Source organism: Gemmatimonadota bacterium, assembly GCA_016704275.1.
Classification (GTDB): Bacteria; Gemmatimonadota; Gemmatimonadetes; order Gemmatimonadales; family GWC2-71-9; genus Palsa-1233.
The window spans coordinates 1-230686 of sequence record JADJAK010000006.1 but is presented as its reverse complement, the minus strand read 5'-3'; the positions used below and the strand labels follow the sequence as shown (position 1 = coordinate 230686).

The 230686-nt window shown below is 67.6% G+C and carries 213 protein-coding genes, 2 tRNA genes, 1 other RNA gene and 4 pseudogenes (1 of these 220 cut by a window edge); 93 read left to right on the top strand and 127 right to left on the bottom strand.

From position 1 onward, the window contains the following. The 6 genes from aac(3)-I to IPG05_13770 form a co-directional block, all read left to right on the top strand. Positions 1 to 264, top strand: partial view of an AAC(3)-I family aminoglycoside N-acetyltransferase gene (gene aac(3)-I / locus IPG05_13795; GenBank protein MBK6496148.1) — the 3' portion only. Its footprint begins 210 nt before the window's first position; the window shows 264 of its 474 coding nt (coding positions 211-474); its start codon lies beyond the left edge, outside the window; the stop codon is at positions 262 to 264. After that, positions 264 to 1079, top strand: a complete 816-nt coding sequence (locus IPG05_13790) for a helix-turn-helix transcriptional regulator (protein ID MBK6496147.1) — start codon at positions 264 to 266, stop codon at positions 1077 to 1079. The genes aac(3)-I and IPG05_13790 overlap by 1 nt, the downstream gene beginning before the upstream one ends. Before the next feature lie 74 nt (positions 1080 to 1153). Then, a complete protein-coding gene (locus tag IPG05_13785; GenBank protein MBK6496146.1) occupies positions 1154 to 1693 on the top strand; it encodes a DUF1579 family protein in 540 nt (179 codons plus the stop codon). Positions 1694 to 1781: 88 nt separating this feature from the next. Beyond that, a complete protein-coding gene (locus IPG05_13780; protein MBK6496145.1) occupies positions 1782 to 2228 on the top strand; it encodes a helix-turn-helix transcriptional regulator in 447 nt (148 codons plus the stop codon). Next, complete coding sequence (locus IPG05_13775) at positions 2149 to 2691, top strand: SRPBCC domain-containing protein (protein ID MBK6496144.1); 543 nt, start codon at positions 2149 to 2151, stop codon at positions 2689 to 2691. Before IPG05_13780 ends, IPG05_13775 begins: the two co-directional genes overlap by 80 nt. Next, on the top strand, positions 2684 to 3259 hold the full coding sequence (locus IPG05_13770; GenBank protein ID MBK6496143.1) for a DUF4287 domain-containing protein: 576 nt from the start codon (positions 2684 to 2686) through the stop codon (positions 3257 to 3259). Before IPG05_13775 ends, IPG05_13770 begins: the two co-directional genes overlap by 8 nt. A 131-nt stretch (positions 3260 to 3390) precedes the next feature. On the opposite strand, the gene IPG05_13765 is transcribed toward IPG05_13770, so the two are convergent. Both IPG05_13765 and IPG05_13760 read right to left on the bottom strand, forming a co-directional pair. After that, entirely contained in the window at positions 3391 to 4347 is a 957-nt protein-coding gene (locus IPG05_13765) for a M20/M25/M40 family metallo-hydrolase (GenBank protein ID MBK6496142.1), read from the bottom strand. A 908-nt stretch (positions 4348 to 5255) separates the two neighbouring features. Then, positions 5256 to 5474, bottom strand: a pseudogene (locus IPG05_13760) (hypothetical protein). A 233-nt stretch (positions 5475 to 5707) separates the two neighbouring features. Here IPG05_13760 and IPG05_13755 point away from each other — a divergent pair. Continuing rightward, positions 5708 to 6094 carry a DUF1801 domain-containing protein gene (locus tag IPG05_13755; GenBank protein ID MBK6496141.1) on the top strand — a complete coding sequence of 129 codons (387 nt, stop codon included), beginning with the start codon at positions 5708 to 5710 and terminating at the stop codon, positions 6092 to 6094. Positions 6095 to 6476: 382 nt separating this feature from the next. Here the strand turns inward: IPG05_13755 and IPG05_13750 are convergent, their stop codons facing one another. Beyond that, positions 6477 to 6644 (bottom strand): hypothetical protein, encoded by a 168-nt coding sequence (locus IPG05_13750; GenBank protein MBK6496140.1) that lies wholly within the window; start codon positions 6642 to 6644, stop codon positions 6477 to 6479. Positions 6645 to 6823: 179 nt separating this feature from the next. On the opposite strand from IPG05_13750, the pseudogene IPG05_13745 reads away from it, so the two are divergent. Then, a pseudogene (locus IPG05_13745) lies at positions 6824 to 7324 on the top strand (serine hydrolase). After that, positions 7242 to 7811, top strand: coding sequence for a tRNA (cytidine(34)-2'-O)-methyltransferase (locus tag IPG05_13740; GenBank protein ID MBK6496139.1), 570 nt, complete (start codon positions 7242 to 7244; stop codon positions 7809 to 7811). Before IPG05_13745 ends, IPG05_13740 begins: the two are co-directional and overlap by 83 nt. 7 nt (positions 7812 to 7818) lie before the next feature. Here IPG05_13740 and IPG05_13735 read toward each other — a convergent pair whose 3' ends face one another. The 5 genes from IPG05_13735 to IPG05_13715 all read right to left on the bottom strand — a co-directional run bounded on the left by IPG05_13735 (position 7819) and on the right by IPG05_13715 (position 13077). After that, positions 7819 to 8280: a cytochrome c gene (locus tag IPG05_13735; protein ID MBK6496138.1), complete on the bottom strand. Its 462-nt coding sequence runs from the start codon at positions 8278 to 8280 to the stop codon at positions 7819 to 7821. 40 nt (positions 8281 to 8320) lie between these two features. Beyond that, a complete protein-coding gene (locus tag IPG05_13730) occupies positions 8321 to 9748 on the bottom strand; it encodes an FAD-dependent oxidoreductase (GenBank protein ID MBK6496137.1) in 1428 nt (475 codons plus the stop codon). Continuing rightward, entirely contained in the window at positions 9745 to 10713 is a 969-nt protein-coding gene (locus IPG05_13725; protein MBK6496136.1) for a flippase-like domain-containing protein, read from the bottom strand. Before IPG05_13725 ends, IPG05_13730 begins: the two co-directional genes overlap by 4 nt. Beyond that, complete coding sequence (locus IPG05_13720; GenBank protein MBK6496135.1) at positions 10710 to 11546, bottom strand: glycosyltransferase family 2 protein; 837 nt, start codon at positions 11544 to 11546, stop codon at positions 10710 to 10712. The genes IPG05_13725 and IPG05_13720 overlap by 4 nt, the downstream gene beginning before the upstream one ends. A gap of 163 nt (positions 11547 to 11709) precedes the next feature. Further along, positions 11710 to 13077 (bottom strand): hypothetical protein, encoded by a 1368-nt coding sequence (locus IPG05_13715; protein MBK6496134.1) that lies wholly within the window; start codon positions 13075 to 13077, stop codon positions 11710 to 11712. Between the two features lie 109 nt (positions 13078 to 13186). On the opposite strand from IPG05_13715, the gene IPG05_13710 reads away from it, so the two are divergent. From IPG05_13710 to IPG05_13635, 16 genes are all read left to right on the top strand, one after another. Then, positions 13187 to 14758 (top strand): glycosyltransferase family 39 protein, encoded by a 1572-nt coding sequence (locus IPG05_13710; protein MBK6496133.1) that lies wholly within the window; start codon positions 13187 to 13189, stop codon positions 14756 to 14758. Positions 14759 to 15260: 502 nt separating this feature from the next. Beyond that, complete coding sequence (locus tag IPG05_13705) at positions 15261 to 19292, top strand: hypothetical protein (GenBank protein ID MBK6496132.1); 4032 nt, start codon at positions 15261 to 15263, stop codon at positions 19290 to 19292. Between the two features lie 48 nt (positions 19293 to 19340). Then, the gene (locus IPG05_13700) at positions 19341 to 19859 is read left to right on the top strand and encodes a DNA-binding response regulator (GenBank protein MBK6496131.1); all 519 of its coding nucleotides are present in this window, start codon (positions 19341 to 19343) and stop codon (positions 19857 to 19859) included. Between the two features lie 124 nt (positions 19860 to 19983). Beyond that, positions 19984 to 20520 (top strand): DUF4199 domain-containing protein, encoded by a 537-nt coding sequence (locus IPG05_13695; protein MBK6496130.1) that lies wholly within the window; start codon positions 19984 to 19986, stop codon positions 20518 to 20520. Positions 20521 to 20554: 34 nt separating this feature from the next. Beyond that, a complete protein-coding gene (locus IPG05_13690) occupies positions 20555 to 21937 on the top strand; it encodes an MFS transporter (protein MBK6496129.1) in 1383 nt (460 codons plus the stop codon). A 6-nt stretch (positions 21938 to 21943) separates the two neighbouring features. Then, on the top strand, positions 21944 to 22537 hold the full coding sequence (locus IPG05_13685) for a YdeI/OmpD-associated family protein (protein ID MBK6496128.1): 594 nt from the start codon (positions 21944 to 21946) through the stop codon (positions 22535 to 22537). Positions 22538 to 22621: 84 nt separating this feature from the next. After that, positions 22622 to 23572 (top strand): DUF1080 domain-containing protein, encoded by a 951-nt coding sequence (locus tag IPG05_13680; protein MBK6496127.1) that lies wholly within the window; start codon positions 22622 to 22624, stop codon positions 23570 to 23572. A 7-nt stretch (positions 23573 to 23579) separates the two neighbouring features. Beyond that, entirely contained in the window at positions 23580 to 24053 is a 474-nt protein-coding gene (locus IPG05_13675; protein MBK6496126.1) for a hypothetical protein, read from the top strand. Between the two features lie 22 nt (positions 24054 to 24075). Next, positions 24076 to 24840, top strand: a complete 765-nt coding sequence (locus tag IPG05_13670) for a VOC family protein (GenBank protein ID MBK6496125.1) — start codon at positions 24076 to 24078, stop codon at positions 24838 to 24840. Positions 24841 to 24878: 38 nt separating this feature from the next. Then, on the top strand, positions 24879 to 25697 hold the full coding sequence (locus IPG05_13665; protein ID MBK6496124.1) for a CPBP family intramembrane metalloprotease: 819 nt from the start codon (positions 24879 to 24881) through the stop codon (positions 25695 to 25697). Positions 25698 to 25722: 25 nt separating this feature from the next. Next, positions 25723 to 26436, top strand: coding sequence for a nucleotide-binding protein (locus IPG05_13660; GenBank protein MBK6496123.1), 714 nt, complete (start codon positions 25723 to 25725; stop codon positions 26434 to 26436). A gap of 15 nt (positions 26437 to 26451) precedes the next feature. Then, complete coding sequence (locus IPG05_13655; GenBank protein ID MBK6496122.1) at positions 26452 to 26973, top strand: GNAT family N-acetyltransferase; 522 nt, start codon at positions 26452 to 26454, stop codon at positions 26971 to 26973. 78 nt (positions 26974 to 27051) lie between these two features. Further along, positions 27052 to 27714 carry a peroxiredoxin gene (locus IPG05_13650; protein ID MBK6496121.1) on the top strand — a complete coding sequence of 221 codons (663 nt, stop codon included), beginning with the start codon at positions 27052 to 27054 and terminating at the stop codon, positions 27712 to 27714. Further along, positions 27714 to 28214 carry a hypothetical protein gene (locus IPG05_13645; protein MBK6496120.1) on the top strand — a complete coding sequence of 167 codons (501 nt, stop codon included), beginning with the start codon at positions 27714 to 27716 and terminating at the stop codon, positions 28212 to 28214. The genes IPG05_13650 and IPG05_13645 overlap by 1 nt, the downstream gene beginning before the upstream one ends. 40 nt (positions 28215 to 28254) lie before the next feature. Then, positions 28255 to 28614, top strand: a complete 360-nt coding sequence (locus tag IPG05_13640) for an antibiotic biosynthesis monooxygenase (GenBank protein MBK6496119.1) — start codon at positions 28255 to 28257, stop codon at positions 28612 to 28614. Positions 28615 to 28644: 30 nt separating this feature from the next. Then, positions 28645 to 30189, top strand: coding sequence for a serine hydrolase (locus IPG05_13635; protein MBK6496118.1), 1545 nt, complete (start codon positions 28645 to 28647; stop codon positions 30187 to 30189). On the opposite strand, the gene IPG05_13630 is transcribed toward IPG05_13635, so the two are convergent. Next, a complete protein-coding gene (locus IPG05_13630; GenBank protein MBK6496117.1) occupies positions 30190 to 32940 on the bottom strand; it encodes a hypothetical protein in 2751 nt (916 codons plus the stop codon). It abuts the gene before it with no gap. A gap of 151 nt (positions 32941 to 33091) precedes the next feature. Here IPG05_13630 and IPG05_13625 point away from each other — a divergent pair, with 151 nt between their 5' ends. From IPG05_13625 to IPG05_13605, 5 genes are all read left to right on the top strand, one after another. Further along, the gene (locus IPG05_13625) at positions 33092 to 34516 is read left to right on the top strand and encodes an aldehyde dehydrogenase family protein (protein ID MBK6496116.1); all 1425 of its coding nucleotides are present in this window, start codon (positions 33092 to 33094) and stop codon (positions 34514 to 34516) included. 86 nt (positions 34517 to 34602) lie between these two features. Continuing rightward, positions 34603 to 35601: a M55 family metallopeptidase gene (locus tag IPG05_13620; GenBank protein ID MBK6496115.1), complete on the top strand. Its 999-nt coding sequence runs from the start codon at positions 34603 to 34605 to the stop codon at positions 35599 to 35601. Then, a complete protein-coding gene (locus IPG05_13615; GenBank protein MBK6496114.1) occupies positions 35598 to 36638 on the top strand; it encodes a M55 family metallopeptidase in 1041 nt (346 codons plus the stop codon). Before IPG05_13620 ends, IPG05_13615 begins: the two co-directional genes overlap by 4 nt. Before the next feature lie 46 nt (positions 36639 to 36684). Next, the gene (locus IPG05_13610; GenBank protein MBK6496113.1) at positions 36685 to 38325 is read left to right on the top strand and encodes a transporter; all 1641 of its coding nucleotides are present in this window, start codon (positions 36685 to 36687) and stop codon (positions 38323 to 38325) included. Between the two features lie 89 nt (positions 38326 to 38414). After that, positions 38415 to 38906 carry a GNAT family N-acetyltransferase gene (locus tag IPG05_13605; GenBank protein MBK6496112.1) on the top strand — a complete coding sequence of 164 codons (492 nt, stop codon included), beginning with the start codon at positions 38415 to 38417 and terminating at the stop codon, positions 38904 to 38906. 14 nt (positions 38907 to 38920) lie between these two features. Here IPG05_13605 and IPG05_13600 read toward each other — a convergent pair whose 3' ends face one another. Together IPG05_13600 and IPG05_13595 are read right to left on the bottom strand one after the other, a co-directional pair. After that, a complete protein-coding gene (locus IPG05_13600) occupies positions 38921 to 39805 on the bottom strand; it encodes a DUF2911 domain-containing protein (protein MBK6496111.1) in 885 nt (294 codons plus the stop codon). A 51-nt stretch (positions 39806 to 39856) separates the two neighbouring features. Next, a complete protein-coding gene (locus IPG05_13595; protein MBK6496110.1) occupies positions 39857 to 40270 on the bottom strand; it encodes a hypothetical protein in 414 nt (137 codons plus the stop codon). Positions 40271 to 40576: 306 nt separating this feature from the next. Between IPG05_13595 and IPG05_13590 the strand changes: the two genes are divergently transcribed. Then, positions 40577 to 41395 carry a PEP-CTERM sorting domain-containing protein gene (locus IPG05_13590; GenBank protein MBK6496109.1) on the top strand — a complete coding sequence of 273 codons (819 nt, stop codon included), beginning with the start codon at positions 40577 to 40579 and terminating at the stop codon, positions 41393 to 41395. Positions 41396 to 41505: 110 nt separating this feature from the next. On the opposite strand, the gene IPG05_13585 is transcribed toward IPG05_13590, so the two are convergent. Together IPG05_13585 and IPG05_13580 are read right to left on the bottom strand one after the other, a co-directional pair. Further along, positions 41506 to 42663, bottom strand: coding sequence for a phosphodiester glycosidase family protein (locus IPG05_13585; protein MBK6496108.1), 1158 nt, complete (start codon positions 42661 to 42663; stop codon positions 41506 to 41508). Beyond that, positions 42660 to 43088, bottom strand: coding sequence for a hypothetical protein (locus tag IPG05_13580; protein ID MBK6496107.1), 429 nt, complete (start codon positions 43086 to 43088; stop codon positions 42660 to 42662). The genes IPG05_13585 and IPG05_13580 overlap by 4 nt, the downstream gene beginning before the upstream one ends. A gap of 216 nt (positions 43089 to 43304) precedes the next feature. Here IPG05_13580 and IPG05_13575 point away from each other — a divergent pair, with 216 nt between their 5' ends. The 10 genes from IPG05_13575 to IPG05_13530 all read left to right on the top strand — a co-directional run bounded on the left by IPG05_13575 (position 43305) and on the right by IPG05_13530 (position 48777). Continuing rightward, on the top strand, positions 43305 to 44339 hold the full coding sequence (locus tag IPG05_13575) for a sterol desaturase family protein (protein ID MBK6496106.1): 1035 nt from the start codon (positions 43305 to 43307) through the stop codon (positions 44337 to 44339). A 4-nt stretch (positions 44340 to 44343) separates the two neighbouring features. Next, positions 44344 to 44868, top strand: coding sequence for a DUF3955 domain-containing protein (locus IPG05_13570; GenBank protein MBK6496105.1), 525 nt, complete (start codon positions 44344 to 44346; stop codon positions 44866 to 44868). Positions 44869 to 44938: 70 nt separating this feature from the next. Further along, a complete protein-coding gene (locus IPG05_13565) occupies positions 44939 to 45577 on the top strand; it encodes a CatB-related O-acetyltransferase (protein ID MBK6496104.1) in 639 nt (212 codons plus the stop codon). Continuing rightward, positions 45574 to 46071, top strand: a complete 498-nt coding sequence (locus tag IPG05_13560) for a DinB family protein (GenBank protein ID MBK6496103.1) — start codon at positions 45574 to 45576, stop codon at positions 46069 to 46071. The genes IPG05_13565 and IPG05_13560 overlap by 4 nt, the downstream gene beginning before the upstream one ends. Before the next feature lie 73 nt (positions 46072 to 46144). Continuing rightward, positions 46145 to 46217 (top strand) — tRNA-Asn (locus IPG05_13555). Between the two features lie 57 nt (positions 46218 to 46274). Then, positions 46275 to 46670 carry a hypothetical protein gene (locus tag IPG05_13550; GenBank protein ID MBK6496102.1) on the top strand — a complete coding sequence of 132 codons (396 nt, stop codon included), beginning with the start codon at positions 46275 to 46277 and terminating at the stop codon, positions 46668 to 46670. A gap of 376 nt (positions 46671 to 47046) precedes the next feature. Beyond that, positions 47047 to 47436 (top strand): hypothetical protein, encoded by a 390-nt coding sequence (locus IPG05_13545; GenBank protein MBK6496101.1) that lies wholly within the window; start codon positions 47047 to 47049, stop codon positions 47434 to 47436. 98 nt (positions 47437 to 47534) lie between these two features. Next, on the top strand, positions 47535 to 47825 hold the full coding sequence (locus tag IPG05_13540; protein ID MBK6496100.1) for a hypothetical protein: 291 nt from the start codon (positions 47535 to 47537) through the stop codon (positions 47823 to 47825). Further along, positions 47720 to 48238: a type II toxin-antitoxin system VapC family toxin gene (locus IPG05_13535; GenBank protein ID MBK6496099.1), complete on the top strand. Its 519-nt coding sequence runs from the start codon at positions 47720 to 47722 to the stop codon at positions 48236 to 48238. The genes IPG05_13540 and IPG05_13535 overlap by 106 nt, the downstream gene beginning before the upstream one ends. A gap of 62 nt (positions 48239 to 48300) precedes the next feature. Then, entirely contained in the window at positions 48301 to 48777 is a 477-nt protein-coding gene (locus IPG05_13530) for a hypothetical protein (GenBank protein ID MBK6496098.1), read from the top strand. Here IPG05_13530 and IPG05_13525 read toward each other — a convergent pair. The 6 genes and pseudogenes from IPG05_13525 to IPG05_13500 all read right to left on the bottom strand — a co-directional run bounded on the left by IPG05_13525 (position 48772) and on the right by IPG05_13500 (position 58473). Continuing rightward, positions 48772 to 49132, bottom strand: a pseudogene (locus tag IPG05_13525) (MmcQ/YjbR family DNA-binding protein). The gene IPG05_13530 and the pseudogene IPG05_13525 overlap by 6 nt on opposite strands. 52 nt (positions 49133 to 49184) lie before the next feature. Beyond that, the gene (locus IPG05_13520; protein MBK6496097.1) at positions 49185 to 50669 is read right to left on the bottom strand and encodes a DUF1501 domain-containing protein; all 1485 of its coding nucleotides are present in this window, start codon (positions 50667 to 50669) and stop codon (positions 49185 to 49187) included. A 119-nt stretch (positions 50670 to 50788) separates the two neighbouring features. Next, positions 50789 to 53203 carry a DUF1553 domain-containing protein gene (locus IPG05_13515; protein MBK6496096.1) on the bottom strand — a complete coding sequence of 805 codons (2415 nt, stop codon included), beginning with the start codon at positions 53201 to 53203 and terminating at the stop codon, positions 50789 to 50791. Between the two features lie 9 nt (positions 53204 to 53212). Continuing rightward, on the bottom strand, positions 53213 to 54697 hold the full coding sequence (locus IPG05_13510; GenBank protein ID MBK6496095.1) for a hypothetical protein: 1485 nt from the start codon (positions 54695 to 54697) through the stop codon (positions 53213 to 53215). A gap of 10 nt (positions 54698 to 54707) precedes the next feature. After that, on the bottom strand, positions 54708 to 55787 hold the full coding sequence (locus IPG05_13505) for a 6-bladed beta-propeller (GenBank protein MBK6496094.1): 1080 nt from the start codon (positions 55785 to 55787) through the stop codon (positions 54708 to 54710). Next, complete coding sequence (locus IPG05_13500) at positions 55750 to 58473, bottom strand: glycoside hydrolase N-terminal domain-containing protein (GenBank protein MBK6496093.1); 2724 nt, start codon at positions 58471 to 58473, stop codon at positions 55750 to 55752. Before IPG05_13500 ends, IPG05_13505 begins: the two co-directional genes overlap by 38 nt. Before the next feature lie 130 nt (positions 58474 to 58603). Between IPG05_13500 and IPG05_13495 the strand changes: the two genes are divergently transcribed. Genes IPG05_13495 through IPG05_13485 form a run of 3 tightly spaced genes read left to right on the top strand, consistent with a single transcriptional unit; the run spans position 58604 to position 60160 of the window. Continuing rightward, positions 58604 to 59500, top strand: coding sequence for a hypothetical protein (locus tag IPG05_13495; protein MBK6496092.1), 897 nt, complete (start codon positions 58604 to 58606; stop codon positions 59498 to 59500). Positions 59501 to 59522: 22 nt separating this feature from the next. After that, positions 59523 to 59681 carry a hypothetical protein gene (locus IPG05_13490; protein MBK6496091.1) on the top strand — a complete coding sequence of 53 codons (159 nt, stop codon included), beginning with the start codon at positions 59523 to 59525 and terminating at the stop codon, positions 59679 to 59681. Next, complete coding sequence (locus IPG05_13485) at positions 59681 to 60160, top strand: DUF3592 domain-containing protein (protein ID MBK6496090.1); 480 nt, start codon at positions 59681 to 59683, stop codon at positions 60158 to 60160. The genes IPG05_13490 and IPG05_13485 overlap by 1 nt, the downstream gene beginning before the upstream one ends. A 24-nt stretch (positions 60161 to 60184) precedes the next feature. Here IPG05_13485 and IPG05_13480 read toward each other — a convergent pair whose 3' ends face one another. After that, on the bottom strand, positions 60185 to 62176 hold the full coding sequence (locus IPG05_13480) for an amidohydrolase family protein (protein ID MBK6496089.1): 1992 nt from the start codon (positions 62174 to 62176) through the stop codon (positions 60185 to 60187). Between the two features lie 122 nt (positions 62177 to 62298). On the opposite strand from IPG05_13480, the gene IPG05_13475 reads away from it, so the two are divergent. Continuing rightward, positions 62299 to 64092 (top strand): TonB-dependent receptor, encoded by a 1794-nt coding sequence (locus IPG05_13475; protein ID MBK6496088.1) that lies wholly within the window; start codon positions 62299 to 62301, stop codon positions 64090 to 64092. A 27-nt stretch (positions 64093 to 64119) separates the two neighbouring features. Here the strand turns inward: IPG05_13475 and IPG05_13470 are convergent, their stop codons facing one another. Then, the gene (locus IPG05_13470) at positions 64120 to 66003 is read right to left on the bottom strand and encodes a 4-alpha-glucanotransferase (GenBank protein ID MBK6496087.1); all 1884 of its coding nucleotides are present in this window, start codon (positions 66001 to 66003) and stop codon (positions 64120 to 64122) included. 100 nt (positions 66004 to 66103) lie between these two features. On the opposite strand from IPG05_13470, the gene IPG05_13465 reads away from it, so the two are divergent. After that, positions 66104 to 67813, top strand: coding sequence for a sodium:solute symporter family protein (locus IPG05_13465; protein MBK6496086.1), 1710 nt, complete (start codon positions 66104 to 66106; stop codon positions 67811 to 67813). 8 nt (positions 67814 to 67821) lie between these two features. Continuing rightward, complete coding sequence (locus IPG05_13460) at positions 67822 to 68025, top strand: hypothetical protein (GenBank protein MBK6496085.1); 204 nt, start codon at positions 67822 to 67824, stop codon at positions 68023 to 68025. Positions 68026 to 68051: 26 nt separating this feature from the next. On the opposite strand, the gene IPG05_13455 is transcribed toward IPG05_13460, so the two are convergent. From IPG05_13455 to mnmG, 53 genes and pseudogenes are all read right to left on the bottom strand, one after another. Further along, complete coding sequence (locus IPG05_13455; protein ID MBK6496084.1) at positions 68052 to 68372, bottom strand: heavy metal-binding domain-containing protein; 321 nt, start codon at positions 68370 to 68372, stop codon at positions 68052 to 68054. Between the two features lie 132 nt (positions 68373 to 68504). Beyond that, complete coding sequence (locus IPG05_13450) at positions 68505 to 69239, bottom strand: PEP-CTERM sorting domain-containing protein (protein ID MBK6496083.1); 735 nt, start codon at positions 69237 to 69239, stop codon at positions 68505 to 68507. A 163-nt stretch (positions 69240 to 69402) separates the two neighbouring features. After that, entirely contained in the window at positions 69403 to 70647 is a 1245-nt protein-coding gene (locus IPG05_13445) for a Gfo/Idh/MocA family oxidoreductase (GenBank protein ID MBK6496082.1), read from the bottom strand. A gap of 77 nt (positions 70648 to 70724) precedes the next feature. After that, positions 70725 to 71327 (bottom strand): gluconate 2-dehydrogenase subunit 3 family protein, encoded by a 603-nt coding sequence (locus tag IPG05_13440; protein MBK6496081.1) that lies wholly within the window; start codon positions 71325 to 71327, stop codon positions 70725 to 70727. Beyond that, complete coding sequence (locus IPG05_13435; protein MBK6496080.1) at positions 71324 to 73018, bottom strand: GMC family oxidoreductase; 1695 nt, start codon at positions 73016 to 73018, stop codon at positions 71324 to 71326. Before IPG05_13435 ends, IPG05_13440 begins: the two co-directional genes overlap by 4 nt. A 351-nt stretch (positions 73019 to 73369) precedes the next feature. Further along, on the bottom strand, positions 73370 to 74167 hold the full coding sequence (locus tag IPG05_13430) for a hypothetical protein (protein ID MBK6496079.1): 798 nt from the start codon (positions 74165 to 74167) through the stop codon (positions 73370 to 73372). A 174-nt stretch (positions 74168 to 74341) separates the two neighbouring features. Beyond that, positions 74342 to 74929 (bottom strand): hypothetical protein, encoded by a 588-nt coding sequence (locus IPG05_13425; protein ID MBK6496078.1) that lies wholly within the window; start codon positions 74927 to 74929, stop codon positions 74342 to 74344. Positions 74930 to 75026: 97 nt separating this feature from the next. Next, positions 75027 to 76793: a hypothetical protein gene (locus tag IPG05_13420; GenBank protein MBK6496077.1), complete on the bottom strand. Its 1767-nt coding sequence runs from the start codon at positions 76791 to 76793 to the stop codon at positions 75027 to 75029. Continuing rightward, positions 76790 to 77389 (bottom strand): DUF305 domain-containing protein, encoded by a 600-nt coding sequence (locus tag IPG05_13415; GenBank protein ID MBK6496076.1) that lies wholly within the window; start codon positions 77387 to 77389, stop codon positions 76790 to 76792. Before IPG05_13415 ends, IPG05_13420 begins: the two co-directional genes overlap by 4 nt. A 1579-nt stretch (positions 77390 to 78968) precedes the next feature. Beyond that, on the bottom strand, positions 78969 to 80237 hold the full coding sequence (locus tag IPG05_13410) for a hypothetical protein (protein ID MBK6496075.1): 1269 nt from the start codon (positions 80235 to 80237) through the stop codon (positions 78969 to 78971). Then, positions 80234 to 80776 carry a hypothetical protein gene (locus IPG05_13405; GenBank protein ID MBK6496074.1) on the bottom strand — a complete coding sequence of 181 codons (543 nt, stop codon included), beginning with the start codon at positions 80774 to 80776 and terminating at the stop codon, positions 80234 to 80236. Before IPG05_13405 ends, IPG05_13410 begins: the two co-directional genes overlap by 4 nt. Before the next feature lie 857 nt (positions 80777 to 81633). Further along, positions 81634 to 81882: pseudogene (locus tag IPG05_13400) on the bottom strand (DUF2247 family protein). A gap of 20 nt (positions 81883 to 81902) precedes the next feature. Next, positions 81903 to 83054 carry a hypothetical protein gene (locus IPG05_13395; GenBank protein ID MBK6496073.1) on the bottom strand — a complete coding sequence of 384 codons (1152 nt, stop codon included), beginning with the start codon at positions 83052 to 83054 and terminating at the stop codon, positions 81903 to 81905. A gap of 611 nt (positions 83055 to 83665) precedes the next feature. Further along, a complete protein-coding gene (locus tag IPG05_13390) occupies positions 83666 to 84178 on the bottom strand; it encodes a thioredoxin domain-containing protein (GenBank protein MBK6496072.1) in 513 nt (170 codons plus the stop codon). An 804-nt stretch (positions 84179 to 84982) separates the two neighbouring features. Further along, complete coding sequence (locus IPG05_13385; GenBank protein ID MBK6496071.1) at positions 84983 to 86116, bottom strand: hypothetical protein; 1134 nt, start codon at positions 86114 to 86116, stop codon at positions 84983 to 84985. A gap of 29 nt (positions 86117 to 86145) precedes the next feature. Next, a complete protein-coding gene (locus IPG05_13380) occupies positions 86146 to 90681 on the bottom strand; it encodes an RHS repeat-associated core domain-containing protein (GenBank protein ID MBK6496070.1) in 4536 nt (1511 codons plus the stop codon). A gap of 81 nt (positions 90682 to 90762) precedes the next feature. Further along, entirely contained in the window at positions 90763 to 91452 is a 690-nt protein-coding gene (locus IPG05_13375) for a response regulator transcription factor (GenBank protein MBK6496069.1), read from the bottom strand. Continuing rightward, the gene (locus IPG05_13370; protein ID MBK6496068.1) at positions 91452 to 92168 is read right to left on the bottom strand and encodes a hypothetical protein; all 717 of its coding nucleotides are present in this window, start codon (positions 92166 to 92168) and stop codon (positions 91452 to 91454) included. Before IPG05_13370 ends, IPG05_13375 begins: the two co-directional genes overlap by 1 nt. A gap of 658 nt (positions 92169 to 92826) precedes the next feature. After that, positions 92827 to 93177 carry a hypothetical protein gene (locus IPG05_13365; GenBank protein MBK6496067.1) on the bottom strand — a complete coding sequence of 117 codons (351 nt, stop codon included), beginning with the start codon at positions 93175 to 93177 and terminating at the stop codon, positions 92827 to 92829. A 188-nt stretch (positions 93178 to 93365) separates the two neighbouring features. Then, entirely contained in the window at positions 93366 to 94244 is an 879-nt protein-coding gene (locus IPG05_13360; GenBank protein MBK6496066.1) for a TIM barrel protein, read from the bottom strand. Between the two features lie 276 nt (positions 94245 to 94520). Further along, the gene (locus IPG05_13355) at positions 94521 to 95336 is read right to left on the bottom strand and encodes a sugar phosphate isomerase/epimerase (GenBank protein MBK6496065.1); all 816 of its coding nucleotides are present in this window, start codon (positions 95334 to 95336) and stop codon (positions 94521 to 94523) included. Then, the gene (locus tag IPG05_13350) at positions 95337 to 96998 is read right to left on the bottom strand and encodes a GMC family oxidoreductase (GenBank protein ID MBK6496064.1); all 1662 of its coding nucleotides are present in this window, start codon (positions 96996 to 96998) and stop codon (positions 95337 to 95339) included. Positions 96999 to 97027: 29 nt separating this feature from the next. Further along, positions 97028 to 97864, bottom strand: coding sequence for a sugar phosphate isomerase/epimerase (locus tag IPG05_13345; GenBank protein MBK6496063.1), 837 nt, complete (start codon positions 97862 to 97864; stop codon positions 97028 to 97030). Then, entirely contained in the window at positions 97864 to 99561 is a 1698-nt protein-coding gene (locus tag IPG05_13340; GenBank protein ID MBK6496062.1) for a GMC family oxidoreductase, read from the bottom strand. Before IPG05_13340 ends, IPG05_13345 begins: the two co-directional genes overlap by 1 nt. Beyond that, positions 99561 to 100112, bottom strand: coding sequence for a gluconate 2-dehydrogenase subunit 3 family protein (locus IPG05_13335; GenBank protein MBK6496061.1), 552 nt, complete (start codon positions 100110 to 100112; stop codon positions 99561 to 99563). The genes IPG05_13340 and IPG05_13335 overlap by 1 nt, the downstream gene beginning before the upstream one ends. Positions 100113 to 100352: 240 nt before the next feature. Next, positions 100353 to 100826, bottom strand: coding sequence for a hypothetical protein (locus IPG05_13330; protein MBK6496060.1), 474 nt, complete (start codon positions 100824 to 100826; stop codon positions 100353 to 100355). A 60-nt stretch (positions 100827 to 100886) separates the two neighbouring features. Then, positions 100887 to 101231 carry a hypothetical protein gene (locus tag IPG05_13325; GenBank protein MBK6496059.1) on the bottom strand — a complete coding sequence of 115 codons (345 nt, stop codon included), beginning with the start codon at positions 101229 to 101231 and terminating at the stop codon, positions 100887 to 100889. 70 nt (positions 101232 to 101301) lie between these two features. Beyond that, positions 101302 to 102069 (bottom strand): alpha/beta hydrolase, encoded by a 768-nt coding sequence (locus IPG05_13320; GenBank protein ID MBK6496058.1) that lies wholly within the window; start codon positions 102067 to 102069, stop codon positions 101302 to 101304. A gap of 150 nt (positions 102070 to 102219) precedes the next feature. After that, positions 102220 to 102720 carry a histidine phosphatase family protein gene (locus IPG05_13315; GenBank protein ID MBK6496057.1) on the bottom strand — a complete coding sequence of 167 codons (501 nt, stop codon included), beginning with the start codon at positions 102718 to 102720 and terminating at the stop codon, positions 102220 to 102222. Positions 102721 to 102961: 241 nt separating this feature from the next. Continuing rightward, positions 102962 to 104389, bottom strand: coding sequence for an efflux transporter outer membrane subunit (locus IPG05_13310; protein MBK6496056.1), 1428 nt, complete (start codon positions 104387 to 104389; stop codon positions 102962 to 102964). Continuing rightward, positions 104386 to 107490 carry a multidrug efflux RND transporter permease subunit gene (locus IPG05_13305; GenBank protein MBK6496055.1) on the bottom strand — a complete coding sequence of 1035 codons (3105 nt, stop codon included), beginning with the start codon at positions 107488 to 107490 and terminating at the stop codon, positions 104386 to 104388. Before IPG05_13305 ends, IPG05_13310 begins: the two co-directional genes overlap by 4 nt. A gap of 68 nt (positions 107491 to 107558) precedes the next feature. Continuing rightward, complete coding sequence (locus IPG05_13300) at positions 107559 to 108641, bottom strand: efflux RND transporter periplasmic adaptor subunit (GenBank protein ID MBK6496054.1); 1083 nt, start codon at positions 108639 to 108641, stop codon at positions 107559 to 107561. 160 nt (positions 108642 to 108801) lie between these two features. After that, positions 108802 to 109350: a TetR/AcrR family transcriptional regulator gene (locus IPG05_13295; GenBank protein MBK6496053.1), complete on the bottom strand. Its 549-nt coding sequence runs from the start codon at positions 109348 to 109350 to the stop codon at positions 108802 to 108804. Positions 109351 to 109420: 70 nt separating this feature from the next. Then, entirely contained in the window at positions 109421 to 109807 is a 387-nt protein-coding gene (locus IPG05_13290; GenBank protein MBK6496052.1) for a hypothetical protein, read from the bottom strand. Further along, positions 109807 to 110346, bottom strand: coding sequence for a hypothetical protein (locus IPG05_13285; GenBank protein MBK6496051.1), 540 nt, complete (start codon positions 110344 to 110346; stop codon positions 109807 to 109809). Before IPG05_13285 ends, IPG05_13290 begins: the two co-directional genes overlap by 1 nt. Continuing rightward, a complete protein-coding gene (locus tag IPG05_13280) occupies positions 110343 to 111170 on the bottom strand; it encodes a hypothetical protein (protein MBK6496050.1) in 828 nt (275 codons plus the stop codon). The genes IPG05_13285 and IPG05_13280 overlap by 4 nt, the downstream gene beginning before the upstream one ends. Before the next feature lie 193 nt (positions 111171 to 111363). Next, the gene (locus tag IPG05_13275; GenBank protein MBK6496049.1) at positions 111364 to 111906 is read right to left on the bottom strand and encodes a DUF4126 domain-containing protein; all 543 of its coding nucleotides are present in this window, start codon (positions 111904 to 111906) and stop codon (positions 111364 to 111366) included. Between the two features lie 165 nt (positions 111907 to 112071). Beyond that, entirely contained in the window at positions 112072 to 112401 is a 330-nt protein-coding gene (locus tag IPG05_13270) for a heavy metal-binding domain-containing protein (protein MBK6496048.1), read from the bottom strand. 25 nt (positions 112402 to 112426) lie between these two features. Further along, positions 112427 to 112660 (bottom strand): GlsB/YeaQ/YmgE family stress response membrane protein, encoded by a 234-nt coding sequence (locus IPG05_13265; GenBank protein ID MBK6496047.1) that lies wholly within the window; start codon positions 112658 to 112660, stop codon positions 112427 to 112429. 120 nt (positions 112661 to 112780) lie between these two features. Then, entirely contained in the window at positions 112781 to 113227 is a 447-nt protein-coding gene (locus IPG05_13260) for a hypothetical protein (protein ID MBK6496046.1), read from the bottom strand. A 42-nt stretch (positions 113228 to 113269) separates the two neighbouring features. Continuing rightward, positions 113270 to 114544, bottom strand: a complete 1275-nt coding sequence (locus IPG05_13255) for a hypothetical protein (protein MBK6496045.1) — start codon at positions 114542 to 114544, stop codon at positions 113270 to 113272. A gap of 373 nt (positions 114545 to 114917) precedes the next feature. Further along, a complete protein-coding gene (locus IPG05_13250) occupies positions 114918 to 115826 on the bottom strand; it encodes an ABC transporter permease (protein MBK6496044.1) in 909 nt (302 codons plus the stop codon). Further along, a complete protein-coding gene (locus IPG05_13245) occupies positions 115823 to 117232 on the bottom strand; it encodes a sulfatase-like hydrolase/transferase (protein ID MBK6496043.1) in 1410 nt (469 codons plus the stop codon). The genes IPG05_13250 and IPG05_13245 overlap by 4 nt, the downstream gene beginning before the upstream one ends. A gap of 64 nt (positions 117233 to 117296) precedes the next feature. Further along, entirely contained in the window at positions 117297 to 117545 is a 249-nt protein-coding gene (locus IPG05_13240) for a hypothetical protein (protein ID MBK6496042.1), read from the bottom strand. A gap of 774 nt (positions 117546 to 118319) precedes the next feature. Continuing rightward, a complete protein-coding gene (locus IPG05_13235) occupies positions 118320 to 118562 on the bottom strand; it encodes a hypothetical protein (protein ID MBK6496041.1) in 243 nt (80 codons plus the stop codon). 67 nt (positions 118563 to 118629) lie between these two features. Continuing rightward, complete coding sequence (locus tag IPG05_13230) at positions 118630 to 119670, bottom strand: ABC transporter permease (protein MBK6496040.1); 1041 nt, start codon at positions 119668 to 119670, stop codon at positions 118630 to 118632. After that, positions 119667 to 120860 carry an ATP-binding cassette domain-containing protein gene (locus IPG05_13225; GenBank protein MBK6496039.1) on the bottom strand — a complete coding sequence of 398 codons (1194 nt, stop codon included), beginning with the start codon at positions 120858 to 120860 and terminating at the stop codon, positions 119667 to 119669. Before IPG05_13225 ends, IPG05_13230 begins: the two co-directional genes overlap by 4 nt. A 25-nt stretch (positions 120861 to 120885) precedes the next feature. Continuing rightward, positions 120886 to 121110, bottom strand: a complete 225-nt coding sequence (locus tag IPG05_13220) for an ATP-binding cassette domain-containing protein (GenBank protein ID MBK6496038.1) — start codon at positions 121108 to 121110, stop codon at positions 120886 to 120888. Positions 121111 to 121127: 17 nt separating this feature from the next. Next, a complete protein-coding gene (locus IPG05_13215) occupies positions 121128 to 121895 on the bottom strand; it encodes a Nif3-like dinuclear metal center hexameric protein (protein MBK6496037.1) in 768 nt (255 codons plus the stop codon). After that, on the bottom strand, positions 121892 to 122869 hold the full coding sequence (locus tag IPG05_13210; GenBank protein MBK6496036.1) for a BMP family protein: 978 nt from the start codon (positions 122867 to 122869) through the stop codon (positions 121892 to 121894). Before IPG05_13210 ends, IPG05_13215 begins: the two co-directional genes overlap by 4 nt. A gap of 80 nt (positions 122870 to 122949) precedes the next feature. Beyond that, a complete protein-coding gene (locus IPG05_13205) occupies positions 122950 to 123837 on the bottom strand; it encodes a ParB/RepB/Spo0J family partition protein (protein MBK6496035.1) in 888 nt (295 codons plus the stop codon). Continuing rightward, positions 123834 to 124637, bottom strand: a complete 804-nt coding sequence (locus IPG05_13200) for a ParA family protein (GenBank protein ID MBK6496034.1) — start codon at positions 124635 to 124637, stop codon at positions 123834 to 123836. The genes IPG05_13205 and IPG05_13200 overlap by 4 nt, the downstream gene beginning before the upstream one ends. 707 nt (positions 124638 to 125344) lie before the next feature. Then, entirely contained in the window at positions 125345 to 127210 is a 1866-nt protein-coding gene (gene mnmG / locus IPG05_13195) for a tRNA uridine-5-carboxymethylaminomethyl(34) synthesis enzyme MnmG (GenBank protein MBK6496033.1), read from the bottom strand. Positions 127211 to 127750: 540 nt separating this feature from the next. On the opposite strand from mnmG, the gene IPG05_13190 reads away from it, so the two are divergent. Next, complete coding sequence (locus IPG05_13190; protein MBK6496032.1) at positions 127751 to 129580, top strand: CocE/NonD family hydrolase; 1830 nt, start codon at positions 127751 to 127753, stop codon at positions 129578 to 129580. A 171-nt stretch (positions 129581 to 129751) separates the two neighbouring features. Here the strand turns inward: IPG05_13190 and IPG05_13185 are convergent, their stop codons facing one another. The 11 genes from IPG05_13185 to IPG05_13135 all read right to left on the bottom strand — a co-directional run bounded on the left by IPG05_13185 (position 129752) and on the right by IPG05_13135 (position 141423). Beyond that, positions 129752 to 131053 (bottom strand): ABC transporter permease, encoded by a 1302-nt coding sequence (locus tag IPG05_13185; GenBank protein ID MBK6496031.1) that lies wholly within the window; start codon positions 131051 to 131053, stop codon positions 129752 to 129754. Then, positions 131050 to 132000 carry an ATP-binding cassette domain-containing protein gene (locus IPG05_13180; protein ID MBK6496030.1) on the bottom strand — a complete coding sequence of 317 codons (951 nt, stop codon included), beginning with the start codon at positions 131998 to 132000 and terminating at the stop codon, positions 131050 to 131052. Before IPG05_13180 ends, IPG05_13185 begins: the two co-directional genes overlap by 4 nt. Before the next feature lie 296 nt (positions 132001 to 132296). Further along, the gene (locus IPG05_13175; protein MBK6496029.1) at positions 132297 to 132557 is read right to left on the bottom strand and encodes a hypothetical protein; all 261 of its coding nucleotides are present in this window, start codon (positions 132555 to 132557) and stop codon (positions 132297 to 132299) included. Beyond that, entirely contained in the window at positions 132554 to 132976 is a 423-nt protein-coding gene (locus tag IPG05_13170; GenBank protein MBK6496028.1) for a BrxA/BrxB family bacilliredoxin, read from the bottom strand. Before IPG05_13170 ends, IPG05_13175 begins: the two co-directional genes overlap by 4 nt. Positions 132977 to 133088: 112 nt before the next feature. Beyond that, positions 133089 to 133517 carry an SUF system NifU family Fe-S cluster assembly protein gene (locus IPG05_13165; GenBank protein ID MBK6496027.1) on the bottom strand — a complete coding sequence of 143 codons (429 nt, stop codon included), beginning with the start codon at positions 133515 to 133517 and terminating at the stop codon, positions 133089 to 133091. Then, positions 133517 to 134716 carry a SufS family cysteine desulfurase gene (gene sufS / locus IPG05_13160; protein ID MBK6496026.1) on the bottom strand — a complete coding sequence of 400 codons (1200 nt, stop codon included), beginning with the start codon at positions 134714 to 134716 and terminating at the stop codon, positions 133517 to 133519. The genes IPG05_13165 and sufS overlap by 1 nt, the downstream gene beginning before the upstream one ends. Further along, positions 134713 to 136002, bottom strand: a complete 1290-nt coding sequence (gene sufD / locus IPG05_13155) for a Fe-S cluster assembly protein SufD (GenBank protein ID MBK6496025.1) — start codon at positions 136000 to 136002, stop codon at positions 134713 to 134715. Before sufD ends, sufS begins: the two co-directional genes overlap by 4 nt. A gap of 50 nt (positions 136003 to 136052) precedes the next feature. Beyond that, positions 136053 to 136814: a Fe-S cluster assembly ATPase SufC gene (sufC, locus tag IPG05_13150; protein MBK6496024.1), complete on the bottom strand. Its 762-nt coding sequence runs from the start codon at positions 136812 to 136814 to the stop codon at positions 136053 to 136055. Between the two features lie 107 nt (positions 136815 to 136921). Next, complete coding sequence (gene sufB / locus IPG05_13145) at positions 136922 to 138343, bottom strand: Fe-S cluster assembly protein SufB (GenBank protein ID MBK6496023.1); 1422 nt, start codon at positions 138341 to 138343, stop codon at positions 136922 to 136924. An 8-nt stretch (positions 138344 to 138351) separates the two neighbouring features. Further along, the gene (locus tag IPG05_13140; protein MBK6496022.1) at positions 138352 to 139038 is read right to left on the bottom strand and encodes a winged helix-turn-helix transcriptional regulator; all 687 of its coding nucleotides are present in this window, start codon (positions 139036 to 139038) and stop codon (positions 138352 to 138354) included. Between the two features lie 219 nt (positions 139039 to 139257). Continuing rightward, a complete protein-coding gene (locus tag IPG05_13135; protein ID MBK6496021.1) occupies positions 139258 to 141423 on the bottom strand; it encodes a patatin-like phospholipase family protein in 2166 nt (721 codons plus the stop codon). Positions 141424 to 141585: 162 nt separating this feature from the next. On the opposite strand from IPG05_13135, the gene IPG05_13130 reads away from it, so the two are divergent. After that, entirely contained in the window at positions 141586 to 141849 is a 264-nt protein-coding gene (locus IPG05_13130; GenBank protein MBK6496020.1) for a ferredoxin family protein, read from the top strand. A 151-nt stretch (positions 141850 to 142000) separates the two neighbouring features. On the opposite strand, the gene IPG05_13125 is transcribed toward IPG05_13130, so the two are convergent. Continuing rightward, positions 142001 to 142801 (bottom strand): alpha/beta fold hydrolase, encoded by an 801-nt coding sequence (locus IPG05_13125; GenBank protein ID MBK6496019.1) that lies wholly within the window; start codon positions 142799 to 142801, stop codon positions 142001 to 142003. A gap of 187 nt (positions 142802 to 142988) precedes the next feature. Here IPG05_13125 and IPG05_13120 point away from each other — a divergent pair, with 187 nt between their 5' ends. The 3 genes from IPG05_13120 to IPG05_13110 are packed head-to-tail and all read left to right on the top strand — an operon-like array spanning position 142989 to position 144667. Then, positions 142989 to 143162: a hypothetical protein gene (locus IPG05_13120; GenBank protein ID MBK6496018.1), complete on the top strand. Its 174-nt coding sequence runs from the start codon at positions 142989 to 142991 to the stop codon at positions 143160 to 143162. After that, a complete protein-coding gene (locus IPG05_13115; GenBank protein ID MBK6496017.1) occupies positions 143163 to 144302 on the top strand; it encodes a ribonuclease D in 1140 nt (379 codons plus the stop codon). 44 nt (positions 144303 to 144346) lie between these two features. Next, positions 144347 to 144667: a metal-sulfur cluster assembly factor gene (locus IPG05_13110; protein ID MBK6496016.1), complete on the top strand. Its 321-nt coding sequence runs from the start codon at positions 144347 to 144349 to the stop codon at positions 144665 to 144667. Positions 144668 to 144852: 185 nt separating this feature from the next. Here the strand turns inward: IPG05_13110 and IPG05_13105 are convergent, their stop codons facing one another. Then, the gene (locus IPG05_13105) at positions 144853 to 146010 is read right to left on the bottom strand and encodes a beta-lactamase family protein (protein MBK6496015.1); all 1158 of its coding nucleotides are present in this window, start codon (positions 146008 to 146010) and stop codon (positions 144853 to 144855) included. A 34-nt stretch (positions 146011 to 146044) separates the two neighbouring features. Continuing rightward, complete coding sequence (locus tag IPG05_13100; GenBank protein ID MBK6496014.1) at positions 146045 to 146830, bottom strand: matrixin family metalloprotease; 786 nt, start codon at positions 146828 to 146830, stop codon at positions 146045 to 146047. A gap of 81 nt (positions 146831 to 146911) precedes the next feature. Between IPG05_13100 and IPG05_13095 the strand changes: the two genes are divergently transcribed. After that, positions 146912 to 149179 (top strand): MMPL family transporter, encoded by a 2268-nt coding sequence (locus IPG05_13095; protein MBK6496013.1) that lies wholly within the window; start codon positions 146912 to 146914, stop codon positions 149177 to 149179. Positions 149180 to 149300: 121 nt separating this feature from the next. Here IPG05_13095 and polA read toward each other — a convergent pair whose 3' ends face one another. Further along, entirely contained in the window at positions 149301 to 152198 is a 2898-nt protein-coding gene (gene polA / locus IPG05_13090; protein ID MBK6496012.1) for a DNA polymerase I, read from the bottom strand. 27 nt (positions 152199 to 152225) lie between these two features. After that, positions 152226 to 153587 (bottom strand): GWxTD domain-containing protein, encoded by a 1362-nt coding sequence (locus IPG05_13085; GenBank protein MBK6496011.1) that lies wholly within the window; start codon positions 153585 to 153587, stop codon positions 152226 to 152228. A gap of 79 nt (positions 153588 to 153666) precedes the next feature. Between IPG05_13085 and IPG05_13080 the strand changes: the two genes are divergently transcribed. Further along, entirely contained in the window at positions 153667 to 154557 is an 891-nt protein-coding gene (locus tag IPG05_13080; protein ID MBK6496010.1) for a serine/threonine protein kinase, read from the top strand. A gap of 14 nt (positions 154558 to 154571) precedes the next feature. Continuing rightward, a complete protein-coding gene (pyrE, locus tag IPG05_13075; GenBank protein MBK6496009.1) occupies positions 154572 to 155123 on the top strand; it encodes an orotate phosphoribosyltransferase in 552 nt (183 codons plus the stop codon). Between the two features lie 190 nt (positions 155124 to 155313). Here the strand turns inward: pyrE and IPG05_13070 are convergent, their stop codons facing one another. Further along, positions 155314 to 156147 (bottom strand): helix-turn-helix transcriptional regulator, encoded by an 834-nt coding sequence (locus IPG05_13070; GenBank protein ID MBK6496008.1) that lies wholly within the window; start codon positions 156145 to 156147, stop codon positions 155314 to 155316. A gap of 132 nt (positions 156148 to 156279) precedes the next feature. Here IPG05_13070 and rnpB point away from each other — a divergent pair. The 4 genes from rnpB (at position 156280) to IPG05_13050 (ending at position 159208) form a co-directional block, all read left to right on the top strand. Next, positions 156280 to 156670: RNase P RNA component class A (gene rnpB, locus IPG05_13065), an RNA gene on the top strand. Positions 156671 to 156737: 67 nt separating this feature from the next. Then, the gene (locus IPG05_13060) at positions 156738 to 157502 is read left to right on the top strand and encodes a hypothetical protein (protein ID MBK6496007.1); all 765 of its coding nucleotides are present in this window, start codon (positions 156738 to 156740) and stop codon (positions 157500 to 157502) included. Positions 157503 to 157605: 103 nt separating this feature from the next. Continuing rightward, positions 157606 to 158469 carry a hypothetical protein gene (locus IPG05_13055; GenBank protein MBK6496006.1) on the top strand — a complete coding sequence of 288 codons (864 nt, stop codon included), beginning with the start codon at positions 157606 to 157608 and terminating at the stop codon, positions 158467 to 158469. Further along, positions 158462 to 159208 (top strand): transglycosylase domain-containing protein, encoded by a 747-nt coding sequence (locus IPG05_13050; GenBank protein MBK6496005.1) that lies wholly within the window; start codon positions 158462 to 158464, stop codon positions 159206 to 159208. Before IPG05_13055 ends, IPG05_13050 begins: the two co-directional genes overlap by 8 nt. A gap of 138 nt (positions 159209 to 159346) precedes the next feature. On the opposite strand, the gene IPG05_13045 is transcribed toward IPG05_13050, so the two are convergent. The 3 genes from IPG05_13045 to dnaA form a co-directional block, all read right to left on the bottom strand. Next, positions 159347 to 161128: a M28 family peptidase gene (locus IPG05_13045; protein MBK6496004.1), complete on the bottom strand. Its 1782-nt coding sequence runs from the start codon at positions 161126 to 161128 to the stop codon at positions 159347 to 159349. A 131-nt stretch (positions 161129 to 161259) separates the two neighbouring features. Further along, entirely contained in the window at positions 161260 to 162372 is a 1113-nt protein-coding gene (gene dnaN / locus IPG05_13040) for a DNA polymerase III subunit beta (GenBank protein MBK6496003.1), read from the bottom strand. A gap of 229 nt (positions 162373 to 162601) precedes the next feature. Next, the gene (gene dnaA / locus IPG05_13035; protein MBK6496002.1) at positions 162602 to 163993 is read right to left on the bottom strand and encodes a chromosomal replication initiator protein DnaA; all 1392 of its coding nucleotides are present in this window, start codon (positions 163991 to 163993) and stop codon (positions 162602 to 162604) included. 143 nt (positions 163994 to 164136) lie between these two features. Here dnaA and rpmH point away from each other — a divergent pair, with 143 nt between their 5' ends. From rpmH to yidC, 4 genes are all read left to right on the top strand, one after another. Continuing rightward, the gene (gene rpmH, locus IPG05_13030) at positions 164137 to 164298 is read left to right on the top strand and encodes a 50S ribosomal protein L34 (GenBank protein ID MBK6496001.1); all 162 of its coding nucleotides are present in this window, start codon (positions 164137 to 164139) and stop codon (positions 164296 to 164298) included. Positions 164299 to 164393: 95 nt separating this feature from the next. Next, positions 164394 to 164642, top strand: a complete 249-nt coding sequence (gene rnpA, locus IPG05_13025) for a ribonuclease P protein component (GenBank protein MBK6496000.1) — start codon at positions 164394 to 164396, stop codon at positions 164640 to 164642. Next, complete coding sequence (yidD, locus tag IPG05_13020) at positions 164639 to 164902, top strand: membrane protein insertion efficiency factor YidD (protein MBK6495999.1); 264 nt, start codon at positions 164639 to 164641, stop codon at positions 164900 to 164902. The genes rnpA and yidD overlap by 4 nt, the downstream gene beginning before the upstream one ends. A gap of 14 nt (positions 164903 to 164916) precedes the next feature. Next, a complete protein-coding gene (gene yidC / locus IPG05_13015) occupies positions 164917 to 166641 on the top strand; it encodes a membrane protein insertase YidC (GenBank protein MBK6495998.1) in 1725 nt (574 codons plus the stop codon). A 1137-nt stretch (positions 166642 to 167778) separates the two neighbouring features. On the opposite strand, the gene IPG05_13010 is transcribed toward yidC, so the two are convergent. The 4 genes from IPG05_13010 to IPG05_12995 form a co-directional block, all read right to left on the bottom strand. Beyond that, positions 167779 to 169320 carry a DUF58 domain-containing protein gene (locus IPG05_13010; GenBank protein ID MBK6495997.1) on the bottom strand — a complete coding sequence of 514 codons (1542 nt, stop codon included), beginning with the start codon at positions 169318 to 169320 and terminating at the stop codon, positions 167779 to 167781. Further along, a complete protein-coding gene (locus IPG05_13005) occupies positions 169317 to 170672 on the bottom strand; it encodes a MoxR family ATPase (GenBank protein ID MBK6495996.1) in 1356 nt (451 codons plus the stop codon). Before IPG05_13005 ends, IPG05_13010 begins: the two co-directional genes overlap by 4 nt. A 780-nt stretch (positions 170673 to 171452) precedes the next feature. After that, a complete protein-coding gene (locus tag IPG05_13000) occupies positions 171453 to 172058 on the bottom strand; it encodes a DUF4129 domain-containing protein (protein MBK6495995.1) in 606 nt (201 codons plus the stop codon). Continuing rightward, a complete protein-coding gene (locus IPG05_12995; GenBank protein ID MBK6495994.1) occupies positions 172055 to 172801 on the bottom strand; it encodes a hypothetical protein in 747 nt (248 codons plus the stop codon). The genes IPG05_13000 and IPG05_12995 overlap by 4 nt, the downstream gene beginning before the upstream one ends. A gap of 101 nt (positions 172802 to 172902) precedes the next feature. On the opposite strand from IPG05_12995, the gene IPG05_12990 reads away from it, so the two are divergent. After that, positions 172903 to 174579 carry a stage II sporulation protein M gene (locus tag IPG05_12990; protein ID MBK6495993.1) on the top strand — a complete coding sequence of 559 codons (1677 nt, stop codon included), beginning with the start codon at positions 172903 to 172905 and terminating at the stop codon, positions 174577 to 174579. Between the two features lie 160 nt (positions 174580 to 174739). Continuing rightward, positions 174740 to 174970 carry a CDGSH iron-sulfur domain-containing protein gene (locus IPG05_12985; protein MBK6495992.1) on the top strand — a complete coding sequence of 77 codons (231 nt, stop codon included), beginning with the start codon at positions 174740 to 174742 and terminating at the stop codon, positions 174968 to 174970. Positions 174971 to 174976: 6 nt separating this feature from the next. On the opposite strand, the gene IPG05_12980 is transcribed toward IPG05_12985, so the two are convergent. Next, positions 174977 to 175813 (bottom strand): hypothetical protein, encoded by an 837-nt coding sequence (locus IPG05_12980; protein ID MBK6495991.1) that lies wholly within the window; start codon positions 175811 to 175813, stop codon positions 174977 to 174979. Positions 175814 to 175933: 120 nt separating this feature from the next. Here IPG05_12980 and IPG05_12975 point away from each other — a divergent pair, with 120 nt between their 5' ends. Next, the gene (locus IPG05_12975; GenBank protein MBK6495990.1) at positions 175934 to 179140 is read left to right on the top strand and encodes a PAS domain S-box protein; all 3207 of its coding nucleotides are present in this window, start codon (positions 175934 to 175936) and stop codon (positions 179138 to 179140) included. A 3-nt stretch (positions 179141 to 179143) separates the two neighbouring features. Here IPG05_12975 and IPG05_12970 read toward each other — a convergent pair whose 3' ends face one another. Both IPG05_12970 and IPG05_12965 read right to left on the bottom strand, forming a co-directional pair. Beyond that, positions 179144 to 180010: a rhomboid family intramembrane serine protease gene (locus IPG05_12970; GenBank protein ID MBK6495989.1), complete on the bottom strand. Its 867-nt coding sequence runs from the start codon at positions 180008 to 180010 to the stop codon at positions 179144 to 179146. 88 nt (positions 180011 to 180098) lie between these two features. Then, entirely contained in the window at positions 180099 to 181106 is a 1008-nt protein-coding gene (locus IPG05_12965; protein ID MBK6495988.1) for a D-alanine--D-alanine ligase, read from the bottom strand. A 446-nt stretch (positions 181107 to 181552) separates the two neighbouring features. Between IPG05_12965 and IPG05_12960 the strand changes: the two genes are divergently transcribed. Genes IPG05_12960 through IPG05_12950 form a run of 3 tightly spaced genes read left to right on the top strand, consistent with a single transcriptional unit; the run spans position 181553 to position 183489 of the window. Next, positions 181553 to 182107: an RsmD family RNA methyltransferase gene (locus IPG05_12960; GenBank protein ID MBK6495987.1), complete on the top strand. Its 555-nt coding sequence runs from the start codon at positions 181553 to 181555 to the stop codon at positions 182105 to 182107. Between the two features lie 49 nt (positions 182108 to 182156). Further along, positions 182157 to 182936 carry a helix-turn-helix transcriptional regulator gene (locus IPG05_12955; GenBank protein MBK6495986.1) on the top strand — a complete coding sequence of 260 codons (780 nt, stop codon included), beginning with the start codon at positions 182157 to 182159 and terminating at the stop codon, positions 182934 to 182936. Positions 182937 to 182979: 43 nt separating this feature from the next. Further along, positions 182980 to 183489: a hypothetical protein gene (locus IPG05_12950; protein MBK6495985.1), complete on the top strand. Its 510-nt coding sequence runs from the start codon at positions 182980 to 182982 to the stop codon at positions 183487 to 183489. A 25-nt stretch (positions 183490 to 183514) separates the two neighbouring features. On the opposite strand, the gene IPG05_12945 is transcribed toward IPG05_12950, so the two are convergent. From IPG05_12945 to upp, 15 genes are all read right to left on the bottom strand, one after another. Continuing rightward, a complete protein-coding gene (locus IPG05_12945) occupies positions 183515 to 184903 on the bottom strand; it encodes a pyridoxal-phosphate dependent enzyme (protein MBK6495984.1) in 1389 nt (462 codons plus the stop codon). 187 nt (positions 184904 to 185090) lie between these two features. Beyond that, the gene (locus IPG05_12940) at positions 185091 to 185471 is read right to left on the bottom strand and encodes a TonB family protein (GenBank protein MBK6495983.1); all 381 of its coding nucleotides are present in this window, start codon (positions 185469 to 185471) and stop codon (positions 185091 to 185093) included. A 43-nt stretch (positions 185472 to 185514) separates the two neighbouring features. Next, the gene (locus tag IPG05_12935; GenBank protein ID MBK6495982.1) at positions 185515 to 185991 is read right to left on the bottom strand and encodes a CGNR zinc finger domain-containing protein; all 477 of its coding nucleotides are present in this window, start codon (positions 185989 to 185991) and stop codon (positions 185515 to 185517) included. A 75-nt stretch (positions 185992 to 186066) separates the two neighbouring features. Then, positions 186067 to 188790: a DNA mismatch repair protein MutS gene (gene mutS / locus IPG05_12930; protein ID MBK6495981.1), complete on the bottom strand. Its 2724-nt coding sequence runs from the start codon at positions 188788 to 188790 to the stop codon at positions 186067 to 186069. 95 nt (positions 188791 to 188885) lie between these two features. Further along, the gene (locus IPG05_12925; protein ID MBK6495980.1) at positions 188886 to 189857 is read right to left on the bottom strand and encodes an SPOR domain-containing protein; all 972 of its coding nucleotides are present in this window, start codon (positions 189855 to 189857) and stop codon (positions 188886 to 188888) included. Continuing rightward, the gene (gene holA, locus IPG05_12920; protein ID MBK6495979.1) at positions 189857 to 190912 is read right to left on the bottom strand and encodes a DNA polymerase III subunit delta; all 1056 of its coding nucleotides are present in this window, start codon (positions 190910 to 190912) and stop codon (positions 189857 to 189859) included. The genes IPG05_12925 and holA overlap by 1 nt, the downstream gene beginning before the upstream one ends. Positions 190913 to 191036: 124 nt before the next feature. Beyond that, positions 191037 to 191261 carry a hypothetical protein gene (locus tag IPG05_12915; GenBank protein MBK6495978.1) on the bottom strand — a complete coding sequence of 75 codons (225 nt, stop codon included), beginning with the start codon at positions 191259 to 191261 and terminating at the stop codon, positions 191037 to 191039. Between the two features lie 159 nt (positions 191262 to 191420). Continuing rightward, a complete protein-coding gene (locus IPG05_12910; protein MBK6495977.1) occupies positions 191421 to 192092 on the bottom strand; it encodes a sigma-70 family RNA polymerase sigma factor in 672 nt (223 codons plus the stop codon). Positions 192093 to 192155: 63 nt separating this feature from the next. Beyond that, positions 192156 to 192692, bottom strand: coding sequence for an NUDIX hydrolase (locus tag IPG05_12905; protein MBK6495976.1), 537 nt, complete (start codon positions 192690 to 192692; stop codon positions 192156 to 192158). Between the two features lie 132 nt (positions 192693 to 192824). Beyond that, positions 192825 to 194288, bottom strand: coding sequence for an insulinase family protein (locus IPG05_12900; GenBank protein MBK6495975.1), 1464 nt, complete (start codon positions 194286 to 194288; stop codon positions 192825 to 192827). Continuing rightward, positions 194285 to 195640, bottom strand: coding sequence for an insulinase family protein (locus IPG05_12895; GenBank protein MBK6495974.1), 1356 nt, complete (start codon positions 195638 to 195640; stop codon positions 194285 to 194287). The genes IPG05_12900 and IPG05_12895 overlap by 4 nt, the downstream gene beginning before the upstream one ends. A gap of 219 nt (positions 195641 to 195859) precedes the next feature. Next, a complete protein-coding gene (locus tag IPG05_12890) occupies positions 195860 to 197257 on the bottom strand; it encodes an MBL fold metallo-hydrolase (GenBank protein ID MBK6495973.1) in 1398 nt (465 codons plus the stop codon). After that, on the bottom strand, positions 197254 to 197796 hold the full coding sequence (locus tag IPG05_12885; protein ID MBK6495972.1) for a YdcF family protein: 543 nt from the start codon (positions 197794 to 197796) through the stop codon (positions 197254 to 197256). The genes IPG05_12890 and IPG05_12885 overlap by 4 nt, the downstream gene beginning before the upstream one ends. Before the next feature lie 50 nt (positions 197797 to 197846). Beyond that, the gene (locus IPG05_12880; protein ID MBK6495971.1) at positions 197847 to 199205 is read right to left on the bottom strand and encodes an MBL fold metallo-hydrolase; all 1359 of its coding nucleotides are present in this window, start codon (positions 199203 to 199205) and stop codon (positions 197847 to 197849) included. Then, positions 199202 to 199843, bottom strand: coding sequence for a uracil phosphoribosyltransferase (gene upp / locus IPG05_12875; GenBank protein MBK6495970.1), 642 nt, complete (start codon positions 199841 to 199843; stop codon positions 199202 to 199204). Before upp ends, IPG05_12880 begins: the two co-directional genes overlap by 4 nt. 97 nt (positions 199844 to 199940) lie before the next feature. On the opposite strand from upp, the gene IPG05_12870 reads away from it, so the two are divergent. From IPG05_12870 to IPG05_12815, 12 genes are all read left to right on the top strand, one after another. Then, complete coding sequence (locus IPG05_12870; GenBank protein MBK6495969.1) at positions 199941 to 200861, top strand: hypothetical protein; 921 nt, start codon at positions 199941 to 199943, stop codon at positions 200859 to 200861. Then, the gene (locus tag IPG05_12865; GenBank protein MBK6495968.1) at positions 200858 to 201316 is read left to right on the top strand and encodes a YiiD C-terminal domain-containing protein; all 459 of its coding nucleotides are present in this window, start codon (positions 200858 to 200860) and stop codon (positions 201314 to 201316) included. Before IPG05_12870 ends, IPG05_12865 begins: the two co-directional genes overlap by 4 nt. 246 nt (positions 201317 to 201562) lie before the next feature. Next, positions 201563 to 202165 (top strand): ATP-dependent Clp protease proteolytic subunit, encoded by a 603-nt coding sequence (locus tag IPG05_12860; GenBank protein ID MBK6495967.1) that lies wholly within the window; start codon positions 201563 to 201565, stop codon positions 202163 to 202165. 183 nt (positions 202166 to 202348) lie between these two features. After that, entirely contained in the window at positions 202349 to 202660 is a 312-nt protein-coding gene (locus IPG05_12855) for a carboxypeptidase regulatory-like domain-containing protein (protein MBK6495966.1), read from the top strand. A 163-nt stretch (positions 202661 to 202823) separates the two neighbouring features. Continuing rightward, positions 202824 to 203345 carry a hypothetical protein gene (locus tag IPG05_12850; protein ID MBK6495965.1) on the top strand — a complete coding sequence of 174 codons (522 nt, stop codon included), beginning with the start codon at positions 202824 to 202826 and terminating at the stop codon, positions 203343 to 203345. A 79-nt stretch (positions 203346 to 203424) separates the two neighbouring features. Continuing rightward, positions 203425 to 203988 carry a DinB family protein gene (locus tag IPG05_12845; protein ID MBK6495964.1) on the top strand — a complete coding sequence of 188 codons (564 nt, stop codon included), beginning with the start codon at positions 203425 to 203427 and terminating at the stop codon, positions 203986 to 203988. Beyond that, complete coding sequence (locus IPG05_12840; protein ID MBK6495963.1) at positions 203988 to 204491, top strand: DinB family protein; 504 nt, start codon at positions 203988 to 203990, stop codon at positions 204489 to 204491. Before IPG05_12845 ends, IPG05_12840 begins: the two co-directional genes overlap by 1 nt. Before the next feature lie 78 nt (positions 204492 to 204569). Further along, positions 204570 to 205085 carry a hypothetical protein gene (locus IPG05_12835; protein MBK6495962.1) on the top strand — a complete coding sequence of 172 codons (516 nt, stop codon included), beginning with the start codon at positions 204570 to 204572 and terminating at the stop codon, positions 205083 to 205085. A gap of 46 nt (positions 205086 to 205131) precedes the next feature. After that, on the top strand, positions 205132 to 205413 hold the full coding sequence (locus IPG05_12830; protein ID MBK6495961.1) for an Lrp/AsnC ligand binding domain-containing protein: 282 nt from the start codon (positions 205132 to 205134) through the stop codon (positions 205411 to 205413). Positions 205414 to 205462: 49 nt separating this feature from the next. Beyond that, positions 205463 to 206749 (top strand): acetyl-CoA hydrolase/transferase family protein, encoded by a 1287-nt coding sequence (locus IPG05_12825; protein MBK6495960.1) that lies wholly within the window; start codon positions 205463 to 205465, stop codon positions 206747 to 206749. A 120-nt stretch (positions 206750 to 206869) separates the two neighbouring features. Then, a tRNA-Phe gene (locus IPG05_12820) sits at positions 206870 to 206942 on the top strand. 607 nt (positions 206943 to 207549) lie between these two features. Next, positions 207550 to 208203 (top strand): SH3 domain-containing protein, encoded by a 654-nt coding sequence (locus IPG05_12815; protein MBK6495959.1) that lies wholly within the window; start codon positions 207550 to 207552, stop codon positions 208201 to 208203. Between the two features lie 189 nt (positions 208204 to 208392). Here the strand turns inward: IPG05_12815 and IPG05_12810 are convergent, their stop codons facing one another. From IPG05_12810 to IPG05_12800, 3 genes are read right to left on the bottom strand one after another with little or no spacing between them, the layout of a single operon-like run. Then, positions 208393 to 209544 carry a galactose mutarotase gene (locus IPG05_12810; protein MBK6495958.1) on the bottom strand — a complete coding sequence of 384 codons (1152 nt, stop codon included), beginning with the start codon at positions 209542 to 209544 and terminating at the stop codon, positions 208393 to 208395. Beyond that, a complete protein-coding gene (locus tag IPG05_12805) occupies positions 209541 to 211754 on the bottom strand; it encodes a glycoside hydrolase family 2 (protein ID MBK6495957.1) in 2214 nt (737 codons plus the stop codon). Before IPG05_12805 ends, IPG05_12810 begins: the two co-directional genes overlap by 4 nt. Continuing rightward, positions 211751 to 214261, bottom strand: a complete 2511-nt coding sequence (locus tag IPG05_12800) for a discoidin domain-containing protein (GenBank protein MBK6495956.1) — start codon at positions 214259 to 214261, stop codon at positions 211751 to 211753. The genes IPG05_12805 and IPG05_12800 overlap by 4 nt, the downstream gene beginning before the upstream one ends. Before the next feature lie 333 nt (positions 214262 to 214594). Here IPG05_12800 and IPG05_12795 point away from each other — a divergent pair, with 333 nt between their 5' ends. Beyond that, positions 214595 to 215752 (top strand): PQQ-dependent sugar dehydrogenase, encoded by a 1158-nt coding sequence (locus tag IPG05_12795; protein MBK6495955.1) that lies wholly within the window; start codon positions 214595 to 214597, stop codon positions 215750 to 215752. Positions 215753 to 215785: 33 nt separating this feature from the next. Beyond that, positions 215786 to 216262, top strand: coding sequence for a hypothetical protein (locus tag IPG05_12790; protein ID MBK6495954.1), 477 nt, complete (start codon positions 215786 to 215788; stop codon positions 216260 to 216262). Positions 216263 to 216405: 143 nt separating this feature from the next. Here IPG05_12790 and IPG05_12785 read toward each other — a convergent pair whose 3' ends face one another. The 6 genes from IPG05_12785 to IPG05_12760 form a co-directional block, all read right to left on the bottom strand. Continuing rightward, positions 216406 to 217452: an NAD(P)-dependent alcohol dehydrogenase gene (locus IPG05_12785; protein ID MBK6495953.1), complete on the bottom strand. Its 1047-nt coding sequence runs from the start codon at positions 217450 to 217452 to the stop codon at positions 216406 to 216408. Positions 217453 to 217708: 256 nt separating this feature from the next. Further along, a complete protein-coding gene (locus tag IPG05_12780) occupies positions 217709 to 218290 on the bottom strand; it encodes a hypothetical protein (GenBank protein ID MBK6495952.1) in 582 nt (193 codons plus the stop codon). 157 nt (positions 218291 to 218447) lie between these two features. Beyond that, positions 218448 to 219224, bottom strand: coding sequence for a hypothetical protein (locus tag IPG05_12775; protein MBK6495951.1), 777 nt, complete (start codon positions 219222 to 219224; stop codon positions 218448 to 218450). Positions 219225 to 219330: 106 nt separating this feature from the next. Beyond that, positions 219331 to 220587, bottom strand: a complete 1257-nt coding sequence (locus IPG05_12770; GenBank protein MBK6495950.1) for an amino acid permease — start codon at positions 220585 to 220587, stop codon at positions 219331 to 219333. A gap of 135 nt (positions 220588 to 220722) precedes the next feature. Beyond that, positions 220723 to 221232 (bottom strand): hypothetical protein, encoded by a 510-nt coding sequence (locus IPG05_12765; protein ID MBK6495949.1) that lies wholly within the window; start codon positions 221230 to 221232, stop codon positions 220723 to 220725. A gap of 368 nt (positions 221233 to 221600) precedes the next feature. Then, entirely contained in the window at positions 221601 to 222125 is a 525-nt protein-coding gene (locus tag IPG05_12760) for a DUF4395 family protein (protein ID MBK6495948.1), read from the bottom strand. A 218-nt stretch (positions 222126 to 222343) separates the two neighbouring features. On the opposite strand from IPG05_12760, the gene IPG05_12755 reads away from it, so the two are divergent. The 9 genes from IPG05_12755 (at position 222344) to IPG05_12715 (ending at position 226111) form a co-directional block, all read left to right on the top strand. Beyond that, positions 222344 to 222622, top strand: coding sequence for a DUF1508 domain-containing protein (locus IPG05_12755; protein MBK6495947.1), 279 nt, complete (start codon positions 222344 to 222346; stop codon positions 222620 to 222622). An 89-nt stretch (positions 222623 to 222711) separates the two neighbouring features. Continuing rightward, positions 222712 to 223113, top strand: a complete 402-nt coding sequence (locus tag IPG05_12750; GenBank protein ID MBK6495946.1) for a DUF3293 domain-containing protein — start codon at positions 222712 to 222714, stop codon at positions 223111 to 223113. An 84-nt stretch (positions 223114 to 223197) separates the two neighbouring features. Further along, positions 223198 to 223653 (top strand): hypothetical protein, encoded by a 456-nt coding sequence (locus IPG05_12745; GenBank protein ID MBK6495945.1) that lies wholly within the window; start codon positions 223198 to 223200, stop codon positions 223651 to 223653. A 76-nt stretch (positions 223654 to 223729) separates the two neighbouring features. Further along, positions 223730 to 224281, top strand: coding sequence for a dihydrofolate reductase family protein (locus IPG05_12740; GenBank protein MBK6495944.1), 552 nt, complete (start codon positions 223730 to 223732; stop codon positions 224279 to 224281). Between the two features lie 150 nt (positions 224282 to 224431). Then, positions 224432 to 224659, top strand: a complete 228-nt coding sequence (locus IPG05_12735) for a hypothetical protein (protein MBK6495943.1) — start codon at positions 224432 to 224434, stop codon at positions 224657 to 224659. A gap of 108 nt (positions 224660 to 224767) precedes the next feature. Next, positions 224768 to 224986, top strand: a complete 219-nt coding sequence (locus IPG05_12730; protein ID MBK6495942.1) for a type II toxin-antitoxin system HicB family antitoxin — start codon at positions 224768 to 224770, stop codon at positions 224984 to 224986. Continuing rightward, entirely contained in the window at positions 224983 to 225171 is a 189-nt protein-coding gene (locus IPG05_12725; GenBank protein ID MBK6495941.1) for a type II toxin-antitoxin system HicA family toxin, read from the top strand. Before IPG05_12730 ends, IPG05_12725 begins: the two co-directional genes overlap by 4 nt. A 318-nt stretch (positions 225172 to 225489) precedes the next feature. Beyond that, a complete protein-coding gene (locus tag IPG05_12720) occupies positions 225490 to 225786 on the top strand; it encodes a hypothetical protein (GenBank protein MBK6495940.1) in 297 nt (98 codons plus the stop codon). 136 nt (positions 225787 to 225922) lie between these two features. Then, positions 225923 to 226111, top strand: coding sequence for a DNA-binding protein (locus IPG05_12715; GenBank protein MBK6495939.1), 189 nt, complete (start codon positions 225923 to 225925; stop codon positions 226109 to 226111). Positions 226112 to 226478: 367 nt separating this feature from the next. Here IPG05_12715 and IPG05_12710 read toward each other — a convergent pair whose 3' ends face one another. After that, positions 226479 to 229346: a PKD domain-containing protein gene (locus IPG05_12710; protein ID MBK6495938.1), complete on the bottom strand. Its 2868-nt coding sequence runs from the start codon at positions 229344 to 229346 to the stop codon at positions 226479 to 226481. A gap of 272 nt (positions 229347 to 229618) precedes the next feature. After that, the gene (locus IPG05_12705; protein MBK6495937.1) at positions 229619 to 229867 is read right to left on the bottom strand and encodes a DUF2442 domain-containing protein; all 249 of its coding nucleotides are present in this window, start codon (positions 229865 to 229867) and stop codon (positions 229619 to 229621) included. Positions 229868 to 230106: 239 nt separating this feature from the next. Between IPG05_12705 and IPG05_12700 the strand changes: the two genes are divergently transcribed. After that, positions 230107 to 230343, top strand: a complete 237-nt coding sequence (locus IPG05_12700) for a hypothetical protein (GenBank protein ID MBK6495936.1) — start codon at positions 230107 to 230109, stop codon at positions 230341 to 230343. Positions 230344 to 230686: the final 343 nt, after the last annotated feature.

Below are 230686 nucleotides of genomic sequence, written 5' to 3'. Positions count from 1 at the left end.
GAACTCCGGAAGTTCGAGCAGGCGCGCAGCGAGATCTATCTCTACGACCTCGCCGTCGCGACCACGCATCGACGGCAGGGAGTCGCCACCGCGTTGATCACGGCGCTGCAGGGGATCGCCGCGCGGCGCGGCGCGTGGGTGATCTTCGTCCAGGCCGACACGCAGCCCGAGGATGAACCGGCGATCGCCCTGTACACCCGGCTCGGGTCTCGCGAGGAAGTGCTCCACTTTGACATCGCGGTCGACCCCGAGCGGCCGGACTGATGCCCGCCGCGTTGCGCTACGCCGAGCGCCTGCCGCATCCCTCGCTCGCACCGTGGATCGCAAGCTACTGGGAGTTCAGTGCACGCGAGGGTGCGCCACCGATCCATCATGTCCCCCCGGACGGCTGCACTTCCCTCCTGATCCCGATCGGTGGCCCCTTCGCCGGGACGCTCTTCTATACCGGCCCCTGGCTCGAACCATTGGGGGTCCCGGTGATTCCCGGGGCACGATTCGTCGGGGTACGCCTGCGCCCTGGTGCCACGAGCGCGTTGCTTCAGGTGTCGGCCGCCTCACTCTTCAACGCCTCGCGGCCTGCGCTCGCACACGGGGGCCTCCGGGGCGCGCAGTTGCACGCGGCGCTCTCTCCACGCGCCATGGCCAGCACCACGCTCGATGACACGGCGCAGGCATTCGACGAGTTCTGGCGCAGCGAGTCGTCACACCTCGTTCCGCCCGATCCAATGGTCAGCTCCGCCGTCGACGCCATGGTGGCGTCAGATGGTGAGGAGGCGATCGCCGAAATTGCTCGACAGGTGGGGTGCTCGGCGCGGACCCTGCTGCGCCGCTTTCGTGCGGCCACTGCCCTGACCCCGAAGCAGTTTGCGCGGATCCGCCGGCTGCTGGCCGCCGCCTGGCACGTGATCGATGGCGAGGAACGTTGGGGCCGGATTGCCGCGCTGGCCGGGTATGCCGATCAGCCCCACCTCCACCATGACGTTCGGGCATTGATCGGCCTCCGCCCGGAGGAGCTCGGCGAACGGATCGCCCAGACGGAACACGACCAGGTCAACCGGACCCTCCGCGGGGAGCGGTGACCGATTTCCTCAAGACGCGCTCCCTGACGACGGCCATCTTCCCCGCCGTCCTTCAACCCTCGGAGTGTCCGGTCATGCGTCGTCTACTGCTATCTGCCACCCTGATGTTCGCCCCGCTGATCCTGGTTGCCCAGGCGCCCTCGCCCGGCACGCCGCCTCCGCTTGCCTTCTTCACCAAGCTGGTGGGAGAATGGGAAGGGGAAGCCACCGCCGTCATGGGACCCGGGGCCAAGCACGTGCTCCGCCATACCGAGCGCGTGGAAGCCGTTGCCGGCGGGACGGCCTTCGCCGTCCGCGGGCGTGGCTACGAGAAGATGCCCAACGGCGCGGAGCAGGTCACCTTCGATGCCTTCGCCGTCATCTACCTCGATCACGACCACGTGACCCCGAGGATGCGTGCCCACTCCATGCAGGGTGGCAACTACGTCGATCCGGAATTCACGCTCCGCGCCGACGGCTACACCTGGTCGATGCGGGACCCGCGCGCCGGGCTCATCAAGTACGAGATGCACTTCGATGCCCAGGGACGCTGGGTGGAAACCGGCGCCGTCTCCCGGGACGACGGAAAGAGCTGGGTCCCGATCTTCGAGATGACACTCACGCGGAAGAAGTAGCCGGACTCCCCGATCCCAGGGACTGCGCACGGCCCCCCTCGGGGGGCCTCTTGCGCGGCCGCCGCTATATGTTAATATTTTTTGACATATGCCGACCCCGCCGCCTTGCCCGCCCTCCGCGCTCGACGACATGTCCGAGGTCTTCGACGCCCTGGGTCACCCGACCCGGCGCCGGATCCTGGATCTGCTGCGGGCGTCGCCTGGGATGCTGGTCGGCGAGGTGGCCGAGCATTTCGACGTGGGGCGGATCGCCGTGATGCACCACCTGCGCCAGCTCGAGGCGAGCGGCCTCGTCGTGTCGCTCAAGCAGGGGCGCACTCGGCAGCTGTACCACAACCCGGTGCCGATTCAGCTCATCCACGATCGCTGGACCACCGAGTACGGTGGCTTCTGGGCGAGCAAGATGGCCGACGTGAAGTACGCGGTTGAACACCACCACTCCTCGGAGGGAACGGATGACGGGCACCACGACGAACACCGTGCGACTGGTCTCGAAGGTCGTGATTCGCGGGCGCATCGAGGACGTGTGGCGTGAGATCACCAAGACGGACACGCCGCAGCTTGCCGTCTTCGGCGCGCAGATGCGCTATCGAGCGCTGACCCCCGGCTCCCCGGTGCAGATGCGGACGCCGGACGCCAAGTACACGTCGGTGGTCGGAGAGATTCTCGAGGTGTCCCCGCCGTACCGCTTCTCGCACACGATGAAGTTCACCGCGCACGACGATCCGTATTGCAAAGTGACGTACGAGTTGCGCGAGGTGCCGGACGGCGTCGAGTTCACCCTGATCTCGGAAGACGTTCCGATCGGCACGAAGACGGCGAAGGACATGACGCGCGGTGGGGACTTCATCGTCAAGACGCTCAAGGAGATCATCGAGAACGGCAGGCCCGCCCTCGGAACGCGCATCCTCTTCGGCGTCTTCGGTCTGCTCGCCTTTACCACCCCCGCGAAATGCTTGAGCACCCACTGGCCCCTGGAGGAGTCGCGCGATGGCTGACGAAGCGAAGGCGATGGCCACGATGATCGCCAACATCGAGAAGCAGACCGGCAAGACGTTCGCTCAACTCGCCGCGGTGGTCACCAAGTCCAAGCTGACCAAGCACACCGAATTGCGCACGATGCTGATGGAGCAGTTCGGCCTCGGGCATGGTCAGGCCAACACCGTGGTGCACCTCGCCCTCAAGAGCGATGGGGCGAGTGCCGCAGCCGCCGCGGGCCAATCCGCCGACGACGTGCTCGATGCGATCTACGCAGGGAAAAAGGAGGCGCTCCGCCCGATTCACGATGCGGTGCTTGCCCACCTCGCCACCCTTGGCGACTACGAAGCCGCCCCCAAGAAGGACTACATCTCCTACCGACGGAAGAAGCAGTTCTTGATGGTGGGTCCCAAGACGGCCACGGCGGTGGAGCTTGGCTTCGGGGGCAAGGCACTCTCAGGCGATGCGCGACTGAAGGAGATGCCGCCCAACAGCATGTGCAAGTTCACCACTCGGGTCAGCTCGCCTGCCGAGGTGGATGCCGTCGTGCGTGAGTGGATCAGGCAATCGTACAACGAGGCGGGCTGAACTCAGTGGCCGCGGCGGCGGTGATTCCGACACATCGCCCCTGGGTCCCCAACCCCGCCGACGTGAGATCACCAGCGTGTTCCGGTCGAGCCCCAGGCGCTGTGGAACCGAGTGCGCCAGACGCCTCGCACCTAGTACCGCGGCTTCGTCTTCCGCGGGGCATCGCCGCAGTTGGCGGGCCAGTCGGCCGGCCACGCGCCCGGCGACTTGGTGCGATCGATGAAGGTCGGATCTTCGGACGCCAGGTACGCCATCATCGCCGCGAGCGTCGCGTTGTGCTTGAGGTCGTCGAACACGACCTTGTCGTAGGTGTCGCGGTTGGTGTGCCAGGTGTAGGCGCCGTAGTTCCACCCCACCGCACTCATCCCGATCGACGGCGTGCCGTAGCAGGCGAAGACCGCGCCGTCGGTCCCGCCCGGATTCCCGGTCGGCACGTCGCGGAAGCTCCACGAGACGGCGTTCTGGCTCATGCTGTCGGTGAAGAAGGACGGCAGCTTGCTGTACCACTCCTTCAGGTGCGGCCCGATGTTGGTCACGCCCGCCGCCGAGAGCCCGGTGACGCGCCCGGTGCCGTTGTCCTGATTGAAGAGGGCCTGCAGCCCCTTCATCACTTCGGGGTGGTCCTTCGCGAAGGCGCGCGAGCCATTCAAGCCCTGCTCTTCGCTTGACCAGTGGCCGACGATGATCGTCCGCTTCGGGTTCGGGTAGACCTTCTTCAGGATGCGCATCGCTTCCATCGACATCAGCGTGCCGGTGCCGTTGTCGGTCGCGCCGGACGAGCCATCCCACGAATCGAAGTGCGCCGAGAGGATGACATACTCATCCGGCTTCTCGGTCCCGCGAATCGTCGCGATGGTGTTGAACGCCGGCACTTCGCCAAGCAGCGTCGCGTCGGCGTTGATCCGCAGCCGTGGCTTCATGCCGCGTTCGGCGAGCCGCCAGACCATCGCGTAGTCTTCACAGGAGAGCGTCACAGCCGGCGCGACCTTGTTGTAGGTCTCGAAGATCTCGATCGACCCCCAGCCACCCGAGCCGAGCGCCGGCGGAATGCCGGCACTCAACGAGGCCGCCCCGCCGCCGCCGCGCATGCTGCCGTCAGCGCCCACCGGTGCACCGGCACCGCCACCCGCGCCGCCGCGACCACCCGCGCCACCACGACCTTGCTGCGGAAGCCCAAAGCCGCTCAGCTTGTTGCGCGACGTCACCATCCCGACGACGCCGGCCTGCTCGAGCCGCATGCCGAGCGTGCCGGTGCCGAGGCCCATCGACTTGCCGGTGCCGCGGTAGAGCTTGCTGCTGTCGGCGCTGGGCGCCCAGTCGGCCTGCATTGCGGAGACCATCGTGTCGAGGCGTGCCTTCGACGCCACCGTCCCGAAGCGGAGCCAGTCCTCCGACGGGCGGCAGGTCGGCCACGCCGGCGAGAGCATCACGATCTTGCCGCGCGCCTTCGGCAGCCACTTCACGAACTCCATGCTGTCCGCAAACTTCGGCAGCGTGATCACCTCGGCCCGCACCGGCTTCACGCCGGTCCCGGGGCTCCACGCCAGCATGGTGCCTTCGAGCGAGCGCACCCGCGGCGCAATGAGGTCGATGTGCGACACGCCACGCCGCCAGCCACGCCAGGTGCCGTAGACATCCTGCTTGGCGTCGATCCCCCACGACTTGTACTGGGCGATCGCCCAGTCGCTGGCGGCCCGCATGCCGGGGCTGCCAGTGAGGCGCGGGCCGATCGAGTCGAAGAGCGCGACGGCGAGCGGCTCGAGCTTCGAGCTGTCCATGCCGACGGCCCAGATCCGCTTGAGCACCGCGTCGTTGGTCGGGAAGGTGGGTTGCTGCGCCGGCAGCGACGGCGCGGCGAGGAGCAAGGCGCTGACAATGGTGAGAGCGGCACGACGCATGGCGGCTTCCGATGGTGGGGGTGGACTGCGTCGAAAAGGGTACGCCCCCGGGAAGGTGAGGGCAACCTCGCGCCTGGGGTGCGTCCCCGCCCCGCCCGGCCGCGGCGCCCCGCCGGCCCCCCCCCCCCCCCCCCCCCCCCCCCCCCCCCCCCGCCCCCCCCCCCCCCCCCCCCCCCCCCCCCACCGCCGCCCCCCCCCCCCCCCCCCCCCCCCCCCGGGCGGGGGGGGCCCCCCCCCCCCCCCCCCCCCCCCCCCCCCCCCCCCCCCCCCCCCCCCCGCCCCCCCCCCCCCCGCCCCCCCGGCCCCCCGGCCCGCCGGCCCCCCCCCCCCCCCCCCCCCCCCCCCCCCCCCGCCCCGCGCCCGGGGGGGCCGCGCCCCGCCCCCCGCCCGCGGCCGCGCCCCGCGGGGGGGTGGCCGGCATCAACGCCGTGGGGGGCACGCTGGGCGCGCTCGCGGGGGGGGGGGCCGCGGGCCCCGGACGCGCCCCCCTCCCCCCTCGGCCGTGGTGGTAGCTTCTGCCTGACCCCCCTCCGCGAGCCGCCTGATGGCGATGAAGAAGGTGGTACCCGCCGCCAACCCCGACGCCTACGTCACCGCCTTGCGCGGCTGGCGACGCACGCTGGTCGAGTCACTGCGCACCACCGTGCGGAAGGCTGCCCCGCTGGAGGAAGTGATCAAGTGGGGTCACATCGTTTACCTCGCCAACGGCCCGGTGCTGCTCATCCGCGCCGAGGAGGAACGGGTGCTCTTCGGCTTCTGGCGCGGGCAACGACTCGCCGAGGTCGAACCACGCCTGAAGCCCGGCGGCAAGTACGAGATGGCGACCCTCGAGCTGCGCCAGGGGATGACGATCACCCCGACCGTCGTGCGCCGCCTGGTGCGCGAAGCCGTCGCCCTCAACCAGCAGCTCGGCAACCCGACCGACGCCGCGAAGTGAACCCCTCTCATTCCCACCGAGGAGTGCTCGTGCGACTGACCGCCACGCGACTGCTGTTCGCTTCCGCGCTGCTGGCTGGCAGCCCGTCCGCCCCGCTCACCGCCCAGGCCGCGCCGGCGCGCACCGAGTGGCCGCGCACCACGCCAGCCAAGGTCGGATTCAACGCCGCCGTGCTCGACTCGATCGACGCCGAGATCCGGTCGGGGCGCTACGGCTACATCGACCGGATGCTGGTGATCCGCCACGGGCAGGTCGCCTACGACAAGAGTTACCCGGTCGACTACGACGCCGCCTACGGTGCGTTGGCCAAGGTGCCCGGCGGGCTCAACGCCCACGACCTCACCGGTCCGTACAACTACTACAACACGTGGTGGCACCCCTATTACCGGCGCGGCGACCTCCACACGTTGCAGTCGGTCACCAAGACGGTGTCGTCCGTGATCATCGGCACCGCGGTCATGCGTGGCGACTTCCCCAGCATCGATGCCCCGGTGCTCTCCTTCTTCGACACGACGAAGGTCGCCAACATCGACGATCGCAAGCGGCGCATGACGGTGCGCCACCTGCTGACGATGACCGGCGGCTTCGACTGGAACGAGTCGCTCCCCTACACCGACCCGCGCAACACCGCGACCGCACTCGAAGAGAGTGCGGACTGGGTCCGCTTCACGATCGACCGGCCGATGATGCGCGAACCCGGGACACAGTTCAACTACAGCAGCGGCGAGAGCGCGCTGCTCGCGCACATCTTCCGCCAGGCGACGGGCAAGGACATCGAGGAGTACGGCGCCCGCGCACCTCTTCCTCCCGCTCGGCATCACGCGCTGGTTCTGGAAGCGCACGCCGTCGGGCACCGCCGACACCGAGGGCGGCCTCTACCTCGAGGCCAGCGACCTCGCGCGCATCTGGCAGCTCTTCCTGCAGCGCGGGATGTGGAAGGGGCAACGCGTCGTCTCCGACGACTGGGTGCGCCAGTCCGTCACGCCGGCGGTCGCGACCGGCACCGGGCCGAATGCCTCGCGCTACGGCCTCAAGTGGTGGCTCCACCCCGACCCGCTCGACCCGGCGAAGTTCGTCTGGGCCGGCTCGGGCTTCGGCGGTCAGTTTCCCGTGGCCTTCCCCGACCTCGACATGGTCGTCGTCTTCAATGGCTGGAACATCGCCGGAGGCAAGCAGTTGGCGTTCCGCGCCATCCAGGGACGGATCGCGCGTGCCGTCGTCGGGAAATAGCCTCGTGGCCGAGGTGGCACCGCTGCATGTCGTGCTGGTGCATCCCGAGATCCACTGGAACACCGGCAACGCCGGGCGGAGTTGCCTCGCCGCCGGCGCCACGCTGCACCTGATCGAACCGCTCGGCTTCTCGCTCGACGAACGCGAGGTGAAGCGCGCCGGGCTCGACTACTGGGAACACGTCGACCTCCGCGTCTGGCCCGACTGGGACAGCTTTGCGAAGGAGCTTCCTGCGCTCGGCGAGCCGTGGTTCTTCTCGACCAAGTCCACGCGATTGTTCTGGGACGCCCCACTCGCGACAGCAGACGGGCGGGGCACCGTCCTCATCTTCGGTCGCGAGACCGGCGGGCTCCCCGCCGATCTGCACGCCCGGTATTCCGACCGCTTCCTCGCCATGCCGATCCACTCGCCACTGGTCCGGTCGCTCAATCTGTCCACCAGCGTGGCGGTGGCGCTCTACGAAGTCCTCCGTCAGCGCTGCCGCTGATCCGGCGCTAGCGCTTCTCCCGCGAAATCGACCAGACATAAGCGGCAATCGACTTCACCTGCGGGTCGGTGAGATTCATCGGGCCACCGCGCGCATTCATCGGGAAGCGGTGCGTGGTGTCCTTGATCGCCGCGCGCGGCACGCCGTTGGTGATCGTGGTCACGATCTCCGCGTAGCTGCCAGTGTGCTGCAACCACGGCCCCGTCACCAGGCTCGGACCGCGGGCGGTGCCAACCCCCTTGATGCCGTGGCACCGCGTGCACGAGCCCGCCGCATAGAGTGAGTCACCCTCGGCAATGGCTGCTGGCGTCACCTCGGCAGGCCGTGCCGGTGGGGCGGGTGCGGCCGGCGCGGCCGCCGCCTGGGGTGCGACCGACGGCGTGGTGGCCGCCGTGGAGCACGCCGCCGCGAGGGTGGCGGTCGCCGCGAAGGTGACCAGCGGGAGCAGGCGCGAACGGGTGGAGGGCATCGGAGTCACCGGGGGCTGGAGGATCGGGACAGTGCGTGAATCAATCTTCGACGACGTGGGTGTCGAACACCGCCCGATGCGCACGCCACCGGGCGTGATCGAAGCCATCCGGCTCCAGGCAGTCCGAGGCAGCGTACGCCATCGCCAGCGCGTGGTGGGTGTTGTCGTGCGCGAACAACCCCTGCCGGCCGTAGCTGAGCAGACGCGGGAGACTCTCCACCCACTGATCGAGGATGCCGAACCACCGCTCGTAGCCAGTGGTGTAGACCGGGTAGGCCTGCGGGAGACGGCGGACGAGCACGGCGGTCGGCGCAACGGGCAGCGGAACACCCGCCGTCGCGAGATCCTCGGCTACCAGGGCCCCCAGCGCAGCGTCATCCATGGTCCACCACGGATCGCCAGGACCGCACGGGAGCTCGGCGCAGAGCACGGTGTGTTCCGGGGGTTGTCCGAGGCCGGGATAGTTCTTCGGCTCGGACAGCCGTGTGATCCGAATATTCGCGCCCGGAAAGTAGTGCGCATCGTATTCGGTGAACGACGGCACCGGCAGCGAGAGATAGACGAGCAGCATCGCGCGGGACTCGAGCTTCGCGGCCGCCTCGTGGACTTCATCGGGGACCCCGGTGCCGATCAGGCGCGCCAGCAGCGCAATCGGGATCGTCGACCACAACTGATCCGCTTCGATGCGCTCAGCGCCCTGGTCCGAGGACATCTCGATCACCCACGACTCCGCATCCGTGGCCGGTGGCACGAGCCGAGTCACGCGGCGGCCGAATCGAAGATCCGCCCCGAGCGTCGTCGCGGCGGCGGCATAGGCTTCGGTAATCTGGCCGAAGCCCTTGGCGGGATAGAAGAAGCGCCCCGCCCCCGGTGGCTTGAGCCCCGGCACCGCGGAGAGCACCTTGCGCGCGAGCTTCAGGAAAGAGCCCGCCGAGACTCGCCGACGCGCCTGAATCCCGGAGAGCTCCGTCGGCTCGCGACCCCAGATCTTCCGCGCATAGGGGAAGTAGAACGACTCGCAGATGGTCGGACCGAGATTCGCCATGAGCACGTCGCCGAAACTGTCGCCGCTCGGCGCGGCACGGAACGGCTTGCTCACCATGTCGCGCAGCGTCCCGAGCGCGAAACCCGGGTCGAGGCGAACCAGCAGGTCGATCGGCTTCAAGGGAAAATGGATCCACCGGCCGCGCAGGCCGATTCGTCCGTGGCGCGGACGATCACGGAGGTCAGCCCCAAGAAAACCACGGATGTCGGCCAGGATCGCCGGATCGCAGGCCGGATGCAGGCGGTGGCTGCCAAAGTCGACGCGCATGCCGCCGAACTCGAAGCTGCCGGCGTTGCCACCCGGCACCGTGTGCTGCTCGAGCACCGTGACCTCGGCACGGCCGTCCTGACGCAGTCGATACGCCGCGCCCACGCCAGCCGGGCCGGCGCCGAGGATGACGATCCGGTGTCCACCTGCGGTCATTCTCCCTCCATCTGCGTCACCTTGAGTTCTCCATGGCTCACGCCAAAGCTGATCCGTCGCGAACGGTGCAGCACCAGCCAGACCAGCCCACCGAACAGCCCGCCAACAATCAGCACCGATTGCCAGAGCAGGGAGCACACGACACTGTACGCGACCGGCACGCCGAACGGCACCAGCAACGCGGCCAGGCTCGCTTCACGCACGGCGAGCCCGCCCAGCGAGATCGGCATGAGGGAGGCGATCTTCGCCAGCGGCCAGACCAGGAACCACACGGCCAGGTCGACATGGATCCCGACGTTCCGGCCGAGCCACGCATTGAGCAGCACGAAGCTGCCCTGAATGACCAGCGAGAGGGAGAGGCCGAGCACCGCCGTCCCGGGCCGGCGCCGGAGCTGACGGAGTCCGACGAGGCCTCGGCCGACCGGGCGCCGCAGTCGGCGCGGCCAGCGCGCGAGCGGCCGCCGCAACGTGAGCGGCAGGGCCAGCGCCACCAGCCCGACGCCCACCATCAGCGTGATGCCGAGCACCTCGCCGGTCCAGCCGTCGAGCTGCGTGCGTGCCACCAACGCCCCGCCGGTGACCAACAGCGCCAGCGCGAGCATGTCGGTGAGGCGATCCATGATGCCGCCCCAGAGCGCGGCCTCGGGCCGCTTCGTCAGTTTCCCGGCGAGGGCGATCCGCAACACGTCGCCGCCGACGATGCTGGGCAGGCAGAGGTTGGCAAAGAGGCCCGCGGCATAGCACAGCGTCGCATCGAGGCGCACGAGTCCCGCGCCGGCCGCATTGACGAACAGCCGCCACTTGAAGATCCCGAGTGCGTGGCCGAGGATGAACCCGGCCGCCACGCCGGCCCAGACGCGCGGCGGCAGTCGCCCGATCGCATCACGCACCTGTCCCCATGGCAACAGCACGAGGAGCAGGGCGAGCAGCGCGACACTGATGGTCGCCTTGAGCCAGGGCTTCAACGTCGACCGGCGAACCGCGTGTTCTGGTCGGCGAGCAGGCCGACCGCCCAGACGACCAGCGCCCCGATCAGTCCGAGCACCGCGCTTTCGGAGAGGTTGTCCTTGGTGATGTCGTAGGCGAACTTCGCCAGCCCCAGAACCGCGAGCACCGCACCCACCGGGATGAACACCTTGAGCGGGTTGAAGACGACAATGATCCGCAGGATCAGCAGGGTGAAATCGTAGGCATGACGCGCGCGGATCTTCGACTCGCCGAGCCGTGCGTGATAGTTGATCGGGACGTACTCGAATGGGTGCCCATTGCAGGCGGCAGCAAGCGTGATCGTCGTCGTGAAGGAGAAGCCGTCGGGGAGGAGATACTCGTAGCGCTCGACCAGCGACTTCCGCATCAGCCGGAGACCGGAGTTGATGTCGGGGAGCCGCTGCCCAGCGAGGTAACTCGCCAAGCGGTTCAGGAACCACTTCGGCGGCCGGCGAATCAGCGGAATGTGCACCGACTTGCCGAGTCGGGCGCCGACCACCATCGCGTTGTGCTCGGCGCGAGCCAGCAGTTCCGGAATCGACTCCACCGGATAGGTCCCATCGGCGTCGGTGATCAGGATCCAGTCATAGCGTGCGCGCCGAATCCCCAGCTTGAGCGCCGCGCCGTAGCCGCGATTCACGGCCCGTCGCAGCACCCGCGCCCCGGTGGCATCGGCCTCGGTGGCGGTCTGGTCGCGCGACCCGTCGTCGACCACGATGATCTCGTACTCCCAGCCACTCGCCGCCATCGTCGCCTGGACGGCCCGCACCTGGTCGGCGACATGGGCGCCTTCGTTGTAGGCGGGGATCACGACACTTACGGCTCGGGGCAGGACGGCAGACGCATCCCCGACGATCTCCTCGATCAAGCAATCCTCCGGCAGCGGCGGGGCAGGCTCAGTTCTGGGCGTGGGTGATGCACGTGGGGTGCCACAACGCCCAAGGTACTCCCCCCGGTGGCCTCCGGGGAGTCTGTCACGGCACCTGGTAGACCGTAACCACGCTGGGGAGTCCCATCGCGAAGACGAAGTCCGCCCCGGCCGCAATCTCCGTCGCGTAGACCAAACCAGCGGTCGCCGGCGCGGCCACGGCATAGTAGTAGCCCGCCGGCAACCCCTTCAGGGTGAGGACCTCGCGGCCCTCCAGATGCAGCACGACGACCACCCGGCCGTCCGGATTCGTGAACGCCACGGGGCGGACCCGCGGCGTGTCGCTGGCGGCCCCCACACGGTAGGCCCCGGCCCGCACATGGCGAAAATATTGGCGCAGGGCCTCGGTACGCTGGCCGGCGACCGGACGGCCATTCTTGATGTAGTAGTACTGCGCGCCGTTGTCCCTGGTCGGATAGGCGAGGGTGTACTGCTGCCAGGCCGAGACCTGCGCGAGGGTGAGGTCCTTGTACAGATCCTCGACGTCGCTGCCGATGTGTTCCAGCATCGACGTGCGCAGCCCGTACCGCACCGCGCGTTCATGGATCGCCAGGAGGTTGGCATCGGAGACGCCACCATAGCGATGGTAGGCGATCTCCTTGAGGTAGGTCAGCGCCCCGGGCACCTTGACGATCTCATCGAGGTACGGGACGGCGTTCGCCACCTTCATGACCGATGGTGCGATGAAGTCGGGGTGGAAGCCGGCGGCAGCCAGCCGTGCCCCGGCGGCCGCGATCGCCTGCCCGATCCGTGGCGCGCGCCAGGAGGTGTTCTCCGGCTCAAGGATGACCTCGATCGCATCGGGGACAAAGCCATACCGGCTCTGCATGTGCTGAAACGCTGCGAGCATCAGCTCCGCATATTCGGCCGGATCCTGCTGCGCCGTGGAGGTTCCGAAGGAGACGTAATTCAGATTGAGATAGAGCGTCTCGCCGCGCGCCGCGAGGCGCGCCCGCAGCGGGACGACCGTCGCATCGAGGTGCTCATCGAGTGCCGTCCACTTGAAGCCATTCGGATTGATCGTCGCCGGATCATCGTTGTCGTTGACCCACACATACTTGTAGGGGCTCCAGACGGACTCCGAGATCATGCCGGCCCGGAACTGACCGTAGTAGTCCACCGTGTGCTCGGCACCGCTACGGAGCTCCACCCGGATCCGGTTGATGCCGAGATCGTTGGCCGCGAGATCCATCAGTTCCGCCTGCCAGCCGACAAAGCCCGGTTCGGCCTCGCCCGATTGCGCGTTGGCCTCCCACCCGCTCATCCGCTGAAAGCGCGTGGCGGTGTCGACCGTGACGACGGCCGTGCTCTGGCGTCCGGCCGGGGGCGAGGGTGGTAGCTGCTGGAGGGCCTGCGCACCCGAGGTCGGCAGGAGGAGGAGCAGCAGGAGCGTCCCGCTCGTCGGCACCATCATGCGGCCTCCCGGGCTTCCCTGTCGGGGCTAACGTGGAATGCGTATACTGGGAATGGATAAAGGATAACCCATACCGCAGGGGTCCCGGCTGCTGAACTTCCCGACAACATTGGCGACGATCCTCCGCGAGGCATCGGTCGCTCCCGGCGCTTCCGACATCACGATCGGACTCTGGTTGTTCGTCGGCTTGCTCGCAGCGCATGTCGCGGTCGCGCGCTGGCTGCCGCGGGTCGTGCCGTCGCACAACGTCACAGGCGCCACCGAACCCCCGCTCCCGCTCGCCCCCGTTCTCGTGCTGCTGATCGTCGGCCTGGCCGCCCGCCTCCCGGGCCTCAATGGCGGACTCTGGTTTGACGAGATCCAGACGCTGGTCGAGTATGTGCGCCTCCCGTGGAGCGTCCTGCTCACGACCTTCGACAGCACCAATCAGCACTTTCTCTTCTCGATCGCCGCCCGCGCCGTGCGGACCGTCGGCGGGGAATCGGCGGCAATGCTCCGGCTCCCGGCCGCCATCTTCGGCGTGTTGAGCCTCTGGGCCACCGTGGCATTCGGCCGTCGCTGGCTCCCCACGCGCGAGGCATGGTGGTCCGGCGTGCTGCTCGCCGTCTCCTATCACCACATCTGGTTCTCCCAGAATGCGCGCGGGTACACCGGCTTGCTGCTCGGCACCCTGCTGGCCAGTAGCCTGATGCTCGACATGCTCCGCGACACCCCCGTCACGAGACGTCAGGTCTGGAGCTACGCGCTGGTGGTGGCGTTGACTCTGCTGACGCACATCACCGCGCTGGTCGTCGTTGCCGGCCATGGAGTGTGCTGGCTCGTGTGGCTACGCACGCAACCGCGGGGCATCGCACGCTGGGCACCGGGCGTGGCGCTGGTCCTCGGCGGTACCGTGGCGATGATGCTCTATGCGCCAGTCCTCCCTCAACTCGTCGGGGCGTTGGGGTCGTCCGGCACGGGGGTCACTGGCGCCGAGTGGCAGCGTCCAGGGTGGTTTCTGGCCGAGGCGATTGCCGGCCTGATCCGTGGAGTGCCAGCCGGTGCGCTGGTGCTGCCGGTCACGGCCGTGGTGGTGCTCGCCGGACTGCACGATGCGTGGCGCCACCACCGTCTCGCGGCGATCATGATGGTCCTGCCGCTGGTGATGATGGCGGCGCTGCTGCTCTCGACCGGCCACAACATGTGGCCCCGGTTCTTCTTCTTCGGGGCCGCCTTCGTGGTCCAGTGGGCCGTGCATGGTGGCTTCGTGGTGCTGGCGCGCGTGCTGCCGCGCGCCGGGACCCGGATCGGCGACATCGGCCTGTCCGCCGTCACGCTGGCGTCCCTGCTGTTGTTGCCACGGGCCTGGGCGCCGAAGCAGGACTACCCCGCCGCCCTGACCTGGCTCGCCGAAGCACGGAGGCCGACCGATCCGATCGCCGGCACGGAGATGATGGATCTCCCGATGAACCTCTGGCTGGGGCAGCAGTGGCCGATCATCCGCACGGTTGGCGAATTGCAATCGCTCGAGGCCGGCACGCCAGCGACCTGGGTGGTCACCACCTTCCGGATCCGGTTGGAGTCCACGGCTCCGGCGCTTGCCAGCTACCTCGACTCGGCCTACACCGTCGCCCACGTGATTCCGGCCAGCATTGGCGGCGGTGAGGTGCGCATCCTCAGACGCCGACCGGCGATCCGCTAACCCTCCCTCCCGCAGTATCCCGCCCCTCCCCGCCGCGACCGCTTTCCAACCGATCGTGCCCCACGCAGTACATTATCGCCCCGACTCGCCACGGCGGCGGGTGCGGCGCCGGATGCCTCGGGGGAGGCACCGGTTGGTGGTGTACTGTCTACTTTGTGACACCCCCTGCCGATACTCTATGGAGTGTTCGGCGGTGCACTGTTGTGTAACGCGTTGTGCCACAAGAATTTATGCTATTTTCGGCAGGGGACGCCCGCTGTGGCCTCTCCCTTGCAGTTTCTGGACACCATGGCCGGGGAAACAGCCCGGCGCAGGTGACATACCGCTGCACAGAGCACATCCGGGGTGACCCGGAGTCGCAGAGCCAGGGAGCTGTCCGCCAGTGCCGCACCGGCATGGCAGCCCGCCCAGCCGCCAGCGGGATTCCCCCTTCAGGACACGCGGGGGACGTCCGACGACGAGGATCGTCGCTGGGCCGCATCCCAATGGAACTGGACTGACGATGACGAACACCACGCCGATTGCCGCGAAGTTCTCCCGCACCACCCTTGGGTGGCGCGTCCTCCTCGCGTTGTTGCTGACCGCCTCGTGCGGCGAGACCGACAGTGGCGGCCTGACGGGCCCCGCGCCGACCGGCGCCCTCGAACTCTCCCTCTCCGGCTTGCCGGCGGGCGTGGCCGGGCGATTGATCGTCATCGGCCCAAATCGCATCGACACGCTCACCTCGAGCCGCATGCTCTCCGGCCTCACGCCGGGGCAGTACCAGATCGCCGCGCAGGATGTCGACGCCGACGACGTCACCCTCTTGGCGAGTCCGGCGTTTCAGACGATCGCCGTGAGCGGCGGCGGCACGGTGAGCGCCCACGTCGACTACCATCCGGGAGCGCCACGCTCCGGCAGCCTGACGATCTCCGTCGAAGGACTGCCGGCCGGTGCGAATGGCGCGATCGCCGTCTCCGGCCCCAGCGGCTTCTACCAGAACGTCACGACGACCACCTCGGCGGCTGGCCTCATTGCCGGCAGCTACCTGATCGCGGCGAATCCGGTCACGGTCGATGGGGCGACCTACGCGGCCGAGCCGGTGAGCCAATCGGTCGTCGTGGTCACCGCCGAAATGCGGACCGGCGTCGTGCAGTATCACCGCGTCGCCGCGACGACCGGTGCGCTCTCCATCACCTCCAGCGGGCTTCCGGCTGGCGCGATGGCCGCGATCACGGTCAGCGGCCCCAACGGCTTCGCGGCAACCCTGACCGCCTCGTCGCAGCTCGAGAACCTGACCCCCGGCAGCTACATCGTGGCGGCGAGTGAGGTTGCGGTCGAGGGGGCGCGGCATGACCCGACGCCGGCCTCGCAAGTGATCACGGTCACCGGCGGCGACGTCGCGGCGGTTGCCGTTACCTATGCCCCGCCATCCACCCAGGTGACGGGTGGCCTTAGCCTGCAGGTCACCGGCCTCGGCGGCGGCGCGCTCGCCGCGATCGCCGTGAGCGGGCCCAACGGGTACGCGCGCCTCGTCAGTGCGACCTCCGTTCTTGAGGGATTGGCCCCCGGCTCCTACACCGTCAATTCCGTCGCCGTGCTTGTGAACGGCATCAGCCATACGCCATCCCCGTCGTCACAGTCCGTCACCATCGTCGCCGGCGCAACCGCCACCGCCAGCGTCGCCTACAGCGTGCCCTCGCCGAACCTGGGACAGCTGCGGGTGAACATTGCCGGCCTCCCGATTCCGGCAGCGGCGGCCATCACGGTGACCGGCCCGGATGGCAGCCCATTCCAGGTCACCACGACCACCACGATCGATGGCCTGACGCCCGGCAGCTACACCGTCGCCGCCAGTCCCGTGACGGTCACCGGCGTCAACTATCTGGCCGGACCGGTGTCGCAGGTCGCGATCGTCGTCGCCGGCACCACGACCGCCGTGTCGGTCCTGTATGTCGCGCCCACTCCCGGCATGGGACAACTGGGGATCGAGATCAGCGGCCTCCCGGGCGTTGCGGCGGCCATTACGGTGACCGGACCGAACGGCTACAGCCGCCTGGTCACGACGTCCGCAACGATCAACGCGCTGCCGATCGGCGGCTACACCGTCACCGCGGGTGCCGTGACGGTCGGCGGCGTCAGCTACCTCCCGACGCCCTCCACCCAGGCGGCGGCGATCACCGCCGGCGTTCGCACGGTCAGCGCGATCACCTACGCGGTGTCAAACCCGACCACCGGCGGCCTGTCGCTCACGGTCAGCGGCGTCCCTGCCCCGGCCGCGGCGGCCATCATCGTGACCGGACCGGATGGCTTCAGCCGCGCGGTCCCCGCGACGACGACCCTCACCGGATTGGCACCGGGGAGTTACACCGTCACCGCGACGCCGGTGGTGCTCAGTGGGACCAGCTATCTGCCCGCCCCGACCTCGCAGGTTGTGACCGTGACCGCCGGCGCCACCAGTACCGGTGCCGTGGTGTATACCGTCGCCGCGCCGACCACCGGGCAGTTGACGGTGTCGATCGGCGGGCTTCCCGGGGGCGCTGCGGCGGCCATCACGGTGACCGGCCCGAACAGCTACAGCCATGCCGTCACCGCCAACGAGACGATCACCGGCCTGCTGCCGGGGAGCTATACCGTCGCGGCGACGCCGGTGGTCGTGAGTGGTGTCACCTACGTCGCGACCCCGGCGTCGCAGGCCGCCACGATCACGGCGGGTGGCAGCAGCAGCCGCACCATCACCTATGCGGTGCAGGCACCCACCACCGGGCAGTTGACGGTGACCGTCAGCGGGCTCCCGGGTGGCACCGCGGCGGCCATCGCGGTGACCGGCCCGAACAGCTACAGCCATGCCGTCACCGCCAACGAGACGATCACCGGCCTGCTGCCGGGGAGCTACACGGTCGCGGCGACGCCGGTGGTCGTGAGTGGTGTCACCTACCTCGCGACCCCGGCGTCGCAGGCCGCCACGATCACGGCGGGTGGCAGCAGCAGCCGCACCATCACCTATGCGGTGCAGGCACCCACCGCCGGGCAATTGACGGTGACCGTCAGCGGGCTCCCGGGTGGCGCCAATTCCGTCATCACGGTGACCGGCCCGAACAGCTACAGCCACTCGGTGACTGCGACCGAGACCATCACGGCGTTGACGCCCGGAACGTACACCATCACCTCGAGCACCGTGACGGCGGGCGGGACGAGTTACACGCCGGCACCGAACTCGCAAAGCGCGACGGTCACGGCAGGCGTCACCGCGACTCGTGCCGTGGTCTACACCACCGTCGCCGGGCCGGCGACCATCACGGTGGATACCTCCGCCCGATTCCAACAGATGGTGGGATGGGAAGCGACGGCGCAGGCCGGCCAGGGGACCGCGCAGTTCGACGGCTACCAGTCGGAGCTGATGGATCTGGCCGCCAACGACCTCGGCGTCAATCGCATCCGGATCGAGATCGCCAGCGGCGCCGAGAACACCGTCGACTACTACGCGCAGTACCGCGCCGGCACGATCACGTCGACGCAGTACAACGCGCAGCGCTATGCCTGGGTCAACGACAACGGCGACCCGAACACCATCAATCCGGCGGGCTTCAAGTGGAGCAAGCTGGATGAGGGGGTCGAGGCGACGATCCTGCCGCTGCGGAGCCGCCTCGCGGCACGCGGGGAGGCACTGTACGTCAACCTGAACTACGTCTCCTTCGGCGGCTCCACCGCGCAGCAGTCGGCGGCGGAATACGCCGAGCTGATCCTCGCCACCTTCCAGCACATGCAGAGCCGGTACGGTTTCGTGCCGGATGCCGTCGAGATCATCCTCGAGCCGGACAACAACACCATTCGGACCGGCGCCGGGATCGGCGGCTTGATCGCGACCACCGGCGCTCGCCTCGCCGCCGCAGGGTTCCACCCCGATTTCATCGCTCCCTCGGTGATGAACATGGGCAACGCCGTGACCTACCTCAACGGGATCGCGGGGGTGTCTGGCGCGCTCACCTACCTCACCGACGTGGCGTACCACCGCTACAGCGGCGTGTCGGATGCGAACCTGAACGCCATCAGGACGCGCGCGGCGCAGCTCGGGCTGCGCACCTCGATGCTCGAGCACATTGGTAGCGGCGTCGAAGACCTCTACAAGGACCTGACCTTGGCCAATGTGTCGGCGTGGCAGCAGTACACGCTGGCGTATCCGACCAGCGACAACGGGGCGCAGTACTATTACATCAGTGGCGGCCGACCAGTGGCGGGGAGCCGGACGCATGCCCTGCGGCAATACTTCCGCTATGTCCGCGCCGGGGCCTACCGGGTCGCGGCGACGAGCCTCAACAGCTCCGTGCGCCCGGTGGCATTTGTGAATCCGGGTGCGAGCATGGCGGTAGTCCTCCACATTGATGCCCCGGGGACGTATTCTGTTGGTGGACTCCGCCCCGGGAGCTATCAGGTGGAGATGACCAATGGCGCCGGCACCTTGGTGTCCATGGGGAGCGTGACGTCGGTGGCGGGTGGATCGGTAACCATCAGTCCGACGCAGACCGGAGTCTTGACGCTGTATCGAGGGCCGTGAACCACCTCCCGGACTGACCGCTCCCACCAGCCGGGGCCGCTTCTCTGGATGAGGAGCGGCCCCGTGACCAATCGCCACTGGAGCGTGGACGTGTCATTCCCCCCCGCGCGGCCGGCCTCCCGCGCCACCACCATCCTCCGCTACGGCCTCCTCGGCGGCCTCCTCATCGCCGCGCTCCAGGCGGTCGAGTACCGCTGGCTGGTCCTCGATCACTCCGTGCAGATCTACGGCGGCCTCGTCGCCGCCCTCTTCGCCGCCTTCGGCATCTGGCTCGGCCGCCGGGTGACCGCGGCCAAGGAACGGGTGGTCGTGCAGGAGGTCCTCGTTCCGGCGGCGGCCGACTTCGTCCGCGACGACCGCAAGGTCGCCTCGCTCGGCCTGACCCCCCGCGAGCTCGAGATCCTCGAGCTGATTGCCGCCGGTCTCAGCAATCGGGAAATCGGCGAGCGGGTCCACGTCAGCGAGAACACCGTCAAGACCCACTCGAGCCGTGTTTTCGCCAAGCTGGGCGCGCAGCGCCGGACCCAGGCCGTCCAGCTCGGGAAAGAGCTCCGCCTCATCCCCTGACTCACCGAATCGGTCACCCATCCGGGTGATTTCGGTCGAAATCGCCGGAAATCATCCTTTCGGGTGACGCGCGACACCCCGCCGCCACGTAGAATCCGCCGTCCTCCAACCCCCGAGTGTCGGAATGCGGAAGTTCGTGTTGACCTACGGCCTGATCGCCGGCGCCATGCTGTCGGCGATGATGCTCCTGACCCTGCCGTTCATGGATGCGATCGGCTTCGACTACGGCATGCTGGTCGGCTACACCACGATGGTGGCCGCCTTCCTGATGGTCTACTTCGGCGTCCGGTCGTATCGTGACGGCAGCCCGGACGGCCGGATCACATTCGGGCATGCCTTCCGGGTCGGGCTCCTGATCACCCTCGTCGCGACCGTCTGCTACGTCGCGACCTGGGAGCTCATCTACTACAAGCTGGCGCCGGACTTCGGCGACAAGTTCGCGGCCCACACCGTCGAGCAGGCGCGGGCGAGCGGGGCGACCGAAGCGGAGATCGCCAAGCGGACACAAGAAATGGCCGAGTTCAGGGTCCAGTACCAGAAGCCGCTGGTCAACATCGCCTACACCTTCCTCGAGCCGCTGCCGGTCGGGCTCCTCTTCACGCTCGGCACGGCGTGGCGGCTCTCCCGGCGGCGGCGCGACGACTCGGTCGCGGCGGCGTAGGGCGGGACCGGACGGTGGACGCTACCTTTGCCGGATGCCCGACATCGCCCTGCCCACCAGCGAAGACGCCTCCCGGCGCCGCATTCTCACGGTGCTCTTCGTCGGCGTCTTCATGGCGGCGCTCGACGCCGCCGTGGTGGCGCCGGCGATCCCCGCCCTCCGGGCGGCGTTCGGGGTCGACAACCGGCAGATCGGCCTGGTCACGATCGTCTTCTCGCTCTGCTCGATGAGCAGCACCGCGTTGATGGCCAACCTCAGCGACCGATTCGGCCGACGGGCGATCTACCTGCTCGACATCGCCGCCTTCGCGATCGGCTCGCTGGTGGTCGCGCGGTCGAGCTCGTTCGGCATGCTGCTGGTTGGCCGTGCAGTGCAGGGGATGGGCGCCGGCGGGATCACGCCGACTGCGAGTGCCGTCGTGGGAGACACCTTCCCCCCGGCGGAACGCGGCAAGATCCTCGGTTTGATCGGTGCCACCTTCGGGATGGCCTTTCTGGTCGGGCCCGTGGTCGCCTCGCTGTTGCTGGTGGTGGCCAGCTGGCAGTGGATCTTCCTGATCAACCTGCCGATCGCTGCCATCGTCTTCTTCATGAGTGCCCGGGCGTTGCCGTCGAAGGTCAACGACGTCGCGCATCCGCCGTTCGACTACGCCGGGATCACCACGCTGGCACTCATGCTGACGACGCTGACCCTCGGCATCAATCGCGCGCTGGACACCGCCCTCGGCCAGACGCTGTGGCCGATGCTGCTGGCCACCTCCGCCGTCGCCCTGCCGCTGCTCCTGCTGATCGAACGACGCGCCGCGCAGCCGATCGTCCCGCTGACGCTGTTCGTCACCCGGCAGCTGCGCACCACCTGGGCCCTCTGCGTCGGCGCCGGCTTCGGGATGGGGAGCGTCATCTTCATCACGTCGATCGCGGTCGCCGCCTTCAACACGCCGTCGAAGAAGGCGGGGCTGCTGCTGTTGCCGCTGGTGCTCTGCTCGGCGGCGGCCTCGGCGGGCTTCGGACGGATCCAGCATCGACTCGGTGCGCGGGCCGTGATGCTCTGGGGCTTTGGCACCCTCGGCATCGGCTCGGGGCTGATCGGCTTCTTCGCCGCGCACTTCTGGATGTACATGCTGGCGACGCTCTTCATCGGCACCGGCGTCGGCATCGTGGTCGGTGGCACGCTGCGCACGGTGGTGCTGAACGAGGTCACCGCGCGCGAGCGCAGCGCGGCCCAGGCCCTGGTCAACATCGGCATCGCGATCGGCAACCTGATGGTGGTCGCCGTGCTCTCCTTCCTCGCCGACCGCGCGGGGGGAGGACTCGAGGGGCTGAGCGTCGCCTACCGCGCGGCGACCGTCGTGATGCTGTTGATGATGGTGATCTCCCTGCGTCTGCAACCGAGCGCTGCGGATGCCCACGCCGGCTGACGGACCATGACCGATGCGCCGATCCACTTCGCCACCGCGGCCGCGTTTCGCCGCTGGTTGCGCGCGCACCACGCGACCGCCGATCACCTGATCGTCCGGATTGCGAAGGCCCACGCCCTGTCGAGCGGGATCGGGTACGCCGAGGCGCTCGACGAGGCGCTGTGCGTGGGGTGGATCGATGGGGTGCGTCGCTCGCTCGATGCGGACGCCTACGCGATCCGCTTCACGCCGCGTCGCGCGCGATCCATCTGGAGCCTGGTGAACGTGGCCCATGTCGAACGACTGATGGCGGCAGGGCGAATGCAACCTGCCGGACTCGCCGCCTTTGCCGCGCGCACGCCGGAGCGCACCGGCATCTATTCGTTCGAGCAGGAACCGGGCATGCTCTCGTCGGAGGAGCTCGCCACCTTCACGAAGCAACGCCGGGCCTGGAAGTATTTTCAGGAGGCGGCCGCATCCTATCGGCGCACCAGTACGCACTGGGTGATCAGCGCCAAGCGCGCCGACACGCGGGCCCGGCGGCTCGCCGAATTGATTGCCTGCTCCGACCGCCACGAACGCATCCCGTCGCTGCGACCGACCCCGCGCCCCGCGCGCTGACGCAATGTTCACCGTTCACCGCGGCCTGACCCTTCGCTCTGCTCAGGGCAGGCGGCCGCGGCTGGAAACTCACCGAGGCACTCGATGACTCGCCCGACCCTGCTCGCCCTGGTTGCCACGCTGGCGATCGCCCCACTCGGCACACCCGCGCTCGTGGCGCAATCCCGCGCCCCGCTGATCGGTCGCTGGGACATGACTGTCACCGTGCCGGGTCGGCACACCTCGGCGTGGCTCGAGGTCCGGCACAGTGGCCGCAGCATGCTGGTCGGTCAAGTGATGCTGCTCGCCGGCAGCGCCCGGCCGATCGCCAAGGTCGAGTTCGCGGCGACCACCGGCGAGTTCCGATTCGTGATTCCGCCGCAGTGGAACGATGCTGAAGGCGACAACACCTTCACCGGCCGCGTGGTCGGCGATTCCATCAGCGGGACCGTCACCTTTGGGAGTGGCCGGTCATTGGCGTTCCGAGGCGTGCGCGCCCCGAGCCTGCGCCGCACCACGCCCGTCGTCTGGGGTGCCCCGATCGCCCTGCTCGGCGGCACGACGCTCACCGAGTGGAAGCCGCTCGGCGAGAGCCCGAGTCAGTGGACGCTGGCGCAGGGCATTCTCCGCAATGCCAAGGCCGGGGCGGACCTGGTGACGACGCGGGCCTTCGGCGACTTCAAGCTGCACGTCGAGTTCCGCTACCCGCCGGGCAGCAACAGCGGCGTCTACCTGCGTGGCCGGTATGAAGTGCAGATCGAGGACACGCCTGGTGCCGAACCGGAGATCGACGGCCTCGGCGCGATCTACGGCATGATCACCCCGAACCAGAACGCCGCGAAGAAGCCGGGCGAGTGGCAGAGCTTTGACATCACGCTCGTCGGCCGCACCGTGACCGTCGTCCTCAACGGCAAGACGATCATCTGCGAGCGGGAAATTCCCGGCTTCACGGGCGGCGCGCTCGACGCCGACGAGGCGAAGCCCGGCCCGCTCTACCTGCAGGGCGACCATGGCGTCATCGAGTATCGGCGCATCATCATCACCCCGGCGAAGTGAGGTCGTGATGTCGCGTAGCTGCCCGGCACTCCTGCTTGTTGCGCTCGCGGCCGTGCCGACGACGCTCGTCGCGCAGTCCGCCCCGCGCGTCGTCGTCACCGAGGGCGCGCCAAAGCAGATCGGCCCGTATTCGCAGGGCGTGATCAGCAACGGCTTCCTCTTCACCGCGGGGCAGATCGGCCGCGATCCCGCCACCGGGAAGCTGGTCGAAGGCGGCCTCGTCGCCGAGGTGAATCGCGTCTTCGACAATCTGGAGGCGGTGGTCACGGCGGCCGGCGCCCGGCTGGCCGACGTGGTCAAGGCGACGGTCTTCATGACGGACCTCGCCGACTTCGAGAAGATGAACGCCGTCTATGCGCAGCGGCTCGGCGAGGCGCGACCGGCACGCAGTACCGTGCAGGTGGCGAAGCTTCCGGGCGGCGCCTCGATCGAGATCGAGCTTGTTGTGCAGCTTCCCCGTTCAACCCCCAGAAACCCCTGACCCCACGAGAGGAGCGCGCGCGATGAGTTCCCTTCCCCCGATTCCCCACGGCACCGGCGCCCATCCGATCGCGATGGTGTCGATCGCCGCCAAGGACCTCGCCGCCTCGCACGCCTTCTATGCGGGCGTCTTCGGCTGGCCGATGCAGGCGCTCAGTGCGGAACTCATCGCCGCCGCACCGCCGGCCGGACCATCGGTCGTGCTCCGCACCAATCTCCCGGAGGGATTCCAGGCGGTGGTGCCGTTCCTCGACTGTGCTGATGTGGCGACGACGCTTGCTCGAGTCGTCGCGGCCGGCGGCAGTGTCGAGCGCGCCCCGTGGCCTGGTCCGATGGGTGCCCAGCTGGCGCGCTTCACCGATCCGTCCGGCACCATCTACGGCCTCGCCTCGGGGTTGCTCGCGGCCAAGCCGCCGCGGATCGAGATGCCGTTCGGCACCAACCCGAAGCCGCCGGCGGGCGCCGTCTGCAGCCTCGAGATGTACGCGGCCGATGGCGAGGCGGTGACACGATTCGTCGGCGGCCTCTTCGGTTGGGGCGCCGCGCCCACGATGCCGCACTTTGTCGGCTTCGACGCTGGCGCAGGCATCGGTGGCGTCTTCCAGTCCCACACGCCGGTCGCGAAGTCGATGGCGTACATCTACTCCGCCGACGTCGCGGCATCGATTGCGGCCATCGAAGCCGCGGGCGGCAAGCGCATGGGCGACCCGATGGCCATCCCGGGGATGGGGACCTTCGGCTACTTCACCGATGTCTCCGGCACGGCGATGGGATTGATCGGTCCCTGAGCGCGACACCTTTCGCGTCGGGTCGCCGTAGGCCCTCCATGCCTCGCGCCTCGATGCTGCTGCGGGTCGCGCTTTTCTGGGCGGCGTACCTCGCGATCCTCATGCTCGCCGCCATTCCGAAGGGGATGGTGCCGCCCGCATGGGGATCGCTCGTCTGGGGGCTGGTCGCGACGCCGCTCCTCGTGTTCCTCACGCACTTCCTCGCCAGGCGCACCTCGCCGCCGCTCGACAACATCGGCTTCGTGCCGACGCGCGCCAGCGTCGGCCGCCTTGCGGTCGGGCTGCTGATCGGATGCCTCACGTACGCCATCACGCTCCTCGTGATCTCCGTCACGGTCGCGCCGCTGCACTACACCCGCACGGCGATGCCGGCGGCGGGTCCGCTGCTGTTGGTCTTGGCGACCACCGGACTGCTCGCCACGATGGAGGAGGTCGGCTTTCGTGGCTACTCGCTGCGGGCCCTGCTGCGGGTGCTCCCGACCTGGCAGGCGCACCTGCTGGTGGCCGTGGCGTTTGGCGCCACGCATCTCGCCTTCGGCTGGAGTTGGCAGACGGTGGTGATGGGCGTGATCCCCAGCGCGCTGCTGTTTGGTGCCGTGGCGCAGTGGTCGGGAGGTCTGGCGATGCCGATCGGGGTGCATGCGGCAATGAACCTGGCCCGGTTCGCCACCGGTGAAGCCGGGGCACCGGGCGTATGGCGGCTCGTGGTGGATGACGCCAGTGCGGCACCGCTTGCCGAGTGGGCACCGATCGTCGCGACCACCATGACCCTCCTCGCAGCGGCGGCGGTCTGGGTCTGGTCCCTGCGATCAGACCGGCACGCCCCCTATCTTTCAGGGACTACCCCCGAGTCCTGACCAGTCCACGCCCGGAGTCCCCGTGATGCGCCGCGCCGTTCCCCTGTTCTTCCTTGTCGCGACGATCGGCGGCTGCCAACCGAAGGCTCCCGAAGCGCCAGCGACCCCGCAGGCCCAGCAGGAGGCGCCGCAGCTCGCCACCTTGACCGGCCCCGTGCTGGAGCAACTCCAGGCCTCGCCGTACATCTATCTGCGCCTCAAGACGCCGACCGGCGAGGCGTGGGTCGCCGTCCCGGAAACGAAGGTCGAGACTGGTGCCACGGTCACGATCCTCAATCCGATGTTGATGGCCGGCTTCGAGTCGAAGACGCTCAAGCGCACCTTCGACACGATTTACTTCGGGACGCTGAGTGGTGGCACCACCCCGGCGGGCAGCGGCGCCATGGGTGCCGCCGCACCGGCGGTCGTCGTTGACAAGGTCGAGAAGGCGCGCGGCGCCGATGCCCGCACCGTCGCCGAGGCGTGGGCCCAGCGGGAGCAGTTGAACGGGAAGACCGTCACCATCCGCGCGGTCGTGGTCAAGTACAACGAGGGCGTGATGGGGCGGAACTGGATCCACCTGCAGGATGGCAGCGGCGACGCGACCAAGGGGACCAACGACATCACCGTCACCTCGATGGATGGCGTCGCGATGGGCGCCACCGTCACGATCACCGGTACGGTGCACATCAACAAGGACTTCGGCGCCGGCTACAGCTACGCCATCATCGTCGAAGACGCCAAGGTCGCCAAGCCGTAGGATGACCCGGTTGCCGTGCCGCCACTGATCTCGCCGCTCTCGCGTCCCGCCTCGGACGACGACCTCCGGGACCTCGCCGCGCTCCTCGTGGACGCGGTGGAGGCGGGGGCGGCGGTCAGCTTCCTCCCCCCACTCGCGCCAGCCGATGCGATCGCCTGGTGGCAGGAGACCCTCGCCGGGCTGGCCCCGCGCGCGGTGGTGCTGGTCGCACGCGACGCCGACGGGATCGTCGCCACGGTCCAGTTCCAGCCGGCCTGGGCGCGCAACCAGCCGCACCGTGCCGAGGTGGTGAAGCTGCTCGTCCACCGACGGGCGCGGCGGCAGGGACTGGGGCGCGCGCTCATGGTGGCAATCGAGGCCGCGGCCCGGACCGCCGGCTTTGGCCTGCTGACCCTCGACACCAAGGGGGGTGACCCGGCCGAGCAGCTCTATCGCGACCTCGGCTGGATCGCGGCGGGGACCATCCCGGGCTTCGCCATCGACCCGGACGGCGTCACGCCGCACGATGCCGTGGTCTTCTACAAGCCGCTCCGGTAGCTGACACTCGCAGGCGCTCCGCGACGTTACACTATTGGCAACCGCCCCCCGTTCCACCCCCTTACTGTGAGGCACCGTATGCGCATCGGTGAGACCGCCCCGGACTTCCAGGCCGAGACCACTCAGGGCCCGATTTCGTTCCACGAGTGGCTCGGCAGCTCGTGGGGGATCCTCTTCTCCCACCCGAAGGACTTCACGCCGGTCTGCACCACCGAGCTCGGCTCGATGGCTGCGTTGAAGCCCGAGTTCGACAAGCGCAACGTGAAGGTGATCGGCCTCTCGGTCGATCCGGTCGAACGGCACGGCCTCTGGGCCAAGGACATCGAGGAGACGCAGGGCACCGCGCCGAACTTCCCGATGATCGGCGATACGACGCTGGCGATCTCGAAGCTGTACGACATGCTCCCCGCCGCGGCCGGCGACGCGTCGGAAGGCCGTACCGCCGCCGACAACCAGACGGTGCGCACGGTCTATGTCATCGGCCCCGACAAGAAGATCAAGCTGCTGCTCGCCTATCCGATGACCACCGGCCGCAACTTCCACGAGATCCTCCGCGTGGTCGACTCGATGCAACTGACGGCCGCGCATCGCGTCGCGACGCCAGCGAACTGGGTCCAGGGCGACAAGGTGATCATCGCCGGCTCGGTCACCAACGACGAAGCGAAGATGATCTACCCCGATGGCTGGGACGAACCCAAGCCCTACCTCCGTATCGTCCCCCAGCCGAAGGCGGCCAACTGATGCGACGCCTCCCACTCCTGCTTGCGCTGGCGGTGGCAACCCCGGCACTCGTGTCGGCGCAGGCCGCGACGGCCACGGCCAGTGCGACCAGCCGCACCATCGACGCCGAGGTCTGGAAGGTGGTCGCGGCAACCGTCGTGAGCAGCGACATCGTGGCGATGGGGAAGGTGTATCACCCCAACGCCATCTACGTCGATGGCCGCGGCACGCAGCCGATCGCCGAGGTCCTCGCCATCTGGGGCAAGGACATGGTCACCATGAAGAACGCCGGCAGCACCGCGATGGTGGAGCTCCGGTTCGGCAAGCGGCAAGACAATGCCACGACGGCCTTCCAGTCGGGCGCCTTCAAGTACACTGTCACCGACAAGGCGGGCGTGCGGACGTCGAGCACGATTGCGTTCGAGGCGTTGCTGACCAAGCACAACGGCGCGTGGCGCATCCTGATGGAACATCAGATCGGGCCGATCGATGCCGCGGCCTGGGACCGCCTCCCGCATTGATCGACCTCGCCCTTTCCCGGCCCGCACCTACGGAGTGGCAGTGAACAACCACGTCGTCTGGACGCTCGACATGCAGGTCGCCCCTGGCCGCCAGGCAGACCTGCGCGCCCTCATGCACGAGATGGCCGCCGCGACCGAGGCGAATGAGCCCGGTACGCTCGATTATGAATGGAGCCTCAGCCAGGACGGCACCACCTGCCACCTCTTCGAGCGCTATGTCGATTGCGCCGCCGCCGAGATCCACATGGCGACCTTCGGCGAGAAGTACGCCGCCCGCTTCATGGAACTGCTCACCCCGACGCGCGTGATCCTCTATGGCCGGCCCAATGCCGCCATCCGCGAGGGGCTCGCGTCGGTCGGTGCCGTCTATTTCCCGCCCGCGGCGGGGTTCAGCCGCTAGTCGTTCCCTCTCCCTTTACCGGACCCGCCGATGCGCCGCCTGCTGCTGGCCCTCTGCCTCCTCCCCGCTGCCGTGCCGGCGCAGTCGCCAGCGGCGATCGACAGCATCGTCAATGCCGCCCTGGCCACCTTCCACACGCCCGGTGTCGCCGTCGCGGTCGTCAAGGACGGCAAGGTGATCGTCGCGCGTGGCTACGGCGTCAAGAAGCTCGGGTCGCCGGAACCCGTCGGCCCGGACACCCGCTTCGGCATCGCCTCCAACACCAAGGCGTTCACGGCCACCGCCCTCGGCATCCTCGTCGAGGAAGGGAAGCTGGCGTGGGATGCGCCGGTGATTCGCTATCTCCCCGAGTTCGCGATGTACGACCCCTTCGTCACCCGCGAGCTCACGATCCGCGACCTCCTCGTGCATCGCTCCGGCCTCGGACTCGGCGCCGGCGACCTCCTCTGGTGGCCCGCGTCGACCTACACGCGCACCGAAGTGATGCAGCGCCTCCGCTACATCAAGCCGGCCACCTCGTTCCGCACCGCCTACGCCTACGACAACGTCCTCTACCTCGTGGCGGGCGAGGTGATCGCGCGGGTGAGCGGGATGACATGGGAGCAGTTCGTGCAGCAGCGCATCCTCGCGCGCGTCGGGATGACAACAAGCACGGTCCGCCACTCCGACGCTGCGGGCACGAACGACGTCGCCACCACGCATGCCGAGATCAACGGCACGCTCCGGGTCATTGCCCCGATGATCAGCGACAACACCAACCCCGCCGGCGGGATCAACGCCGGCGCACGCGACATCGCCAAGTGGCTGCTGGTGCAGCTCGACAGCGGCAAGCTCGCCAACGGCGAACGTCTCGTGAGCGCCCGCACCGCGCGCGAGATCTGGACGGGCGTGACGCCAATGGGCGCCGGTCCGGCGGCTCCCGAACTGGCACCGCTCGCCAAACAGTTCAACCTCTACGCGCTCGGCTTCCAGACCAACGACTTCCGCGGCCGGAAGGTCGTGTGGCACACTGGTGGATTGCCGGGCTACCTCTCGTTCGTGGCGTTCATTCCCGAGGCGCGGGTCGGCGTGGCGGTGCTCACCAACAGCGAGGCCACCACTTTCCTCGCCGCCGGCTGGTCGCTGCTCGACTACGCGCTCGGCACCACCCCGCCCTGGGATTTCATCGGCGGCTATTCCAAGCTCGCCGCGCGCCAGCAGACGATGATGGCGCAGCAGCGGAAGGCGACCAGCGCCGCGCGCGACTCGACCAAGGGCCCTTCACTCGGCCTCGCCAACTATGCGCGTACCTATGAGGATGCGTGGTATGGTGACGTGGTGGTGAGTTTCGCGAATGGCAAGCTGCGGATTGCGATGAGCCACACGCCCCAGCTGCAGGGCGAACTGGTGCACTGGCAGCACGACACCTTTCTGGCGCGATGGGATGATCGCGAGATGCGCGCCGACGCCTATGTCACCTTCCAGCTGAATCCTGATGGCACCATCGATCAGGTCAAGATGGTGGCCGCCGATCCGGAGACCGACTTCTCCTTCGACTTCCACGACCTGCTGCTGAAGCCGAAGGCGCGCCGGTAGTTACTGCGGTGCCACGCTGAAGCGCACCGTGGCCGGGACGTAGTTGTCGCTGTTGGGCGTGCCAGTCGACGGGAAGGTGACCGTGACCAGGCGCGCCCTTGGCGCATCCGGCACCGGACGCACCCCGACGGCGCTCGCCTCGGCGCTCATCACCCGCAGGGGTGCGTTGGCATCGGGCACCGGGGTCAGCAGCCGAAAGGTGTAACTCTGTCCCGCGAGCCCCTCGAAGGCGACCTGATAGTCGCCGTTCACGATCCGCTCGCTCAGCACCCGCGGCGCGGCCGACCGGGCACCAATGGTCGGCGGCATCACCGGCGGGACGATCGCCCAGCCCCCGCTGTAGCCAACCGTGAGCGTGAGTTGACGGTCGAGCGTGCCGCGTACCGACGCATGCAGGTCGCCCGCCGTCGACTGCACCGCCGCCGCCGTGGTGACACGAGCACCCAGCGGCAATGCCGGCGCAAACTCGATCTCGAGCGGCGTCGCGTCAGCGGTCTCGCGAATCGCCGTCAGCGTCAGGCTGGCGGCGGAACGCCGGACCGAGAGCGTCAGGCGGCCCGCCCCGACCGGCACGTGCTCGACGGTCACGCTGTCCCAGTCGGGCGGGAGATGCGGCGCCACGACGAGTCGCCTCGACGGGGCATCGACGTCGAGCCCGAGCAGGCCGCGGATCAGCGGCGTCAACACCATCGACGTCGCAAAGAATTGCTGCGGCACCGCCGTGTCGAGCGGCTTGTAGAAGCGGCCGGAGAACACCTCGGGATTCCGACCGAGCGCCTCGTCGAAGCCGGTCCGGACGACCGCTTGCAGCGCGAAGAACCCCGCAGTCGCGTTGTGGTAGCGATACTCGGCGAGCGAGACGAAGCCGGTCACGAACGGCCAGACGGCACCGTTGTTGTAGTGGAGTGGATCGAAGAGCGGGCTGGCCGAGTTGAGCGGACGCGCTCCCCAGTCGGTGAGGATCGTCGACGACGCGAGCCGCGCCGCCATCTCGGCGCCGCGCGCAGGCATGAAGACATCGAAGGCCATCGCGGTTGCGGCCCACGCCGTCAGGCTCGGATTGACCGTGCCATCCTGCAGCAAGGCAAAGGCGTACTGCCGCTGCGCCGGCAGCCAGAGCTTCGCCTCCATCGTCGCGATCGCCTTGGCTCGCACCGCGCGCGCCTCGGTCGCCAGCGTCGGCTCGCCGTTGGCCTCGGCCATTCTGGCGAAGCGGTCGAGGGCGGACACCCACACGCCGCTGAGATAGACGTCGGAGAGGATGCCGATCTGCAGGTCGCCCACTTCGAGCGCCCCCGCGCCGGCCGAGGGATTCTCCATCAGGCCGTCGCCGTTCTTGTCGGTGGCCAGCGACCACTGGTACGCCCGCTTGAGGTTGGGCCACAACTCCTTCACGAGCGTCATGTCGTTGGTCTGGCGCCAGTACTCGCCGGTCGCGAGGATCCAGAACGGCGTGGTGTCGCCGTGATAGAAGGCGTAGGGGTAGGCAAACCAGTCGACGCGTCCGGCGCCCTGCGAGATCTCGTGGGTGATCTTCCCGTCGGCGCGCTGATACTTCGCGAAGAAGCGGAGCGCGCCGTCGCGCACCAGGGTGCCCTGCCCCGCGCCGGTCATCGCCAGCGAATTGATTGCCGCGTCACCGCCGAAGAACCAGCCAAAGCCCGGCCGGTCGGTGGCACCACCCGAGAGTCCATAGCCCGCGACCAGTCCGCAGCCGAGGTCGGGATTGCAGACGTACGATTCGTCGAGGTTGACCTTGGCATACTCGACGGCACGGTCGAGTTCCGGGCTCGGCGAATGCAGCGCGAACTGCGTGGTGCGCAGCGAATCGGCGTGCGCCACCCGCTGCCGCCACGCCCGCTCGGCCGCACCCGGTTGCACCAGGGCCCGATAGAGGGCGAGCGCCGAATCGCGCGGCATGGCGCCGCCGGCCAGCACGATCGGGATGTAGGCAACGCGCAGGTTCACGCTCTTCCCCGGCGGCTCGCCGAGGCGCGGTGCGGTGTAGCGCTCACCGGCACCCCCGACACCGATCACCAACTGCGGTGGTGCTGCGGAGAGCATGTGAGCCGGCACGTCCGACGCTTCGGTGACGGCCGGCGAACCGAGGAAGGCGTTGATCGACTGCTTCCCCTCGGAGAAGAGGAAGGCGCGCGCCTGCTGTTCCCAGATCAGGTACTGGCCGCCGAGTCCGGCGGGCCAGGCGTAGTGGATGTCGGGGGCAAACCGCGCGATGATCTCGAGCGGGCGGATCGCGTCGACCTCGAGCAGGATGACGACGGCTGGCTGATCGAGGGGGACGAAGATGTGCTCGCGCACGGTGAACTGTTCGTGGCTGTACTCAATGGTCACCCCCTCTGGGCGCTCGATCACCGACCGCGCGACGCTCCGCCCGGCGATCGGTTCGGTGTACTTGGGCACCCGAAACGAGAGCTCGAAGTCATGGAGCCACTTGATCGGCCACGACCAGAGCTCAAGGCGCCCGTCTTCGGTGCCCATCGCGATGGCGCGCCGCCCGACCGCCGAGAGGTACGCCCCCGGACGCGCGGGCCCAGACAACGCCAGCGGGGACTCGCCGAAGCGGAAGGCGGGGATGGCGAGCGACCCGTCCTCGAAGACCTTGGCCGTCACGGCCGCCGGCGTGCCGGGCGCGCGGGGTGGCGGTGTCTGGGCGGAGGCGGGGAGGGCGGGATGGCCGACCAGGGCCGCGACGAGGGCGACGATGCGGGAACCACGGCTGATGGGTTGCATCGGGAAAGAGTGCATGCCGCGCGGGGCGCACCGCAAGGGCGCGGCGTGAGGCCGACTGGCGCCGTGGCTCCGGCAGTCGTATCGTCCTCCAACCCGCAGCACGCCGGGTGACTCCCTCGATCCCGATTCCCGAACCTCGCGACGGCCTCCCGTGACCGTAGGCAGCCCCGTTCCCTTCCTGCTCGCCGGCGAGCTGCGACAGGGCGACTCGACCTGGACGATCCGGAGCCCCCACGACGGGGCGGTCGTCGGGTGCGCGGCGGTGGCGTCGCGCGCCGACGTGGAAGCGGCGCTCGACGCGGCGGTGCGTGCCGCGCCCGAAGCCGCGGCGATGCCATCGCACGCGAGGGCGGCCGTGCTGGAACGGATCGCCGACGGGCTGCAGCTGCGGCGGGAGGAGGTCGCCCGGCTGCTCGCGTCCGAGGCAGGGAAACCGGTCACTGCCGCCCGGCTGGAGCTGGACCGCGCGATCTTCGTCTTCCGACAGGGTGCCGAGGAGGCGACCCGCATCGGCGGCGAGGTGATCCCAACCGACCTGATGCCGCACGGTGAACATCGCCTCGCGATCACGCGCCGCTTTCCCCTCGCCCCGATCAGCGCGATCACGCCGTTCAACTTCCCGGTCCTCCTCGCGGCCCACAAGCTGGCGCCGATGATCGCGTGCGGCGCAACCATGGTGCTCAAGCCGCCCCCGCAGGACCCGCTGTCGACGCTGCTGCTGGCCGAGATCATCGCCGGGGCCGGCTACCCGGCCGGCGCGCTCTCGATCCTCCCCTGCACCAACGACGACGCGGCCCCGCTGCTCGACGACCCGCGGGTGCGGTTGATCTCCTTCACCGGCTCCGCGCGCGTGGGATGGATGATTCGTGCCCGCGCACCGATGACCCATGTGTCGCTGGAACTTGGGGGCAACGCGGCCGTGATCGTCGAGCGCGACGCCGACATTGCCCACGCCGTGCGCCGATGTGTGGTGGGCGGCTACAGCTATGCCGGCCAGTCGTGCATCTCGACGCAGCGGATCCTGGTGCATGGCGATGTGTACGACGCCTTTGTCTCGGCCTTCACCGACGCGGTGGCCGCATTGCGGTGCGGCGATCCCCTCGACGAGGCGACGGATGTCGGCCCGATGATCGATGAGGCGAGTGCCGCCCGGGCCGTCGCGTGGGTGACGGAGGCGGTCGCGGCCGGGGCACGATTGGCCGTCGGTGGCACCCGGACCGGCGCGCTGATGCGCCCGACCGTCCTGCTCGACACGACCAGTGCGATGCAGGTCAATTGCGCCGAGATCTTCGCGCCGGTCACCACCGTGCGCCGATTCGCGGACTTCGACGCCGCCCTCGACATCGCCAACGACTCGCCCTACGGCCTCCAGGCCGGCCTCTTCACCAACGACATCCACCGGATCCTGCGCGCCTTCGAGCGACTCGAGGTCGGCGGCGTGGTGGTGAACGACATCTCCGGCTTCCGCGTCGACCACCTCCCCTACGGCGGCGTCAAGCAGTCCGGCACCGGTCGCGAGGGTGTCCGCTATGCGATCGAGGCGATGACGGAGAAGCGACTCTTGATATTGGGATGATGCGGCATCGATGATCGACGATCGATCATCGATGATCGATAGCTGGATGCGCGACATTGGTACTCTCTCTCACCTCCGAGCCCCCGATGCGACTTCGATCCCTGTTCCTCCTCTCCCTGCTCTTCGGGGGTGCTGCCGCGCCACTCGTCGCGCAGACCGACGCGCAGATCGCGCGCCTCAACCTCTTCCGGGCCAAGCGCGCGCCGCATGAGGCGGGGTTCCGGGTCTTCATCGTCCCCGACATGGAGGGGATGGGAAGCGCCGTGGATTCGCGCGAGGTGCTGGCCGGCAACGAAACGCCAGCCTACGCCGGTCGCTCGAGCCCGGACTACTGGGATCGCTTCCGCTCGCTGCTGACCAAGGAGGTGAACGCCACGATCGCCGGGGCGCGGGCCGCGGGCGGCCGCTCCTTCGTGGTGAATGAGGGGCATGGCGGCAACCTCTTCGCCAACATCATTCCGTTCGATCTCGACAGCAGTGCGATGCTGGTGCGTGGCTTCCCGAAGCCGCTGGTGATGATCACCGGCCTCGATTCGACCTTCGGCACGATCATGTTCACCGGTGCGCACGGTGCCCCGGGGAGTGGCGGCGTGATGGCGCACAACTTCGCGTTCGACGCGTTCACCATCAACGGCACCAGGCTCAACGAAGTGGGCATCAACGCCTTGATCGCCGGCGAGATGGGCGTCTCGGTGTCGCTGGTGAGCGGCGACGACGCCCTGATCGCGGAGACGCGCCAGATTCTCGGCAAGGACTTCGTCGAGATCGTCACCAAGCGGGCGATCGGCCATTCGGCGGCCATCACCTACTCGCCGACCAAGGTCCGGGCGATGCTCAAGGCCGGTGCCGCCCAGGCGGTGCGCAAGGAACTGGCGGGAGGGATCAAGCCGTTCACGATGGCAAAGCCCTACACCGTGGACTTCACCCTGCGCGCGTCGTACCCCGATAGCATCGTGACCGGCGTGAAGGCGCTGCGCGAATTCAAGCTGGAGCAGCTGGGGCCGCGCAGCTTCCGACTGGTCACCAACAGTGCGCGGGAGATGGGCTATCTCCTCGACGCCATCGAAGGGGTGGTGCTCCGGTGAGCCGCCGACTCCTGCTCGCCGCCGTGCTGCTGGCCCCGTGCGCCGCCGGGGCACAGGCGACGCGCCCCGCCACGGCGACGCCTGCTGCCGCCCCGCGTGACACCTCGCCGCCCTCGGCCCACCACGGCGTCCTCGAGTACCAGGAAGCACGCCGGAAGCTCGAGCTCGACATGCAGCGCGGCGGCTTCACCGTCTACATCATCGGCGACATGGAAGGGCTGGCGGCCGTCGTGCGGAACGCCACCGAGATGCGGCCCGAGTACCGCGGCGGCACCGCGCAGCACGAGCGCTTCCGTGAAGAGCTGACCGACGAGATCAACGCCGTCATCGCCGGGGCGCGCGCCGGCGGTGCCACGCAGTTCATCGTCAACGATGGTCATGGCGGGACGCTCTTCCGCAATGTCCTCGTCGACAAGCTCGACCCCGAGGCGATCCTGATCCGCGGCTATCCCAAGCCGATCGTGATGTCGACCGGGATCAATCCGATGGTGGATGCCATGATGATGGTCGGTGCCCATGCGAACGCCGGGTCGCCGGGGGTCATCTCCCATTCGTTCGCGCTCGACTCCTTCATGGTGAACGGCAAGGTCCTCAACGAATCGGGGATCGCCGCCTTCATCGGCGGGGAGATGGGCGTGCCGTTCGTCCTCACCGCCGGCGATGACGTCCTCGCCGCCGAAACGAAGGAGATGCTCGGGCCGATTGAGACCGTCATCGTCAAGACGGCGCTGTCAGGGTCGGCGGCGATCAACCACTCACCGGCGCGTTCGCATCAGATGCTCCGTGCCGCCGCAGAACGCGCGGTGCGCCGGACCAGGGCGGGGCACCTGAAGCCGCTTGTCTTCGAGAAGCCGTACCGCGTCCACCTCTGCCTTCGCCGGCAGTACGCCAACGATGAGTGGATTCGCACGACGGTGGGCAAGTTCGATGGCATGGTGGCCGATGGTGGCCCCGGTTGCTTCACGATCGTGACGCCCTCGGCGGAGCGGATCGGCACGCTGCTCAACGAGATCGAGTGGACAGTGCTCAAGCCCTGAGCTCGGCGGCGGCCTGCAGCGGTCGACACAGGTATCTTGCGACACTGTGATCACGCTGCTGCAGGCGAGTCCGTTGCTCCTCCTATTTGCGGTCGCCGCCATCGGTTTTCCGCTGGGGCGGCTGCGCGTCGGCCAGAGCCGACTGGGGATCGCGGCGGTCCTCTTCGTCGGGCTCGCGTTCGGCGCCGTCGACCCGGCGCTGAAGCTGCCCGAGATCGTCTATCAACTCGGGCTGGTGCTCTTCGTCTACACGGTCGGGCTCGGAAGCGGCCCCGCCTTCTTCGATGCACTGCGTCGCCGCGGGCTCCGCGACAACGTCTTCGTCGTGTCGATGCTCCTCGTCGGGGCCGCCCTCGCCGTCGGCCTCCACCGATTGCTCGGCCTCGGCGCGGCGCAGACCGCCGGCCTCTTCACCGGGGCCCTGACCAATACCCCCGCCTTGGCCGGCGTCCTGGAATTCCTCAGTCACCTGCCTCCCGTCACCCTCGACGCCGGCGTGCTCGACGACCCCGTCGTCGGCTACTCGATCGCCTATCCCATCGGTGTCCTCGGCGTGATGACCGCCATTTCCGTGGCCCAGCGGCTCTGGAACGTCGACTACCCGCGCGAGGCGGTGGAGTTGCGCGACCTGGGTGCCACCACGGTGCCGCTCATCAATCGCACCATCCAAGTCGTCCGGCCGGATGGGACGCGGGTGGCCATCGCCGAGTTGACGACGCGTCGGGACTGGCACCTCCGCTTCGTCCGCGTGTTGTGCGCCCACGAGGTCACCCTGGTGGGTGCGGCCACCACCCTCGGCGACGGCGACATGGTGAGCGTGATCGGCTCGGCGGAGGATGTCGACCGCGTCACGGCACATCTCGGGTTCGCCGTGGAAGCGCCACTCGAGTTCGATCGTCGGCTGCTCGACAACCGCCGCGTCTTTGTCTCCAATCCGCTGGTCCTGGCCCGCCGCCTGGGTGACCTCGATCTGGAGCAGCGCTTCGGCGCCGTGGTCACTCGGGTTCGGCGGGGCGACCTCGACTTTCTCGCCAGCGACGACATCCTGCTCCAGCCAGGCGACCGCGTCCGCTTCGTCGCGCCACGGGAGCGGGTCGCCGACGTGAGCGCCTTCTTCGGCGATTCGTATCGTCACCTGAGCGAGATCGATATCCTCACCTTCTCGCTCGGACTCGTGATGGGGCTCCTCCTCGGCATGGTGCCGGTGCCGATCCCCGGCGGCGGGACTTTTCATCTCGGCATCGCGGGGGGGCCGCTGTTGGTGGCGCTGCTGCTGAGCAAGGTCGACCGCAGCGGTCCCCTGCTCTGGAATCTTTCGTACAGCGCCAACCTCACCCTGCGCCAGTTCGGGCTCGTGCTTTTCCTGGCGGGCATCGGAACTCGGGCCGGTGGTGCGTTCCTCTCCACGTTGCTGAGTCGCGGCGGCCTGCTGCTCCTGGCCTCCGGTGCGGTCATCACGTGCACCACCGCGTTGTTGACGCTGTGGGTGGGGCATCGACTGCTCAAGATGCCGATGTCGCTGCTCATCGGCACACTCGGTGGCCTGCAGACCTCGCCGGCAGTGCTCAGTTATGCGACCGAACAGACCGGAAATGACATTCCGCACATCGGCTACGCCACGGTCTATCCGGTCGCGATGATCACGAAGATTGTCCTGGCCCAGTTGCTGGTCGCGTTGCTCCGCTGACGAGTCGTGGCGCGAGGGGGTCGCCCTTCGGACCGAGACGTGATATTTTTTTCTTCACGTGATGCGACCCGCTGCCTCGTGGAGCCGTCATGCCCCCCAAGCCGTACCTCCGCCCCAGTCACCCCGATGACAACCCTGCCATCGCGGCGATCATCCGCAGCGTGATGACGTCGTACGGTGCCGTCGGCCCCGGCTTCTCGATCGAAGATGCCGAGGTCGACGAGATGCACGAGACGTACGACGTCCCGCGATCATTGCTGCTCGTGGTCGACGATGGCGCGGGTCGTGTCATCGGCTGCGGCGGGATCGCGCCGTTGGCGGGGGGTGATGCGGACACCTGCGAACTGAAGAAGATGTACTTCCTCCCCGAGGCGCGCGGCCTCGGGCTCGGGCGGGAGCTGATGATGACCCTGGAGGAGGCAGCGCGGAATCGTCGGTACCGCGTGGTCTATCTCGAGACCCTCGGGAGCATGGTCGAGGCGGCCAAGCTCTACCAGCGCCTGCAGTACACGCCACTGGCGGGGCCGATGGGCAACACCGGCCACACGCGATGTGGAAGCTTCTACGCCAAGACGCTCTGAGCGATGACCGCCAGTTACGGCTTCCTGGTTCCTGTCCCCGCCAGCGTATCGTCCTCATAGCGCTCCTCGAATGACACCGGCTTCCCGGCCACGCGCTTGAAGGTGAAGACGACGTCCGGCCGCAGCACATCGTAGATCTGCCCCTTCCCGTCGTACAGCCCCGGCACGAAGATGTCCGGCGCCACGCGGATCATCGCGAAGGTCCCCATCCAATCGACGTTGGGATCGAAGCGCCCCTTGAGGGTGCCGTTCTCGTAGCTGAAGGTGATCGACGTCGGCGGGCGCCGCCCACCATCCTTCGCCGCGAATTCCCAGCGTCCGAGATACGGCGCGGCCTCCGCCTGCGGCAAGGTGAAAGTCAGCGAGGGCTTCACCCCGACCGTCATGCTCGCCTTCGTGGTGCCCCATTGCATGGCCAGCGTGCCGCCACTGATCGTCAACTCGGGCATCGACCATGTCAGCACATCCACGAACGGTGCCTGCTCGACGCGGATCGGCAGCCGCACCTGCTTCGGCGTGGAGTCGGGCGGCTCCGTGTGAAAGCGCTTGAAGTCCGGGTCGAGCACCAGCGTCCAGTCCCCTGTCTCCCTGAGAATCATCCAGACGGAGTACTTCCCCTTCGGCACCGCGCGCTGGTTGATGGTGATGTCCTGGCTCGCCTCGAGGGTGGTGGCCCAATTCGCGCCCGGCGTCCAGACCTCGCCCCAGTGCGCGAGCATGGAGCCGAAGATCGGGCTGCGCTCGCGTGCGCGCGGCCGGGAGTAGGTCACGGTGAGCTTGGTGCCATCGATCACCTGCGAGATGCTGCCGAGCTCACTGGCGCGAATCTGCGCCGACGCAGGGTGGAGGGCGGCGGCGACGAGCGCCAGAACGAGCACCAAGGTTCGGCGTGCAGGCATGGCGTGAGGTCCTGGGGGTTGGCGGTGAAGAGATGGGTCACTCGCGGCGTGCTAGCCGCCGAACTGCGCATCCACTGCAACACGAATCTCGGCGAGGGACTTCCCTTCCTTGTGGAGTCTGGCAGCGAGCCGCCCCTCACCCTGGCAGATCGGGCAGAGCCGGGCCATCGCATCGCCTTCGTAGCAGGAGAGCAGCGAGTAGAAGCCCGGCTGGCCGGCGCAGCCGCAGTTGCAGCGGATGCCGTCCATGATCTCCGGCCGCTCGCGCACCGAGTCGAAGAGCGGGATCAGGTGCGGGGTGTCCGTGAGCTGTTCGGCGGTCAACACCTTGGCACCGGTGATCTTGGGGCGAGGCGTCGGGTGCGGGCCCGATGTCTCTCCCCCCTGGGCGCGCGCCGTCGCCGGGAGCAGCAGCGCGGCCAGGAGGGCGGCACAGTGCTGGGAGAATGCTCGGCGAGAGATCATCAATGGCTCCTGGAATGCCTCGGTAGTGTTACCCAGAAGGATGCACTGGGGGATCGGACGGCGACAGGGGAGCGCACGACGCCTGCGAGGAGACCATCTGCCCCCTCCGCCGCCGACCACCGCATGTGCACACCCCAATGGACTAGTCACAAATCCATCCCTCCGACCGATGTGGGTAGGGACACCACCCCGGTACTCTTGAGACCAATTGAGTGTGCCCATCGCACGATGCCTCAATTGTCGTGTGTCGCGTTCAAGGCCTCCGCGCACGTAGTTCGTCTCTGGGTCTTAGACAGGTAATGCTCCATGACACTGCGTTCGCTCCTCCTCGGCGGCCTCGTGCTCGTCGGCGCGGCGTCGTTGCCCGCGCGTGCCTCGGCCCAGTTGCCAAGCTGCACCTACACCTTCTCGTTGGGCCTCGGCGGCTCGATCAGCGGCTGCTGGGACGCCACCCTCACGCAGCTCGGTGAAGACGCCGGCTTCGTCAGCAACCAGTACTTCTGGGCCGGCAACTTCGCCGGTGGCAGTGGTGCCAACAATGACCCCACGACCGCCGGCACTTTCATGTTCAACAACGACTGCGGCAGTGCCGGCACCGGAGCGTTCGCGTTCTGCAACGGCGCCTATGCGAAGCCGACGGTGTCGATCTCCAGCACCTTCGGAGAACTGGTGCTTGGACTCCGCGTCCCCGACAACACCCTCGGCCTCGGCTACAACTGGCGCTATTCGGGCAGCAACACCCGCAACTCGAATCCGCTGCCCCCCGGATACGCTCAGGTGCTGATGCAGTTGACGCTCGGCGGCATCGACCAGTCCGGGCAGTTTCTGTTCGGCTGGGAAGACATGAACTCCGGCTGCGTCAACCGCCAGACGCCGAACAACAACCGGTACCGGATGGAAGACCTGGGCAACGGCGTCCTGCTGGACGACGTGCTCGGGACCTGCGACATCATCCTCCCGGGCGGCAATGGCGATTCGGACTTCAACGATTCGTGGATGCAGTTCGACATCGCCGGCGTCGGCATCCCGGACGACAACAGCACCGTGCCGGAGCCCCTCTCGATGACGCTGATGGCGACTGGCCTGGTAGGCCTGGGCGCCGCGGCGCGCCGTCGCAAGAAGTAGTGTCGCAGGGCAGTTGGACGCAGTGTAGATAGTTTCTTCGCAGCACACGCCACGAAGCCCGCCGATCGATTCCCGATCGTCGGGCTTTGTGGCATGCTGAACAGAGCCGCCTAGCGGCAGCTCCGTACGACCGCAAGCGCGTTGGCGACGGCGCGCTCGCCTTCCTTGTCCGACGGATGGTTGCCCAGCACCGCGCCGCCCAGCCCGTTGCGCAGCGCCATCGCCGTGGAACCCCCGCCATCGAGGTTGATCGCCTCGGTGGCGCCGAGGGCGCGCATCAGCGCCGCCGATTCGCGCAGCGTCATCCCCATGCTGTAGCCGGGCTGACGCCCGTCGACGGTGACGAGCAGCAGCCGCCGCCCGCCGGCGGCCACGCCGACCAACGTCCGCGGGTGCCGGACCGGACCGAAGTTGGCGCCGCCCGCCGCCTCGAGTCCGGCGACCTCGGCGCTGTCCCGCAACAGCATCGGGAAACCCCCGACCGCCTCGGTTGGCGCAAAGGGCGCCAGCGTCATACTGACGACGATGCCCCGCGGTGCGATCTCCAGGAGTGTACGCCGCATCGCGGCCGACGCCGTTCGTCCGACCACGAGGACGCCGCCATCCCGGGGAATGGTCGTCGCGCGCCCGCTGCTGTCCACCGCAAGGACGCGACGCAACGGCCCTGCACCGAGCGAGAGGCGCAGCGTCCCGCTGGCGGTATCGACCGGACTCCCCCAGTTCGCATCATACCACGCCAGCCCGTTGGGACTCGGGCGATTCCAGCTGGTGATCGGGATGGTGTCGACGCCAGCGACCAGTTGGCCGGTGGCCGCGAGTACGCCGAGCCAGGGTGCACCAGTCGGGGTGATGGCCACGACTGGTCGCACGGAGGGACCGGCAATCAGTCGCCCGCCCTCGATCGACGCGGCCTGAGGCACCCCCGGCGGCGCGAAGAGGAAGAAGTCGGCGTTGACCGCCGCGATCGCGCCCGGTCCGCGTTTGACGAGCAACTCCGTCGTCTTCGCTCGACCGACCGCGGCGCCGCCCGCCTTCACTGCGCCGAGCGACCAGCAGGCCCGCCGGTCAATGTCGAGGATCTGGATCGCCCACGGCGCCGAATCCACCACGAGCCGGTGCAGCACCACGCCGCGTGCGAGCGTATCCTGCAGTTGGCGGTCACCGAATCGCGGCAGGCCGGACAGCGCACCGCCCCGTGGCACGAGCGCCCCCGGGGCGGCGCAGCCCGAGAGCAGGGCGACCAGCACCACACCGCGCCGCAGCATCATGCCCGCAGGTGGTCCGGCCGCCAGGTGGTGACCATCCGCTTGATCGCCTTCTTGTCGGTGATCCCCTGGGTGAGCACGGTACGCGTCAACTCCGGCAGCTCGGCATCGGAGGCGAACCGCAGCGCCACCAACTGCCCCACCGACAGCTCGCCGATCCGCGCCTGCAGATCGGCGGGGAGCAGCCGCTGCATGCGCAATTGTTCCTCGAGCCGGATCACCCGGTTCTGCACCGTCAGCGCCATCGTGCGGGCGGAGACCGCCTGCACGATCAGCGCGAAGGCGACCACCGCCGCCAGCACGGTCGGCCAGGTGCGCACCTCACTCGCCACACGGATCGTGTAGACGAAGTACACCGTCAGCACTGGCGTGGCGAAGAAGTGAAACGGCGGGAAATAGCGGGCATGATTGGAGAAGGACTGCGACATGCGGGGACTCCCGACGGATGCGGAAAGAGGAGGAGGGATGATCGATGATCGATGATCGATGATCGATTCGGAAGATAGTCTCCCGTACCGACCCCCATCATCCACGATCGATCATCGATCATCGACCATCAATCATCGGCTGTCCCCTCTGGCGCAAACCGCCAAAACCACCGATTATCGATGCTTCCTCCTCCATACCCCGACCCCGGACCCCTCATGGCCTCGCTCGAGTTCCTTGCCAGGGAATTGATCGGCTTCTTCGGCCTGCAGAGCTGGCTCGACATGGCCGCGGCCCACGACTACAGCCGTCTGCTGACCTGGCCCGGCTTCCGGAGCGCGATCGGTCCGATCATCCCGCTGCTGTTGGTGGTGGAGATTGTCCGGGCGCTGATGGAGAAGACGTTCAAGGTCCGCGAGTACAAGCTGATCTTCTTCACCTATGTGCTCAACCGCGTGCTCGGCACCTTCCTCTCGATCGCCGCGGTGACCTTCTTCATCGGGCTGTTCCAGCCGATGGCACCGTTCCAGAGCTCGGTGACCTGGTACTGGCTCATCTACGGCTACATCGTCTGGGAGCTGGCGCACTTCGTCTATCACTTCCTGGCGCACAAGGTCCGGCTCTTCTGGTGCCTCCACTCGACGCATCACGCCCCCGAGACGATGAACCTCTTCGTCTCGCACGCGCACTTCTTCCTCGAAGCGCCTTACGCCGACACCATTCGCACGTCGATCTGCATCCTGCTCGGCGTGAGCCCGCCGCTGCTCTTCCTGATCATGTTCATCGACGGCACCTGGGGCACCTGGATCCACGCCGGCGAGCACGTCCTCAAGGATGGCCGCATGGGGTTCCTCAATCGGTGGATCCTCACACCGTCCCATCATCGGGTGCACCACGCGCGCAACCCGCTCTACATCGACACCAACTACTGCAACCTCCTGAATGTCTGGGACCGCGCCTTCGGGACGCTCCAGCCGGAACAGACCGACGTCGCGCCGGAATACGGCATCACCCGCCCGATGAAGGCGGGGAGCTTCTGGGACTTCTACTTCGGCGAACTCGTGGCGCTCGGGCGCGACGTCGCCGCCGCGCCGGCGCTCAAGCACAAGCTGGCCTATCTCGTGATGCCGCCGGGGTGGAGTCACACCGGCGCGCACAAGACGGCGACCATGGTGCGGGCCGAGTACCTGGCGCAGGGGCAGTACGGTGACGCGGAGCGACGAGTAGATTTCGGGGCACCCACAACTGGATGAATCCATGACCGACTCGGCGCAACGTCAGGGAGGCGTCACCACCGTCTTCACCACGGTGGACACCAACGCCATGATCATGGCGAAGCTGATGCTCGAGGTCGAGGGGATCTCGATCATCGCCTCGGGTGAGGGACTCCAGGATCTCTTCGGGATGGGTCGCTCGGTGGGCGCCTTCAATCCGGTGGTGGGGCCAATGCGGATTCAGGTCGCCACCGAAGAGGCGGAGCGCGCGCGCGAGGTCCTCGCCGAGATGGCCGCGGCCACGCCGGAACCCGACGACTCCGTGCCCGAGGTCGCCGCCCCGCGGCCATCGTGGCGGCGCCCGCTCGGCATCCTGACCGTGGTCCTGTTGGCGATCGTCCCCGCCGGCCTCATCGCCTTCCGCACCATCGGCAGCACCGTCGACGCCGAGGGGACGATCATCGAGCCCTTCTACCCGATCGCCATCTCCGCCGTCGCCTTCTTCGCCGCCGTCATCACTGGCGTCGCGTACTTCATCTCCGTGCAGCGAGACGATCAGCGCCGTTAACCCGCCGTTCGCTGTTCGCTTCTCGCTTCTCGCTTCTCGCTTCTCGAACCTCTAGCCCCACCGACCGCACATGTCCCACGGCCCCTCCCCCGACACGCCGTATCCGCTCGCCGGCGTGACCCGCACCGGCTTCCTCAAGACGTTCATCACCCGACCGACCATCGTCGTGGGTGACTACACCTACTACGACGATCCTGATGGTCCGGAGCGGTTCGAGCAGAATGTGCTGTACCACTTCGACTTCATTGGCGACAAGCTGATCATCGGCCGCTACTGCTGCATCGCTGCCGGCGTCCGCTTCATCATGAACGGCGGCAATCATGCCACCACCTGGCTCACCTCATATCCCTTCCCGATCTTCGGCAACGGCTGGGAACTGGCCGAGCCACCGCAGTGGCCCTACAAGGGCGACACGACGGTGGGGAACGACGTCTGGATCGGCAACGGCGCGACCATCATGCCCGGCGTGACGATCGGCGACGGCGCGATCATTGCCACCGGTGCGGTCGTGACCAAGGACGTGCCGCCCTATGCGATTGTCGGTGGCAACCCGGCGACGCTCCTCCGGTATCGATTCGACGAGGCGACCATCAGGCGCCTCCTCGCGCTGCGGTGGTGGGAGTGGGATGCGGCGCGCGTCACGCGCTGCGTCGCCCAGCTCTGCGCCGGTGATCTCGATGCCCTTGAACGCCAGGCGGAGAACGCATGAAGACACTCGCGCCGTCGCTGCTCACGCAGATCGCCGCGACCAACGAGGGCGATCCCTGGTACGGCTCTTCACGCGCCGTGCTGCTCGAGGGCATCACGGCCAAGGAAGCGGCCGCACACCCGATTCCGGGAAGTCATTCGATCTGGCAGCTGGTGCTGCACATGACGTCGTGGACGCGCGAAGTGGAACGTCGCCTCGCGGGCCACGCGCCAGCCGAACCGGAGGACGGCGATTGGCCGGCCGTCGGACGGCCCACCGCCGCACGCTGGCGGGAGGCGTGCGACGCCCTGGCCGAGGCGAATGCCGCGCTACTCGAGGCCCTGAGCGCACTCCCGGTCGCACAGTGGGACGCGCCGGTGGGTGGCCTCCGCGACCCTGCCCTGGGCACCGGGACCACCATCGGCGGGATGCTGATCGGGTTGGCGCAGCATGACGCCTACCACAACGGCCAGCTTGCCCTGCTTCGCCACGCGCTGCGGGAATTCCGACCCTGAGTCACGTGGTTGACTGGGCGCGTCAGGCGTCATAACGTGACGGAAGTGTCGCACGCGCTGCGACTCGTGCCATTGGGGTGTAGGTCAACTGGCAGACCGCCCGGCTGTTACCCGGGAAGTTGCAGGTTCGAGTCCTGCCGCCCCAGTCTCTCCACGATGATCGATGATCGATGATCGATTCTCCGACATGCCCTGAGGTTCCGATGGTCGCTGGGTGGATTTCGCGCGCCAGCGCCGCACTCCTCGCCTTCTGCGGACTCGCGCTGCTCTTCGCGGCCGACGAGATCCTGCCGCGACACCTCCCCGGCTACCCGCCTGCGGATTTCTGGTTCGGACAGCTGCTCGCCGCCGCGTGCCTGGCGATGGCAACACTCAACTGGTTCAGCCGGGGCGCCCTGCTCGGCGGCATCTACGGCCGGCCGGTCGTGGTCGCCAATGCCACCGGCTATCTCATCGCAGCGATCACCCTGCTCAAACCGATGCTGGCCGGCGCGTTCCGACCGGCGGGATGGTTGCTGGTCATCCCGGTCACCGCACTCGCGGTGGCCTACGGTTGGCTGATGTTGCGGGGGCCGTTCGAGCGGGATGTGGCAACGTGAGAAGGGGCAGACTCATGACGTGCACCTCGTGCCAAATGGCCATCGCCCTGCTCCTGGTGGCGACGGCTCCGGTCGGCGGGCAGGAGCCAGTGTTCACGGTCAAGAAGTGTGACGAGCCGAAAGTTGCGGTTGGGACGCTCCCGCGGCGGGTGGCACGGTCCACTACCGGCTCGGTCCAGATGGCAAGCCGGATACGGCGTCTGTCGGGGTCACTCAGGTGACGGGGCTGTCCGTTGCCGGCTTCCGCAGCGTGGTCGTGCGGCAGTTGCACAGCTGTCGGTTCGAGGTGTCCAAATCGCGACCCGAGTTGCCTGTCGGCGTCGTGCAGTCTTTCACCACGAAGGGTTCGACGATCTCCTTTGGATCGGCGACAGGAATGAGCCAGCTCCCCACCGTGCTCGATCCCGCTGCCCCACCGCTGCCCCCGGACTCCTTTCCGCTGCAGCCTGATGATGCGCGGCTTGAGGAGCGGCCCCGGCGCATCTCCTGCCCAAACCCGCTTCCCGCGCGCCCATTGCCGCGCGCTGAAATGGAGCAGTGGTTCCGTGACAACATGGGCACCATCATGGCGGAAGTCCGGGTCAATGCGGACGGTAAACCCGATCGACGGGTGCGGGTGATCAGCTCCGACAACTCGTCAGCCACGCGATCGCTGGTGAATCTGTTGCTCAACTGCAAGTTCGTGCCGGGGCGGTACTTCGGCGTGCCAGTACCCGGACTCACCATGGAGCGGATGGGAATCGTCGGCGGTCCGCCATCGCCGTAGCGGGCGGGACGGACGGGCCGATCGGCTGCCGCTGCCTGGTGGCGACACCGCTGGCCTGAACGCTTGTCGTGTGTTACGAACGTATTACATTGCGTCACATGAAAGACTCCCACCTGACCCTCCGCCTTCCGGGGGCGCTGGGCGACGCGCTCGAAGCCCGGGCCGCGGAGGACCGCGTCCCCAAGTCGCAGGTCGTCCGCGAGGCCGTGGTCCGCTACCTCGCGCCGGAGCGCGTGGGCCGCGCCGAGCCGCGGCAGGTCACCGCGCGCGAACTGGCCGCGCGATGGCAGACGCTTCCCCACCTCACGCCCGAGGATGCGGCGGCCTTTGCCGACGACATCGCGCGCACCGGCGACGCGATGCCGCTCCCGGAGTCACCGTGGGCGTGATCCTCGACTCGTCGGTGCTGATCGCGGCGGAGCGGGGCCACTTCCGATTGGAGGCACTGCTCGAGTCCCTGGGCGACACGCCCGTCGCGATCGCCGCCATCACCGCGAGCGAATTGCTCCATGGCGTCCATCGCGCAGGCTCACGCGGCATTCGGATGCGACGCGCTGCCTTCGTCGAGGCACTGCTCGTGGAGTTGCCAGTGCTCTCCTTCGGCCTTGGCGAAGCGCGGATGCACGCCGAACTCTGGGCCGAGCTCGCCAGGGGCGGCACGACGATCGGCGCGCACGACCTCCTCATTGCCGCCACGGCAATTGCCGGTGGCGATGCGCTGGTCACGCTGAATCAGCGGGAGTACGCGCGCGTGCCCGGGCTGCGGCTGCAGCCGATCGGCGAATTCGTCGAGCACACGTAGCCCTTACCAATGCCTGACCATCGCTGACGCGCGCCCTCATCGGCGCGCGTTAGCATTGTCGCATGCCCTTCCGCTCCCCGCTCCGTGCCATCCTCCTCGGCGGTCTGATCGTCGGCGCACTCGACGGCCTCGACGCTATCATCTTCTTCGGGCTGCGTGGGGTCAGCACCATCCGGATCTTTCAGGCGATCGCCGCCGGCCTGCTCGGTCCCGAAGCGTTTCAGGGAGGCCTCGCCACGGCAGCCCTCGGCGTCGTGCTGCACTACACCATCGCCACCACGATTGTCGCCGTGGCCTACCTGCTGGCGCGGCGCTTCCCCACCCTCACGACGCGACCGATCCTCGTCGGTGCCGGCTACGGCGTCGGCGTCTGGCTGGCGATGAGCTATCTCGTCGTGCCGTTGTCGGCGGCCAACAGCGCCGCGCGAACGGCGCCCGTCGTGATCAACGGACTCCTCATCCATGTGCTCGGCGTGGGCATTCCGGCCTGGCTCGTTGCCGTCAGGGCACCGCCCGCGGCACGGCGGGGGGCGCTATAAGGCGTCGACCTGCTTGACCAGCGTCTTCGGCGCCACCAGCCGCCACGAATCGCGCAACAACTCCGCGACCTCCTTCCAGTCCGGCTTCCGATCCAGCCAGACCCCAACCCACCCCGCCTTGCCGACATACGGCGGCACAAAGAAGCGCTCCGGTTCCGCACTCACCATCATCTGCTGATTCCCAGGTGCCGCCTTGATCCACACCGGCGGCGCGCCCCGCCCCATGATGATTGTTCGGCGCCGCGTACATCGCGAAGAGTTTGTTCTTCACCCGGAACGTCGGCTCACCCCACGCCTCGACCTCATGCGCCTCGGGGAGCTTCAACGCCAGCGTTCTCAACTTGGCAAGCGACACGAACTCCTCATTGTTCACTATCGATGATCGATGATCGATGATCGATGATCGATCATCCCAAGACTTCTCGTATCACTCGTCCCGACACATCCGTCAACCGTTGATTCCTCCCCTGAAACGGGAAGATCAGTCGTTCGTGGTCGAAGCCGAGCGTGTGGAGGATGGTGGCCTGCAGGTCGTGCACGTCGGTACGGCCGCTGACACCCTGATAGCCGATCTCATCGGTCTCGCCGTGACTCACCCCGCCCTTCACGCCGCCGCCCGCCATCCACATCGTGAAGGCGCCGGGGTTGTGGTCGCGCCCCACGAACGGATTGTCGGTGCCGGTGCGGTTCTCACGCATCGGGGTGCGGCCGAACTCGCCGCCCCACACAATCAAGGTCTCCTCGAGCAGGCCACGCTGCTTGAGGTCGTTGATCAGCGCGGCGATGGCACGGTCGGTCTCCAGGCAACGCTGGATGAAGCCGGCGTTGAGCGCTTCCGACTCGCCCGCCCCATGCGAATCCCAGCCCCAGTGGAAGAGCTGGATGAAGCGCACGCCGCGCTCGCTGAGCCGCCTGGCCAGGAGGCAATTGTTGGCGAACGACGTCTCGCCCGGCACGCTGCCGTACATCTGGTGGATCGACTCCGGCTCCTTGCTGATATCCATGGCGTCGGGCACCGACAGCTGCATCCGGAACGCCATCTCGTACTGCGAGATCCTCGTCAGGATCTCCGGATCGCCGGCCTCGGCGTAGTGCTGCCGGTTCACATCCTGAATCGCCTCGAGTTCCGCCTGCCGCAGGTCGCGCGGCATCCCGTGCGGATCGGAGAGGTAGAGGACCGGATCGCCCGCGGAACGGCATTGCACGCCCTGATACACCGACGGCAGGAAGCCGCTGCCATACACCGACGCGCCGGCATCGGGCGCAGCGCCACCGGAGAGCAGCACCACGAACGACGGGAGGTTCTCGTTCTCGGTGCCGAGGCCGTAGGTGACCCACGAGCCAATGCTCGGCCGGCCGAGACGCGCACCGCCGGTATGCACCAGCAGCTGCGCGGGCGCGTGGTTGAACTGGTCGGTGTGCATCGCCTTGAGGAAGGCGATCTCGTCGGCGACGCCCGCCAGGTGCGGCAGCCGGTCGGAGATCCACGCCCCCGACTGCCCGTGCTGCCTGAAGGCGGCCTGCGGGCCGAGCATCCGCGGGATCCCCTTGATGAAGGCGAAGCGCTGCCCTTCGAGCAGCGACTCGGGGCAGAGCTCGCCGTCGAGCCGCGCCAGCACCGGCTTGTAGTCGAACAGCTCGAGCTGCGACGGCGCGCCGGCCATGTGCAGGAAGATCACGCGCTTGGCGGTCGGCGGGAAATGCGGCGCCCGCGCGGCGACCGGGTCGTCGATGGTCAGCGCCGCCAGCGGGTCGCGATTCGTGCGCGGCGGCGTGCACCCGAGCAACGACGCGAGCGCTGCCGCGCCAAGACCCGTCGCCCCCGCCTCGAGGAAGTGCCGCCGGGTGATCTCCAGCAAGGCGCGCTGTTGCGCTTCGTTTGGTGCCGTCATCGCGCGCTCCTCATTCCTTCGTCACGAAGGCATCGAGGTTCATGATCCCATTCGCCACCACCGTCAGTGCCGCGAGCGCCGTGCCCGCGGTCGGCACGCCAGCCGCCAAGGCGCGATCCTCAGGATGCGCCTCGTAGTGCTTCGCGGCCGTCGCATACAGCGTCCGCAGTGACGCGAGGACCTTCTGGTTCGGTGCGTTGTAGCGCCAGCTGATATCCGTACTTCAGTGCGGCATCGAGCCGAGCCGCACTCGGCAGCGTATCGGCCAGCGGCAGCATCCGTCGCGCCAGTGCCTGCGCCGCCTCGGTGAACACCGGATCGTTGAGCAGCACCAGCGCCTGCAACGGCGTGTTGGTCCGCGTCCGGCGCGCCACCGATACCTCATGGCTCGGCGTCCCGAAGGTCACCATCGACGGATAGGGCGCGGTCCGCTTCCAGAGCGTATAGACACCACGCCGATGACCATTCTCGCCAGTGTCGGCGACCCACTTCTCGCCGCTGTACGGCCGGTGCCACACTCCCTCCGGCTGCGGCGGCATCACGCTCGGCCCGCGCATCTTGGCACTCAGCAACCCCGCGCTCGCCAGCGCCTGGTCGCGCAGTTGCTCGGCCGTCAGCCGGAAGCGCGGGCCACGCGCCAGCAGGCGATTGGCCGGGTCGCGCTCCTGCAGCAGTGGCGTGGTCGCCGACGCCTGACGATACGTCGCCGAGAGGACCATCTCCTTCAGCAGCGCCTTCACGCTCCAATGCAGGTCGGTCCGGAAGCGCACCGCGAGCCAGTCGAGCAGCTCCGGGTGCGAGGGCGGCATCCCTTGGGTGCCGAGGTCTTCGACTGTCTCGACGATGCCGGTCCCGAAGAGCTGCTCCCAGAAGCGGTTGACGGTGACGCGTGCCGTGAGCGGGTTCTCCGGCGCCACCAGCGCACGCGCCAGGCCGAGGCGATTGGCAGCGTTCGCCGGGAGCGCGGGCGCAATCGCGGCAGGCAATCCAGGCGCGACCACCTTGGTCTGCACCAGGAAGTTGCCGCGATCAAAGACCCGCGTGGTCCGATGCCGCGTCGACGGGAGCTCCTGCATCACCGGGATGTAGGTGGGCGCCAACGAGTCGATGGCCCGACGCAGTGTGTCACGCTTGGCGCGGCGCGAGGCATACGCGGTGTCCTCGGCGACCTGCGTGTAGGCATAGCGCAGCAGCGCCCGCTGGCCCGTGTCGCGGCTCGCCTCGGGGATCTTCACGATGCGCCGCACTTCGTTGAGCCAGGTGCCGTTGACCTTGCCCGCGACGGCGGGAATCGTCAGTTCCCTTTCCCATGCTCGCCGCGCCGCTTCCTGCGGAGGGAGCATCGCGATGCTGTCGATCTCATTGCGGAGCCGCTCGATGCCACTCGCCAACTCGCGTCCGCGCGCCGCCTTCTCGACCGTGAAGATCGGCCACTGCGGATACTCGTCCGGCTGGTCCCAGTCGGCGCTGTTGTTGAGGATCGCGAGCGCGCGGTAGTACTCGTCGTGGCGGATCGGATCGTAGGGATGGCCGTGGCACTGCGTGCAGCCAATCGACGTCCCCTGCCACACCGTCCAGGTCGTGTTGACGCGGTCGATCACCGAGGCGAGCCGGTACTCCTCGTCGTCGGTGCCGCCCTCGTCGTTGTTCATGGTGTTGCGGTGGAAGGCCGTCGCGATCCGCTGCGCTTCCGTTGGTGCCGGAAGGAGGTCCCCCGCGAGTTGCTCGATCGTGAACTGGTCGAACGGAAGGTCCCGGTTGAAGGCGTCGATCACCCAGTCGCGGTACGGCCACATCGGCCGGGCGCGATCGGCCTCGAAGCCGCGCGAGTCGGCGTAGCGCGCCAGGTCGAGCCACATCGCCGCCCACCGCTCGCCGAAGCGTGGCGACGCCAGCAGCGTGTCGACGAGCTGCGCATAGCCGCGCGCGCCACCGGCACAGGCAGCGGCTACCTGCTGCAAGGTCGGCGGCAACCCGATCAGGTCGAGGGAGACGCGCCGGGCGAGCGTGGCACAATCGGCTGCCGACGAGGGCCGCAGCTGTTCCTGGTCGAGCCGCGCCATGACCCAGCGGTCGATCCCGCCGCGCGTCCAGGTGGAGTCCGACACCACCGGCAGCGGCTTCGCCACCGGCTGGACATAGGCCCAGTGTGGTGCCCACTCGGCGCCCTGCGCCACCCAGCGGCGCAGCGTGCCGATCTCCTGCGCCGTGAGCGCATCGCGCCCCTTCGGCATCCGGTCGTGCGGATCGGCGGCGGCGATCCGCGCGATCATCTCGCTGGCCCCCGGCTTCCCGGGCACCAGCGCGCGCTTCCCCGACTTGGCCGGCTTCATCGCGTCGTCGCGGAAGAGCAGCGACAGCTCGCCCTGTTGACGCACGCCGCCGTGGCAGCCGATGCAGTTTTTGTTGAGGATCGGGCGGACGTCGCGATTGAAGTCGACCTTGGCACCGATCCCCGAGAGGCGGCCGCGCGTGGTCACCAGCGCCACGACCACCAGCGTCACCCCTGCGATCCACGCCCGTGATCGTCGCATCGGCATCCCCTACTGCTTCTTCTTGGTGGTGTCGGTGGCGATCGAATCCGGCGGCATCACCGGCGCGGCCAGCGTGATCACGGCCCGTGGCAACAGCTGCTGCAGGCGGGCCACGCCGCCAGCGGTGACCCGCGTTCCCCAGAGGTGGATCGCCCGAAGCCGCGGCAACCGCTCCAGTGCGCGCAGTCCCGCATCACCGACGTCGGTGTCCACGAGGTTGAGGTACTCGAGGTATGGCAACCACGCGAGGCGCGCCACGCCGGCGTCCGTCACCCGCGTGCCCGTCAGCTTGAGTCGCGTCAGGTGCGGCATCGCCGCGATCAGGTCGGTGACCGAGTCATTCACTGGAGCGCGCGAGAGGTCGACCGACGCCACTTGCTGCAACAGCGGCCGGAGCCGCGCCAGTTGCGCCGCCGAGGCGTTGGTCGCCGCCACGCTGAGGTAGCTCCCCTTCCGGGCCAGCGGCACCACGGAGATCCCGGCCGCACGTGCCGCGGCGATCGCCGTGCTGTCGGCCGGCGGCACCGTCAACGCGAAGATCCCGGTCGGCAGGTCCTCGAGCCCATACGCCGCCAGCGTCCGGCGCACGCCGCTCGGCCGCTCGATGGTCGAGAGCCTGATGTCGATCGAGGCCCCCTGCGCGATCCACCACCGCAGCAGCTCGGCTTCGGCGATCGACAACGGCCGGTCCGGCGGCATCGCGTCCGTGTGCCCGGGTGGCAGCGACACCCGCACCATCAGTTCGCTCTCCTCGGCGCGGCCCGCCACCACCACCTTCCCCTGCCGTCCCCCCGCGAAGAGCCCCTTCGACGTCGTCAGCACCAGGCCGCCCTTGTGGCGCATCGGGTTGTGACACGACCCGCAGCGCGAGGTGAGGATCGGCTGGATCAGTGCGGCATAGACGCGCGTGGTGTCGGGGTTGCCGATCGTGATCGTCGCCATCGCCTCTTCGGCCGGAAGGCCGACCATCGCCCGCACCCCTTCGGGGAGATAGCGCGTGAGGTAGCCCTCGCCGCGCGTGAGCGTCCCGCCGAGGTGGCCGCCGATGGTGATCGCCAGCAGCAACACCCCCACGGCAATCGGATAGCTGCGGTGGGCGCGCGCTTCGCCTGCTTCCGCCTTTTCGCGCAGCCACCAGCTCGCGCTGGCGAGCACGGGAATCCCCAGCCCGAGCCAGCGGTGCCATTGCAGTACGTCGGGGTCGTAGCTCCCCCAATCGGAGAGCAGCAGACCGACGATCCCCGCCACGATCGCGCTCCACGCGCCCAGCAGCAGCGCGAGCGGCACCAGCGGCCGCCACGCGCTCCGCGCAGGGTTGCGGCCGAGCAGTTCCGCCACGATAGCCAGCAGCAGCATCCCGATCGGGAGGTGCACCAGCAGCGGGTGGAAGCGGCCGGCCAGCGGCCAGAGCGAGGAATCGTGATCGCCGCCCACCACGGCGATGATGCCGAGGAGGAGGAGGCCGACCAGCAGGGCGCGGAGGGTCTTGGTCACCAGCGCCGCGTCAGATCTTCGTCAGCTTGGTCACTCGACCATCGTTGATCCATTCGACGACATAGATGTTGCCGACTTTGTCGACCCAGAGCGAATGCGGCGAGATGAAGCGACCCTGCCGCCGCTTCTCGTGCGGCACATTGGGGTAGCCCTTGAGGTCCGGGTACTTCGTCCCGAACTCTGCTTCGCCGCCGAACGGCTGCCCGTCGAGATAGTCGCCCAGGTCGGCGACCTTCTTGTTCTCCTTGTCGAAGATCGAGACGCGCGCGTAGAGGTCGGGGACGTAGAGCAGGTCGCCGCGATGGAACGACGTGCACGGGAAGCGAAGGTCGGTCTTGGTGATCACTTCGCCGAGGTACTTCCCCTCGAGCGTGAAGTTGACGATGCGGATGTTGCCGCGGTCGGAGACCTGCAGGCGCGGCGTGCCGGAACGCGTGTCGATCGAGATGCCGTGCGGCTGACGGAGATTCTCGGGTGCAGTACCACGGCCACCGAATGAGTCGATGTACTTCCCATCCTTGGCATCGTAGATGTGAATCCACGACTGGCCGTAGCCGTCGGCCACATAAAGCATCCCGTTCGGCCCGACCACCGTTTCAGTCGGCGAATAACCGCGGTCCTGCGAATAGACGCCGGCCAGGTAGGGCCGCCCCGCCTGCCAGACGACGTCGCCGTCGAGCGTGGTCTTCACGACCTGCGCGAGCCCGGTGTTGGCGAGGTAGAGATATTCGGTGCCCTCCTCCTCCGAGATCCTCAGTCCGTGCGCCCCCTTGGCGTACGCCTGCCCCCACGAGGAGAGGTAGTTCCCCTGAGCGTCGACCACGACGATCGCGTCGCGGCTCTGGTTGGCGATGTAGAAGCGCCCCTGTTTGTCCTCGACGATCCCGTGCGTGTAGCCGAACCCCTTCCCCTTCGGGAGCTTGGCCCAGGCATGATCCATCGTGTAGCGATAGTCGCCGATCCCGAGGATCGGCAGTTCGCCAGGCTCGCGGGCACGCAGCGGCACAGGAAGCGCGGCGAAGGCGGCGGCACTGGCCGCCGACGCGAGAAAGTCACGACGTGACGGATGCGGCTCGGAACGAGCGGGCATGACGGAACTCCAGGGGGGAATGGAGCACGGGCGTGTTGGTGGGGACGCTGGAATATCGGCCGCGCCGGGGGATGGGGCAACCTGTTCGTGCCGCGATGCCCTCAGCCGCGGCCGTCAGGCTGCGGGCCACACGAAGATGCCCCCAGCCGCCAGTCCCTGGCGCGGCCGGCGCAGCCGGCGTGGAGTCGACGGTGGATTGCATGCCGGCGGGGCCGGGCTGGGGGCTCCTGGCTCGCGTGTTCCAAGCGTCTCGCCGCGGCGCCCCTATACAGCATGCCGGGGGCGCCGCAAGTCGGCACATCCGGCGGAGGAGAGGGCTCGACGAGAACCCGCGGAGCCCCGCCCGGCCGTGCCGCCCCGCCCCCAGCGCCAGGGGCCCGCCGTGATCCCAACTACGCGGTCCCTCGCCCCGCTCGGATGGGCGACGCCTGCGACTCCGCCGCTGCGCGTCGCCCCCGCGCCCCCGCCCCGCCTCGCCCCTACGACCGCCGCCCCTGCACGACGCCCCCGGCCCCACCCGCACCACCCAATTCTCTCCCTGCCGCACCATGCCCTGCCGATTCCACGTGACGGGCGCATCGCCGAACGGATTCGCGAGCGTCAGCAACCCGCCACCGGCGGGTGCCACGATCTTCACCGAATCGACCACGCCATTGCTGCGCCACGCGCTCACCCGCCAGCCGCCATCGGCACGCAGCTGCCGGAACGAGGCGTCCTTCCAGCTCGTCGGCGTCGCCGGGAAGATCGTCATGGTGGTGCCGTCGCTCCGGAGCAGCATCTCGTGCACCGCCTGCATCATCAGGAAGTTCCCTTCCAGCGTGAACGGCCGGTACGTCATCGACGAGAGGCCGCGCCCCGACTGGTCGCCGTTGGCATGGAAGCCGTTCCGCAGCGTGAACGCCAGGTAGTCGCTCAGGTAGCGCAGCGCCTCGTCGCCACGATTGGTGCGCGCGAGCATCGCCGCGAACCAGCTGAACGAGTAGCCGGTCCACTGCGACGTGCCGTACTTCGCGATCGTGTCGACCGTGTGCCGCACGATCATCGAATCGGGGCCGCGTGCGTCGAGCAGGCCGAGCGGATGGATCGACATCGCGTGCGAGAAGTGACGGTGCGAGGCGGTGTACTCCTCGCCGGCCGAGAACGGCAGCGACCCGGTCGTCCCCTTCGGCACCATCGGTCCGAGTCGCGCGAGCACTGCATTCCACTTCGCCGCGTCGGCCGTGAGGCTCTGCGCCGCGGCCATCTCGGCGAGCGCGCCGAAGGTCCAGCGCAGCAACGCCTGGTCGTAGCTCGAGTTCGGCTTGAGGAAGGCGCGGATCGAGTTGTCGTGGATCTCCGGGCTCGACGAGAGCGGCAGCCGCAGCAGCCCGTCCTTGCCCGGCACCAGCAGCTCGCTGAGTGCGGTGCCGATCTCCTTGACGAACGGATACGCGCGCCGCCGCAGGAAGAGCCGGTCGCGGGTGCTGCGCCACTGCAGATAGTAGGACTGCGCCACCCACGCGCCGTTGGTCGGCGAGAGCGAATACATCCCCCAACCGCCCATCGGCTTGCCTGCGAGCGTCATCACGCCGGGGATCACGGCGCCGTGCACGCCGTAGAAGTCGTGCGCGAACTTCCGAAACTCCGGCAGCCGCGAGTCGAGATAGTCGAGCCAGCCGAGCATCGCGTCGTCCATCCCGGCGGTGTGCGCGGCCAGGTAGGTCATCTGCGTGTTGAGGTCGTTGTGGAGGTCGCCCTTCCACGGCGGCAGGCCACCCTCGTCGGCGGTCCAGACCCCTTGCAGCGGAATCGGCGGCGCACCACGGCGCCCGGCCGCGCCGTAGAAGTACTGCACCAGGTCATAGTGCTGCTGCAGTGCGGCGTCCGGGATGGTCACGCCGCTGATCGCCCAGTGCCGCTTCCACCACGCGCGGTGGATCGTCACCGCCGTGTGCCAACCCTCGCGCAGCGCGAGTTCGGCGCGCGCCGCCCCGATCGCCACCGGGTCGGCCCCTTCGGTGCTCGTGGCGATCGTCACCGCGAGCAGTGTCACATCGCCCAACTCCTTCTGGCGAACGACCCCCGCATACGAGAAGCCGAGCGCGCCCTGCTGCAGGTACGAGTTGGCGGTGACGGTGGCCGGGGCGTAGCCGAGCTTGGTGACGCCGGCCGACGGCTCGAAGCGGACGGTGACTCGGCCGGGGATGCGCAGCAGCAGCACCTTCCGGTGCGCGAGCGCCACCGCCTCGACCGAATCGGCACCATAGCGGGCAACTGCCTCACCCGCCGCCATGTTGAGCGCGAACTCGCGAACCGGTTCCCTCGAGGCGCGCTCGATCACCAGCCGGCCGCCGGGGAGCTTCGTCGGATACGGGATCCGATCGTATGGCTCGTCGAAGAGTTCGTGGAAGCGCTTCATGTTCCCGGCCTGCACCAGCTTCTGCATGGCGGGCCAGGTCCATTCGGGGTCCTTGAAGATCTCGGGAAGCCGCTCGTCCCAGAGGTCGCCCCGGTCGAGCGAGAGCTTGAGGGTGCTTGCCTCGCCCCAGAGCAGGCCGCCGAGGAGGCCATTCCCGATCGGGACCGCCTCGTCCCAGCGGGTGATTGGCGCGGCAAGCCGCAGCGTCGACCGGGGGTCCTGTGCGGCCAGCGGCGGGAGCGCCGTCAGCAGCACGATGGGCATCATGTAGTGTACGAATCGCTTCATCTGGTGCGATACTCCTTGACCCGGTCTCGATCCTGAGGCACCCTTCGACAGACGGAGGATACCCCGAGTGTCACAGAGCGCAACATCTCCAGCCACGGCACTCGTTGTCGACGCACCGCGTCGGGGGATCGTGCGCAGCCTGTTGTCACGCTTCGTGCTGATGCTGCTCTGCTACAACGTCGGCATCGCGGGCTACCTCTGGTATCTGGCGGGCCGTCAGGAACGCGAAGTCCTCGCCCTCTACCGCACCTCGGCCGTCGTCCGGACCGCTTCCGACAGCGCCGCAGCCGACCTGCGTCGTTACCAGGCAGTGCGCCGCCCACTCGTCGATCGCCTCCTTCCCGATGGCCATCACGGCACGCTGATCCTCCACGACCTCGGCGGACCCGCCGGCGTGGCGTGGACCCAGACCTCGACCATCGGCATCCTCGCCGGTTCGCTCTCGCGGCCGATGGCGCCGCGCGGTGCGCTCGCCGGTGAGTCAGTCGAGATCCACGAGCGCGCGCACCTGCTCCGCGCCTATCACGCCGATGCCGTCGGACGGCTGCTGCGCGCCACGCCACTGCCGCAGCACGACGAGTACGCCGCGACCAATCGCGACGAACACTTCGCCGAGATGGCGGCGCAGGCGTATGAGTTGGTGCTGCAGCGGAGCACGCCGAGATGGCGGGTGGCGCCGGCCGTCGAGCGACTGCGTGCCGTGGAGCAGCGCGTCCCGGGGACGGCGGGCTTCGTCGTCTACATGCTGCGCCGGGTTCGCAATCGCGATCAACCGGAACGCGCGGCACTGCGCGCCGAAGCGACGCGACTCGTGGGCGAGAACGCGCCGCTCTGGGAGCCGATCTACGCGGCGCTCGAGGCGCAGCAGCGCCCCGACGGCACCATGGCGCCATGGCCCGCGGTCACGCCGCGCCACCGCCTGGCGCAGGCGGTCGCCTCACTTGAGGACGAGGGCCGCCGCAGCACGCGCCTGATGGCGCTCGCACTCACGCCGGGCGAGTGGCTGCTGGGATTGATTGCCGAGTAGAAGGCGCACGCCCGACCGCGGCATGACCTCCTTCTACTACTCGGCGACGGTCCGCGTCGCCGAAGAAGAGAGCAGCGAGCGACTCTCCTCGTCGGCGTGGTTCCGGAACGCACTCCCCGAGGTGCAGCGGCAGTGGCGCGCGGGCACGCTGGTTTCACCCGGCAGACCGGAGCCCGAGTGATGGCACAGTGGATCACCTTCCTGATCTTTGGCGGCTTCGGCGTGATGCTCCTGTACGTCGGGATCACGCAATTCATCCAGCAGCGACGAAACCTGGCCGATGCCCGACCGATCGAGGCCACCGTGATCCATTCGCAGGTGGTGAGCAGTACCACCGCGGACACTGACGGCCGAGTGGGCTTCAGCAACAGCACCACGTCGCATTCCCCTGAAGTGCGCTTTCGCTACCAGGTGCTCGGCACCGAGTACGAGAGCGACCGATTGTATCCCAACGTTATCGGGCGCGGCTATGCGTCGGTGGAGAGTGCCGCAGAAGTGCTCGCGCCATTCCCGCTGCACGCCAACGTCCGCGCCTACGTCGACCCGTCGCATCCCGAGCAGGCGTTCCTGATTCGAGAGCGTGGGAACGGGCCGGTGGTGTTCATCGTGCTGGGCGTGGTGCTGCCGCCGCTGGCGTGGTTCGTGGGGAAGTACGTGTAAGCAGCGGCCACACGCGCCGCTCCATCACTTCGCCACAAACCCAGCCAACGCCCACAGCTCCGCCGACCGGTACACCCGCCCTCCGATGACGACCCGCTCCACCTTCCGGATCTCCTCGATCCGCTCCGCGGGATTGCCGTCGACAATGATCAGGTCCGCGCGCTTCCCCACCTCCACCGTGCCGCTCTCGCGTTCCTTCCCCATCGCGCGCGCCGACACGATCGTCGCGGCCTGGATCGCCTCCATTGGCGTGAAGCCGCCGCGCACCGCGAGCTCCATGTCGCGGTAGATGCTGAAGCCCGGCACCGTGAGATCGGTGCCGAGGACGATCGGCACGCCGGCATCGCGCAGCCCCTTCACGATGTTCGCCGACCGGATCTGCGAGGCCGTCGCGGCCACGGCGCGCGCGCTATCGATGCCGGTGCTCTGCAGCGGTACCCGCAACTCCAGCGGCACCCGGAGCACCCCCGGCTCGACCAGCTCGTAATGGCCCCGCCAGTGCCCACTCTCCTCGCCGCGCGAGAGGCTCGGATCGAGGACGGTGCGGTGCGCGAGGAGGAACTGGATCCCGGCCTTGGCCGAATCCGACGCGAGATTCACCGGCTCACGTCCCACGCGCAGCAGCGACTGGAACGACATGTGGTTGATCTGGTCGGCCCCGGCCTCGACGAACTGCCGCGCCGTCATCCCGCGCGGCACGTGCCCCGTCACCGTGATGCCGAGCCGGTGCGCCTCCGCCGTCACGACCGGCACGAGCGCCGGCGGGAGCGAGCCGTAGATCTTGATCTGCTCGAAGCCGGCCGCATGGTACTTCTGCACCACCGCGCGCGCCTCGGCGTCGGTGTTCGCGACGATGACGCCGAGCGGCTCCGGTCCGCCATCAACGACCCCGGCGGCGAGAATCGTCGGCGAGAGGATCCGGCCCGCGCGCTGCGCCGCGCGCAGTTCGGTGATCAGCTCCCATTCGTTGGCCGCGTCCCGCACCGTGGTCACGCCCGCGGCCAGGCTCGCGAGCGGCCACTCGACCTGTTCGTAGTGCACGTGCATGTCCCAGAGCCCGGGCAGCACGGTCTTGCCAGTGCCGTCGATGATCGCCGCGCCACGCGGAATCGTGACCTGCGCCGCCGGCCCGACCGCCGCGATCCGTCCGTCCACCACCACCACGGTGCCGTTCGCGATAGGCGCCGCGCCCGTCGCATCGACAATCCGCGCACCGCGAATCGCGAAGGTACCAGTATGCGTCGGCGCCACCTTCGGCTTCAGCGCCTCGATCGCGGCCATCCCGTCGGCCACAGCGCCCGCCACGAAGCGCGGCATCGCCGACTCGTAGCCGGTGCGGATGTACTCCGACCGATCGAGCTCCGCGTTCCCGCCGATTGCCGCAATCACGCGCTGGGCGGCATCCACCCAGACGGACTGCCGCCCCCAGATGAGCCCGGTCAGCCGGTAGCGATCGAGCACGACCCGCCGGCCCTCCGACGTCACGGTGTCGACGCCGGTCTTCGCGAAGGTGGCCTCGCCGGCGGGGAGCAGTGGAATGCGCGCGGGCCGGCCGAGGCGCTGCCAATGCCGGAAGAGCGCCTGGGCGACGGCCGTCGGCGGATAGTGCCCGGTCGGGAAGGCGCCGGCGGGCGTCACGCCACTCGTGGGCGTCGACTCCGATCGTGCCGTGAAGCGTGGGCCATCGAAGGCGACTTCGATGTCGGCCTGGGTCCACGTCGACGTGGGACCCTTCATTCGGAAGGCGATCGGTTGCCCGGCGCGCGTCGTCCGAAGCTCCGTCGCCAGTTCGCCTGAGCCGCCGAGGTACTTGAACGACCAGGTGGCCCGATGCACCACCACGTCGCCCTCGCGGACGATGCTGTAGCGCTCCGTCCCCACGCGCTGCTGGATGTTGTAGATCGTGAACTCCCCCTGCTCGGTCGTGTCGGGGAGCGCCTGACCGTGCAGCGTGGCGCGTGAGGCGCTGGACACGGCGAGCAGCGTCGCGATGACGATGATCCGAACAGCGGGCATGACGATGTCTCCGGGAGGGGGCGCCGTGCGATGCATCGGGTGATCGGCCGGCCCTTGAAGGTACGCCGAGGTACGCAGTGCTGTTTCACGGGGGGCAACTGGCCCCCGTTTATGCTTCGGGCATGAACAAACTCCCCCTGCTGACCGCCCTCGCGGCCCTCGTGCCGTGCACTCCACTCACCGCCCAATCCCGCCCCGCCGTCCTCGACACCATCGTCGTGTCGTCGCGCGTCCGCACGGCCGATCCGGCCCGCGTCGTCTCCGTCATCAGCCGCGACGACATCGCCCGCTCACCGGCCCGCAACGTCGCCGAATTACTTGCCGTCCAGATGGGCGTCGACGTCTACGGCCGCTCGGCTGCACAGGCCGACATCTCGCTCCGCGGCAGCACCGCCGACCAGACGCTCGTCCTGGTCGACGGCATCCGGATGAGCGACGTGCAGACCTCGCACTACGCACTCGACCTCGCCGTCCCGCTTGGCAGCATCGAGCGGATCGAGATCCTCCACGGCAGCGCCTCCACGCTCTACGGCGCCGACGCCGTCGGTGGCGTGATCAACATCATCACCCGGCGTGGGGCCAGCGCGACAGTAGCACGCGCCAGCACCGGCACCTTCGGCACCTTCGGCGGCGGCGCCATCAACGGCGCCCGTCTCGGCTCGGCGACCCTCACCACCAGCGCCGACTACGACCAGAGCGACGGCTATCGCCTCGGCACCGACTACCGGATCGGTCAGGGGCGCATCGCGCTCAGCGCGCCGTCGGCAAACGGCCGCCTCGACGCCAACCTCGGCATCGGCATCCGCGACTTCGGCGCCAACACCTTCTACGCGCCGTACAACTCCACCGAGGCCACCAGCACGATCACCGGCGACCTGCGCTGGGCCGCCGCCGTCGGCCGCTGGGCACTGGCCACGACCATCGGCACCCGTCGCCACACCGACCGCTTCACGCTGATCAAGGAGAACCCCTCAGTCTACGAGAACCGCCACACCAACTGGCAGTCCTCGGCGGAAGTGGTCGGGCGCACCTCCGTCGGCAACGCAGCACTGGCCATCGGCATCGAAGGGATGCGCGCCTCGCTCCGGAGTGCCCGACTCGGCGACCGCGCCGAGACGCGCACCGCGGCGTTCGGCGAGATGGGCATCGATGCCGGTCGCGCCGCGACCATCACGCTCGGCGTGCGTGGCGATCACTCCTCGACCTTCGGCGACTTCGTCTCGCCATCAGTCGCACTGGCACTCCCGTTGAACGGACGCGCCACGCTGCACGGCAGCGCGGGCCGCGGCTTCCGCGCGCCGTCCTGGACCGACCGCTACTACGTCGATCCGGCCAACCAGGGCACCGCCGACCTCGTCCCCGAACGTTTCTGGAGTGGTGAGGCCGGCGTCCGGCTGCACGGCGAGGGGACACTGGCGCTCGACGTGACGGGCTTTGCGCGGAATGCGAGCAACACGATCGACTGGGTCAAGGCGGCCAACGCGCCGGCGGGCACCAAGTGGGTGGCGACCAATGTCGGCGACGCCGAGTATCGCGGTGTCGAGGCGACGCTCACGCTGCCGTCGACCAGCCGGTGGTCGGGGTCGCTCAGCGGCGCCACGCTCTCCTTCGATGGATCGTCCGGCGCGGGATTGATCGGGAAATACGCGCTGCGGCCGATCACCCGGCGCGCCACGGCACAACTCAGCTACGCGCCGACGGCGTCGATCCGCGCCACCGCCGCGCTGGTCGGTGCGCGCCGGGCCACCGAGGATGGCTACATCACGGGCAACGCACGACTCGAATGGCGGCGGTCGCAGTTCGGCATCACGCTCGACGCGACCAACCTTGCAGGGGCGGAATGGATCGATGCGTCGGGGAAGATCGTCGCGGGGCGAGCGCTCTACGTTGGGGTGAACTGGCGGGGCGGGCGGTAGGCGGCACCACGCTGGGCACGGCGAGCCTTATCGCCCTCGCCGCGCCCCCTCCAACCGCGCCAGCAAGCCGCGCACGCCGGCGTCGTTCATGAACTCGTCGAGCAGTCGCGCCATCGGCCGCTGCCAGTTGGGGTGCTCTGACGACCGCGTGCCGGGGAGGTTGATTCCCTCGCGCTCGAGCCAGCAGTCTTCCAACCACGCCACCACCAGTGGACTCTGCGACCGGCCGAGCCACTCCAGCAGCGCGCCGAGCATCGCCGCGGGATCGTCGACCGATACCCCGAGCAGCTCGGCGACGCGCGCCGTCGCCAACGCCCGCTCGGCTCGCACCACCGCCTCGGCCTCGGGGGCAAGCAGCCCGGCACGCAGTCGATCGTCGATATCGACCCCGGCCAGCCAGCCGGCGATCGTCGGGGTGTCATGCGTCCCGACCAGCGCGACGTCGTCGGCCGTTGGTCCCTCGATCGGATTCGGCGACATCGCCGCGAACTGCGCCAGGTACATCCCCCAGATCCGGTGCCGCGGCAACGCCTCGGCGATGTCAGGCGGCACCGTGCCGAGATTCTCGCCGACGACCTCGCAGCGATGACGATGGGATTCCAAGGTCAGCACCGCGAAGAGCTCATCGGCCGGATAGGCGACGTACGTCCCCTGATCGAGGCGCATGCCCTGCGGGATCCAGTAGAGCCGCGTCCACGCCATCACATGGTCCACGCGGAGCACGCCGGCCAACTCCATCTGGTGCCGGATCGAGGCGGCCAGATACCCATGCCCCTCGCGCCGCGACGCCTCGGGATGCAGCGGCGCGAAGCCCCAGTCCTGGCCGCTCGGGAAGCCTGGATCGGGGGGAGCGCCCACCGACACGCCGGCGGCGAACAGCGCCTGGCGCGACCACGCATCGTACCCATCGGGGTGCACGCCGACCGCGAGGTCGAGGCCGAGACGGAAATCGGCGGCGTCGAGCCGCTCGCGCAGGCCACCGAGTTGCGCACGAAGCATCGCCTGCGCCACCAGGTGGAAGCGCATCTCCTCGACGTCAATGTCGGCCGCCGTGAGCTGTCCCGAGCGCGCCGCGTCGGGCCAGTCGCGCCAATTGCGGCCATGCTGCTGCTGGGCGCCGCGGAAGGCGGCGTAACGCAGCAACTCCGGATCATTCGCGAGTAGCGCCTCGGGCACCTTCTCATCGGCAAGTGCCGCACGCACCTCGGCGTCGGCACGCGTCACGTCGAGCTGCGCCGAACGTGGTGTGGGCTGATTGCGTACGCCGAGATCGAGCATCAGCTCCGACCAGTAGAGCCGACTCACGGCCGAATAGGGACTCGGCTCGGGGTCGTCGCGATTGAAGGTCGGCAGGAGCGGCAGCACCGTGACCACATCGCCACCCTGCGCGCCAATCCAGCGGCAGAGCGCCTCGAGGTCGCGGAGGTCACCCACCGATCGACTCCGCGACGACCGGAGCGCGGCGAGCTGGATCCCCACACCCCAGCTCTGATGGCTGCCCGGGCGCCGATATGCCTCCACCGGTGCGGCGATCACGGTGCATTCCTCGACCCGGCCATTCCGCTCGACCTGCAGGCGATGGTAGCCGAACGGGAGCCGATCGATCAAGCGGCGCGTGTGCGGCACGCCCGATTCGAGGGTCACGACGGCGTCGCCGGGCACCGGATGCGCGGGCCACTCGCCATTCCACGCCACCAGCACTGGCGGCAGCAAGGCGCTGGCCGCGCGCGCCTCGGCCACGCGCAACGCGTGCGCGGCGTCCTCCGCCCGCGTGAGCTCGGCGCCCAGGGCGGCACAGATCCGCACCAGCGTCTCGGGACCGACATCCACGCGCCGGCCCAGTCCGTCGTGATAGGCGGTTTGCACGCCGAAGTGGCGGGCGAGGGCGTGCAACGACTCGAGGAAATCCATGCGCAGAGCTTAGGAGGATCGAGACCGTTCCGCCAGCCGACCTTGCGCTTGCGCGATTTGGAACGGAGCTTGTTCGCATCCCTCGACGGACAATTGCCTCGTGACCCAGCTCCAGCTTGGCGGCATCGACTACGCCATCCTGCTCGTCTACTTCGCCTTCGTGCTCGGCATCGGCTGGGTGCTCCGGCGACAGATCAAGAGCAGCGAGGACTTCTTCATCTCGGGCCGGTCGATCCCCACCTGGATCGCCGGACTCGCCTTCCTGAGCGCCAACCTCGGCGCGCAGGAAGTGATCGGCATGGCGGCGTCGGGCGCCAAGTACGGGATGATGACCTCGCACTTCTACTGGGTCGGCGCCATTCCCGCGATGGTCTTCGTCGGCATCTTCATGATGCCGTTCTACTACGGCTCGAAGGCGCGCTCCGTCCCGGAGTACCTGCGCCTCCGCTTCGACGAGAAGACCCGCGGCCTCAACGCCTTCACCTTTGCCGCGATGACGATCTTCTCCTCCGGCATCTCGATGTACGCCCTTGCCAAGCTGCTCGAGCTGGTGCTCGGCTGGGACTTCAACACCAGCGTGATTCTCTCCGCCGCGATCGTCCTCGCCTACATCTTCCTCGGTGGCCTCACCTCGGCGATCTACAACGAGGTGCTGCAGTTCTTCCTGATCGTCCTCGGCTTCCTCCCGCTGGTGCTCCTCGGCTTGAAGGATGTCGGCGGCTGGAGCGGCCTCACCGCCAAGCTGGCTCCGGTCGCGACAAAGGCTGGCTACGAGGCGGGTGCATGGAGCAGTGCCTGGCGCCACCTCGGCTCCCCCGGCGACAATCCGATGGGCGTCGAGTGGTTCGGGATGATGATGGGCCTCGGCTTCGTCCTCTCCTTCGGCTACTGGTGCACCGACTTCCTCGTGGTGCAACGGGCGATGGCCGCCGAGTCGATGACGGCGGCGCGCCGCACGCCGCTGATCGCCGCACTGCCCAAGATGATCTTCCCGATGCTGGTGATCGTGCCTGGGATGATCGCCATTGCGCTGCACGACAGCAGCGGCGGCTTCCTCCCGATCGGCGCCGACGGCCTCCCCAACTACAACCTCGCGATCCCGGTGATGCTGGCGCACTACCTGCCATCGGGGCTGCTCGGCCTCGGGCTCACGGCGCTGATGGCGTCGTTCATGTCGGGGATGGCGGGCAACGTCACCGCGTTCAACGCGGTGTGGACCTACGACATCTATCAGGCCTACATCCGCCCGGGGCAGTCCGACAAGCACTACCTGCGTGTTGGCCACACGGCCACGGTCGTTGGCATCCTGCTCAGCGTGGGCGCGGCCTACGCGACGACGCGGTTCAACAACATCATGGACATGCTGCAACTGGTGTTCGCCTTTGTGAACGCCCCGCTCTTCGCGACCTTCCTCCTCGGGATGTTCTGGCGGCGCGCCACCGGACACGGTGCCTTCTTCGGCCTGCTGCTCGGGACATTCGCCGCGGCGGTCCACCACGGGCTCACGCTGCCGATGGGTGGAACCCCCGGGCTCAAGGGCGGCTTCCTTGGCCCCGTGTTGCAGACCTATCCGAGCGAGATGGCGCAGAACTTCTGGACGGCCATTGTCGCCTGGAGTGCCTGCTTCGTGGCCACCATCCTGATCTCGCTCGCGACCCGCGCCAACAAGAGCGACGAGGAACTCGCCGGCCTCGTCTATGCCCTGACGCCGAAGCAGGCCGACGGCAACCTCCCCTGGTACCAGCGCCCGGCGACGCTCGGCGTCGTGGTCCTCGGGCTCACGCTCGTCCTCAACATCCTCTTCTGGTGAGCGCCCCGATGAACCTCGACCTCCGCCTCCCGATCGGCTGGATGTTTACTGCCATCGGCGCCATGCTGGTGGCGTACGGCCTGATCTCCGACCAGGCCATCTACGCCAAGTCGCTGGGGATCAACGTCAATCTCTGGTGGGGAGTGGTGTTGCTGCTGTTTGGTGGGATGATGCTCTGGCTGGCGAAGCGCCGGGGACGCGCGGCGTCGTGATCGCGCGCCCCGGCGGACAGCGAACGCTACTCGAACACTTCCACCACGACGGCAGTGCCATAGCACAGCACTTCCGTCACGCCCGGGAGAATTTCATTGGCGTCGTAGCGGATGCCGATCACCGCGTTGCCCCCGGAGAGGTGTGCCTGCAGCAGCATCGTGTCGAACGCCTGCTGCCGGGCCCGCTCGGCGAGTGACGTGAAGGCGGAGATGTTCCCCCCGAAGATCGTCTGGAGCTTGCCGCCCAGCGTGCCGATGACCGACCGGCTCCGCACCACGACCCCGCGGACCACGCCGAGCGAGTGGACGACCTGATACCCCGGCAGGTCGAAGCCGGTGGTGGTCATTTCGTGGGGAACACTGCTGGCTTGGGTCAGGTCATCCATGGGGCGGCTCGAGTTGAAGGAGAACGACCCCCAAAGAAACACGCCGGGGCCCCTCGATGGGACCCCGGCGCATGATTCCCCAGCGCAAGACGGTTACGCCTTGGCGGCCTTCCGACGGCGCGCCGCCGCCATCCCGGCGAGGCCGGTCGCCAGCAACGTCATGGTGGCCGGCTCGGGAACGACGTCATCCCCGCCCGTGCTCAGACCCGAACCCGCTCCGTCGACCCCGTAGGCGAAATCACTCGGCGCGCCGGTCTGAGTGTCCGAGTTCACGAAGTTCGCACCGAAGAAGGTCGAGTTGAAGAATGAGAGGCCATCGATGTTGGCGTTGTTGCCATTCGTGCCTGACGTGGTCCCGACGAACGCCCGATCGGTGTTGTTATTGCCGGTGCCGACCGGCGAGATGCCGAGCCAATACGTCCCGGGATTCAGGAAAATCGACAGCCCGGAGATCGTCGCCGTGTACTCGGTGAAGCCGAAGGCGGTGTTGCCGGTTGCCACCTGGCTCGCCGCGAAACCGCTCCCGGACGCCACCACCGTGCCGCCATTGCCGACGCTGACCCCGGTGCGAATCTCGTAGTCGGCGGTGCTCCAGGCGAAATTGGCGAGGAAGTTCCCGAACACGCTGTTGATCGTCCAGCCGGCCCCGGTCACGACGAAGTTGTCATAGGCCATCGACTGGGAGACCACCGTGTTCCGCTCGCTCGACAGGGCGTTGACCCCGTTGATATCGCCATTGTACCAGAGCTGGGCCTGAGCCGACGTCGGCAGGGACATCCCGACCACCGCGACCGCAGCCACCCGCATCACCAATTGATTGAGCTTCATGCTTGCCTCACCCCAGGGGTGATTGAGGAGAACCACACCCTTGCCGTGAACTGTGGGACCAACACCACATACCGTTGTGGCGATGCCACGAAATCCAGCCGCAAGTTGTTCTTTGACATCCATTTACCAGTGTTGGGGATGTCATTGAGCAAGGAGGGTGCCGTTACGGCTTCCAGGTCCCCTTCGCCACATCCGGCTGGAACGCATCCAGCCCGCGCGGCGGGAAGGCCACCGTCTTCTCCGTCTGCGCACTCATGTAGGCCGTCATCAGGATCTGCATCACCTCAAGACCGTCGTCCCAGGTCAGGAGTGGTGCCACCCGCCCGAGGAAAACGTCGACGAAGTGCCGGTTCTCGTTGACGTAGCCGTACGCCGCCGCCTCATCCGGCACCACCGGCATCAACCCCATCTCGGCGTTCTGCTTCTCGACCAGGTCCTCGCCCGCCTTCCCCACCACCTCGCGCGAGAAGAAGCAGTTGAGCTCGCTGTTGAGGGTGTTCCAGTTCATCGAGTACTCGGGGCCGAGCAACTCGCCGCTGAGTCGGAGCCCGGCACCGACGAAGCTCCACGACGTGCTCGCCTCGCCAATCACCGTCAGCCCCTCGGGCGTCTCGTAGGTGATGGTGACGCTCGCGAAGTCCTCGCTCGGCCGCTTGAGATAGTCGACGTCCTTGCCAAAGCGCGCCTTGAGTTGCTTGGCGTAGCTCGGACGGCTCCACTTGAGCGACGCGATCCGCCCGTTCACACTCACCGGGCGCAGCGTGTCACGCGGCTTCCCCGGTTGCGTCAGCAGGAAGCGCACGACCTCGACCGAGTGGCACATCATGTCGTTGAGCACGCCGCCACCCTGCTTCTCGCCCTGCCAGAACCAGGCGTTGTGCGGCCCGGAGTGCTCCTCGGCCGCGCGCGCCAGGTACGGACGCCCGGTCGTGCTCGCGCCGCGCGCCCAGATCAGGTCGCGCCCGCGCACGATTCCCGGCGAGAAGAGCTGATTCTCGAGGTACCCGTGCTGCAGCTTCGCCTTCTTCACCATCGCCAGCACCTGCTTCGCTTCGGCGACGCCGCGCGCCAGCGGCTTCTCGCACGCAATGCCGATCAGCTCACCCTTGCCGCTCATCACCGCGTCACAGATCTCCTGCACATTCTCGATCCGCGCCTGATTCGGGCCGCAGAGCCAGATCGCGTGGATCTCCGGGTCGGCGACCATCTCGGTGATGCTCTTGTAGGCCTTCGCCGGCCCGACATGCAGGTCGTTCGCCAGCTTCGCCGCCGACGCCGCGTTCTTCTGGTTCGGGCTCCAGATGCCGCGCACGTCGGCGTCACGCACGCCCTGCCAGGCCTGGATGTGGAAGCGGGTGTTGAAGCCCGAGCCGATGAAGCCGACGCCCAAACGTCTTGGGATTTTCATGAAGGAAGGATCATGGATGATGGGTGATGGACGTAAGTCATCGGTGGCGCGATGATGGTCACAGCAAAGGACCTCCATCATCCTACATCCACCATCGACGCTGTCCTGCGGTACGCCTCCGCCGTGCACCCCGTCCACTCCGCCACCGGGGTGTTCCCCATGTAGCCGAGGTCCGTGACGCCGACTTCCGACGTCCAGTAGCCGGAGGCGGAGAAGTCGCGGAACGAGTTGAACCAGTTCACGCCGTGGCTGTACTCCGCCTTGGCGCGCGCCGGATAGGCGATTTCGTCGAGCATCGCGCGCCGTTCGGCGTCGCTGGCGGTGATGAAGTCCTTCCCGGTCCGCCGGCGCATCTCGTGGTCGAGCCACGCCAGGCCGCCGCGATGCGCGACGCGCATCCCCGCCTCGATCTCGAGGAAGGTGTCCATGAACTCGGGCACCCCCGCCTCGGTGGCCGAGCCGCCGCGCGCATCCTTCGGGAAGAGATAGTCGACCAGCACCTTCACCGTCTCGTACTCATGCACCGTGTAGATCTTCGGCGCGAAGCCGTCGGGGGCCATGCGGGCCGCGGCGACGGTGCGGGTGATGTCGCTGGCCTGCGCCGGCGTCGGCAGCATGAAGACGCCGCCGGTGGCCGCGAAGGCCGCGAGCAGGTCGCGACGCGAGAGTTCCTGGCTCACAGCTTCCCCTCCTTCCGCTGCTGCGCGATGTAGCGCGAGGTGCGCATCGAGAGCGCGAGGATGGTCCAGGTCGGATTCTTGTCGGCCTGCGAGACGAACGGCCCGCCGTCGGCGACGAAGAGATTCTTGCAATCCCATGCTTGGCAGTTGGCGTTCACCGCCGACGTGGTCGGGTTGTCGCCCATCCGCACGCAGCCGAGCTCGTGGATGATCGCGCCGCCGGTGGCGATGCCGTATCCCTGCTCCTTCGTCGGCATCGTGCTGCGCACCTCGGCGCCCATCTCCTTGAGCAGCGTGCGGAAGGTCTCCTGCATGTGCTTGACCTGCAGCAGCTCGTGGTCGCTCCATTCCCAATGGAAGCGCAACACGGGAATGCCCCACTGGTCGACCGTCTTCGGGTCGAGCTCGCAGAAGGACTTCTCGTTCGGAATCATCTCGCCGCGACCGGAGAAGCCGATCGAAGCGCCCCAGTGCTTGCGATACTCATCCTTGAGTGCCGTGCCGTACCCGCCACCATTGGCGTAATTCTGGATGCCGCCCATGAAGCCGTAGCCCGGCATCCCCATGCCACCCCAGATCTCGATGTGGTAGCCGCGCGGGAAGTCGAGCTTCTTGTTGTCGAGCCACCATGGCATGTAAAGGTGCGCGCCGCCGACGCCGTCGCAGTTGTGGCGCGGCATGTCCATCAGCGACGGCACGAAGCCGCCGACGTCCGTCCCGGTGGTGTCGGTGAGATACTTGCCGACCATGCCACTCGAATTGCCGATCCCCTGCGGGAACTTCGCCGACTTCGAGTTCAGCATGATGCGCGCGGTCTCGCACGCCGACGCCGCCAGCACCACCACCTTCGCCTCGACCTTCTCCTCCATCCCCGAGAGCTTGTCGATGAAGATCACGCCATCGGCGAGCCCGTCACGATTGACCGACACCTCGCGCACCATCGCGTCGGTGCGGATGGTGAGCAGGCCGCTCTGCATCGCCGGGAAGAGGAGCACGTTCGGCGACGTGAAGTTCGAGTTGGTGGCGCAGCCGCGATTGCACTGGCCGCAGTAGTGGCAGGCCGGGCGACCATTCTTCGGCTTGGTCAGGATCGAGAGCCGCGACGGAATGCAGGTGACCTTGTGCTTGTCGGCCGCGCGCTTGACGACCGTCTCCCAGCAGCGCGGCTTCGGTGCCGGCAGGAAGTTGCCGTCGGGATGGTTTCGCAGCCCTTCCTTCGAGCCGAAGATGCCGACCAGGTCGTCGACTTCATCGTAGTACGGCTTGATGTCGTTGTAGGAGATTGGCCAGTTGTCGCCGAGGCCGTCCTTGTCCTTCCCCTTGAAGTCGTCGGGACCGAACCGAAGCGAGATGCGGCCCCAGTGATTGGTCCGGCCGCCGAGCATCCGACCGCGCCACCAATTGAAGCGCGTCCCCGGTGCCGTCGTGAACGGCTCGCCTGGGATGTTCCAACCCCCGATGCAGGCGTCGTGTTCACCGAAGGGACGATCCGGCGTGCTGGCACCACGCCGCGGCGTCTCCCACGGCTGGGTGAGCATGCTCGAGTCCTTGGTGTTGTCCCACATCCCGCCGGCCTCGAGCAGGAGCACCTTGGCACCGGCCTTGGTGAGCTCGTGGGCGGCCATGCCGCCACCGGCGCCAGAGCCGACGATCACCGCATCGTAGACGACGCGTCGCGTAAGGAAAGTCATGGAGGACCGCGTGTTGGGGAAGCAGAGGCGCTGCCGGGAGGCAACGGAGGAAATTACGCCGATCGAGGGTGCATGTCATCTTGGAGATTGAGGCGGGAGTCGATACCGTGGGAGCGGTAATCAATGAATGCTCGCCGCATCGACGTTGTATCCATTACTACTCCGTCACCTCAACTAGCACGAAGCAGCGTCATCCCGAGCGAAGCGAGGGACCTGCGTGACCGCGAATGGGCTGACGCTCGCCCATGCGGCGGCGCTACGCGGGTCCCTCGCTTCGCTCGGGATGACGAGCATCACCGATTGACGACCTACCGCGCATTGACATGCGCGGCTGGAGCGCATCCCAACAAGCTACTTCGCCGCCGCCAACCGCCGCATCTCCGCGGCCAGCGACTTCACCCGCGCCTTGTCGGTCGCGCCGGCCACATCCTTGTCCACTGTGCCGGCCAACGCCCGCAACGCCGTGGCACGCGCCGCACCACGCTTCGTCTCGGCCGCGTCGAGCGCCGTGGCGATCGCCGTCGTCCGCGCCGCCGAGACGCCATTCCCCTGGATCACGGCGCAATTCGGCGCGGCCGCCCGACGCGCCACCTCGCGCATCGCGAGCTGCCCCGCCCCGGTGATCATGAAGTGGCGCTCGGCCAGCTCGATCATCCCCAGCATCCCCGTCCCCTCGGCCGACGCCGCAACGAGCAGCGAGTCCGGAGTGACGACGGCCACGAGCGACGGTGACATGAAACCCCGAAGCGCCGGCTTCCCGGCCAACCCCTCGAGAGGCTGGCTGGGGCCGAAGGCACCCGTCGGCTCGATGAACGTGATCCGTTGCAATTGCGCATCGTAGGCCCAGAACTTTCCCCCGGCGAGACCGAGCCCCTGGATGAACTGGAACTCGTTCGGTCCCGCCCCGCGTCGGCCGAGGACCTTCGGCTCGGGAGCCGCCGTCACCAGCAGCAGCCGCACATCGGACGGCTGCGACACCAGCACCGAGCCGTCGGCGCCGATCACCATCGAGCCGACGTAGGTGAAGTCGCCGGTGACGGTGCGCGTGAGGGTGGCCGTTAGCGTCGGCGCCTGAGCCGCCAGCGGCAGGACGGTCAACAGCGGTAAGAGTCCGACGAGCAGCCTGGACGTGAGAGCGAATCGGTTCATGGACGATCCGATGTTGAGAGGGGGAGATCGCGAAGCGAGGGGTCGTCGTGAATCAGGGTGGGCCGGTGCTGGCCCCTTCGCGATCACGCAGATCCCTTGACTGCGTTCAGGGCAGGCTCCTCGGGCTGCTCGGGATGACCTACGACCTACGACTTACGACTTATGACCTACGACCTACCAATCAGCCCCCCCACACCGCGCGACCCGATACACCGCCTCCAGGTCGTGCAACTCCCAGTCGTACAGCATGAATCGATGCGGCCCCAGCATCCCGGTCGCCTCCTTCGCCTTGGCCAGACGGCGCGTCTCCTCGACGGTGAGCCCGTAGCGGATCGTCAACGGGACGCCCTTCACCTTGGGCTGGTTGAGCACCGGCCGCACCTGCGGGTCGTAGGCGCGCAGGGTGTCCCGCTTGTCGAGGACCATGACGAGCGGCATCTCGGACGGGACCCGTTCCACACTGTCGAGCACCATCAGCGCGAACTCGAATGACGGATTCGAGTCCGGCCCTCGGCCCGCCACCGGGATCCGCCCCTCCATGCCGACCACACGGCTCCGCCCCACCTGCCACGACGTCGCGCGCAGGTGGGTCACGATCAACGAGGCATCGCGTTCGGGAATGTAGAGAAAGCGCACCCGCGGCTTGTTCATCTTGCGCATCTTGCCGATGGCGCTGTCGGCGGCCGGACAGGTGCGCATTCCCGGCTCGGACCACTGTGCCCGCAACGGCGCGGCGAACAGCACCGTGATCAGCGCGCACACCAAACCGCGGCCTGACGGCCGCGGCTGGGGGTTATCTGCACGGCGCACCGCGGCCTGACGGCCGCGGCGAAGGCACCTAACGACCAACGACCAACGACTAACGGCTCACCCCCGCCAACCGCCGCATCTCCGCCGCCATCGTCTTCACCCGCGCCTTGTCCGTCGCGCCGGCCACATCCTTGTCGACCTGGGCCGCCAACGTCGTCAGCGCCGTCCGCCGCGCCGCGCCACTCTTCGCCTCGGCCGCGTCGAGCGCCGTGGCGATCGCCGTCGTGCGGGCTGCCGCGAGGCCGTTGCCGCGCACCAGCTGGTCGAGGTAGCTGCGCACCACCGGGAAGGCCGCCGGCCAGACCAGCTTCGGCTGGCTCTGCGGATTGAACTCATCCATCACGATCAGCTTCGCAGCGGCGAGCTCGTTGGCGCTCAACTGCGCGCTCGGCAGCAGTTCGAGGATGTCGAGGCCGCGCGCCAGTTCGGACGAGTAGACCAGGCCGTTGTAGTAGTAGGCGCCCCACGAGCCGCCGATGATCCCGCCGCCACGACGGGCCGGCACGCTGTCCGTCACCACCGGCGGGGCATCGATCGCGCCGCGATCGAAGAACGCCAGCTCGACCGGATGATCCGAATCGGTGAAGTCCATCACGCTCACGCCACCCTGATACCACCCCTGCACCATGATGTCGCGGCCCGGCACCGGCACCAGCGCGCCGTTGTGCGAGACGCAGTTCTCCTGCGCCGTCTGCCCGGTCGGGATCTTGAAGTAGGCATGCTGCGTCAGCTTCCGATCCTTGCCGATCGAGAGCACCGTGTTGCCGCCCATCTCGAGCATCGACGTCGCCTGGCACATCGGCCCGGTGCCGCCGCCCCACTCATCGGTGAAGACCAGCTTGCTGCCGTCGTTCGAGAAGACCGCCGTGTGCCAGAGCGAGAAGTTCGTGTCGGACACCGCGTCGAGCCGCACCGGATGCTCCGGATCGGAGACGTCGACCAGGAGGCCATGGCTGCCGCACGCGCCGGCCAGCAGGCCGAACGCCGGGTAGGCGGAGACGTCATGGCAATTCCGGGGACCGGTCGCCGGCCGTCCACCACCGGCCTGACCGCCGCCACGGCGCGGCGCGGCGTCGAGTCCCGTGAAGATCCGCGCGCCGGTCACCACCTCGGCGGCCTCCGGATTCTTGAGCGGCACCTTGATCACGTCGAGGCGGTAGAGCGAGTTGTTCACGTCCGCCGGGTCGGTCCCTTCGGCGCAGCCCGTCATTTCCTTCCGGACGCCGCCGCTGCCCGACACGTAGATGTAGATGATTCCCTTGTTCTTCGGGTCCGGGATCACCGTGTGGGTATGCGACCCCTTGCAGGTCTGCACGTTCTTCACGAGACGCGGCGACTTCGGATCGGAGACGTCGTAGATCCGGACGCCGGCCATGTGATCTTCCGGCTTCTGCACGCCGCCCTTGGCGCAGTCGTTCCGGTTGCCGCCGCCTTCCGCCGAGATGAAGAGGAGGTGGCCGATGATCGAAGGATCGCCCTGCGAGGTGATGCACGGCACCACCGAGACCATCGTCGGCGCGCTCGGATTGCTCACGTCCCAGATCGAGAAACCGGCGAAGTTGCCCTGGTAGACCAGCTTGCCGCGGAAGGCGAGATCTGAGTTGATGAAGGTCAGTCCGCGCGCCGTGTCGAGGACCGCCGGCTTCGGGACCGTGCTCACCAGGCGCATCCCCTGCGCCGCGATGGCGGCATCGCGCATGCCGGGCTTGAGCCCGTCGCGCGGATCGCCGCCCTTCGGGTACGACTGGGCCGACAAGGTCGACGCCGTGGCGAACAGCACGGCGGCGGCGGCAAAGAGGCGGAACGAACCGGTCATCGAGTCTCTCCCTTCAGGGTGGTCAGCATCTGGCGCATCAAGGCAATTTCCGCGGTCTGGACCTGGTGGACATCATTCGCGAAGACGTTCACGTCAATATCCTGCGCCGCCCCCTTCGTCTTGAAGAGGTCGTCCACCATCGAGAGCGCACCCTCGTGGTGCTGGATCATCAGCTCAAGGAAGCGACGATCGAACATCGTCCCCTTGATCGTCGCCAACTCCTTCAACTCCTCGACCGTCAGCATCCCCGGCATCATGATCGTGTGATACGCCGCGGTGTCGGGGGCGGTCTGCTTGTGGTCGACGAGCCACCCCTGCATCAGGCGGATCTCCGACTCCTGCGACTGGTCGATCTTCTTGGCAAAGCGGATGAGGGTGCTGTTGCGGCTCCGCGTCTCGGCCAGCTTCGACATGTGGATCGCCTGGCCATGGTGCGCGATCATCCCCTGCATGAACTGCACATCGGCGGCGGTGTGCAGCGAGCCGGGCGGAATCGGCTTGAGCTCGGGCATCCCCTGGTGACCCATGGCGTGCATCGAATGGTCCTGCGCAGCGGCGGGAGCGGACACGCCGAGGGTCAGGGCGAGGAGGAGCATCGGAAAACGGGTGGTGTTGGGCATTCTCAGAAGTTGCCTTACGGGGAGGGAGGGCGCAAGGCGGCTGTGGATGATGGAACCTCTCCGACTTTCGACTTACGACCTACGACCTTCGAGATAGCGCTCCGTGACCCTTAGCCGGGCATACTGCCAGCGCCAGAGGACATCCCTCGAACTCTTTGCTGCGTTCGGGGAGGTCTCACTTGACCCGATGTCGGACGATCGTGGGCACATCATCCTCATCTAGTTCGACCCCCCAGAAGGTGTCAGCAACCGCACTCATGATGCGGACATTGGCGGGGACGGTTACTCTGCCCTGGGGACGGCCGTTTGGACCGAGCACCAACCATTGATGTGCGGTCGTCGGTTGATGCTCCTCGAGCCAGACACTACCATCTCCACCGGCGATCACACGTCGCACTGGCGGGTAGTATCGAGGGGCAATCACCTGCGAACGATAGCGCGCGTCATTGCGGAGCGGCCGTAAGGAGGCCTCCACTGTGTCCCGCGGGATCGATACGCCGCGTGACTTGATGACGTGCGTGAAAACTGTGTCGCCCGAATTGCTGATGAAGTGCACCCGCACCGGCGAGAGCGTTTCTCCCTCGAACTGTACCACAACGACACCACGACCATCTCCTCGAACTGCGAGTAGTGGCGCGGCACAGAAGGGCACTGCCGCAACTGCGTTTTGCGCGACCACGGCGCACGCTGGGGACGCCCCCGTACGCGCGAGGAGTTGGGGCGATGAATCGGAGGCAAGTCGGATTGCCGCCTTGCCACCAAATCCCATGGATCCAAGGGACGGGGACACACCTGCCGAGGGTTCCCGGTCCGCCACAACAATCAAGGTGTCTCCGACGCCAATACCGAAGGGCGTGGGTCGAATGTAGGGGAGCTTCGCATGTCGCAGGGTGGTCGCGGCTGGAGCGCGCATCGTTCCGAGGAGGGTGCCATCCGGCTTCATCCACGAAATGCGAAATGCAAGCGGATCGGAGACCCAGAAGGTCTCTCCCCTCGCGCCGATAGCAGCGATGGAGGAGTACTCTCCCGTGCGACCGACAACCTACGCGACGAAGGGCGCGCGGAAGTGCCTGGGGTAGTTGCGGCAAGGAACGACGGAGATTGCGCAACCAGTTGACTGGGTTGTGCCGTAGCACTGGTTGATGCACGCCCTTTGCTCGGTGGTGCCGCACGATTCGACGCATCCGGGACAGCCGTCACCCGGGCACTGCAAACTATTCAAATCGCAACAGCGCGACGTGCCCGATTGCCGGAGAATGTCCAGCGTTAGTCAACTGAGCTCCCACACGCCAACGAGTTGGCGTGGCAGGACTGGGTTCGCTCTATGCTCTTTACTGCATGTCGCCACTAACACAAGGACAACACCCCACCGCATTCTTGTCTCCGGAGTGGCGGTTCGCAGAGGTGCTCCGACCTCTCGTCGAATCATGTTCTCCCGCCTGACCACACATGAAATGCTGGCCCAGCGGGGTACAGCATCACTGCAGGCAAATCCTCCACGCGGGTTCCAACCAGGCCCAATGTGACCCTAGGATTCATGAGCAAGTTGCTCGCGCTACAGCTCACCGCTCGAGAGCGACAGCACCTTCGCAACTCCACCGCTCCCCGTGCGCTTCGCAACCACGGCGATCTGCCCCCGTGCAGCAAGAAGCTGCCAGCCACCTTCGAATACGAATCGTGCCACCGGTGCAAAATGTCGATCAAGCACGATCACCTGTTCCTGTGAATCAAGTGGATTGCGATATCGCTGCAACCAGATCCGTTCTTGATCGTCCATCACCATCCGAGACCATCGCGGCAGGAAGTCATGGGTCCAGTGTTGCTTCCAGCCGATGATTCTTGCCTTTCGCTGATCGCCCGCGCCTTCGAGCACCCCAAGCTCATCAAGGTGCCGAACCATCGTCGAATCATCAACGACCCTCTGCGCGAGTGTGTCACGCACCGAAACAACTTGTTCCCCTTTGGTACCCCCGCAGTACAGGTCCGCGCCACCAGTCCAGGTGTAGCACCACCGTTGACCACCGGCCGCCGTCAACCCGTAGCGAGTGAACGGCGGTGTGACGACCGAGTAGCTTCGATCCATGCCGGGTTGATTCGGCGCCTCCTTCAAATGCATCTCGCCAAGTGGCACGTCTTTGGCGAGCGATTCGACCACACTATTCGATGAGTCGACAAGCAGCAGGTCACCGCGAATTATTAAGTTCCCAGCAGCTTCTGGAACGCCCCGTCGACCGATCGCCAATAGGCGCCCGTCGTCAAAGAGCCTGCTCGGCCAGAACTCGAGCGCATCTCGAAGCTTCGGCGACGGCCTGGCTTCGGCGACGACACGCCCTTCGGGATCGAGCGTTGCCAACCGCCGCAGGATTCCGTCCCATATCCGGAGCGAGTCGCCGCGGAAGCGGGCGATCCATTGAATCTGGCGGTACTCACCCGGCCCCTCACCCGTCACACCGAGGTGAGCGACGTTCCCTCGCGCAGCTGAGTACCGTACAAAGGGTGGGCGGTAGGACGCGAGGAAAATTGATCCATCACTCATGATGACTGCAGAATGTGCGAGCTGAAAGCCGAGCGTGGAGTCGTCCCGAAAGCCGCCGCCGACTAGATAACGTAGCAACTCGGGGCGCCACTCCGGAAACATCTCGTTCGCGGGGATCACTGCCGCGGCAACGGTAGGTTCCATCTGAAAGCGGCGGGACAATTGCACCGATTCCTCGATATCGGGATCTGGTGCCGCGGCCGCCTTGCACCCCACCAGCATTAAAATGAGCAGTGCTGAAAGACTCTTGTCTAGCGCCCGCGTCGTCCGTTGTGACTGAACGGTCATTGCGGCACTGAGTCGAGAAGGCGGCAGCCGGAGATTCGCTTATAGTCAGCTGGCTTCCGAGGCCCCTCTGCTGTGTAATGCCCTGCGCTATCCACGAGTAGAAATCTTGGCCAGGCCGTGATTCCGAGTCGTTTCAATTCCCGAATTGAAGCCACTCCAAGCGCATCGTTCGAGGAAAGCTCGTGGCGAGACAGGAACGCGCGGGCGCCCGTGTCTGACGCGGATACGCTGACCCAGATCACCGGGATGTTTCCTGTGTTCGTGGTCACTCGCTGTGTGCGTTGCCAGAATGGTGCGATGCGGTCGCACACCGGACACGTAGAGTGATAGAACACAACAACTTGGCAGGAGGCAGTAGCGATGTTACGTAGCGTCGTTGCAGTCAGGTTGCCTTCCGTAGAGATGATTCGGGCATCGATGAGCTGGTCACCTGTTGTGGGCGCGGCAATCGCGCGCCGGTCGAAGAGAATCCAACTCGCTTGGAACAGGAGAATCACGGTAAGTCCGATCACGATTTTCCGCGCGATCCGTTGGTTCACGTAATCCTCCGATGGGCTGTCCGGGAGATACGGCAAAGTCGTCGGTCTCCCGGCAGCTCAGGGGGCCAGCTAGGGATTTGCGCAGGGAGTCGTCTCATTCGAGATGCAACCGCCAAAGATCGTGTGGCAGGTTGGAGTGGGGTCCGGAAACCCGCACCAGCAATGTGCCTGACCACCGACCATGCTGAGGTAACATGAACCATTCGGCGGCCATGGTTCTTCCCCCTCATCCGCCGTCAGGGTCCCTGCTGCGACGAGGTTCAGTGCAAGCAGGACCGTCGCGGCGCCCGCGGTAGCGAGTTTCCTCAAAATCGTCATACTCACCTCCCAGTGTTCGAGAAATCCTGACCGAGCAGGTAGGCGGCAACCTGCGTACCCACGCTCGTCACCCCAAGGTCGTCCGCGAATCGAGGCGTAACAACTAGGTCATTCCACAACGCGCCGTGCTGATTGGCGGGGCGATGCATTCCTCCCGAGGTGGAAACCAATCCGAAGCTGGATTGCCTGTTCGGCGAAATGGCGGCGCCGATGCGCGAGAGAAATCCCGGGGCAGCAGATAGCCTCCGACTCAATCCTGTGGATTTCCACAATGAACTTGAAGCCTCGGCGCACCGCGCCAGATCGCAATAGAGCAAATCGCGCGTGCCGCACGCGACGACACCACACCGAGCGGCGCACAAGGCTAGACTGCGAACTGCCCACCTTCCAACGGCAATCTCCCTGCCAGCATAGCTCGCGGTCAGGACTGCAAACACCCCAATCCCGGCGACGGACGCAATGATGCAACTTCAGCATGACTCGTGGTGGCCACGATTCCTTACCCGCGTTGGGCGATCGTCCAAATCGTGAGACGAGTCTCATGCCTCATCGTTGAACCATTCGACCTCCTCCAGGAGAAATCGTCGCCATTCCGAATACATCCTGGTCTCCCCTGCCTCCGCATTGCTAATTGGCGGGCCCGATGGCATAAAGGTGACAAAGCCGGTCATCACACCCGGATGTCCACAATCGGCATAGACTGATTCGACCTCACGAATCGGGACTTCGTATTCGCGGCGTTGTTCATAGACCCACGCTAAGACTAGAAATAGCCATACCCTGCGGGTGCGAGCGCTGGTGGCGCCTCTTAGCGGTCCACTCGAAACGTGACCACATGCTCCAGGCCGTCACCGTCCATCTCCACTGCCCAAAGCACCCCCGATTCAACAGCTACCAAACGAGCATTGCCGGGAAGGGTGACACGACGGGTGACCTTGCCAAGTGGATCTCTTGCCACCCAGCGGTGCTCCCGTCCGACCCTGGTCTCTTCAAGCCAGGCGGAGCCGTCATTGGCCACGATCGCTGCGACGACGGGAGCGTAGTAGGAGGGCGCCTTCATCCGCCTGAGAAATTCACCCGGGTCGATTCGGAGAAGTGCTGCCCGCGCTCGCAAGGCACTATCCGCGATCGATGGCGGGATTGCCAGCGGCTCAAATGAGATGAATGCCTCCGCCGGCGCCCGTCGACCCGCACCGACGATTCGCATCGAGTACCGCTTGTCTCGCCCTGCCTGCATTCCGAAGTCAACCACCAGGCTCAGGCTGCCATCCGGGGAGTATGCGGTGAGCGGTTCGGAACAGAAGGGAATGGTCGCCTTCCGCGTCTCTGTTATCTGCGTATGGCACACCGGCGTGGCATGCCGTGCGAGAAGCTCAAGGAACGCCCCCGTTGCAGAGACTCGGAAGATGTACGCCCCCTCGACAGGCAACTGCGGGTGCCACGATGGGAGGGTGCCTTCCCCTTGGAGTCTCCCCGTGAAGATCACGGACCCATCGGGCCGAAGCGCCATTGGCATCGTCTGCGCCCACCCACGAGTCCCGTCCTGCGGCACGGCAAGAATCGGATAGGGGACGATTCGTGAGACTCCCAAATTCGCCCCGATGATCGTGAATCTCCTGAGTACCGGATCCTCCACCCAGAAACCATCTCCGAATCGGCCCACCCCGCGGATGGCTTGGAACTCCCCCGGTCCACCGCCCTTGCGTCCGATCGAAGCGACCCGACGCCCTGCCCGGTCGAAGACCAGAACCCGGAAGTCCTGAGGCTGGGTGATCATGATCACGCCATCGCGTCCCACCACGAGACTCCCGATTTCCGTGAGCCCCTCGGCCGCGGCATCGATTCGGAGGGTTCGTTTCGTCGTCATTTGTTGCCCGTCGAGTCTTCCAACGGAAGACACGAGCATGAGCAGCGGGATGGCGCTCCGAAGGAACACGGTGTAACTACTGTTGCGCGGCATGGAAAACCCTGCTGCTAGGACGTGGGTATTGGAGCAGCACGCCGGCAACCAATCATGTCCGGCGTCGGCGCTCCTCTGCAAGCGTTTGGGTGTCAGAATCCGGCACCGCGAGTCGCCCGGTGTGCTACTAGGAAATATGCTACGTTGCGGACGTAGACCTCGCGGTCCAGCCGAATTGCCGGCCCGGAACAATTCGCCGGACTGTCCGGCTTCAAACCACGTCGTTTGCACAGACTTCCCACCGGACCGTTGTCCGGCGGGAAGCCGTCATCTGCACCTACTGACCAGCGGAAACACGACCCTAGTTCTTGGTCCCCTCACAGGTCACATGATTGCCCGAGCACTGAGTCCCGTAGACCGTATACCCCGGGCAGTTGGCGTTGGTGCAGACATAGTCGCTGCAGTCGGGGTTCACGTCGAATGTAGCGCAGAACAATCCTTCGGGTTCCTCCTCCGCCATCAGCTGTCCGCCAGCGACGAGAGAGGCAACGAGTGCAAGGACTGACGTGAGATTGGTACGCGACATTATTGTAGACTCCGGAAAAGGGGGCGAATGGTGTCCACGGTGAGAAAGCGTGATGGCATGGCTCACCTCCATGCAACGAGACGTGCTACTGTCGCCGCAGTCCGAGGCTATCCAGCAATCGCTCGAACCGCTCGCTCGTCGGAGTCGTCGGCAAGAGCAAGCCATTCACAATGATGACAGGCGTCCCCCGGGCGTCCAGTCGGTCGACCAGCGCCAGGTCACGTTGAAGGGTCTTATCAAAACGGTCGCTCGCGAGGCATTCATTGAAGGCAACGGTATCGATGAGCCCGGCCCGGCGAGCAATGTCGGCGAATGAAATCAACCCGATCGAATCCTGATGGGCATACGCTGCCTCATAGAAGGATGGGAACCGCCCCTCTTTACCCGAGCACTCCGCTGCAATTGCGGCTCTGCGCGCGAAGCGATGGTACTCCAGTGGCCAGTGCTTGAACGTCAACGCGATCTGCGCTGGATACCGCCTCAAGAGTGGATCGAGGACCTTCTCTCCGAAGCTCTTGCAGGCCGGACACTCAAAATCACCAAACTCAACCACCTGGATGCGCGCGTTGGCTGGTCCAATCCTGAGGCCAGAGTCCACGAGTGTCTCCCACCCGTCCACCAATTTGAGTGGTTGCGCCCACGGATCTGCTTGGCTGCCGCGCGACGTACTGAACCTCCGTTCGACCAGTAGCGCAGTACTCGTCACGGCCGAGAGTACGGCGGCCCACATCAGTACGGTCGAAGCTCGTTCGGATGCTTTCACGAAGTGGCCTCAGGGAGGGAGTGCCGCGGGCACCGGCCGCTCATAAGGTCTAGAGACGGCGCAACCACAGTCTGCCCACCAAGAGGATATGGCTCGGCAGCTCGCACGTACACTGGGGCAAACCCTAGGGGAAGCGCCTCAAAGAATCGACATCGCGCCGCTGTTGGGCCGCTCCGCTGGTGATGCCCTTAAAAAGCTGGTGCGTCAAGCCAATGGAAGAGGAACAGGACTGTGAATTTCCACAGGAATCCTGTTCTGATCGCTTTCTTCGAGACAGGGACGGCGCGACGGCGAGTCACTATTCGCAATTCCCGTCGACACCTGGGTTAGTGCCAAGACTCCCTTCCCCATGCCGATTTCCCATCGAGTGCTCCCACCGGTAGGCGCGTTACCGCAGGCCCCTCACCCCGCCGCGCCAACTTGTCTGGCCGTAGCCCGACCCCGCGTAGCTCGCGTCAATCTCGCCCGCAGAATCGGCGATGGCAATCAGCTGCCCCGCCCCATCGGTCACCGCCTGCAGCCGCTACTGCGGCTGTGAGATACTCGGATTCCGGACGGCGAGAAATGGCCTTCTGGTGTCGGTGATTGCGGCAAAGAATCGCACCACCGACCATGGCTAGTACCGTTCACCTTCCACTGCTATCGGACCTCGCCGCGCAACTCAGGCGGCAGCGCAAGGAACGTCATCACGTCCTCCGCTGCCACGGAAGTGCCGGAGAATTCCTTCAGCATGCGCCTGAACGTGGCCCGATCGAACTCCACTTCAAGGAGCGCCAACACGTGAAGCCCCACAGCAGCCGCACGCATGTCGTACCGCACATCCCGCTGGAACCGCTTCAATGGCGACGGCGAAAGTCGCTTCGTCATCAACGGGAGCAACCGACTGTACAACCCGGGGTCGGTCCGCTTGACGAAGTCAGCTCTCATTCCTGAATGGATTCCCCAGAACAACCATTCGGGCCCAATATCGTAGGTTCGCCAAAGCCCCCCGACCCAGCAACTCGCCACAATCCGAGCTACCTCGGCTTGAAATAGTCCATGATCGCGCGGCATAGCGCCAAACAACCCGGATTCGGTCAGCGGCAAGAGCATGCCGGTCCACGGATTCTCCCGACGTCGTTCCGCTTCGGAGATGACCATGACCTCGGTCACCCCTGGTGAGCCATACTCTCGCTCCAAAGCACTGAAAACGGTGACGATCTGCTGAGCCACCGCGGACCGATCGTGAGACAACGCCGCAGCCATGGCGGAAAAGCCAACGTTGACACCATCAATCTCCAATGTCTGTGCAGGGACGGCGGTGACGGCGCCCCACACCCTGGCCGATGGTGCGGCGGGCGCAGGGAGCCCCAGAAACCGGACGCCCGTTACCAACTCATCGGTGATCCAACGAATCGTCGGGAGCGGTCGTTGGGGACTTGGGCCGCTCCCAACCAGGGTCGGAAGATCGTCCGGGACATAGATCGGCAAGCGCGCGGCCCCCAGCCGCATTTCAAGGCGGACAATCGAGCCATCCCACCGGGAACCATCTCGGAGCGAGAAGACGATGAGCGGCCCCTTCCATCGGCCGATACTCGCAGCAGAGGATTGAATCGCATCCAGCAGCAGCGGGCAATGCCCCGCTCCGAACACTAATTCTGGCGCATCGACCTCAGCATCACTTGCGATGGTGAAGGTGACGTCGAGGACAACGTCGCCGTCCTCGTCACCGGGCAAGGCCTCGACGTTGATCTCCTGGATCCACGGATCACTCTGCATCGAATACTTTTCCATATGGTCAAGGATCTGCAGGCGTACAGGGCCTATGGTCTAGGCCCTATTGTAGGCCCAGGAATTCTCGGTGCTAGCGGACTATTGACGCACGACTCGACAATGCAGGTTATTCCTCTGTAGGCTCGTTGCGTCGGAGGCACAAGGAACTCGATGGCTCCCACGATAATCGCCGCCGGCCCCACGAATCGAAGCGCTTTCCCACCTATTCCGGTGCCAGCAGCGGATGGGCCAATCATTTCCGCAATCTTCTCAATGCTCTTCGGCGCCGGACCACCGGTGTTCTGAATTCCCGAGACCCACTTTGCACCGCGCAGCACTGGAGAAAGCGCATCCTTACTCGTCCCGAGGACCTCAGGTGCGATTCCGGAGGGGACTTGTACACCTCGGTTCTCCAGCGCCTGGCCAGCGAACTCCACGAGCGCGCAAGCGAGGTATCCGAGCTTTCGAGCACGAGCCATGAGGCACGGGTCTAGCCCAAACGGATCCCGCCACGTCGCCGGGTTGTTGCCATTGTACTCGTACAGGTTGATCCCACCCGCCACGCCGATCGGATCTTCCTGCAGCCAGCGCCCCGTCCCCGGATCATACGCCCGGTTGCGGAATTGCTGCAGCTGTCCCCACTGTGCATCCGTCTCCCACCGCCGGGGCGAAAAGGTCTGTCCCCGTGTCATCACACCAGCCCCGCGCCAACTGGACTGTCCGTACCCCGACCCCGCGTAGCTTGCGTCAATCTCGCCCGCCGAATCGGCGATGGCAATCAGCTGCCCCGCCCCATCGGTCACCGCCTGCAGCCGCTTCTGCAGCTGCCAGGTGTTCGGGTTCCGGAAGATCAGCAACAGCGGTTCGTCGATGCCCGGCGCCTGCACGAAGAACCAGCCGTTGCTCGTCCGCACCACATTGGGTCCCACGAAGGTGGACTGGAATCCATTGCACGGCTGCGCGCTGCGCCCGGTCCCATCCCACCGGCAGGTGTTCCACGACGTATCCCTCGCCCCGAGATTCGAAATCTCTCCACGACCCACCAGGCGCCCGAGGTTGTCATACTGCCACTGCTGGCGGACGTCGGGCCCGGAGGGCGTAACCGAGTGCCGTTCCCACATGCCTCCGTCGGCAGCGTAGACGTAATCGCGGCTGGTGGCGTAGATTGCCCCGCGCAGGGAGTCCTTCTGGCTCACCAACCGGTTGCTCGCGCTGCCGATTGTGTATTGCTGGATCAGGGTGTTGTTCTTTGCCGCGGTCCGGTTGCCCGACTGGTCGTACCAGAGGGTGTCTGTCGTGACGTCCTGGCGCTGGATGACCATGGCGCCGAGCCGATTGAATCGGTTCGAGCTCCGATCCGGGAGCCACCCCTGACAGGTCATCCCTGCGGTGACACCAGGATCGTAGTTGGTGTCACAATAGGTGTACTGGCCAATGACCCGCCCGGTCACGTCGACACTGTCCTGCGCAAAGGTGGCCTTGAACCGATTGGTGACGACCCCCGACGCGTTGTCGGAGAGCACGCGCCGCACCGTCCCGGCCCGGTCGTAGTGCCACGTTGCCGTCATGCTGGCGTACGGGTAGATGATGCTCCGACGCCGACCGAGCGAGTCCCAGGTGAACTTCCAGATCTCGCTCCGCTGCGATCCATCGGTGACCCACCAGACGCGCATCGAATCGAGGTCGCCCGTGCGTCGCATCCAGTACATCAACGAGTCGCCGTTCTGCCACGCAATGCGCTGGAGCCTGCCGACCGAGTCATAGGTAAAGCGCATGGAGTCCGCCAACATCCCAGGCGGCGATCCAGGGATCATGCGCTCGGACTTGAGGGCCCCATTCTCAAAATACGTGCGTTGGACCGTTCCAATCCGACTGACGCTGGTCAGCATGTTGCTGATCGAGTCGTAGGTCGTCCGGATGGTGTCGGCAAGCGCCGTTCCGATCAGGGAGTTCAGCGTCTGGACCCGCTTCGGGACCAGCACGACGGAATCTCGGTCAAGGATGTCATAGGCCATCGTCACGAGACTATCGATCCGGTTCCGGTGCCCGACCACGAGACCTGCCGGGTCGTATCGAGCGGAATCCTTCGCACCCGCTTCGTCCAGATCGGCCACCATCAGTCGACGCAGGTCGTATCGGTAGTTCTTCTCGACACCCCGAGGGTCCCGCAGTTTGGTCAACAACCCATTGGTGTAGGTGGCGATCGTGGTGTCCACACTGTTCGGCGGATTCAAGGCATCGACGGTGAGGTCGGCGCAGATGAACTCCCCGGTATGGCACGTCCAGGCCGTCGCCCCGGCGGCATGGGGCCGAATCAGGTGCGTCTGCCGATCCATGGCATCCCAGAGAAAGCTCCTGACCTGCCCCAAGGCGGACGTATCGCTCGTAATCCGCCCGTCGCTGTCGCGCGCCTGACGGGAGATCGCCCCGCTGGGCGACTCGATCCGTCGGATGTTGCCGCTGGCGTCGTAGCCGAGGATTGTCGTCAGCGAGTCGACGATTTCGCCCGCGATCGACTCCTTCCAGATCCCGACCGCGCGCTCGGCGATCGTCCGGACCTGCCCCCGAACCGAGTCATCGGTGGCCGCGTAAGCAAAGGACGTGACGTGCCCACGCGGATCAGTGATCGTGCTGGTGAGCCCGAGGGAGGTATAGCTGTACATTGTCGAATCGCCGGCAGGCCCCTTCATCTTCGACGGGGAGTCGGGCGCGTTGCCATCAGCATACGCCCAGCTACTCCGGAGCGTCGGGAAGGCACGGCTCCCCCACGTGCTGTCGGTCAGCGTGAGGAGGTTCCCGCGCGCATTGTAGGTCATGATGGCGAGCCGACTGTTCGGATACTGGATGCTCGTGACGAGAGCTGGTACCACGCCGTCATCTCGGCCGTACCGCGTCGCCATGCCGAGGGCATCCCGGCTCTCGCTCGGGCTCCCCCACTTGGTCACATGAAAGACGGCGTCGTCCGCGATCCCGACCCGCGGCCCGAAGACCGTCGTCACCGCTTGCGCTGTGTCGCCGGCGCTAATCCCGCTGCCCCCGTTACCGGAGTAGCCCGCCGCCTGCCAGGGCGTGAACTTCGTCACCGCACTGTCCGCCCCACCCCCCTGCTTGGTGTAGTAGAGGCGCGCCTCCTCGACGAGACCATGCGACCCATACACGTACCGGGAGATCCCACCCCGATCGTCCTCAGTCGTTGAGGGGCGGTTGCTCCCGTCCCAGACAAACTGCTGGTAGGTCCCGTCGGGCCATCCCCAGTGGATCAGATTTCCCGACCCGTCGATGGTGGCATTGACCCCCTTGCCGGCGGACACGATGACACTGTCGAGGATGCTGCCGGACCACGCGAGGCGGATGGTGCGGCCGCCGCTCCCGGCCGGCGGGACTCTGACGCTGTCGAGCCGGGTCGCGCTCGCCCAATAGAAGGTCGTCACCTGATTGGCGCGGTTGATCGTGCGCACGTGCCGGCCGGTCGCGTCATAGACGACCTGGATCCCATGACGGAGCGTACGCGTGTATTCCCCGCTCGCGTAGACGATCGTGTCTCGATACTCCGCCGGCGGGGCCACCCACCGGGTCGAGGTGACTTGCCGGTAGAGGGCCGCCGACCCGTCGCCACCCACCCACATCAGGTGATTGGTGCCCGCCGGCTGACTGAAGACCAGGCGCTCGACGCCGAGCCACTCCCACCCGGTCCCCATCGGCCCATTGGCCCGGTTGACGACGAAGAGGTTGCCGGACACCGTGGTCGCCGCGGAGTCACTCCCTGCCACTGCCCAGACGGCGAGCTCGTAGGGGTAGATACCCGTCGGGCGACTTCCACTCGACCAACCGAGGCTGATTTGTTTGCTCGCCCCCGTCCATCCGGCATAGGTCACCGTGGTCCGAACGGTGTCCATCACCTTGAGGACGGCGCGGACGCGGTCCAAACTGGGACTCCCGCCGCCGACCACGACGTTGGCCGAGACGATTGGTCTGGGACTCGCCGTCGCGCTGTTGTACACCAAGGTCATGGAGCGACTGCGCTCCAGGGTCGTCAGACCTGGCGTGCCAAGGGAGAGCACCTGATGCCCACACGACCAGGCACCGATTCCTGACGTGGCCGTCAGGCAGCGCCCATAGTCGGCGAGAGAGTCTGCCTGGCGAGGTTGGGAGACCGTTGGGGCCGTGACTTGGAGGACGTGCACTGGAATCCAGCCGTAATCGGTTGCAACGCCAGACGCCGTGAGCGTCACCGTGCCAATACCGCTCCCCACCGAGGCGGTGATGGACACGGAGACCACGCCCGACTCATACTGGCTCAACGTGATCGACGGCTCGTCGATGCTGCACGCATCGAGCATCCCCGACGTGGTGCACTCGAGGCTGTAGGTCGTGGTCCCAGGGTAGGTACTGGAGACTGTGAAGTTGGCCAAGCGGCCACCGCCAGACGACAGGGTCAGGGTGTCGGTGCCTTTGGGGGTGACTTCAACCCAGGCGGGCGTGCGAAGCTGGGTGCGCTGCTGGGCCGCGGCGGTCGCTGGGAGCAGGGCGGTGATGAGGGCCAGCAGGTGGGGTCCGCGCAAGGTGATCAGGCACTTTGGAATCACGCGATGCTCCGAGTTGGCGGGATGTATGCAGTCTCGGACCGCTCCCCAGCCAACCGCACTACGGAATTCCCTAGGCGAGAATTACCCTGCCTCCGCATTCAGATAGTCCTCAAACCAGCGCATCAAGGCGAGCAGTGTCACACCGCCGAGCTTTTGCCGGAGGGTCCGGAGGTGGTACTCGATAGTTCGTTCATGCAGGTCCAGTGCTTCAGCAGCAGCCGCCATGGTCGCGCCATCTCGGAGGAGCAGCAGGATCTCTCGCTGTCGGTTGGTGGGACGGACCAACCGGTCGGCACCGGGGAGTCGCGTGGGAGATGCTGGGGCTCTTGAGGGCGCGATCCGATGCACACCTGGACTGCGGTAGGTCTTTCCGGACGCGACGGTTGCCATGGCAGTCTGAATCTCGGCAATTGAGGCTGACTTCACGAGGAAGCCACGCGCACCCGCGCTCAGGCTCGCCTCCATCAAAGCGAACTCGGAGTATCCCGTCAGGACGATGAAACGGACCTCCGGATAGTCCTCCACGAGGTCCGGCAACCACTCGAGCGCATTGTCCGACCCGACTGCCAGATCGAGAAAGACGATGTCCACAGGACCTCCCTTCGCGCCAGCTCGCCGCAGGGCGGCGCGCAGCACCGGCAGACTGGAGACGGTACTGATTTCGCGCGTCTGGTCCCGCAACGCGGTAGCGAGAGATTCCGCCACGCCCACGTGATCATCGACGATGATGACCTTTGGTTTCCCCGGGAGTGGCTTCTCCACATCGAGCATTATGGCTTCCCGGCCAAAGAAATGAGCACCCCCACCCTGGTGCCTGAATCTGGCGTTGAGTCAACCTGGAACCGCCCCCCAAGCAAACGAGCCCGCTCCGCCATCGACAAGAGACCAAGGCCGGCGCCCTTTCGTCCCTCCTCGGCCACGAAGCCGACCCCCTCATCGGTGATCACCAGCTCCACCAGGTCAGTCGTGCAAGTGAGGCAGATCTCGACTTCGCCGGCCTTCGAATGCTTGATCGCATTCCGGAGTGCTTCCTGCGCGATACGGAACAGTCCCAGCTGCGCCTGCTTCGGCACTAGATGGGACTCGCCGCGCACGTGCACGGTGATCGCGATGCCGGCACGTGACGCCATCTCGTCACCCAGCACCTGCAGCGCAACCTCAAGTCCGCGGAGATCAACCAGGGAAGGGTGAAGCTGCCGTGCGACATCGCGAAGTTCATCCGCGAGCTCGGCAAGCTCATCTCCGTAGTCGTTCGCATCTCCGTTCGAAAGTGCGCGTAATCCTCGGCTGACGGCATCCAGCCGACCAACCATGTCATCGTGCAGTTCGCGAGCGAGGGCTGCGCGCTCCCTGTCTTGTGCCTCAATCAGCCGTCCGGATAGGGACTGCCGAAGCCTCAACAGTCGTGACTGCTGCACCACGGCCGTTCCAATAATCGTCGCAAGCAGAATTGTGCCAACGAGGGTGAGTGTGACAACCAAGATCATTGGGTGTGCTCCCGTCCTCGTCGAGGCATTGGCAAGAGCCCACGGAGGATGAAACCCTGGCCCCCTACAGCGAGGCACAACCGCATTGCGTATAGAACGCGCACTGTCGCCCCGTCTGTGCTGCCCAGAGTCCGTGAAACCAGTGCAAGGAACGTTGTCGGCCCCCCGATGAGGAGCAGCCCGGCACCAATCAGGAAGGAGGCGTCACGCCATAGAGACACGCCTGCGTGCCCAGCGCGATAGACGATTGAGTGTGCACCGACCCCGACCAGCACCATCCCATGAATCGCACCAGCGTACGGAGAATACTCCGCCGGGGTCTCAGTGATTGCCAGGACCATAGCGATAACCCCGAGGTAGGCGAGCGCGGCCGCTCGCCATAGCGCCCTGGCGCGCCGTCCGGTGACGACCCCGGCCGCAATCCAGAGCGCGAGCACGCCACTCGGAGCAAACCACAAATGGGCGGCAAGTTGACTGTTGTGCTGCGTCGTTCGGAGAACATGTTCGACAATCCCCGCAATCGCGGCGACCCCGAACCAGAGTGCCGCAAAGCGTTCCGGCAAGCCGAGATGATGCCATCGCACAAGGCCCACGACGAGCCCGGCTACCTGCATCGCCAGATAGCAGAGCGCCAGCATCGTGAACCACATTGGTACAGTCATTCGTCGGGCGGGCAGTCCCCGTTCAGGGGGCTTGAGCAGTCACAGTAGGGTGGGCATGGGTAGGCCTGCTCCTCGACCCCGGTCCCCGCGGTCCCTGTCACGTCGCCAACGTCCCCGAGGATGTCCTTGCCATTCCCGTCTGTCGCCACCATCACGTACGTCCATTCACCACCAGACTGCATCGCGAGGTAGATGCGGATCCCTGCGACACCCGGCCTGCTCAGCAACCGGTCGAACGCGATACGATCAAAGCGCGCGGCCCGCATTGCGTCGGGGTGCGACTTCCGCCAGCGGGCAGTCAATGCGGCAGCGTCCAGAACGGAAATGGTGTGACGGTCATTCGTCATGGTCGTGGCGCTCCAGAGAGGCGATGAGAGGGTCAGGAATTAGAGAATAGACCCCCCCCCCCCGGAATCGGAAGCTGGCGGTGTGGTTTTCCATAGGAAACCTGTAGACCATTGCAGTCTGCTGACCGGAGCGATCACTCAAGCGGCCTGACCCTTCGCTACGCTCAGGGCAGGCATGCGCGGCTGTACTACACCGTACACCGGTCCCGCGCCTCCGTTAGCGCCACTTCCTTGTCGCCGCGCGGCGAGAACTCGTGCGCCAGCCACCCCTGGAAGCCCGTGTCCGCGATCGCCTTGGCAATGGCCGGATAGTAGAGCTCCTGCGTGTCGCCGATCTCGTTCCGCCCCGGGTTCCCCGCCGTGTGGTAGTGCGCGAAGTACTTCCCGTTGGTGCGGATCGAGCGGATGATGTCGCCCTCGCTGATCTGCATGTGGTAAATGTCGTACAGCAGTCGCACGCGTGGCGAGTTGACCTTCTCGGCGACGGCAATCCCGTACGCCGAGGTGTCGCCCTGGAAGCCGCGGTGATCGACCCGCGAATTGAGCATCTCGAGGATCACCGTCACCCCGACCTTCTCCGCCAGCGGCGCGATCTTCGCCAGCCCCTCCGCGCACGCCGCGATCCCGTCCTCGCGGCTGATGCTGCCGGCGTTGCCGAACATCGCGATCACGTTCGGGATCCCCTCCTTCGCCGCGGCCGGCAGCACCGTCTCGAGCTCACCCAGGATCAGCGCATGATTGGCCCGGTCATTCAACCCACGACTGATGAAGTCGCCGCGGGTGGTGGAGTTCGAGGTCGAGATCTTGAGCCCATGCTTCTTGACCGTCGCCCAATCCGCCGGGTTCACGAGATCGACCCCGCCGAAGCCGAGCTTCACCAGCATCTGGCAGAACTCATCGTAGGGCATCCCGCCATACGTCCACCGGGTGACCGACTGTTTCAGGCGGCCCACCCGCGGCGCCGACGGTGCGGCGTGGATGGCATTGGCGTGCGAGATGCCGGCGATCGTGGCCGCCGAAGCGGCAAGGAAGGTGCGGCGGGAAGTGGCCATCGGGCGGGGCTCCATGCATTCAGGGATATCGAGGGCGCGGCAGGCCGCGCCCGTACACACGGGGCATCGTATCGCATCGGCCGGCATCCCGGGATATAGGGGGATGCAGGCCGGAATCCCATCGCGGCGCCGGCGTGATCGTCGGGATGGCTCCCGGGCGCAGCATGCTGCGCCCGTACACACGGAGCATCGTATTACATCGGCCGGCATCCCGAGATATCGGGGGATGCAGGCCAGCATCATCGCTGTAGGGGCGCAGCATGCTGCGCCCTTCAGATGCCAGCCCCGCCGTTAAAATCGCAACGCGCGGAGATATCGATATGATGCCCGCGCCGTCGCCAATTCATCCGCGGGCTGATCATGCTCGACCAGGAAGTGCTTCACCCCGGCACGCTTCCGCTCGCGGAAGATCCGGCGGTAATCAATCGTGCCCGCGCCAACATCCGCAAAGCCGCCACCCATCGCCATATCCTTGATGTGCAGCGCCGGGACCCGCCCCGGGTTGCGGAGCAGCCACGCCACCGGATCCTGCCCCGCCTTGGTGACCCAATAACAATCGAGCTCGAGCTGCATCAGCTCGCGGTCGGTCTCGTCGAGGAAGCGCGCAAGGCCCGGCACGCCATCGACCAGCGCGAACTCGGCGGCATGATTGTGGAAGCCGAGGATGACGCCTTCATCCCGCGCCTTGGCACCCTGCCGATTGAAGACCTCGGCCAGCTCCGTGATCCCGGCCCGCGTCGTCCACTTGGGCGCAGGCAGTGACGGGCAGAAGAGATAGCGCGCGCCAAGAACGTGGCAGCGTTCGAGCGCCGCCGGGAAATTGGCGTCACTCAGGTCGGCCCACGGCAGGTGCAGCACCGGACAGTGGAGCCCCGACTGCTTGAGCATCTCCTCGATCTGCGGCGCCGTGCTGCCATACAGCTGGCTCAGCCCGATCTCGGTGTAGCCGATTTCGGCGACGGCATCGAGCGTCTTCGCCGGCTGCTCCGTCATCCCCTTGGCGACGGTGATCGTCGCGAGGCCGATGTCGCCGAGCTTGTTCGTCGCGGGCAGGAGGCGGAACGCCGGAATCGCCGCGGCGGCCGCGAGGAAGTCGCGCCGTTCCATCTACAACTCGTTCCGCTTCAGGCGGCTCACGGCGTACGCCGCCGCACGCGCCGTCAGCGCCATGTAGGTGAGCGACGGGTTCACGCAGCTGGAGGAGACCATCGCGGCGCCGTCGGTCACGAAGACATTCTTGGCGTCCCACACCTGGTTCCAGGCGTTGAGCACCGACGTCTTCGGCGACCGGCCCATCCGCGCGGCACCCATCTCGTGGTTGGTCTGCCCCATCGGCGGCGGCGTGCCGCGGTTGATGCTGACGTTCTTCACGCCGGCGGCCTCGAGCATCTCGCCTGCCTGCTCCGCCATGTCCTTGTGCAGCCGGAGCTCGTTCTCGCCCCACTTCGCCGAGATCTTCAGCGTCGGGATGCCCCAGGCGTCCTTGAGTGTCGGATCGATCTGCATCCGATTCTCGGGGTTCGGGAGGCACTCCGCGAAGCCGCTCATGGAGAAGCCCCAGCCACCGATGGCGTGCTTGAGGCCGCGCTTGAAGTCGGCGCCGAAGCCCGGCGTCCCGGCCGCCGATGACCAGAGCGGACCGCGCCCGCCCGCGCCGCCCTGATAGCCGTAGCCGCGGATGAAGTCGGTCTGGTGGCTGCGCGCGTCGAGATTCCGGAAGCGCGGGATGTAGACACCGGTCGGGCGCCGACCGAAGGAGGTCTTGTCGTCGAGCCCCTCGACGCGCCCCGACGCACCAGCGCCCTTGATGTGGTCCATCAGGTTGCGGCCGAGCTGGTCCGACGCGTTGCCGAGGCCGGTCGGCTGCCCTGCGGTGGCACTGTTGAGGAGGATCCGCGCCGACTCCAGCGTCGAGGCGCAGAGGAAGATCACCTTCGCCTTCAACTCGATCGCCTCGTGCGTGTTGGCGTCGATGATCCGGACACCGGTCGCCTTCCCGGTCCGGTCGTCGTACGCCAGCGAGTGCACAATAGAGAAGGGGCGAATGGTGCAGCGCCCCGTCTTCATCGCCGCGGGCAGCGTGGCGTGCACCGAGTTGAAGTACGAGAAGGTCGAGCAGCCGCGTTCGCAGCTGTTGCAGTAGTGGCAGGCCGCGCGTCCATGGATCGGTTGCGTGAGCACCGCGGTGCGGCCGATCGTCATGATGCGGCGGCCGCCATACGCCTTCGTCAGTCCTGCCTTGACCTGTTCCTCGGCGCACGTCAGCTGCATCGGCGGGAGGAAATGCGAATCGGGGAGGTAGTCCAACCCGAGTGCCTCACCCGACACGCCGACGAACCGCTCCACGTACTCGTACCACGGCGCGAGGTCGGCGTGACGGAGCGGCCAGTCGATGCCGATACCATCACGCAGGTTGGCGGTGAAGTCGAGGTCGCTCATCCGGAACGCCATCCGCCCCCAGAGCAGCGTGCGGCCGCCGAGCACGCGCGAGCGGAGCCACGAGAAGTCGGTCCCAGGCGCCGTGTTGTACGGCAGCTCGCGATCATCGACGAAGAACTGTTTCGTCGCCTCCGAGAAGCCCACCGACCTGCGCTGAATCGCAAACTTCTCCGCGGTCTCCTTTGGGTTGCCGAGACCGCGGTAGGGGAACTCGTACGCCGGCGTGTCCATCAGGTAGTCGCGCTCGGGCGTGATCATCCGACCGGCCTCCAGCACCAACGTGCGGAGGCCGCGCTCGGCGAGTTCCTTCGCCGCCCAGCCCCCGGACATCCCGGAGCCGACGACGATCGCGTCCCAGGTCAGAAGCGGAGCTCCTTCAGGTAGCGGAACGACGTCGCGATGCTCTGCATCGGGTCGGCCGGGTTGTCGTGCTCCACCAGGAAGTGCTTGATGCCGCCGAGCTTCTGCTGCGCGAAGATCGCCTTCCAGTCGATCGTCCCCTTGCCGACCTCGAGCATCTTCCGATCGGGCGGCGGGCCCGCATCCTTCACGTGCACCAGCGGGAAGCGCCCTGGATGCTTCGCGAAGTAGTCGAGCGGCGACGCCCCCGCCTTGGTGGCCCAGTAGAGGTCCATCTCGAAGTCGACGTACTTCGGATCGCACTCGGCCAGCAGGATGTCGTAGATCCGCTTCCCCTCGACTTCCTGGAATTCGAAGTCGTGGTTGTGATACGCGAAGCGCATCTTGTACTCCTTCGCGTCACGGCCAGCCTTGTTGAACGCCTCGGCGGTGCGCTTGATCGCGTCGACCGAGTTGCGGTCGTTGGTCCCGAGGTAGGCAACGATCAACCACTTGTGTCCGACCTCGACCGCGTCTGCGAGCGTGCGGTGAAAGCCGGTCTTGATGCTGTCGAGCGAGACGTGGCACGCCGGCGACTTCAATCCGTTGCGATCGAGCAGTTGGCGAATCGCGCGCGGCGGGCGGCCGAAGTAATCGTGGAACTCGACTTCCTTGTAGCCGATGTCAGCGACGGCCTTGAGCGTCCGCTCGACCGATGCCTTCATCTCGCCGCGGACGGTGTAGAGCTGCAGGCCGATCTTGTCGATCTTCTCCGCGGCCATGAGCTGCTCCCGCGACGGCAACAACGAGGCAACACCCGCGGCACCCAGGGCGCCGACAAACGTGCGACGATCCATCACAACTCCTTGCGCTGCAGCGCGCGAACGGCGTAGTCGGCCGCACGGGCCGTCAGCGCCATGTACGTGATCGAGGGATTCTGACACGCGGACGAGGCCATCGCCGCACCATCGGTGACGAATACGTTCTTCGCCTCCCACACCTGATTCCACTTGTTGAGCACCGACGTCTTCGATTCCTTCCCCATCCGCGCCGTCCCCATCTCGTGGATGGTGAGCCCCGGCGGCGTCATGTTGTCGTACGTCTTGACGTTCGTGCAGCCGGCCGCCTCGAGCATCTCCGCAGCCGCCACCTGCGCATCCTTCATGATCGCACGCTCGTTGTCGCGCCACTGCATGTCGATCCGCAGCACCGGAATGCCCCACTTGTCGACGACCTGCGGGTCAATGGTGACCCGGTTCTCCGGATTCGGCAGGCACTCGCCGAAGCCGCCGAGGCTCATCCGCCAGCCACCGTACTGCGGCACCTTGAGGGCGCGCTTGAAGTCGGCGCCGAAACCCTCGGTCGTCACGCCGCGGCCCCAACCCTCGGAGGCGCGGTAGCCGCCGCCCTGGTAGGCGTAGCCACGGAGGAAGTCGGGATGTTGGTCGGTGACGTTGCGAAAGCGCGGGAGGTAGATGCCGTTGGGGCGGTTCCCGAAGGTCTTCTTGTCTTCGAAGCCCGCAACGTTGCCGCTGGCGCCGGACTGCATCGTGTGATCCATCAGGTTGCGGCCCAGGACATCGCTGTTGCCGCCAAGACCGTTCGGATGGGCGCGGCTCTTCGAGTTGAGCAGGATGCGGGTCGACTCGAGCGCCGAGGCGCAGACGAAGATGATCCGCGCCTGGAAGTCGAGCGCCTGCATCGTCTGCCCATCGACGACCTGGACGCCGGTCACCTTCCCCTTGGCGTCATCCCAGGCCAGCGAGCGCACCACCGAGAACGGACGGATGCGGCAGCGGCCGGTGGCGAGAGCGTCGACCAGCGTCGTCTGCACCGAGTTGAAGTACGCCGCCGTGGTGCAGCCGCGGTGACAGTCGCCGCAGTAGTGGCAGGCCGCGCGTCCGTTGTGCGCCGCGCTCAGGTTGGCGACGCGTCCGACCGTGAGCACGCGCGCCTTGCCGTACTTCTTCGCGATGCCGTCGCGGACGAACATCTCCGAGCAGGACATCTCCATCGGCGGGAGGAACGGCCCGTCGGGCAGATGCGCCAGGCCGAGCTTCTCGCCTGAGATTCCGGCGTAGCCCTCGACGTAGTCGTACCACGAGGCAATGTCGCGATAGCGGATCGGCCAGTCGGCGCCGTGTCCGTCCTTGAGATTCGCCTCGAAGTCGAGGTCGCTCCAGCGATAGCACTGGCGGCCCCACATGATCGACTTGCCACCGAGTTGCCGGCCGCGGATCCAGTCGAACGGCTTCCCTTCCGGCGTGGTGTACGGGTTGTCGATGTCGTCGACGAAGAACTGTGCGGCGCCCTCGTCGCAGGCGTAACACTTCTTCTGCACCGCCTGACGCGCGTTGAGCCGCTTGATGTCGCCGAGGTAGCGAAAGTCCATCTCGAACGCGGGGGCGTTCATCAGGTAGTCGCGCGCGGGGTCGAGGGTGCGGCCGGCCTCGAGCACCAGGACCGAGAGACCCTTCTCGCTCAGCTCCTTTGCGGCCCAGCCACCGGAGATGCCGCTGCCGATGACGATCGCGTCGTAGGTCTCGCGCCGCATCACTTCGCCTCGAGCGGCGCGCAGCCGTCAAAGCGGCCGGGATAGAAATTCACCTCGAGCTCGTCCTGGATCCCGATGCGCGAGGTGTAGTAGCCGTAGATGGTGAGATACTTGAGGTCACGCCAGAAGGAGGCGGCCGGTGTGGTCGAGGCCAGCGTCTCCTTCTCCACTCCGGCAAGCACCGAGTCCTGCTGCTGGGGTGTGAGGTCGACAAAGAGCTTCTGCGCCAGTGTGCTGCTCCGGCTGTCGAGATCGACCAACCCCGTGATGAAGCGCTTCTGCCGCGTGGTGTCGTAATGGTCAGCAATGATCTTCTCGGCGAACCGATGACAGTCGGCCTCGCGGGCGCCGGGCGTCTCGGTCGTTGGAATGATCCGATCGGCCGCCGAGGCCACCGTCTGCAGTTGGTGCGCGTCGAAGAAGCCGAGCCCGGCGGTATTGGCGCGGAGCCCGGCGTGCGTCGACTCACCGAGGGCGAAGAGGTCCTCGGTGGGGATCGCGGCGAGCGCAGAAACCCCGCCCAGCAGGCGGAGAAGGTCGCGACGGAGCATGGGATGGGATCCGGTGCTAGGGGATGACGGAATTTGGGCGCATTCGGGGGGTTTCGCTAGGACGAGAAGCGAGAAGCGAGAAGCGTGGGGCCCCCCGGAAGTGTCATCCTGAGCGTAGCGACGGCGCAGCCGGAGCAGAGTCGAAGGACCTCTTTCCGGGCTGAGAGGTCCTTCGACTTCGCCCGCTTTGCGGGCTTCGCTCAGGATGACACCCGCATCCCCTCGCTTCTCGCTTCTCGCCTACGGTGCCCGCTTCTCCCACCCCTGCACCAACGACCCCACCCCCGCCCCGATCAGCGCCCCGCCCGCGCCGCCAATGGCGATGCCATAGCCCCAGGCACGAACATGATCGCGGTGGCAACCGTCGGTCGAGTCACAGAGGCCTGAGACGATCAGGTGAAAGAACGCCGTGGTCACCACCGCGCCGATGACCCCGCCGATTAGCGCCCCCTTGGCGCCGTGGCCGTGGCGGACCCAGACGGTGTTGATGGTGTTGATCGGGATCGAGCTGCGGCCGTCCGCACCATTGATGACGAGGCGATCGGCGGTGAGCGAGTCGAGCTTGCCGGTCATCAAGGCGTTGCCGGCCTCGATTCGCAGGCGGCTGCCGGGCTTGATGGTGGGGAGGACGGTCGCCGGAGTCCGCTCGGGCACCTGCGCCGCGAGCGGGGTGGCGGCCAGAAGCACCGCGAGGACGAGCAGTTGGTGACGCATCGGTACGCTCAAACGAAAGGGTCGTGCGGCCTCAACGCCGCCAGGTCGACCCTGGTTCCCTCAATGCGGCGTCCGCATCCGGGGGTCCGGCAACTGCTCGATCCGATCGGTCAGCACCCGCGAGATGAAATCCTGCGATTCGCTGATCCGCTCCATCTGCTGCGCCATCTGGTCGACCTGATGCTCAAGACGTTCGACCCGCGATGCCTCTGCACCGCTGATCCTCGGCATCGAGCCGGTCGGCTCTCCCTCGAGCATCGCCGCGATCGGCAACCCCTGTCCGGCGGCCAGCCCCCAGAGCCGTGCCTCGATCCGCTTCCGGGACTGGACCGCCCGGTACCACATGAAGAGCCCCCCGACGTTGGTCGCCATCAGGAGGAGGATCATCGCTTCGGCTTCGTTCATGGCTCTTCCTCGGGTGGGGTTGCCGCGCTCTACGGCACCGCGAAGATGATAGTGTCACAGTGGAACTGAACTACACCGCGGTCAGGAACTCCGTCAGCACCTGCGCCACCGCCTTCGGGTGGTCGAGCATCATCCAATGCGACACCGCCGCGATCGCCTTCCTCGGTGCCTGGGGGCGCAACTCATGGAGCGCGAACGACGCCGCGTTGGCGGGGGCGGTGACTAGTAGTAGTGATCCAGAATACCCGTCAAGTGCTGCCAGTGGTTTGAAGCGTAGTAGTGAATGGTACATCGTCCGGATCATCGGTCGTGGCGCGGCCAGGATCGCAGCACGCACCCGCCGCTCCGTTTCCGCTGACGCCCCCTCGAGCGCCACATCGAAGGCCCCCTCCACGGTGTCGGTGTAGTGGGCCTCGTGGTCGAGTCCGGCCAGGAAGCCGGCCAGCGCCTCGGGCGGCACATACGAGAAGTCGCCGGCCGGATCGAGCAAGACCATCCCGGCGACCCGCCCTGGCATCTGCGCCGCCGCGGCCATCGCCACGCTCGCCCCATAGGAGTGGCCGACCAGTACCACCCGCTCCAACCCCAGCCCCTCGATCACCGCGCCGAGGTCTTCGGCACACCCCTCGATCGAGTAGTCACCGTTCGCTGGCTGCGTCGACCGACCATGGCCCCGCAGCTCCGGTACGATCAGCCGGTGGGTGGGCCCGAGCGCCCGGATCGTCGACGACCAAAACCCGGCCTCCCCCGCCATGCCATGGACGAGGAGAACCGGGAGTGGACCTTGGCCGTGTTCTTCGACGGCGAGGGTGCCGGCGGGGCCGGAGAGGCGGCGCATGCCCTGAATGTAAGTCTTGGGAGTCCGGGATTGGTGGGTCGTAAGTCGTAGGTCTTAGGTCCTGTAAGGCTGTCATTGGGATGCTTCGCTCAGGATGACAACCTTCACTCGACGCGACTTACGACCTACGACTTACGACCTACGACTTAATTACCCCCCAAACCTGCTCCGCACCACCCGCACCCCATCATCCCCCACCACCACCGTCCACATCTGCGTGTACTCGCTGTCGGGGAGGTCGCCCACCTTGGGGCCGCCGAGCGCTTCGACCACGGCGCCGACCGTATTGCTGTGCCCGACCACCAGGACGGTCCCGCCGAGCTCGCGCGCCTTGGCGGCCACCGCAAGGGCGTGGCCCTTGATACCGAGCTGCGGGGCGATCGGCATGACGAAGGGGGTCAAGCCGAATCGCTTCGCCACCGGCACCGCCGTCTCGGCGTTCCGCCGGTAGGGGGTGACGATGATCGCCGTCACCTTGGCATCGGCCAGGGCGCTGTCGAGCGCCGCGGCGCGCGCCACACCGGCGGGACTGAGGGCAGGATCGTTGGCCGGCTCCGCCGACTTCTCCGCATGACGCACGACGACGATGGTCGTCGGACGGAGGGTGTCGGCGGGCGGGGCGAGGAACAGGGAGAGGAGGAGGGAGAGCATGCTGGAAGGTACAGTCGTGAGCCGTTGGTCGTTAGTCGTTAGGGCTGTCATCCTGAGCGAAGCGGCAGCACCGCTGCCGCGTAGTCGAAGGACCTGCCCTGAGCAAAGCGAAGGGACCTCTTTCCGGTGCGCTCGGATAGAGGTCCTTCGACTACGCGGCAGCGGTGCTGCCGCTCCGCTCAGGATGACAGTCCCGCGAGACCTACGACCTACGACTTACGACCTATGACTCCGCTACCGACTATTTCCAGCTCCCCCCCAACGCCTTGTACAACGTCACCGCACTCACCAGGTACTCCCGCTCCGCGGCGCTCAATGCCAGTTCCGCATTGAACAGCCCGCGCTGCGCGTCCAGCACCTCGAGGTACGAGGCGATCCCGGCGTCGTACCGCTTCTCGGCCAGTTCCTGCGCCCGGCGCAGCGCCCGCGCCTGCACTTCCTGCGCGAGGACCTGATCCCGTGACGTCCGCACGCCGACCAGGGCATCGCTCACTTCGCGTTGCGCGGTCAGCACCGTCTTCTGGAAGCGGATCGTCGCCTGCTCACTTCGCGCCAATGCCGCCGCGCGCTCGTTGGTGACCCGCCCACCGGTGAAGAGCGGGATCGAAATGCCGCCCTGAATGGTGTACACCTCGGTCGAGCTCTTGAACATCTCGCTCGGCTCGGCGCCCTGGGTCCCGTACTGCCCGGTGAGAAGGAATCGGGGCAGCCGTGCCGCCCGCGCCGCGCCGGCCTTCGCCTCGGCAGCGTTGACCTCGAGCTGCGCCCGGAGAATGTCGGGCCGCTGTGCAATCAATTCCGACGAGATCGCGTCAGGCACCGTCACCGCACGCGCCACCTCGCTGAGCGGCCGGCCCCGCGCAATCGGCCCAGGCACCTGGCCGATCAACAGCGAGAGCAGATGCTCTTTCCGCGCCCGGTCGCGGGTGAACTGCGCCACGCGCGCCGCCGGGGCGGCAACTTCCGCCTCGAACTGTCGCACGTCCAACTCCGAGATGACGCCCTCGGCCAACCGCCGCTCGGCCAGCGCCATCGTCGCGCGGCGCGACGTCAGCGTCCGCTCGGCGATGGCAAGCTCCTGATCGATCTCGCGCAGCTCGAGATACGCCGTGGCCACATCACTCACCAAGGTGAGCAACGTCGCCCGCTCCTCTTCCACCTTGGCGGCGGCGTCGAACGAGGCGCCGCGCGCGTTGTTGCGGAGCCGGCCCCAGAAGTCGAGCTCCCAGGTGAGATCGGCGGTGGCCCGGAAGGCATCGAACGATTGCGTACCAAACGTCCCGAACACCGTCTGCTGCTTGGCCGCACTGCCATTCGCGGTGAGCTGCGGATAGCGCGCCGCACCGGTCACGCCGGCCTCGGCGCGGAATTCCCGAATGCGTGCCTGCGCCAGCTGGATGTCGGGGCTGTTGCGCACCGCTTCGCGGACCAGCGCCACCAGCGCCGAATCCTGCAGGAGGTCGAGCCACGCGAGGGCGTTGCCGCTCTGTGTCGGTAGCAGCATCGGCGTGTCCGTCGCCGAGCCGCGCTTGGCGGCCAGGGAATCGAAGAAGGCGCGCGACGACGCCGAGGCACCGCCAGCCTGCAGCATCGTCGCCGGCTGCTGGGCCGAGGCGGCCCCGGCGGTGACGGCGAGAAGCGCCGCCACCCGAAGCATGGTCGTGGTCACGCAACCTCCTGCGCGGACTTGGTGCCGCGTTCGCTCACCCGGCGAATCAGGCCGAAGAAGAGCGGAATGAAGAAGACACCGACCGTCGTCGCCGTGAGCATCCCGAAAAAGACGCCGGTGCCGAGCGACCGACGCGATGCCGCACCGGCACCCTGGGCAATCGCCAGCGGCAGTACGCCGAGGATGAAGGCGAACGAGGTCATCAAGATCGGGCGGAACCGCTCGCGCGCCGCCTCGGTCGCTGCGTCACGAATCGACATCCCGCGGTTGCGGAGCGCCGTCGCGAACTCGACGATCAGGATGGCGTTCTTGGCGGCCAACCCAACCACCGTCACAAGCCCGACCTGGAAGTAGACGTCACTGGGCATGCCGCGCAGCCAGACGCCGAGGAAGGCGCCGAAGATGCCGAAGGGAATGCCGAGGATGACGGCGAACGGAATCGCCCAGCTTTCGTACTGTGCCGCCAGCACCAGGAAGACCAGCACCAGGCCCAGAATGAAGACCATGCCGCTGTCGCCCTTGGAGGTCCGCTCCTGGAACGACTGGCCACCGTAGGCGCCACTGATCCCCTGAGCCGCGTACTTGTCGGCGATCAGCTTGTCGACGCCGTCGAGCATCTCGCCCGAACTGCGCCCGGGTGCCGGCACCGCGGTGATCAGGGCGGCCGTGAGGCCGTTGAAGCGGCGCAGGATGCTCGGGCCGCCCTCGAACGAGGTGCGGATCAGCGACGAGAGCGGCACCATGTCGCCATCGTCGGCGCGCACCTGCAGCCGGCCGATGTCCTCCGGCCGCTGGCGGAACGGCGCCTGCGCCTCGGCCTGCACGCGGTAGGTGCGGCCGTAGAGGTTGAAGTCATTGATATAGAGCGTCGACAAGGACGCCTGCATCGTCTGGAAGACGTCGGTCAGGAGGATGCCACGGGCCTTCGCGGCCTCGCGATCGACCGTCACCCGCAACTGCGGCACGTCGGCCCGGAACGAGCTCTGCACGCCGCCGAGGACCGGCAGCTTGTTGGCGTCGCCGATGAACTCCTGGACCGACGCGGCGAACTGCGGGAACGACTGCCCCGCCCGCGCCTGCAGGTTCAGCTCGAGCCCTGAGGTGGTGCCGAGGCCGGGAATTTCCGGGAAGTTGAAGGCGAAGGCCAGCGCCTCGCGGATGGCCCAGAGCTGGCCGTTGGCGCGACCGACGATCGCGTCGATGCCCAGGTCGGGCGTTGTCCGCTCGTCCCACGGCTTCAGGTTCACGAAGATGATCGCCGAGTTGGTCTGCGCCGCGAACGAGAGCGCGTCGAGGCCGACCAGCGCCGAGGCGTGCCGGATGCCCGGGTCCTTGAGCAGGAACTCCTCGATCTTGGCGACCACTTCCTCGGTGCGCTGCTTCGACGCACCGTCGGGCAGCTGCACGCCGATCGCGAAGAAACCCTTGTCCTCGGGCGGGATGAACGCCTTCGGGACGTGGCGGTAGAGGACGCCGATCAGCACCACCAGCACGGCGAACACCGCCAGCGTGGTGCGCGGCCGGGTGATGATCCCGCTCACCGCGTTGGTGTAGCGCGACGTCGCCTTGGCGAAGCTGCGGTTGAACCAGGCGAAGAAGCGCGGGCCGTCCTCGTCGTGGCTGCCGACCGCTTCCTTGAGCAGCATGGCGCAGAGCGCCGGCGTCAGCGTCAGCGCGACGATGCCCGAGAGCACCACCGAGAGGACGATCGTCACCGCGAACTGCTTGTACATCTCGCCGGTGATGCCGCCCAGGAAGGCCACGGGGATGAAGACGGCGCAGAGCACCAGGACGATCGCCACCAGCGCGCCGCCGACCTGGCCCATCGCCTTGTCGGCCGCCACCCTGGCCGAGACCTTCTCCTCGGCCATGATCCGTTCGACGTTCTCGATCACGACGATCGCGTCGTCGACGACGATGCCGATCGCCAGCACCAGGCCGAAGAGCGTCAGCACGTTGACCGAGAAGCCGAGCATCAGCAGGCCGACGAAGGTGCCGATGACCGAGACCGGCACCGCCAGCACCGGGATCAGCGTCGCGCGCCAGCTCTGCAGGAAGAGGAACACCACCAGCGTCACCAGCAGCATCGCCTCGGCGAGGGTCTTCACGACCTCGACGATCGACTCCTGGATGAACGGCGTGGTGTCGTACGGCATCGTCCACTTCACGCCCGGCGGGAACGACTTCTGCAGCTCGTTCATCCGCGTCTCGAAGAGCTCGCGGACATCGAGCGCGTTGGCGCCGTTGCGGAGGTTGACCAGGATGAACGTCGTCGGCTTGCCGTCCAGCCGCGCGACCTGGTCATAGTTGCGCGAGGAGAGCGCCACCGTGGCGACGTCCTTGACGCGGACCAGCGAGCCGTTGTGGTCGGCGCGGAGGATCACGTCGCCGAATTCCTCCGGCGTCGTGAGGCGGCCCTGCGCCGTCACGGGGATGGTGAACTGCGTCCCGGTCGGCGCCGGCTCACGGCCCAGTCGGCCGGCCGGATTCGTGGTGCTCTGCTCGCGCACCGCGCGCGAGACATCGCCGATGGTGAGTCCGAGCTGCGCCAGACGATCCGGATCGACCGAGATCGTCATCGAGAACTCGAGCTGTCCGAAGACGCGGGCACTGCCGACGCCCGGGATCCGCTTGATCTCGTCCTCGATGTTCAGCTTGGCATAGTTCGTCAGGTACGCCGCGTCGAACTTGCCGTCGTCGGAGTAGAGTGCCGTCGCGAAGAGGAGGTCGCTCTGCGACTTCGACACCACGACACCATTCCGGCGCACCTCTTCCGGCAACTGCGGCTCGGCCAGCTTGACGGCGTTCTGCACGTCGACGGCCGCGAGGTCCTGCTGCCGCGAGATGTCGAAGTAGACCGTCAGGTTCATCACGCCGTCGGACGAATTGGCCGACTGGTAGTAGAGCAGCCCGGGGAGGCCCGACAACTGCTGCTCGATCGGCGCGGCCACGGCGAGCGCCACGTCCTCGGCGGTCGCGCCGGGGTAGACGGCCGTCACGCTCACGGCCGGCGGCGTGATCTGCGGGTAACGGTTGATCGGCAGCCGCTGCAAGGCGAAGAGCCCCAGCAGCGTGATCACGATCGAGATGACGGCCGCCATCACCGGCCGCCGCACGAAGTAGTACTTCAGCTCGGGTTCAGCCCCGTCGCTCGTGGGGGTGGCGTGGCTCACTTGGGCGCGCCCGCCGGGGCCTTCGTCGTGTCGACCGCACCGACGATGGTCGGCTTCACGACCGCACCCGGTCCGGTCTTCTGCAGGCCGTCGACAACCACGCGGTCACCGATGGTGAGGCCGCTGGTGATCACCCACCGATCACCCGTCCACGGCCCGACCACGACCTCGCGCACCTGCACCGTGTCACCGGGACCGACGATGTAGACCACCCGACGACCCATCTGCTGCTGCACCGCGCGCTGCGGCACGGTGAGCGCGCTGTCCTGCGTGAAGCCGTCGAGCCGCACGCGGACGAACTGCCCCGGAAGGAGCGCGCGATCGTCGTTGGTGAACTTGGCGCGGTATTCCTGCGTCCCCGTGCTCTGCTCGAGCACCGGGTCGATGTAGTCGAGCACGCCGGTCCGGCCGAGGACCGAACCATCAGGCAGCGTGACCGAGATCTTCAGCTTCGAGCCCGGCTTCAGCAATGCCGCGCCCTGCGCCGTCCCGCGCCACGCCATCACCTGCTGCGAGGACGGACGGAACGAGACGTAGACCGGCACCACCTGGTCGATCGTCGTGAGCAGGTCGCCGGCACCGGCCACCCGACCGCCCAGCTCGATCAACGCCTTGCCGACCCGGCCACCGATCTCGGCGCGCACCGTGGCGTCGTCGAGATTCTTGCGCGCCCGATCGTACTCGGCCTTGGCCTGGAGCAGCTCGGTCTCGGCGTTGTCGAGGTCCCGACGCGCGACGGCGCGCTCGGCGACCAACGGCGTCAACCGCGCCACCTGCTTCTCGGCGTTCTTGAATCGCGCATCAGCACCGCGCTCGGCCGCGAGATAGACCGTGCGGTCAATCTCGTAGAGGACCTGACCCGGACGGACTTCGGCGCCCTCGGTGAACGGGCGCGCCGTGATGATCCCCGACGCCGACGAGCGCACCTCGACGCGACGATACGGCTGCACCGTGCCGACGAACTCGTACGGCTCGGCGACGGTGCCGACCCCGACGACCTCGATGCCAACATCCTGCGGTGGCGGCGCTTGTTGCACCGGCGGCTTGCTGCACGCCCCAAGTGCGACCAAAACGCTCAACATTCCAATCTGCATGCGGCGCTGCCGCCCGGATTCCATCTGCTGCATCGGTGCCCCGACTTGCTGTGAGGGTTACGCTACTGAGGTAGGAGCTGCCGGTCCCACGAGCCGGTCCACCGCCGCGTGGATGGCGTTCGCCGCCCCCACGCGACACGCGGATTCATTGGTGCACTCCGCGACGAAGTGCAGGTCCATCATCGCCCCGAGGAGGAGCGATCCTAAGAGTTGCGCAGTCACGCGCACATCCGCGACATCGAACTCGCCCGCCATCACGCCCGCATTCAACACCGCCTCGACCCGACGGCGGTGGCGCTGCGACAACTGCCGGAAGAGTTGCTGGGCGGAAAGCCGGGAAGGTGTGCATCTCGCGGAGGACGGTCAGCGTCAGCCGCGCCATGTCGGGACGGTTCAGCCTCTCAAGCTTTTCGTCGACCAGTTGGTGCAGGAGCCCCCGGAAGCCGTCTGGTCCGACCAGGAGGAGCGGATCATCGTCGCTGATGACCATCGCCTCCTCGCTGACCATCGCCTCGAAGAGTGCCGCCTTGGAGCCGAAGTAGTGCGAGACCGTCGCCGCAGAGATCCCGGCCTTCCGGGCCACCTGGGCGAGGGTCGCCTTGGCGTAACCCTCCTCGCCGAAGACCAGCATCGCCGCCGCCAGAATCTCCTGGCGGCGGTCGGCGGGACGGCGCTGCCAACGAGGGGCAGCCAAAGGGAGGACCGGTGGCATAGGGGGGACAAGCTAATTGAGCGGATCATCAATTGTCAACAGGCAAGCAAAGCTATACCTGTAAACGATTTACAGATACTTGTTGTGCTTCCAGCTCAAAGAAATTATCACGATATGGGTCCTTCCCTCGACCCCACGCCACCGCGGAGGCCGCCGCATAGGCCACCGGAAAGAGCGGCCCCCAGCGTTCGGCCTGGGCCACATGGACGCGTTCATGGTCGCGCCACTGGTCGAGGGTCGGCTGGTCGACGGCCAGGATCACGTGGCCGAGGGTGATGGCGGCGGGGCGCATGCCGAAGCCGATCCGGGGGAGGAAACGCGGGAGCAGCCCCCCGCAGGCCTCGAGGGTGTGGTCGCGGCGGCGGAGAGGCGCTCGGCAGGCGGTGGCGATCAGCATGCCGACGAGGGAGAGCGGGGAGGGCCAGAGATAGCGGAGCATCACTCCCGGGCCACACCCTCCTCGTACCGTTGCAGGAACTGCTGCAGCGTCCGCTCCGCCAGCGGGTGATTGCGGCCATCGCCGAGGAGGGTCCAGCGCGTGGCGACACGCGCCGCGATCACCGCCACGCCGGCCCCGACAATGAGCGCGGGGATGATCGCCCGCGGCCCGGCGATTCGGCCGAGGACCGTGAACGCCAGCAGCGCCCCGAAGCCACCGATGACCGCCTGGCGGATCGCGGCGTCCGTGCGATTCGAGACGACGACATCGCCCTGCTCATTCCACGCCAGCCGATCTCCGCTCCCGGGGATCGCGGCGGTCCACCACTCGCCGTTCCGCGCGAATCGGCCGAGCATGCCGAACTCGCTGCGCTCCATGCGGCGCGCCCCGATCAACTCCGGCGCGGTCGTCGCATAGAGCGCGAGCCGTTGGCCGGGCGAGAGCACCGCTTCGGTGCCCCGCGCCGCGGCGACCCGAGCGTGGTGTTCCACCACCGCCCAGGGGTCAGGATGAGGTGCACGTTCCGGCAGATCGCTCACGGCCGCCGGGTCGGCGCCGCGTCGAGCACGGTGCCGCCGATCACGCAGGTGGTGATCTGCGGACCCGAGCAGGCGCGGGCGATCCCCTCGGCGAGCGCCTTCGAGCGCTCCAACTCCAACAACGCCGGGTTGCTCGCGTAGGCCTGCGCCTGCAAGCGGGTCGCCTCGGCCTGCGCCTGCGCGCGAATCACCGTGGCGCGCGCGGCGACCGAATCGATCGCGAAGCGCTTCAGGGTGGAGTCGAGCACCTGGGCCTGCGCAACGGCACCGATCCGCGCGTCCTCGATCGTCTTCGGGATCTTGATGTCGCGCACGTAGGCGCGCTTGATCATCGCCAGGGTGCCGAGCTTGCGCTGGATGTGGGCCCGCACGGAATCGGAGAGTTCGGAGCGGCGATTCGAGAAGATGTCGGCGACCGTCCAGCCCGCCAGTGCGGTCCGATAGCCTTCGCGGATGGCGTTGAGGATCTCGATCTCGGCGGCGGCCGGTGTCCGCTTCGCGATGAAGACGCCATTCACGGAGGCGGGGTCGTAGGCATACACCACGCCGACGTCGCCCGTCACGGTGACCGGGTCCGCGGTCTGTGCCTCGATCTCCTCGGTGCTCCCCTGAGACGGAAAGTTGACGTCGGTCAGCGGGAAGCAGGTGGCCTCGCTGAAGACGGTCATCGCCATCCCGGTGTTCATGTGGTCGGTGACCACCTTGCCGAAGCGGGTCTCGATGCAATAGTCCGTCTGGTCGACCTTGGTGCAACCGGTGAAGACGACCAGCAGTGCCACGAGCACCGCCAACACGCCACCGCCAATCATGCCGAATCGGGCCACCGACGAAACTCCGGAAGAGGGGATGCCCAAAATCTACCCTTGGGCCGATCTCCCCGTGAGTAAGGGCGACGCATGCGTCGCCCCGATCCTGCACCCATCACGACCCTGCGCGCCAGGAGCACGCATGTGTCGCCCTGATCCCGCACCCATCACGACCCTGCGCGCCAGGAGCACGCATGCGTCGCCCGGATCGTCAGGCGCGCCTGAACATCCTCCACCCCACGACCCCGACCACGGCAGCCACCACGACGGCCGGCACAAGGATCGCCAGCAGCGCGATGCCGACGGCTCCTCCGGTTTCGCCGGCGGCAACGACCGGGTTTCCGAGCCCACCGGTGAGTGCGGTCGACTTGGCCCGGAGCAGCACCGTGGAACCCTGCACCACGCCGGCCACGGCGCCGCCACCGAGCACGCCGATTCCCCAGCGCAGCGGGGGAGGGAGGTCGACCATCACCGCGACGGCGGCGAGGATCCCGGCGACGACGGCGGTCGGCGTCGCCAGCAGATCGAGCGCATGATCGAGCCACGGGACGAAGTAGGCGGCGATCTCGAGCACGGCGGCGGTACCGAGCGCGATCAACGCCGGCGTGGTGCCGAGCCAGGCAAAGTCGGAGGCGAGGGTGAGGTGACCGGTGTGGGCGGCGGCACCGGCGATCAACAGCGGGGCGAAGACGCGAAAGCCGCAGGCGGCGGCGAGCGCGAGGCCGAGGAGGATGGGGAGGAGGGACTGAGTCATTAGTCGTTAGTCGTTAGGGTGCAGCCTGATTCCCCGCCGTGAAGCGTGGTGGCGAATGCACAACGTTCTGCTCATTCACGACCGGCAGGTCCCTCGCTGCGCTCGGGATGACATCACTTCACGATACCCCACACCTCTAACGACTAATGACTAACGACTAACGACTCACTCTTCGATCACCACCGCCGTCCCCGACGCCGAGACCATCAGCATCCCACCGCCAGTGCCCATCTGGATGCTCTCGAAGTCGAGGTCGGCGCCGACCACGGCGTTGCCGCCGAGTTCTGCGGCGAACTCGCACATCTCGTGGATGGCGATCTCCTTCGCCTTGCGCAGTTCCTCTTCGTAGCCGGCGGCTCGGCCGCCGACGATGTCGCGGAAGCCGGCGAAGAAGTCCTTGAAGATGTTGGCGCCGAGGATCGCCTCACCCGAGACGAGCCCCAGCACGCGCACGGTCGAATGGCCAGCAACTGCATCAGTCGTGGTGACAAGCATCGTCGAAAAGCTCCGAAGGTTCAGGTCAGGCGGACTTGTTGAGCTTGTTGTACAACCAGAGGACGATCATCGCGCCGATCACCGAGCCGACGAAGCCGACACTGCGTCCCATCCCGAGCATGCCGGAGAGGAAGGAGCCGACCCACGAACCAGCGATACCGAGCAGGATGGTGACGATGATCCCGCCGCCCTGCTTGCCCGGGTAGAGCATCTTGGCGACGAGGCCTGCGAGGAAGCCGATGATGATGGTGTACAGCATGGGGGAAACTCCTTGCCGAACAAGCCGGCGGATTGAGGGGAACGCGGTTCCAGACGGAAATCGGGGTGGGGCGGTTTCAGCCTGAACCAGTCACCCCGGGGATGTTGCTCCGGCGAAACGCTATTCGACCGCGTCGGTGTCCAGTTGGCCGGTCATCCGGCGCGAGAGGTGCGACCAGCTCATCCCCATGGCGAGGATCATCGACAGCACGACCAGCACGACGTGGGCAACGGCCTGCCCCTGCATCGACAGGACCTTCCACGACGCCAGGAGCCACACCACCCCGCCGCCGATCGCCGCGACGAGGAGGGCGCCGGCGGCGCCGAGGGAGCGCCGCGTCGCCTGCAGGTAGAGGACCCAGCCGGCGACGAGCACCATCCCGACGAGGAACTTCAGTGGAGCCTGGTCACTGGCGGCGCCGGCCGCCGCGTCGCCGAAGATCGGCAGGAAAACCCAGTGGGTGAACGACGTTCCCGTCGGGTTCCACGTCGCATAGACCAGCACCAACGCCATCACGAAGCGAACACCAATGCCACCCCACGAAATCCCTTCGCTGCTGCTGGCCATCGCGGATTGCTCCTGTCGTGCGGGTTGTCGGACTTGCCCCTCTTACCGCGTGAAGCCCCAGACCTCGAGACGCACCAGGCCGGTTGCCGGGTCCTCGCGGCGGATCACCAGGCGATCCGTGCCCACGGCGAAGAGGCCGCCCTTCGGCAGCGTGACGCGGCCCTGGAGTGCGCCCGTCGGATCGAAGATGGCCCAGGTGGTGGTGCTGTCGAGGGGTGAACTCCCGATGTTCGCCCAGAGTGCGCCCGTCGGATCGACCTGCATCTGGCCCACCGCTGGAAAGTGCTTCGCGAACTTCGTCTCGTCCAGCTTCTTGATCTCGCCGTCGATGATCTCGGCCGGCGCCATCGAGCGCACGCGCCCGAGGGCTTCCGTCAGCACCCGCTTGAACTCGGCCTTGTCGGCGTCGGTGACCTCACGCGTCGGCAGGTCGAGGCGAATCACATCCAGCAGCGCGCCGCCGGTGCTGCGACGATGAATCTCGAACTTGTCCGACGGCGTGAACCAGATCGCCTCGGGGCCCACCGCGAGCTGCGGCACCTTGCCGAAGCCGATCTGGCGCGGGATCGCGGCTGTCTGGCCCCCGGCGCTGATCGTCGAGGAGTACATCTCGATCCCCTTCACCATGAAGAGGGTATCGTACCGCGCCCCACCCGGAATGAGGGCGACGATCGGCAGCGGCAGCTGATAGCTGTTCGGATCGCCGCCGGCCTCGGGCTTCGGACTGAGGCCATCGCCGCGATGGATGGTGGTGCCGTCGTTGAGCACACCAAGGATCGTCGGCGCGATCGGTAGCGAGCCGACGGTCGGGAAGTCGCGCTCGCCGCGCGACGAGCCGTCGAGTCCGAAGAGGATGCCCTTGCGCCGCATCATGTCGAACGCGAGCAGCGTGTCGCTCCCGAGCTGCAGCATCTGGGTGACCAGGCGGTATTCGCCCGGCCCTTCGCCGGCGCGCCCGATGATGCCGCTCTTCTTGCCGTTGGTGTCGATGACCATCATCTGCGGCGGCTGACCAGCCACCACCACGATGCGGCCGTCGGGCAGCAGCCGCCCGACCGACGCGGACGACGCGCCCATGATCCCGGCGGAGAGATCGATGGTGGTGTCACCCTCCTCGCCACCAACCGCCATCAGCGGCTTGGCCGAGAGCGCGAACTGCTTGGCGGCATCCCAGGACGACTTGGGATACTCCCGGATGCTGATGCCGGACGAATCGCGGACCTTCGCCTCGACGACGCCACCACCGGATCCGGAGGCGGCCTTGTCACCGCCGCACGCGGCGAGGAGGATGAGCGGGAGGAGCAGGGACCTGCGCATGACAACCTCGACTGCAGACGGGAAACGATCCGTTCAGAGACAGCTCGAAACGTAACTCAGGCGGCCACACCCCGATGGTGTCATCCTGAGCGAAGCGACGGCATAGCCGGCGCCGGCGCAGCCGGCGTGCGGTGGCCCCGATGCGCGGCGGGCCCGACCTGGGGCTCCGGTCTCGCTATGTTCCAAGCGTCTTCGCCGCGGCGCCCCCTATACCGCATGTCGGGGGCGCCGCAATCGGCACGTCCGGCGGAGGTGAGGGCTCGACGACACGGAACCCGCTCGTCCGGCCCCCCAGCGCCGGGCCCGCTTACATCGATCATCCATCATCGATCATCCATCATCTCGTCACGCTTCTCGCTTCTCGCTTCTCGCCCTACCGCCCCAACCCCGCCGGCCCCTTCCTCCGCCCCACCGCCACCGCCAGCACCGCCAACGCCAACAGATAGGGCAGCGCCAGGAAGAGTTGATACGGCACCGCACTCCCGCTCGCCTGGAAGGTGAACTGCAGCGCGGTCGCCGCGCCAAAGAGCAATGCGGCCAACGCCGCACCCAGCGGATGCCAGCGGCCGAGCACCACGATGGCGATCGCGATGAAGCCGCGCCCCGCCGTCATCTTCTCGGCGAAGGTGCCGACCTGGGCCAGCACAAGCGAGGCGCCCGCCAGCCCGGCGAAGGCACCACCGATCAACGTGCCGATGGTCCGCACCCGCCCCACCCGTACCCCCATCGCCTGCGCCGCACTCGGCGATTCCCCCGCCGCACGCAACTCCAGCCCGAAGCGCGTGCGGAAGAGCAGCCACGCAACTGCAGGCACCAACAGATAGACGGCGTAGCTGAGCAGCGACTGACTGAAGAACGCGGGACCGATCAATGGAATGTCGCTGAGGCCGGGGATCGGCATTGCCGCCATCGTCGGCACCGTGAGTCCGGCCCCTGCATTGCCGAAGGCGATCCGCGCGATCAACCCGGTGAGTCCCGTCATGCCGAGCGTCACCGCGGTGCCGGTGATGATCTGGTCGGCGCGCGCGCCAATCGCCACCGCGGCGACAATCGCCGACGTCGCGACACCGGCGAGCACACCCGCCGCGACGCCACCCGCCGCACCGAACGAGACCGCGCCCACCGCCGCGCCGAGTGCCCCCGCGAGCATCGCACCCTCGATGCCGAGGTTGAGCACGCCGCCGCGTTCGCTCACCGTCTCGCCGAGCGCGGCCAGCGCCAGCGGCGTGGCGACGCGCACCGTCGCCGCCGCGAAGCCACTGACCAGCGCGAGTTCGATCACTTCGGCTTCACCGGATGCTTCAGGCGCCGATCCTCGACGCGGCGGATCGAGTCGAGATCCGCACTGATCGCCGGCTGCGCGGCGCGCAGGTCGCGCTGCTCGCCGGGATCCTGCGCGAGGTTGAAGACGCGCATCGTGTCCCGCATCCAGACCGCCTTCCAGTCACCGCGAAGCACCGCGCTCTGGTTGCGGTCCGGCGAGTACCACACCTGATACGGCCGCAACGAGAAGCCGCCGCGTCCGGTGAGGATCGGTGCGAAGGAGCGGCCGTCGATGTCGCTCGGCGCCGACATCCCCGCGACCTGCGTCAGCGTGGCGTGCAGGTCGGTGAAGTCGACTCGGCCGGCGTAGTTGCCCCTCGGCTTCACGACGCCGGGCCAGGTAAAGATCCCGGGGACGCGCAGCCCGCCGTCGTAGAGGTCGCCCTTGAAGCCGCGGTACCCCATGGTGCCGTTGAACCAGCGACCGGGGATGTCGCTCTGGCCGTCGTTGGCGATCTTCAGGAACGTCGCACCGTTGTCGGAGAGGAAGACGATCAGCGTCTTCCGGGTGAGGCCGAGCGAGTCGAGCAGCGCGCGGATTGCCCCGACGTCCTGATCGAGCCGGCTCACCTGCGCCGCGTAGCTCTTCTTGGGGAGCGGCCACGGCTTGTCGGCATAGGCGCCGAGCGTCGGCGTTTCGTAGCCGCCATCGGGGGAGCTCCGCGCGATCTCGTTGTGGATGTGCGGGAGGTTGGTGGCCCAATACAAGAAGAAGCGGCGGCCGGCGTTGGCGCGCACGAACGCAAAGGCGCGGTCGCGCATCAGGTCCGGCGCGTAGGCGCGCTTCACCGTCGCCTGACCCGCTCCCATCTTGGTCGGCTTCGGCACCACGTTGCCGGTGCGCAGCGAATCGGTCCCGTCAATCAAGTACTCGGGATAGAAGTTGTGCGCGTGCACCTGGTCGCGATAGCCGAAGAAGACGTCGAAGCCCTGCGCCTGCGGCCACGACTCGGGGCGCGCATCCCACGAGAGCCCCCACTTCCCGAACAGCCCTGTCGCGTACCCGGCGCTCCGCAGCCGCTCGGCGAGCGTCACATCCTCGGGACGGAGATAGTCGTTGTCGTTGTCATCGAGACGGCAGGTGCCGTTGTGATGCCCCGTCATCAACGAACAGCGCGCCGGGCCGCAGACGCCGGCACTCGAGCGGAACTCGGTGAAGCGTATCCCCTCGCGCGCCAGCCGGTCGATGTTCGGCGTCGCGATCTCCTGCTGCCCCCACGCGCCGAGCTCGCCGATGCCGAGGTCGTCCGCGAGGATGACCACGATGTTGGGCGGCTCCACGCCGGCGCCGCTGCGGGAGCCAGTCCCCGCGCAGCCGGCGAGGAAGAGCATCGGGACGATTCGGAGTCTGGTGGCGAAGGTCATAGGTCGTAGGTCATAGGTCGTAAGTCGTTGGGATGCGGATCGATCATCGATCATCGATCATCGATCATCGATCATCGAGCACTGTCAGCGTATGCACCCGAAGCGTCACGAAGCCATCCTCGTCCTCGCTCTTGAGCATCACGCGGTTGGCACCGAACGCGACGACCGGATCCTTCCCGGTGCCGACGAGGCGGCCGAGGATGGTGCCGTCGCGACGGAGCGCCGTCCACCCCCATCGCGCGTCCGCTTGCCGGTAGCCACCATCCTTGATCCACGCGACGCCGTCGGCACCGATCAGTGCCTTGCCGATCACGGTAGCGAATCCCCGCCCGGGGGCATCTCGCACGCCGGAAGACGCTCGTCGTGGTATCTGTGCCGGGACCTTCCATCCGGGCGCTCGCGCGCCTCTCCGCGATCCGGGCAACTGCTCATCCGCCTCCGCTTTGATCCCTCCTCGTCGGTCCTCGGCGCGGAACCGCGACGATCTCGGGCCTGCAGCGCGCCGTCGGCCGCCATCCGCCGCAGCTACCAGCGTCGTCCACGGCGAGATCAGGAACTCCGCTCCCCACGCCACGGCGATGACCGGATACGCCATATTGGAGTAGGTGGCATTCCCCGATTGCCGCGACGATGGTCCGGCCCGGCCACCGAATCAACCAAGGATCACCAGCCTGTCGGAGCCATTGGTTCCAGGCGAGCCGATCGCCACTGCACCTTGGGATTGGGATCCGCGCGGGCTCGGCCGAGATCCTGATTCCCTCGGTGCCACAGCATGGCATCGATCGCCAGACAATTGCCCGACGACCGTGAACCGCCGCAGCGATGTCGCTCGAAAGGCCCTGCTGCGCACGACCCCTCCTGCCGGGCACGACCACCGAGACTCGACCGTTCGCCCGATCATGGACGATGACGGTGTCGCCCAGCCCCTGGTGATTTCCCCGTCCATGAACTCTGCGGGCCCCGCACCGGATCGGCCGATCCGCTCCACTTCCTTCCCATCCGGGCCGAGGACGAACAGCGAGCCATCAAGAAAGAAGACCAGGCGGCCATCGTGCAGCAGCAACACGCGGAAGGCCCTCGCGTCAGCTCAACCTCGAACTCGCGTCCCTTTCACCGTCGTCACCGGCTTCTCGCTCATCACGAAACGCGGGGCCCGCTCGAATGCATCCGCCGCATGCTCGAAGATCGCCACGCCGGCCGAGTCACGCACGGCCGGGGCAAGCGGCGCCGTGTTGCCGGTAGCCAGGCCGCCCGCGGCATCGTCCGCGCGTCCGCGCAGGCGGCAAGGAGCAACGTCGGGATGAGTCGCAGTCTGCTGCGCCCAGGTCATAGGTCGTAGGTCATAGGTCGTAAGTCGTTGGGATGCGGATCGATCATCGATCATCGGATGCCATCGATCATCGATCATCGACCATCGATCCTCGCCGCCCCCCCACCACCATCGTCACGATCACCACCGCCTGCACCACCTGCACCGCCACCGCCGGGATCCCGGCGTCGCGCTGCATCGCCCCGGCGCCTGCTTCGAGGGCACCAAAGAGCACTCCGGCGATCACCACGCCGAGCGGCTGGAGCCGACCGAGCAGCGCCACCGCAATCGCGGTGAAGCCGTAGCCCGGAGAGAGATTGAGGTAGAGTGCATACGATACGCCGCTGACCTCGACCGCACCACCGAGCCCGGCCAGCGCACCACTCGCCAGCAGCGCCACCGCCAGCAGCCGGCCGCTCCGGATCCCGCCGCTCACCTCGGCGGCGCGTGGCCCCGCGCCAACGGCGCGCAACTCGAAGCCCCAGCGCGTCTTGCGCAGCAACACCATCAATCCGACCGCCACCAGCACCGCCAGCACCAACCCCAGGTGCAGCCGCGCCCCGGGGAGCAGCTTCGGCAGCTGCGCCGAGGCCGCGATCGCCGCGCTCTGCGGATAGACATGGGTCGGCTCCTGCATCGGACCGCTTACCGCCCAGCTCACCGCTGCCTCGGCCACGAAGTTCAGCAGTAGCGTCGAGATCACCTCGGTCACCCCGAAGCGCAGCTTGAGGAGGACCGGCACGGCCATCCAGGCGATGCCGCCAATCATCCCGGCCGCGAGCACGATCGGCAGCGCCACCACCATCGGCAGTCCACCGACATGCGTCCCCGCCCACGCCGCGGCCATCGCACCGAGGGCGAACTGCCCCTCCATCCCGATGTTGAGGGCACCGCCTCGGCTCCCGAGGGTGAACGCGAGCCCGAGCAGGATGAGCGGGGTGGCGCGGACGAGCGTCGCCGAGGTGATGGCGTACCACGAGCCGAAGGCGCCGCGCCAGAGCGCACCGAGCGCGAGCGGCACATCGAAGCCGGCGACCAGGAGGAAGAGCGCGAGCAATACGAGCCCGAGGGCGAACGCTCCGCCGGTGACCATCACATCACGAAGGCCCGCCCGCGAGGAGGTCGTCACTCGCTGCTCCCCACAGCGAGCATCGCATCGCCCACCACGTCGCGCGGGGTATCGATCGGCAGTTCGGTCAGCGTGCCGTTGGCCATCACGAAGAGTCGATCGGCGATCTCCACCACTTCGTCGAGGTCGGAGGAATGCACGATCACCGCCGCGCCGCTCGCCGCCGCAGCACGCAAGCGTTCGTGGATCGCTGCCGTCGCCTGCACGTCGAGGCCGCGCGTCGGATCTTCCACCACCAGCACCTTCGGCGATCGCTCGAGTACGCGCGCAAAGATCAGCTTCTGCTGGTTGCCGCCGCTGAGCGATGCGGCCGGGGTATCGGCATCGCCGCCACGCACGTCAAACGCCTCAAGCAGTTCGGCCGTCCGCACCCTGAGCGCCGGCCAGTCGAGCCACCAGGGCGCGGTGTGGTCGCCGAGCAGGATGTTCTCGGTCAGGGTGAGTGCGGGGATGATCCCCTCGGTGGTGCGATCCTCCGGCACGAACGCGACGGGCCCGCTCACGGTGAGTGACCCACTCCGCGGCGCGGCCTCGTCGAGCCCCGCCACTGCGCGGAGCAGGGCCCGCTGGCCGTTCCCCTCGATCGCCGCGACGCCGACCACCTCACCGGCTCGGATCACGAAGTCGAGTGGCACCTGCTCCACCACCAACCGCTCAGCGCGCACCACCACCTCACCCAGCACCGGCGCCCTGCGCTCGACGCGCGGCAGGTCGCCGCCGATCATCGCGCGCGACAGACTCGCCGGTGTCTCCCCCGCCACCTGGCCGGTGAAGGTCACCTTGCCCCGACGCAGTACCGTGACGCGATCGGCCGCCGCAAACACCTCGTCGAGTTTGTGGGTGATCAAGACCACTGCCCCGCCCTTCGCAGCGAAGTCGCGCACCAGCTGCAACAGTTCCGTCACCTCGCGCGGTGCCAACACGGCACTCGGCTCGTCGAGCAGCAACACGCGCGCATCGCCGGCCAGCGCCTTCACAATTTCCAGGCGCTGCCGCAACTGCACCGAGAGCGTCTCGACCACGGCCGTCGCATCGAGTGGCAACCCGAGCCGCGCAATCACCTCGGCGGCACGCCGTTCCGCCGCCCGCCCCGTCTCCCGCCACCCTGCCGCCAGCGCAATGTTCTCCGCGACGGTGAATGCGGGGATCGAGGAGAAGTGCTGAGCGACCACGCCGTACGGGCGCAGCATGCTGCGCCCGTGCTGCGGGCCCGGACTACGGAAAGACCGCGATCGGGTGCCATATCCTGGCGGAGGGCCCCGCTGCAATCCGGATCAGCGTGCTCTTCCCCGCCCCGTTCTCGCCGAGCAGCGCATGCACCTCACCGGCGGCAACGTCGAACGAGACGTCGTCGAGGGCGAGCAGCAAGCCAAACGATTTTGAGATGCCGGAGAGCCTCAGCAACGTTGGCCCCCGGCGGGATGATCGATCATCGATGATCGATCATCGATCATCGGTCAGAGCCCCGTCGGATGATCATGAAACGCCCACGCCACGCCGAACCGCTCGGCCACCAGCTGCCCGAGCGCCTTCACGCCGACCGTCTCGGTGGCATAGTGGCCCGCGTAGAGGACGTTGACGCCGTATTCGAGCGCGTCGAAGGTGGTGTGGTGCGCGCCTTCGCCGGTGATGTAGGTGTCGAGGCCGGCGGCGGCCGCCTGTTCGATCCGACCGCCCGCGCCGCCGGTAATGATCCCGACCCGCGTCGTCGTCTCCGGGCCGCCGGGGATCAGGTGGACCTGGTCGCCCAGCAGCTCCGTCAGCCTCGTCACCAACGTGTCGCGCGGTGAGATCAGGTGGCCCGACGCGCCGAACGGCATCCCCTTGTAGCTGTCGAATGGCACCGGATCGAGGATGCCGAGCATCTTGGCGAGCACCGCGTTGTTGCCGACCTCGGGGTGCACATCGAGCGGAATGTGCGCGCTGTAGACCGCGACGTCGTGATCGAGCAGCGCCTTGATCCGTCGGTAGCGCCGGCCGGTCACTGGTCGATTGCCATCCCAGAAGAGGCCGTGGTGCACCAGCAGCATCGTGCCACGCGGGCACTCGGCGACCACGCGATCGATGGTGCGCTGCGTCGCGTCGACGGCGGCCACGATCCCGGTGACCTCGCCTTCGTTCGCGACCTGCAATCCGTTCACCGCGCCTGACTCGTCAGGCACCTCGCGGATGCGGAGGTAGCCGTCGAGGAAGTCGACCATCTCGCTCAGCGCGGCAGTTCTCATGGCGTCTTCACTCCGGCAACGACGAGGGTTCCCGCGATGATCGAATCGCGCGCGGCCTGCACCCGCTCCGCGAGCCCGGCTGGCCAGATAGTCGTGAGCGCGGGGTTCGTCGCGAAGGAGATCACGCCGCTCTCCAGCCCGAACGACTCGACCCGCGGCGTGAACCGATTCTCCTTCACCTCGCGGGCGACGAGCAGCAGCGCACGCGGCAGGTCGAGCACCGCCGAACCGATGACACGCTCCGGTGCCAGCGCGCTCTGGTCGGCGTTCGCCCCATAGACATAGACGTTGGGCGATTCCTTCGCGGCGCCGAACAGTCCGATCGCGGCGGCATCGGCGTTGTGGTGCAGCTGGTCAACGCCGAGGCGGATCATCGCGAGCGCCGCCTCCTTGCCAGCAGCGGCATCGTCGAAGTTGCCGAGGTAGGTGAGCCGCGTCTCGACGTCGGGGCGCGTCGCCTGCGCGCCCTGCACCCAGCCATCGTAGCCGAGCTTGATGGGCGGCAGCTCCATCCCGCCGACGAAGCCGATCTTGCCTGTCTTCGTGAGTGCGCCGGCCACCATCCCGGCGAGGTAGGTCGCTTCGTGAATGCGGAAGATCAGCGGCACCACCTTCCCGGCGACCTGCTGCCCCGAGGTGATCACGAAGACGGTGTTGGGGAAGTCCTTCGCGACCCGCTCCGCGGGGGCCTGGAACTCGTAGCCGTGGCCATACACCATCGTGTAGCCGGCGGCGGCGTAGGAACGGAGCGCCTCTTCCTGATCGGCGGGGGTGCGCGCCTCGATGTGTGAAATGGCGGCGCCGAGTGAATCCTTGATCTGCCCGAGTCCCGCGAAGGCCCCGGCATTCCACGCCGCATCGGCGATGGAACCCGGCGTGATCAGCGCGACGCGAAACGCGCCGTCGTTGGCCGATGGCTTCGGCGCACACGCGCCAACGAGCAGGAGTGCGGACAGCAGAAGGAGACGGCGCATGCCAGGACCTGGGTGAGGGTCGGCTGTCGAAGTCGAATCAGGAACTGGGTACTACCCCGCGACCCGGCGGGTGGTTCGCGTCACCCTTCGAATGGTGCCCCAAGCAGCATCTCGAGCAGGCGCGCGAGATCGTCGTTCGAGTAGTACGAAATGGCGAGGAGGCCGCGCCCGCGCCGCTTGGCGGTGAGGCGCACGTCGGTGCCGAGGCGCTTGCGGAGCGCATCCTCGACGCGGCGCGCATCGGCGGAGGAGGCCTTCGGCGTCGCCGGCTTCTTCATCATCTTGCCGCGCGCCTTCTCGGGCGCCTCGCCACGCACCACCGCTTCCACCTCGCGAACCGACCACCCCTTCTCGACCGCTTCCTGCGCCAGACGCGAGATCTCGCGCTGATCCTCGATCGCCAGCAACGCGCGCGCATGCCCCTCGGCGAGATGCTTCCCCGCGAGCAGCTCCTGCACATCGGCGGGCAACTTCAGCAGGCGCAGCGTGTTGGCAATCGTCGAGCGATCCTTGCCGACGAGCCGAGCCACTTCGGCCTGCGGAATCGAGAACTCCGCCATCAGGCGTTGATAGCCGGCAGCTTCGTCGAGCGCCGAGAGATCGTCGCGCTGCAGGTTCTCGATCAGGGCAAGCGTCAGTGCGGTGCGATCATCGAAGTCGCGAACGACCGCCGAGACTTTGGCCCAGCCGAGCCGCTGCACTGCACGCCAACGGCGTTCGCCGGCGATCAACTCATAGCGATTCCCAACCGGACGCACCACGATCGGCTGCAACAAGCCCGACGCCTCGATCGACGACGTGAGTTCGGCGAGCGCGTCCTCGTCGAAGGTCCGGCGCGGCTGATACGGATTCGCGGAGATCGCGCCGACGGCAATCTCGCGCAGCGCACCAGTCGCTTCCGCCTGCTCACGCGAGATCGGTCCGAGCAGCGACTCGAGTCCGCGGCCCAATCGCTTCGAGTCGCTCATGTCGCGCCTCCGCCGCTACGGCCCTTGGTGAGACCCACGGTGCGCTTCATCAATTCCTGCGCGACCGCCAGGTAACTCTTGGCGCCGATCGACTGCACGTCATACAAGAGGATCGGCTTGCCGAACGACGGCGCCTCGGCGAGGCGCACGTTCCGCGGGATCACCGTGCGGAAGACCTTCGCGCCGAAATAGTCCTTCGCCTCGGTGACGACCTGCTTGGACAGATTGAGACGGTTGTCATACATCGTGAGGAGCACGCCTTCGATCTGGAAGTCCGGATTGAAGTTCTGCTGGACGACGCGTATCGTGTTGAGCAGCTGAGAGATACCCTCCAACGCGTAGTACTCGCACTGGATCGGAATGATGACGGCGTCCGCGGCGGTGAGGACGTTGAGGGTCACCAGGCCCAGCGAGGGCGGGCAGTCGATCAGGATGTACTCGTAGTCATCCTGGATGGCGTCGATGACGCCGCGCAGGATGGTCTCCCGGTTCGGCATGCCGATGAGTTCGAGTTCGGCGCCGACGAGATCCTGAGTGGCCGGAAGGACATGCAGGAAGGGGAGCTGGGGGTCCTGCCTCACGACATCTTTGACGCTAAGTCCATCAATCAGAATATCATAGAGCGACCGTTCCACGCTCCCCTTCTCGATCCCTACCCCGGAGGTGGCGTTCCCCTGGGGGTCGGCGTCGATGAGCAGGGTCTTCCGCTCCGCGATGGCCAGGGAGGCGGCGAGGTTGACAGCAGTCGTGGTCTTGCCGACGCCACCCTTTTGGTTGGCAATCGCGATGGTACGGGCCATGGGGAGTCCGGTGGGAGAAGCTAACTCCGAAAGATATGGGGGTTTGGTCGGGACGGATAGCGGGAGGCCAGAGTTTCACGTGAAACGTGTTTATTCAGCCGCGCATGTCAATGCGCGGCGCCGGCGCAGCCGGCGTGTGGTTGATGCAGCAGGGTGTGCAGGGGCGCGCGGAGTCGGGGTCGTTGACGCGAGGACCGCGTAGGGGCGAGGCATGCCTCGCCCGTCTCCCGGCAACAGTGGTCTGTCCCCCAGTGTGCACCGGGCCCAGCCTGGGGGCTCCGGTCTCGCGTGTTCCAAGCGTCTTCGCCGCGGCGCCCCCTATACAGCATGCCGGGGGCGCCGCAATCGGCACGTCCGGCGGAGGAGAGGGCTCGACGACACGGAACCCGCTCGCCCGGCCCCCCAGCGCCGGGCCCGCCGAGGATCTCTCGTGATACTGGGGGGCGCGCGGAGTCGGGGTCGTTGACGCGAGGACCGTGTAGGGGCGAGGCATGCCTCGCCCGTCTCTCCCACGCGTATGAGTCCGTCCGCCGGCGTGCGACGTGTGACCGCAGCGTCAGCGAGCCCCGACCCGTGCGCCCCTCACGCGAGACCGGAGCCCCCTGCAAGGGCCCGCGGGGCAGCGATCCCGACGACCACTCACGCCGGCGGCGCCGGCGCCGCGCATTGACATGCGCGGCTGGAGAGAACCGTTTCACGTGAAACAGCTACTTCACGCGCTCCCGGCGAAGCACTTCAACCAGCAGATGCTGCAGATCCGCCGGGGAAACCCCCGGAACCCGCCCAGCCTGGGCCAGCGTCGTCGGCTGCACCCGGGCGAGCTTCTCGCGAGCCTCCCAGGAAAGCCGCTCCATCTGACCCCAGGGCAGGTCCGCCGGCAACGGCGTCGCCTCGAGTCGCACCAACTTCTCGGCGACCACCCGCTCCCTGGCCAGGTAACCGCCATAGCGAAGCTCGATCGCCGACCACTCGCAATCGTCGGCGCCCACATCGACCCCTGCCGCCTCGAACAGCGCCACCAGCGACACCCCCGGACGCTTCACCAGCTCCGCGATCCGCACCGGCTCGCTGATCCCATTGCTTCCACTCGCCGCGAGGATCCCATTCGCCTGCGCCGGCGACACCGCCGTATCCACCGCCCGCCTGCTCACCGCCTCCTCCCGCTCCAATCGCTCCTCGGCGGCAGCCCGCTCCCCGTCCGACCAGAGATTTCGACTCGTAGCAATTGGCAACATGCGGCGTAACGCGTTGTCCTGCCTTAACATAAGACGATGTTCGGCACGGGAAGTGAATAGCCGATACGGTTCATCCACGCCTCTGGAAACCAGGTCGTCCACCAGGACGCCGCAGTACCCCTCACTTCGGCCGATCGCGACGGGCTCGAGATCAAGCGCCCAGGCCGCCGCATTCATGCCGGCGACCGCGCCCTGCCCCGCCGCCTCCTCGTAGCCGGTCGTCCCGTTGATCTGGCCGGCGGTGTAGAGCCCGGGGATCGCCTTCACGGCGAGATGGCGATCCAACTGCGTCGGTGGCAGGTAGTCGTACTCGATCGCGTAGCCGGCGCGCGTCATCTCGACCTGCGCCATGCCGGGAATCAGTCGCAGCATCTGCAGTTGCACGTCAGGTGGCAGCGACGTCGAGAGTCCACCGACGTAGAGCTCGTCGGTGTCGAGTCCTTCCGGTTCGAGGAAGACCTGATGGCGCGCGGCGTCGGGGAACTTCACCACCTTGTCCTCGACACTCGGACAGTAGCGCGGACCACGCCCGGAGATCGCGCCGCCATACAGCGCCGAGTCGGCGAGGTGCCGTGTGATGAGTTCCTTCACTGGATCACCCGCCCACGTCAGCCAACAGGGGCGCTGTTCCGGATGCGGCGCGCGCACGTGCGACGAGAACCAGTACGGTGCAACGTCGGAATCCTGACGCGCCATCACCGACGTGTCGATGGTCCGGCCATCGATGCGCGGCGGCGTGCCGGTCTTGAAGCGTTCGACCGCTAACCCAAGCGCCGCAAGGTGTTCCGAGAGTTCGACCGACGGCGGCTCACCGGCGCGGCCCGCAGGAATCGTGTGCGACGTCCCCACATGAATGCGCCCGCGCAGGAAGGTGCCCGTGGTGATCACGACCGCACGCGCGCGCACCGACACGCCAGCATCGGTGAGCACGCCGACCACGGCGCCGCCCTCGATCAGGAAGCGGGCGGCGGTTCCTTCGACGAGTTGCACCGGGTGCGTCACCGGCAGCGACTCGAGCAGGTCACGCACGGCGCGGCGATACAGCGTGCGGTCGCACTGCGCGCGTGGGCTCGCCACTGCGGGGCCCTTGCTCTGATTCAGCATCCGGAACTGGATCATCGCGCGGTCGGTCGCGCGGCCCATGATCCCGCCGAGGGCATCGACCTCGCGAGCGACGGTCCCCTTCGCGATGCCGCCGATCGCGGGGTTGCATGACATCTGGCCGATGGTGTCGAGCCGCTGCGTCAGCAGGATCACCCGCGCGCCGGAACGCGCCGCCAACGCGGCCGCTTCGGTGCCGGCGTGACCGCCACCCAGGACGAGGACATCGCAATGCATGCGACAATCTACGTGGGGGCGGGGCATGCGAAGATGCCCCCCAGCCGCCCATGGCAATGCGCGGCGCCGGCGCAGCCGGCGTGCATCGACGTTGGGATCCCTGCTCTGCGGGCCCGGCCTGGGGGCTCCGGTCTCGCGTGAGGGGCGCGCGGGTCGGGGCTCGCCGACGCTGCGGTCCGACGTCGCACGCCGGCGGGGCGCGGGTCCAAATGACGGATGGTCACCCGGCGAGCGACTGGACGGTCCTCGCGTCAACGACCCCGACCCCGCGCGCCCCCCGGCATCACAACAGATCTTCGGCGGGCCCGGCGCTGGGGGGCCGGGCGAGCGGGTTCCGTGTCGTCGAGCCCTCTCCTCCGCCGGACGTGCCGATTGCGGCGCCCCCGACATGCTTCATAGGGGGCGCCGCGGCGAAGACGCTTGGAACACGCGAGACCGGCCGCCCCAGGCTGGGCCCGCGGCCTGACGGCCGCGGTTGAGGCAAGCGCCACCACGACGTGAGTCGGCAGTACATTATGGAATCCCCATTCCGGACCGTCGATGCGCCTCGCCGCCCTGCTCCTGTTGCCGGCCCTCTCTGCCACGCTCCCCGCACAGACCGCCGCACCGGCCAAGCCCGCCTACACCTATGTCAAGCTCGTCGACACCATGGTGGCGATGCGCGATGGGGTGAAGCTGCACACCTCCATCTATGTGCCGCAGAACTACAGCGGGCCGCTGGCGATCGTCTTCACGCGCACGCCGTACAGCATCACCGGCTCGGCCGGCCGCATGACCGGCAGCTATCGCGAACTCGCCGAGGATGGCTACGCCTTCGCCTTTCAGGACATCCGCGGCCACTACGGCAGCGAAGGCACCTTCGTGATGCAACGCGCCCCGCGCGATCGCAACGATCCGAAGGCGATCGACGAAGGGAGCGATGCCTACGACACCATCGACTGGCTCGTCAAGCGCGTCCCCGGCAACAACGGCCGCGTCGGCATGCTCGGCGTCTCGTACGATGGGTGGGTCGTCGTGCAGGCACTCATGGATCCGCACCCCGCCTTCAAGGCCGCGTCGCCGCAGGCCTCGCCGGCCGACATGTGGATGGGCGACGACTTCCACCACCAAGGCGCGTTCCGGTTGTCGTATGGCTTCGAGTACGCCTACGACATGGAACAGGGGAAGGTCTCCAAGCAGTTCGCCTTCGACCGCGCCGACACTTACGACTGGTACCTCTCGCTCGGCTCGCTCGCGCGCGTCAATCAGGAAGTCTTCAAGGGGACGATCCCCACCTGGAACGACTTCGCCGCACACCCGAACTACGACGCCTTCTGGAAGAAGCAGGCGGCCGTGCCCTACCTCCAGCAGCCGGTCACCGTGCCGACGCTCAATGTGGCGGGGTGGTGGGACCAGGAAGATTTCTACGGGCCGGTCACCATCTACCGCGCCATGGAGAAGCACGACGCGAAGAACATGAACTTCCTCGTCGTCGGCCCCTGGAACCACGGCGGCTGGGGCGGCACCGGCAAGACGTTGGGACCGATCGACTTCGGCAGCAACACCGGAGACTACTACCGCCAGTCGATCCAGCGCCCCTTCTTCGCCTGCCACCTCAGGGGCGCCACCGATGGCTGCACACCGGCGGAAGCGACGCTCTTCCGCGCGGGAGAGAATCGCTGGGTCAGCAACACGACCTTCCCTCGGCGCGACAACGTCACCCAGACACCGATCTACACCGCCGCGTCAGGGGCACTCTCGTTCACGGCGCCGAAGGCCGCCGCCGCCGCGGACTCCTTCATCTCCGATCCGGCGAATCCGGTGCCGTATCGTCGCCGGCCGATCCAGCCGACGTATGGACCCGGCTCGCAGTGGCGCGCGTGGCTCACCGAGGACCAGCGCCACGTCGACCATCGCCCCGATGTGCTGACCTGGCAGACCGGCGTGCTCGATGCGCCCGTCACCATCAGCGGCGAGATCATGGCCACGCTCTATGCCTCGACCTCCCAGAGCGACGCCGACTGGGTCGTCAAGCTGATCGACGTCTACCCCGACTCACTGCCGTCGCCGATGGGTGGCTTCCAGTTCATGGTCGCCAACGACGTCCTCCGCGGCCGCTACCTCGACTCCTTTGAGAAGCCCCGGCCGCTGGTGCCGAACAAGGTCGAGAAGTTGACCGTCGACCTGCACACGCAGGAGTACACCTTCAAGCCGGGCCACCGGATCATGGTGCAGATCCAGAGCACCTGGTTCCCGCTGATCGATCGCAACCCGCAGCGCTTCGTCCCCAACATCTTCAACGCCAGCGCCGCCGATTTCCGGAAGGCGACGCATGCGGTGCAGCGGTCGGCGAGGTGGCCGACGCACGTGACGTTGCCGGTCGTGCGGTAGGGATGACGTAGGGGCGCGGCCTGCCGCGCCCGGCCGACACCACACCAAACGACGTAGGGGCGCAGCATGCTGCGCCCCTACACACCTACCATCGTCCCGCCTGGGTGGGAGGGGCGCGGCAGGCCGCGCCCCTACGCGATGGTCATCCGCCCGCGTGGGAAAGCGTCAACGTCACCCCGCCCTCACCCACCGGAACACTTCGCGCAGCGTCGGCTTCTTGCCGTACATCAGGATGCCGGTGCGGTAGATCCGTCCCGCAACCCACACCACGCCGAGCAGCGCGGCGACCATGATCACCAGCGAGAGCGCCAGCTCGGGCAGAGGCACCGCCGCCATCGACCAGCGCACCGGCATGACGAACGGCGCCGTGAAGGGGATCAGCGAGAGCACCGTGCCGAGGCCGCCCGAGGGGTCCTTGATCACGGCGAAGACGCCGAAGAAGCCGACCATGATCACCATGATGACGCCGGAGATCGCCTGCTGCGCCTCCTGGGTCGAGTTCACCATCGAGCCCACCGCCGCGAACACCGCGCCGAACAGCAGGAAGCCGAGGGCGAAGTAGGTCAGGAAGACCACCAGCAGGTCGGTCGGAATCGAGGGAATCGGCAGCGTCTGCATCGTCTCGACCGGGACCTTCAGCAGTCCGGCAAGGACGGTCCGGTTCTGCCCGACCATGAACACGGTGCCGACCCAGATCGACATCTGCAGCAACCCCACTGCGCCGACGCCGATCACCTTGCCGAGCAGCATCTGGAACGGCCGCAGCGACGAGGCGAGGATCTCCATGATGCGCGAGGTCTTCTCCTCGATCACCGACATCATCGTCTGCTGACCGAAGAGCACCACCGAGATGTAGAGCAGGAAGCCCATGATGTAGGCCAGAAGGAAGGACGCTGCGCCGCTCTCGCCGGTCGGCTTGCCGTCGGCCACCTTGGTGGTCTTCATGTCGGCCGGCCGCATCGCGGCGGTCACGACGCCGGCATCGACACCGGCGCGCTCGAGCCGTGTCCCCACGACCACGGAGGAGATCAACCGCTGCAGTTCGCCCATCGTCTCGAATGACGAAACATTGGTCCCGAAGTACTCGACCTTCCCCGCCGCCAGCGTGTTCTCCGGCAGGATCATCACGCCATCGAGCGGCTCAGCCACCTCGCGCGAGGTGCGCAGCAGCAGCGAGTCGCGTTTGGCGGTGGCATCACCGGCCAGGGTGACGTGCTCGATGGCGTACTTCGCCCGGGTGCCGTCCTTGAAGGTCGGCTTCCCGAGGGCGGCGACGATCTGCACGCCGGTCGAGTCGGCGGTGCCGTCGATCACGGCAATCCGGGTGGTCCGGTCGGTGCCGCGCATCATCAGCGCCGGCACGGTCATCGCGAACACCATGAGCAACGGCAGGCCCAGGGTGGCCAGCAGGAAGGCACGGGTGCGGACGCGCTCGATGAACTCCCGGCGCACCACGGCAAAGATCTTGTTCACGCGGCCTCCCCGGTCCGGGCGGCCACGGCCGCATTGCCGACCTTGGCGATGAAGATCGCCTGCAGCGACGGCTCGACGATCTCGAAGCGACTGAGCCCGACCCCCTCGCGAATGAGCGCGTGGAGCAGCGTCTCCGGATCGGCCCCTTCGGCCATGCGGAGGTCGGCCGAGGCGCCGTAGTCGTCAATCGTCTCGATCAATCGCCGATCGGCCAGCACCCGCTCCGCCTTCTCGCGATCGTGGGTAAAGCCCAGGGCGATGTGCCGGCCACCGAAGCCGGCCTTGATCTCCTGCAGGGTGCCGTCGACCACCTTCTCGCCGCGGGCGATGATCACGATGTGATCGCACATCCGCTCCGCCTGCTCCATGATGTGGGTCGAGAAGAGAACGGTGACCCCCGACTTGGCGAGCTCGATCACCACGTCCTTCATCACCTGGGAGTTGACCGGGTCGAGCCCCGAGAAGGGCTCGTCCAGCACCACCAGCTCGGGGTCGTGGAGCAGCGATCCGGCGAACTGGACCTTCTGCTGCATCCCCTTGGAGAGGTCCTCGACCTTCTTCTGGGCCCAATCGGCGATCCCGAGCCGGTCGAGCCACTTGGCGGCCCGCCGCTTCGCCTCGCTCCGGGCGATCCCCTTCACTTCGCCGAAGAAGACCAGATGATCGAGCACTTTCATCTTCTTGTAGAGGCCGCGCTCCTCGGGGAGGAAGCCGATCCGGGGGGAGAGGTCACGCCCCTTCCGGTCCGACCCGAAGAGGGAGATCGACCCCTCATCCGGCTCGATGATGTCCATCATCATCCGGATCGAGGTCGACTTCCCGGCCCCATTGGGGCCCAACAAACCGAAAATGCCGCCGGTCGGGACCTCAAAAGAGAGATCCTTGACGGCGACATGGCCTGAAAAGCGTTTGGTAACCTTCTCGAAGCGAACAGCGGCAGCTGCCACAGCGTTCCCCGGATGTGAGTGACGGGGGAACTTACTACTTCACACGCCGGGGAGTTTCATCGTGGAGCGGGCATCCCGGGGGCGACGCATGCGTCGCCCTTACGCAAATCAGCATCCCGACGCGACCCAAGGATCTCACCAGCGAGGGCGGACGTCCCCCTTCGTACGGGCGACGCATGCGTCGCCCTTACCCGCGTACGCAAATCAGCATCCCGACGCGACCCAAGGATCTCACCAGCGAGGGCGGACGTCCCCCTTCGTACGGGCGACGCATGCGTCGCCCTTACCCGCGCCCCCTAGAATTTCGCCACGGAAAGAAATTCATCCGCCGGAATCACCAGCGTCTTATGCTCCGGCGGCACCCCGAACTTCCGAAGCTGGGCCAGCCACCCCTCCCGATCGTTGCCGGGCTCGAGGATCGTGGTGTCGCGCATCACGACCCCGCGCTCCTGGCGCTCGTGCCAGCGACCGACATAGGTCCGGCCGCTGGCCCCCTCGATCAGCACGGTGATCCCGTGCAGCTCGTCGTGCCCGGGGTGAAGCACCATGCCGCTCACGCGCAGTGGGTCTCGAACGCGGTGACGATCGCCGCGGCGATCATCTCGGGCGACCGCCCCTCGATCTCGTGCCGGTGGATGAACGCGACCACCTCACCGTCCTTGAGCAGCGCCGCCGACGGCGACGACGGCTGATACTGCCCGAAGTAGGAGCGGACCCGCGCCGTGGCGTCGAGGTCCTGCCCGGCAAACACCGTCAACAGCTTCGCCGGCTTGGCGGTCGCCGTCGCCAGCGCCTTGGCCAGCGCCGGACGCGCTCCACCCGCCGCGCAACCGCACATCGAGTTGACGAAGACAAAGGCGGTGCCTTCGGCGTTGCCGAGAGCGGCATCGACCTCGTCCACGGTCTTCATTTCCTGCACGCCGAGGCGGGTGACTTCTGCACGCATGGGGGCGATCATCAATTCTGGATACGGCATGGGGTGGAGCTCCTTTATGGGTCGTAGGTCGTAAGTCGTAAGTCGTAAGTCGTGAAGCGGTGTCCTGGGTCGGAGGTTGGCCCCATAGGACCTACGACCTACGACTTACGACTTACGACTTTTCAGTAAGCGCTTCCTTGAGCGTATGCCACACCATCGTCGCGCACTTCACGCGCATCGGATAGACCGACAATCCCTTGAAGGCCACCAATTTGCCGAGGCCTTCGAGGTCACCGGGCTGGCCGGTGAGCATCGCGTGGAAGCCGTCGAAGAGCGCCATCGCCTCGGGAATCGTCTTCCCCTTGATGGCGGTGGTCATCATCGAGGAGGAGGCGCGACTGACCGCGCACCCCTGTCCCTGGAAGCCGACCTCGCTGATCCGCCCCTCGGCGTCGATCACCAGGTCGAGCGACACTTCGTCGCCGCAGAGCGGGTTGCGCCCCTCGGCGTGATGCGTCGGCGCGTCCAGCCGCTTGAAGTTCCGCGGCGAGCGATCATGCTCGATGATCAGCGTCTGGTACATCTCGTCCATGCCGGCCATCAGCGGAACAGCTCCCGCACCTTCTCGAGCCCCTTCCCCAGGGCGCGCACGTCGGCCTCGGTGGTGTAGGGCCCGAACGAGGCGCGTGCCGTCGCCGGCACACTGAACCGAGCGTGCAGCGGCTGGGTGCAGTGGTGCCCGGCGCGAATGCAGATCCCGCGCGAGTCGAGGATCGAGGCGATGTCGTGCGGATGCGCGCCGGTCATCGTGAAGGTCAGCACCCCGACGCTGTGCGTCGGCTTGGCCAGCAGCTTCACACCCGGAATCGCCTCCAGCATCTCGCGCCCCAACGCCAGCAACCGCTCATCCTCGACCTGCCACGCGGCGCGGTCCTCGGTGAGCACCCACTGGATCGCGGCGTCCATCCCGATGACGCCCGCGATGTTCGGCGTCCCCGCCTCGAAGCGCTGCGGCCCCGAGGCAAAGGTGGTGCGCTCGAAGGAGACGCGGTCGATCATGTCGCCGCCACCCTGGTAGGGCGGCATCGCGGCCAGCAGGTCGCGCCGGGCCCAGAGGACGCCGACACCGGTCGGCCCGAAGAGCTTGTGCGCCGAGAAGCAGTAGAAGTCGGCGCCGAGCGCGGTCAGGTCGACGGGGAAGTGCCCCACCGCCTGTGCGCCATCGACCAGCACCGGGACGCCGTGCACCCGCGCCATGCTGGTCAGCTGGGCAATCGGGTTGATCGTGCCGAGCGTGTTCGAGACGTGTGCCACCGCGAGCAACGCCGGCCCCTCGGCCAGCAACTTCCCAGCGGCCTCGAGATCGAGTTCGCCGGCGTCGGTGACCGGGATGGCTCGGAGCGCGGCGCCGGCGAGCTGCCACGGAACGATGTTGGCGTGGTGCTCCATCTCGGTCACCAGCACCCACGTCCCCGGGCCGACCTTGGGGCGGAGGAACGACTGCGCCACGAGGTTGGTCGCACCGGTGGTGCCGGTGGTGAAGACGATCTCGCCCTCGCGGACGCCGCCGAGGAAGCGCGCGACCGTGGCACGCGTGCCGTCGTAGGCCATCGTGGCACGCTCGGAGAACTCGTAGACGCCGCGATGGATGTTGGCGTTCCACCCCTCGTAGAACGCCATCTCGGCGTCGATCACGACCTGGGGCTTCTGCGTGGTGGCGCCGCTGTCGAGGTACACCAGCGGCTCCCCGCGCGAGGTGCGGGCAAAGATCGGGAACTGCGCCCGCACGGCCTCACTCATCCCAGCATCGCCTCGAGCCGATCGCGCACGATCCGCTCGATCCCGTTCCGCACCGCGGGAATGGTCACCTCGGTCAGCACTTCGGCCGCGAAGGCCCAGATCAGGAGCTCCTGCGCCGTGCGGCCACCGATGCCGCGCGTCTGCAGGTAGTAGCGCTGCTGCTCGTTCAACCGGCCGACCGTGGCGCCGTGGGTGCACTTCACGTCGTCGGCGAAGATCTCGAGCTGCGGCTTGGTGTCGACCTTGGCCTGATCGGAGAGGAGCAGGTTGCGGTTGGTCTGCTTGGCATCGGTCTTCTGGGCAATCGGCTCGACGAACACCTTGCCGTTGAAGACGGCGCGCGACTTGTCGGCCAGCACGCCCTTGTAGACCTCCCACGAATTGCAGTTCGGCTGATCGTGGAAGATCGCCGAGTGGGTGTCGGCGAGCTGCTCGTGCTGCGTGAGATAGAGGCCGTACATCAGCGTCTCGACCTGCTCGCCGGCGAGGCGGGCGTGCAGGTTGTGGCGCGACACCTTCCCGCCGATCGACAATGCGAACGACCGATAGTGCGACGCCCGTGCCTGATGGGCGTGGGTGTAGCCGACATGCCAGGCGCGCGCGCCTTCGCGCTGCACCCGGATGTGCTCGACCCACGACGCTTCGCCGAGCACCACCTCGGTGACGGCATTGCTCAGGTGGACCGTGTCCGCCAGCGAGACGAACTGCTCGACCACGGCTCCACGTGCGGCCTTGGCCGCAGTGATCAGCACGCGCGGCGCGACCAGGGCGCCATCGGCAGCAGCGGTGGTCAGGTGCAGGATCTCGAGCGGCGCCGCCAGTTCCGTCCCGGCGGCGAGGTGCAGCACCACGCCATCGGTGAAGGTCGCCAGCGACAACGCCGAGAATGGCGTCGCGGTCGGGAGCGCAATGGTGCCGAGGTGTGTCTCGACGGCGGCGTCACCGGCGGCGATGGCCGCCTGCAGCGACGAGGCCTGGATGGACACCGGAAGATTCGAGAGTGCCGCGACGAAGACGCCATCAACCAGGACCGCGAGCGGTCCATCGGCCAGGCGGAGTGCGGCCACATCGGCAGCGCTCACCGGCGTCGAGGCCCCAACGGCCGTCCACGCGGTGGTCGCGATCGGGGCGACCGGGGTGAAGCGCCACTCTTCGTCGCGCGTCGACGGGACGCCGACCTCGGCAAAGCGGGCGGCGGCCTCGCGGCGGCGCGCCACGAGCCATGCCGGCCCGCTGCTGGTGGCCGCGTCGGCCAGCGCGGCGAACGCCGAAGCGCCGACCTGCACAGAGGGATCCCTCGCACCGCTCGGGATGACGGGCGCTGTCGAAGTTCCGATCACAGCGACACTTCCTCCATCGCGCCCGTCAGCCACTCGTAGCCCTTCGCCTCGAGCTCGTGCGCCAGCTCCTTGCCGCCTGACTTCACGATCTTCCCGCCGGCGAGGACGTGGACGAAGTCGGGCACGATGTAGTCGAGCAGCCGCTGGTAGTGGGTCACCAGGATGATGGCGCGCTCCGGCGACCGAAGCTTGTTGACGCCGTCGGCGACGATGCGCAGCGCGTCGATGTCGAGGCCGGAGTCGGTCTCGTCGAGGATCGCGAGCTTCGGCTCGAGCACCGCCATCTGCAGGATCTCGTTCCGCTTCTTCTCGCCACCGGAGAAGCCGAAGTTGACCGCACGCTCCATGATCTCCGGGCCCCACTCGACCACCTTGAGCTTCTCCTCGAGCAGGTCGAGGAAGTCCATCGGGTCGAGCTCGTCGAGCCCGCGCGCCTTGCGGACCTCGTTGTACGCCATGCGGAGGAAGTAGGCGTTGGTCACGCCCGGGATCTCCACCGGATACTGGAACGCCAGGAAGACGCCGGCCCAGGCGCGCTCCTCCGCCTCCATGTCGAGCAGGTCCTCGCCCTCGAGCGTCGCCGTGCCGCTGGTGACGTCGTAGGCCGGATGTCCCGAGAGCACCTGTGCGAGCGTGCTCTTGCCGGAGCCGTTCGGCCCCATGATGGCGTGGACTTCGCCGGCGTTGACGGTGAGCGAGATCCCCTTGAGGATCTCCTTCTCGTCGACGGAGGCGTGGAGGTTCGAGATCTGGAGCAGTGCCATTCGTTGAGATCCTTGAACAGGTCGTAAGTCGTAAGTCGTAAGTCGTACGTCGGCAGTCGAAGGTCAGGACCTACGACCTACGACCTATGAACTACGACGCCTTATCCAACACTTCCCTCAAGACTGACACCCAACAACTTCTGCGCCTCCAGCGCGAACTCCATCGGGAGCTCCCGGAAGACCTCTTTGCAGAAGCCGTTGACGATCAGCGAGATCGCGTGCTCGGTGTTCAGGCCGCGCGCCTTGCAGTAGAAGATCTGGTCCTCGCCGATCTTGCTGGTGCTCGCCTCGTGCTCCACGTCGGAGGTGCTGTTCTGCACGTCGATGTAGGGGAAGGTGTGCGCCCCGCAGGCGTTGCCGATGAGCATCGAGTCGCACTGGGTGTAGTTGCGCGCCCCGTGCGCCTTCGGGAGGATCTTCACCTGGCCGCGGTAGGAGTTCTGCCCCCGGCCGGCGCTGATGCCCTTCGAGACGATGGTGCTCTTCGTGTTGCGGCCGATGTGGATCATCTTGGTGCCGGTGTCGGCCTGCTGCATGCCGTTGACCACCGCCACCGAGTAGAACTCGCCGATGCTGTCGTCGCCCTGCAGGATCACCGAGGGATACTTCCAGGTGATCGCCGAGCCGGTCTCGACCTGCGTCCACGAGATCTTGGCGCGCGCGCCCGCCTTGCCGCGCTTGGTGACGAAGTTGTAGATGCCGCCGACGCCATTCTCGTCACCGGCATACCAGTTCTGCACCGTGCTGTACTTGATGGTCGCGTCGTCGAGGGCAACCAGCTCCACCACCGCGGCGTGCAGCTGATTCTCGTCGCGCTTCGGCGCCGTGCATCCCTCGAGGTACGAGACGTACGCCCCTTCCTCGGCCACGATCAACGTCCGCTCGAACTGCCCGGTGTTGGCGGCGTTGATGCGGAAGTACGTCGACAACTCCATCGGGCAGCGCACGCCCTTCGGGATGAAGACGAACGAGCCGTCGGAGAAGACCGCCGAGTTGAGCGCGGCGAAGTAGTTGTCGGAGGCCGGCACGACCGAGCCCAGGTACTTCTGCACCAGCTCGGGATGCTCCTTCACCGCCTCGCCGAAGGAGCAGAAGATCACCCCTTCCTTGGCGAGCGCGGCCTTGAACGTCGTGCCGACCGAGACGGAGTCGAAGATCGCGTCGACGGCGACGCCGGCCAGCAGCTTCTGCTCGCTGAGCGGGATGCCGAGCTTCTCGTACGTGGCCAGCAGCTTCGGATCGACGTCGTCGAGCGAGCCGAGCGGTGTCGTGGTCTTCGGCGCCGAGAAGTAGGCGATCGCCTGGTAGTCGATCGGCGTGTAGTGCACGTTCGGCCAGGTCGGCTCGGTCATCTCCTGCCAACGGCGGAACGCCTTCAAGCGCCAATCGAGCAGCCACTCGGGCTCCTCCTTCTTGGCGGAGATGAAGCGGACCGTCTCCTCGGAGAGCCCCGGTGGCATCGTGTCCTGCTCGATGTCGGTGACCCAGCCGTGCTTGTACTCGCGATTGACCAGCGCGTCCATTTCGGTGCTCACGAAGCCTCCAGACCAGCGTCATCGCCCACGAGGGCGACTCGATAGCTGCATGTGCCGCAACCGCCCGCGATCCGCGAGCGGCGCTCGATTGGTGCCCCGAAGACCTGCGCGAGGAAGCGTTCCTCGGCGGCGCAGACTTCAGGAAAACGTTCCGCGACCAGGCGATGCGGACAGTGGTGCTCGGTGAGGAGCCCCCCGGTCGCCGCATGCACCCAGGTCGCCATGTACCCCTCGGCGTCGAGGACCCGCGCGACCACCTCACCCCGCTGCTCCGGGGTGACCCCGCGCGTCTCGACCTCCAGCCGCTCGGCGAGCGACCGGTACTGCTGCTCCAGCAACGCCACCGCCGCATCCCGCCCCGACGTCGCGACCAGGTGGTCGAGCAGGTCGGTCAGGGTCCGCTCGTAGCGGTCCGGAAAGAGGCTATGTCCTTTGGCGGTAAGGCGATAGGTGTGCGCCGGGGCACCAACACCCTTCGTGGTGCGGTCGAAACCGACGACCCCCTCCGCCTCCAACTCCTTCAGATGGTGCCGCACCGCGTTCAGCGAATACCCCAGCGCGGCCGCAAGATCCCCGGCCGTCGCCCCGCCCTCGCGCTTCAGGTGCAGCAGCACCAGCCCGCGGGGACCGCGGTGCCCGACCGGACCGGCCGTTTCAGCGAAGGAAAGCGCGGGGGATGCCATAAGCGGGCAAGACTACGCGGAATCTGGGGATTTGTCAATTCGTGCGAGGATATTGGTGCGATTACCCATATTACCCGTGCGGTTGGTCACCACGTTGGTAGGGGCGCGGCCTGCCGCGCCCGCATCAACATCGCGATGATGGCGCGCGCGCGCCCACAACATCGCAATATGTGAGACGGGCGCGGCAGGCCGCGCCCGCATCCCAACGCCGCGTTGGGATTAGAACCACCGCCCCACCCTCAAAAACAGCGCCTCCCGCCCCGCATCGTTCCACCCGTACTCCACCCGGACCGGCCCCAGCGGGGTGTCCGAGCCGAGGCCGATGCGGAGGCCTGTGACCCAGCCGCCACTCGCAAACACCCCGCTGGACCGGCGCGCGAGGTCGTCGTTGGTGACCATACCGTCCTCGTCCGCGCTCCGGGGACCGATCAGGGTGGTGGGGATGCGGCCCACCGCGGTACGGCCAACCGCCCCCTGCACCCGAAGGCGGAGCGGCCCGATGACGGCGCGCGACAGGCCGAGCGCGCCGAACGCTTCGCGGTCACCCCGTCGTTCACCGAGGTGGAGGCCGGGGAAGCCGTCCGTTCCGCCAAGGGAAAAGGTCAACGGCACAGGAAGGTCGTCGCCGACGCTGAGTCGCACGTGCGGCTCAAAACGAACGCTCCCCACTTCGGCGCGGCTGCGCAGCTCGGTGGTGGCGAGTCGGTAGCGCGAGGTGTAGGCCGCCTCGACGCGCGCGACCTGGTCGCGATCATCACTGCGACGCTCGATCACGAGGCGGCCACCGAGTGCCGAAGCGCTGGCGCGCACGCGCGTCTGCAGATCGTACGCGTCCCAGCTGCGCGCCTCTGCCATCACGGCGAGCCGCAGGTCGCGGCCGAGGAACCGTTCGGCGCCGGCAGTGGCGACGAGATGCTTCATGTTGTCAGACGGCAGCTCGATGCCACCACGATCGAAGCGACGCACATCCTCGCCATGCAACCCGAGTGTCGCCACGGGCGAAAAGACGGCACGGCCGAGCAGTGTCTGGCGTCGACCACTCAGGTCGAGGTCACGACGGAAGCGACCGAGCGCCAGCACCCCTGAGGCCTCGGCGTGCAGCACCGGAAGATTTCTGTCGGCGAAGCCACCCCACACTCGGCCACCGAACTCAGTGTCATATGCGATCCCGATGCCAGCGACGCGGCGCGGCAGCCGTCGCAGCGTCGGCTGCAGTCGAACCGTGTCGCCGGTGCCGACTGGGCCGAGCCAGATCTCGCGGAAGATCTCCCGCTCGCCGAGCGAGAAGAGCTGCGCCTGCAACTCGGCCTCGTTCACCGCGCGGGGCGCGTCAAGCGCGAGGGTGCGTCGCAACAAGCGTATACCGGATGGATCGGACGCATCACCACGGAGCCCCAGCAACTGACGCGGCATCGCGATGGGGGGACGCGGCGTGATGGCGAGACCCCGGCAACTCCATCGCGCCACCATCGAATCACCGGCCGCGCGGCCGAGTCGAATGAGGGAATCGACAGCGGCCGGCGAGAAGTCGAGTGCGCCGAACCCTTCGACCGACGGCCGGATCATCAGGTCGTCGGCACCGAGCGAATCGGCCGGTTGCCGGAAGAGCCAGTTGAGGAGGCGATCGGCGATCACCAGCGGTGAGTCGAGATCGAGGGTGTCGGCCGGACGTTCAGTGACGTCGCTGACCAGGACGCGCATGGCGCCTTCGTTGCGCGCCACGCCGACCGGGATGTTCGCCGCGAGGCCGCCGTCGGTGAGCGTCACCGCACCAATCTTCTCGGGAGAGAAGACCAACGGGATCGCGATCGATGCGCGCACCGCCTGCGCAAGGTCGCCGCCGCGCAACACCACCACGCTGCGATCGCGCAGGTTGGTGGCCACCACGCGCAGCGGAATCGGGAGGTGATCGAAGTCGCCGCGCGCGAGGAGGTTGCCGCGGAGCATCGCGCCATTGAGCGCGGCGGTCACCTGATACTGTCGGACCGCGGGACTCTGGATGGAGAAGCCAGCCTCGCCCTCTTCCCAGAGCAGCAGGGGGAGGAGCGATCCCCAGACGACGGGGCCGCGGAGTTCCTTGGCGCGGAAGATGTCGCGGGCGGCGAGTGCCCGGGCGAGGGAATCGATCTCGCGCGCCGGATAGCCGGCGGCGTAGAGTGCGCCGATCATGGCACCCATCGAGGTGCCGACGATCAGATCGGGGCGGACGCCGGCGGCCTCGAGCGCGGCAATCACCCCGACGTGCGCCAGCCCCTTGGCACCGCCACCACTCAAGACGAGGGCGGTGACGCCAGGGCGGCACGCGGGCGCCTGGGCGGGCGCGGCGGTGGCCGCGACGGTGCTGGCGAGGAGGAGAGCGAGGGTCCGGCGCGCCAGTATGATCATGCCGCGAAACGTAACGCGAGGGGAGACTGGCGCCGTCGGCGGCGTGGTCCGAAATTGCCTCCCCCTTGCGCAGGGGGCGGGCGCGTTCCTACACTCTCCCCTGACCGCGGGACCCCCTACCCGTGTAACCCAGCCGGCGCAGTCCGGAGGAGTGCTCGTTCGATGCCGTACATCATTACCGAGGCCTGTATCGGCGTGAAGGACCGCGCCTGCGTGGATGTCTGCCCCGTCGACTGCATTTACGAAGGGGAGGAGCAGCTGTTCATCCACCCCGACGAGTGCATTGACTGCGGCGCCTGCGAGCCGGAGTGCCCGGTCAGCGCGATCTATCCGGAGGAAGATGTGCCGGCGAACCTCCAGGTCTTCATCGCGAAGAACAAGGACATCTTCGACTCGGACACGCCGCCGGGACGTCCGCGCAAGTAACCGCGTGAGCGCACCAACGAGACGCCCCCGGAGCCAAAGCTCCGGGGGCGTCCTTATTGGCAGGATACCTGCTGTCTGGCGGTGACGAAGGGGGAAGGATCGTCGGGGCCGCCACAGAGAAATACGCCCAGCCCCGTTGATTGGTTTCAGGCTAGCGTCCGGCGGGGAGGCGATCGAGGAACTGCTGCATCGCCGCCGTCGTTTCCGCCGGCCGTTCAAGTGTCGGCAGGTGACCGGCGCCGTCGATTTCAACCAGCGTCGCGCCGGGGATCGCCGCGGCCATCGCCCGCGCCACGTCGGGTGGCGTCAGCCGATCCTCGCTGCCCACGACCACCAGCGTCGGCGTGTTGGCGAGCGTCGGCAGGAGGTCGCGCGAATCGGCGCGGTCGCGAATCGCCGTCGATGCCGCGATGATGCTCTCCCGTGGCGTCAGTGCCATCAACGAGATCACCGTGTCGCGCATCTTCCGCGTCACCCCATCGGCAAAGAGCTTCGCGCCGAGCGCGAGCGCGATCGGCCCGACGCCCTCACTCGCGGCGCGCTCGATGGTGGTGTTGCGCGCCGCGCGTGTCGCCTCGTCGTCGGGACGCGGCGACGTGTCGAGCAGGATCAAGCCGAGCAGTCGCTCGCGGTGTCGTCGGACAAACTCGAACGCGATGTAGCCGCCCATCGACAACCCCGCGATCACGGCACGTTCGATCTTGAGCGCGTCGAGCAACGCCGCCAGATCGTCGGCATGCTCGCTGAGCGTATTCGGCGCCGGTGAGAAGCACGAGGCACCGAAGCCGCGCAGGTCGGGCGCGATGCATCGGACGCCATGGAGCCCCTCCATTTGCGGCTTCCACATGCTCTGGTCGAGTGGATAGCCGTGGACCAGCAACAAGGGGATACCGCCCTCCCCGACTTCGACGTACTCGAGGGGGTGACCGTTGGGGAGGGTGATGGTGGACATGGAGTCATCCTTCGGAGCGAGGGACCTGCGACCTGTAACCAGTGACCTGTGACCTGTGACCAGGGAGACGGCAAGTTACCGGTCACTGGTCACTGGTGACTGGTCACCGGTCACCACTGGTCACCCCAAGAACCGGCCGCGCTCCTCTCCCGACTACCTTTCCTTCAACTCAACGCTCTGGTGACGCATGGCGCCCTCAACCGACTACATCCGGCACGCCGCGAAGTTGACGCGGCAACTGGCGATGGACGCCTCGATGGGCACGCCGCCGGAGTTGACCCCCGAGTATCTCAAGACCCTCGCCAAGGCCCTTGAGCAGGTGGCAGACGGCCTGGAGCAGGCCTCGAAGCGGAAGGACTAGATGGCCGATGTGCGCTTGGTCGATCGCCCCGAGACGTTCCACGCCCTCCTCGACGAGGTGCGCGGCGCCCCGCTGGTTGCGCTCGACACCGAGGCGGCGTCCTTCCACCGCTTCCACGACCGGATCTACCTGGTCCAGCTCTCCACCCGAACGCTGACCGCGGTCATCGATCCCCTCGGCGTCGGCGATCTCACGCCGATCGGCGACCTGCTGGTCGATCCCGCCATCGAAGTGATCTTCCACGACGCCGATTACGACCTCCGGCTCTTCGACAAGCAGTTCGGCTTCCGCGCCAGCCATCTCTTCGATACCCGGATTGCCGCCCAGTTCCTCAACGAACCCGGGATCGGCCTCGGCGCCCTCCTCGCCAAGTACTTCAATGTCACCGCCGACAAGCGCTTCCAGCGCGCGGACTGGTCGGCCCGGCCGCTGTCACCGCCGATGCTCGACTATGCGGCGGGCGATACCGTGCACTTGTGTGAGTTGCGCGACATACTCCTCGAACAACTCGACGCCATGGGGCGCACCGAGTGGGTCGCCGAGGAGTTCGAGAACCTCGAGAAGATCCGCTGGACCGGTGGCGGCGAGGGGCCGGAAACGGCCTTCCTCCGCCTGAAAGGCTCCAAGGCACTGCAGCGACGCGAGTTGGCGATCCTCCGGGAACTCTACAACTGGCGCGAAGAGACCTCCGCCCGACTGGACCGCGCCTCCTTCCGAGTCCTCGGCAACGAGGTCCTCTTCGCCCTGGCCCAGCAGCCGGTGCACAGCCTCGAAGAGTTGGGGCGGGTGAAGGGCGTCGGTCAGGAGGGCGCCCAGCGCCGCGGCAACGAGATCCTGGCCGCGATCGCCAAGGGCGAAGCGATCCCCGAGCGCGACCTCCCGCGAGTCGAGCGGCCGGCCCGGCGCATCCCCGATCCAGCCTTCGAGGCGCGCGTCGAGGCGCTCAAGCACCGCCGCAACCGGTTGGCCGAGGAGCTTCAGCTCGCCCCCGGGGTATTGTGCCCCAACGGCACGCTCGAGGCGATTGCCAGGGCAGAGCCCACTTCCCTCGACGCGCTCGCCAACATTCCCGAGTTGCGCCGCTGGCAGGTGAAGGTTCTCGGGCCGTCGCTGCTCGAGGCGGTGGCCGCCAGCGGATGACGGCCGCGCTCACTCAATTCCGACTTGCACGTTAGGATTAGCTGATGACCGCCGACGCCCGCCCCCCCGTGACCCCCGAACTCGCCAAGAAGGCGCTCCGTGCCGTGAAGGACCCGGAGCTGGGGCTGAACGTGATCGACATCGGGCTGATCTACGACGTCGCCGTCGCAGACGATGGCGCCGCCAAGGTGACGATGACCCTGACCTCCCCAGGCTGCCCCTCGGGCGCCGAGATCATGGAAGACGTCCGCCGCACCCTCGCCGACCTTGAGGGGATCAGCAACGTGGAAGTCGAGTTGGTGTGGGAGCCGTACTGGACGCCGGAACGGATGGATCCGAGAGTGAGGGCGTTTCTGGGGCATTGACGCGAACAGCGATCTGCGGACAGCGAACGGCGTGAAGGACATGTCATCCTGAGCGGAACGACGGCGAAGCCGGAGTACAGTCGAAGGACCTCTCTCCGAGCACACCGGGAAGAGGTCCTTCGACTTCGCCCGCGTTGCGGGCTACGCTCAGGATGACATTTCGGTTCGCAGATCGCCGTTCGCTCTCAGCAGCTCTTTCCGACTGCCCGTCTCGCCGCGTCGCTCACCTTCGCGCGAATCTCCCGAATCTGTTCGAACGACCTGGTCGCGTTGCGCGGGTCATAGCTGCGGTTCGTGAGCAGCACCACGAAGAGGTCGGCCGCCGGGTCGATCCAGATCAGCGTGCCCGTCCACCCGGTGTGCCCGAAGGTGGTCGCGGTGGCGCATCGGCCGTAGAGCGGTGGCTTGCCGTCGCCCGGGTTGAGGATCGGTGTGTCCCAGCCAAGCGCGCGCGTCCCGGATTCGAGACTGCGCTCGGTGAAGCGGAGGGCGGTCGCGGTGTTCAGCCAGGGCGAGGGCGCGGCCACGTCGCCGAGCGCCCGAAGCCACGACCGCGCGAAGCGGGCGAGGTCCGCGCCGGTGGAGAAGACGCCGGCGTGACCGGCGACGCCGCCCAGGATCCGGGCATTCTCGTCGTTGACCACGCCGCTGATGGCACGGCCGCGCAGCTTCGCGGTCGGCACCGCGCGCGTCTGGTCGGCGGCGGGGGGCGTCCAGAACGTGGTGCGCATCCCCATCGGTTCGAACACTTCCTGCCGCGAGACGCTGTCAAATGGCTCACCGGCCACACGCTCCACCACCATCGCCGCCACCATCGCATTGAGGTCGCTGTAGAGGGCGGACGCACCCGGCATTCTCGCCAACGGCACGGTCAGCAACTTCTCGCGCGCGGCGGAGATCGTGGGATGGCCGCGGTAGAGCGCCGTGTACGGCGGCAGCCCTGAGGTGTGATCGAGCAGCATCCGGACCGTGACCTGATCCTTGGAGACGCCCATGAACTCGGGGAGATAGCGCTCGACCGGTGCCTCGAGATCCAGTTGGCCGCGCTCGACCAGCTTCGCGACCGTGCTCGCGGTGGCGACCACCTTGCTGAGCGAGGCGATGTCCCAGAGCGTGGAGGCGGGATCGGGGCGCGTGGTCCGGTTGCTCCAGGTGAAGTGGCCGTAGCCCTTCTGGTAGAGCACACTGTCGCGGCGACCGACCATCACCACGGCGGCGGGGTAGATGCCGCGGCGAATCCCCTCCTCGATCGCGGCGTCGATCGCCTTGAGTGCAATCGCGCGCTGCGCGGCCATCGATGTAGGCAGGGCGATGAGTGCGAACAGGAGGAAGAGGCGTTGCATACCGCTTAGAGACGCACGACGAGGGTGATCCGTGTCACGGCGTGCGGATCGGACCGGGGGTGACGGCGTAGAGGAGCTGCAGCGTGGCGCGGTCGCGACGGGACGGTGACCCCACCGGCGAGGTGTGATACATCAGGTCGTCCTCCCGATCCGAGTGGGGGAGGCCGAGGGCGTGACCGAACTCGTGGGCGGCGACGCGGCGGCGAATTGCCGCGGGGACCACCAGGGAGTCGGGATTCTGGCGGAGCGCGAGGGACATCGTCACGCTCTGCACCACGCCATCGCTGCCCCAACGAACCCCGGTGATGCCCAATTGCGACGGCACGCCGAGCATCGGGCTCCAGGAGACGGTGATGTCGGCCGTCGAGTCCGTGGTCTCCTGCAGCTCATACCCGGCCTCGTTGCTGCTCCACGCCGCCATCCCGGCCCGCGCATCGGCCAGCGCCCCCTCCCAGTCGGGCAGCATGCTGTCGGTGGCAAAGCGCACCGTAAGGACTCGACGCTGGCGGTCCTCCCAGCGGATCACGGTGGAGTCGCTGGCGGCAAACATCGAGTCGAGATAGACGCGCCGCCCCTCCCGCTCGATCCGGCGGCGGGTGGCCAAGCGCGCCTGGAGCTCGATCGCCGGCGTGCCGAGCGGCGGTGCGTTGATCGCCTCGGGGAGTGGGCCGATCTGCCGGGCCGCGGGAGGCGCCGGCGCCGTTGAATCGCCTGCTGGCGGCGGCGGCACGGGGCGCTCGCTGGCCCGACGCGACGCGCCACCCGCCACGACGAGCGTGACGAGGAGGGCGAAGCTGGCGACGGTCAGACGCTGGTCCATCTTGGGAATATCGGCAGTGCCGTCCCACGGGGCGAGGGGTGTTGGCTGGCGCAGAGGGATGGGCGCTCCTACCATTGTGCCGTGTTCGACTCTCTGGGACGGGCCCTGGTGCGCTGGCGCTGGGCCGTCATTGCGATCTGGGCCGTCATCGGTGTCCTCGCGGCGGTCCGCGCCGGGGACACCGTCGGCATGCTCAAGCTTCGGGGCGGTGCCAACGCCACGACCGAGGCGCGCGTCGCCGATTCGCTCCTCTCGACCCGCTTCTCGCGTCCAATCAGCGAATTCTTTGCGGTGACGGTGCAGGGCCCCGCCCGGATGACGGAGGGGCTGCCCGGACAGTTGCTCGACTCCCTCCTCGCCGCCGCCCGAGCCCAACCGTTCGCGAGCGGCGTCGTCTCGGTGCGCACCACCAAGGACTCGTCCTTCGTCGCCCGTGACGGCCGCACCACCTTCTTCCTGGTGGCGCTGAATCGGCGCGACGGAGATTCCGTGGCGGCGGCCGTCATGCCGCTCCGGCAGGCGCTCGATTCCGTGCTGCGTCGCTTCCCCGATCGCGACGCCTACAGTGTGTTGGTGACGGGCCGCGCCCCGCTCGATCTCGACATCCGCGCCGTCTCGGCCGAGGACGCGAGTCGCAACGAGAAGAAGCTCGTCCCGATCACGCTGGCGATTCTCATCCTCGCCTTCGGCGCCCTGGTGGCCGCGTTCCTCCCGATCATTGTCGGCGTGATGGCAATCGCGATCACGCTCACACTGGTCGGGTGGGTGGCGACCTTCTTCCCGATGTCGATCTTCGTGCTCAACATGATCTCGATGATCGGCCTGGGTGTCGGGATCGACTACTCGCTGCTGGTGATCACCCGCTTCCGCGAGGAGCTCAACGCCGGGCTCCGGCCGCGCGAGGCGGCGGCCCGCACCTTCAGCACCGCCGGCCACGCGGTGATGGTATCGGGGATGACGGTGGTGGTCGGCTTCGGCGCGCTGCTCCTGACGCCGCTCACCGAGACGCGCTCCGTGGGCATCGCCGGACTGCTGGTGGTGGCCGTCGCGGTGCTGCTCGCCACCACCCTGCTCCCCGCGATGCTCTCGCTCCTGGGCCGCAACATTGATCGGCCGCGCTGGCTGGCGCGCCGCCTGGCCTGGTACCACCGTCCGCAGATCTGGGAGCGCTGGGCCCGCTCGCTCTCGCGCCATCCGTACCGTGCGCTGGTCATCGGCGGCACCATCATCGCCCTGCTGACGCTGCCGGCGCTCAAGCTGCGGATCGGCCTCCCCTCGCGGCACTGGTGGCCGGAGGAGACCGAGGCCGGGGCCGGCGTGGCCACGCTCGAGCGGATGGGGATGTCGGGATACATCCAGCCGGTGCGCGTGCTGATCGAGTTCCCCGAAGGGAGCGATGGCACCGGCGCCACCGCCCTCCGCGGCCTCAAGGGACTCTCCGATTCGCTGCGCGCCGACCCGCGCGTGCGCGACGTGAAGTCCCTCGTCGACATCGCCCCCGGCACCTCGATCCTCGAGTACTCGCTGCTCTACAGCGAGCCCGACACGGTGCGCGCCCGCTACCCCGACTTCCTCGACGCCTATCTCGGCCGGGACGGACGCACCACGCTGATGGACGTGATCCTCGCCGACACGACGACCCTCACCACGGCAATGGACGTGGTGACGGAGATTCGTGAGCGCGTGGCCTCGGGTCAGATCAAGCAGCTGAAGAACGCGCAGGTGCGGGTCGGCGGCTACGTCGCCTCCGCGCTCGACTTCCAGTCGCTGCTGCTCAAGCGCTTCCCATTGATCGTGGCGCTGATTCTCGGCGTCACCGCGCTGATGCTCGCGATCGTCTTCAAGTCCGTGCTGGTGCCGATCAAGGCCGTGGTGATGAACTCACTCTCGGTCGCGGCGACCTTCGGGCTGATCGTGTTGGTCTTCCAGGAGGGGATCGGCGGGTCGCTCTTCGGCATCACCGGCCCGACCTCGGCGATCTACGTGCTGGTGCCGGTGATCGTCTTCGCGGTGGTCTTCGGCTTGTCGATGGACTACGAGGTCTTCCTGCTGGCGCGCATCAAGGAAGCCTTCGACCGCACCGGCCAGAACACGCTGGCCACGCGCGAGGGTCTCTCCGCGACCGCGTCGGTGATCACCTCGGCCGCGCTGATCATGATCGCCGTCTTCGGTGCCTTCGCCTTTGCCCGCATCCTGCTGATGCAGTTCGTCGGCTTCGGCCTGGCCGTGGCCGTGCTGCTCGATGCCACCATCATCCGCATGGTGCTGGTGCCGAGCCTCATGCAGATCGCGGGGGCATGGAATTGGTGGCCGGGGTATAAGCCGCCGAAGTCAGGGGTGTCATCCTGAGCGAAGCACCTCGTAGAGGTGCGAAGTCGAAGGACCTCTCTCCGATGCACTAGGAAAGAGGTCCTTCGACTTCGCCCGCTTTGCGGGCTTCGCTCAGGATGACACCTCTGGGAGAGACCGCTCAGCTCTTGGCGTCGACCCAGTTCTCGCCGATCCCGATCCCCACCTGCAGCGGCACCTTCAGCACCGCCGCCCCCTCCATGTGCTCCTTCACCAGCGCCGCCGTCGCCTCCGCCTCCTCGGCGGGTGACTCGACGACGAGTTCGTCGTGCACCTGCAGCAACAGGCGGGACTTGAGTCCCGCGGCGGGCAAGGCGGCGTGGATCTCGACCATCGCCCGCTTGATCAGGTCGGCCGCCGAGCCCTGCAGCGGCGTGTTCTGCGCGGTGCGCTCGGCGAAGGCGCGCAAGTTGAAGTTCTTGTCGCGAATCTCGGGGATGTAGCGCCGACGCCCGAAGAGTGTCTCGACATATCCCTGCTCGCGCGCGAGCTCGACCTGCTTGTCGAGGAAGGCGCGCACGCCACTGAAGCGCGAGAAGTAGTCGCCGATGAAGTTCTTCGCCTCTTCCTGCGTGATGCCGAGCATCTTGGAGAGGGCGAACGGCCCCTGCCCGTAGATCGTGCCGAAGTTGATCGTCTTGGCGCGCGCGCGCATCTCGCTGGTCACCTCGGCGAGCGGCACGCCGAAGATGATCGCCGCGGTCTGCCTGTGGATGTCGCCACCGGAGCGGAACGCCTCGACGAACGCCGGATCTTCGGAGAGGTGCGCCATCAGCCGCAGTTCGATCTGCGAATAGTCGGCGACGACGAACTTCCACCCCGGCTGCGGAATGAAGCCGCGGCGGATCAGTTCGCCACGCGGCGTCCGGATCGGGATGTTCTGCAGGTTCGGATCGTTCGACGAGAGCCGCCCCGTCTGCGCCCCCACCTGGTTGAACGAGGTGTGGATGCGCCCCGTGGTGCGGTTCACCTTGGTCGGCAGCACGTCGACGTAGGTGCTCTTGAGCTTTTGCAACTCGCGGTAGCCGAGAATCAGCTTCGGCAGTTCGTGTCCCATGTCGGCCAGCTGCTCGAGTACTTCGGCGTCGGTCGACGGGCCGGTCTTGGTCTTCTTGAGGATGGGCAAGCCCTGTTCCTCGAAGAGGATCACGGCGAGCTGCTTCGGCGAATTGATGTTGAGGCTCTTGCCACCCGCAGCGGCCTGAATCTGCGTCTCCAGCACCTCGAGGTCGTGGCCGAGGATCCGCCCGAGTTCCGCGAAGCGGGGCAGGTCGATCAGGATGCCGGTCCACTCCATGTCGACCAGCACCGGGATCAGCGGCATCTCGAGGGTCTCGAGCAGCGGGCGCAGCGCCGCCTGATCGAGGGTCGGCGCGAACCAGTCGTGCAGTGCCAGCACCATCGCGCTGTCCGCGCCGCAGTACGAGGCGGCGGCAGCCACCGACACCTCGGCGAAGGGGATCTGCAACTTTCCCTTCCCCGTCAGGTCGGTGTACTGCGTCATCAGGGTGCCGAACGCCTCGAGCACCAGCGCATCGATCCCGTGCGACCGGCGCGACGGGTCGGCGACGAACGAGGCGAGCATCGAGTCGTAGGCCAGGCCACCCACCTCGATCCCGGCGCGCCGCATCACCTGCACGTCGTACTTCAGGTTGTGCCCGGCCTTCTTGACCGTGGCGTCGCGCAGCAGCTCGGCGAGCGGCGCGCAGGCCGCACTGGTGATCGCCGGAAGATTCTTCGGCGCGTCGTCGCGAGGAGGTGTCACCCCCGCATCGGTCGAGGTGCCCGAAAAGAGGTCCGACGCCGGCGACCGGTGCCCGAACGGCATGTACCAGACATCCTTCGCGTTGATCGCGATCGACAACCCGATCAGCTCGGCGTCGTGCGGCTCCAGCGACGACGTCTCGGTGTCGAAGGCGATCATCGGCGCCGCACGCCACTGCGCCACCAGCGCCGGCAACTCCGCGGCGTCGGTGACGATGGTGACGTTGATGTCGGGCGCGGAGCGGTCAACGACAGGGGGCGACGCAGCAGCCGCCTCGGCGGGCGCAGCGCCGCCGGGTGAGGGAACGGTCGCGCTAGCACCCACCGGGAAGAGCGCCGGGTCCTGGTCGGTGCCGAGGTTGCCGAGGCGCGGCACCAGCGAGGAAAACTCCAGCTCCTGACAGAAGCGCATCAGGGCGGCCTTGTCGGGGGCGTGCACGACGAGCGCATCGAGGTCGAGTTCGACTGGCACGTCGGTCATGATGGTCACCAGCCGCTTCGACAGCCGTGCCTGCTCGGCCTGTTCGAGCAGCGCCTCGCGCGAGCGTTTCTTGGTGACGTTGGCGGCGTTGGCGAGGATGGTCTCGAGGTCGCCGAACTGCTGCAGCAGCTCGACGGCGCCTTTCTCGCCGATGCCTTTCACGCCGGGGACGTTGTCGGAGGCGTCGCCGAGCAGCGCGAGATAATCGGTGACCTGGTGCGGTGGAATGCCGAGTCGATCGGCGCCGTTGGTGGTATCGACCCAGACTTCGTCGACGCCGCCGGGGCCGCCGCGGCCAGGGTTCAGGAGCGAGACGCCGGGGCGGATCAGCTGGTAGAAGTCCTTGTCGCCGGAGACGATCACCGTCTGCAGTCCCTTGGCGGCGCCGCGGAGGGCGAGGGTACCGATGACGTCGTCGGCCTCGTACCCCTGCACCTGCACCAGCGGGATGCCGAAGGCGACCAGCAGCTGCTTGACCCGGGCGACCGCAGTGTCGAAGTCGGCCTGCAGTTCGTCGTCGAGCTTCTCGCGGGTCGACTTGTACTCGGGGTATTCGAGCGTGCGGAAGGAATCGCCGGCGTCGTTGACCCAGACCAGGTAGTCGGGGCGGTACTTCTCGCGGAGTCGGAGGAGGAAGTTGGTGATCCCCCAGGCCGCCGAGGTGTTCTCGCCCTTGGCGGTGCGAAGCGGCCTGGAGATGAGGGCGAAGAACGCCCGGAAGATCAGCGCAAATCCGTCAACGAGGAAGAGTTGCTGCGGGGTATGGTTGGGCATGCGGGAAGAATAACCCGCGGGATCGCCCTACCGCCGCTTCATCCGGGCCTTGGCGCTCTCGAAGTCGCCCCGGCTCTGGGGTGCCAGCCGGAAGCGTCCGAAACCGCTGACGTCTTCGAAGTAGAGGGTGACGCGCGCCTCGTTGTACATCCAACGCATGTAGCGCACCGGACCGGTCTGCAGCGACTGGTCGTAGATCTCGTCGGGTTCGCCCAGGGCGATGAACACCTCGCCGCGATCGGTGCGCCAGCCGGCGATCCCTTCGTCACGGAAACGGGTGTTGGCATAGGCGAGCCGCGAGAAGTAGTTGGCGAGCAACTCGTTCTCGGGGGTCCCGGTGTTCGGGTCCGTCTCGTGCACGAAGTCGCGCCACAGTTGTCCGCGGTCCTCGCGACTCGCCTTCCGCATCTGGGCGATCTTGGCGTCGTTGCCGAAATAGCGGAGGAGGTCGAGCAGGTCATCGAAGTTGGTGACCACCCAGTTCGACGAGAACGAGACGATCCCGTTGATCAAGCGCGCGTTGGGCGGCGTCCCGACGACCACGGTGAGCTGGCCGAGGGGGGCGGAATCGGGGGCGATGCGGACAAACTGGCTCTCGACCTCGCGGACGCCGGTGAAGCGCGCCGACGAGCGGAAGACGACCGAGTCGCGCTCGTCGCGGATCTCGATCGGGACGGTGGTCGGCTGCTTGAAGCCGGTCCCTTCGAAGTAGACGAGGAGGGTGTCCTCGCCGAAGGCGATCGTCCCGCGCGGGTTGAGGACCACCCGGAGCGAGTCGTCGCGCTTGCCGCGGCCGGCCACCTCATAGGCCAGCAGGGGGGCGGAGACGGTGCCGGGGGTGAAGGCGGTGACGCTCAGCGCCTGCTTGCCGGTGCCGACCCGGTCGCTGCCACGGTCGCGTACCCGCACGGTGACGGTGTACTCGCCCGGTGCCAGCTGGACGACCTGCTGGAGCAGGACCGACTCGTCGATCCGGGCGGTTTCCTGGAAGGTGTCGACCCGGAGGTTCTCGTCGCGACCGACCGAGATCGGGGCTGCGCCCTGCCGCTCGAAGGTGTACTCGACCCGGTAGCGCGCCAGCCAGGCACTGCCGCTCCGTTCGAAGGCGAAGGCGCGGTTCCCCAGCGAGAGGCCGACGATCGCCTGCGTCGAATCGCCGTGGCCGGGGACGAGCGCCACCGTGCCGATGAAGGGGATCTGGTCCGCCGAGACGATCCGACCGAGGCGGCTGTACATCGCCATCGGGTCGAAGAGCTGGAGGAGTTGCTGATCCGGTGAGGAGCCCTTGCTGGAGCCGACACGCTGCCAGCTGGTGCAGCCGGCGATGAGGGCAAGGAGGAGGGCTGGGGCGCCCAGGGCGCCGACGCGACGACGGAGGATGTAGGGCATAGTGTAGTATAGGACGTCTGAACGGCCTCTGCTTGCGCTTGCCGGGGCGGCGGGGCGCACTGTACCTTTACGGCATCCCATGGCACAAGATCCTTTTATCGGGCGCACGATCGCCGGCTACACGCTGCAAAAGGCCGTCGGTGAGGGCGGGACCGCAGAAGTCTACTTCGCCGAACACCCCGAGCGGGGTCCCGTCGCGCTGAAGTTGCTGCGTCCCCGACTTGCCGCCGACCCGGTGGCGGTCAAGCGCTTCCTGCGCGAGGCCGAATTCGGCGCGCGCGTCGTCCATCCCAATGTGGTGCGCACCTTCGACTTCGGTGAAGCCGACGGGGTGCAGTACCTCGCGCTGGAATGGGCCGCTGGCGAGCCTTTGGAGACGTTCATCGCGCGTTCGGGGCCGCTGGCGGCACCGGTCGCCGCGAACATCGTGGTGCAGCTCGGCGCCGCACTGCAGGAAGCGCATCGGGTCGGGATCATCCACCGCGATCTCAAGCCGGCGAACATCATGTACGACCCGGCGACGCAGAAGGCGCGGTTGCTCGATTTCGGCATCGCACGCGACGCCGAACTGCCGGCCGAAGAGCGGCTCACGCGCGCCGGATTCTTCGTCGGCACGCTGCAGTATGTGGCCCCCGAAGCCCTCAGCGGCGAGCTGGTCGGGGAGCAGGCCGACGTCTATTCGCTGGCCGTGATTGCTTACCAGCTTCTGACCGAATTGACGCCATTTCCGGGCAAGAACCCGCGCGAACTCTTCCAGCAGCTGCTGACCCAGGACCCGATCTCGCTCAACGAGGCGGTGAAGGGGCTCAAGTTCTCGTCGCGGCTCGAGGAAGTGGTGATGAAGGGACTCGCCCGCGACCTCGGCAAGCGCTGGAAGACGGTGACCGACTTCACCAATGCCTTCCAGGAGGCGGTGACGGCCCAACCGGAGAAGAAGGGCGGCTTCTTCTCGTCGCTCTTCAAGAAGTAACCAGGACCCTCCCCATGACTGCAGCAGCCCATGATGCGCTCGTCGCCTTGTTGCGCGAGCGCTCGGTGCGTTTCGGCGACTTCATTCTCGCCTCCGGCGCGCGTTCCACCTATTACATCGATTGCCGCCTCACCACGATGAGTGCGCAGGGGCAGGCACTGATCGGGCCGATCGCACTCGGCGCCATTCGCGCCGCAGGCTGGGCGCCGGCCAGCGTCGGCGGGCTGACGATGGGCGCGGACCCGGTCAGCTACGCGATCGCGCGCGCCTCGATCGACCATGCGCCGATCGTCGACGCCTTCTCGGTGCGCAAGGCCGCCAAGGAACACGGCACCGCGCGCAAGGTCGAAGGCAACTTCTCCGCCGGCGATGCCGTCGTCGTGATCGAGGACGTGATCACCTCGGGCGGCTCCGCCCTCACCGCGATCGAGTCGGTGCGCGAGGCCGGTGGCACCGTGATCGGCGTTCTCGCCGTCGTCGACCGCGAAGCGGGGGGGCGCGAGAAGATCGAGGCGACGGGGGTGCCGGTGATTGCGTTGGTCTCCGCGAGGGAGTTGGGATTGTGAGGGCGACGCATGCGTCGCCCGTACGCAATCGGAGCGTTGCCCGCGAAGGGTGATCTCGATGTGGGGCCGCCGGATGCGTTCGGAAATCGGCCCGCGGGGTCGGATGTCGATGTGGGGAGGGGCGACGCATGCGTCGCCCTTCTCGCCGCCGGAAAATCCGTCGCGTGGCGGGCGTCGGCGCGATCGTGGATCATCCCCTCCCCGGCGCCAACGGATGAAACCGCCGCCACGTCTCGACATGCGGCTTCACCAATCGATCAAGAAATCGGTCCAGCACACTGCAGAACGGGAAGCGTGCGCGGAATTCGCTCGGCGTGATCCCCAGCACCACCCGCAGGTGCCGCCCGAAGGATTGTGGTGAGGCGTAGTCGAGTCGATACGCCACGTCCGCCACGGTCAGCTCCCCCTCATCGAACAACTTCGCCGCGTGGCAGAGGCGCACCGCCACCAGGTGGTCCTTCGGCGACGGCAAGCCGGCGCGCGCGAAGCGCGACACGAAGGTCGACGGCGTGACCACCAGCCGACGTGCGAGTTGGCGGACCGTCGTCGTCTCCGGCGCACTTCGGCAGAGTTCCTCCCAGAAGCGCTGGGAACCACCAGGGAGCGGGGCGAGAGTGGCGAGCACCGGCGTGAGGATCGTCTGCGCCCGTTCGGTGGGCGGGGCGCCGAGGACCTCGCGCAACCGTCGCCAGCCGGCCGGGTCGGTGGTGTCGACGACGCGGCGCACGCCGGTGGCGCCGAGACGGAGAAGCGCCTCACTCGAACCGGCGTGGTGGGTCGAGAGGAGGGCCACGGTCGGGATCGCCGGGAAGGCCCGCGCAAATTGCTCGAGCAACGCCGGCGCCTCGCCGGCACAGCGGCCTACCGAGACCAGGATCGCATCAACCGGGCGCTCGCGGACCACCCGGATGGCGTCGCGCACCGATTCACGGTGGACCAGCGAGAAGTAGCCGTTGCCGGCGGCATCCACCCGGGAACGTTCCTGGGGTTCGAGCACGGCAGCGATCGTAGGGGTCGGTGGCATCGGAGCTCCTGGGTAAGTGACCCCCCAGAGTGCTCCCCCCCGCTCAACCTCGGCTCAATGGGGAGTGGAACTGTCGGGTGACACAGAGGGTCCCAATGACGCGTATGGGATCCGCCGACTAGTTTTCCGGTTCGGGTAGGACGTGATGATCGCGGGGTCGAGGCAACTCGACACCGAGGAAAGTCCGAGCTCCAGAGGGCAGATCGCCAGGTAACGCCTGGGCGCCGTGAGGCGACGGACAGGGCAACAGAAAGCAAACCGCCGATGACCCCGAGAGCTTGCTCAGAGGGCACAGGCAAGGGTGAAACGGTGGGGTAAGAGCCCACCGCTCCGCACGTAAGTGTCGGAGGCACGGTAACCCCCGGTCGGAGCAAGGCCAAATAGGCGGCGAGGTGCGGCCCGCACCGCTATAGCCGCGGGTAGGCTGCTCGAGGCGTTCGGTGACGAACGTCCCAGACAGATGATCATCCGGGCCGGGTCACACCGGCACGAACAGAACTCGGCTTACGGTCTTACCCGCCCCGCGCCGCCACATGGTGGCGCGGGTCCCCACTGGATCCCGCACGGGATCCCTACACAAGAGGTTCGGCATGCTGGTTGGTCTCCTGGCTCTCGCAACGCTCACCGGGACCGTCACGGGCCCGACGGCGCCGCAGCGCTACCGGATCGAAGTGAAGGCGCAGCAGGAAGTGGACATGTCGGCGATGGGTGGCGGCAAGCAGACCTCCGACCTCGCCGTGATCGGCTTCGTCACCGTGACGATGAGCGACACCACCGGTGGCCAGCTCGCGCACATCGTGGTCGACTCCGTCGCCATCCCCGCCGGCATCGAGCTCCCGCCGCAGTTGGGCGATGCGGCCGGTGGCGCCAAGGGCGTCTTCTTCCACGGCCTCATCATCAACGGCAAGGCGAAGGACGGCCTCAAGCCGTCGGCGCAGAACCCGCTCGTGGCGCTGCTTGCCGGCGGCGTCGAGAATCTCTTCCCGGGCCTCCGCCCCACCGCGAAGATCGGCGACACCTGGTCGGACACGGTGAAGACGGACAAGAACACCGAGGGCGTCAAGCAGAATTCCACCACGCTGCTCAACTGGAAGGTCTCGACCGGGACGATGGCCTCGATGACCTTCGATGCCACCACCACCGGCACGATGATGAGCGAAGGGCCGAGCCCGAACGGCAAGCAGACCATCAATGCCAAGATCAGCGGCACGCGGTCGCTCACCGGCCCGGCCATCGGTCCGATGACGAAGGGCACCATCAAGGCGATGCAGGACCTGCTCGTCTCCATCGAAGGGATGGCGGATTCGATTCCGGTCAGCGCCACCACCGAAGTGACGTTCACGATCATCCCCTGATCTCGGGATGCGCTGAGTCGCCGTCGCCCCTCGCGGGCGGCGGCGACTTTGCATTTCCATCCCCCCGTGCCAACCTTCCCTGCGACACTCACCGGATCCCTTCATGCTGACGACCTCCCAACGCGGGCTCACGATCGCCGCGCTCCTCGCCCTCGCGGGGTGCGGGAAGTCGCCGACACCGGTGACACGCCCCACGCCGAACATCAACGTCGCCTCCGCGACGCCAGCCGCGGGCGCCATCTCCCTATCGACGCTCTGGCAGAGTCGGGTGCTCCTCGAGCGCCGTGACTCCCTGATCCTCACCCTCCCGAATGGCAGCAAGCAGTTGCAGCGACTGGGGCGGAACGCCCTCTTCACGCTGACGATCGACGGCAAGAACCTCAAGGTCACCCTCGATTCGCTGCAGCTGATCCCGGCGTCGGCCGAGGCCTCCAAGGAAGCGGTCGGCACCACCTGGACGGGGTGGCTTGGCGCCTACGGCAAGCTGGAGAACTTCACCGCGTCACGGGGAGGCGTCCTCGTCGAGGAGCTGACCCAGACCGTCGCCAACCTCCTGCCCCGGCTCCCCCGCGGCGGCGCCCGCCCCGGCGACCGTTGGGCCGACACCAGCAAAAAGTCGATCCGCGTCGAGATCTTCCGGACCGACGACCAGCGCACCGGGCAGTGGCGGGTCGCCGCCCCGATGGACCGCGAAGGGATCCGCGTCATCCCGGTCCAGGTCCGGGAGGCGTTCGAGCAGATAGGGCGCGGCTCCTCGGCTGGCCGCAACATGACGATGACGGCACAGGGTAGTCGTAGTGCTCAGTACTACATGACATTGGATGGCCGAGTCGAGGTCGCCACCGTCATCGACTCCGCCGCCAAGCTGATCACCATCCCTGGCAGCCAGCAGTCGATTCCCACGATGCAATACAGCCGCACCCTGATCCGTTTCCGACCACTCGTCGCCAAGTCGCCGAATGAGTGAAGTGAAGAAGCCGTCAGTGTGGCGACGGATCTGGCAGGGGCTCGTCATCGCGGTCGGGCTGTTCATCTTCTGGCTCTTCGCGGTCTGGCCGCCACCGCTCTGGTACCGGGTCACCTTCCCCCGGCAGACCGCCTTCCAGGCGATGCGCCGCCGCGAGAACCCCGAGGCCGCCCAAAAGCGACAGTACACCCCGGTGCGGATGTCGGCGATCGCCCCGGTGATGGCGCGCGCGGTCCTGGTGGCCGAGGACCACCGCTTCTACGAGCACGGCGGCGTCGACTACGTCGAGCTCCGCAAGGCGCTGGGTTATCGCCGTGACTCCTTCAACATCACCAACGCCAAGGACCGCAAGGACCTCGCGCGCGCCATCGCGCGGAGCGACCTCGGCGACGCGCGCGGCGCGAGTACCCTCACGCAGCAGCTCGCGAAGAACCTCTACCTCTCGCCGTCACGCAATCCGCTGCGCAAGGTCAAGGAAGTGATCACGGCATGGCGGCTCGAACTCTGGCTCGGCAAGGACCGCATCCTCGAGCTCTACCTCAACACCGCCGAACTCGGTGACGAGATCTGGGGCGTCGAAGCGGCGAGCCGGGCGTACTTCGGGAAGTCCGCGTCTCGACTGACACGCGTCGAGGCCGCGACACTCGCCGGAACCCTCCCCGCCCCGACGACGTCGAATCCGAGAGAGCGGCCGGGACGAATGTTGTGGAAGCGGGATTGGATTTTGGGGCATATGTAACCCCACCGGGTTGTCATCCTGAGCGGAGCCCGCGAAGCGGGCGAAGTCGAAGGACCTCTCTCCGAGCGCATCGGGAAGAGGTCCTTCGACTTCGCGGCCTTGCAGGCCGCTTCGCTCAGGATGACAACCCTAGAGGGGCTATCTCCCGCAGCTCGCGCTCTTGTCCTGCTTGTCCGCCGGCAGCAACTGCAGCCGCTCCGGGCGGTTGGCGACGGTCCGCGCGATCTCGGCGACGAAGCGGCCGACGCGCGCACCGTGCTCGTAATCGATGTACTGCGGCTCGTCGGTCGGCATGTGGTAGTCCACCGCGTAGCCGAGCGAGAAGTAGGTGACCGGGATCTGCTTGTTGAAATAGCTGACCTGGTCGGAGCGGCAGAACCGGTTGAGCAAGTTGGTCCGATCCCACGAGTAGTCGATCACCATCGGCTCGCTGCGCACGGCGTTGAGCGAGTCGATCACGTGGCCGAAGTCGTCGGAGAGGCGGCGCGAGCCGAGCATCTGCACCGACGCGGGGCCGCCGTAGCGGACGTCGGTGACGCGGCCCTTGCCGAGCATGTCCATGTTGTGCGCGGCGACGATCTTGTCGAGCGGGATCGTCGGATGGTCGACGAACCACTTCGAGCCGACCAGCCCCTTCTCCTCGCCGATGTGGAAGTTGAAGATCATCGAGCGGGCCGGCGCCGGTTCGGTCGCGAAGCGCTCGGCGATCTCCAGCAGCACCACCGTGCCGGAGCCGTCGTCATCGGCGCCGTTGTTCACGGTGTCGGGACGGGCGGGGCGGACGGCGCGCGCCTTGGCGATCAGCGCGTTGATCTGGGCCCACTGCTCGGGGGTCACCGTCGCGACACGATCATTGGCGCCCTGCGGCCGCATGATCCGATTGAAGGCGCGGAGGGAATCGTGCTCCGGCGGATTGCCGGCCACCATGCCGACGTGGTCCGTGTGCGCACCGATCAGGACGTACTCATCCTTGAGCTTCGGGTCCGAGCCCGGCAGCATCGCGATGACGTTGCGACCCGGCGTCTTCGACATCGTCCACTCATTGACCCACTTCCCGCTGACGCTCTTCCCCGCCGCGCCGACCTTCAACTGCGCCAGCGGCCCGCCCAGCAGCCCCTCGGCGGCCGCCATCGAGATGTTGGCCGCCGGGACACCGGCGATGTCGCCGGGGTTGCTGGGCTTGAGCGCGATCCGCAGCGTGAAGGCGGTGATCCGCTGTGCCTCGCTCATGGCGTCGAGTCCGGCCACGAGGACGCCGATGGCGCCGGCCTTCTGGGCGCGCTGATCACGGACGGTGGCGACCCCGCCGCGCCCGCCGCCGGGGGCAGGCGCCGCGGCCGGAGCAACGGGAGCGGCCGGGAGGAAGACGACAATCTTGCCAGTGACCGCCGCAGCGTCGAGTGCGGTGGTGTCGCCCCAGCGGCCGCCGAAGACGGTCGCGGTGGCCGCGGCGTTCATCCGGTTGCTGATGCCATTCACCGCCGACGGCGCCATCGGCACCCACTCGACGATCGGCGTCAGCTTGCGACCGTCGGCGATCAGCTCGCTGATCTTGACGTCGACGCCGGTCGGCCCGAACGGCACGTCCTGGAAGAAGGTGCCATTCTCGCCCGCCGGCTTGAGGCCGAGGCGGGTGAGTTCCCGGGCGATGTAGGCAGTGGTCTTGTAGCTGCCGAGGGTGCCCGCCTCGCGCCCCATCATCGAGTCATCGGCGATCTGGTACAGGCGGGTGCGGAGGTCGTTGGCGTCGATCCCCGGCTTGGTCGGGCGCGGGGCCCAGGTGCGGGGGCCTTCGTCCGGCCAGACCGTCTTGGCCGCGCCGGCCTTGGCCTTGGGAGCAGTCGTTCCGGGGTTCTTGACCTGCGCGGTCAGCGGCAGGGCGAGGACGGCCAGGAGGGCAACGGGGAGAATTCGCTTCATGCAGAACTCCAATGCGGTGGCGGCAAGGCGAAACGGGAACCGAGGTCTCGAGGGTGGTTCGCTCATCCGTACGAGCGGAGCCTTCCCGGAGTTCTCGATTCCCGTTTCTCGTTTAGGTCGTGCGGGTCCAATCAGTCGATCAGTCGCAGCGGCATCACCAGGGTCAGATAGGCGGCCGGATCGTCCCAACCCACCGGCTCGACCGTCGCGGCCCGTTCCGGCGCCTTGAAGGTGAGGCGGACTTCCTCGGTCGGCATGTACTTCAGCACTTCGAGGAGATAGTTGGCGTTGAAGCCGATATCGAGCGGTTCACCCTCGTAGGAGACGGTGATCTCCTCCTGCGCCTCGCCGAGGTCCGGCGTGGTCACCGAGAGCCGGCAGGAGCCGTCGCCGAACGACATCCGGATCCGGTGGGTCTGGTCCGAGGCGACGATGCTCATGCGGCGGAGCGCGGCGATCAGGGTGGCCTTCTCCACGGTCGCGAACTTGTCGTTCTCGCGCGGGATGACCTGCTCGTAGTTCGGGTACGGCCCCTCGATCAGTCGGGTGAAGACCTGGGTCGTCGCCGACTTGAAACCGAGGTGGTTGTCGGAGCGGCCGATCTCGATCTCGTCGTCGGCGCCGAAGAGCTTCCGGAACTGCTCGAGCGCCTTGGGCGGCACGATCAACTCGGCCGGCTGCGCGGTGCCACCCTGGAGCGGCACTTCCATCTTCGCGAGCCGATGGCCATTCGTGGCGACCATCCGCATCCGGTCGGCCGTGAGCTGCCACAGGACGCCGTTGAGGATCGGGCGGCTCTCTTCGGTCGAGGCGGCGAACGCGACGTGTGCCACGAGCTTCTGGAGGTCGCGGGCGGTGGTCCGCGAGGCGCCATCGAAGGTCACCTGCGGGAAGGCCGGGAACTCTTCACGCGGCAATCCGAGCAGCTTGAACTTCGACCGGCCGCATTCGATCGTGACCCGCTGTTCGCCCTGGGTCGTGAAGCGGATGCCGGCACTCGGCAGTTCGCGCACCAACTCCTGGAGCTTCCGCGCCGGGAGCGTGATCGCCCCTTCCTGGTCGACCGACGCCGGCACGGTGGTGCTCACGGCGATGTCGAGGTCGGTGCCGGAGAGCCGAAGCCCGTCCTTCGTGGCTTCGAGCAGGATGTTGGCGAGCACGGGGAGCGTCGTCTTGGACGGCACGGCAGCGCTGACGGCGCTGACGCCTTCGGAGAGCTGTTCCCGCGTGATGGTGAACTTCATCGGCGATCCCCAGGGTTGCCAAGAACTACTGCTGTTTTCAAGATATATATGATAGTAGTAGTAGTAGAGGGGGCTGAAATGTGCATCAAACCCCTAACTGCTTCCGGTACACGGCACTGCACGGTTTGTCCCTGTTTACGCCGCGTGGACGAGCGGGGATAGTCGAGCGAGTTCCCCACGGAAGCCCACACTTCCCCACGTTCTGTCGGGGAAGCCGCAAACATTGTGGTCAGACTGTCAACAACTCCTGCCGGGCCGAGTCGACGCGGGCGCGGAAGTCGCGATCGCGGCCGAGTTGCGTCTGCACCTTGTCCACCGAATGGATCACCGTGGAGTGGTCGCGGCCGCCGAACGCCTGGCCGATCTCGACCAGCTGCATCTGCAACAGCTCGCGGGCCAGGAACATCGCGATCTGCCGCGGCACGGTCAGCGTCTTGATGCGCGCCTTGGAGCGCAGCCCCTCGGGCGTCACGCCCCAACGCCGCGCCACGACCTCCTGGACCTTCTCGATCGTCGGCAGCGTCTTCTGGCGTGCTTCGGCGTCGTCGCCGGGCCGCATCTTGTCGCTGAGCGCCTCGCGGGCCAGCTCGATCGAGATCTCCTTGTGCCGCAGCGAGGCGTAGAGGAGGAGCTTGATGATGCACCCCTCCAGCTCGCGCACGTTCGACCGGACATTCTCGGCGATGAAGCGGAGGACGTCGTCGGGGATCGTCGTCTCGAGGTGGTCCTGCTCCTGCTTCTTGCGCAGGATCGCGATGCGGTGCTCGAGGTCGGGCTGCTTGACGTCGGCGACCATGCCCCACTCGAAGCGCGAGACGAGACGCGCCTCGAGCCCGGGGATCTCCTTCGGCAACCGGTCCGAGGTCAGCACGATCTGCTTGCCGGCCTCGTAGAGCGCATTGAAGGTGTGGAAGAACTCTTCCTGGGTCGCTTCCTTCCCTTCGAGGAAGTGCACGTCGTCGACGATGAAGAGATCGACGTCGCTGCGATAGCGGCGGCGCAGGTCGGCCATCGACCGACCGTGGATCCCCTCGATCACTTCGTTGATGAACTGCTCGGCGCTGATGTAGAGCACCCGCGTCGCCGGCGCGCGCGACAACACTTCATGGGCAATGGCCTGCATGAGGTGGGTCTTGCCGAGGCCGGTCGAGCCGTAGATGAAGAAGGGGTTGTATTGCTTCCCCGGGGCTTCGGCGACGGCATGCGCGGCGGCGGCGGCCAGTTCGTTCGACTTGCCGATGACGAAGTGACCGAAGGTGTAGCGGTCGTTCAGCGGCTGGGCGCTCGGATTCACCGGCGTGACCGGGGTCGCGGGCGCCTCGGGCGCCGCGGTCGGGACGAAGAGGTCCATCTGCGGCCGCTTCTGGCGCTCGGCGGCCACCTGGAACACCACGGCGACCGGCTCGCCGGCGGCGGCGCTCGCCACCTGCACCAGCGTGGGCGCGTACTTCTCCTCGTTCCAGCGCTTGGCGAGATCGTCGGGGGTGCTGACCAGCAACGTGCCGCCTTCGAACGAAATTGCCTCGTTCGAGGCCAACCAGGTCTGGATCATGCCCTCCGGAATGACGGGCTTGGCGCCGTCGAGGACTCGCTTCCAGAGGTCTTTGGCGGACAGCGGCATCAGGCTCTTATGACGGGAAACAGGGTCAGGCGGCGTTGCTAGGGAGGCCGATTCTAGGTCCCGAATGTGGAAAAGTCAAACCCCTTGAATTCCTCTGGTTCTGGGGCTAGGTTGCTCGGCTACTTTGGAAGGAGAGTTCTGCCATGATGCCAACGTACAAGCCCCGCAACAAGCGTCGCGTGGCCAAGCACGGGTTCCGGAACCGGATGGAAGACCGCTGGGGTCGCGCCGTCCTGTCCCGCCGCCGCAAGAAGGGTCGGAAGGCCTTGACGGTTTCCATCGGCTCGAAGCACGCCCGCGTCTGACCGACGACGAGCGCTTTCCGCGCTCGCGTCGGCTGGTCCGCAGTGACGAGGTCCGCCGGGTCTTCCGGAGTGGACAGCGGAGCCGCCACCTCTCGGTGGACATTCATTGGAAGGCCGGCGAATCGGGCCATCCGCGTCTCGGACTCGTTACCCCGAAGTTCCGACAGACCGCGGTGGCCCGCAATCGCATCCGGCGGTGGCTGAAGGAGCTGTGGCGACGCGAGCTTCAGTCCTCCCTCCCCGCCCTGGACGTCGTGATCCGGGCGCGTCCGGAGGCGTATGCCGCCAGTTATGCCTCGCTCCGGCTGGAGCTGCTCGCCTGGTGCGCCGAGCGGACCCCATGACCACCTCCCAGTTGGCATCTGAAACGCCCGAGGCACCGGTCCCGTCAGGACCAGCCCGTGCCCTTGCCCTCCTTATTCGCGGCTATCAGCGCTTCATTTCTCCGGCTCTCCCCCCGGCGTGTCGATTCTCGCCGAGTTGTTCCCAGTACGCCCTGGAGGCGGTGCGCCGCCACGGGGCCCTGGCTGGGGGGTGGCTGGCCATCAAACGGGTCGCCCGCTGCCATCCCTGGCATCCGGGTGGTTATGACCCGGTTCCCTGACCTGTGAGCTGCTCGTGAACGATCGTAGGCCGTTGATCGCGATCGCGTTGATTCTGGTGATCTCCGTTGCGCCGATGTTCTGGAACCGCCCTGCCCCGCTGCCGGTGGGCGCCGATTCGTCGGTCGTGAGCAAGGCGGGTGGTCCTGCCCCGCTCGCTGGCGCGATCGATGCGCCGGCGACGATGCAGGCGGCACCGAGCGGCGACACGATCGCACCGGTGGTGCGCGCGCCGGAACGGGTGATCTCCGTGCGCTCGCCGCTCTACCGCTATGGCATCTCGACGCGCGGCGGCCAGTTCGTCTCGTCGCGCTTCCAGTCGTACACCACGATGTACCCGGGCGACACGCTCGCCACCGGCAAGCGCGACACGCTCGAGTTGTTGCGCCGCGATGCCCCGCTGCTCACCGGGAAGCTGGTCGTCTCCGGCGACACGCTGCACCTCGACCGGATCGACTTCACCGCGAGCGCCGATTCGCTGGTGGCGATCGATGCGCCGGCCACGCTCGAGCTGACCGGACAGTCGGGGCGCTACACGATCGCGCTGCGCTATCAGTTCGCCCCCGATGACTACCGCGTCCACGTGACCGGCTCGGTCACCGGCCTCACCGGCACCGGCGCCACTCTCCTGCTCGGGTTGGCCGACGGCTTCCGCGAGACCGAAGACGACACCGTCGCGAATCATCGCGAGGGCGGCGTCGTCACCAAGCTCGACAAGACCACGCTGACCCGCTTCTCCGACCTGGAGGTGGGCGAGTCGCGTGTCCTCACCGGCCCGTTCGAGTGGGTCGCCGTCAAGTCGAAGTACTTCGTCGCCGGCCTCTTTGCCTACGACAGCACCGCCGTCGGCGGCGCGCGTGGCCTGATCGGCGCGGTGCGCGCCCACGCCCGCCAGACCAACGTCAAGGAGCCGACCCGCGCCGACGTGGTGGCCTCGGTCGTCGTCCCGCCGAGCGGGCTCTTTGCGTGGTCGCTCTTCCTCGGCCCGATGGAGTACGACCACCTCACCCGCGTCGGGCACGACTTCGACGACGTGAATCCCTACGGCTGGCCGGGTTTCCGCACCGTGATCCGCCCGTTCGCCGTCGGCATCCGGAGCTTCTTCGTCTGGCTGCACACGTCGACCGGCCTGAGCTACGGCTGGGTGATCGTCATCTTCGGCATCCTGGTGCGCCTGCTGCTCTGGCCGCTCAACCAGAAGGCGATGCGCTCGATGGTCGCCATGCAGGCGATCCAGCCGCAGCTCACCGCGCTGCAGACCCGCTACAAGGAAGATCCGCAGCGGCAGCAGGCGGAGATGTTCAAGCTGTACAAGGAGAACAAGGTCAACCCCTTCGGCGGCTGCTGGCCGATGTTGTTGCCCTACCCGCTGCTGCTGGCCGTCTTCTTCGTGCTGGCGAACACGATCGAGTTGCGCGGGGTTCCCTTCCTCTGGATGACGGACCTGTCGCGCTTCGATCCGCTCTACATCATCCCGGTGATCATGGCCGTGTCGATGTTCGCCGTCTCGAAGATCGGCCAGATGGGGATGCCGCCGAATCCGCAGGCGAAGATGATGATGTACATGATGCCGGTGATGATGCTGGTGCTCTTCTCGCGCTTCGCGGCCGGGTTGAACCTGTACTACACCATCCAGAACATCGTCTCGCTGCCGCAGCAGTGGCTGATCATGAAGGAGCGGAAGAAGCTGGTGCCGAAGGCGGCGCCGGCGGTTGAGGTGAAGACGAAGGGAAGTCGTTAGTCGTTGGTCGTTAGTTGTTGGAGGTCCTGAGAGGTGAGACGGGGCCCGCGTGGGCATCCGTCTCACCTCTTACCTTTCACCCATGCCCGACCTAACGACCAACGACCAACGACTAACGACCGACAGCACCATCGTCGCCATCGCCACCGCCCCCGGACTCGGCGCCATCGCCATCGTGCGGCTGAGCGGGCCGGAGGCGTTCGCGATGGCCGCGCGTTTGGCGCCCTCGGTGGAGGTTGCTCGCGCCCGCGAGGCGCAGCTGGTGGCGCTGGTCGGGCCGGACGGCGAGGCGATCGACCAGGCGCTGGTGACCTGCTTTCCGGCACCGCACTCCTTCACCGGCGACGACACGGTGGAGTTCTCGGTGCATGGGGGCGCCCTGGTGCCGGGGCTGGTCGTGGCGGCGATCGTGGCCGCCGGGGCGCGAATGGCGGAGCCGGGCGAGTTCACCCGTCGGGCCGTCCTCAACGGCAAACTCGACCTGTTGCAGGCCGAGGCGGTCGGCGACCTGATCTCGGCGACCGCGCCGGGGCAGGCCAGGGTGGCGCTGCGGCAGCTCGATGGCGCCCTCTCCCGGCGAATCGCCGCGCTGCGTGAGGAGACGCTCCAGGCGCAGGCCCTGCTGGCCTACGCGGTCGACTTTCCCGAAGAGGACGACGGGCCGGTCGCCCCGGAGCGGCCGGTGGCGGCCGTGCGCGGGCTCATGGCCCAACTCGAGGGGTTGCTGGCGACCGCCGCTGATGGTGAGCGGGTGCGGCAGGGCGCCTTGGTGGTCCTGGCCGGGCCACCCAATGCGGGCAAGTCGACGCTCTTCAACGCGCTCCTCGGCAGTGAGCGTGCTCTGGTCACCGAGATCCCCGGCACCACCCGCGACGCGATCGAAGCGGACACCACGGTGGAGGGGTGGCCAGTGCGCCTCGTAGATACCGCGGGACTCCGCAACTCAGGCGACCGGCTTGAGGCGATGGGGGTCGAAGTCTCGCGGCGGTACCTTGAGGCAGCGGATATCATCCTCTACTGCAACGACTTGGCGGAAAACCGAGAAAGAAATGAATATTCATTTACACATTCTCGCGAAACAGCGCAGATCGCGACCAAATCAGATGTCCTGGGTGTGAAAGAACGGGGTACTACAGGCTACTCCTTTGTCTCCGCCCACACCGGCGAAGGGATCGCCGACCTCCGGCGGCTCCTCGCCGCTCGACTCTTCGGCGGCGTGGCGCGTTCGGCCGGCGATGGCGGCCTTCTGACCAGGGCTCGGCATCGCGCCGCCATCGACGCCGCGCTCGCGGCGCTGCGCCTCGCCGACGAGGAGCTGGGGGCAGGGGAGGTCGTGCTGGGAGCGCACCAGCTGCAGGAGGCGGTCGCCGCGCTCGATGGGCTGATTGGGGTGGTGGATCGGGAGGAGGTGTTCGACCGGGTGTTCGCGGGGTTTTGTATCGGCAAGTAGGGGCGCATCTCGGCCAACGCCCCCTCGCGCGCCTCCAGCAACTCCTCGGCAGCGGCGCGTTCGTAGGCCTCCTCCACATGCAGCGGGCGCCGAGTCGCGATTCGCTCGAGCGCCGTGTCGCGCAGCGTGACGGCCAGCGGCAGGTGGCGCGGGCGGAGTGAGCCTGCCTGCGCCACGACGGCATCGCTGGCGGTACGGTCGACCACGTCGGTGAAGAGCACCGTGAGCCCGCGCTTGCGGTGCCGCGCCGCGAGGTACGCGAACGCCGCCGGGTAGTCGGGCTCGACCATCCGCCCTTCAATGGTGGCGAGCGCGTCGAGCACCTGCCGCAGGGCACGTCGGCCGCGCGCCGGCGGAATGAAGCGCATCACCTGATCGGCAAAGACGAAGAGCCCGATGTTGTCGTCGTGCAGGACCGCGCTGTGCGCCAGCTCCAGCGCAGCGTCGATCGCCGCCTCGAGCCGAGGACGTCCCTCGCTCTCAGCGGTCAGCAGTCGACCGGCATCGATCATCATCAACACCTGCTGGCGCCGCTCGTCTTCGTAGCGCCGCACCATCAGCTTGCCGCGCCGCGCGGTCGCCTTCCAGTCGATCGAGCGCGTCTCTTCGCCGGGCACCCACTCGTGCAGACTCTCGAAGACGCGACCCTCACCCAACCGGCGCACGGTGCGTTGCCCCGCTTCGCGCCGGCGCTGCGATTGCGTCGGCAGCGCGCGGATCGCCGCGTGGCGCAGGTTGGGATAGACGGTGACACTCCACGGCAGCGGTCGCACCGCTTGCCGCCAGGCAAGCCCCCAGCGGCCGAGGCCGCGCAGATGCAGCAGACCCGCGGTGGCCTTGCCGCGCCGGGCGGGAGTGAACGCCAGTTCCTCGAGGACGGTGCCGGCGGCCGGCAGGAGCAACATGCGGGTCCGGTCGCCAGGCCAATCGAGCGGGGCAGGGAGCTCCTCGCGGACCACCAGCTGCACCGGACGGGTGAGCGTGTTGCGCCAGGTGTAGCTCACCGGCAGTGTCCGGCCGACAGAAAACGCCGGCGGCGCCTCGCGGGTGACCGGCCATTCTTCGAGCGGCAGCGCGGCGGCGTCGCGGGCGTCGAGGAGGAAGGCCAGCACCCAGAGCAAGTCGAGTGTCAGCCACACCACGCCGGCCGCCGGCCACCAGATGGCGAGCGGGGCGACTGCGGCAAGTGCCGCGGCGACCAGGAACCAGCGACGCGAGGGAAGGATCACCCGCGCGGCGCCTCGATCCGCTGGATCAGCGTCGACAACGCGTCGTCGGCCGAGACGCCTTCGAGTTCGAGTTCTGGCGCGACGACGACCCGATGCCGCAACACGGCCGGCGCGAGTCGCTTCACGTCGTCGGGTGTGACGTACTCGCGGCCATCGACGAGCGCGGCGGCCTGCGCCACCTTGAGCAATGCGACACTGGCCCGAGGCGAGGCGCCGAGCGTGAGGGCCGGTGCGTTGCGCGTGGCCCGCACCAACGCCGTGATGTATTCGACGAGTGGCAGCTCGACCCGCACGCGCCGCACCGCTGACCGCAGCGTCGCCAATCCCGTCGCGTCGAGCACCTGCTGAATGCCGAAGGTGGCCACCGAGGAGGAGTCGAAGCCCCCGAGCACCCGATGCAGGACACCGCTTTCGACATCCGCCTCGGGATAGCCGAGCGTGCTCTTGATCAGGAAGCGATCGAGTTCCGCTTCGGGGAGCGGATAGGTGCCCTCGAACTCGATCGGGTTCTGGGTGGCGAAGACCGTGAACGAGGCGCTCATCGGGTGACTGGTGCCATCCACGGTCACACTGCGTTCGCCCATTGCCTCGAGCAAGGCCGCCTGCGTCTTGGCCGGCGCGCGGTTGATCTCGTCGGCGAGCACCAGGTCGGCGAAGAGCGGGCCCGCGCGGAAGGTGAAGTCGCCGCTGGCGTTCAGGATGCTCACGCCGGTGATGTCCGAGGGCATCAGGTCGGCGGTGAACTGGATCCGACGGAACGCCAGGCCGAGCGCCTCGTTGAATGCGCGGACGAGGAGCGTCTTGGCGGTGCCCGGTGGCCCTTCGAGGAGGACGTGCCCGGCGGCGAGGAGCGCATGGAGCGACTCGCGAACGACCACCTCCTGGCCCAGCACGACGCGTTGAATCTCGGTGAGCACGCGGCTCGCGGTCTCGGCGTGTGCGACAGCCTCCTCGGCTGTCAGGTGCGAATGCTCTGCCACAACTCCTCCGCGGCGTTCGCCGCTTGCAAGACGCTCGACGCCGGTTGCCCGGGTGTCGTCAGGTGAATCAGGGTATCGAGCGCGCGACGTCCCTCGGCCGACGTGGTGTTGCCATCCTGCTCGACCAGCCACCGACGCCAGTCGCCGCGCGACCGCAGCGCCGTCGGCGTCAATCGACGACGCAGGCCGCGCACGATGGCGCCAATGGCCTCGTCGTGGCCCTTGGCCGCCGAGAGGGCGGTGGCCAGGGCGCGGAGATGCTCGATCGGATTGCGGCGTCGCCGGTCGATGCGCGCGCCGATCTGTCCGAAGCGGAAGGCGCCGAACAGCAAGACGAGGACGCCGACGCCCGCGAGTTGCCAGGCGGCCCATCCCCAGGGGGAGCGGCCACTCCAGTCGACCACGGCCTCGCCGAGCGATCCGCTCGCGCCGAATCCGTGGTGGTACTCCTCGAAGACCACCTGATCGTACCGTCCGGCCATCAGGCCGAGCACGAAGGGGCCGGCGCCGTTGTCATGCCGACGCACGACGCGATTGCGGAAGAGCGCGACATCGGCCACGAGGAGGACATTCCCCGAGGAATCCGCGGGCTCGAGGCGAACCGCGACCAAGCCCTTGGGCGTCGTGAGCAGCGGCGTGACGCGTGCGTAGCGCGGGACGGCGCAGCGCGTGGCCCCGGTGTCGAAGACGCGACTCGAATCGGCGGCGACCCCCTCACCGGTGGGCTGCAGCAGCGCGTGGACGGTCATCGGCGCTTCGCGGACCGCGAGCGAATCGAAGGGGTGCGGCTCGACCCGATAGCCGTAGCAGCGCATCAAGGAACTGGCCGCCGTGCCGGCGAGCAGCAGATCGCCGGTGCGACGGAAGCGTTCGATGGCAGCCCGATCCGGACCGCTGAGGGGTGCCGACGGATTCAGCAGTGCGAGCAGGGTGCGCTGGTTGCTGTCGGGCACGGCCAGGCGCGTGGTCCGATCGCGCTGCCGACGGACCGAGATCCCCAGGCCCCGAGTGGCCTCGAGGATGCCCGACGTCCCCCCCGGCCCGGTAACCAGGGTCGAGGCGCGCTCATCTTCGGTGATCCGCTTGTCGCTGCCGGCGAGCAGCCCTGCGATGGCAAGCAACACCGCGACGGTGGTGACGACCAGGAGGAGTTCAGTGCGCGGGCGCATAGCGCTCCGGCGCGGCGCGACGGCGCCATTCTGCGTAGTCGGCCGCGTCGCAGGCCGCGCCGCCGAAGACAATGCGGTAGAGCTGGCGGACCAGGTCGCGGAATTCCTCGCGCGCTTCGCCACGAAGCGCGGGTTCGCCGAGATATTCTGCCGGCGTCTTGCTGGGATGGAAGTGCATCGCACCCCAGCCGTCGAGCGTCAGGACCAGCGCGAGAAAATCGGCCTGGACCGCCTCGCGATAGCGCCCCGCGCTCGCGAGACGATCGGCCTCGGCGCGGAACCAGGCGGCGTCACGCCGTTCCGCCGCACTCGGCATGATCGCGGCGACAGTCGGCGGCGCACGCAGTGTCTGCCACACCAGCCAGCCGACGTGCACCAGCACCGCCACCAGGAGCGCCACCAGGATCCCGACCACCACCAGATAGAGTGCGGGGCTGTTCGATTCGAGGTGCCTGATCCAGTCCATCAATTCGGCGAAGCGCAGTCGCACCGCGGCGAGGGGATCCGTCGGCTCGCTCCACCGATACGTTGGTGCGGCGAAGACCGAGTCGAGGAGGGTGCGGAGCGAATCCCCTTGGGCCGTGATCACGTCGCCGGGACGTCCGCGGCCATGAGTTCGAGGTCGAAGCCTTCCTTGCGCACCCGGATGTCGTAGTAGAGCACGACCGTCGCGACATAGACGAAGGGATAGACGAAGATGCTGAGGATCGAGGTGGCGACCATCATCGGAATCCCAGGCTCCGTGCTCCCCGCGCGAATCGCCAGCATGGCACCGACCAGCATGGTCGGAACGACCAGCAGGAGCATGGTGATGCCGATGACCGAGAGGATCTTCCGGCGGAAACCCTTGCTGAGATCCCAGGAGCGTTGCAAGGCGTCGATCCCCGGCTTGTCCTCGAGGACCACGACCACCGAGCTCAGCATGAGTCCGGACATCGCGATGAACCCGGGGATGATCAGCAGGATGAAGCCGGTCACGATCAGCATCGCACTGCCGATGGACGACACCAGCAGTCGACCGATGAAGCCGAAGGCGTCGCGGATGGCGTCGACCGCGCGGACCGTGCCGCCGAGGTAGGCCTCGGAGACCACCGACGTGGTGGCGGCGATGCCGATGGTCGAAAGCACGAACGAGAGCAAGAGGTGGGTCGCGCCCAACGGGATGTTCTCCAGCAGGCCACCCGAGCGCTCGACGTAGATCCCCAGCGAGTCCGGTACCACGCGGGTCATGGCCGCGATGGTGACCAGCGGGACGAAGTGCGCTCGGTACACCCCGAAGGAGACGTCGAGCACTTCACCAGCGGAGAGCGGACGCAACACGGGTGCGCTCATCGTGGAACACTCCTGGGGGAGGGGAGTTGGGCGGGAAAGATCCGACGCCGTACATTACCGGGAATTCGCCGTTCCGGCACCCCCCACCGCCAATCGGATTCATGGCCGACACTCCGGCACCGACCTATCGGCAGCATTTCGAGCTCGAAACACCGGAGCACGTCGTCCTCGACTACGAGCTCGCCGGCGTCGGCAGCCGTGCGCTCGCGGCCCTCGTCGATATGCTGCTGGTCTTCATCCTTTCCCTGGTGGTGACGGTCTCGCTGCTCTTCTGGGGGAACTTCTCCGGCTGGATCAGTGCGTTGCAAATCCTGTTGCTCTACTCGCTGATCTGGCTCTACTTCGCGCTCTTCGAGGGGTTGCGCCGCGGCCAGACGCCCGGGAAGCGGATGGTGGGGATCCGCACCATCCGCGACAGCGGGCATGGATTGACCTTTGCGGATGCCGCGACCCGCCACCTGCTGACACCGATCGACATGGTCGGCATGATCGGGTTGGTCCTGATCGCCGTTCACCCGCGAGCGAAACGGCTCGGCGATCTGGTCGCCGGGACGGTGGTGGTGCGTGATCAACCCGTCGAGGTGGCCCGACCGGCCGAGCCGGTCGACGACGCCGTCGATGCGGAGGCGGATGGCTCGCCGGAGTTGGCGGACGACGAGTTTGCCCTGGTGCGCGAATTCATCGGGCGGGCGCCATCCCTGCCGCGTCCGGTGCGCAATCGGTTCGCCACGCAGTTCGCGGCGCGCTTTGCCGGCCGCTTTCCGGATCGTCCGGGCGACGACTTCCAATTCCTGCAGGAGTTGTACAACCGCGAGCGTGGCCGCCGGCGCGGCAAGTTCGGCGCACGGAGTGGCGGCGGGCGACGCGCGGTGTCCGAACGGCTGTTGGCGCGGAAGGGCGCCCGCTGGGATGCCTTTGACCTTTTGGCCGGGCGCGTCGCGCGCGGCGGACTCGACGTGTTGAGCGCCGAGGAGTTGCCGGACTTCGCCGCCCGCTACCGCGAGGTGGCGGCCGACCTGGCCCGGGTCCGCACCTATGGCGCCGACCCCGTCGTGTCGGCGCGGCTCGAGCGCCTCGTCGCCGCCGGACACAACGCGCTCTATCGTGCGGAGCGGCGGAGCTGGCGCCGACTCTCACGATTCCTGGTCGTCGAGGCGCCGGCCGCGGTGGTGGCTTCGTGGCGGACGGTGCTGCTCGCCGCGGCGCTCTTCATCGTGCCGGGGATCGGCGGTTACGCCTTGCTGCGCGAACAGCCCGGGCTCGCCCCGTCGCTCATCCCCGACGTGATGCTCGAGCGCGCCGAGGCTGGGCAAAGCCGAGGACCCGCGGGGAGTGGGTACGTCGAGGTGTCGGCCGAGAAGCGGCCGGTGATGGCCACGTCGATCATCGCCAACAATGTGCGGGTCGCGGTCGCGTGCTTTGCCTCCGGTGTGGTGTTTGGCGTCGGCTCGTTGCTGCTGCTGGCCTTCAATGGCCTGCAACTCGGCGCGGTCAGCGGCCACTTCGCGAACCTTGGTGTGCTGGGCTATCTCTGGAGTTTCGTGATGGGGCACGGCGTGCTGGAGCTGTTTGCGATCTGGGTGGCGGGTGCGGCCGGCTTCCTGCTCGGTCGGGCGGTCATCGTCCCGGGCGACTACAGCCGGCGTGACGCGCTGGTGCTGGCCTCGCGGCGCGCCTTGCCGATGGTCGCCGCCGCGGTGGTGCTGTTGATCGTCGCCGGGCTGATCGAAGGACTGATCTCGGCGAGCACCGCGACGCTGACGCACGCCTCGCGGTGAGCGGCGGGTCGGCGCTCTTTCTCGCGATCTATCTGTTGGTCGGCTGGGTGGCGTCGCGGCGGATGGTGGGAGCGCGGCCGTAGGGGCGACGCATGCGTCGCCCTTACACAGATCGACATCTGAGCGCGCCGTCGGGGCCGAACCCCCCTATCTTCCGCGCATGTCAGACACCCCCACGCCCCTTCGCGTCACCATCCGCAGTGCCACACCCTGCGCGCCCTACGTCCTCAACGGCGATTTCGAAGTCGTCGATGGCGACGGCAACCCCATCGAGTTGCCGCCGCGCGTGAATCAGCAGCGGCTCTCGCTCTGTTCCTGTGGCCAGAGCGCCAAGTGGCCGGTCTGTGACGGCACCCACAAGGGCATGATCCCGATCGCCCCGACGCCCTGAGGTGTCTCAGGCCGGGAGTCGGAGTGCCTCGCGCACGCCGACCCGCGCCACCCGGTCCGCGGTGAGTCGCCAGGCGAGGTAGCGCCCGGCACCCGGCGGGATCACCGTGCCCTGATAGGTCCGCATCGCGGCGGGCGTCTCCGAGACCAACCAGCGCAACACCAATCCCAGCCCCGACTCGTCGAGATCGGGGGTGAGCAGCGCGTTCAACGTCCGCTCCCGCTCGCGCAGCCGACCGACTTCGCCGCGCCGCAGGCCGATGAGTCGGTGCGTCGGCGTCGCTGGAAAGACTGCGTGCGAGAGATGGATCGCCACCCCGACGGCGTAGATCCACTCACGCAGCGGCACGGTGCGCGTCAATTCCCAGCTGTCCCAGGTCGTCTGGGAGGTGTCGCGGAGGATCGCGGCGGAATCGGACGCGCCCCACCGGGTGATGGCGGCCTGGCCGCGCACCTGGGCCAGCAGCAGGGCAGTGTTGTCCGGCTCACGATCCAGGAAGAGCACCACGAGCGGTGGCGCACCGGGGAGGGGGAGGACGGCCTCGCCCTCGTCGCTGCCCGCCACGAGCACGGTGGAGTGGGGAAGGTCGGCGCCGAGGCGCGCGGCGGCCTGCTCGGCGTCGCGCAGTTGCTGCGAGAAGGAGGCGTCGGCAGCTCGGGCCGCTGCCCGCGCCAGCACCGCCGGATCGGTCGTCAGCGGCAGCGCCTCGAGGTGGGGTGCCCGCTGGCGCCGGATACGCTCGAGCACCGCCGCGTGGCGCTCGAGCAATTGGTGCATGGCGCGCGTGGCGTCGGATGCTCCACGCGCCGCCGCCCAGGGCGTGACCAGATCAAGCAATGGCATGAGTGGTCGAAGCTACCGACGGGAGCGCCGTGGGGACAGGTGGCGGATTTCCCCCCCCGCGAACCGGTCAGACGCCGTATCTTGCACGGAGTTGGCGCTCTCTCACCGACGGATGGTGCCATGACCAGCCAAGGGCAGGCCGCCCTCATCGACGCGATTCACGACATCGACGACATCGTCGCTGTCGCGGATGCGACGGGCATGGTCGTGTACGCCAATCAGCAGGCGATCGAACTGCTGCGAGTCGTTCCGGGCACCACGACGCTGTGGGAGGCCGTGCCCGCGCCGATGGCGGATCGGGTGCGCGATGTGATCCGACGGACGATCGCCGAACAATCGAGCATCGAATTCACCGAGCGCGTCGGCGTCCGGAACGACTGGTTCGACCTCCGCTTTCAGGCGCGCGGCGAGCGAGTGGTGATGATCGGCCGCGAAGCCAATGCTCGGGTGATTCGCGACCAGCTCACCGAATTCGAGTCACGTCTGACGCGAGTCGATGATCGGAGTGTCACCGCCGAGGAGCTCCTCGCGCGCGCGGCGGCCGAGTTCCGAACGATGGCCGGGTGGGACGTCGCCGAGTCGTGGATGCTCATGGGGGGGCGCGAATGGAAACTCATCGCGTCGGTGACGAGTGGCCGTCCGGGGTTGGACGAATTCCAGGCGGCGATGGACGAGCAGCGGTTCGAACTGCACTTCGGCTTGCCCGGCCTGGCCGCACGGACGCTGCATCCGGTCTATCTCGAGGAACTCACGCCGGAGCATGGCTTCGTCCCCGGCAACCTCGCGACGGCGGCCGGGCTTCGTGCGGGGTTGGCGGTTCCGCTGTTGAGCAACGGCAACGCCGTCGCCATCCTCGTCTTCCTGCATGGCGAGTCGTTCGGCAATGATCCATCGCGCGGACTGGTCGAGGCCTTTCTGCCGCGGCTCGCGGAGCTGATCGGGCATGCCCGCGAGCTCGAGATGGCCGACCACCTCTTCGAACTCTCGCTCGACGGACTCGTCGTGGCGGGCACCGACAGATACTTCCGACGGGTGAACCCCGCGTTCTGCGAAATGCTGGGTCGGACCGACCGCGAGCTGCTGGATCTGCCCTGGGATCACTGGATCCACCCCGAGGACCTCGCCGCCACCGAGGCACAGAACGAGCGGTTGACGCGCGGCCTTCGGACCGTCAACTCCTTCACGAATCGTTATCGCCACGCCGATGGTGGCTGGCGCTGGCTTGAGTGGGCGGTCTTTCCCGACGCCGCGCACGACCTCATCTATGGCACCGTCCGCGATGTGACCGAGCGGCGCCGGACCACCGAGATCGAGTCGTTGCACCGGGACGCCCTGGAGCATCTGGCCCGGCGCGCGCCGCTCACCGAGATCCTGACCGACCTGGTCCGATCCGCCGAGATCCTCGTCCCCGACGCCGTCGGCTCGATCCTGCTGGTGCGCGACGGCCACTTGCACGGTGGTGCGGCGCCCAACCTCCCGGCACCATACATGAAAGCGCTGGAGGGGCAGCCGATCGGCCCAACCGCCGGCACCTGTGGCTCGGCCGCCTGGCGGGACGCCGTGGTCCTCACCACCGACATTCAGCACGATCCGCTCTGGAGCAATTGGCGCGAACTGGCGGCCGAGCACGGACTGGTGGCCTGCTGGTCGATGCCGTTCCATACCGCCGACGGGGCCGTGGCCGGCACGGTGGCGATCTATCCCGACTCGACCCGCGCACCGACCTCGGCACAACTCACCACGATGGAGACGATCGCGCGACTCGCGTCGGTGGCGGTGGAGCACCGTCGCGTCGACGAGGAGCTGCGGCTGCTGCAGGCGGCGATCGAGAACCTCAACGACATGGTGATGATCACCGAGGCCGGGCCGATCGACGAGCCTGGTCCGCGGATCCGATTCGTCAATCGGGCCTTCGAGCGCGTGACGGGGTGGCACCGGAGCGACGTCATCGGCCGCTCGCCGCGCTTCCTGCAGGGCGACGTCACCGATCCCGCCACCCTGGAACGAGTACGCACGGCGCTGGCCCAGTGGCACCCGGTGCGCGAGGAGCTGCAGAACGTTCGTCGCGACGGCACGCCGTTCTGGGTCGAGATGGACATCGCCCCGGTGGCGGACGCGACCGGCCAGTTCACCCACTGGGTGGCGGTCGATCGTGACATCACCGAGCGACGGAATCTCGAGGAGCAGCTGCGCGAATCGCAGAAGATGGAGGCGGTCGGTCGGCTCGCCGGCGGCATCGCCCACGATTTCAACAACATGCTCACGGCGATCTCCGGCTTCGCGGAGTTGCTGTCGCTCGACCTGCAGGACGCGTCGACGGAAGCCAAGTCACACCTGAAGGAAATCGTCCGCGCCGCCACGCGCTCTGCCGAGTTGACGCGCAAGTTGCTCGCGTTCTCGCGCAAGCAGCTGCTGCAACCGCGCACGATCGACCTCTCCGACACAGTGCGCGAACTCAGCACCCTGCTCGGGCGCGTCGTCGGCGAGTCGATCCACCAGCGACTGCGGTTGGCCGAGGAGCAGGTCTGTGTCACCGTCGACCCGGGTCAACTCGAACAGGTGCTGCTGAATCTGGTGGTCAACGCCAAGGATGCGATGCCGACGGGTGGCTCGCTCCAGATCGAGACCGCCGAGGTGGAGCTCTCGGATGACTTCGCGGCGAGCCATGTCGGCATCCCGCCGGGGACATACGGGATGCTGGCCGTGACCGACACCGGCGTCGGCATTGATCCGGCGGTGCGGGCGCGGATCTTCGAGCCGTTCTTCACCACCAAGGCGGGGCAGGGTGGCACCGGTCTCGGCCTCTCGACCGTGATCGGCATCGTGACCCAGAGTGGTGGGCATGTGGTCGTGGAGAGCGAGGTGGGCTCGGGGACGACGATGACCGTCTATTTCCCGCTGGTGAGCGCGCCACCCACGCCGCCGGAGCCCGTCGCAGAGGTCACCGCGGAAACCGGCTCCGGCACCATCCTCCTGGTGGAAGACGAGGAACTGCTCCGCTCGTTGGTGACGCGGATCTTCACGCGGGCCGGCTTCACCGTGCTGTCGGCACCCGACGGTGAAGTGGCGCTCGAGATGGCGGCGCAGCATACCGGGCCACTCGACTTGCTGTTGACCGACGTGGTGCTGCCCGGCATCAACGGGCGGCTGGTGGCGGAAGGGGTGCACGCGCTCCGCCCGGAGACGCTGGTGCTCTTCATGTCCGGATATACGGAGGATGCCATCGTGCATGATGGCATCCTCGGCGGGGAGATCGATTTTCTGGAGAAGCCGTTCTCGAGGCAGGAGTTGCTGGCGAAGGTGATGGCGATGCTCGGCGCGCGTTGAGCGCTAGTGCAGTTCGCCGCGGCGCCGCTTCGCCGCCTCGTCGAGGAAGCGCCGTTCGTCGGCACTGAGCGCATCGATGCCGGCCGCGCTGATCTTGTCGAGCAGCCGGTCCATCTCCAGCCGTTCATCCATCACCGGATCGCGCACCGGCGCACTCGGCGCGCGTTCCGTCAAGCGCTCGCGTCGCGGCGCGGTGCCGCCGGTGCCGAGTTCGGCGGCCGGCGCGGCGACCGGAATGCGCGCTCGCGGCGGCGCGATGTGCGGTGGCTCGAAGGACTTCCCGCCGCCCTGAATCACGAAGAAGAGCCAGCCGCAGAGCAGCCCACCCAGGTGGGCCACATGCGCCACGCCGTCGCTCCCCATCAGCGCGCCGAAGACATCGAGCCCCGCCATGATCGCCACCAGCGTCCGCGCCTTGATCGGCATCGGCAGCGGGAAGACATACAGCTTGGCATCGGGATGGAACTTCGCGAACGCGAACGCCACGCCGAGCACCGCGCCGGAAGCGCCGATGAAGGGGTAGATGAATGACGGCGCGACGGTCCAGAGCAGCAGCGAGGTGATCGCCGCGCCGAGGCCGCAGTAGAGATAGAAGAAGAGGAACGCGGTGCTGCCGAGGCGACGCTCGACCGGTGGGCCGAAGACGAAGAGGGCAATCGAGTTGCCGACCAGGTGGAAGAGCCCGCCGTGCACGAACATGTAGGTGACGAACGTCCACGGCCGCGCCAAGGCCCGGGCCGGGTCGAAGGTCACCAGGTCGAGCAGGACCTCCGACGGAAAGAGCGTCTGCTGCAACAGCAACACCACGGCGTTGATCGCGATCAGGCGACCAACCCAGGGGGTGATGCGGTCTTGCAGGGCTCCGCTCATTCGGTGGCTTCCGGTGTTTGGGGTCGTAGGTCGTAAGTCATAGGTCGTAAGTCCTACGACCCGCGGCCCATGACCAACGACTTACGACTTACGACTTACGACAAATCCGCTCACACAGTTCCGCGAACCCGATCCCCGCCGCCTTCGCCGACTGCGGCAGCAGCGAGGTGGCGGTCATCCCCGGCAGGGTGTTGGCCTCGAGGCAGAAGAGGCGGCCCTCGGCCGTGAGCCGGAAGTCGACCCGCGAGTAGCCACGCAGTTTCAGTGCCTGATGGGCCAGCAAGCCGAGGCGCTGGGCCTCGCGGGTGACCGTCTCTGGAATATCGGCCGGAAAGATCTCCTCCGACATCCCTGGCGTGTACTTGCACTCGTAGTCGAACAGCTCGTGCTTCGGGATGATCTCGCCGACGGCGAGGGCCTCGTCACCCAGGATGCCGACGGTCAGTTCCCGGCCCGGGACGAAGGCCTCGAGCATGACCTCGTCGTCATGGCGCGCGGCCTCCTCAATGGCGGGGACGAGTTCGGCCACCTCCCGCACCACGCTCAACCCGACCGTCGACCCCTGCTTGCTCGGCTTCACCACCAGCGGGAGGCCCAGCGAGGCGACGGCCTCGGTCAGGTCGGTCGGGGCCATCCGCCAGGCGGCGGTCGGGACCCCGGCCGTCTCGAAGAGCCGCTTGGCGATGTCCTTGTCCATCGCCAACCCGGAAGCGAGCGGCCCGGAACCGGTATAGGGGATCCCGGCGACCTCGAGGAGGTGCTGGACGGTGCCGTCCTCGCCGCGCCCGCCATGCAGGGCGAGGAAGACGACGTCGGCCTGCCGAACCAGCGGTTCGTCGAGCAGTCCGGCGAAGAGCACCCCGCGCTCCTTGGCCTCGAGTGCCCCGACGTCCGGTGGCTCGATGCCGACCCGGCCCCCCAGCACCCGCGCCTCGGCGGTGGCATCGAGGACGCCCTCGATCGTGTCGGCGACATGGACGATGTGCCCACGCGAGCGCAACGCGGTCACCACCTGGGCTGCCGAGGCAATGGCGACGTCGCGCTCGGCGGAGGAACCGCCGGTGAGGACGAGAATGCGCAGTGGGGAAGCGGTCATCGCTGGATTGTACCCCGACAACGGAGATTTGACCAACCAGCGAGGACCCCCTCGACGCCCCCCCCCCCCCCCCCCCCCCCCCCCCCCCCCCCCCCCCCCCCCCCCCCCCCGGGGCCCCCCCCCCCCCGCCGCCCCCCCCCCCCGGCGCCCGGGCCCCCCCCCCCCCCCCCCCCCCCCCCCCCCCCCCCCCCCCCCCCCCCCCCCCCCCCCCCCCCCCCCCCCCCCCCCCCCCCCCCCCCCCCCCCCCCCGGGGGGGCCCCCCCGCCGGGCCCCCCCCCCCCCCCCCCCCCCCCCCCCCCCCGGGGCCGGGGCGGGGGGGGCCCCCCCCCCGGGGCGGCCCCCGGGCCCCCCCCCCCCCCCCCCGGCGGTGGGAATCTTCGGCGAGTGGAAGCCACCGGGGAAGCCCTGAGTATGTTGCCTCCCGACACTCATCCACCGAGGCCACCGTGCGCATCGTGAAGGGCAAGTTCGCCGGTCGCCACCTGACCTCCCCGGCCGACCAGCGAGTCCGCCCCACCAAGGAAGTGGTGCGCGACGCCCTGCTCACGATGCTGGAACCCGACTTGAAGGGGATCCGGGTGCTCGACCTCTTCGCCGGAACCGGGGCGCTGGGGCTCGAAGCGATCTCGCGCGGCGCCAAAAGCTGCGACTTCGTTGAGTTCCGCCCGGCGTCGCTGCATGCGCTCAAGGCAAACGTGGCGGCGCTGCACCTGCTCGATCGGACGCGGATCTTCAAGAAGGATGCGGTGCCCTGGACGGCGATGCTCGAGGCCGATCGTTACGACCTGGCCTTCGTCGACCCGCCGTACGAGTCGAAGGTGCTCGACCGCATCCTCGACATGTGGCGCGCCAAGCCGTTCGCACGGCTGCTCGCGGTGGAGCACGCGACGAGTCACGCGATCCCGAACGGATCGCGGCGGAAGGTGTTTGGGGATTGTACTGTCACCATCTACAAGGCAGCGAACAGCGAAAAGCGAACGCCAGTGACGGATGATCGATGATTGATCATCGATGATCGATCGTCGATCATCGTCACCTTCCTCGAATCCCATGGACTATCAGGAATCTCCACCACCTCCGCCGCTGGACGGCTGGATCCGCACCTTCTGGCGGCTTCGCGGCCACGGGCTGGGACAGCAGCCGGTGGTTCCGGATGGCCGGATGGAGATCGTGATTCATCTCGCGGACTGCTTCCACCAGATCGACGCGTCCGGCAACAGCTCCGCTCAGGACGAGGTGATGCTCGCGGGACAACTCACCGCGCCACTTCTCCTGGCGGCCGGTGCCAGCGCCGACGTGATCGGGATCCGTTTCCGCACGGCCGGAGCACGAGCGCTGCTGGGCATTCCGCTCGATGCCATGCGTGACAGCGTGATTCCACTGGATGCGGTCGACCGCCCACTGTCGCGGGCACTGCTCGCGGCGGCGCGATCGTCGACCCCCTTCGAGGCGCTTGCCCAGGCGATCGGTGCGCGGACGACGGGGCGACCGTGCAACGGGTCGGAACATGCCGTCCGCCTCCTGGCCGGGGGATCACGAATCGCGGCCGTGGCCGGGACAGTGGGGGTCTCGGTACGCACGCTGGAGCGACGGGTGGCCAACGACACGGGACTTCCGCCCAAGGTGCTGCAACGGATGATCCGATTCCGCCGCTTCTACGGACTCTGCCAATCCGGCGGGATCACGGGGTCACGCGCGGCGCACCTCGCGGGTTACTACGATCAATCCCACGCCGAGCGGGACTTTCGGGCCTTCACAGGGACCGCACCGATCCACCACTTCCGCGACACCCCGGGAATGACGGCCGCGCTGCTGTCGCATTCGTCCTAGTCAGCCGGCTGGCACCACGCGCAGGATTCCTCTCCCTTCTGCCATGGAGCCTCGCATGATCCGCGCGTCGTCGGTTGCCCTCGTGCTCACCCTTACCGCCGTGCCCGCGCTCAGCGCCCAACAGGCGATCGATCGGCTGGGATGGATGGCGGGGTGCTGGGAACAGAAGAGCGCGACCCGGAGCACCGTGGAGATGTGGATGGGCCCGGCGGGTGGATTGATGCTGGGAGCGTCACGGACGGTGGCGGGTGGGGCCCTGCGGGAGTCGGAACAACTCTCGCTCCGACAGGACGGGGAGGTGGTGGTGTATCACGCCGCTCCCTCGGGCCAGACGCCGACCGCATTCCGCTCCACGATCGCCAGTGACACGCTGTTGGTCGTCGAGAATCCGCAGCACGACTTTCCGACCAAGATCAGCTACCGTCGCGTGACGGCCGATTCGGTGGTCGCGTTGGTGCAGGGGCCCGGGCCGAATGGGATGCGGGGGTTTGCTGTGGGGCGTATGGCCGTACGAAGTGCGAGCGGTGAAGGGCGGACCAAAAGAGACCGATGATCGATCATCGATCATCGATCATCGATCATCGTCCAATCATCAACTGCAACACATCATACCGACTCACGATCCCCACCAGCGTGTTGCCGTCGCGGACCAGCGCCGCCGGTGATTCGCGCGTGAGCATCGGCGCGAGCCGATCCACCGGGAGCGAGAGCTCGACCACGGGGTAGGGCTCTTCCATCACCTCGCGCACCGGACGATCGAGCAGCGTCGGCTGCTCGAGTGCCTGCGTCATGAGGGTCCCCTCGTTGAGGGCGCCGATGCAGCGACCATCCTCGATCACCGGGATCTGCGACACATCCCAGGTGTGCATCAGGTTCACCGCCTGGCGCACCTGCGCGGAGGGCGCGAGCTGCACCAGCGTCGGATGCGAACCGCCGCGCTTGGCGAGGAGGTCGCCCACGGTCGGCTTCACCGTCTCGAGCAGCTGATTCTCCTGCAGCCATTCGTCGTTGAACACCTTGCTCAGGTAGCGCTCGCCGGTATCGCAGAGAATGGTGACGATGCAGGCGGCGGGGTCGTTGAGCTCGCGCGCCAACTGCAGCGAGAGATGCACGTTCACGCCCGCCGAACCGCCGACGAGGATCCCTTCCTCGCGCGCCAGGCGACGCGCCATCGCCATCGCATCGCGGTCACTGCACTGGCGGAACTCGTCGATCAGGTCCCACCACACCGTCGTCGGCGCCTTGTCGCCCCCGATCCCCTCGACCTTGTACGGCGCGCCGTCGGTGCCGATGGTGCGCGTGCGATGGTAGCCGCTGTAGAGCGAGCCGACCGGGTCGCCGGCGATGATGCGGATCGCGGGGTTCTGTTCCTTGAGGTACTTGCCGATGCCGCTGATGGTGCCGCCCGTGCCGGCGCCCGCCACGACATGGGTGACCTTGCCACCGGTCTGCGCCCAGATCTCGGGGCCAGTGGTGGCGTAGTGCGCCTCGGGATTGACCTGGTTGTAGAACTGATTGGCGAGGATCGCTCCCGGCGTGTCATGGGTGATCTGCTTCGCCTTCATGACATAGTTCTCGGGATGATCGGGCGGCACCGCCGTCGGCGTGATCACTACCTCGGCGCCATACGCCTTGAGCAACCGCACCTTCTCCTGCGACATCTTGTCGGGCATCGTGAAGATGCAGCGATACCCCTTGAGTGCGGCCGCGATCGCGAGACCGACCCCGGTGTTGCCGCTGGTCCCCTCGACAATCACCCCGCCCGGCTTGAGCGAGCCATCACGCTCCGCCGCCTCGATGATCGCCAGACCGATCCGGTCCTTCACCGAGCCACCCGGATTGACGTACTCCGCCTTGCCGAAGACCGGCGTGCGGACGTCTCGACCGACCCGCCCCAGACGAATCAGGGGGGTCTGGCCGATGGTGTCGAGGACAGTGTCGTAGGGGAAGGGATGGGGTGTGTGCATGGGGGGAAGTGTAACGCGGGGGAACGGCGAACGACAGCGAAGCGAACGGGCATGGGATCGGATCAGCCTTGGTCGGCGCGCCCATCCCGACCCCCCCCCCCCCCCCCCCCCCCCCCCCCCCCCCCCCCCCCCCCCCCCCCCCCCCCCCCCCCGGTGACACTATCGATCATCGATCATCGACCATCGATCATCGATTCGTCCGGAGCGAGTCCGGCAACCGGAACCGAATCGGCACCTGGATCGGCGCCACCACCGCGGTGTCGTTGCGGGTCGCGGGGTGGAACTTGAGCGCTGGAGCAGCAGCCATCGCCGCCGCGTCGAACTCGGGGTGGCCACTGGAGGTGGCAATCCGGGTCGAATCGCGGATCACGGCGCCGGCGGAGTCGACCACCAGATAGAGGAGGACCTCTCCCTCGACCCGCTTGGCGAACAACTCCGGGGGGTAGGGGATCTCGGGGCCGCCAGCGACCGGCCTGGCAGCCCGGAGCGCTGCCGCGGGAGGCTCGCCCCCACACCCCTCGCTCCCGAGAAGGAGGGTCACGGCGAGGGCGGCAAGTGATCGGCGCATGGGCAACATCCGAGTAATGTAAGCGATCATGCAGCGCGGCAATTCACCCCACCCGCTGACGATGACGAGCCACCTTGGCCCGGTTGCCACACCCCTGCATGTCGCACCAGCGGCGCGACCGGTTGCGCGAGGCGTCCACGAAGAGGCGACCGCAGCCATCACAACATTTCAGCCTGGCCAGATCAGGCCCCGTCAGCAGGAGCGCCGCCGACCAGGCGACCGGCCAGAGCGACCGGGCCACATCCTCCGCCGGACCAATCCACCCCCAGCCATACCCACGCACCGCCGGCAACACGCCGCGGTGATTCTGCCCCTGCGAGAGGATGCGGTTGAGTCGCCCAAGGTCGCGTTCGGCGGCTCCCTCACCCAACGCCTCCGCCCGAAGCAGCCGGTGAAGGAGGACCCGAAAACGGGCGACCTCACGCAGCGCGGCAGGGTTATCCACCGGCTCCGGCAGCTCGGCGCCATTGGCAAAGTCGACGCATAGAACACCGCCGATGTCTTGCTGGGATTGGAGCATGTAACCAACATAACATCGGATGGTGGTTACGGCGAGAGGATGATCGATGATCGATGATCGATCATCGATGGACGATCATCGATCATCGACCATCGAGTCTCTCAGTCGGGCCAACGCCTGCAACGCCTCCATCGGCGTCATCTGGTTCGGGTCGAGGGCGCGGAGGCGCTCGGTCAGTTCGGCGGCGCGGCGCTGGGCTGGGGTTGGGGCTGGCGCTTTCGGGGGGCTGCGTACGGGCGACGCATGCGTCGCCCCTACGACGGGGCCTCGGGCCCGATGCTCGCCCGACGACGAAATCCCCGCCTGGAGGAGGTCGAAGAGCGAAGGCTGGGTTGGGTCGGGGTCGGCCGGGGGTGGCCCTTCGACGACGCGGTGGTCGGCCTCGAGGATGCCCAGGACCTCCCGCGCTCGGCCGACCACGCCGCTGGGGAGGCCGGCGAGTTGGGCGACGTGGATCCCGTACGAGCGGTCGGTCCCCCCCGCCTCGAGGCGGTGGAGGAAGACGATCCCGTCGCCCGACTCCCGGACCGCCACGTTGCAGTTCCGGGCGTGGGCGAGCTGCTCCGGGAGCTGCATCAGTTCGTGGTAGTGGGTGGCGAACATCGTCCGGCAGCCGATCCGGTCGTGCAGGTACTCGGTGACCGCCCAGGCGATCGCCACGCCGTCGTAGGTCGAGGTGCCCCGGCCGATCTCGTCGAGGAGGACCAGCGAGCGGGCGGTGGCGTTGTGGAGGATCGCCGAGGTCTCGGACATCTCGACCATGAAGGTCGACTGGCCGCGGGCGAGGTTGTCGGAGGCGCCGACGCGGGTAAAGAGGCGGTCGACGACCCCGATCCATGCCTCGCGGCAGGGCACAAAGCTCCCCATCTGGGCCAGGACGACGTTCAAGCCGATCTGGCGCAGGATGGTGCTCTTGCCGGCCATGTTCGGACCGGTGACCAGGTGGACCCGCTCCACCTCGTCAAAGTGCACGTCGTTCGGGACGAAGCGCTCCCTCGGCATCATCCGCTCGATCACCGGATGGCGCGACCCTCTCAGGGTCAGCCCGTAGCCGTCGTGCACCACCGGCCGAACGTAGCGCTCGTTGACCGCGGTGTCGGCGAGCGAGGCGAGCACGTCGAGCCGCGCCAGCAGGCGCGCCGTCCCCTGCACGCGGGTGATCGCCCGGCCGACCAGGTCGCGCAGCGCCCCGAAGAGCGCCGCTTCGCGCTCACCGATCCGCTCCTCCGCGCCGAGCACCTTCGCCTCGTAGTCCTTCAACTCGGGGGTGACGTAGCGCTCGGCGTTGGACAGCGTTTGCCGCCGCTCGTAATCCTCGGGCACCGCGCCGGTATTGGCGTGGGTCACCTCGAGGAAGTAGCCGAAGACCTTGTTGAAGCCGACCTTGAGCGAGGAGATCCCGGTGCGGTCGCGTTCGCGCTGCTGAATCGAGGCGAGCGCCTGCTTGCCGTTGTCGCGCAGGTCGCGCAGCTCGTCGAGCTCGGCGTCGTACCCCTGGGCGATCACGCCACCATCGGCCAGCGTCACCGGTGGCCGTTCGACCAGGCCGCGCGCCAATGCGGTGGCGAGATCCTCGAGCCGATCGAAGTGTGCGGCGGTGTACTCCAGCAGCGCAGCGACGCGATCGGTGCCCGGGACGGTGCGCATCGCGAGCATCGCCACCGATTCGCCGACGTGCGGCAACGCGAGGAAGGAATCGCGCAGCGCGCCGAGCTCGCGCGGCGTCACGCGGCCCGCAGCGGCGCGTGCGGCGAGCCGTTCGACATCACGCACGCCATCGAGGGCGGCGCGGAGCGTGGCGCGCGCGCTCCCCGCCTCGACCAGCGCGGCGACGGCGTCGAGCCGGGCCTCGATACGCACCGGATCGCGGAGCGGCGAGAGTACCCACTGCCGCAACAGCCGCGCGCCCATCGGCGTCTGGGTGCGGTCGAGCGTCTCGACCAGCGTGACGCCCTTGGCGCCGGCGCGCAGCGGCTCCACCAACTCGAGATTGCGGCGCGTCATCTCGTCGAGCCAGCAGAGTTCGTCGGGCCGGCGCACATCGGGACGCGCGAGCTGCGGCAGTCCCTGCGGTTGCAACTCCAGCGCGTAGCGGAGCAGCGCCCCACCGGCACCGACCGCGGCGGCATCGTCGGCCGCGATGCCGAGGGCATCGAGCGAAGCGATCGCCAGGCGACGGCTCAACTCCTCGGCGGCGAGGGCCGGGTCGAACTCCCAGCGCTCGCGCTCGGTGCGGAGCATTTCCGGCTCGAGGGCGATCTCACTCTCGCGCGGCACCACCACTTCGGCGGGCGAGAGACGCCCCAGTGCTTCCGCGAGACCATCGGCGGCGACCGTCTCGAGGATGAACTCGCCTGTGGTCAGGTCGAGTGCGGCGACACCCACGGCTTCACCGGCACCACGGGGCGCGACGGCGACGAGCCAGTTGTTGCGCGACCCCGGCGTCCACTCTTCGTCGAGGAACGCGCCTGGTGTCACCGTCTCGACGACGGCGCGCTTGACGATCCCCTTGGCGAACTTCGGATCTTCGACCTGCTCGCACACCGCCACGCGGAAGCCGGCGGCGATGAACTGGCGCAGATAGCCCGCGGCCGCCTTCACCGGCACACCCGCGAGTGGCACCCCATCGCCCCGCGACGTCAGCGTGATGTTGAGGACCCGCGCCGCGACCTGCGCATCCTCGAAGAACATCTCGTAGAAGTCGCCCATCCGGAAGAAGAGGATCGCGTCGGGATGACGCGCCTTGATCTCGCGGTACTGGATGAGGAGGGGGGAGTCGGCCAATGAGATCTCAACGATGTGGAAATTTGAGGGTGTAACCAGTAACCAGTAACCAGTAACCAGTGACCCGTGATCCGCTGCTGGTCACAGGTCACGGGTCACAGGTCACTCATTCACGGCGCTTTCACAACAAACGGCGCTCCACCCACCGCCGCCTTGAGCTTCCCCACGGCAGCCACCGCCGCCTCGCGCGTCGAGAATGGTCCGGCCTGCAGCTTCGTCAGGCCATTCGGTCCGGCGACGCGATAGACCATGTACCCGGCCGCCTCGATCTGTTGTGTCGCGCGGCGGATCGACGTCGGGTCGCTGATCGCGGCCACCTGCACGCGCCATGGCGAGGTGGTGGCCTTCCCCGAGGTGGTCGGAGCCGATGGCGGGGCCGTCGTGGTGGCGGGCGGCGTCGTGACCGGCGTCTTCGGCGGCATCACCTCGGGGCGCTTGAGACTGTCGCTCTTGGGGATCGCGGCGAGCCGGGCCAATTCTTCCGGGGTGCAGCGCTGCTTGGCGTATTCGAGCTGGTTCTTCAGTTCGAGGTCGCTGCCGACCTGTTGCAGTCCGCGCGTGAGCCAGTCGCAGGCCAGCGGCCCCTCGCGACGCTCGAAGGCGGCGCGCGCGCCGAAGAGCGCGGCCACCGGAATCACCGCCGATTCGGGGAAGTCGGTGAAGATGCGCTTCACGCGCAGCACCGCGCTCTCGGTGTTGCCGCTGCCATAGTCGAGCTGCGCCAGGCGCAGCGTCGCCTTGTCGGCCCACGGCGATTGGGCGTGCTCGACCGAGATGCGCGCGTACTGGAGCCGTGCCTCACCGAGCGTCTTCGCCACAGCCGCCGAGGTGTAGAGCGCCTCGGGGAAGGCGGCGTCGGTCGCACGGGTCTGCGAGAGAATCCGGGCGATCACGGCGCGGGCGGAATCGCCATAGCCCTCCTGCGCGAGCCGGGTGACTTCGACGAAGCGCGGCGTGGTCGGCGGCAGCGGCGCCTGGGCGGCGGCCGGCGATGTGCCCACCACGTACGCCAGGGCGACGATGTAGGGGCGCAGCCTGCTGCGCCCGTGTTCGCCCCGCGAAAATGCCCGCAATGCGCGCATCACGCCGCCTTCCGCGCGCGCGACGTGGCCAGCATCAAGACGAGATCGGTCACGATCCCTCCTTCATCAGAAATCGTGGTGTTCTTGAGGGCCGCATCGGCCGCGAGGGTCGCGGCGATCGCGGTGCGGAGGCGGGGCAATGACCAGCGCCCGACCACCTCGCCCACCAAGGCGGCGAATGGAGGATAACTCCCCACCGGCGGCCGTATCCGGAAGGCGAAGCTCTTGACCTGCTCCGCCAGCGCGCGGTCGCGGATCTTCTTCGCCTCGGCGGTGCAGCGGCCCCAGCGGAGCACCAGAAGCGAGGTGCCGAGCAGGGTGACCAGGCGGACCCCCGAGACGCCACTCAAGGCAAGCACCTGGGGGACGAGCGAGATGGCGCGGGCGGTGTCGTCGCGGAGCACCGCGTCGCGCCAGTCCTCGACCGTCTCCCCGAAGCGGATCCCGACCAGCGAGCCGACCGTCTCGCGGTCGATCGGCCCGGTCACCTGGAGCGAGGAGAGCTTCGCCACCTCGGCCGTCAACGTCCCCAGATCGCCACCGGTGGCCCGGAGCAGGTGCTCCAGCGCTTCGGGAGCGAGCGTGATCCCGGCACCCTGGAGGCGGTCCTCCAGCCACGCATCGAGCGCGTCGCCCAGCAGCGCCTTGCAATCGATCACCGTGCAGTGGGCGGCGAGGTCGGCATCGGGGTCGTCGTCGTTCCCCTGCACGAAGATCAGCACCGTCTCCGGCGCCGGCTTCTCGAGGTAGCGCACGGCGGGCTGCTTCCCCTTGCTCTTCCGCTTCCACGACTCGATGTCGCGCACCACCACCACCCGCACGTCGGCCATCATCGGCAGCGTGCTGCACGCCGCGGCGAGCTCGTCGGGCTCCAGGTTGGACGCGGAGAGGTAGTCGAGGTTGAAGTCGCGGAGGCCCGGGTCGAGCGCCCGATCGAGCAGCGCCGCCAACGCCTCATCCTTGAGGATCGCCTCGCTGCCGGCCAGGTAGAACGCCCCCCGGGGCGGAGTCTTGCCGAGGGCGCGCTGCAGCTGGGGAAGGGAGAGGACGGGCATGGGGGAATGATAAGCGCCGAACGGGTGAACGGTGAACGGTAAACGGTGAACGGGAGAGGGTTGGTATGACAAACGGGGGCCGGTCTGGGCCCCCGTTCACTGTTCACCGTTCACCGTTCACCTGTTAGCGAATCGGCCTCACATTGAACCGCGCACTCAACGCATGCACCATCCCGTCCGACGGTTCGATCTCGCTCACGCGCAACAGCTCCACGCCGATCTGCAACGCACGATTGTGCGCGCGACAATGGCCGCACGTGCCCGAGTGCTCGCGCATGCGATGCGCCAACTCGGGATCGTTGCCGTCCCGAAAATCGGAATAGTATCGGCCGAACTCGCGGCAGTTCATCGCTGGAGGGACTCCTGCGCGGGGGAGGAGGTAGGGGAGTGTACGTCGAGATTGGGAAGTGCGAAAGGGGGGACGTCAGGTAATGCCGACCGCCAAAATCCCCGATGTCAACGAACTGTGACACCGGGAATTTGAAATGGTTCCGTCGCGTCGTTCCCGTCAGTCCAGGAAGGGTGCGATCATCTGCTGGAAGGAGGTCCGGGCCCGATTCAGTCGGCTCTTCACCGTGCCCAGGTTGGTGTTGGTGACCTCGGCGATATCCTCATAGCTCTTCCCCTCCAGCTCCCGCAGCACGAAGACAATCCGGTGGTGCGGCGAGAGCCGAGCGACCGTGGCCTCGACCAGCTCGCGCAGGTGACGGTTGGCGAAGAGGTCGTCCGGACGCGAGCGGGAATCCTCGAATTCGAGCGTGCGCCCCTCGTGCTCCCCCGGCGCGCGCGACGACTCGTGGAAGACCAGCGGCGACCGGGCGCGATTGCGCAGCTCGTTCTTGGCGAGGTTCGACCCGATGGTGTACAGCCAGGTGGAAAACTTCCGGCTCTGGTCGAAGCGGTGCAGGTGCCGATGCACCCGCACGAACGCCTCCTGCACCAGATCCTCCGCCCGCTCGCGATCGCCGATCATCCGGAAAATGAAGTTGAGCAACCGCACCTGGTAGCGGCGGACCAGCTCGCCGAAGGCCCGCTCGTCGCCGGCGAGGTGCGCCGCGACCAGTCGGGAGTTTTCCAGGTTGGCGGCGTCGGAGGCCGGCGAGGCGACCATCGTCGGACGCTCACGCGTGGTGGCGTCGGCGACGGGCAGGGTGAGGCTGGGGAATGCGATCGCGGTCATGGGGACATCCTTCGTTGAAGGGTCACCACGAGAAGCTACCGCACTTTTTTAGTTTGTCAAAGGTTATCTCTTGAAAGCCTGTACAAAAAGGATCGCGTTGATCGATTTCGTGTCCGTTATGGTTCCATTGTGCACCATATCCAGCACCTCCGACCATGGCAGCGGGTGCACGGCGAGCACCTCATCCGCCTCCAATGCGCTCTCCCCCGGCGTCAGCCCGCTGGCCAGGAAGAGATGGATCACCTCGTCGGTGAAGCCCGGGGTGGTCCAGATCGAGGTGAGCCGCTCCACCTGACTGGCCCGGTAGCCGGTCTCCTCCTGCAGCTCGCGGTGCGCCGTCGTTTCCGGCGACTCCTCGCCATCCCGCCGACCCGCCGGGATCTCCCAGAGGTAGTCGCCAGTCGCGTGGCGAAACTGCTTGATCAGCAGCACGCGCGGGTCGGCGTCCTCCACCGGATCGAGAAACGGCAGTACCGCCGACGCGCCCGGATGCCTGAGCATCTCGAGCTCGCCGACGTTGCCGTTGGGGAAGCGCACCGTGTCGATGTCGAGGGAGACGATGCGGCCGGAGTAGACACGGCGACTTGAGAGGAGTGTCATGAGGGGTCGTAGGTCGTAGGTCGTAAGTCGTAGGTCGTGAGTCGGAGGGTGAAAGGTAAGAGGTGAGACGTGAACCCATGCGGGCCACATCTCACCTCTCAGGACTTACGACCTACGACTTACGACCTACGACTACTTCTCGTACGTCTGCACCTCCACCGGCCCCAACCCCAGCTTCTCGATCCCGGCGCGGATCTTCGCCAGGTCGCCGACGATCACCACGGTCATCTCGGCGGGGTTCAGGCGGAACTTCGCCATCCGCTGCACGTCAGCGGCGGTGACGGCGTTGATCCGCGCCAGCTCCGCCGGAATCGTGGCGAGCGGCAACCGGAAGAGGAGCGCCGTGCTCATCGCCCCCGCCACCTGGCTGGCTGTCTCGTAGTCCGAGAGCGACCCGAGCACGAGGTAGTTCCGTGCGCGAGCGAGCTCGACGTCGGTGACGGCCTTCTCCCGCATGGCGGCGATTTCGCGGAAGATGACCACGAGCGATGAATCGGTGACGTCGGTGCGGACATCCGTGCCAATCACGAACGGCCCGGCCACCGGGGCGAAGGAGAAGTCCGAGCCGGCGCCATAGGTGTAGCCCAGCTGCTCGCGCAGCAGGTCGTTGAGCCGTGCCGAGAAGGAACCGCCGAGGATGGTGTTCATGACCATCACGGCGGGATAGTCGGGGTCGCTGCGCGACATGCCTGGCCCGCCGATCATGATCACCGACTGCGCAGCGTCGGGCTTGTCCACCAGGATCACCCGCGACTTCCACTGCGTCGGCCCCGAGACGTCACGCGCTGGCACCGAGGAAAGAATCACCGACGGCGCCTTCCAGCCACTGAAGTGCTTCGCCGCCCAGCTCACCGCTTCCTGCAACGTCACGTCGCCACTGAGCACCAGCGTGGTGCGCCGCGGATCGGCGGCCGTGGCCCACCAATTCCGCACCGCCACGGAGTCGAAGTTCACCACCGACGCGGAGTCGCCATCGATGTCGCCGTGGTACGGATGGGACGCTGGAAAAATGTTGCGGTAGAAGACCTTGCCCGCCACGGCATTGGGCGAATCTCGTTCGCTGGTGAAGCCCGCCAGGCGCAGCGACCGCTGCCGGTTGATGTCGACGCTCGAGAAGGTCGGCTTGAGGAGCATCAACGCCATCAACTGGAAGCCACGATCCACCGACCGCTTCGGCACCGACAACGAGAGCGTGACATTCTCGTACCCCGCACCGGCGCGCAGCGAGGCGCCGATGAAGTCGGTCTCCTCGGCCAGTTTCAACGCCGTCATCCCACCGGCCCCTTCACCCAGCAAGCCGGCGGTGAAGGTGGCGAGGCCCGGCGTGGTGCCACGGAGCCTGGCGCCGCCGTTGATGATCAGCCGCGCCTCGACCAGCGGGACTTCGGCGTTGCGGGCGACCTGGATCTTGAGGCCGTTCGGCAGCGAGGCGGTCTGCACCACCGGCACCGACAGCTTCGGCGCGGGGCCGAGCGCCGGCGCGGTGGTGACCTGCGCATGCAGCGGCGAGGCAATGCAGAGCATGGTCGCGAGGGCCAGCAGATCCTTCGACTGCGCCGCCCTGCGGGCGGCTTCGCTCAGGATGACAATCTTCACGGCGTCACCCCCCGCGGCTCGGCCGCGAGCTCACGCTTCCCCATCGGGACCACCGAGACGACGGCGCGCGGCCCGGTGAGATACTGCTTGACCACGCGCTGCACATCGGCCGCGGTCACGGCGCGCAACCGGTCCAGGTCGCGCTGAAAGGCATCGGGCACGCCCACCTCGAAGTAGTAGCTGTTCAGTCGATCGGCCTTCCCGCCGACCGTCTGCGTCGAGCGGAGGAACGCAGCCTCCAGCGAGTTCTTTGCCTGCTCCATCTCGCGGGCGGTCGGCGGGGCCTCGCCGAGGCGGCGCAGCTCCTCGTCGACGGCACGCTGCACCGGGCCGATCGGCTTGCCGGGCTTGGGTCGCGCCACGATGCTGAAGTCGCCGTCATAGCGGCTGCTGCCGGCGGAGGCGCGCACCGTCGTCGCCGACTGTTCGTCATACACGAGTCGCTTGGTGAGCCGGGCGTTCTTCGATCCCGTGAGGATCATCCGGGCCACCTGCAGCGCGGCATCGTCCGGGTCCCACGCCTTGACCGTGGGGAAGGCGTACTCGAGCTGCGCCGCCTGCACCCGGTCTTCAAGCACCAGCGCGGTGTCGCGGCTCATCTTCGGCCGGGTCGGATTGATGGCGGTGATCGCGGGGCCGCGCGGGATCGCGCTGAAGTAGTGCTTGACCAGCGTGAGCACGGAGTCGCGCTTCACGGCGCCGGCCACGGTGATCACCGCGTTGTTCGGCGCGTACCAGGTGCGGAAGAAGTCCTTCACATCCTCCACCGACGCCGCCGAGAGGTCGACCATCGAGCCGATCACCGGCCACGAATACGGATGGCCCGCGGGGTAGAGCATCCGGGGCATGTGGTCGGCCACCATGCCGTACGGCTGGTTCTCGTAGCTCTGCCGGCGCTCGTTCTTCACGATGTCGCGCTGGGCATCGACCTTCGCCGCGTCCATCGTCGGCAGCAGCCATCCCATCCGGTCGGCTTCGAGCCACAGCATCAGCGGCAGCGCCGAGACCGGACCCGACTCGTAGTAGTTGGTGCGGTCTTCGGTCGTGGAACCGTTGTTGTTGGCGCCGGCGGCCTCGAGGAGCCGATCGAACGCCGGATAGACGGCATGCTGGGAGCCCATGAACATCAGGTGCTCGAAGAGGTGCGCGAATCCGGTGCGGCCAACCTTCTCCGACCCGGAGCCGGTGTGATACCAGACGTTGACGGTGACGATCGGCGTGGACTGGTCCTCGTGCACGATCAGCCGGAGGCCGTTCGGCAGGGTGTCCACGGTGGCGGGGACCTTCAGGCCCTGACCAGTAAGCGGAGCCGCGCCCAAGAGCAGCGCGAGGGCAAACAGACGGGTGCGCAAGCGGAAACCTCCGTGGTGTGGACGAGCCCCGGAGGTTGTCATCCTGAGCGAACCTATTGGCTGTTGTCATCCTGAGCGGAGCCCGCGAAGCGGGCGAAGTCGAAGGACCTCAAGTATCACGCATAGGTCCTTCGACTGCGCGACCCTGCGGGTCGCTTCGCTCAGGATGACAACCTCGGCAACGCTTCGCTCAGGATGACACCACCCAGGGTGCATCAGTTACAGCGTGAACTTTTCCCCATGACTCGGAATCATCACTTCTCGTACGCCTTCCTCTTCGAGGAGTTTCTTCATCCCGGCGAGGGATTCCGGTTCGCCGTGGACGCAGAAGGCGCGTTGGATCGGGCCACCGAGGTTGCGCACCCAGCGGCGCAACTCATCGCTGCCGGCGTGCGCGGAGTAGCCGTCGATCTTGACCACCTCGGCGCCGATGGTGGTTTCGACGCCGAGAATCTTCACGGGGTTGCGCCCCTCGCTGATCCGCCGCCCCAGCGTGTGCTCCGCCTGGAAGCCGACGAAGAGGATGGCGTTCTTCGGGTCGCCGGCATGGTTCGCCAGGTGGTGCAGGATCCGCCCCGCCTCGGCCATGCCACTCGCCGAGATGATGATCGCCGGCCCCTGCAGCGCATTGAGCTTCTTCGACTCCTCGATGTCGCGGACGTAATGCACGAGGTGATTGTCGAAGATCGGCGTCCCCGTCTTGATGAAGCCCTCGTTCTGGTCGAAGACCTCGGGGTGCAACCGGAAGACGGCGGTGGCTTCGACGGCGAGCGGCGAATCGATGTAGATCGGGATCTGCGGGATCCGCGCGGCGTTCGCGAGCTCGTGCAGCGCGTACACCAGCTCCTGCGTGCGTCCCACCGCGAACGATGGCACCAGGATCTTGCCGCCCCGCGCCGCGACCCGGCTGACCACGTCGGCGAGGCGCGCCATCGCATCCTCGGTGGTGTCGTGCTGCTTGAGCGAATAGGTGCTTTCGATGATCAGCGTGTCGATCGGGCCCTTCGGACCGTCCGGATCGCGAATGATCGGCTGACCCCAGCGGCCGATGTCGCCCGAGAAGACCAACCGATGCGGTGCCCCGCCGGCGCCGTCGATGACAATCTCCATGTTGGCGGCGCCGAGGATGTGGCCGGCATCGCGGAAGGTCACGGTGAGGTCATCAGCGACCTTGAACGGTCGGCCGTACGGATGCGCCTCCATCAACTCCTGCACATGGTAGGCGTCGGCCATGGTGTACAGCGGCTCGGAGCCCGGGCCCGCGCGCCCCTTCCGCTGCAGGTAGCGGAAGTCGCTCTCCTGGATGTGGGCCGAGTCGGGGAGCATGATGGCGCAGAGATCCCGCGTGGCGGGCGTCGCGTAGATCGGCTTGTCGAATTGGCGCGCCACCAGCAGCGGCAACCGCCCGCTGTGATCGATATGCGCGTGCGAGAGAATCACCGCATCCAGCTGGCGCGGATCGAAGGGCGTCTCGGCGTTGAGCCGATGCGATTCCTCGCGGCGCCCCTGGAAGAGGCCAGCGTCGAGCGCCACACGGTGGCCACGCCATTCGAGGTGGTGGCAGGAACCGGTGACTTGGCCGGCAGCGCCCCAGAAGGTCAGCGAGATATCCGTCATCGGAAGAACCCCTGCAACACGAGAATCGGCAGCTTGCCTGCTTCGGCGAGGAGGTATTGCAGCTCCGTGCCGAATCGTCGAGAGATCGGGGAGGTCGCCGTCGGCGACGTCCAGGCCTCGAGGCCGAGGCGACGCGCCTCGATCCGCAACCGCGCCAGGTGGAACGGATCGGAGACGAGGATCGCCCGGTTGAGCCCCTCGCCATTGAGATAGTCGGCGACGGCCGTCATCGACCCCGCCGTGGTGCGTCCCTCCGGGGCCACCGCGATCGACGTCGCCGGAATCCCGACGCTGACGAGGTAGCGCTGGCCGGCGGTCGCCTCGCTCATCCGGTCGCCCTCGACAATGCCACCGGTAACGACGATCAACTCGGCGTACCCTGCACGGAAGAGGACGGCGGCGTGGTCGAGGCGTGCCTGCAGGACGGGGGAGGGGCGGCCGTTGTACTGGGCCGCGCCGAGGACGACGATCGCATCGGCCTGATAGCGCTGGTCCTGGCGGGAGACGACCAGGACCGCGAAGAAGGAGAGGACGTACACGCTGGCGACTGCCGCAGCGAACGCCGCGACCCAGGCCTGCCGGCGGTTGCTCAGAAGGGGAACGATTCCCCCTGCCGCGGGACGATGACGTCGCGTACGCCCTCCTCCCGGAGAATGGTGACCATGATGGCCACGGCCAGGTCATCGCCGTGCACGACGAAGGCGCGCTTGATGGGGCCACCGAGGGCGCGGAGCCAAGTGCGCATCTCCTCGCCGTCGGCATGCCCCGAGTAGGCAGTGAGCGTCTCGATGCCGGCCCGGCGCTGGACCGACTCGCCGAGGATGGTGACCTCGCTGGCCCCCTCCTGCAGCAGGCGACCGACGGACTCTTCCTCGTTGGGCGCGAGGAAGATCACCGTGTGGCGCTCATCACCGAGGCAGCGACGGAGGTGGTGGGCGGCACGGCCGGTGTCGCCGCTCTCGCCCGGCGCGATGATGATCGCCGGACCGCTGTGACCATCGAGCTGCATCCGGTCGGCGTCGTTGCGCACGTAGTGGAGCAGGGCGTGATCGAACGGCCCGCCGACTTCGGCATACGCGCGCTCGCCGATGCCGAGGGACTCCGGATGTAACCGCATCATCGTGGGGAGGCAGACGTCGGTCGCGGAGTCGATCCAGATCGGCACCTCGGGGAGCTGGCCCCGGCGCCACAGCGCCTGCACGGTGCGGATCAGCTCCTGCACCGGACCGAGCGACGACGCCGGGATGATCACCTGACCGCCGCGCGCGGTGGTGTCGCGAATGATCGTCGCCAACTGTTGCTGCGCATCGGCGAACATCCCGTGCGAGGCGTGCGCGAACGGCGAGCCGAGAATCAGCGTGTCGACTTCGCCCGGCATCACTTCCGGATCGGGGAGCAGCGCCGACCCGGAGCGGCCGATGCAGCCGCTGTAGATGATGCGGTGCGAGCCGCCCTCGCCGGTGCGCAACTCGATCGAGGTCGAACCGAGGATGTGGCCGGCGTCGAACATCTCGAAGACCAGGTTGCGCCGAAGGTGGAGCGGGCGGTGCGTCGGCTGGCCGACGAATCGCTGTTGCGTCGCGATGACATCCTTGAGGCCGTAGAGCGGCTCGCCATGATTCGCCGCGAGTTCCATCGCCGCCTCGGCGAGGAGAATCGCGGCGGTGTCGCGCGTCGCCGGCGTCCCGTAGATCGGGCCGTCGAAGCCGTGTCGCACCAGTTGCGGCGTGCGGCCCGAGTAGGCGAGTCCGGCCTGCGAGAGGAGAATCGCATCGACCTTGCGCGGGTCGAGGGGCAGCTCGCGATTCAGGGCGTCGGCGGTGGCGACGTTCCCCTGGAAGAGGCCGGCGTCGAGCAGGATGCGCGCGCCCGCCGCCTCGAGGAGAATCATCGAGCCGGTCGACGTCGCGGCGCCACCGAAGAAGGTCAACGTCCGAGGAGCGCTCATCGGGTCCCGAAGAGGCGGTCGCCGGCATCGCCGAGACCAGGGAGGATGTAGCCATCGGCGTTGAGTTGCCGATCAAGGGCAGCAGCGTACACCGGAACATCCGGGTGGGCAGCCGTGAAGGTGGCCACCCCTTCAGGGACCGCGACCAGGCAGATCAGCGCAATTTCCTTCGCGCCGGCCCGCTTGAGCTCGGTGGCCGCCTCGACCGCCGATCCACCCGTGGCCAGCATCGGATCGAGGAGGAAAAATCTGTGCTCCTCCACCGGGGTCGGCACCTTGAAGTAATAGGAAACCGGCTTGAGCGTGTCATGATCGCGAAAGAGGCCGATATGGCCCACACGCGCGTTGGGGATCAACTGCACCACGGCCTCGACCATGCCGAGCCCGGCGCGGAGGATCGGCACCAGCGCCACCTTCGCGGCGAGCGTCTCGCCGGTCATCGTCTCGAGCGGCGTGACCACCTCGACCGGCGCCGTCGGCAAGTCGCGAGTGACTTCATACGTCATCAACGCGGCGATCTCGCCGACCAGCTGCTTGAAGTCGCGGGACGTGGTGGTGGCCGCCCGGAGTAGCGCCATCTTGTGGCGAATCAGCGGGTGATCGAGGACCGTGAGGCCACGGGGCGTCTGGGCGGACATTCCTCAATGATCTCGCCCCGCCGGGGTGTTGGCAATGCAGGGGCCGCTCACCGATACTTGGAGCATCCCCGGAGACCCTCCCGTCAGGAGTCCAGTCATGCGTCACTCCTCATCCATCGCCCTGCTGTTGACCCTCGCCGCCGCGCTGCCGGCCGGGGCCCAATGGAACCCGTTCAAGCTCCCGAACCGTGCCCTTCCGGCCTACACCGTCGAGTACAGCTACGGTGGCGACATGACCGGCACCGGACGTTCCACCTCGGGTGGCGACAAGATGGCGTCGCGGACCACGATGACCGGGAAGTTCTTCGGGAAGACGTCCACCACCAGCAGTTGGTCGCTGACGGACCCGGAGGTGATATGGAACGCCGATCTCGACAAGAAGAAGGGGACCAAGATGGTCAACCCGCTGCCGAGCATGGCAAAGGCGTATGACGAGCTCGATGGGGCGGGGAAGGCGCGCTTCCAGGAGAACATCCAGTCGATGGCGGCGTTCGTGACGCGCGCCATGCCGGGCACGCCGTTCGAGGGGAAGACGACCGGCACCAAGACGATCGCGGGCGAATCCTGCACCATGACGCAGTTCGGCACCTTCACCTTCTGCACCATGGACAAGGCGCCGGTCGCGCTCTACAGCGCGGGGTCGATGCTCTGCGTCAACTTCGAGCAGACGGCCACCAGCGTGGCGCGCACCACCGATGCGACGATGTTCGACCCGCCGGCCGACATCAAGTGGACCGAGGACCTGGACCGCGCCCGTGCCGACTCCTCGGCCCGCGCGTGGGTCCAGCAACTCGCCTCGAAGGAGCTCGCCGACTCGCTCGCCGCCGCGAAGGCCAAGGCGAAGGAAGCCGGCGCCGGCGAGGGTGAGATGACCCCCGAACAGCAGAAGCAGATGTGCGACGCGCTCAAGAACTTCGACCTCGGCAAGGCGATGTCGAACGCCTTCAAGAACGCGCTCGCCGATGCCGGCAAGAACGCCCTCAAGGGTGGGCTGCGCGGCTTGATCAAGCGCCCGTGAGCACTAACGCCCTCGACGCGCTCCGGCTGGTCTGGCAGGAAGAATTGCCGATCACCGGGGCGCTCGGGATTGCGGTCGTCTCGGCGCCGCCGGGTGCCCTGGTGCTGCAGATGCCGCTGGCCCCCAATCGCAACCACAAGGGAACCGCATTCGCCGGTTCCCTTTCGGCGTTGACGACGCTGGCGGGCTGGAGTCTGCTCTGGCTGGCGCTCCGCGAGGCGGGCGACCATGCCCACGTGGTGATCCAGGATTCGACCATGCGCTACCTGCGGCCGGTGCATAGCGACGCCTTGGCCACCGCCGAGGCACCGGACGCGGCGGCGATGGACCATTTCTGGGCGGGACTGCGTCGGCATGGCCGGGGGCGGGTGACGGTCGAGGTCGTGGTGCGGGACGCCCACGGGGTGGAAGTCGCGGCGTTCACGGGGCGGTACGTGGTGCATCGGGCAGTGTAGGGGCGAGGCCTGCCTCGCCCACGGGAGGGATCGTCGCGCCGCGGGCGGAGGGCGACGCATGCGTCGCCCTTACACATGGGGATATCTGCCTGGTCGGGCGGGTGTCGATGTGTGTTCGGGCGACGCACGCGTCGCCCTGCCTCCCCCGCGCCCCTGCCGCCCGCGCCGCGACGCGGCTAGGGTTCAGCGATTCTGCGGGGTGCGTCCCACCCTGCCCGGCAGCACCTCTACCATGATGTGAACCCCATGGCCGATACCGAGACCCCCGAGACCCCCGAGACGCCGGAAGCGGCGGCCGCCGCGAGCGCGCCGATCGCCCAGCGCCTCTTCGATGCCCGGACCATCATCATTTCGGGCGAGATCACGCAGAAGCTGGCCGCCCGCGTGATGGCCGAGCTGCTGGCGCTCTCCGCCGCCTCGGCCACCGAGCCGATCACGATCTATATCAATTCGCAGGGTGGCCACGTCGAGGCGGGCGACACCATCCACGACATGATCCGCTTCGTGACCCCGCAGGTCCGGATCGTCGGGACCGGCTGGGTGGCCAGCGCCGGCGCCCTGATCTTCGTCTCGGTCCCGGTGGGCCAGCGCTACTGCCTCCCCAACACCCGCTTCCTGCTGCACCAGCCGGCCGGCGGCGCGGGCGGCACCGCCTCGGACATCGCCATCGAGGCGCGCGAGATCGTCAAGATGCGGGAGCGCCTGAACCTGATCTTCGCCCGCGAGACCGGGCAGCCGGTCTCCCGGATCGAGGACGACACCCACCGCAACTTCTGGCTCGGCGCCGAGGAAGCGAAGGGGTACGGCCTGGTGGGCACCATCATCGCCAAGGCGACGGAACTGCCCTAATCGGGCAGATCCCGGATGTAGGGGCGCGGCCTGCCGCGCCCTTCTCGCCTCCGGGGCGATCTCCCCGACGCGGGCCCGGGCGCAGCATGCTGCGCCCCTACCCATTGTGATCCTCGCGCGCCGTTGAGATTGCGGCTTTGGGCCCCGGGCGGTACACTCTCCGCCCCGTTCCCGAGGATCCCGATGTCGAGTTGCCGCCTCTTCGGTGTCGTCCGCGACCCGAGTGGCTCCCCCGTCCGCAGCGCCCTGGTGGTCCTCCTCCCCACCGGGGTGGGGACGGTCACGGGCGTGGGCGGGGAATTCGCATTGCACCTCCCTCCCAGGCGATTCCGGTTGCAGGTCCAGGCGGCCGGCTACAAGTGGGAAGAGAGCGAGGAGCTGCACCTCAGCCGCGGCGCCGTCGTGCGGCAGGAAATCGTCCTGACGCCCCGCCATCCCGCCGCCAATCTGCGCCCCTGGCGCGAACGACTCGGCCCCCGCGCCTCGCTGCGCTGACCACCCGCGCGCGCTGGACGGCACTCGCCCTATCTTTCCCGACATTGCTGCACCCAACCCCCATGCTCCCGAGGCCGTGATGCGCGCGTCCGCTCTCCTGCTGCTCCCGATGCTGGCCCTTCCGCTCGCCGCCCAGACCCCGGCGGCCCCCGCCGCGCCGGTCGTGATCCCGCCCGCGGCGGAGCAGATCGCCAAGGCCGTGCTGCCGCTGCCCACGGAGTTCCGCGCCGATGCCTCGGTCCTCGGCTACAACGCGGCCGGCGAGTTGGTGTCGCTGCGCAAGGGAACCGGCGGGATGCTCTGTCTCGCCGACGACCCGAAGGATGCCGATTACCATGGCGCCTGCTATCAGAAGGCGCTCGAGCCGTTCATGGCGCGCGGCCGCGCGCTCCGCGCCAAGGGCGTGAAGGGCGGCGAGGTCGACTCGGTGCGCTTTAAGGAAGTGAAGAGCGGCAAGTTGCCGATGCCGAAGGCCGGCGCGCTCTGGCAGCTCTTCGGGCCGCACAGCGGCGTCGACGCGGCGGCCGGCACCTACACCAAGGAAGTCCGCGCCCTGTACGTGATCTACATGCCGTTCGCGACGCCGGCGAGCACCGGCATCCCGTCGAAGGGCGCGCCTGGCATGCCGTGGCTGATGTTCCCCGGCACGCCGAAGGCGCACATCATGTTGACGCCGACGATGTGAGGACACGGTGACCTGTCACCAGTAACCAGTGACCAGGGGGTCCGGGTCACTGGTCACGGGTCACTGGTTACTTTCTCCGATGCATCCAGATCTCACCATCGTCACCAACCAACTCCTCGCCGCGCAGGCGGAGATCCATCGTCTCGCTGCGTCGGTCGACGAGAGCACCTGGGTGACCCGACCCGCGCCGACCTCGTGGTCGATGAGCGAGTGCATCGGGCACCTGACGCTGACCACCGAAGCCTTCCTGCCCGCGATGCGCGACCAGTTGCAGCGACCGGAATCGCGTGCACGTCGTGCTCCCGCCACGATGCGGCGCTCGTTCCTCGCGTGGATGCTCTGTCGGGCGCTCGAGCCGCCCGCGCGCCAGAAGTATCCGACTACCGCGGCGTTCGTCCCCGACGAGGCGATGTCGAAGGCGGAGACGCTCGCCGAGTATGATCGCTCGCAGGAGGCGCTGCTGGCGATGATCCGGTTGGGCGACGGCGTCGACTTGACCCGCGTCGAGTTGGTGTCGCCGTTCGACTCGCGGTTGCACTACTCCTTCTTCTCCGCGCTGCACATCGGGGCGGCGCACGCGCGCCGTCACATCTGGCAAGCCAACAAGGCCCGCGAGCGGCTCGGCGCGAGGGTGTCCGCGTGATGATCGATGCCATTCGGCGCTGCCTGCGCCGCGATCTCGACAGCTTGGCGGCCGAACTCGCCGCCTATCCCGATGATGCCGCCGTGTGGGCGCTCCCGGCCGGCGCACCGAACAGCGCCGGCACGCTCACGCTGCATCTCGCGGGCAACCTCCGCCACTTCATCGGCGCCACGTTGGGTGACACCGGCTACGTCCGCGATCGGGAGCGCGAGTTCTCCACCCGCGATGTCCCTCGCGAAGAGTTGTTCACGCTGATCACCACGACGCGGACCGAAGTCGATGCGACCCTCGCTGCGCTCGATCCCGCCTTTGTCGACGTGCCGTATCCGCTGCCGCTCCCCTTTTCCGATCCGACGCAGGGGCAGGTGATCCCCACCGGCCGCTTCCTGGTGCATCTCGCCACCCACCTCGCCTATCACCTCGGCCAGGTCGACTTCCATCGTCGCCTGAGCAGCGGAAACGGCGCGAGTGTCGGCGCCTTGGGGCTGACCGCACTCTTCTGACCGCACGCTGACTCTGAGGAGAGGAACGGCGGCGCCCGCGAGGGTAGCCTTCGGTCCCCCTCCGACCACGAGTGTCCCGTGCGCTACCAACTCCTCCCCCTGCTGGCACTCCTCCCGGCGACCCTCGCCGCGCAACAACCCCAGCCGCAACCCAAGATGCCCCCGACCTGCACGACCCCGAATCACGCCGCCTTCGACTACTGGGTGGGCGAGTGGGTCGTGGCCGACACCGCCGGCAAGGACATTGCCGAGAGCTCGATCACCAAGCTGGCCGACGGCTGCGCAGTGCTCGAGGTCTGGCGCCCGAAGCAGGGGCCGCCGGGCACCTCGCTGAACTGGTTCGAGACCACCGACAAGCAGTGGCACCAGGTCTGGGTCGCCGGCGCGACGCCGAGCGTGACCTTCATCGGCAACGTCGTCGACGGCGCGATGGAGATGACCACGGCCGGCCCCGGTCCCGGCCCGCAGGGACGCTGGGCGCGCGGTCGCTGGCTGATCCGCCCGGGCGGCGTGGTGCGGCAGATCTTCGAGAATTCGACCGACGGGAAGAGTTGGTCCGTGGGCTTCGTGGGAGATTATCGCCGAAAGCATTGAGCGTCGACGGCGCTAGATTTCCGGCGTCCCTCACCGGAGCCGCGCCGTGGTCACTGCCGTCATTCTCTTCACTGTTGCCCGGGAACACATCAAGGAGGTCGCCGAGCAACTCGCGGCGATGCCTGAAGTGAGTGATGTCTTTTCCGTCGCGGGGAAGTTCGACCTCGTCGCGATCGTCCGCGTGCAGGCGAACGAGGACCTCGCCGACCTGGTCACCGACCGGATGGTGCGGCTCAGCGGGATCAAGGAGACCGAGACGCTGATCGCGTTCCGCGCCTATTCGCGCAAGGACATTGAAGCCGGATTCTCGTTGGGAGCCGGAGATTGATCCATCGATCATCGATGATCGATGATCGATCATCGTTACGGAGTGTGTCGTGAATTCAGGGTGGGAAGCACGCGCCGTCTCGGCGGACGAAGTGGTCCGGCAACTGTCCAGTCATAGCAACGTCTTCCTGCACGGCGCCTCGGCGACGCCGACGGCGCTGGTGCAGGCGATGACGGCGCGTGGTGACCTTGCTGGCGTGAAGCTGTGGCACCTGCATCTCGCGGGGCCGCTGCCGTTCCTCGCGCCGCAGTACGCCGAGCAGTTCCGTTCGGTGTCGCTCTTCACTGGCGCGGCGTGTCGCGAGCCGGTGGCCGCCGGGCGCGCCGACTTCGTGCCGATCTTCCTTTCCGATATTCCGTCGCTCTTCACCAGCGGTGACGTGCGGCTTGATGTGGCGATGGTGCAGCTCTCACCGCCCGATGCGCACGGCTTCTGTACGTTGGGGCCGTCGGTCGACACCGCGCGTGCCGCGGTCGATTCGGCGCGGATCGTGATCGCCGAGATCAATCGGCAGATGCCGCGGACGCACGGCAACGCGCTGGTGCCGCTGTCGCGCCTGAGTGCATTCACGATCACCGATCGGCCGCTGCACGAGCACGCTCCCGACATGGAGAATCCGGTCACGGCGCAGATCGGCGAATTGATCGCCGACCTCGTCGGTGATGGCGCCACACTGCAGATGGGGATCGGCGCGATCCCCGACGCGGTGCTCGCACGGCTCTTCGGCAAGCACGATCTCGGCGTGCACACGGAGATGTTCTCCGATCGGCTGGTCGACCTGGTCGAGGCCGGCGTGATCACCAATCGCTTCAAGCCGACGCAGACCGGCCGGATCTCGACCTCGTTCGTCACCGGCACGCGCCGGCTCTTCGATTTCATCAACGACAATCCGCTGGTCCACTTCCACGGCTGCGACTGGACCAACGACACCCAGTTGATCTGCAAGATGCCGGGGATGACCGCCATCAACTCGGCGATCCAGGTCGACCTGACCGGTCAGGTGAACGCCGACTCGATGGGGCACCGGATCTACTCGGGGATCGGCGGGCAGATGGACTTCATCCGGGGGGCGGCCCGGGCGCCGAAGGGCAAGGCGATCATCGCCCTGCCAGCGACGGCAGCCGGCGGGACGGTCTCGCGGATTGCGGCCGAGCTGAGCCCGGGGGCCGGGGTGGTCACGACCCGGGGGCACGTCCACTGGGTCGTGACCGAGTTCGGGGCCGTGAACCTCCACGGCAAGACCCTCCGGGAGCGGGGGGAGCTGCTGATTTCCATTGCCCACCCAGATTTCCGGGGGGAGTTGCTGGCGGCGCACCGGAGTAGGGTGGCGGGGTAGACGGGGCTCCGGCGGGTTGTCATCCTGAGCGGAGCCCGCGAAGCGGGCGCAGTCGAAGGACCTATCCGGGCACAGCATCTTCCCCCGGACCCCACCGGATGCTACTTTCCGCCCCGGTCCGGCCAGGTAGCTCAGTTGGTAGAGCACGTGACTGAAAATCACGGTGTCGGGGGTTCAATTCCCTCTCTGGCCACTGAACGGCACTCCTCTCGGGGGGTGCCGTTTTCGTTTCGAGAAGCGAGAAGCGAGAAGCGAGAAGCGAGAAGCGACCCCGCGCGCCCCTCAACATCACCCCTGGTCTGAAGCGGGCCCGGCGCTGGGGGGCCGGGCGAGCGGGTTCCGTGTCGTCGAGCCCCCTCCTCCGCCGGACGTGCCGATTGCGGCGCCCCCGGCATGCTGTATAGGGGGCGCCGCGGCGAAGACGCTTGGAACACGCGAGACCGGAGCCCCCAGGCCGGGCCCGCCGTGCATCGGGGCCCCGAACCGCATCCACCGCACGCCGGCTGCGCCGGCGCCGCGCATTGACATGCGCGGCTGGGGGCATCTCCCCGGGGCCCCGCCGCCGTGCCCCCCCCTCGGAACCCCTTGCCACGGCGTCGGATATCCCCCGTGACCAGTTTGGTATCGTCCTTGCCTTGCGGAGTGGTGAACCGGACGGTAGCCTAGGGTCCGAAGCACGCCCCAACAATTCGACGAGTGTCTGGATTATGTCTACCTCCGCCGCCTATCGGCGTCGGTGCACAGCCTGCGGCGCCACGGCGCTCGAGGTTGCGACCCGGTGTCCCCGCTGCAGTGAAGCGATGCCCAACCGCGATGATCGTGGGCAACTCCTCAAGTTCTGGGGCTGCCGGGGCTGTCACACGCTGAATACACCGACCGACATCGCCTGTCAGCACTGCGCAGCACCGCGTGAGGCCGCCAACTCGCCACGCCGTGTCATGCTCGGAATCGCCGCCGTCGCTGCGGTGGCCCTCTTCACCGTCGTCGGCGTGAAGAACTGGCCCGCCGCCCAGGCCGCCGCGAAGCTCGCCGCCACCGCGCAGGTACCGACCGCCACACCAACGGCGCCGATCACTCCGCCGATCACCACACCGATCACCACGCCGGTCGTCACCACCCCCGCGCCGCCGCCACCACCGCCGTCCGGCACCATGATCGCCGCGATGCAGACGGAGACGCAGCGGGCCGTCGCCGACGCGCCGCCCACGACCATCGCCGTGAACGAAGTCGTGCGCACGTCAGCGCCGCTGATCGACGTGCCGCCGTCGACCGCCCTCGTCTCGGTGAAGTGGGTCAACGTCCGCACCGCCCCGATGCCCGGCGCCGCCATCCTCGGCGTCATCAAGCCGCAGACCACCGTCGTCGTCCTCGCCTCACAGAGTGGCTGGGTCCGCGTGAAGTCGGACTCGCTGACGGGGTGGGTGTATGGGCAGGGAGTGGCGGAGAGACAGTAGACGACGATGATCGATGGTCGATGATCGATAAAGCAGAAGCGCGGCGAAGCGGAGTGAAACCCGCCCAGCCGCGCTTCGTTGTTCTCGATCATCGATCATCGATCATCGATCATCGATCATCGATCATCGATCATCGATCATCGATCATCGATCATCGATCATCGATCATCGATCATCGATCATCGATCATCAATCATCGATCCTGCTCATATACGTCGTCCCCGGCCTCAATATCGTGCTCGGAAAGTTCGGCTGATTGGGCGAATCCGGGAAATGCTGCGTCTCGAGGCAGAAGGCGCCGCGGTACGGATAGACGGTGCCGCCTTTGCCCTTGATCGTGCCGTCGAGGAAGTTGCCGGTGTAGAACTGCACCCCCGGTTCGGTGGACGAGATGTCCAGCGTGCGGCCGGTGGTGGGTTCGCTCACGTGCGCCACGTGCACGAGCCCCGGGGCCGAGCGCTTCACGACGAAGTTGTGGTCATAGCCGCCGCCGAAGCGGATCTGCTGGTCGTCGGCGCCGATGCGTGCGCCGATCGCGGTCGGCGTGCGGAAGTCGAACGGCGTGCCGGTGACATCGGCGAGTTTGCCGGTGGGAATCAGCGTCGTGTCGACCGGCGTCATGCTGTCGGCGTCGAGCGTGAGGACGTGGCCGAGGATGTCGCCACCGGCGCCGGCGAGGTTGAAGTACGAATGGTTGGTCACGTTGATCGGCGTCGGCTTGTCGCTGTACGCCTCGTAGTCGATCAGCAGTTCATTCCGCGCATTCATCACCTGGTAGGTCACCTTCACCGTGACAGCGCCGGGATAGCCTTCCTCGCCGTCGGGTGAGACGTACGAGAAGGTCACGCCGGTGGTGCTGTCGGTCTGCACCAGCTTGGCGTCCCACACCACCTTGTCGAATCCCCGGATTCCGCCATGCAGCGCATTCACGCCGTTGTTGACGGCGAGGGTGTACTGCTTGCCATCGAGCGTGAAGCGTCCCTTCGCGATCCGATTGCCGTACCGGCCGACGATCGCGCCGAAGTAGGGCGACTCCTTCACGTAGCCGGCGACGGAATCGAAGCCGAGGACCATGTCACCCATGACGCCCTTGGCGTCGGGGACCTTGATCGACTGGATGATCGCGCCGTAGGTCATGGCGCGGACTTGCATCCCGTTGCCGTTCGTGATGGAGAAGACCTCGACCGGCTTCCCGCCGGGCGCGGTATCGAGCGGGGCTCGGCCGATCACCGATGGCTTGATCACGGGCGTCTCGTCTTTGGGAGCGTCGGGCTTGGCGCAGGCCGCGGCCACCAACAGGCATGCGGACAGGGCGGCGCGGCGGAATGGGGCGCTGGTCATGGCGTGATCACCTCGTCGAGGCCCAGGTCGATGTACTGCCCGCCCCTGGTCTGGCGGACGTGGACGGCGAGGACATTGCGGCCGGCCTTCAGCGCCGCGCGCGCGGTGGCGTCGAGGGGAATGCGCATATACCCCGAGGAATAGCCGCTGAAGGTCGCCACCAACTTGCCGTTCAGGTAGACGTCGGCGTCCTCGTCATGATGGACATACCAGTGCGGTGCCACAAGCTTGCCACTCTTGAGCGTGAAGCTGCGCCGAAGCCAGATGTCATTGGTGGTCCACGGGGTGCGGATCACGGCGCCCGGTGTTCCGGTCTTCCCGAAGCCGCCAATTCCTGCCTGCCACGCCGCGTCGTTGAAGCGGGTCGCGAACCAGTCGGCCGCCGGTGCGGTCGTGGTATAGCGCCACGGCTGACCGGCGGTCTGCGAGGTCGGGACCACGCGGCGCACGCGTGACGGCGGACCGTAGAGTTGCTTCGACGACGCGATCGCATCGGGCATCAGCTTGATGATGCTCCGGTCGTAGGTCATCAGCCCGTTGACCTCGATCTCGACGTCGCTCGTCTGCGTGTACACCGCCGCCGAGAGGCCGTCGTCGATCAGGAACTTGAGCTGGTGCATCAGCTCGGCGTACGCGGTGCTCAACGCCCGTCCGTCGGTGTAGCTCTTGTAGCCCCAGTTGTCCTTGGCGAGCCAGGTGTGGCCGGCGAGCGGAAGGCCGAGACCGCCGAACTCACCGAGGACCGCGGCGCGATTCGGCTCGAGCGCCGGCATGCCGGGGCCCGGATAGCTGTGCACGTCGGAGACGTCGCCGACCTTCATGTCGGTCCACCCCGAGGCGTTGTTCACCAGGCGCGATGGATCGTACGCCTTGACCCACGCGACGGTCTTCTCGGTGTCGTGCTGTCCCCAGCCCTCGTTGAACGGCACCCACATCACGATCGACGTGAACGAGCGCAGCGCGTCGAGTTTGGCCTGCAACTCCTTCGCGAACGCCGCCCGCGATTCCGGGGTCTTGTTGTCGCCGCTCGGCATGTCCTGCCACACCAGGATGCCGAGCGAGTCGGCCATGTAATACCAGCGCGCCGGTTCGACCTTCACATGCTTGCGGATCATGTTGAAGCCGAGCGCCTTGGTGGTCACCAGGTCGTAGAGCATCGCGTGGTCGGTCGGCGGGGTGTAGAGGCCATCGGGCCACCACCCCTGGTCGAGCGGACCGTACTGGAAGAGCGGCTTGTTGTTGAAGAAGAGCCGAGTGACGCCCTTGGCGTCCTTGCCCAGCGCGATCTTGCGGATGCCGACCTGCGAGGTCACCCGGTCGATCACGCTGTCGCCCCGCAACAGCTCTACCTGCACGCCGTAGAGGAAAGGATCGGCGGGCGACCAGAGGCGGGGACGGTCAATCACCAGCGACCAGTCGCTGTCGGTTGGCGGTGCCATCGACATGGCGACGACACGGTCCGCAGCGGACACGGTCACCCGCGTCGTCAACCCGGCCGCCTGCCCGCTCAGTGTGGAGCGCACGCGGACCGCCCGAGCATCGAGGTCGGGGGTGATCACGATGCTGGCGATGCGGGTTGCCGGCACCGGCTCCAGCCACACCGTCTGCCAGATCCCGGTGACCGCGGTGTACCAGATGCTCTCGGGCTTGAGCACCTGCTTGCCGCGCGGCTGCGAGCCGCTGTCGGTGGGGTCCCAGACGGCAACGACCACTTCCTGCGTGCCGGAGGCGGTGAGTGCGTCGGTGATGTCGAACGAGAACGGATCGTAGCCGCCCTCATGGCTGCCGACCTGCTTCCCGTTGACCCAGACGGTGGCCTGCCAGTCGACCGCACCGAAGTGGAGCAGCAGGCGGCCGTTGGCTCCCACCGATGCGGGTCGCGTGAAGTTGCGGCGATACCAGAGCTTCTCTGCGGGGGTCACCGCGCGCTGGACGCCGCTCAACTGCGACTCGATCGGATACGGCACCAGGATCGAGCCCGTCCACGTGCTCGGACGCGGGGCGTCCTTCGGCGCAATCGCGTAGGCCCAGGGCCCGTTGAGGTTCACCCAATTCGGACGCGCCATCTGCGGCCGTGGGTATTCCGGCAGCGGCATGACCTGCGAGACCGAATCGGCCCAGCGGGTGCGCAGCGTCGGCGCGTTCTGTGGGTTCTGCGCCGCGAGCGGCGGGGCGAACAGTGCCAACACCAACAGGAACCTGCGACTCATTGCCCTGCCTCCAGGATGCGGATCTCGGTCATCCCGCTCACAGCGGGAAGATTGTGGGTGAAGCGGACGCGGACCTTGTTCGTGGTGACCGGCATGATCGTCACCGTGTTGACCATCGACACCGCCGGTTCGGCGGGCACCTGCGCGTGCACCATCGCGTCGCGCCAGTCGGTGCCGTCCCAATACTGGATGGTGACGCGCTTCGGCGCCTTCACGCCGCGGTCGTCACCCCAGAGATACAACTCGACCGAGCCGATCTTTGCGGCGCGCTGGAAGTCGAGCTCGACCCAATCCATCGCGTTGGGACTTCCGAACGCTGTCCACCGATTGCGCGATGCCCGCGTGAAGGCGACCGCCATGTCATTCACCTCGCCCGTCTTGTCGAAGGTCGACGTGAACGACGCAGTGACCGCCGCGCCCCAGGCGAGGTTCGGCGATGGCGTCTTCGGCGGCTCCTTCGGCGCTTGGCCAATGCCAAACTCCGGTCCGACTCCGAGCGCCTGTATCTCCGCCAGCCCGACAGACGCTCCCTTCCGAGGCGTGAAGGTGACGCGCAGCTTCGCGGTGGTGGTGTTGATCAGCCGGATGCGGTTGGCCTGTCGCCCCGTGGGCGGGACGAAGATGCGTGGCATCGCCACCGGCCCCCACGCGCCGTTCTGCCACGCCTCGATCTTGTACGACGCCGGCGGCTTGGCCCCCACCGAGTCGTCGAGGAAGTAGAGCACCAGCTCCTGCACGCGACGCGGCTCGCCGAAGTCGACGATGACCCAGTCGGTGGCGTTCGGCGACCCGGCCGTGGTCCACCGGTTCGGCGGCGCCTGGTGATACCAGATCTGCCCGTCGTTGAGCCAGTGCGGCGACGTGCCCGGCGCCGAGTACGACGTGGTGATCAGCGGGTAGGCGCGATGGCCGTTGTTGACCGCGACGTTGCGTGCGCCGATGCTGGCGCGCTCGAACGCCAGCCTCGGCAACTTCGCCACGGTCCGCGCCAACCGCGGACTGCGCGCCACGACCTTGCCGTCGACCAGGAGCGTCAGCCCGGCGCCCCGCTTGTAGCGCGTGCCGTCCTTGTCCCACATGATCGCCACATCGTGGCCGTGGTAGCTGATGTTGTCGAGCGCAAAGTAGGCCCACGACTCGGGGGCCAGCGGCGCCACCTCGAGCGAGTCGTCGGCGCGCGGCCGGAGCCCGACGAGGCCGGTGATGATCAGGTCGGTGTAGCCCGAATGGAAGTAGTGCTCCGAGTGGTACGGCGAGTCATGGCCCGCGAACGAGCCGTTGTCAGGGTTCGCCGCCTCGGCGATGTACGGCTTCCCGTCCTTCCGCTGGCTGAGGGTGTAGGTGCGGAGGAGCGAGTAGTAGTCCGACTTGGACACCACATTCTGCTTGTAGTTGTTGAGCAGATTCGCCATCGCCACGAGCGTCTGCGTGGTGGCGTACGGCCAGGCGTTGCCGCTCCAGACGCAGCACGTCTTCGAGATCAGGAAGAGCGGGTCGTGGCGCTCGACCGTCAGCGGCCCGAACGGCGCGGCGAAGTACGCCGTGTCCATCAGGAACTTCCACGCCGCCTCGTAGCCGTTGTCGGGCAAGTTGAATTGCCACGGCACGTAGCCGATCTGCTCGCGACCGTGCGGGTTCCCCGCGTACTTCCCGGTCTGGTAGGTGAGCGACCCCGCCTTGATGCCGTCCTTCTCATCGGTTCGGTTCTGGTGGAAGAAGAACTCGCGCTTCGGGTCCCAGAGCTGCTGCTGCACGCGCTGCTTGAGGTCGGCGGCCTTCGCCGCGAAGAGGCGCGCCTTGGCCGGCTGCCCCAGGATGGCGGCGGCCTTGGAGATCGCGAGCTCGTCGGCGTAGAGGTAGGCGTTGATGGTGGGGCGGTAGCCATCGGCGCCGGCAAACTCATCCACGGTCTGCCGCGAGTTGATGTTGGTCTCCATCCCGTCGTGCATGCCGTCCCAGTGGAACATCTTCGCGGTGCTGTCCCAGCGCTCGGCGACCCAGCCGTTGTACTGCGTCTCCATGTGCGGCAGCATGCGCCTGAGGAACGACGTGTCGTTGTTGACCATGTACGTCGCGAAGATCGCGTCGCCGTACCAGTTGCTGTAGCTCCGCGGTTCTGCCCCTGGCGTCTCGAACCAGTACTTCGCAAAGTCCCGGGTGATCACGCCGTCGCGCAGCCAGCGCACCTCATAGAGCTGGTGCCCCAGCGGGCAGGAGATGGCGCCGAACGCCCCCGACCAGAAGGGCCGGTCGATGAACTCGCTGAAGGTGTAGCCGCTCTCGGGGCTGCCGTACGTGAGGTGCTTCGTCACCAGCTCCCACCGGTAGTAGTAGGTGCTGTTGATCTCCTTGTCGGGCGAGTCAAAGAACGGGATGTGCGATTCGTACCAGGCCCAGTCCTTGTTGTCCCACCACGTCTCGCGGGTGAGCAGCGCGCGATGGTCGAGGACCTGGGCGGCCATCGGAAACGGGGCGATCAGTGCCAGCAGGAGCAGGGCGCGTCGCATCGGAGACCTGATGTTGGGGAGATGGGGGAATCTACCGTTGGGAGGATGGATGCGTCGCGGGGTACCCCAATTCCGGCGCGGTCGTGTAGGGGCGCGGCCTGCCGCGCCCGTCCACGTGGGTCCACGGATCGCCGGGGTGCGGGTCGGGGCGCCGTCTCGGGCGTGCCGGCATCGCCACAATGGGGGGGACGGGCGCGGCAGGCCGCGCCCCTACATCCGATATTCGGGGCACGACGCGATCATCGCGGGGGCCCGCGCCCCTACAACGACGCGCGATTCGCCGTTCGCCCCGCGCGGTTAAATTCTTCCGTCGCTTTCCCCTTGGAGCCGCCCATGTCCGTCCGCATCGCCTCGCTCTCGCTCGCCGCCCTCCTGGGCGCCGCCTGCCTCGGCGCCCAGACGCCGTCGATCAAGTCGCCCAAGCCGGACAACACCACCGGCGTGCTCCGCGCCGAGCGGGTGGCGACCGGGCTCGAGAACCCGTGGGGCCTCGCCTTCCTGCCGGATGGCCAGATGATCGTGACCGAACGGGCCGGCCGGCTGCGCTACGTCGCCAAGGACGGCACCCTCTCGGCGCCGGTCACCGGCACGCCGACGGTCCTCTTTCAGGGCCAGGGCGGCCTCCTCGACGTCGCCGTCGACCCGAAGTTCGCCCAGAACAAGACCATCTACCTGAGCTTCTCGGAGCCGGGCGAGGGTGGGACGGCCGGAACGGCGGTCGCGCGCGGCCGCCTCAACGGCGGCGCCCTGACCGAGGTCGAGGTCATCTACCGCCAGAGCCCCAAGGTCCGGAGCGGGAACCACTACGGCTCGCGGATCGCCTTCGGCAAGGACGGCACCCTCTTCGTCACCGCCGGTGACCGCTTCAATCAGCGGCCGCTGGTGCAGGACCTCTCGACCGGCATCGGCAAGATCGTGCGCATCAATCCCGACGGCACCATCCCGAAGGACAATCCCTTCGTCGGGAAGGCCGGGACCAACGAGGCGATCTGGAGCTACGGTCACCGCAACCTGCAGGGCGCCGTCGTCGACGCGTCGGGGAAGCTCTGGACCCTTGAGCATGGCGCCAGGGGTGGCGATGAACTGAACCACCCCGAGGCCGGGAAGAACTACGGCTGGCCGGTCATCACCTACGGCGTCGACTACAGCGGCGTGAAGATCGGTGAGGGGACGGAGAAGGCCGGCATGGAGCAGCCCGTCTACTACTGGGACCCCGTCATCGCGCCGTCGGCGATCATCGTCTACACCGGCGACAAGATCCCGGGCTGGAAGGGCAACTTCGTCATCGGCGGCATGGGCGGGGTGAACGGGCTCGTGCGGCTCGTGATGCAGAATGGCGTCGTCGTCAAGGAAGAGCGTCACCTCGGTGAGCTCGGCCTCCGCATCCGCGACGTGCAGCAGGGTCCCGACGGCTTCGTGTACATCACCACCGAGAAGACCAGCAAGGACGAACAGGGGCAGATCTTCCGCGTCCGCCCCGCGACCCGATAATCTGATCATCCTCTTGCAGTTGGAGTTGTCCTGATGGCCGCACTCTCGCCCTACCGCACGCTGCCCGCTGCCAAGCGTGTTGAACTGGTGCTCCATGACCTGAGCACCACCAAGGACTCGCGCGCGCTCTACATCCAGCGCATGGTCGCGCGGGGCGGCGGGTTCCGCCCGGTGACGCTGCGCGCCTGGTCGCTCGAGAAGCTGGCGAAGGAGATCGTCCGCCTCAACCTCGAGTCGTTCCAGGACGAGCTCGGCATGCTGCAGACGCTCTACGTCGAGAAGGAACCCGAGCTGCAGATCGCCTTCCTCGACGCCGCCGGCGTCGCCCACAAGGCGGGCCACATCGCCGATGACATGCCCACCCCGTTCGCCTCCGCCGAAAACGTCAAGAAGGCCGCCGAGCAGATTCTCGCGAGCCACGGCGACGACGGGAAGCGGTATCTGCGGACGATCGCGATCTACAATGGCGAGGCGTGGCCTGGATTGATGCAGGTGATCGGGGAGGGGTGAGCCTCCTGGGATTGTCATCCTGAGCGAAGCGACGGCGTAGCCGGCGCGAAGTCGAAGGACCTCTTTCCCAGCGCACCGGGAAGAGGTCCTTCGACTTCGCAGCCCTGCGGGCTGCTTCGCTCAGGATGACAACCCTGAAGGCGCTACTTGATCGACTGCATCTCAATCACAAACCTGTACTTCACATCACTCTTCAACATCCGCTCATACGCGGTGTTGATCTCCTGCATCGGGATCAGCTCGATGTCGGCGACGATGTTGTGCTCACCGCAGAAGTCGAGCATCTCCTGCGTCTCCTTGATGCCACCGATGAGCGAGCCGGCGATGCTGCGGCGGCCCATGATCAACCCCAGGACGCTCGGCGAGGCATGCGGCGTCGCGGGCACGCCGACCATCACCATCGTGCCGTCGCGCTTCAGGGCACTGACGAAGGGATCGAGGTTGTGCGAGGCGGCGACGGTGTTGAGGATGAAGTCGAACGTCCTGGCCTCGGCGGCCATCGCCGCCGCATCCGTGCTGATCACCACGCGGTGCGCGCCGAGCGCCGTCGCATCGGCCGCCTTGCTCGGCGTGGTGGTGAACACCGTCACCTTGGCACCCATCGCGGCGGCAATCTTGACGCCCATGTGACCGAGGCCACCGAGTCCGACGACGCCGACGGTGCTTCCCTTGCCGACCTTCCAGTGGCTCAGCGGCGAGTACGTGGTGATGCCGGCGCAGAGCAGCGGGGCGGCCGCGGCGAGGTTCAGGTTCGCGGGGACCCGCAGCACGAAGGCCTGGTCGACGGTGATGTCGGTGGTGTAGCCGCCGTAGGTCGGCCCGCCGGTGTGCTTGTCCACGCTCATGTAGGTGCCGACGAAGCCGCCGCCGGTGCAGTAGTTCTCAAGCCCTTCCTGGCACGACGGGCAGGTACGGCAGGAATCGACCATGCAGCCGACCCCGACGGTGTCCCCGACCTTGAAGCCCGTCACATCGCTGCCCACCGCCGTCACATGGCCGACGATTTCGTGGCCCGGGATCGCCGGGTACGGGATCGGGCCCCAGTCGCCCTTCACGAAGTGCAGGTCCGAGTGACAGACGCCACAGTAGACGATGTCGATCGCGACATCGGTTGGACCGGGCGCGCGGCGGGTGATGGTATGGGCAGCAAGCGGCGTGTCGCCCGAGAAGGCGGCAAAGGCGTTCGTCATGATGTCGGGAGTCCTGGGATGTGAGAAGCGCGGGGGGGAGGACCCCAATGATAGCGAGGGCGCGGCAGGCCGCGCCCGTACACGCGGAGATCAATTCGCAGCGCCACCATCCGCCGTTCGGCCTGCGATGCGCATCGGAGCGCCGATGTAGGGGCGCGGCCTGCCGCGCCCGGGGGCTATCCCAACCACGATGCCGGCATCGCCCGTAAAGATCGCGGCGCACCTCCATCAGAGGATGGAGGCGCGCCGACCCCGATCAGTCCTGCCAGGTCGAAAGCACCCACACGAGCAGGCCGGCCACCGTCACGATCGCGGCCGCGCCGCCGATCCGCCCCGGCTTGCCGCCGAGCCGCAGTCCAGCCGCGAACGACGCGCTGCTCACATCCTTCACGGGGCCACTGAGGGTCCAGATCCGACGCGTCCCGGCGGCGGCCTGGATCGAGAGGCCGATCTTGTCCTTGTGCATCACCGCCACGTCGACCAGCAGCGGCCCCGTCAGGTCGTCGTTCCGTGCGATCATCACGCTCGGCGTCAGGTCGAGCGTCGTCGTCGGCGAGGCGTGATAGCGAAGCCGAGGCCCGAGCGCGAGATAGGCGTTGCCGTCCAGAACGCCGGCCGAGAAGACGCCACCCGCCGACGTCCGCGCACCGACCGGCGTCACGCGGCCGAGCCCGATTGCCATCATCAACCTGCCCTCGTCGGAGACGAACGGACTCTCCTCTTCGCTGAACCGCACGATCTGCATTCCGATCGAGAACTCGGTGATCGTGCGCGGCCGGAGCGGCGACTGTGCGGAGAGGGGGAGGGCGAGGAGAAGGAGGAGGAGGAGGAGGCGCATGCGGAAAGGTAGGTCGAGAAGCGAGAAGCGAGAAGCGTGCAGAGATTGTCATCCTGAGCGAAGCACCCCGGAGGGGTGCGCAGTCGAAGGACCTCTTTCCGGGCGTGCAGGTCCTTCGACTTCGCCCGCTTCGCGGGCTTCGCCGGACACCACTCGATCACGGCACCCGAATGCTCAAGCAGCTCAACCCCCCATCCATCTTCCGAAACTCCGACATCTCCAACTCGATCACTCGGAATCCCAGCGTGGCCACGCGCGCAGCGAGGGCCGGGAAGCCCGCCGCCATCAGCACCGCCCCGTTGATGGCGACGCAGTTCGCCCCATACCCCTCGGCGTCGGGCACGACGAGCAACTGGAAGCGCTGCAACGCCGGGTGATCCGCGAGCCCGGCGACGGTGATCAGCTGCTCATCGCCGAGCCAGGCGATGCCACTCTTGAGATGGAGCAGCGTCGAGTGCCCGCGGATGTCGATCGTGGCGGCGGTGTATCCGAGTCGCTCGAGCCAGGCGGTGAGTTGCCGCGCGCCCTCGACGTTGGTGCGATCGGAGAGTCCGATCAGGAAGTGATCACCGGCCTGGCAGATGTCGCCGCCATCGAGTGTCCCCGGCGCATGGATCGTTGCGACGGCGCCGTAGATCGCCTCCAGCACCGGCTGCATCGCCGCCACCTCGCCGGCGCGGCTCGGCGCCCCCGGCCGCGCGAGGATCGCACCGTGCGCGGTGGCGACGGCCGTGTCCTCGACGAAGGTCGAGTCGGGGTACGCATCATCGGGGGGCAGCGCGGTGATGGTGACGCCGAGCTCCGTGAGCGCGCCGCAGTAGGCGGCGTGTTGCGCCCGCGCCAGCGCGAGGTCCGGCGCGCCGAGGCCGGCCGTGGTGAGGCCGGCGGCATAGGAGGCCGAGGGGGGGCGGGTGATGGCGGAAGAGAAGTTCATCTGAGACCGCAAGTTCAGTGTGGGATGATCGATGATCGATCATCGATGATCCCGATATCGCTCGGCGCCTTGCTCCGGAGCTCGATCATCGACCATCGATCATCGATCATCGGCGTTGCTTCACGATCACCCGATACACCGGCCAACTCACCGCCAGCAGCGCCATCGACCAGAGCGAGTTGGTGCGGTCGCTGATCACGGCGCCGACGAGGAATGCCGCCGATCCGATCAGCACCAGGCCGGTGGTGAAGGGATAGCCGGGCGTGCGGAAGGGGCGCGGCGTGTCGGGTTCCTTCCGGCGGAGCGCGAAGATCGCCGAGAAGGAGATCAGGTAGTTGGCCACGAAGAAGAAGGCGGCGAGCGCCAGCACCGAGTTGAACGTGCCGGTGACGATGAAGAGGATCGCGGCGAGGATGGAGAGCGCGTGCGCCACCACCGGCGTGCCGCCGGCGTTGACGCGGTCGATCGCGGCCGGCATCAGGCCGTCGCGGCTCATCGCCAGCGGAATGCGCGCGGCGAACAGGACATTGGAGTTGATCCCGCCGAGCAGGGCGATCAGCACGACGATGCGGATGACCAGGTCGCCCGCGGTCCCGAAGAGAATCGTGCCAGCCGACCCCGCGACGAAGGGATCACCGGCCATCGCGTCGATGCCAACCACGCGCAGCATCGCGAGGTTGAAGCAGAGGTAGATCGCGATCACCGTGAGCACCCCGCCGATCATCGTCCGCGGCATCGTCCGCCCGATGTCGGTGGTCTCTTCGCCGAAGTAGAGCGGGCCGGTCCAGCCATCGTAGGTGAAGATCACCGCCTGCAGGGCGAGCACGATGGCGGCGGCGACCCCCGCACCGGTGGGCATCGTGCGTGGTGCGGTGGCGACCACTTCGGGAACCGCGATCACGAAACCAGCGACGATCAGCGTGGCGAAGGCGAGCGCCTTGGCGCCGCTGAGCAGCTGCTGCGCAATGTCCCCACTCTTCACGCCGTTCCACAGCAGCAGGCCGAAGGCGAGGATGAGGGTGACGGCGATGGTGGTCACGCCGCCCGGAATCGGCGGCAGCAGCGGCGTCAGAAACTCAGCGAAGACAATTGCACCGAGCGAGGTCGACGCCGCGGTGGAGAACCAGTCGCTCCAGCCGACGACGAAGGCGGGGTAGGGGCCGAGCGCGCGGCGGACAATGGGATACTGCCCGCCCGAGCGCCGGGTGATCACGCCCCCCTCGGCGAGCGACATCGCGCCGAACAGCGCGTAGACGCCACCAATCACCCAGACCATGATGTAGAGGGTGGGATTCGGGAGCCGAGCGGCGACCTCGCCGGGGGTGCGCAGGATGCCGGTGGCGATGGTGTTGCCGACGAGCACGGCGAGGCCGAAGGCGACGCCAAGGACCTGATGGAGCGAGCCGCGGCGCGCTTCAGTGATCGGGGATGTCCTGTTGGGGAAGGCGGAGAATACGTCGCGAGAGGAAACGGCGGAAGGGGTATCGATGATCGATTGTTACGCCTCCCGCCAGTATCGCACCGTCTCTTCACCGATGGTCTCATCGTGTTGCGCGGCGATCTGCTCGAGCGCCGTGCGCAGCGCGTCGGCGAGTTCGGCCTCGCCGAGGAGCCGCAGCGACTTCATGATGCGGGTGAGGCGGAGATGATTGTGGTTGTTGGGCGTGATCCACAGCGCCTGGCGCGTCGAGGCGTTCGAGCTCGCAATGATGCGCGCGTGGTTGCTGGTGTTGACGATGGTGAAGCCGTAGAAGTCGAGCAGCTTCTCGAACGAACGCCGCAGATACATCCGCAGCATCGGATCGTGGTGCCAGTGGGCGATGTCCTCCTCGGTGAGGAGTGGCGCCTGTGCGTTCGCGCCGCTCGGTTCGTCGAGCGGGAAGAGCCACTGGATGAAGTCGTGTTGCGCCTCGAGTTGCGCATGCGGCCAGTGCCAGATCTCCGCGAGCATCCTGCCGGCGTGATCGGGGCCCTGGTGGCGATAGAAGCGGAGGAGGGGTGAAGGCATGGGAGCTCTTGGTTCGGGTGATGCCATTCGAGTCTGGGCGCAGCAGGCTGCGCCGACACAAGAATCGGATCACATCGCCATCAGCCGTCGTTCGGCCGGCGATGCGCCACGAAGTGCCGGTGGGGGCCCCCCCCCCCCCCGTCGCGAGGCCCGGCATTGTGGGCGGACGTCGTCATGCATGCCCGGGATCGGTTCATTCGGATGGACGGGCGCGGCAGGCCGCGCCCCTACCCGCCCCCCCCGCGCCCTCCTGTCGTGCCGGCGTCCTGCCCCGCACCCCCGTTTCGCCCCCCGCACACCCTCCCTGTTACGTCACGGACCGTCAGTCGGATTGGTCTCTTGACCGACTAACTGTTTCAGCTGCGGTGTTACAGTGCGCGCGGCCGTCGGGCGGGGCAGTCACCCCCGCCGATCGGTGGCAGTGCCAAGACGTACTCGCTGAGGCGGAAGAACCAGGACGGCACGCAGAAGTGGGTCAGGGCGGGGATGGCGGCGAGGATCACGAATGCCGCGCCGAGGATGGCGGCGGTGGTGGGGCGGCCGCTGACGAGGGCGATCGCAGTGGCCCAGCCCCAAAGGGCGGCGACGGCGCAGGCGAATCGGCGCGGGATCCCGTAGCTCGGGATCGACGGCGCGCCGCGGCGGTGGCCCAGGAAATGGTACGGCAGGTCCATCGGGTGGATGGGCGACAGGCTCCCGATGGCGGCGACCACGCCGAGCCAAGCCCAGGAGGCGGGGGAGGCGGTGCCGGTGGCGGCGACCGCCCAGAGTGCGCAGACGCCGGGGGCGACCCGGAGCCACGGGAGCACTGCGGCCCAGTCGGGGTCATCGAGCTCGCCGAAGCCCTGCATGGCAAGCCGGGCGGTGATTTGGGGGTCGAGCGATTCGGGCACAGCGGCTCCATGGCCGGGATGCAGAGATGCGCTGGCCGGGCGCGGGACGCGACATCAGAAACCGGTAAACACGTGTAACGCCATTCTTTGGGCGACCCAACCGCGGCCGTCAGGCCGCGGCGGATGGGCAGGCGCGAGTCCCTTTGGCGCTTTTTTCACGCACGATTGGAGGGTGGGGGGCATATTCCCCAATCGACTCCCTCCATCGGAGGATGGTGATGTCCCTGATCCCCCGCCGTACCCTGCTTTCCACCGCCGCTGCCGCCCTCGGCCTGGCCGCCTTGGCGGCGCCGACGACCGCGCACGCCGACGTGGCCGGCTTCAAGTTCGAGGTCTACAAGGACTCGCGCGGCGGCTTCCGCTGGCGCTTCAAGGCCGGCAACGGCGTCGTCATCTGCGCGTCGGAACGACCCTACGCGACCAGAAAAGACTGCCTCAACTCGATCGACCTGATCAAGCAGGGCGCCGCACGGGCACCGATCGACGATCTGTCGTGACGCGTACCGATCGGAATTTTCGACGCGTCGATCATCGCCCCGATCGACCAGGGCGCGATCGCCCACGATGCCTGCGAACAGGCCAGGCCGTGACCGACACCACCGACCCTCGCGCCTGGTACTTCGACGTCCGCTTCCGCGCGGAGTCGCCGATCACGCATTGGCCGACGGAGTTCATCATCGTCACCGGCTACGCGACCACCGGCGAGGTGTGGCCGGAGGAGCAGAACCTCGAGGCCGACCTGCGCCTGCGCCGCGAGCTGCAGGAGATGGGGCGATGGCACGTGCGGCTCACGGGCTATTCCCCCGAGACGGGACACGCCGAGCCAGGGTGGGCGGTGCTGTTGAGTGCGTCGGAGGGCGAGGCGCTTGGCCGCCGGTACGCGCAGGATGCGATCTACGTGGTGCGCCGCGATGCGTTGGCGGTGCGTTATTGCGCCGATGGCCGCGAGGAGAAGGTGGGGGCGTGGCGCGAGCGCGTCTCGGGATGATGCGTTCCCCGTCCCCGCAGGCTGTCATCCTGAGCGAAGCCTGCGTAGCAGGCGAAGTCGAAGGACCTCTTCCCATGCGCCGCGATGGATGAGTGGATCAACGAGATAGGCGTTGGTCCTGTTCTCCTGATCGGCGTCCTGTTTGGGATCCTCATCGCCTGGCTCATCCATCGCGCCGTGGTCTGGTGTCGCGCGTGGTGGTATCGCTGGTTGGGGCGGAAGGGCGAGGCGAGTGCGGAGTCGCTGCTGAAGGCGGCGGGGTACACCATCGTCGACGAGCAGCTCCGGCTGCCGTGCAGCTACCTCGTCGACGGCGAGACGGTGCCGTATGCGGTGCGCGTCGATTTCATGGTGGAGAAGGGCGGCCGACGCTACGTCGCCGAGGCGAAGAACGGCCCCTCGGCGAGCGACCCGCGCACCACCGCGACCCGACGCCAGCTGCTGGAGTACGCGGTGATGTGGCAAGCGCACGGCGTGCTGCTGGTCGATGTGCCGGGGCGGCGGGTGCGCGTCGTAGAATTTGGAGCCATCCGCGGGTAGGGGCGACGCATGAATCCCGGTCACTGGTCACTGGTCACTGGTCACAGGTTACCGTTCACCGTTCACCGACATGCCCATGAAGACTCAATACTTCACCGCCACCTCCCTCGACGGCTTCCTCGCCACCGAGGACGATTCGCTCGAATGGCTCTTTGCGCTCGCCGACATCGGCGAGTCCAGCTACCCGGCGTTCATCGCCGAGGTGGGGGCGCTGGCAATGGGATCGGCGACGTATGAGTGGATGCTGCGCAACGCCGACGCGGTGATCAAGGAGGTCGGCTCGGCGTGGCCGTACACGCAGCCGGCGTGGGTCTTCACGACGCGCGAGTTGCCGCGGATCGAGGGCGCCGACATCCGCTTCGTGCAGGGTGATGTGCGGCCCGTACACGAGGCGATGCGCGCTGCCGCCGGCGAGCAGAATCTCTGGATCGTCGGCGGCGGTGAGTTGGCCGCGCAGTTCCACGACGCCGGGCTGCTCGACGAGCTGATCGTACAGGTCGGGTCGGCGACACTGGGGAAGGGGAAGCCGCTCTTCCCGCGCCGGGTCACCTCTCCGACGCTGGAGCTGACGTCGGTGCACCAGATGGGGACCGGGATGGTCGAGCTCCGATACGCCGTGAAGCGCTGAACCTCCCCGGACCCGCGCGCCGTAGGGCGCCGCATGCATCGCCCTGATGCACCCCGACATCCTCCCTGGCAGGCCGATGTCCCCATGCGTACGGGCGACGCATGCGTCGCCCGATGCCCGCCCTGCCGAGATCTTTCCGAGGACGCGCCGATGAGCTTCGACACCCCCCCGACCCAGCCTGACGGGCAGTTCGTGCCGCCGGGGCGCCATCCGCCGACCGCCGTCGCGACAGCGACCCCCGAGCCGCCACCCCCGCCGCGCATCGAGGTTGGCTGGCTGCGTCCCTCCCGCGGCCTCGGCGCTTCCCTCCGCGGTGCGGTGCTGCGCGTGCTGGACGTCGCGGACCGCGTGGCCGAGGCGATCACGGGGAAGCGGTAGGCGGTCCCGTGGTGCGCCAGTCCGCGGAAGTTGGGCCACCCCGGCGCCACAAACGGGCGAACCGCAGCTTCGATGTACCTTATGGTGGACCCTCACACCGGAGTGGAGATGCTCATGGAACTGACGGCCGTGTATCGGCGGGTGCCTGAGGGGTATGTCGCCTGGGTCCGCGAAGTTGCCGGAGCCAACACGCAGGGCGAGACCCTTGAGGAGGCCCGCGCCAATCTGCACGAGGCGGTGCAGATGGTGATCGAGGCCAATCGAGGGCGATCGGCCGAAGCAGAAGCGGGTGAGCTGCTGACGGAGACCCTTCGCATTGCAGGGTGAAGCGGCGAGATCTTGTGCGGTTGGTGACCGAAGCGGGGTGTCGTCTGGTTCGTGAGGGTGCCAATCATTCGCTGTGGATCAACCCAGCGACGGATAGCGTTTCGACCATTCCACGGCATCGCGAGATCAACGAGTTGTTGGCCCGCAAGATTCTCCGTGACCTTGGGGTGCCGACCCCAGACTAGCTGGCTGACTCGCCGAAGCTGGAGGCTCCCCGTGACCACCACGTCTACCCCCACCTGCGACCGCTGCGACCAGCCCCCGCGCCATCCACGTCAGAGCCGCATCATTGTCGCACGCACTCACCCCGGCCCCAAACGGGCACCTGGCCTGGCCGAGACCGCGCGAGGACCGCCGATCTGTCGCAGGGCAGGAGCGGCAGATGGAGGCGATGCGGCGGTAGCGACGCATTAGGCCGCCCTCAGCGCGACGCGGACCGACCTTCCGCCCCTGCGGATCCCGCGTTGCCGCCGGACACGGTGCTACCCGACGGTCCGGTACACGTGCTGGTCGATCTCGACATCGACGAGCACGGCGTCGTGGTGCGTGCGGAGGTGGGTGAGGCGCCGGAGGATGTGGTGGCGTTCAAGGTTTGTCATCCTGAGCGAAGCGCCGGCAACGCCGGCGCGAAGTCGAAGGACCTGCGTGACGGCGAATGGACCAGCGCCCCCCACCCCCATCCCCCCCATCGCCCCACCTCGGCGCCCGCTTCACCCCCGGCATCCGCGGTGGCCAGCCGGTCGCGGTGCGCCTTCCGGATGGGGATCGAGGTGGGGCCGGAGCAGTTGCGGGCGACGTAGGAGCCACTGAACCCGCCACTCCCGCCACTCACACCCCGCCGCGGTTAGCGTTCACAACGCCCTTCACCCATCACCCGGACCCCCATCACCTTCTCCCCGCCGCCAGGCCACCGCCCACCAACAGTCCCGCTTCGAGGTGGCCGGCATCGTCGTCCGTTGCCCCCACTGCGGCGGCGAGGAATTCGTCGAGGGCCGGGCGCTGCTCAACACCGCCGGGATGACCATGATGGGTCTCGACTGGGCCAATCGCTCGGCGGCGACACTCGTCTGCGCCGGCTGCGGCCGGATCGAGTGGTTCCTGGCCGATCCGGAAGAGCGGGTCTAGGGAGGCTCAAGCAGCACCCCATTCATCCCCGGACCCCTGTCACGCCGGGCACCGGAACCCCGCCCCCCCCCCCCCCCCCCCGCGGACTCCGACCACCCCGCTTCCTCTTCCTGGTTCGGCTGGCGCCTCCCGGCGCGACGGCTACGCCCCGCCGCTGTGCCGATCATCCTGCCCGATCCTCCGCCAAGGTGCCGCGCGCACCGGCCAGAGCGACGCGATATTGGCAGGGCCCGGGCCGGCGCTGTCGGTTGGGTGCTCTGCGAGGGGCATCGCTCCGCCTGTCACCCCCCCCCCCCCCCCCGGGCTGTCTGGTGTTGATGGGGCCGGGGCGATTCGAGAATAGCTGACGGTCGCCCCGATCCCCCCGCTACTGACTCACTCTCCTCGCCTGAAAGGTCACCACCAGCTGGGCGCGGTCGAGGCTCCCGTCGGTGGCGCCGATGTAGTTGCCGGTGATCGTGCCGGTGGCGACGTCGCCCGCGAAGGTCACATCCACCGACATGATCTGGGTGGCGTACATCGGGAGGAGGGCGTTCGGGTCATCGTAGCCGCCCTGGCAGCGATGGACCGTCTTGCCAGTGACGCGGCCGGTCACGAGATCTCCCGTTTGCGTCCAGAATTCTCCCGGGTCGCCGTCCCTGGTGCAGGGCAGGACGGGGAGTTTGGCCGTGCCGGCCACGGGCCACCCCTTCACGCCGGGTGCCGGGAGCAGGCTGAAATTGATCACCTGATTCAACACCGCGACGACCGGCGGCGCGCTGAGCGCGCTCAGCGTGAGTGAGACGCCCTCGACGAGATACAGCCCACGGGTCAGCGTCTGCTGCCCGCAGCTGGTGCAGACGCGGGTGGTATCCCGCTCGATCACGTAGATGCCGCCTTCGCTGAGGCCGTCGCGCATCCTGGTGTAATGCTGGCTGTCGGCGCGGAAGACGCTCAAGGGGCTGATCCGGGGGCCTGACCGCGAGATCGCCACCGTCATGCTGGTGAATTTCCAGACCGGTACGCCGACCGTCACCACCGCCTTCGCCACCGCCAACGTCAGGCCGGGCAGGATCGCCGTGTTCGATCGCTTGAGCGTCACGGTCACCGTGTACATCCCCGACGTGGCGTAGCTGTGCGTCGCCGTGCTGACGTTCTGGTTGAGCGTCTTCGCGGTTCCATCGCCCCAATCCCACTCCATGCCGAAGCCCTTCGCGGGCGGATCGAGCACCGGCGCGCTGAAGCTGCCCAGCACGCCAGTGGCGAGCGTCTGGGTGGCGGGTTGGATCTTGAGGATGCGCTGGAGGAGCGGCGTGTTCAGTGGAATCAGCGGTCGGAAGGCGCTTTGGAGCTGCCCCACGAGATCGGCGCTGTTCACGGTGGAGAGCACCGCACCGGACAAATTGCCGAGACCTAGGCCGTCGAAGATTGCGCTGCCGCCGCAGCCGGCGCCGATGATGCTCAACGCACCACCGGTGCACGGCCCGCGCGACGTCGCCACCGTCTGCTGCGTCGGCTCGCTGTACTGCGGAATGGCGCTGGTGCAGTTGGTGCAGACCGCGCGGATCTTGGCGGTCGTGTCGCGGATCACGAGCGGGCTGTCGTCTGCCGCCCACCCGGCGCCGGTCGTCCCCTGCACCTCGAGCGTGACCGTCGGGAAGCCGGCCAGCGCCGCCATCTGGTTGTTCAGCGTCTGCCGCACGTTGCCGACGGAGTTGAGCGCATTCGTTACCATCCCCGGCACGTCGGCGTACAGCTCCAGCGGAAAGAGGAAGCTCCCGCCGACCGGCAGCACGGCCTCGGCGGAAGCCGATTGCCCGTCCGCCGTCTGCTTGAACGCCCGTGAGAGGAAGCCACTCGATCCCAGCGTCAGCTGCCCGGGAGCCGACGGATCGGCAGGCGCCGTGAACCAGAGCGTCGACGGCGTGACGCGCAGGACGGAGGCGAACATCGATCGCCCGACGCGACTGGTGGGTACGTCGGAGAGCCGCTCGCTGAACAGCACCAGCTGTGGCAGCCGCGCGGTCAGCAACATCCCGCGCAGGTTCAGCGACGTCATCTCGTCGCGGTTGGTCGGTGACATCGAGGCGTAGAGTGCGGCGATGTCGGAGAGGACGTTGCTCACCGGCGCGGTGCCGTTGAAGTGCCGTTTGGCCATGATGACCAGACCGGCGAGTGCGGCGGTATCGGCGAGGGTGCCGAGGTTGGGGACGGTCTTGATGGTGGAGGCGAACGGCTGATTCTGGATCGTGCCGAGGATCCCCATCACGGGGATCGCGGGGCCGTGCCCCTGCGGGAAGGCGTACGATCCGGTTTCCGCAACAGGCCAGATACTCGCGGCGGCCGCCTCGAGATCCGCGGGCGAGAAGCCCAGGGCGTCGAGGGTGGCATTCACTGGGATGCCGTAGCCCTCGATGCCGATCAGGGAGCCGTTGCCGCGGAGCGACCCGGGTGCCGACGGCCCGGCGATCAGCGAGGCATTGAAGTGGGCCGCCGCGACGGTGATGCTCGACGCGTCGCTCGCGACGATCGGCACCATCTCCATCCGGTTGCGCAGCGGGTCGAACATGATGAAGAGCGGCGTCGTCCCGGCGACGCGCGTGACGGGAATGCGGAGCGTCATGAGGCGGTCGGCGCGCCGCTGCGTGGTCTGCATCAGCAGCGCCGGCCCGGCCGCGGTGAAGCCGGCCGGGAGGGTGATCGTCGGTGCATTGGTGGCGAGGGTGATGTTCCAGGTCCCAGCGCTCGCGTAGGCGCCGGCGGGAACGGTGAGCCGGAGTCCCTGGTAGGGGTTGCCCGGCGTGGTGATCTCGAGCGTGCCGCCGCCGGCGCCGATGGTCTGCCCCGGGATGCTCCCGGCGCCGAGCACGGCCTCGGCCCGAATGCGGAGCGGCGGGAGGTCGCCGACGGTGGCCATCAGGACATTGCGGCCCTCGCTGCTGCCGAGGGTCCAGGCGCCGGGCGAGGCGATGCCGGAGACGGAGGTGGTGACGCTGCTCTTGGCGATCCTGCCGCCGCCGGAGTCGACGCGGAAGGTGACGGTCACGCCGCCCACGGCCGCTCCCGTGGCGTCGGTGACCTTGACCGAGACGGCGCTCGGGACGGCGGCGCTCGGCGCGGCCTGCTGCGCGTCACCGCTCACGACGACGATCGCCGCCGGCGGGCCCCCGGTCTGCGTCGGCCCGCTGGGTGCCGCGCCGCCGCAGGCCGCGCCGAGCAGGGTCAGGGTGATCGTTGCCAGGGAGCGGTACCGCATGGTCGCCTCAGAGGTAGTGTCTGAGGGACATGCGTGGTGGGGGGTGGGATTGGCTCATGGCCCGCCCGCGACGCGATCGCCTGGCCCGGGGGGGATAGGGGCGACGCATGCGTCGCCCCTACGAAAATCGACACCGGCCCGGGAAGGCTGATATCCCCATGTGCACGGGCGACGCATGCGTCGCCCCCGCTCGCGACGCATCGACATGCGCGGCTGTAAAACCTCTTCACACCGGCGCCCCATCGCGCCGCACCGCGTGGAGCCGTGGCTCCCTACCGCGCCACCTCGTACAGCACATCGGGGTCGAGGTCAGCGCCGTTGGGCCAGCAGATGGTCCCGGCCTCGCGATCGACCGTCACCTGTGCGAAGAAGTCGGCGTCCTGGAGGGCGGTGAACACGCCGCCTTTTCCCGCCACCCACGGGGCGAGGTCGACGGTCGCCTGCAGGCCATCGGTGAAGCCGAGACGGACGAGGAACGCGCCGGTCGGAACGACGGTGACCACGCGAGGATGTAGCGGCATGGGTCACTCCAGTGGCGGGATACCTCGCGAGGTTCGTGCGCCCAAGGGCAAATGCCCCAGTTGTCGTGCAACTCCTCTGATGGAGAGTAGCCCACTCGACAACGAGCGCCAGGCCCGCGCCCCTTCTCCATCCCCCAAACCACGCCGTCAGCATCACCAGCGACTCCTGAAAGTGCGCCCCTCTCCCTCGAGGATCCCGCGGAACCTCGCGTTCCCTGCGGTTGATAGAAGGCGAGCGGGTGTTTCGACATCCAGATCTTGGCCCGGTCATCACCGAACTGGAACGGCCTCCCCACCGGGCTGGGCAGCTTGTCGTCGTCCATCCACTGGCTGAGGTGCACCACGAAGTCGAAGCGTTCGCGGAAGAAGCCCCAGGCTGGGGACATGTTGCCGAAGCCGAGCAGAGTGCGGAAGAGCTTTGGATCGGCGCGGTAGTTCCGGGCGCGGCGAGCGTGCCATGCGACGCCATCTTCTGACTCGATGAACCGCGCCTCCGCGAGTTCATCGAGGCTGCGGCGCACCCCAGCCTTGGTGTAGCCGGTGGCGCGCGTCACTTCCTGCACGCTGCGCCACTCGTGCGTGCCAAGGAGGTAGGTGAGTGCATCGGCCTTCACGCCGACACCCATCGCGAGGCGCAGGCGCACCATGGCGGTGCTCGGCGCACTGAGTCCCAGCGGGGCACGCTCCGCAGGTGCAACGAGGACGGCGCCGCGGGCGGCTGGGTACCGGCGAGCTTCTTCCAGCGATGCCCGTTCGGTCCTTGCATGGCGATCACCGCGATCGCGGCTGGGTCGTGACGCGGAAGTGTGCCGGAGCGGT

What these genes read in the sequence shown, in the direction of transcription:
- IPG05_13115 (MBK6496017.1), top strand. Translation starts at nt 143,163, where the DNA reads ATGGCCGATGTGCGCTTGGTCGATCGCCCCGAGACGTTCCACGCCCTC.
- dnaA (MBK6496002.1), bottom strand. Translation starts at nt 163,993, where the DNA reads ATGCCGCTGTCCGCCAAAGACCTCTGGAAGCGAGTCCTCGACGGCGCC.
- IPG05_13170 (MBK6496028.1), bottom strand. Translation starts at nt 132,976, where the DNA reads ATGCCGTATCCAGAATTGATGATCGCCCCCATGCGTGCAGAAGTCACC.
- IPG05_13105 (MBK6496015.1), bottom strand. Translation starts at nt 146,010, where the DNA reads ATGCAACGCCTCTTCCTCCTGTTCGCACTCATCGCCCTGCCTACATCG.
- IPG05_13320 (MBK6496058.1), bottom strand. Translation starts at nt 102,069, where the DNA reads ATGCGCCGCCTCTCCGGCCCCGCCGGCACCCTCGCCGTCGAAGAACAC.
- IPG05_12890 (MBK6495973.1), bottom strand. Translation starts at nt 197,257, where the DNA reads ATGACGGATATCTCGCTGACCTTCTGGGGCGCTGCCGGCCAAGTCACC.
- IPG05_13450 (MBK6496083.1), bottom strand. Translation starts at nt 69,239, where the DNA reads ATGAAGCTCAATCAATTGGTGATGCGGGTGGCTGCGGTCGCGGTGGTC.
- IPG05_13130 (MBK6496020.1), top strand. Translation starts at nt 141,586, where the DNA reads ATGCCGTACATCATTACCGAGGCCTGTATCGGCGTGAAGGACCGCGCC.
- IPG05_13790 (MBK6496147.1), top strand. Translation starts at nt 264, where the DNA reads ATGCCCGCCGCGTTGCGCTACGCCGAGCGCCTGCCGCATCCCTCGCTC.
- IPG05_12745 (MBK6495945.1), top strand. Translation starts at nt 223,198, where the DNA reads ATGGATGAGTGGATCAACGAGATAGGCGTTGGTCCTGTTCTCCTGATC.
- IPG05_13500 (MBK6496093.1), bottom strand. Translation starts at nt 58,473, where the DNA reads ATGAAGCGATTCGTACACTACATGATGCCCATCGTGCTGCTGACGGCG.
- IPG05_12970 (MBK6495989.1), bottom strand. Translation starts at nt 180,010, where the DNA reads ATGAGCGGAGCCCTGCAAGACCGCATCACCCCCTGGGTTGGTCGCCTG.
- IPG05_13600 (MBK6496111.1), bottom strand. Translation starts at nt 39,805, where the DNA reads ATGCCTGCACGCCGAACCTTGGTGCTCGTTCTGGCGCTCGTCGCCGCC.
- IPG05_13410 (MBK6496075.1), bottom strand. Translation starts at nt 80,237, where the DNA reads ATGACCGTTCAGTCACAACGGACGACGCGGGCGCTAGACAAGAGTCTT.
- IPG05_13690 (MBK6496129.1), top strand. Translation starts at nt 20,555, where the DNA reads ATGCCCGACATCGCCCTGCCCACCAGCGAAGACGCCTCCCGGCGCCGC.
- IPG05_13520 (MBK6496097.1), bottom strand. Translation starts at nt 50,669, where the DNA reads ATGACGGCACCAAACGAAGCGCAACAGCGCGCCTTGCTGGAGATCACC.
- IPG05_13505 (MBK6496094.1), bottom strand. Translation starts at nt 55,787, where the DNA reads ATGCCCGCTCGTTCCGAGCCGCATCCGTCACGTCGTGACTTTCTCGCG.
- IPG05_13055 (MBK6496006.1), top strand. Translation starts at nt 157,606, where the DNA reads ATGCTGACGACCTCCCAACGCGGGCTCACGATCGCCGCGCTCCTCGCC.
- IPG05_13665 (MBK6496124.1), top strand. Translation starts at nt 24,879, where the DNA reads ATGCCTCGCGCCTCGATGCTGCTGCGGGTCGCGCTTTTCTGGGCGGCG.
- IPG05_12975 (MBK6495990.1), top strand. Translation starts at nt 175,934, where the DNA reads ATGACCAGCCAAGGGCAGGCCGCCCTCATCGACGCGATTCACGACATC.
- IPG05_13330 (MBK6496060.1), bottom strand. Translation starts at nt 100,826, where the DNA reads ATGCGTCACCAACTGCTCGTCCTCGCGGTGCTTCTGGCCGCCACCCCG.
- sufS (MBK6496026.1), bottom strand. Translation starts at nt 134,716, where the DNA reads ATGAGTGAGGCCGTGCGGGCGCAGTTCCCGATCTTTGCCCGCACCTCG.
- IPG05_13750 (MBK6496140.1), bottom strand. Translation starts at nt 6,644, where the DNA reads ATGCGCCGCTTGCGATCGTCGATGTTGGCGACCTTCGTCGTGTCGAAG.
- IPG05_12775 (MBK6495951.1), bottom strand. Translation starts at nt 219,224, where the DNA reads ATGAACTTCTCTTCCGCCATCACCCGCCCCCCCTCGGCCTCCTATGCC.
- IPG05_13110 (MBK6496016.1), top strand. Translation starts at nt 144,347, where the DNA reads ATGACCGCCGACGCCCGCCCCCCCGTGACCCCCGAACTCGCCAAGAAG.
- IPG05_13395 (MBK6496073.1), bottom strand. Translation starts at nt 83,054, where the DNA reads ATGCCGCGCAACAGTAGTTACACCGTGTTCCTTCGGAGCGCCATCCCG.
- IPG05_13455 (MBK6496084.1), bottom strand. Translation starts at nt 68,372, where the DNA reads ATGACCACCACCGGCTTCGACCTGCCGGGGTATCAGGTCGTCCACTCG.
- IPG05_13140 (MBK6496022.1), bottom strand. Translation starts at nt 139,038, where the DNA reads ATGGCATCCCCCGCGCTTTCCTTCGCTGAAACGGCCGGTCCGGTCGGG.
- IPG05_13205 (MBK6496035.1), bottom strand. Translation starts at nt 123,837, where the DNA reads ATGAGCGACTCGAAGCGATTGGGCCGCGGACTCGAGTCGCTGCTCGGA.
- IPG05_13345 (MBK6496063.1), bottom strand. Translation starts at nt 97,864, where the DNA reads ATGGATCGTCGCACGTTTGTCGGCGCCCTGGGTGCCGCGGGTGTTGCC.
- IPG05_13225 (MBK6496039.1), bottom strand. Translation starts at nt 120,860, where the DNA reads ATGCTGCGCCCGTACGGCGTGGTCGCTCAGCACTTCTCCTCGATCCCC.
- IPG05_13430 (MBK6496079.1), bottom strand. Translation starts at nt 74,167, where the DNA reads ATGAACCGATTCGCTCTCACGTCCAGGCTGCTCGTCGGACTCTTACCG.
- IPG05_13135 (MBK6496021.1), bottom strand. Translation starts at nt 141,423, where the DNA reads ATGATCATACTGGCGCGCCGGACCCTCGCTCTCCTCCTCGCCAGCACC.
- IPG05_12810 (MBK6495958.1), bottom strand. Translation starts at nt 209,544, where the DNA reads ATGACCAGCGCCCCATTCCGCCGCGCCGCCCTGTCCGCATGCCTGTTG.
- IPG05_13165 (MBK6496027.1), bottom strand. Translation starts at nt 133,517, where the DNA reads ATGGCCGGCATGGACGAGATGTACCAGACGCTGATCATCGAGCATGAT.
- IPG05_13585 (MBK6496108.1), bottom strand. Translation starts at nt 42,663, where the DNA reads ATGATGCTGCGGCGCGGTGTGGTGCTGGTCGCCCTGCTCTCGGGCTGC.
- IPG05_13210 (MBK6496036.1), bottom strand. Translation starts at nt 122,869, where the DNA reads ATGCGCCGTCTCCTTCTGCTGTCCGCACTCCTGCTCGTTGGCGCGTGT.
- IPG05_13515 (MBK6496096.1), bottom strand. Translation starts at nt 53,203, where the DNA reads ATGCGACGATCACGGGCGTGGATCGCAGGGGTGACGCTGGTGGTCGTG.
- IPG05_13325 (MBK6496059.1), bottom strand. Translation starts at nt 101,231, where the DNA reads ATGAACGAAGCCGAAGCGATGATCCTCCTCCTGATGGCGACCAACGTC.
- IPG05_13415 (MBK6496076.1), bottom strand. Translation starts at nt 77,389, where the DNA reads ATGCTCCTCCTCGCCCTGACCCTCGGCGTGTCCGCTCCCGCCGCTGCG.
- IPG05_12860 (MBK6495967.1), top strand. Translation starts at nt 201,563, where the DNA reads ATGGCCGATACCGAGACCCCCGAGACCCCCGAGACGCCGGAAGCGGCG.
- IPG05_13050 (MBK6496005.1), top strand. Translation starts at nt 158,462, where the DNA reads ATGAGTGAAGTGAAGAAGCCGTCAGTGTGGCGACGGATCTGGCAGGGG.
- IPG05_13735 (MBK6496138.1), bottom strand. Translation starts at nt 8,280, where the DNA reads ATGCCCTCCACCCGTTCGCGCCTGCTCCCGCTGGTCACCTTCGCGGCG.
- IPG05_13650 (MBK6496121.1), top strand. Translation starts at nt 27,052, where the DNA reads ATGCGCATCGGTGAGACCGCCCCGGACTTCCAGGCCGAGACCACTCAG.
- IPG05_13435 (MBK6496080.1), bottom strand. Translation starts at nt 73,018, where the DNA reads ATGACTTTCCTTACGCGACGCGTCGTCTACGATGCGGTGATCGTCGGC.
- IPG05_12800 (MBK6495956.1), bottom strand. Translation starts at nt 214,261, where the DNA reads ATGCGACGCGCCCTGCTCCTGCTGGCACTGATCGCCCCGTTTCCGATG.
- IPG05_12735 (MBK6495943.1), top strand. Translation starts at nt 224,432, where the DNA reads ATGAGCTTCGACACCCCCCCGACCCAGCCTGACGGGCAGTTCGTGCCG.
- IPG05_12870 (MBK6495969.1), top strand. Translation starts at nt 199,941, where the DNA reads ATGCGTCACTCCTCATCCATCGCCCTGCTGTTGACCCTCGCCGCCGCG.
- IPG05_12935 (MBK6495982.1), bottom strand. Translation starts at nt 185,991, where the DNA reads ATGCTCCAATCCCAGCAAGACATCGGCGGTGTTCTATGCGTCGACTTT.
- IPG05_13770 (MBK6496143.1), top strand. Translation starts at nt 2,684, where the DNA reads ATGGCTGACGAAGCGAAGGCGATGGCCACGATGATCGCCAACATCGAG.
- IPG05_12955 (MBK6495986.1), top strand. Translation starts at nt 182,157, where the DNA reads ATGGACTATCAGGAATCTCCACCACCTCCGCCGCTGGACGGCTGGATC.
- IPG05_13340 (MBK6496062.1), bottom strand. Translation starts at nt 99,561, where the DNA reads ATGCGGCGCGAGACCTACGACGCGATCGTCATCGGCAGCGGCATCTCC.
- IPG05_13275 (MBK6496049.1), bottom strand. Translation starts at nt 111,906, where the DNA reads ATGACTCAGTCCCTCCTCCCCATCCTCCTCGGCCTCGCGCTCGCCGCC.
- IPG05_13535 (MBK6496099.1), top strand. Translation starts at nt 47,720, where the DNA reads ATGGCAGACGCTTCCCCACCTCACGCCCGAGGATGCGGCGGCCTTTGC.
- IPG05_13335 (MBK6496061.1), bottom strand. Translation starts at nt 100,112, where the DNA reads ATGCTCCGTCGCGACCTTCTCCGCCTGCTGGGCGGGGTTTCTGCGCTC.
- IPG05_13645 (MBK6496120.1), top strand. Translation starts at nt 27,714, where the DNA reads ATGCGACGCCTCCCACTCCTGCTTGCGCTGGCGGTGGCAACCCCGGCA.
- IPG05_13580 (MBK6496107.1), bottom strand. Translation starts at nt 43,088, where the DNA reads ATGTCGCAGTCCTTCTCCAATCATGCCCGCTATTTCCCGCCGTTTCAC.
- IPG05_13705 (MBK6496132.1), top strand. Translation starts at nt 15,261, where the DNA reads ATGACGAACACCACGCCGATTGCCGCGAAGTTCTCCCGCACCACCCTT.
- IPG05_12795 (MBK6495955.1), top strand. Translation starts at nt 214,595, where the DNA reads ATGTCCGTCCGCATCGCCTCGCTCTCGCTCGCCGCCCTCCTGGGCGCC.
- IPG05_13780 (MBK6496145.1), top strand. Translation starts at nt 1,782, where the DNA reads ATGCCGACCCCGCCGCCTTGCCCGCCCTCCGCGCTCGACGACATGTCC.
- IPG05_13675 (MBK6496126.1), top strand. Translation starts at nt 23,580, where the DNA reads ATGTCGCGTAGCTGCCCGGCACTCCTGCTTGTTGCGCTCGCGGCCGTG.
- IPG05_13190 (MBK6496032.1), top strand. Translation starts at nt 127,751, where the DNA reads ATGCGCCTCGCCGCCCTGCTCCTGTTGCCGGCCCTCTCTGCCACGCTC.
- pyrE (MBK6496009.1), top strand. Translation starts at nt 154,572, where the DNA reads ATGACTGCAGCAGCCCATGATGCGCTCGTCGCCTTGTTGCGCGAGCGC.
- IPG05_13385 (MBK6496071.1), bottom strand. Translation starts at nt 86,116, where the DNA reads ATGGAAAAGTATTCGATGCAGAGTGATCCGTGGATCCAGGAGATCAAC.
- IPG05_13560 (MBK6496103.1), top strand. Translation starts at nt 45,574, where the DNA reads ATGAAGACACTCGCGCCGTCGCTGCTCACGCAGATCGCCGCGACCAAC.
- IPG05_13490 (MBK6496091.1), top strand. Translation starts at nt 59,523, where the DNA reads ATGACCTCCTTCTACTACTCGGCGACGGTCCGCGTCGCCGAAGAAGAG.
- IPG05_13765 (MBK6496142.1), bottom strand. Translation starts at nt 4,347, where the DNA reads ATGCGCGGCGGCGGCGGGGCGGCCTCGTTGAGTGCCGGCATTCCGCCG.
- upp (MBK6495970.1), bottom strand. Translation starts at nt 199,843, where the DNA reads ATGTCCGCCCAGACGCCCCGTGGCCTCACGGTCCTCGATCACCCGCTG.
- IPG05_13695 (MBK6496130.1), top strand. Translation starts at nt 19,984, where the DNA reads ATGCGGAAGTTCGTGTTGACCTACGGCCTGATCGCCGGCGCCATGCTG.
- IPG05_12840 (MBK6495963.1), top strand. Translation starts at nt 203,988, where the DNA reads ATGATCGATGCCATTCGGCGCTGCCTGCGCCGCGATCTCGACAGCTTG.
- IPG05_13315 (MBK6496057.1), bottom strand. Translation starts at nt 102,720, where the DNA reads ATGCTCTCCCTCCTCCTCTCCCTGTTCCTCGCCCCGCCCGCCGACACC.
- IPG05_13060 (MBK6496007.1), top strand. Translation starts at nt 156,738, where the DNA reads ATGCTGGTTGGTCTCCTGGCTCTCGCAACGCTCACCGGGACCGTCACG.
- dnaN (MBK6496003.1), bottom strand. Translation starts at nt 162,372, where the DNA reads ATGAAGTTCACCATCACGCGGGAACAGCTCTCCGAAGGCGTCAGCGCC.
- IPG05_13365 (MBK6496067.1), bottom strand. Translation starts at nt 93,177, where the DNA reads ATGACGAATGACCGTCACACCATTTCCGTTCTGGACGCTGCCGCATTG.
- IPG05_12785 (MBK6495953.1), bottom strand. Translation starts at nt 217,452, where the DNA reads ATGACGAACGCCTTTGCCGCCTTCTCGGGCGACACGCCGCTTGCTGCC.
- mnmG (MBK6496033.1), bottom strand. Translation starts at nt 127,210, where the DNA reads ATGCATTGCGATGTCCTCGTCCTGGGTGGCGGTCACGCCGGCACCGAA.
- IPG05_13265 (MBK6496047.1), bottom strand. Translation starts at nt 112,660, where the DNA reads ATGCTGTACACCATCATCATCGGCTTCCTCGCAGGCCTCGTCGCCAAG.
- IPG05_13420 (MBK6496077.1), bottom strand. Translation starts at nt 76,793, where the DNA reads ATGACCGGTTCGTTCCGCCTCTTTGCCGCCGCCGCCGTGCTGTTCGCC.
- IPG05_12805 (MBK6495957.1), bottom strand. Translation starts at nt 211,754, where the DNA reads ATGAGTCGCAGGTTCCTGTTGGTGTTGGCACTGTTCGCCCCGCCGCTC.
- IPG05_12730 (MBK6495942.1), top strand. Translation starts at nt 224,768, where the DNA reads ATGCTCATGGAACTGACGGCCGTGTATCGGCGGGTGCCTGAGGGGTAT.
- IPG05_13350 (MBK6496064.1), bottom strand. Translation starts at nt 96,998, where the DNA reads ATGTCCGGGGGCTGGGCGGCGAAGGAACTCGCCGAGCGCGGCCTCCGC.
- IPG05_12925 (MBK6495980.1), bottom strand. Translation starts at nt 189,857, where the DNA reads ATGCGCGCATTGCGGGCATTTTCGCGGGGCGAACACGGGCGCAGCAGG.
- IPG05_12765 (MBK6495949.1), bottom strand. Translation starts at nt 221,232, where the DNA reads ATGCCTTCACCCCTCCTCCGCTTCTATCGCCACCAGGGCCCCGATCAC.
- IPG05_12705 (MBK6495937.1), bottom strand. Translation starts at nt 229,867, where the DNA reads ATGCCGCTACATCCTCGCGTGGTCACCGTCGTTCCGACCGGCGCGTTC.
- IPG05_13070 (MBK6496008.1), bottom strand. Translation starts at nt 156,147, where the DNA reads ATGCCACCGACCCCTACGATCGCTGCCGTGCTCGAACCCCAGGAACGT.
- IPG05_12790 (MBK6495954.1), top strand. Translation starts at nt 215,786, where the DNA reads ATGGCCGCACTCTCGCCCTACCGCACGCTGCCCGCTGCCAAGCGTGTT.
- IPG05_13680 (MBK6496127.1), top strand. Translation starts at nt 22,622, where the DNA reads ATGACTCGCCCGACCCTGCTCGCCCTGGTTGCCACGCTGGCGATCGCC.
- IPG05_12985 (MBK6495992.1), top strand. Translation starts at nt 174,740, where the DNA reads ATGTCAGACACCCCCACGCCCCTTCGCGTCACCATCCGCAGTGCCACA.
- IPG05_13460 (MBK6496085.1), top strand. Translation starts at nt 67,822, where the DNA reads ATGAACCTCGACCTCCGCCTCCCGATCGGCTGGATGTTTACTGCCATC.
- IPG05_13545 (MBK6496101.1), top strand. Translation starts at nt 47,047, where the DNA reads ATGAGCCAGCTCCCCACCGTGCTCGATCCCGCTGCCCCACCGCTGCCC.
- IPG05_13375 (MBK6496069.1), bottom strand. Translation starts at nt 91,452, where the DNA reads ATGCTCGATGTGGAGAAGCCACTCCCGGGGAAACCAAAGGTCATCATC.
- IPG05_12710 (MBK6495938.1), bottom strand. Translation starts at nt 229,346, where the DNA reads ATGCGGTACCGCTCCCTGGCAACGATCACCCTGACCCTGCTCGGCGCG.
- IPG05_12755 (MBK6495947.1), top strand. Translation starts at nt 222,344, where the DNA reads ATGTCCCTGATCCCCCGCCGTACCCTGCTTTCCACCGCCGCTGCCGCC.
- IPG05_13370 (MBK6496068.1), bottom strand. Translation starts at nt 92,168, where the DNA reads ATGATCTTGGTTGTCACACTCACCCTCGTTGGCACAATTCTGCTTGCG.
- IPG05_13100 (MBK6496014.1), bottom strand. Translation starts at nt 146,830, where the DNA reads ATGGACCAGCGTCTGACCGTCGCCAGCTTCGCCCTCCTCGTCACGCTC.
- IPG05_13200 (MBK6496034.1), bottom strand. Translation starts at nt 124,637, where the DNA reads ATGGCCCGTACCATCGCGATTGCCAACCAAAAGGGTGGCGTCGGCAAG.
- IPG05_13290 (MBK6496052.1), bottom strand. Translation starts at nt 109,807, where the DNA reads ATGCTCCGCTATCTCTGGCCCTCCCCGCTCTCCCTCGTCGGCATGCTG.
- IPG05_12945 (MBK6495984.1), bottom strand. Translation starts at nt 184,903, where the DNA reads ATGCACACACCCCATCCCTTCCCCTACGACACTGTCCTCGACACCATC.
- IPG05_13570 (MBK6496105.1), top strand. Translation starts at nt 44,344, where the DNA reads ATGACCGACTCGGCGCAACGTCAGGGAGGCGTCACCACCGTCTTCACC.
- IPG05_12995 (MBK6495994.1), bottom strand. Translation starts at nt 172,801, where the DNA reads ATGAGCGCACCCGTGTTGCGTCCGCTCTCCGCTGGTGAAGTGCTCGAC.
- IPG05_12950 (MBK6495985.1), top strand. Translation starts at nt 182,980, where the DNA reads ATGGAGCCTCGCATGATCCGCGCGTCGTCGGTTGCCCTCGTGCTCACC.
- IPG05_13740 (MBK6496139.1), top strand. Translation starts at nt 7,242, where the DNA reads ATGGCTGGAACATCGCCGGAGGCAAGCAGTTGGCGTTCCGCGCCATCC.
- IPG05_13475 (MBK6496088.1), top strand. Translation starts at nt 62,299, where the DNA reads ATGAACAAACTCCCCCTGCTGACCGCCCTCGCGGCCCTCGTGCCGTGC.
- IPG05_13530 (MBK6496098.1), top strand. Translation starts at nt 48,301, where the DNA reads ATGCCCTTCCGCTCCCCGCTCCGTGCCATCCTCCTCGGCGGTCTGATC.
- IPG05_13480 (MBK6496089.1), bottom strand. Translation starts at nt 62,176, where the DNA reads ATGCCCGCTGTTCGGATCATCGTCATCGCGACGCTGCTCGCCGTGTCC.
- IPG05_13590 (MBK6496109.1), top strand. Translation starts at nt 40,577, where the DNA reads ATGACACTGCGTTCGCTCCTCCTCGGCGGCCTCGTGCTCGTCGGCGCG.
- IPG05_12940 (MBK6495983.1), bottom strand. Translation starts at nt 185,471, where the DNA reads ATGCGCCGATCACTTGCCGCCCTCGCCGTGACCCTCCTTCTCGGGAGC.
- IPG05_12980 (MBK6495991.1), bottom strand. Translation starts at nt 175,813, where the DNA reads ATGCCATTGCTTGATCTGGTCACGCCCTGGGCGGCGGCGCGTGGAGCA.
- IPG05_12845 (MBK6495964.1), top strand. Translation starts at nt 203,425, where the DNA reads ATGCATCCAGATCTCACCATCGTCACCAACCAACTCCTCGCCGCGCAG.
- polA (MBK6496012.1), bottom strand. Translation starts at nt 152,198, where the DNA reads ATGCCCAACCATACCCCGCAGCAACTCTTCCTCGTTGACGGATTTGCG.
- IPG05_13215 (MBK6496037.1), bottom strand. Translation starts at nt 121,895, where the DNA reads ATGAGAACTGCCGCGCTGAGCGAGATGGTCGACTTCCTCGACGGCTAC.
- IPG05_13605 (MBK6496112.1), top strand. Translation starts at nt 38,415, where the DNA reads ATGCCCCCCAAGCCGTACCTCCGCCCCAGTCACCCCGATGACAACCCT.
- IPG05_13360 (MBK6496066.1), bottom strand. Translation starts at nt 94,244, where the DNA reads ATGGAGCCCCGCCCGATGGCCACTTCCCGCCGCACCTTCCTTGCCGCT.
- IPG05_12855 (MBK6495966.1), top strand. Translation starts at nt 202,349, where the DNA reads ATGTCGAGTTGCCGCCTCTTCGGTGTCGTCCGCGACCCGAGTGGCTCC.
- IPG05_13715 (MBK6496134.1), bottom strand. Translation starts at nt 13,077, where the DNA reads ATGATGGTGCCGACGAGCGGGACGCTCCTGCTGCTCCTCCTCCTGCCG.
- IPG05_13120 (MBK6496018.1), top strand. Translation starts at nt 142,989, where the DNA reads ATGGCGCCCTCAACCGACTACATCCGGCACGCCGCGAAGTTGACGCGG.
- rpmH (MBK6496001.1), top strand. Translation starts at nt 164,137, where the DNA reads ATGATGCCAACGTACAAGCCCCGCAACAAGCGTCGCGTGGCCAAGCAC.
- IPG05_13565 (MBK6496104.1), top strand. Translation starts at nt 44,939, where the DNA reads ATGTCCCACGGCCCCTCCCCCGACACGCCGTATCCGCTCGCCGGCGTG.
- IPG05_12910 (MBK6495977.1), bottom strand. Translation starts at nt 192,092, where the DNA reads ATGACCGCGATCGCATTCCCCAGCCTCACCCTGCCCGTCGCCGACGCC.
- IPG05_13670 (MBK6496125.1), top strand. Translation starts at nt 24,076, where the DNA reads ATGAGTTCCCTTCCCCCGATTCCCCACGGCACCGGCGCCCATCCGATC.
- IPG05_13255 (MBK6496045.1), bottom strand. Translation starts at nt 114,544, where the DNA reads ATGCGCAGGTCCCTGCTCCTCCCGCTCATCCTCCTCGCCGCGTGCGGC.
- IPG05_13730 (MBK6496137.1), bottom strand. Translation starts at nt 9,748, where the DNA reads ATGACCGCAGGTGGACACCGGATCGTCATCCTCGGCGCCGGCCCGGCT.
- IPG05_13355 (MBK6496065.1), bottom strand. Translation starts at nt 95,336, where the DNA reads ATGGAACGGCGCGACTTCCTCGCGGCCGCCGCGGCGATTCCGGCGTTC.
- IPG05_13630 (MBK6496117.1), bottom strand. Translation starts at nt 32,940, where the DNA reads ATGCAACCCATCAGCCGTGGTTCCCGCATCGTCGCCCTCGTCGCGGCC.
- IPG05_12780 (MBK6495952.1), bottom strand. Translation starts at nt 218,290, where the DNA reads ATGCGCCTCCTCCTCCTCCTCCTTCTCCTCGCCCTCCCCCTCTCCGCA.
- IPG05_13470 (MBK6496087.1), bottom strand. Translation starts at nt 66,003, where the DNA reads ATGGATTTCCTCGAGTCGTTGCACGCCCTCGCCCGCCACTTCGGCGTG.
- IPG05_13660 (MBK6496123.1), top strand. Translation starts at nt 25,723, where the DNA reads ATGCGCCGCGCCGTTCCCCTGTTCTTCCTTGTCGCGACGATCGGCGGC.
- holA (MBK6495979.1), bottom strand. Translation starts at nt 190,912, where the DNA reads ATGCCCGTCCTCTCCCTTCCCCAGCTGCAGCGCGCCCTCGGCAAGACT.
- IPG05_13755 (MBK6496141.1), top strand. Translation starts at nt 5,708, where the DNA reads ATGAAGAAGGTGGTACCCGCCGCCAACCCCGACGCCTACGTCACCGCC.
- IPG05_13080 (MBK6496010.1), top strand. Translation starts at nt 153,667, where the DNA reads ATGGCACAAGATCCTTTTATCGGGCGCACGATCGCCGGCTACACGCTG.
- IPG05_13005 (MBK6495996.1), bottom strand. Translation starts at nt 170,672, where the DNA reads ATGGGCCGCCTGGCAACTCGCGGGCGTCGGCGTCCTCGTCTTGCTGTT.
- IPG05_13305 (MBK6496055.1), bottom strand. Translation starts at nt 107,490, where the DNA reads ATGGCGGCCGTCATCTCGATCGTGATCACGCTGCTGGGGCTCTTCGCC.
- IPG05_13270 (MBK6496048.1), bottom strand. Translation starts at nt 112,401, where the DNA reads ATGCTTGTCACCACGACTGATGCAGTTGCTGGCCATTCGACCGTGCGC.
- IPG05_13445 (MBK6496082.1), bottom strand. Translation starts at nt 70,647, where the DNA reads ATGAAAATCCCAAGACGTTTGGGCGTCGGCTTCATCGGCTCGGGCTTC.
- IPG05_12815 (MBK6495959.1), top strand. Translation starts at nt 207,550, where the DNA reads ATGCCCAACCGCGATGATCGTGGGCAACTCCTCAAGTTCTGGGGCTGC.
- IPG05_13085 (MBK6496011.1), bottom strand. Translation starts at nt 153,587, where the DNA reads ATGCCCTACATCCTCCGTCGTCGCGTCGGCGCCCTGGGCGCCCCAGCC.
- IPG05_13235 (MBK6496041.1), bottom strand. Translation starts at nt 118,562, where the DNA reads ATGACCTGGGCGCAGCAGACTGCGACTCATCCCGACGTTGCTCCTTGC.
- IPG05_13575 (MBK6496106.1), top strand. Translation starts at nt 43,305, where the DNA reads ATGGCCTCGCTCGAGTTCCTTGCCAGGGAATTGATCGGCTTCTTCGGC.
- IPG05_13785 (MBK6496146.1), top strand. Translation starts at nt 1,154, where the DNA reads ATGCGTCGTCTACTGCTATCTGCCACCCTGATGTTCGCCCCGCTGATC.
- IPG05_12740 (MBK6495944.1), top strand. Translation starts at nt 223,730, where the DNA reads ATGAAGACTCAATACTTCACCGCCACCTCCCTCGACGGCTTCCTCGCC.
- IPG05_13540 (MBK6496100.1), top strand. Translation starts at nt 47,535, where the DNA reads ATGAAAGACTCCCACCTGACCCTCCGCCTTCCGGGGGCGCTGGGCGAC.
- IPG05_13635 (MBK6496118.1), top strand. Translation starts at nt 28,645, where the DNA reads ATGCGCCGCCTGCTGCTGGCCCTCTGCCTCCTCCCCGCTGCCGTGCCG.
- IPG05_13775 (MBK6496144.1), top strand. Translation starts at nt 2,149, where the DNA reads ATGACGGGCACCACGACGAACACCGTGCGACTGGTCTCGAAGGTCGTG.
- IPG05_12915 (MBK6495978.1), bottom strand. Translation starts at nt 191,261, where the DNA reads ATGAACTGCCGCGAGTTCGGCCGATACTATTCCGATTTTCGGGACGGC.
- IPG05_13595 (MBK6496110.1), bottom strand. Translation starts at nt 40,270, where the DNA reads ATGATCTCTCGCCGAGCATTCTCCCAGCACTGTGCCGCCCTCCTGGCC.
- IPG05_13125 (MBK6496019.1), bottom strand. Translation starts at nt 142,801, where the DNA reads ATGTCCACCATCACCCTCCCCAACGGTCACCCCCTCGAGTACGTCGAA.
- IPG05_13045 (MBK6496004.1), bottom strand. Translation starts at nt 161,128, where the DNA reads ATGAAGCGAATTCTCCCCGTTGCCCTCCTGGCCGTCCTCGCCCTGCCG.
- yidD (MBK6495999.1), top strand. Translation starts at nt 164,639, where the DNA reads ATGACCACCTCCCAGTTGGCATCTGAAACGCCCGAGGCACCGGTCCCG.
- IPG05_12905 (MBK6495976.1), bottom strand. Translation starts at nt 192,692, where the DNA reads ATGACACTCCTCTCAAGTCGCCGTGTCTACTCCGGCCGCATCGTCTCC.
- IPG05_13700 (MBK6496131.1), top strand. Translation starts at nt 19,341, where the DNA reads ATGAGGAGCGGCCCCGTGACCAATCGCCACTGGAGCGTGGACGTGTCA.
- IPG05_13620 (MBK6496115.1), top strand. Translation starts at nt 34,603, where the DNA reads ATGCGACTTCGATCCCTGTTCCTCCTCTCCCTGCTCTTCGGGGGTGCT.
- IPG05_13685 (MBK6496128.1), top strand. Translation starts at nt 21,944, where the DNA reads ATGACCGATGCGCCGATCCACTTCGCCACCGCGGCCGCGTTTCGCCGC.
- IPG05_12990 (MBK6495993.1), top strand. Translation starts at nt 172,903, where the DNA reads ATGGCCGACACTCCGGCACCGACCTATCGGCAGCATTTCGAGCTCGAA.
- IPG05_13245 (MBK6496043.1), bottom strand. Translation starts at nt 117,232, where the DNA reads ATGACCTTCGCCACCAGACTCCGAATCGTCCCGATGCTCTTCCTCGCC.
- IPG05_13260 (MBK6496046.1), bottom strand. Translation starts at nt 113,227, where the DNA reads ATGGCCAGCAGCAGCGAAGGGATTTCGTGGGGTGGCATTGGTGTTCGC.
- IPG05_12880 (MBK6495971.1), bottom strand. Translation starts at nt 199,205, where the DNA reads ATGAGCGCTCCTCGGACGTTGACCTTCTTCGGTGGCGCCGCGACGTCG.
- sufB (MBK6496023.1), bottom strand. Translation starts at nt 138,343, where the DNA reads ATGGACGCGCTGGTCAATCGCGAGTACAAGCACGGCTGGGTCACCGAC.
- IPG05_13485 (MBK6496090.1), top strand. Translation starts at nt 59,681, where the DNA reads ATGGCACAGTGGATCACCTTCCTGATCTTTGGCGGCTTCGGCGTGATG.
- IPG05_13550 (MBK6496102.1), top strand. Translation starts at nt 46,275, where the DNA reads ATGGTCGCTGGGTGGATTTCGCGCGCCAGCGCCGCACTCCTCGCCTTC.
- IPG05_12965 (MBK6495988.1), bottom strand. Translation starts at nt 181,106, where the DNA reads ATGACCGCTTCCCCACTGCGCATTCTCGTCCTCACCGGCGGTTCCTCC.